Here is a 199,166-nt window from a genome sequence, read left to right on the forward strand (position 1 = left end):
ATCAAAAGCAATTCGAGCAGAAGGATCTGCCGCTGCTCCCATCTTAAAACTGTATGTAAATGTGGTTTCGTTAACAGAAAATAGAGGACTGTAATATTCGCTGTAACTATTCCAAGGGTCACTATCTTTGCCTACACTTACAGTGGCTGAACGGCCTGATGGTGATCGTGCGGTGATAGCGAGCTGATAGGTCTGATTGGCTTCTAAATTAATATTCTGACGAATCAATTGCGCGTGCCAAGCCTCTGTACCCTTAGTGGTAATATCCAAATGTAGTGCAGTGTTGTTATCTGATAAAGAACCCTTTGCCATTCCATTTAATGTTAAGCTCCAACCATCGACTCCGGAGCTAAAATCGCTTTCATATACAGTAGTTGCAATAACTGGGGTTGCGGGGGGCATTGGATTGTGAAGCAATGCATCAACTAATTCTTGATGATAGGTTTTTGTTGCGGGGTTATAAATGCCATACCCAGCACTAAATTCCCAATAAGTCCAGCTAAAGCCTTGTTCTTCAAACCAACGGGCTAAATAAGTTGTCCATTTTACCCTAGAGCTCATGTCTGCTTTACGGTAAGCACCAAATTCGCCTATGTTGATAGGGATATTATTTTGGGCAGCTATAGAAATTGCCTGTGAAAATTCATTAACAACTGTGCTTCTCTCAGCCTCTGTGTTGTTCCACTTCGTTCCCAACCATGCATTCGTCTCTGGGCCAACCCATTCAGCACCTTGATGGGTGAAGTGAAAGGGATTGTAGTAATGAATAGAGAGAATTAGATGATCATCATTGGGGATAACAAGCTTTGGAACACCACCTAAGCCACCAAACTCAGCTACGCCCATTAGGACAGTACGAGTGGGGTTTGTTTGTCGAATAACCGACAATGCCTCTGCGAAGCGAACATTCCATAATTGAGGCGTTAAGACATCTGTGGGTTCGTTAAGAACTTCGAAAAGCAGACTGTCAGGATAATCTTTGTACATCGCCGAAATTTGCTTCCATAAGGCAAGGAAACGATCCTTCTGACCAACAGGGTCGGCCATGAATTGGGAGTGATGATGTAGGTTAATGATGGGCATTAACTTAACTTCTAAAGCCTTATCAACAACTTCTTTAATTCTATTCATAAAAGCTGTAGAAATTGTGTAAGGTGCGTTGGACATGCTTCTTTCTTGGGGTTCCCAACAGATAGGAATTCGAACATGCTTAAAGCCTAATTCAGCCATCAGTTCAAAGTATTCAGGTTTCCAAGGGTTACCCCAAGCGGTTTCAGTTGGACCTTCAAAAGAGTTTCCCATATTTATCCCTTGGCCTAATCTTTCGTTAATTTCAAAAGCGGTTGCAACTGGCTGGCTTTTAGCCAACCAAGTTAAACCAGTAAAGGCAATTAATAAGAAGACTTTTTTCATGATTATATTAATATGATTAAAGAATAGAACAAAAATATTTTTATTGAAATCAAGCAGCAGAAATTTATTAAACCGATATAAAAAACAAAGGCTATTTTATAAATATGTTTAGAATACTCGTAAATGAAGATTGTTATTTACTCTAAACAATAGGTAATTGTATAAACTACACTAACTCTTAGATACAAACATAACTAATGAAACGTTGATCGGCAAGTTCTTATAAGGTTTATTTAATTTTAAATTACTTTTTCACGATTGACTTTTTTGCTAAAATTTCGCTTGATTTTGAGACTTTGTTTTAACCTGCTCAATTCATAAAGCTTACCAAATTAATGCAGATCGCCTTGAAACACAAGGCTTCTTTTTGTCTAATTTTTAAAATAGGGAGAAAATCATTTTTAAAAGCAGTGAGCCTGCGGATTTTTATAGCGCAACAGTATTATGTTGTGAATTTTGTGATACTGTTGAACTAGAAAATCAGCAAACTCTAATTATTAAATATTTATCCCACCATATTCTTTTTTCCCCTCTGCTCCTTCACCCAGGCAATATACCTATAAAAAGTAGCCCTGCTCACTTTAACGATTTTCAAAACTTCAGGGATTGTTCTGCTTTGATCCTGCCATAACTGGTAATACCGATTATTAAATGAAATGAGCGTTAAACTTCTTGCTGTCTATTAACGATCTTCATTTATATCCCGGAAAAAGTACGGAACAAGTTATCGGCATTATACCTGTACTTATTTCATTATTTAAATGGTATAACATGCATAAGCTGTTCGTTTTGTTTCGGATGACAATCCTTTTTTACGGCCGCCAATGCGACCGCGTTCGCGGGCTGCTTGCAGACCTGCCATGGTATGCTCCCGGATCAGTTCGCGTTCAAATTCGGCGAAGCTGGCGAAGATGTTATAGGTCAATCGGCCCTGGACGGTGGTTGTCGATGCTGTCGTTAAGACTGATGAATTGGATACCCTTTTCCCGGAAACCGGTAATCAGGTCGATAAGATGTTTGAGGGAGTGGCCAAGTCTGTCCAGTTTCCAAACAACAACCACATCACCTTTGCGGCGATGGCCGATCATATTATACAGCCTAAAAATTTTGTCCCGTATAATGCCGATTTTTAATTAATAAAATTTTAGGAGTGATGCGAACTGAAAGATAAAATTGATTACATATCGGTATTTTGTAATTCCGGACGCTCTTTAACCGCACTTTGGGTTTACTTGTATATTTTATTGCAACCGGCTTTTTGCGTAGTTTGGGTCTGCATTTCTAATTTTGATCCTTGGTGAAAATTCTTGCATATCCTATCATCATCTTGATTAAATTAATACCGAGGTTTGTTGTAATTCTCATAACACACATTTTTTATAAGTTATTAAAACTACATTTTGGTCTCGATAAAGTATCCAATTTACTATAAATCAGAAATGTAAAGCATGTCTAAATGGATCGATTAAAACTCAATATCTCAGAATGTTATGCACTATAACGAGACCCTCATTTTTGAGGTTTTTGAGGGGACTCGGTAAAGTCTCGATTTTTATATCAGAATATGCCTTTTTTGCCCTTTTTAAAAATAAAAAAAGCACTTAAACCATTGGTTTTAAGTGCTTTTAAAGTTTTGTAGTATTTGCATCGGTGATCCGGCTAGGATTCGAACCTAGGACCTACAGCTTAGAAGGCTGTTGCTCTATCCAGCTGAGCTACCGGACCCTACTTTACTACCCCTTTTTTAAGGCGATGCAAAGATAGAAAAATATTGTTTTCTGCAATAGTAAAGTGTAAATAAATTAAAAGCCGACTAAATCAGGATACAGCCGGCTTTATTATTGATGCAAAACTCATGCTTCAATTTCTTCGTGAATGGCTTGAACAATGCCCATTCCGCGGTCGATGGCTTTTTGGTTAATGGGGATAAGGTGATGGTGACGCTCGGGCAAGGATTTCTTAAGCCCTTTTATCACATTTTCTATTTTCACCACCGGATTCACCTTAAGGAACCCGCCCAATACAATCATATTAAAGGTTTTTGAAGAGCGCATTATGGCTGCTTCCCGGGTGGCATCGACTCTGTAAATACGAATATCTTTGCGCGAGGGATGGCGTGTTATCCCATTGCCATCGTAAATAAGGGTGCCTCCGGGCTTTACCTGTCCCTCAAACTTATCTAAAGACTGCTGATTGAGGATGATGGCTGTATCAAAATCGTGCAAGATAGGCGAACTGATTTTCTCATCGCTTAATATTACGGTTACGTTGGCCGTACCACCCCGCATTTCTGGGCCGTACGAAGGCATCCAACTTACTTCCATATCCTGCATTACGCCTGAGTAAGCCAATATTTTACCCATCGAAAGCACACCTTGTCCACCAAAACCGGCTATAATAATTTCTTCTTTCATTTTTTTAAAATTAGTATCAAGTAACAAAGTACAAAGTACAAAGTAGCAAGATTAAGTAAAAAATAGCACCTGCTCGCTATTGATCTTTCATATCGCCTAAGGGATAATAGGGTAGCATATTTTCTTCCATCCATTTATTGGCTTGTACCGGTGTCATTTTCCAGCCTGAGCTGCAGGTAGAAACCACCTCAACCAGAGAGGTGCCCTTGTTGGCCTGCTGATTTTCAAAAGCTTTACGCAAGGCTCTTTTTGTTTTACGAACATTGCCCGGCGTATGTACCGATTGCCGGGTAACATAGCAAGTACCCGGTAGTTGTGCCAGCAGTTCCGTAATTTTAAGCGGATTGCCATCGCGTGCCAGGTCGCGTCCCGTGGGACAGGTGGAAGCCGGCATGCCGGGTAAGGTGGTAGGTGCCATCTGACCTCCCGTCATACCGTAGATACCGTTATTAATAAAAACCATCACTATATTTTCGCCTCGGTTGCAGGCATGTATGGTTTCTGCAGTGCCGATGGCAGCTAAATCCCCATCGCCCTGATACGAAAATACATTTTTTTCGGGCATTAATCTTTTTACAGCGGTAGCCAGTGCGGGCGCTCTTCCGTGAGCTGCTTCCTGCCAGTCTATATCGATATAGTTATAGGCCAATACGGCACACCCAACCGGTGCAATGCCTATGGTGCTTTCCTGAATGCCCATCTCGTCGATAATCTCGGCAATTAATTTATGCACCGTGCCATGGCTGCATCCCGGGCAATAGTGCATTACATTCTCTAAAAGAAGATCTGTTTTATCGTAAACAAGATTTTCGGGCTTAATTATTGTATTTAAATCTGCCATTGCTTATCCTCCTATTAATTTTTGTTGTAGCGCATCAACCACTTCGCTGGGTGAGTGAATGGCGCCACCGTAGCGGCCAAAATGCTCTACTGGTATTTTACCGTTAACAGCCAGGCGTACGTCTTCCACCATTTGCCCGGCACTCATCTCTACCGATAGCATTCCTTTTACCCGGCCTGCCAATTCTTGTAACTGCAAAACCGGAAAAGGATAAAGTGTAATGGGGCGAAGCATTCCTGCTTTAATGCCTTTGCTGCGCGCTATCTCTATGGCTTTTTGGCATATGCGGGCACTTGACCCATAGGCCACGAACAGATAATCGGCATCGTCGCACATTATCTTTTCGTACAATACCTCATTTTTTTCTATCTCACGATATTTGGCTTGCAGCTTATGGTTAAATTCTTCCTGTACACTGGATTCGAGCTGAACAGAGGTAATTACCCTACGCTCTTGCCCTTTCTTTTTGCCTGTGGTAGCCCAGGGGTGATGCTCCTCGATATACTCGTTGGTCCATCGCGGTTTTTGTTCGCCCAGTTCCACTTTTTCCATCATCTGACCTATCACACCATCGGATAATATCATGGCCGGATTTCGATATTTAAAAGCTAAATCAAAAGCTGTTTCTACAAAGTCGGCCATCTCCTGAACGGAAGCCGGAGCAAGAGTTATTAGTTTATAATCGCCATGACCACCCCCTTTTACCGACTGGAAATAATCCGACTGTGCCGGTTGTATGGTACCCAGTCCCGGGCCTCCTCTTACTACATTGACCACTACACATGGCACCTCGCTGCCGGCCAAATAAGTAAGTCCTTCCTGCATTAAACTTACACCAGGGCTGGAAGAGGAAGTCATCACTTTTTTGCCACATCCGCCTCCGCCGTACACCATGTTAATAGATGCTATTTCGCTTTCGGCTTGCAATACTACCATTCCGGTTGTGTTCCAGGGGGCTTCGGCCATAAGGGTTTCCATCACTTCCGATTGGGGTGTGATAGGGTACCCAAAGTAACCATCTGCACCACAGCGTATGGCAGCTTGGGCAATAGCCTCATTGCCTTTCATTAATTTTAGTTCTCTCATTTATCTAAAATTTATTCTTTTACTACTCATTATGCATCTACCTATACCTGTGCTTTAACATCGGCATACGCATAACAAAACATCGTTGACGAATGATTTTAAGCTGGAACCCGTTTTGCCCGGTATACTGTTATGCATGTATCCGGACACATGATGGCACAGTTGGAACAGCCCGTACAGGCATCCGGATTAGCCATATAGGCATAATGGTATCCTTTGCCGTTCACCTGGTCTGCCAGCTTAATTACTTGTGTGGGACAGGCAGTTACGCACAGGTTGCACCCTTTGCAACTTACCGTATCTACAACAATCGCCCCTTTAGCTTTAGCCATAATTTTTATCGTTTAATTTTATACTTGCAATCTATGTAAATATGCTATTTTATCTTATGATAGTAGTCATCAAATACCCATGACATTTTGCAGACAATAACCATCATCCCAATAAATCTAATAGTCGCCTCGTCTGTCGCTACTTTCTTTTAAGTACATTGGCCAGCCAGCTTGTCTGTCGCAAGAAGGCTTCTCCCTCTGGCTATTCTTTCTTCTTTTATTTGCCTTAAAAGCTTTGCTCAAACATGGCCAGGCGCTTTTCCAGTTCAGTAAACCGGCTTAGTTTGGTTTGCGAAACACAGGCTCTAACCCCCTGAATGCGGCTGCCGGTATTTCGTAAACCAAGTCCGCTAATGCCAAAATATAAAAGTTTTTGAAGCAACTCGCCTTCTGATAATCCGGGATACCCTATGGTAAAGTAAAAACCGTCGGCTATTTGTTCGTCTATATCTTTGTCGTAAACAATATAAAAGCCATAACGTAAAAACAGTTCTTTCATTAGCTTTGCCTTTATACCATACTCCCGTAGCTCTTCTATAAAGTTGTACTTCCCATCGCAGGCTGCTTTGTACATAGCCGCTACCGCGTATTGTGCAGAATGGCTCGCTCCTGACGACAACGAATATAGCAATCTTCCTACGATAACCGGCCCGAAATTACCTACCCCAAACCTAATTTTTAACGATTCAAAATAAGTAGAAAACAGACGGTGTGATATGCACAATGTGCCAAGTCGCTGGCCTGCATAGCTAAACACTTTCGAACTTGAAATAAGCAGGGCGTAATTGTTGGTATATTTGGCTACGGTAGCTTGGTAAGGTGGTTGAAAAGGTGTGGAGATATCCTGTCTGAAATCCATTCCAAAGTAGGCAAGGTCTTCAATGGCAATCGCATCGTATTTATCACATAGTTTACCTATTGTCTCTAATTCGTTGGGACGCAGGCATATCCATGTTGGGTTATTGGGGTTGGAATAAACAATTGCGCAGATATTTTCATTAATGAGGTAACTTTCCAGCTTTTCTTTCAGTTTATCGCCACGGCAATCAAATATATCAAATGTTTGATACTTAATGCCTAGCACTTTTAGCTGTTGTTTCTGTACAGGAAAACCAGGGTCGATAAAAAGGATGGTATCTTTTGTGGGGGAGAGATTTGAAACCGCCATAAAAAGGGCAAAGCTGGCCTGCATGGTGCCCACAGTAGGTACAAAGCACTCCTCGGGTAAATCAATATCAATAAATGCTTTGGCAAAACGGCTGGCCTCACGTTTAAATATTTTAGCTCCATCCAATGGAGGATACGCAGAGGCAAGCCCCTTCTTCAGTGCTTCCACCTCGGCATCTACGCCTATTTGCGGGGCAGAAAGTCCCGGCACACCCATCTCCATCCGTATAAATTGTTCGCCACTGCGCGCTTCAATGCTATTAACAATGGTAACAATTTCCCTAATAGTAGCTTTTCCTAAATCATCAATGTTTTGTTCCTTTACGGCGGTATCTACAATTTTTTTATCGATAATAGTACCTTTTTTAAGTTTCATTGCGTTATGATTTAGATGAATAAAAAAAGTTTATTCAGGATATGGAAGATAGCAAGTATGCTATCTTCGCTTGCGTCAGAAGCCTTCCTGCTTTAGGTCATTGAGCCAGTTTTTAATTCTTGGGTGGGTTTTCTCAGGTTCGTTGTCCTCGTCTAAAGGCAGCCCCATAAATTTACCGTCAACTATAGCTTCGGAATCCGTGTACTGATATCCCTCATCGGGCACAGCTCCATATACATCAACATTTAAAGCTTTTAGCCTTTGATACAACCATCCTATGGCATCTACAAAGTGACCGGGATAGTTAATTTGGTCGCCCAATCCGTAAATGGCCACGCGTTTATTTTTCCAGTTTACCTGGTTTAGATGGGTGAAAAAAACATCCCAATCGTCGTCTTCATGTTCTGAATCCCAATTGCTTCTGCCCAAAGTAGATATGCCAAATATCAATTTTTCGTAACCGTTCAATGACGAGGCATCGCAATCTTTTATTGCGGTAAGGTCAGTTGAATCCTCACCCAATTGTTGCGCTATTACAATGGCTACTTTTGCCACACTTCCTTTTGCAGGACCATAAAATACACCTGTTTTGCCCATACTGTTTTTTTTTATTTGTAACCTACCCCCAACTTTCACAAGCTAAAACCAAACTGTACGTTTTAAGTATTGCTTGGGTGCTTTATCCTTGTTCTTGCTGCATTATCATCAAAATTGCTCTTTTATAAGCACAAAAACAATAACATTTCTCATGCGTTTAGGATAACTTTACCGTTTTATAATATGTCATTATGGATAAAGGTATATCAGCAGAAATCATAGAGTCATATACTGTAGCTCCCAGGCAAGAACGGATAAGGTTGTCAGATTTTGCACCAGGTATTTTTGCCAGCCTCAACTCTATTAAAAGTACTAAAAAAGCAATTAAAAAAGGAAGGGTGCTGATAAACGGAAAACGGGGATATTCTGGTGATTATATTTGGGGTGGCGAATCAATTTGTTTATTAAGAGAAGAAGAGCCGAAGCAAAGAGCCACCCTAGAAATAAATTTGGAGGTGCAGTACGAGGATGATTACTTAGCTGTTGTAAACAAGCCGGCAGGCATATTGGTGAGTGGCAATAAGCGCTTTACGCTGCAAAATGCATTGGGTAAGGTGCTCAAACCCAGCTCAAGAAGGGATGCATTGGCCCGGCCTGAGCCTATCCACCGTTTAGATTATCCAACCAGCGGTGCTTTGTTGGTAGGTAAAACAGTCCTTGCCACCCAGCTTGCCAACAAAATGTTTAAGGATCGTACTATTATAAAAAGCTATCTGGCGGTAACTATCGGCAAACAAAATAGATTTGGCGTGGTGCAAGATAAGGTGGAAGGAAAAGCAGCCAAATCAGAATATAAAGTGTTGCAGTCGCACCCATCCAAACGTTTCGGATTTTTGAATTTGGTGCAACTCACCCTGCATACGGGTCGGCGGCATCAGCTGCGTATACACATGGCCGGTATCGGTAACCCTGTGTTGGGCGATGCGGAATACGGTACCGAAGGGCTAATATTAAAAGGTAAAGGTTTGTATCTGCATTCGCATTCTTTGCAATTTACGCATCCTATTACACACAAAGCTATTAAGGTGGTGCTTGCTCCGCCAAAGAAGTTTTTTAAGTTATTTGCCGAAAGATTGGCGGAGCTATGATGGCGGATTAGGGAAACTATCAACGAGTTTTCTCAAATCCCGGACATGGTGCGGCTTCGTCCCTTTAGGCGGAGCCTACCTCATTTTAATACAACTATATTCAAATGTTTGCTTTTCGACAAGCGCTTTAAAACAGGATCTATCTAATAATCGTTTTCATTGTAGTAGTCTTTAATGTCAGGATTGTCAGCCGTTTCGTTATCTCCTTTCCACATGCTTTAAAACAAGCAAGGTTCAGATGGTCAGTAAATTGTATTGTTCTTCTTCGCATTAAATGAGACAGTTTGTGTGACTAGGCGCGCTCAGTGTCTGCCCCGATTCTTCGGAGGTGTGTTCCATTAATTCTAATTGTTTATCGCATATGTGGATCGTATCTTATTATAGTATCCTTTAGCAAGTGAAATCTCACCTAAATGCTTGTAACCCTTTTTTAATTTATAGATTTTTCTCGTTACTAAAAGGGGTTTCGGCTTCTGTTTTTACCAGACAGACTGCAGTATTAAAGCCCTCTTTTTTTAAGCCTGTTTTTTGCATCTAACACAGAATGTTTAAAACAGATACAAAAATAATGAAATTGAACATTTCAAAATCTTTAAAATGAGGGTAATATTGTGTCGGAAACTTAAATTAACAATTAGTAACTAAAAATAGGATAAAATGGCAAACAGGTTAATTGGTGATTTACCAAAGGTAGGAATCAGACCCGTTATCGACGGTCGGGAGAATGGCGTAAGAGAATCTTTAGAAACGCAAGTAATGGATCTCGCAAGGGCAGCAGCAAAATTTATTGAAGACAACTTACGCTTCCCAAGTGGCGAAAAGGTTACGTGTGTTATAGCAGATACCTGTATTGGTGGAGTTGCTGAAGCCGCCATGTGTGCCAATAAATTTAAAAAGGAAGGTGTTGGCGTATCCCTAACTGTTACTCCCTGCTGGTGTTATGGTACCGAAGTGATGGATACAGATCCGCTTATGGCCAAGGCAGTATGGGGATTTAACGGAACGGAGCGCCCGGGAGCGGTGTATCTGGCCGCCGCTTTGGCCGGATATACCCAAAAAGGATTGCCCACTTTTGGTATTTACGGGCGTGATGTACAGGAAGCAGGCGACACCAATATACCCGCCGATGTGCAGGAAAAATTATTGCGCTTTGTAAAATCTGCTCTGGCAGTTGCCCAGATGAATGGCAAATCATACCTGTCGCTCGGGTACAGCTCAATGGGTATTGCCGGGTCAATGGTTGATGGTAATTTCTTTCAGGACTACCTGGGTATCCGCACTGAGTTTGTCGAGTCCGTTGAAATACTTCGCCGCATGGACGAAGGTATCTATGACGAGGAGGAATTTAAGAAAGCCTTGGCATGGACTAAAAAGAACTGTAAAGAAGGGGAAGACAGAAACAAACCGGAGGAGCAGGTTAATAAGGCCCGTAAAGAAGTAGAGTGGGAAACAGTTGTTAAGATGACCTTGATATGCCGCGACATGATGATAGGCAACCAAAAGGTGATAGATAAAGGATACAGAGAAGAGGGTCTGGGACGAAACGCAATTTTGGGCGGTTTCCAGGGACAGCGGCAATGGACCGATTATCAGCCGAACGCCGACTTTACGGAGGCCATATTAAACTCGTCCTTTGATTGGAACGGAATCCGCCAGGCATTTACTTTCGCCACCGAAAACGACAGTTTAAATGGTGTATCCATGCTGTTCGGGCATTTATTGACGAACACGGCACAAATATTCTCGGATGTCAGGACCTATTGGAGCCCCGATGCGGTCAAGCGCGTAAGCGGCAAAGATTTAACCGGCTTAGCCGAAGGTGGTGTAATCCATTTGATCAACTCAGGGTCCACAACGCTGGATGCTACGGCACAGCAAAAGGACGCCGAGGGAAAACCTGCCATGAAACCATTTTGGGAGATAACAGAAGAAGAAGCACAAAAGTGTTTGGACAATACGGTATGGCCGCAGGCCGACCGTGGATATTTCCGTGGTGGAGGCTATTCATCCTTATTTAAAACCGAAGGCGAGATGCCGGTAACCATGTGCCGTTTAAATTTGGTGAAGGGCTTAGGGCCGGTACTTCAGATAGCCGAGGGCTGGACAGTTGAATTGCCGGATGATATACATGCCGTTTTAGATGAGAGGACAAACCCAACCTGGCCAACAACTTGGTTTGTGCCCCGCACCAACGGAGAGGGCGCATTCAAGGACGTATATTCCGTAATGGCCAATTGGGGCGCCAACCACGGTGCGATAAGTTATGGGCATATAGGTGCCGACCTGATTACGCTGGCCTCGATGTTGCGGATACCCGTTAACATGCACAACGTAGGCGAAGATGAAATTTTCCGCCCCAGCGCATGGTCTTCTTTTGGCGAAGACAAAGAAGGATCCGACTATAGGGCCTGTGCGACCTACGGCCCCCTGTATGGAAGGAAATAATTCCCATCCATAGGTTTTGGGAAAAATAAAATGGGGCTGTCTCAAAAGTCAAAAATACTTTGACGTAACTTACAAATTACAAGTACCATGTAAATGGCTCTTCCCTTTGTTCCTGAGGACAAGGGGAAGTGTGGCGCCAGAGGCGGTGGGATAGGGATCGTGGGGTGACCTCACTTGCAATCTGTAAGTTTAAATGTTAAATAAAACACTTTTGAGACAACCTTATTAAGCATTTTAAATATGAAGGAAAAAGATGTTGCTATAGTTTTTGATTGTGGTGCCACCAATGTAAGGGTGATTGCCATCGATAAGTCGGGCAAAATATTGGCTTCGCATGCCATGCCCAACGAAACCCACGAGGATCCTGATTTTTCGGGCGGAAGGATATGGGATCTGGAGAAATTATGGGGTAAATTGTGCGTAGCCGCAAAAATTGTTTCCGATCAAATAAATCTTGAGCGCATAGCAGGTGTAACGGTTACCACATTTGGTGTGGACGGTACGTTTACCGATGAAAAGGGAATGCCGCTTTACCCTGTTGTTTCCTGGCAATGCGGGCGTACGTCGGCCATTATGAAGGATATAGAAAAATACATACCGCTCAATACCCTATTTCAAATAAGTGGTGTATATCCTTATGCTTTCAATACCATCAACAAGATGATTTGGTTCAAGGAAAACCGACCCGACATTATTGAAAAAGCGCACCGGTTTTTGTTCATTCCATCCTTGCTGATCAATAAGCTGTCGGGGGCATTAAAAAATGATGCTACGATGATGGGGACCGCTATGATGGCCGATCTTAAAAAGAGGGGGCTCTCGGAAGAAATATTAAATGCCATCGGAGTGGATAAGAATCTCTTTGGAGTAATTGGTGAGCCTGGGGAGCAGGCAGGGCAAATAAACAACCAAGCCGCAAAGCTTACCGGAATACCCGATGGTACACCGGTGTTTTTAAGCGGTCATGATACGCAGTTTGCCCTGTTTGGATCCGGCGCTCAGTTAAATCAACCCGTGCTTAGTTCAGGAACATGGGAAGTGTTGATGTGTAGAAGCGAAACTTTTTCGGCCTCGCAAGCGGAACTGGAACAAAACCTGACAACGGAGCTGGATCCTGTTGCGGGTATTTATAATATTGGACAAAATTGGTTAGGTTCGGGGGTTTTGGAGTGGTTTTCAAAAAATTTATATAAGGAGTTGAGTGGAGATGCGCTTTATGCATGTATGGTGGATGAAGCCGGTATGGAAAAGCCCGGTTCCGATGGTGTTATGGTTAATCCTGCTTTTTACGACGATGGCTCAAGTGTAAATGCGGGAGCTATTGCCGGCTTGACAATAGCTACACGCAGAAGCCAGTTGTACAGGGCTTTTCTCGAAAGCCTTGCCTATCGTTTGCGCGAAGGCCTGGAAGCATTGGAGTCGGCGGGTAACTTTAAAGCGGAGCGTATTATTTGTGTTGGCGGCGGGTCCAAAAACAGGTTATGGAACCAGTTGCGTGCTGACGTTTGCGACAGACCCATTCAGCTGATCGATCAAAAGGAAACGACGGTACTGGGGGCATCGATGTTTGTGTTTGCCGGGGCGGGAGTTTATGCCTCAGCGAATGAAGCCCGGCTTAAAATTTCCTACAATCCTCAATTGGTGATGCCTTCTGCAAACCGCCGGGTGTACGATCGCCTGTATTGCAATTTTCTGGATTTTAAAAACCATTACTGTCAATAAATTATGTTAAAAGGTATATCACCAATCCTAAGTCCTGAGTTGCTGAGCACACTCTATAAAATGGGACATGGCGATGAAATTATATTAGCCGATGCGCACTATCCCGCCTATAGTTTCAATGCCAATATATTAAGAGCAGACGGCATTCAAATACCGGATTTGTTAGCGGCCATATTGCCCTTGTTCGAACTGGATCAATACTCGGATCATCCATTGGTTATGATGGAAGCTGTTGAGGGGGATGTGCTGGATCCCGATGTAGAATTAAGATATTTAAAAAGTATCCATTTGTCAAATCCGGATATATCCCCCATCGAGAGGATAGGGCGTTTTGCATTTTATGAGCGTTCTAAAAAAGCTTTTGCCGTAGTTGTAACAGGCGAAACAGCCAAGTATGGAAATATTATCTTAAAAAAAGGGGTTACACCAAATACAAACTTATAAAATCGCTTACTGTGAATAAATCATCCAAAGTTGTAGAAAAAAAATATCTTGTTCCCTTTGTCCTTATCACAAGTCTTTTTGCATTGTGGGGGTTTGCCAATGATATTACCAACCCAATGGTAGCCGCCTTTAAAACAGTGATGGAAATATCCAACGCCGAGGCCTCCTTGGTACAATTTGCATTTTATGGCGGTTATGCCACTATGGCCATCCCGGCTGCATTGTTTGTACAAAGGTTCTCTTACAAAAAAGGGATTTTGATGGGTTTGGTGCTGTATGCCATCGGGGCATTATTGTTTTGGCCTGCAGCCCAATATGAGGCCTTCGGTTTTTTTCTGGTTTCCTTGTATGTGCTCACATTCGGGTTGGCATTTTTAGAAACTACGGCCAACCCCTATATTTTATCAATGGGGAGCTTAGAGACATCCACCAGACGACTTAACCTGGCGCAGGCATTTAATCCCATGGGTTCTTTGTTGGGTATGTTTGTGGCGTCAAGGGTTGTATTGGCAGCTTTAGCGTCCGATAAACAGCGAAATGCGGCAGGCGAATTAATTTTCTCCTCCCTTGATGAGGCCACAAAAGTAGCAATTAAAACGCACGACCTGATGGTTATTCGTAATCCTTACGTAATTTTAGGGTTGGTTGTCATTATCATGATTGTGGTAATTGCAATGGCAAAGATGCCCAAAACAGGGCATGCGACACATATACATCCAATGCAGTCCTTTAAACGTTTAATTAAAAATAAAAATTATCGGGGAGGGGTTGTGGCGCAGGTTTTTTATGTGGCAGCTCAAATCATGTGTTGGACCTTTATTATTCAATATGCCGAAAATTTGGGTATCAGTAAGGCTACAGCTCAGATGTATAATATTGTAGCCATGGGTATCTTTTTGGCGAGCCGCTTTATCAGTACCTTTTTAATGAAGTATGTTAACTCCCGGAAATTACTTATGTGGTTTGCCATGGGTGGCATGCTTACTATATCCGGAACCATACTCATAGAAGGTATGCTTGGTTTGTATTGTTTGGTAGCAACCTCGGCATTTATGTCGCTCATGTTTCCCACCATATATGGTGTCGCTTTAAAAGGGGTAGGGCAGGATGCCACCCTTGGTGCCGCCGGACTGGTAATGGCCATTGTAGGCGGGGCATTGATGCCACCTTTGCAGGGGGCAATTATCGATTTGGGTACGGTTGGGTTTTTACCGGCAGTAAATTTTTCCTTTGTGTTACCGTTTATATGCTTTATAGTAATTGCAATATATGGATATAGATCATACCAAGCGCAAATTGTGAGCTAACTAATTTGAGTTTAGCAGATAAATAATTATGCCAATCAAAAGTTAAACTCTGATAGGAGTTTAGCTTAATTTACACTTGTATAAAACAAGAGCTCAGGTTTTTAAGGTTTACACCCGGTTTGAGGTATTGCTAAAGATATGGAGAGGCAGCGCCGGGCTTACTTACCTTATTTCATCTCAAATTCTTTTTTATATTTTGCAGGAGACAATCCGGTGGTCACCTTAAATATTCTGGAAAAATGATAGCGATCGGCAAAACCGGTTTTATTAGCCACTTCGTCTATTGACCAATCAGAATGGTGCAATAAAACGCAGGCTTGGTCAATTCTTTTTTTCTTCACATACTTTTGCGGCGGCGTGCCAATCTCTTCTGTAAAAAGCCGGGTAAAAGCATTGGTAGTCATTTTAGCCTGTTTAGCCAAAATAGGGTTGGTGAGTTCTTTACCGATATTGTTTTCAACGTAGTTTAATACCTTTAGAATCCTGGAATTTCTGGTAATCAAATTCCAACGACCTTCGGGTAGGCCGGATAATAAATCACTGATTAAAGCCTGGATAGCCAGGCTCGAGTAAAAGCTGAAGCGTGTATGTTCGTATTTTAGATGTCGTTTTATGACGTGTAATTTTTTTTTCAGATGATCGCTTACTTCGTAAGTAAATACCCCGTGCGATATATTATCATAGGGCAGTCCAATATTAAAGTGGACAAACAAATGTAAGATACAACGGTCTGTGAGTAATTGTTGTTCTGTTACAGAGGCGTTTATTCTACCACCTTTTAAGGCATATCCGGTTTCGGGAATGGCATGATTGTGCAAACGGGTAGAATAGGAGGTGTTTGGTGCAATCATTACAATTTTATCTGGTGTTAATGCATATTCTTTCCCGTTATACAATATCACTGCACCCTCGCAACTATTGTGATAGATGCGCCAATACGGAAAGGACAATTCTTTAAATTCCCAATGTTGAAGCCACCAATAACGGCAGCAATGTAGTTGCAGATTATAATTAGGGAATAGTTGTAGTACATCCGAAGGATCACCTTTATCAGGCAGTTTAAATTGTACCGTCATGGTAAAAAATGTTTATACTTTTATTTCTCCTCTAAAATGTCCCTATCAGGGCATACTTGTCGGCATTGCAATACACCTGACTGTAAAACGAAAAATCGGGTCTGTTGGTGTCCATTTTCCGGTCTAACTGTATGATGGGCTGATCTTTGCTCACCTTAAAATAGTCCTGTATTTTTTTAGTGGCCAGGATGGCCATTATTTTCTGTTCTCCTCCGGTTACCTCCAGTTGATAGTGTTTGCGAAGCAGATCAAATAACGATTTATTTTCGAAGCTAAGCGCGCTTAGGCGGGGAAGATTGATGTTGGGTATCATGGTGATATCGTAAAAAACCGGATCGTCGTTGATAAGGCGGAGACGTTCCAGATAGATACATCCAAATTCCTTTTCCCTGTCGGAGAGTTCAAACGAAAATGCTTTCTTCCAGCGACGCACATCGGGCTTAACAATAATGCGTGTGCTCAGGTTCTCGGTACCCAGAGCCGCCGTAGTACCACCCAGCGACAAAATACCCACCCCCTTGGGCGTACCCTTTACTATGCTGCCTTTTCCTTTTCGTTTAACGATAAAGCCGTCGTTCACTAGCTTGTCCAGTGCCTTGCGGATGGTGGGGCGCGTAACACCGTGCGTGGCACACAGCTCGTTTTCCGAGGGGAGCAGATCTCCCTCGCGATATACTTTTTCCGAAATGTGTTTGCGCAGCGATTCGTAAACAATACTATGTTGCGGTTTTCTAACTGTCATTATCCTGTTTTTTTCAACTTTAATGATTTATGCAAGTAACTATATTTTAGTTTCTCTTGAATAATTTAAGTATAAAATTATAAAATAAATTGTAAGCACAAGTATTGTTAACATGTAAATACAAACGTGTAATTTTCATTAGTTCAAAAGCAGCTATAAATCAATGTCGTGAAATTTAAAAGAAAAAAACAACCTTCCAACTTGTAAATACAAGTTTAAGTGTTAAATTTGTTCCAAAATATTCAATATGGCTACAATTGTAATAATGCCCCGCCAGGGGCAATCGGTTGAATCCTGCATACTTACCGAATGGTTTAAACAGGTGGGAGACGAAATTAAAAAAGGTGAGCCTTTGTTTGCCTACGAAACGGATAAAGCTTCATTTGAAGAAGAAGCCCCGGAGGACGGTATCCTGTTGGGCACTTTTTGCCAGGAAGGCGACGAGGTTCCGGTATTACAAAATATTGCCGTGATAGGTAAGGCCGGCGAAAATATCGATGAGTACAAACCGGGTGCTACCGTTGAAAGTAAAGAGGTGCCTGAAGAAAAGGAAGAAACTGCGGAAAAGGAAGAGGCTTCTGCCCCTGAAGTACCAGTTGAAAGTAAAGTGAAAAGTGTTGGCGGAGAGCTAAGGATTTCGCCCCGCGCCAAAAAATTGGCAGTCGAAAAAGGAGTTCCTTTTGAAACGCTGTTGGGTTCGGGTCCCCAAGGAAGGGTTATCGAAAGGGATGTGCAGGCTTATTTGGTGGCTAAACCCAAAATGACCCCGCTGGCCAAAGAGGTGGCCAAACACGAAGAGCTAACAATTGCGGAGCAGGGTACAGGATTGGCCGGAACCGTAAGGGCAGCCGACCTCACGGCCAAAAATCCGGTTTATGCCGAAGATTACGAAATCAAAAAGATGCCTCATATCCGCAAGCTGATTGCCAAGGCCATGCATGCCTCGCTGCAAAATTCGGCACAGCTTACCCACCATTTGGGGGCCGATGCCCGCCGCATCATGGAATTGCGCAAGCAGGTAAAAGCAACGGAGGGGGCGGCCAATATTACCATCAACGATATGGTGTGTCTGGCCGTTATCAAGGCTTTAAAGCAGTTTCCCGATGCCAATGCGCATTTCCTGGGCGATAGCATAAAATATTTCAGTAAGGTTCATCTGGGCTTGGCCGTAGATACCGAGCGCGGTTTGATGGTGCCGGTAATAAAAAATGCCGACGACCTGTCCATTACCGGATTGTCGCGTCAATTTAAGGAAGTGGCCGAAGCTTGTCGTCAGGGAAGCATCGACCCCGAACTATTGTCGTCGGAAGCCGCATCGTTTACCGTGTCGAACCTCGGTAATTATGGGGTGGAGATGTTTACCCCGGTAATCAACCTGCCGCAGGTGGCCATCCTGGGGGTAAACACCATTGTGCCACGACCCGCAGATTTGGGTGGAGGAGTGTATGGTTTTGTGCCTTATATCGGCCTTAGCCTTACCTACGACCACCAGGCGCTTGACGGTGGCATGGCTACCCGTTTTTTGAAGCAGATTGCCATTGAAATAGAAAATTTGGAAATAGATTTTTAACCTGAACTGTTCCTGAATTATTTGGGTTAGGCACAATTAAGAATATATACCTATGTATGATTTAGCAATAATTGGCGGAGGTCCTGGTGGCTATGTGGCCGCCGAAAGAGCCGGAGCCAAAGGCTTAAAAGTAGTTTTAATCGAAAAAAAGGAGCTGGGCGGGGTATGCCTCAACGAAGGTTGTATACCCACCAAAACCTTGTTGTACAGTGCAAAATTGTACGATAATGCTTTGGAAGGTGCAAAGTATGGAATCAATGCCCAGGAAGTGAGCTTCGATTTTGCTAAAATGATGGCCCGCAAAGATAAGATGGTGAAGAAGTTGGTAGGTGGGGTAGGCTCCAAGATGAAAATGTTTAAAGTTAAAACCATTAATGATACAGCTATTATTAAAGGTCGTACCCAACGGGGTATCGAAATTGCCACAGCTGAAGAAGAGATAATGGCTTCCAACCTGTTGATATGTACAGGTTCGGAAGCTTTTATTCCGCCCATCCCCGGTCTGGAGCAACCCAACGAGATAATCCTTACCAACCGTGAAATACTGAAATTAAAGGAAAGACCGGAATCTTTAGTTGTTATTGGCGGCGGTGTTATCGGGATGGAGTTTGCCAGTATGTTTAATAGTCTGGGAACCAAAGTGACCGTCATTGAAATGCTGGACGAGATTGTGGGTGGTATGGATTTAGAAATGAGTATCATGCTGCGTAAGATGTATGCCAAAAAAGGTATTGTGTTCAATATGTCGTCCAAAGTGACAAAAGTAGAGGGCAATAGCGTTACTTTTGAAAAGGAGGGTAAAACCACCACCGTGTCGGGAGATAAGATATTAGTGAGCGTGGGGCGTAAGCCCGTAACCCAAGGGTTTGGATTGGAAAATCTGGGCGTGGAGTTGCACAGGGGTGGCATTAAGGTGGACAAAAAAATGAGAACCAACATTCCCAATGTATATGCTGCCGGCGATGTAACCGGCTTTTCGCTATTGGCACACACGGCCAGCCGTGAAGGAGAAGTAGTGGTTAATAATCTTACCGGTCGCGAGGACCAGATGCGATACAATGGTGTGCCGGCCGTAGTTTATACCAATCCCGAAATTGCCGGGGTAGGTCTTACCGAAGAGCTGGCTAAAGCCAAAGGGATCGAATATAAACTGGCCAAATTGCCCATGGCCTATGCCGGGCGTTTTATGGCCGAAAACGAAGGCGGATCGGGCTTGTGCAAAGTGCTGATAGGTCCCAAATATGGCGAGGTATTGGGGGTTCATATGCTGGGCAACCCGTCGAGTGAAATGATATACGGTGCCTGTATGGCCATAGAGGCCGAGCTTACGCTCAAAGAAATGGAGGAAGTGGTGTTCCCGCATCCCACTGTTTCCGAGATATTCAGGGAAACCGTGTTCGATTTTAGTCATTAACCTTGCAGTTATCGGTATGCGGTTGTCGGTAAAAGCTGATTTCTAAGCTCTAACTTCTAAGCTCTAACTGTCTAACATCTAATTATCAAACACCTAACAATCTATTATCTAACAGTCTAAAAATCTAACAATATGCCAAAGTGTCAATTCATAGACCCATCCGAGGTCCGAAAGTCGTCAACATTAAAGTTCAAGGATATACCGGTTAACGCGTATAACAAAACCATGAAAGAAGAGAAGAGCAACTATTCTAAGGAGCAGTTGATTGGCATCTATCATGATATGGCGCTTATCCGGGAGTTCGAAACCATGATCAATGAGATCAAGATTAGGGGCGAATACGAGGGTATAGCCTACAACCATCCCGGACCCGCTCACCTTTCCATTGGGCAGGAGTCGGCAGCCGTGGGTATGGCCTTTCATCTGTCGGTAGACGATTTTATTTTCGGATCGCACCGTTCGCATGGCGAAATACTGGCCAAAGGGATGTCGGCCATCAACAAGCTCAATGATGAGCAGTTGAACGACATCATGAAAAATTTTTTTGAGGGAGCAACACTAAATATCGTCTCCAAAAACCACGATGGCGATATAAGAGCTTTGGCACGTAAATTTTTGGTGTATGGTACGCTGGCCGAAATTTTTGCTCGCGAAACAGGTTTTAATAAGGGATTGGGCGGTTCTATGCATGCATTTTTTACGCCTTTCGGGGTCTATCCCAACAATGCCATTGTAGGAGGATCCGGTGATATTGCCGTGGGTGCCGCCTTGTACAAAAAAGTGAACCAAAAAAAGGGTATCGTGGTGGCCAATATAGGTGATGCCTCCATGGCCTGTGGTCCTGTATGGGAAGGCATGTCGTTTGCTGCCATGGATCAGTTCGAGGAGCTGTGGGAAGGTGCGCACAAGGGTGGATTGCCCATCATATTCAACATCATGAACAACCAATACGGCATGGGTGGCCAAACGAGTGGCGAAACCATGGGTTATGATATAGCCGCACGTATTGGAGCCGGGGTAAACCGCGATAGCATGCACGCCGAACGTGTTGACGGTTACAATCCATTGGCCGTAGTGGATGCCTACAAACGCAAAATGGAGCTGCTGAAGGAAAAAAAGGGGCCTATCCTGTTGGATGTGCTTACTTACAGATACAGTGGGCATTCCCCTTCCGATGCTTCCTCGTATCGCTCCAAAGAAGAGATAGAAGCCTGGGAATCCCATGATAGTATTGTGGACTATGGCAAAGAACTGATAGCTGAGGGCATTGCCAGCCAGGAGGATCTGGATGCGATGAAATCCGATATAACCGAACTGATGAAATATGCCATGACCTTGGCCATCGACGATGAAGTGTCGCCACGTATGGATCTGAACAAACATCCTGAAATAATTGGCGATATGATGTTCTCCAACGGCAGTGAGGATAAAATGGAAGACCGTCCCGTTGATGTTAATCACCCCATGGAAGAAAACCCCAGGGTGCAGCAGATTGCCAAAAAGGAACGTTTTGCCATGGATAAAGACGGTAAACCGTTTTCAAAATTAAAACAATATCAATTGCGCGACGGTCTGTTCGAAGCCATCATCGATCGCTTTTACAAAGATCCCACCCTGGTGGCCTATGGCGAGGAAAACCGTGATTGGGGGGGTGCTTTTGCTGTATATCGCGGACTAACCGAAGCATTGCCTTATCATCGTTTGTTTAATTCACCTATTGCCGAAGCGGCCATCGTGGGCACGGCCATCGGTTATGCTATGTGTGGCGGCCGCGTAATACCCGAAATAATGTATTGCGATTTTCTGGGTAGATGCGGCGACGAGGTATTTAACCAATTGCCCAAATGGCAGGCCATGTCGGGCAACGTGATTAAAATGCCGGTGGTGCTTCGCGTGTCGGTAGGCTCCAAATACGGGGCACAGCACTCACAGGACTGGTCTTCACTGGTAGCACATATACCCGGGTTAAAAGTTTGTTTCCCCGCCACACCTTATGATGCAAAGGGACTGATGAATAGTGCCCTACAGGGAACCGATCCCGTTATATTCTTCGAGAGTCAAAGGATATACGATATAGGTGAGCAGTTCCATACCGAAGGCGTACCGGAGGGTTATTACGAAATTCCTTTTGGCGAAGCCGATGTCAAGCGGGAAGGAAAAGATATTACCATCCTCTCCATAGGGGCCACCTTGTATCGCGCACTCGAAGCCGCAGAGGAGCTGGAAGAAAAACATGGCATGTCGGCTGAGGTGATCGATGCTCGTTCGCTGGTACCGTTCAATTATGAGTTGGTAATCGAATCCCTGAAAAAGACAGGTCGTATCCTGCTCACCAGCGATGCCAGCGAAAGAGGCTCTTACTTAAAGGATATGGCCCAGCGTATTACTGAGCTGGCCTTCGACGAGTTGGATGCACCACCAGTAGTGGTGGGATCGCGCAACTGGATAACGCCGGCCTACGAACTCGAAGAGTATTTCTTCCCCTGTAAAGAGTGGATGATAGATGCTATACACGAAAAGATAGTGCCGTTGAAAGGTCATAGCGTGAAGAATAATTTTACCAACGCCGAAATTATTCGCAGGAGCAAACTGGGTATATAATTTATCTGTAACAATTAGTTCAGATGTCCGGAATGGGCTTCTGAACTGTTGTTCAGTAAGAGGTATTGCTGTCTATCTAATGGCAGGTGAAAAAAACAGCAAACCCCATAACCACCCCGTCTGATGTTCCGTACCTCCACATCATCCACCCCGCCTTAAAAAGGCGGGGAATCGCAAGGCGCTTAAAAATTATAAACTGGGTGCGGTTCCGAACTTTGTTCGGTAGATTTTGATACTTCTTATTTCTATTTCAACCTATTTTAATTTATCATATGAATTACTTGTCAACACTCCCCGATAAAACAGCATTGCTGGACTGGCAAAAGGAGCGGGGCAACAACGATATTGCAAAGGTGAATGCCCATATTCACACCCCCTATTCTTTCAGTGCGTTTAAAAATATTCCGCAAATATTTGAGATGGCTCGGCAGGAAGAGATTAAGGTGTTAGGCATCAACGACTTTTATACCACCGATGGGTATGCAGAGTTCATAGAGCAGGCACATAAAAATAAGGTGTTCCCTCTTTTTAATATCGAATTTATTGCCTTAGACCTTGACGATCAAAAAAAGGGTAGAAAAGTGAACGATCCGGGCAATCCGGGACGTACTTATTTATCAGGGAAAGGCCTCTTGTATCCGCCAAAATTAGATGAGCCCTTTGTCACACAATTAAACACGGTACAAGCCGAGACCCTAAAACAGGTGGAAGCCATGGTTGAAAAGGTGCAGCATATCTTAATAAATATGGGTTCGGACATTAAAATTACGATGGCCGAAATATTTGAGAAATATGCCGTGGATCAGGTGCGTGAGCGGCATATTGCCAAAATAATCAGGGTAAAGGTATTCGAAAAATATACTTCCTCTTCCGATAGAAAAGCTTTTTTGGAAAAACTCTATGGTGGTAAAGCCTCTACCGCTGATTTAAGCGACAACTCTTTGGTAGAAAATGAAATAAGAGGAATGTTGCTAAAAGCCGGAGGCAGTGCTTTTGTTGAAGAAGATCCCAAAGCTTTCTTGAGTGTGCCGCAAGTCAAGGCCATCATTCTCAATGCCGGCGGTATTCCCACCTATCCGCTATTGGCCGATAATGCCAAAGGCGAATATACCGACTTTGAAAATGATAAGGAAAAACTTTTGCAAGAGTTGAAGGTCAGAGGTATCAATTCTATTGAGTTTATCCCCAACCGAAACGATTTAAAGCGCTTAAAGGAATATGCCCGGTTCTTCTGGGATAATCAAATATTGGTCACTTTTGGCACGGAGCACAACACACCCGAAATGATTCCTTTAACCATAGAAACACGAGGGCATGTGGATTTAGACCACGATCTGAAAGAGTTGTCTTACCAGGGGGCCTGCGTGGTGGCAGCGCATCAGTATTTAATGGCCAAAGGGCAAACCGGTTTTGTGAAATCGAATGGCCACCGGAATGGCGATAGGCTGCAACCCTTTGTAAAACTCGGACATGCGGTTGTCAGTAGATATTTGACATTTCTTAATAAGCACTAAGTATCGAGTGACCGAAAAATTAAAGGTTTTCTTTAATATATTATAAGAGGACAAAAAGCGATCTGATTGGCAGTTTGGTAAACCCAAATCCCTATAACGGCTTCGATTTTTAGCCCGGTCCCTTAAAAATAGAGTTTGCGGATTTAAAGAGAGCCAAATGCTCCTTTAGGAGGATGTAGAGGAAGAGCATTGGTCAATAAACGTTTTAAAAAATTGGAAAAATATAACAAAAAACAAATGGCAATAGATAAAAAAATAGTTTCAATTCTTCCGGCAATGCGGATGATTCTGTCCGAAGATAAAATAAAAGTGGCTAAAATATCGGCAGATACCGATGTGTCGATAGCGCACATAGAGGTGGCTGCAAATGATGATGCTCAGCGGGTACTAGAAAGCTTTAAAAGGGAAGTGGCAGTTTATAAAAGCAAAAAAGGTCAGCTTCCACAGATAATCCATTTAAAAACTTTGGGTGTGGTAGCCGTGGCCGAAACGGCCTATGAGGTGGACTGTCTTTTAAGCCATAGTTCCACCGAAAAAATTATGCCGGCCAAAGGAAGGGCCGTCGGAAAAACGGCTGTCGTAACCGGTGGTGCGCAAGGTTTTGGAGGGGGATTGGCGGAGCATTTTATAAAGGATGGAGCTAATGTGATTATTGCCGACCTTAATGAAGAAAAGGGACAGGAATATGCTGCAGAATTGAATAAGCAGACTGCTTCCAACAAAGCCTTTTTTGTAAAGGTAGATGTGTCCGATCCTGATTCGGTGCAGGAATTGATTTTTAAAACCGTGTGTGAGTTCGGTGGTTTTGATGTAATTGTCTCCAATGCAGGGATTCTTAGGGCCGGAGGGCTGGACGAAATGACTCCCGAGACTTTTGAACTGATGACCAAAGTGAACTATACAGGCTATTTTTATTGTGCCAAATATGCCGCTCCCGTGTTGAAACTTCAAACAGCACATAAGCCGGGTTATTATGCCGATATTATTCAAATCAACTCCAAATCAGGACTCAAAGGCAGCAACCGAAATTTTGCTTATGCCGGGGGTAAATTTGGCGGGTTAGGACTAACACAATCTTTTGCCCTGGAATTAATGCCCTCACGGGTAAAAGTAAATTCGGTATGTCCGGGTAATTTCTTCGATGGCCCGCTTTGGAGCGATCCTGAAAAAGGTTTATTCGTGCAGTACCTCAACGCCGGAAAGGTAAAAGGTGCCAAATCCATTGACGACGTAAAAGCGTTTTACGAAGCCCAGGTGCCCGCCGGTAGGGGATGTACGGTAATTGACGTAATGCGGGCTGTATATTATATCATAGAGCAAGAGTATGAAACAGGTCAGGCGGTACCCGTAACCGGAGGTCAGGAAATGTTGAATTAGATTTAGATATTAGATATTAACTATCAATGTTTTAGTATCAAGTGTCAAGATTAAGTAGAACTGTGCATGCAATGATATTCGCTCAATATCAATTACTTGATACGTTGTGCTTAATACTATTTTTAAAACTATGGAAATAAAAGCAATAATATTTGATTTAGACGGTACGCTGATCAATTCCATTGAGGATATTGCAGATGCCAATAATAGGATGTTGGAGGAATTTGCTTATCCCGTTCATCCCTTAAAAGATTATGTGGGATGGATTGGCAATGGAGCCCGGACTTTAGTAGAAGCTTCTTTGCCACCTGAAAAACGTAACAGGGATACCCTTCATTATCTAAAGGTGTACGAGGAGTTTTATCGCGAAAATATAAGTGTGAAAACTAAACTTTATCCAAATATCGCCAAGGTGCTGGATTTGATATCGGAATATGATATCCCCATGGCTATCAACACAAATAAGCCCCAACACCTTACCGAGTGTGTAGTAAAACATTACTTAAGTAATTGGTGTTTTAATAGCGTGATTGGGCACAGTAATCATTTTCCGCATAAGCCCAATCCTAAAGGTGCATTGCATTTTGCAAAGCAAATTAATTGCCCACCTAAAAATGTTCTTTTTGTGGGTGATTCATTAGTGGATATGCAAACCGCCAATGCAGCGGGCATGATACCCTTGGGGGTGAGCTGGGGCTACGGGCAACCTTCGGTGGGAGCTTATGGTGTTAACATGATTGATCAGCCGGAAGAATTGTTGAATTACATAAATGTAAAAATACAAATATAAAACGAGCCGGGACAGTTTTCTCACGATAGAGCGTCATTATTGGCGAGTTCCATCAAATGCTAATAAAAAACAAATAATTATAATACCATGAAAACGAAAGCAGTACGTTTGTACGGAAAAAAAGACCTGAGATTAGAGGAATTTAAGCTGCCTCAAATCAAGGACAATGAAATATTGGCCAAGGTGGTGTGTGATAGCCTCTGTATGTCATCTTATAAAGCCGCAAACCAGGGGGCCGATCATAAGAGAGTGCCGGATGATGTGGCTGAAAATCCTATTATTATTGGTCATGAGTTTGCCGGTGAGTTGGTAGAAGTGGGTAGTAAATGGGCCGGAGAGTTTAAAGCCGGCGATAAATTCTCCATTCAGCCGGCAATGAATTATAAAGACGGTCCGGTGGGCGTGCTAAGTGCACCCGGTTACTCGTATAAACATATCGGAGGCAATGCCACCTATGTTGTTATTCCCAACGAAGTGATGGAGCTGGGTTGTTTATTGCCCTATAAAGGGCAAGGATTTTACCCGGCCTCGCTGTCCGAACCGTTGTCGTGCGTTATTGGTGCCATACATGCCAATTACCACACAACACCGGGCTCGTACGTTCATAAAATGGATATTGTGGATGGCGGAAAAATGGCCCTTTTGGCAGGCGTGGGTCCCATGGGGCTGGCAGCCATTAACTACACACTGCACCGTCAGGACCGTAAGCCCTCCTTGTTTGTGGTTACAGATATCGATCAGGAGCGCCTGGATCGTGCCGCATCGCTTTATACCGTTGATTTTGCCGCAAAGCAGGGAATTGATTTGAGATATGTGAATACGGCGGATATGACCGATCCTGTTGCGGGATTGAGAGAAATAACGGGCGATGAAGGGTATAACGATGTTTTTGTGTTTGCCCCCGTTGCAGCCGTGGTAGAACAGGCCGATGCCATTCTGGGCTTTGATGGCTGTCTCAACTTTTTTGCAGGCCCCTCGGAGCCGGACTTTACAGCCAGAATGAATTTTTATAACGTACATTATGCCACTACCCATGTGGTGGGCACCAGCGGTGGTAACACCGACGATATGAAAGAAGCACTGGAAATTATGTCGAAAGGATTGGATCCGGCAGGATTGATTACCCACATTGGTGGTATGAATGCCGTGATTGATGCTACCTTGGACTTGCCCAACCTCCCTGGTGGTAAAAAGCTCATTTATACTCATGTGGAAATGCCCTTGACGCCTATTACAGCATTTAGAACCATCGGAAAAAATAACCAGGTTTATAATAGGTTGGCCGATATTTGCGATAAGAACAAGGGTTTGTGGAGCATCGAAGCCGAAGAATATTTGCTGGCAAATGCAAATGCAATGAATTATAAATAGTGGATAAATAAAATAAGAAGTATTCCTTGGAAGCCGGGGAAAATTTCTTTTAAAGCCACTACCCACCTGTTTTCTTTGTTACGCCCGCTAACTGCCTCAAAGGTAAACAAACATACCCCTGTGATGTGCCTTTATGGAGTTAGGGGGGTAATAAAGGAGATGAGTAAAGTTGCAATAGATTGACCAAAAACCGCTCTGTAAGATTTTTCTGCGGGTGCAGCGCTGCATAGGCGGGTTAAGAATGGTTAACTTTGTTGCTACTCAAATTTAGTATTTATACTTTTGCCATTCCTCTGTAATACAAAATATATTTTGTACAGAACTAAAAATCACTTTTAGTGATACATTTTTCATCTTAATCACATTCCTATGATTTATTTAGCGGATACCGCGAATATCGAAGAACTCAAAAAGTTATTTTATTATTTTCCTCTCGAAGGAATTACTACTAACCCAACCATCATCGCAGCCGAAAACAAGCCCATGTCTGAAATATTGCCTCAACTGGTTGAACTGGTTGGTGATAAAATGTTGCATGTGCAAATGATAAGCAGTAAAGCTGTGGATATGCTGCGCGAAGCAAAAGCGTATAAAAAGAAATATGGATTAGGCGATAATTTCTTTGCTAAAATTCCGGTTACCGAAGAGGGATTTAAGGCCATTAGAATGATTAAAGACAGTGGCATAAATGTAACCGCTACTGCAATATTTACCCAACAACAGGCCTTGGTAGCGGCACGTGCCGGAGCAGATTGGGTAGCGCCTTACGTAAACCGACTGGATAATATCTCGTCGCACGGGATAGAAGTGGTAGGCTATATTGCACAAAGCATAAAGCAGTACGGACTCAATTCAAAAGTGTTGGCCGCCAGTTTTAAAACCGTTGACCAGGTGCACCGGGTGAGTCTTGTGGGAAGTCATTCCGCTACAGTTAGCTACGAAATTCTCGAACGTTTAAGAAGTCACCCAATGACCGACACGAGTGTGGAGGCATTTGAGAAGGATGCAGAGGGATTGTATGATATAGAGTTTTGATCCGTTTTGATCCTTGCAGGATTCGCAAGTAGCTAATAAAAAAAGCCTTACAACTACAAAGTGTAAGGCTTTTTTTATTAATGTGGAGAATACCAGAGTCGAACTGGTGACCTCTTGACTGCCAGTCAAGCGCTCTAGCCAACTGAGCTAATCCCCCATAATTTGAATGCGCTAACCGAGAATAACTACGTTGCCAGTCCCGATCTTTATAGGGAAATCAATTCCCATTTTTTTAAAGCGATGCAAATATAGCGCTTTTAATATTCAATCCTAATAGAACCTCAATTTTTTTCGATAAAAAATACATTCCGGTGAAAAATCAAGCAATTGATGGGGTATGCTTTTTCTCCTAAAAATAGCGCAATAAATAATTTCGGTTAAAGTATGTTAATACTATATGACTAATTAGTTCAAATAGTATATTTGCAAAATAATGAGTGAATGCTCATTCATTATTGATTTGTTGCGGTAAATACGTATTAAAATTATGGCAAAAGTTGTTGACGAAAGTAAGCTGTTGAGAATAAAGGAGGCAAGCATTGAGTTGGTTGTACAAAAGGGCTATGGCGGTGCATCCATTTCGGCCATTGCCCACCAGGCTGGCGTGGCAGTTGGATATCTTTATCGGTTTTATGACAGCAAGTACGCTTTGGTGAGTGATTTGCTCGATGATAAAATTAAAAATATTGCCGGACAGTTAGAAGCTATGATGCCGAAATGCAGTACTATTCTGCAGCTGATTACCTTACTGGTGAATTACTTTTTTGAACTGGCTTTACATCAGCCGCATCACATGCGGTTTATTTATACTTTAATCAATGATTATCGGTTTTCTATTTCCATTGATCAGCATCAACGTATCCATAGCCTTTGCCGTCAACTTTTACATATAGGTAAGGAAACCCGTGAAATTGCTCCGACATATACAGAGGAGGAGATTTATTTGATGACGGTGATTTATCCCGTTCAATTTATCAATGTGCGTTTCAAAGCATTGTTTTGTACGCAAGTATTATCCGAGACTGATAAGGAAAGGGTGGTGAGTTTATGCATGGGTGCTTTGAAGGGGGCAAGCCTTTAGCATACATTGCTTTTAAATGGACAGGTGATTATTAAGTTGTTAATAAAAACGGATAAATGATAAAGCACAGTATGAGGGCGACTTCTTAAAATGGAAAATAGATTAAATGGTGAAATAGTTGATTGTAAAGGCGACTTATGTATGCGGCAGCAGACAGGTATTTGACAAATAGGATTAATTAAAATAGCGTATATAAATATGAGCAGAGGACTTTTATTAGCAGTACTTTTTTTATGCGGAATCATACTTAGAGCACAAGATGAAGTTGTACGTATAACTTTTGATGCAGCTTTGGAAGCCACTTTAAATAACAATGAAGTGCTTCAGCAGGCCGTTTGGCAAAAACGACAGGCAGAATCGGAATGGAAAGCAGTACGAAGCTTACGGTTGCCGCAATTGACTCTTAGCCTAAACTACGTCAAGTTATCTGATGATATTACCATCGACATGCATGGGGTTAGGGATGCCATTACGCCCTTGTATGGAGCCATGTCGCAATACGGCGTGTTTAGCGGCGTCCCCAATCCGGACCCTGCTACATCGGGTGCCATGCCCGTGCTACCCGATAATGTTTCTACCCAAATTGTGCGGCAACAATTGGCCGACGGATTGGTAAAAGTAGAAAATGCAGAATGGGACAAGTTGATTCAGAAATCGCAATTTGGAATGATGAGTGCCGGTGTTACCTGGCCACTTTTTACCGGTGGAAAAATCAAGGCAGCCAATGCAGCCGCAAAGATTAAAATAAATGAGGCTGCCGAGGTGGAACGTCAAAAAACAGGTGAGTTAATGTCCGAACTTGTGGAGCGCTACTTTGGCCTCGCGTTGGCGTTGGAGGCAGAGCAGGTTCGTAGCGAAGTTTTATCCGCCATGGAAGCACATCTATCCGATGCTGAAAAACTGTATAAAGAAGGTATGCTGCCCAAAGCAGAGTTCTTGCACGCCCAGGTTTATCATGCGCAGGCCGACCGTGAATATAAAAAGTCTGTGCGTGACAGGCGCGTTATTAATGAAGCCCTGGCCAACAGCATGGCCCAAAGTCCCGAACTAAGCTATCAACCCCTTACCTCCTTGTTTTATAACCACAGCATTGAGTCGGCCACGTTTTTTAAGTTGCAGGCGCAGGCCTCGAATCCTTTGTTGCAGCAAGTTGCTGCCAAGAAGAATCTGGCCCATCAGGCAACGCGTGCCGAACGTTCCGGAATGCTGCCCACCGTGGCGGCGTTTGGTAGCTACAATATAGCCAATGTAGATTTGTCGCCCAATATATCCGATTACATGGCGGGTATTACCCTCAGCTGGAAAATATTTGGCGGCACATCGGCCCGTCACAAGTACCAGTCGGCCCGTTTTGTAGAAGAGCAGGTAGGGCAGGTACGATCCAAAGCGGTGCGCGATTTGGGTATGGGCATAGAAAAGTACCATCAGGAGATTCAGATGATTTTAGAGCAGCTGCATGAGCTGGTCACAGCGGAAGCTTTTGCCGATGAATATTACCGGGTGCGTAAAAAGGCTTTCAACGAAGGTATGGCCACCAGTACGGAAGTGACGGATGCCTCACTGGCAGCAGCTAAAGTGCGCATCGAAAAGCTGGAAGCCATGTATCAGTACGATGTGGCTCTGGCACGTTTGCTTGAGCTGGCCGGCATACCGGAATATTTTCCCAATTATCTGGCTAAAAATGGACAGTAGATTATAAATAGTTTATTCAAAAGCATTACAAGTTGATGTGATAAAATAGAAACACATGAAGAAGAATAAAAATCTAATAGTTGGGGTCATTGTGAGTGGCTTGTTGATATTTCTGATTTATACTACCTGGCTGCTGGCACGGCCGGTTCCTCTTGAGGTGCAAGGGCAGGTTGAAGCCCGGCAGGTTAAGGTTTCCTCAAAAGTAACGGGGCGTATAGACACCTTGGCCGTATATAGGGGTATGCAGGTGAATAAGGGCGACTTTTTATTTGCCATTGAGAGTCCCGAAGTTGAAGCCAGGTTAGGACAGGCAGAGGCTGCTCGTATGGCCGCTGAAGCACAGCAGTTTAAGGCTATGGCAGGCGCCCGGAAAGAAGATGTTCAGGCAGCCTACAATACCTATATGAAAGCGGCAGCAGCATTAGAATTTGCCGAAAAGAGTCATCAGCGTATCGAAAACTTGTACCAGAGCGGAGTGGTTGCTGCCCATAAGCGGGATGAAATGGAGATGCAGCTGTCTATTGCACGGGAAACAGCAGCAGCTGCCAGGGCTATCTGGAATAAAGCCAAAGGTGGTGCCAGAAGTGAAGATAAGGATGCCGCTTTGGCATTAGTGAAAAAAGCGGATGCCGTAATTGCCGAGGTGAATGCCTTTGTGAATGAAACGCGTGCTTATGCTTCCATTTCGGGCGAAGTAGCTAATGTGATGTCGGAGCAAGGCGAGCTGACGCCTGCTGGTTTCCCGGTGGTTACGCTGGTCGATTTGGATGATGTTTGGGTAGTGTTCCATCTGCGCGAAGACTTGCTGGCAGCTATTCGTAAAGGTGACCATTTGACGGCCCGCTTCCCTGCTTTAGGCATGAAGCGTGTAGAGCTTGAGGTGACATACATCCATGCTTTGGGCGATTTTGCCACCTGGAATGCAACCAAAACATCAGGTGATTTTGATATGAAGACTTTTGAAGTGCATGCCCGTCCCCTAAAGCCTGCAGAGGGATTACGATCGGGTATGAGTGCATTGGTTGACTGGGATAAGGTAGTTGCGACTACAAAATAAGCCTGTTGGTATATGTCAAATTCTAAATTAAAAAACCTAAATAATAATGGTTTTATGCGGGTTTTAATCCGTGAAATCGGTAGGATAACAGGCAGTAAGGCCAGTATATTTCTCACGCTGATAGGGCCCATGCTATCGTTTTTATTACTGATAAATGTTTTTTATGCCGGTGTGCCAAATGATTTGCATATAGCAGTGGTTGATAAAGATTTTAGCACTATGTCGCGGCAGCTTACCCGCATGGTGGATGCCACCCGTATGGCTCATGTGGCGGATCGCCTGACTTCTTTGGAAGAGGGAAAAGAAGCCGTGCTGAGTGGTCGTGCCGAAGCAATAATATATATCCCTTCTGAATTTGAAAAGTCGGTTCTTAAAGGGGAGGGGGCAGCTGTGCAACTGTACATCAACAATACCAATGTTTTAGTGGGCGGACTACTGAAAAGCGCGATCTACAGGGTGCTGACTACTTACTCAACGGGAGTTAAGTTGCAGGTAGCCATGAAACAAGGCCTGCCTCTTGAGCAAGCAATGGGGCAAGTGCATGCGGTAAATATGGATAGCCATGTATTGTTTAATCCTTATACCAATTATTCTTATTTTTTGGTAACAGCACTGATGCCTATGTTGGTTGTTTTATTCACGCTTTTGGGTGCTATTTACGCCATTGGTATTGAAATCCGTAAAGGTACTTCGCCTCAGTGGTTAAAGTTGGCGGATCATAGTATTATGGTGGCTTTGGCTGCTAAACTTCTGCCCTATATCTTTTTTATGCTGATAAATGTGGCCGGGATGCACTTTATAATGACGCAGCACCTTGGGTTTCCCTTACGGGGCTATTGGGGGGCGATTATGTTGTCGCAATTTCTGATGATTCTGGCTTATCAAATGGTGGCGGTTATGTTATTGGCATTAACGGCCAATACCCGCCTGTCGCTCTCGCTGGGCAGTGCGTATTCTATGATGGCTCTGACCTTTTCGGGCTTGGCATATCCTGTTTTCGGCATGCCTTTATTCGCCCGAATACTGGCTCATCTTTTTCCCTTTTACCATTGGATGGAGGTGTTTATGGGTCAGGGTATGCGGGGTGAGCCCTTGGAGCAAACCATTTGGCCAATGGCTTCTTTGCTGCTCTTTGTGCTGGCTGGATTATTCTTTATTCCGCGCTTAAAGGGGGTTCTTTCTGATGCGCGCTTTCAACACCGCTATTAACTTTCTGCCGATTAGCGGCAGGCAATTAAATTGTATGCAATGTTCAAACATATAACCACCGGTTTAAGATTAAGTTCCCGGTTTTTTAAGGAGGAACTACTGGCCATTTTTAAAGATACGGGTGCCCTGTTAATACTTATTCTGGCACTGATTATTTACCCGGTTATTTATGGCATTGCCTATAAAAATGAGGTCTTGCGCAACATATCCGTGGCTATGGTCGATTTGGATGAAACAGCTTCCAGTCGCCTATTGACACGCATGGTACATGCCACCGAAGAATTAAATGTTACGCATAAGGTGGGTTCGCTATCAGAGGCCGAACAACTTTTCTTTGAAGACGAAGTGGGGGGTGTTATTATGATTCCGGCCGGCTTTGAGAAGAAGGTGATGAGAGGACAGCAGGCCTCAGTGAGTATTTATAGCGATGCGGGCTATTTCCTGGTCTATAAACAAACGCTAACAGGAGCCATGCAGTCTGTCGGCACTTTTTCGGGTGGTGTAGAGGTGCGCCGCCTGATGGCACAAGGCGCAACAGCGGAGCAGGCACTTAAACGGCGTGATCCGGTAGCGCTGAATACTGTGATGTTGTTTAATCCAGCTGGCGGGTATAACAGTTTTGTGATTCCGGGATTAATAATAGTAATACTACAACAGACGCTCCTGATTGGAATTGGTTTGTTGGGTGGCACGGATAAAGAACGTGGCCGTTTTAGGTTTGCGGTGCCCCAGGCATTGAATAGAGGCGGCGTTATTCCTGTAGTCCTTGGTAAGGCCGGAGCTTATTTTGTGATTTACCTGATCAACATTATTATAACGCAATTGTGGGTTTACCACTGGTTTAACTTGCCCAACAAAGCAGCATTATTGCCGGCTCTCGCATTGATCATTCCTTTTCTGCTGGCCGTGATTTTTCTGGGTATGGCATTATCAACATTCTTTTCGCGGCGCGAGCATTCCATTTTGTTTGTCGTTTTCCTTTCGCCCATCGTATTGTTTTTGTCCGGTCTGTCTTGGCCGGTCGCAGCCATTCCACAATGGCTGTACGGAGCCGCACATCTTTTCCCATCTACCACTATGGTTCCGGCATGGTTAAGGGTGCGTACCATGGGTGCCGAATTACATCATGTTGGCGACGCTTTTTACTTCCTGGGCGCGCAGGCCTTGATTTACTTTATGCTGGCGGTGGCACTTTATTATTGGGCAGGAAGGCGAAGCGAAGTGTAGGTGGTGTATGATGTAAATTACAATTTACAACACCGTTATACACCAGGCCATGCCGTATAAAGCAACATCGATAAATGCACGGAGTGGTTTACTGGCCTATATTGCTGTTGGTGTGCGAGTTAGGTAAAGGTGTTTAAGGCAAAATGCCTTGTGCACTTCTGTACTTGAAAGAAGCGGAACTACATATAAACTCTCAGAATCAGGAATAAAGCTGGGCTTAACCCACGATGTCTCAACTTTATTTTTAAAATAAATGAGTTTAATAGCTTTGGTTTTATAATAAAGTTCTATTTTTATGCACTCAAAAAAATAACCTTGGCATTAAAAATTGAAAATAATTGATTAACCTTGCAAAAATGGTTATCTTTAGACATCAAAAACTAATTTTATTATGGAAGTAAAAAAGTCACCAAAAGCGGATCTAGAAAACAAAAAAAGCGTTTTCATGCAGATTGGTTTGGTAGTGGTCTTAGCTATTGTGTTAATTGCATTCGAATGGTCAACCACGGATGTTGACGCCAGCACGTTCGACATGATTGACGACGTTGAAGCTGAGGAGGAAATTGTACCCATTACCCGGCAGGAAGAGGTTAAACCACCACCACCACCACCGCCACCAAAGGTAATCGATGTGTTAAACATTGTGGATGATGATGTGGAGCTTGATGAGGAGTTGGATATCGAGGATACAGAAATCGATGAAGATACAGAAATTGAATTTGATCTTTCCTTAGAAGAAGAAGAGACGGATGATGCACCCGTGTTTTTTATTGTGGAAGAAATGCCTGAATTTCCGGGTGGTGACACCGAACTGAGAAAATACATTGCCCAATCGGTTAAGTATCCGGTAATTGCACAGGAAAATGGTATTCAAGGTCGCGTTTACGTACAGTTTGTTGTGGGCACCGACGGCGGTGTAACACAGGTAAAAGTAGCGAGAGGGGTTGACCCTAACTTAGACAAAGAAGCCATACGTGTGGTTCAGTCCATGCCAAAGTGGAAACCCGGAAAACAGCGGGGTAAGGCGGTAAAAGTATCTTATACCGTGCCTATTAACTTTGTACTGCAATAGCAAAAAATATTATTGTTAAAATAAGAAAAAAAGAGGCATCTGTGATGCCTCTTTTTTTTATGTAAATTTTTTAGCACTGTCCCTGTGCAAACCAAAAATAGATTTAGTATATAAAAATTACATATCTTTGGGAGTTTTTTTAAATTAACTGAATGACAGACCATATATTTACAAATAAAGAGTTAGAGAAGGTGATATTGGTGGGTTTGCGAACCCCGGGAATTAGCGATGCATTGCTAAACGAATATTTGGACGAATTGGCTTTTTTAGCCGAAACAGCCGGTGCTGTGCCGGTAAAAAGATATACCCAAAGCCTGCCCATAGCCGACAATAAAACATTTGTTGGCAAGGGAAAACTGGAAGAGGTGCTGGAAGGGGTAAAAGTTTACGAAGCCAATTGTGTCATCTTCGACGATGAGCTGAGCCCTTCTCAGTTGCGAAACCTCGAAGGAATATTAAAAGTAAGAATACTGGACAGAACCAATCTGATTCTGGATATTTTTGCCCAGAATGCCAAAACGGCTGCTGCAAAAACTCAGGTAGAGCTGGCACAATACCAATATCTGTTGCCTCGTTTAACCCGCATGTGGACGCACCTGGAACGACAACGGGGTGGTATTGGTATGCGGGGACCGGGCGAAACGGAAATTGAAACAGATCGTAGGATTATCCGTGACAAGATTGCAAAGCTGAAAACAGATCTAAAAAAAATAGATAAGCAGAAATCAACACAGCGACAAAATAGGGGTAAGATGGTAAGGGTAGCGCTGGTAGGTTATACCAATGTGGGTAAATCTACCCTGATGAACACCTTGAGTAAATCATCGGTGCTAACCGAAAATAAGCTTTTTGCCACGCTTGATACCACGGTACGAAAGGTGGTAATAGGCAATCTGCCATTTTTGATGGCAGATACCGTTGGTTTTATCCGTAAGCTTCCACACCATTTAGTCGATTCCTTTAAATCTACCTTAGATGAGGTGCGCGAGGCAGATATTTTGGTGCACGTGGTGGATATTTCGCATGGTGGCTTCGAACAGCAGATTCAGATTGTGAATGAAACCTTGCGCGAACTGGATAAAACGGAAAAGAAAATGCTGATGGTATTTAATAAAATTGATGCATTTTCTTATTCTCCAAAGGACAGCGACGATTTAAGCCCTATGGTTCAGGAAAATTACTCGCTGCAAGACCTGAAAAAAAGCTGGATGGCTAAAGATGTAGAATCTGTGTTTATATCTGCCAAGAGCAAAGAGAACCTCAATGATTTTAAGGAGTTGATATACAGCGAGGTTAGGAAAATACATACAGCTCGTTTCCCGTATAATGATTTTTTATATCCAACCATTAATTTTGACGAAGCGGATAGCTCCAACGAGGAGGAGACTTAACTATTAATAACGGTTGGTATTTAAGCACCTGTGCTTATTAGTCAGGCAAGTGGTAATATGGGCTCGAAACAGCATATCAGCAAAAGCTTAACTGTGTTGGGATATTAAGGCTGTTTTCGAGTAAAAGAAGTTTTCTTTTTGCAAACAGCCCTCCGGCATATCCAACCATTTTACCCTTGCTGCCAATAACCCTGTGGCAGGGAACAATAATAGACAGGGCGTTGGCGCCATTGGCGGCAGCTACTGCACGGATGGCTTTTTCCTTGCCTAAAGTACGTGATAGGTCAAGGTAGCTGCAAGTATGGCCGTAGGGTATTTTGATGAGCTGGTGCCACACTTTTTGCTGAAAATCGGTACCCACAAAATGCAAAGGGAGCTCAAATTGTTTTCGTTGCCTGGCAAAGTATTGCTCGAGTTGTAGCACTGTGTTATGTATTACGGCGGAATCACCCGTTGCATAAGTACAGCCTAGCGCAGTTTGAATTCGCTTGTCAATTTTAGCCCGCATCGTACGGTAACGCCAATCGCACAGGCACAATTGGTTAAGGTGCGAACCGATAATCAGTTCGCCAACAGGTGTGTGGTGGTATTTAATAATAATGCTCAATGCCACTATTTATGGTTCAACCAACGAAACGCCATCCGCATATCTATCTTTGATTTCATTTAGGCAGGCGTGAACTTCGTCTGCAGTAGCAGCCCGAAGCATTTTAATTTTCAGGTTTCTAAAATCGTGCAAGCCCTTAAAAGTAACTGCCAGGTGACGTCGCATATGTAAAATGCCGCGTCTCTCGCCCAGCCATTCTATGTTTTTATCCAATTGCTCCGCAATCATTTTTACATGCTCCGGTATCATTGGAGGGTCCAGTATTTTACCGGTATCTAAATAATGGCGCACCTCCTTAAATATCCACGGGCGGCCAATGGAGGGACGCCCAATCATAAGCGCATCAACACCATATCTGTTTAAGTATAATTTGGCCTTTTGCGGACTCGTTAAATCACCGTTACCTATGATGGGGATATGTATTCTGGGATTATTTTTTACCTCACCGATTAAAGTCCAGTCGGCCTCTCCCGTATACATTTGTGCACGTGTTCTTCCGTGAATGGTAAGTGCCTGTATTCCTGTGTCCTGAAGCTGTTCTGCCAGTTCAACAATTATTTTAGATTCTTCGTCCCAGCCTAAACGAGTTTTAACCGTAACAGGCAGTTTTACGGCCTGCACAATTTTACGCGTCATCTCCAACATTTTAGGTATATCTCGTAACATGCCGGAGCCCGCACCTTTATTGGCTATTTTTTTTACCGGGCAACCAAAATTGATGTCAATGAGTTCGGGGCCGTTTTGTTCGGCTATTTTGGCGGCTTCTACCATGGCCTCCACATCTTTTCCGTAGAGCTGGATGCCTACAGGACGCTCCTCGTCAAAAATAGTTAGTTTGCGTTGGGTGCTTTGTACGCTGCGCACCAAGGCATCCGCCGAAACAAATTCGGTATACATTAAATCGGCACCATATTTTTTACACAACAGCCTAAACGATGGATCGGTAACGTCTTCCATTGGTGCCAATAACAGGGGAGCCTCCCTTAACTCTAAATTTCCTATCTTCACTATTCTTCTATTAATTTATGCAGCAGTTCCTTAAAAGATGCACTGTTCCATTTCGCCGCTCCTATTTTCTGAACTACCAACTCACCATTCTTCGAAATAATATAGGTGGCGGGTATGCTTTGTGAGTACAATAGCTGTGGCAATTCGTCTAAATAATGATAGGAGGGTACTGCATAATCTTTTTTTGCCAAAAACTTTTGTACTACAGATAAATCCTCGTTGCTCAGCAATACAAACTCAACTTCTTCACCGTATTCTTTGTATAGCTCATTTATCGCAGGAAATTCAGCTATACACGGACCGCACCAGGTAGCCCATAAGTTTAAAAAAACCACCTTGCCCTTTAAGTCAGAAAACTTTTTGATTTGTCCTTCGCTATTCAAGTATCTCCACTGGTAATCTTCCTTCGTTAATCGGATTCCTTCGTCACTTTCCGTGGGCGAAAGCATGGTATAGCGGATAACGAATGAACTGATAGTTTTCCGGGTAGATGGATTTATCATGGCAATAAACAAAGCCAGCAACATAAAATCAATGATGATTCCTGCCTTTGTTTTTCGTGCCTTATATTTATTCCACTGTGCTTTTATAAAACTGCTCATCCTATTCTTTTAAATGTCAACCAACTAGGCCATTTTATGCTTTTATATGTTGTGCCTGTGGTACTGTTTATTTCCATTCGTAATGTTTTATATTTAGTAAGCCCTTCAACATTATCGTAGAACTTTTGCGCATCTATATTAAATTTATGACCTGTACCCGGGGTAAGGGTTATAGGGAAATAATTTTGTCCGCCAATGTTTTTAATAATGAAGGCCCGTTTTTTATTTCCTTTAAAAAAACAAAGTGTTGGATTGTTAAACGTAATGGAAGTGCTGGTTCTGTTTATCAAAAACACCCTTAGTATCAGGTGGCCGGTTGTTTTGTTTTTGTAATGGTTTACTTTAAATATAACCACTTTAGGAAGCATTTTGTCCAGCCATCCATAGCGTCGGGCAACAAATAAAGCAAGCAGGATCGCCGTCATTATTAGCAGGCTGTTCAAATTGTTCGCAGGCCCGGGTGGTTTTTCCGTCTCACTGTTTTCATGGGGCAATAACTCATCCTGGGGTGCCGGCTGCGTTATCTCTTTATACTGCGGCTCGGGTGAACGAATGGCTTGCTGCGCTCCCTTGCTGCATATTTGCAGCATAAGGGCAGTTCCCAGTAAAACGTAAATAATTATCCTGTTTTTTTTTATAAAAGACAGGAAACTAATAATAGATTGGTTCATATACTTTTTACAACTATTTTTTAGTAAGAGGGAAAGGTATAAGGCCTTTATAGTTGATGTAAAACTCCCCGCCGGAAACCGGCTTCGACATTTCTTCATCATTTTCTCCATTGGCATTGGCGATGCCCACACTTGCATACCAACAGGTGGCATCGTGCTTTGCGGCCAATTTTCTTACCTGCTGTATCGTTTCGGGTAGTACGATGCCCATATCAGGGTAGTAAGCGGTTTTAACCACAATCATCTGAAAAATGCCATCTTTTTTGGCCAGTATTTGCGGATTAATATCTAGCTCCTTGCGTACGTTAAGAACTTCATAGCCCTTATCCACCAAATCTTTATACACCACCTTGATTCCTAAAAAATGCAATTCCTCTAAATTTAATATATCTGCCATGATAAGCATTTAATTCTGTGTGAAATAAGATGCAAAATTGTAAAAATAAAAGCAGATAGGCAATTCTGTAATTGTTATTAAGCGATAAAATAAGGTGTGGTAAAATCAAAGTGGAAATCCGCTGACTGTAATTGCGTAACAGGTAAGTTGGGTGGTTGCAGAACAAATAGCAACCATGCATTCCTAAGATCCAGATCGCGATTTTCTTGCATAAAAAAAGCTTGAAACAGTACTGTTTCAAGCTTTTTTGTTGTCCCACTAGGGCTCGAACCTAGACTCTTCTGGACCAAAACCAGACGTGTTGCCAATTACACCATGGGACAATCCTCGTATCTTTCTTTTTGAAAGCGATGCAAAAGTAGGCCTTTTTTTGATTCGTGCAAAATTATTCTTCACTTTTTTAAATCATTCCTACTATATGCTATATTACTACTCCTCCATTGTGGTGCCTATTCCTTTGTAGCCCTTTGTATTAAGTGTTTTATGGCTGATGGTGAAAAGGGAAAAAATTATTTTCACATAAGGGTAAAAGCAGCAAAAAATTAATCTGCTTACACTTATTTTAGGTATAATTGTGCCTCAAGACGTCATTTTTTTTATGAAACCATATATTTTGGCTAAGATTACAGCAAGGCAAACAGGTGGGTATTTTGTTTTTGCATTCAGTTGGGTACTTTATCTTATTACTTTATCGCCCACGGTAAGTTTTTGGGATTCCGGTGAATTTATTGCCTGTGCCAATGGCTTGGAGATTGGGCATGCGCCGGGTGCCCCTTTTTACCTTATGCTGTCAAAGGTTCTTTCGGCTTTTGTTCCTGCTGCATCTGTAGCTTTTTGTATTAATCTGTTATCGGCTATAGCTTCGGCTGTTACCATCTGGCTTTTATATTCTACACTGCTACTCATTATTGATAAGATAAAGGATAAGCAAGTTTCCCGTAGTCCCGATAACAGCTTTATCCTGCCTGCTTTAGTTGGCTCACTTACTTTTGCTGTGAGCGATACCTTTTGGTTTTCGGCTGTTGAGGCAGAGGTGTATGCCTTATCGCTGCTTTTTACGGCCTTTACGCTTTGGGCGGTTTTAAAATGGGAAACAGAGCTGCCCAATACCCATGCGCATCGCTGGCTTCTGTTAATAGCCTTTAGCATGGGCTTGTCGGTGGGTGTGCATCTGCTTAATTTATTATGCATTCCTGTAATTTTTTATTGGGTATATATCCATCTCTATCCAAACAAAAAACACAAGCATGTACAAGGACTGGCGATGGGACTGGCTGTTTTATTTATTGTGCATTTTTTGGTCGTTGAAAATGGACTGTTTCTTGCAAAAAAAATGGAATTATGGGCTGTTAACGTACTAAACATGCCGCTGCATTCCGGTTTGTTGTGCTTTGTAGCTTTGCTGCTAAGCTTAATGGTGGCCGGAATCTATTTCTTCAGGAGAAGAAACCAACTGGTGCATTTCCTTTTTCTGACTTCATCTGTTTTTTTGTTGGGCTTATCGTCGTATGCAATGGTTATTATCAGGGCCAATGCATATCCCGCCATCAACCTGAATAGTCCCACCGATGTTTTTTCCTTAGAATCGTTTATAAACCGCGAGCAATACGGACAGCGTCCGTTGCTACGGGGCGAATGGTTTGGGGCCGAGCATACGCAGATAGAGCCGGATTTTAATTATCGAGTAAATGATCAGGGCAAATATGAGTCGTATCCGCAAAGCCAAAAAATAAAATATAAGAAGGAGGATCTCAACTTTTTACAACGGATGTATAGCCCAAAGCCACAGCATATCCAGGGTTACCGTTACTGGACAGGCCTGCAAGATGGTGAAAGACCTACCTTGATGCACCAGGTTGAATTTATGCTGAGGTACCAGATTGGCCATATGTACTTCCGATATTTTATGTGGAACTTCTCGGGTCGCCAGAATCATTACCAAGGTCATGGCGACTTTTTAAACGGTAACTTCACCACCGGATTTCCTTTTATCGATAGTCGATTTTTGGGAAGCCGACATTTTTTACACAGCAACGAATTGACTAGCAGGGCCCGCAATCATTATTTTATGCTTCCCCTGCTATTTGGTTTTATAGGTATTCTTTTATTAGTGCAAAGAAAAAAATGGAGTGTGTTGCTTTTTTTGGGCGGCTTGTTTCTGCTCACGGGAGTAGGTATAACCCTTTATTTAAACCAACCTCCCTACGAACCACGCGAGAGAGATTACGTGTTTGTTGGGAGCTTTTATGCGTATGCCCTATTTATTGGAATAGGGGTTTGGGCTTTGCTGCAAAAAATAAAGCAACTGTCGCCTTCGCGCTTTACTCAATGGGCTGCGCTGATAGCCGTTTTGCTTGCGCTTCCGGGGCTTATGCTCGCAAATAATTTTAACGATCATACTAGGAACGACCGAACTTTAGCCCGTGATTTGGCTGCATCGTACCTAAACAGCTGTGCACCCAATGCCATTCTTTTTACCTATGGCGATAACGATACCTATCCGCTGTGGTATTTGCAACAAGTAGAGGGCTTACGCCGGGATGTAAGTGTGGTAAATATAGGTCTTCTCTCAGCCGACTGGTATATTTTTCAACAAACTGTAGCACAAAAAGGCAGAAAGCCCCTGCAATTTTCTATACCTGTAGATAGGTATAAAACAGGAGATTTAGATTATGTAGCGGTTGTTAATAGCGCATCCAACCCCATAACGCTGGACCATGCCTTAGGTTTTGTTGGCGATACTGCAGCCAATACCCGGTTGGCTCTAAGCAGCACAAGTAAATTGGATTATATACCCTCAAATCAGTTACAGTTAAACAAGGCTTCCGGCTCTACTTTGAACATAAATAAAAGCTATTTAACGAAAGGAGAAGTGGCCTTAATTGATATGATAGCTAGCAATTATAGCAGTCGTCCTATTTATTTTGGCAATGGCACACCCGCTTCGGCTATAATTGGCTTTAATAGATATGTATTTCCGTATGGGATAGTGGGTAGGCTGTTATTGGACATGGAGCAACCGGATACCGAAGAGTTATATCGGCTGCTGACCGAAAAGGTGCAACTGGGTATACCCGTAAAAAGTTGGTGGGATCAAACCTGTACCGATGCTATTCGTTTATCGGGTTTGCAGAAATCTGTACAAGAGCTGGCCAGGAGTTTATTACAAAACGGGCAGAGGGAAAAGGCGCAACATCTGCTGGAAAAATATGTTGATCTCAGCCTTATATCCCACACCAATTCTCCGGAAACCAACCTGCCATGGATTGAGGTTTTATTTAAAGCTGGCTTAAATAAAATGGCTGTGGACTATCTCGAGAAATCCACCTATTCCGTTATGCAGGATTTTAATTTTTATAGTTCATCCCAAATCTATTTGGGCGATAACATGTCCTATTATGCTAAAAGTGAATTGCTAACCCTAAAAAAGCTACATGCCATAGCCCGGGCTCATGGTGCGATGGAGTTGGCGCAGTGGATGGAGGCCGTATTGATGAGTGAAGGAGTAAAATAATGATAGAAAATTTGGATTTTAAAAAAAACCATATACTTTTGCATGTATTCAATAAAAACTATGACAAATTTCATACATCATTTCGGACATCATTCTGTTATCTACGATAGGTAGTCCGCATTGTTGTGTATAATAATATAGGAGGGCTTACCATATATGGGAAGCCCTCTTTTTTTTTGAACGAGTAAAAACATAAACAATATGAATAAATTAAGAATTGCATTACAGAAGAAAGGACGTTTGCACGACGAATCGATGAAACTTTTAAAGGAAGCCGGAATAAAATTTAATATTGGTAGCGGCAAGCTCATTGCGCAATCGCCAAATTTTCCGATGGAAGTGCTGTTTTTACGCGATGACGATATACCACAAACCATTGCCGATAATGTGGCCGATATTGGTGTTGTTGGAGAAAACGAATTGCTTGAAAAAGGCTTTGATCTGAACATAGCCAAACATCTGGGCTTTAGTAAATGCCGTATCTCCCTGGCTATTCCCAAAGCGGACACCTATCCTGGTCTGGAATATTTTAACGGTAAAAAAGTAGCTACCTCGTACCCTGTTATCCTTAAAAAGTATTTTAACGAAAATAATATTGATGCCGATATCCACGAGATAGCAGGGTCAGTTGAGATTGCACCCGGAATAGGATTGGCGGATGGTATTTTCGATATCGTTAGTTCGGGAAGTACCTTGGTGGCCAACCGCCTGAAAGAGGTGGAGGTAGTAATGCATTCCGAAGCCTTATTGGTGGCCGCAGAGGGACTTTCGGAAGAAAAAAAGGAACTGTTACAGGAATTGCTATTCCGGATAGATGCGGTAATGGCGGCCAACTCCAATAAGTATATTCTTTTAAACGCACCCAACGATAAAGTAAACGAAATTGTGAAAGTATTGCCGGGCATGAAAAGTCCCACCGTGTTGCCGTTGGCGGAAAAAGGATGGAGTTCTATCCATTCAGTGATATCTGAAAAACGATTTTGGGAAATCATAGGCAAGCTCAAGGAAAACGGGGCGCAGGGGATTTTAACCTTCCCGATAGAAAAAATGATTTTGTAGTATACCCACTGCCTCACTGCGAACGCGGAGGTAAATTAAGTTTATTATTAAGAATTACACATGCAAGTATTTGAATATCCGCCTAAGCAAGATTGGAAAGAATTATTAAAAAGGCCAGAGAACGATTTGAGTAATCTTTTCGATACTGTAAGGGATATACTAAACGATATTAAAAATAAAGGTGACAGTGCGGCTAAAGCCTATTCGGCAAAATTCGATGGATACGCATCTGACCAGCTAATGGTATCCACCAAAGAAACCGATGAAGCATGCCTTCAGGTTTCATCTCAGTTAAAGGAGGCTATTGGTGTGGCCAAGCGCAATATTGAGGAATTTCACAAGGCACAATTAAGCCCCGAAATAAGAGTTGAAACGATGCCGGGTGTGCTATGCCGTCAGAAAAGTGTAGCCATAGAAAAAGTAGGCCTGTACATTCCGGGAGGAACGGCACCACTTTTTTCTACGGTATTGATGCTGGCCGTACCTGCCCTAATTGCCGGATGCAAAGAGATAGTGCTGTGTACCCCTCCCAATAAGGAGGGGAAAATTAATCCGGTAATTTTGTATACAGCCTCCTTACTGGGATTAAAAAAGATATTTAAGTTGGGTGGTGTGCAGGCCATAGGCGCCATGGCCTATGGAACCGAGCGTATACCCAAAGTGCACAAGATATTTGGACCGGGCAACAGTTATGTTACGGCAGCCAAGCAGTTGGTGAGCCTTAAAGAGGTGGCTATAGACATGCCTGCAGGCCCCTCGGAGGTGCAGGTGCTGGCCGATGAATCGGCTAATCCGGCTTTTGTTGCTTCTGACCTGTTGAGCCAGGCCGAACACGGCACCGATAGTCAGGTGATACTGGTAACCGACAGTGAAATGCTGATACCCCGTGTGCAAAACGAGATAAACAAACAACTTGCATTGCTCACCCGAAAAGAGATAGCCCGGAAAGCATTGGAAAATAGCCGTATCATCCTGTTAAAAAATACGGATGAAATGATAGAAATCACCAATGCCTATGCTCCAGAGCATCTTATTATTTCCATGCGCGATCACGACGAAATAGCCGACAGTATTGTTAATGCAGGATCAGTATTTCTGGGTAACTACACACCGGAAAGTGCCGGTGACTACGCATCAGGTACAAACCACACTTTGCCCACACATGGCTACGCCAAGGCATATAGCGGCGTTAACCTGGACAGCTACATGAAAAAAATAAGCTATCAGAAAATTACTGCCGACGGAATAAAAAACATAGGCCCCATTATTGAGGAGATGGCAGCGGCAGAGCAATTGGAAGCACATAAAAATGCGGTTACAATTCGCTTGGAGTCGTTGAAGTAACATCCCAAATTAGGATTTGAAACCAGAAAGCATGAATGGATTTAGTAGTACATGCATGTTTAACAATGCGAATCACGGGTCATTGAATTTAAGGCTATTTTTAATGAATAAAAATCTCTGAAAACAATCTGGTATATCCACTGCTTAACTTATTTTGTAGAGTCCTCCTGATTTTTATGACCTTTGCAAAAATCTTTGTGGTCTCTGCCTGAAATTCTTCTTGATACCTTACTATGAAAACATTAGAACAATTAGTCCGCCCCAATATAAAATCGCTAAAGCCTTATTCGTCGGCGCGCGATGAGTATTCAGGCGAAGAAGCGATATTTTTGGATGCCAATGAAAATCCTTTCAATGCGCCTTACAACCGTTATCCCGACCCCTATCAGCGTAAGCTTAAAAAGAGGATAGCGGAGATAAAAGCAGTTTCGTCCGACCGCATCTTTTTGGGCAATGGCAGCGATGAGGCTATCGACTTGGCTTTTAGGGCTTTTTGCGAGCCCGGTATCGATAATGTGCTAACCATCGATCCCACCTACGGAATGTATCAGGTAGCCGCCGATATCAATAATATTGAAACTCGAAAAGTAAAGCTTAACGCAGATTTTAACTTGGATGTAAACGGACTGTTGGCTGCAGCCGACGAAAACTCCAAGCTGCTTTTTATTTGTTCGCCTAATAACCCCACAGGCAACAGTTTTAAGAGAGCGGACATCATCACCTTGCTTGAAAAATTCGAAGGCATCGTTATTTTGGATGAGGCCTACATCGATTTTGTGCCCGAGAAAAGTTTTCTGAATGAGCTTCTGAATTATCCAAAGCTTATTATCCTTCAAACATTCAGTAAAGCCTGGGGAATGGCAGGTATTCGTTTGGGTATGGCATTTGCCTCGCCTGAAATTATTACTGTTTTTAACCATATTAAATACCCTTACAATATCAACCAGCTCACCCAGGATAAAGCACTTGAGCTATTAAAAAGTGAGGATGCTAAGGATAAGTGGGTGGAAGTGTTGTTGAAACAAAGAGAAATAATGGCTGAAAAGTTAACCGGCTATCCGTTTGTGCAAAAGATATATCCCAGCGATGCCAATTATCTGCTGATTAAAACAGCTGCCCCAAAGGATATTTATCACTTTTTGGTGGAGCAAAACGTAATTGTACGTGATCGCTCATCGGTGAGCTTATGCGAAGGCTGCTTAAGGATAACTGTTGGTTCGGAAGAAGAAAATAAAGCGCTTTTTGATGGGCTGGATAGGTATAATGGATAAGATAGATGATAAGGCAACCTGGTTTGTTACAATATAAAAAATGGAAATAAAAACTGAAATCACAAGAAATGACTTTTTGGAATTTAATAAACATGTTATGTATGGCAAAAGGCTTAGAAGACACTTTTTAATTGCCACAGTATTTGTAATTATTTGGATTGTTTTATTAAATATTGGAGAGCCTTTTGATTTACTTAAAGTAATTTCAGAAGCAGTTATTTTCTTTGCTATTTGGAGCTTACTTATTTTTATTTTTAATCAGATTAGTTTGTATAGGATCAAGAGGATACCTGACAGTAGTGGTTCAATACTGGGAGAGAAGACGTATTTAATGGAGGAAAATGGATTTAAGGAAATATCGGAATCAAGTGAAACGCTGACTAGTTGGGAGGGGTTGAAAGAAATTCAAGAATCGAAGGACTACTACTTCCTATTCGTTGACAAAATCGCTGCCTATATAATACCTAAAAGAAGCTTTCGTAATAAAATGCAAGAACAAGATTTTATAGATGCTGTTAACAGAAAAATGGGTAGGTATTAAAGGGGGCTAACGTTCTTTGATTAGCATAAAATTTATAGTGCTGGCAGTTAGTAACAAAATCGAGTAAGCATAAGTCCATTAAGCCGTCATTTATGCTGGGGACAATAACGCTTTAATTAGGGACTTTAGCCCAAAAATGTACAACAATAAAACTTAAACATATGCAACGCGTACTTTTTATCGACCGCGATGGCACCATTATCGTGGAGCCGCCAGTAGATTTTCAGATTGATAGCCTGGAGAAACTGGAGTTTTATCCCAAGGCCATTACCAACCTGGCGGCCATAAGTCAAAAGCTTGATTTTGAACTGACCATGGTAACCAATCAGGACGGTCTGGGAACAGATTCTTTTCCGGAGGATACTTTTTGGCCTGCACATAACAAGATGCTGCGTACCTTGGAGGGGGAAGGCATCGTGTTTGACCATGTTTTTATTGACCCATCCTTCCCTTCGGATAACTCGGCCGGACGAAAACCGGGCACCGCCATGCTCACCCAGTATTTTGATAAAAAATACGACCTACCCAATTCGTTTGTGATTGGCGACAGGCTAACAGATGTTCAGCTGGCAAAAAATATGGGCTGCAAAGCTATTTTTATGGCTGAAGGCGAAAGTGGGTTAGGGGAATTGGAGAAACAGGGGCTGACCGAAACATGTGCACTGATATCAACCGACTGGGACGAGATTAGTGCCTTTCTGTTTGCAAAGGAGCGGACCGCAAAAGTGAAACGTACTACGTCAGAAACCGATATTGCCATTGAACTAAATCTGGATGGTAGCGGAAAGTGTGATATCAGTACCGGTCTGCACTTTTTCGACCATATGCTGGATCAAATAGGGAAGCATTCGGGCTGCGACCTGAAGATCAAAGTTAAAGGCGATTTACATATCGACGAGCACCACACCATCGAAGACACCGCATTGGCACTCGGCCAGGCTTTTAAGCAGGCCCTGGGCGACAAACGGGGGATAGAACGTTATGGTTACTGCCTTCCTATGGACGATTGCCTGATTACGGTGGCCCTAGACTTTGGTGGGAGGCCTTGGTTGGTATGGGAAGCAGATTTTAAGCGCGAGAAAGTGGGCGATATGCCCACCGAAATGTTTATGCACTTTTTTAAGAGTTTCTCCGATGCCTCCTTGAGTAATCTGCACATCAAAGCCAGTGGCGATAACGAACACCATAAGATTGAAGGTATATTTAAGGCGCTGGCCAGGGCTATAAAAATGTCGATAAAAAAAGACGTATTTAATGATACCCTGCCCAGCACCAAAGGCGCACTGTAGTTTCTTACAAAGCAACTAACGCCAATGCCGAAAAAATGGAGGCAAGGAGTCTCTTAGCAATACGGGAGACTCCCGCTTTGGCGGGACAGGTTCTCCACAATTGGGATAAATCAGGCCAACAATAAATTGTTATAAGTAGTTTTACTCGCGGGTAGATGTTTTTGCGGCAGCCGGCACACTTTACTTTTCTTTTTTTGCGTATAGTAAAAAAGTACAATTCGCTCCTGTGTAAGGGGTAAATTGAAGGTTCAAACTTGTAGTTGTCTGTGCAGCGTCCTGGAGGGCTTTTTGCAGCAGCAGAAAACATAAGCGCTTAAAAAAAGAAGAATATAAATGGATGAAAATTAACTATAAGGTAAGGTGTGTTCCGTCGCACATAGGTCGATTAATAGTATGCTTACAGCCACAAAGATAATGCTTGCCGGTTTTTATAGGGGTAAACTCAATCGGAGTAAATTCTGAACCTTGGTGCGTTCCGTCGCAAAAAGGTTGGGTCGCGCTGCGACCACATGCGCACCAATAAACTGTAACTCCTTCGGTAAGATCAACCTCGAAAGGGCTTTTTTGTGCAATTTTTGGTTCCATGGATTCCTTTTTATAGTGATGATTAACTATTATAGTCAAGTTACAAATACTTTTTGACATTATCCTATAGCCTGAAAAACACATCAGCTTTTATCTTTTGTTAGTACAGGCGACCATCTGCTTTTTATAATAAATTTTTTTTAGAGGGCTAACTATTGTTCAGCCCCGACTCAATCGGCCATAGGTAACTTGTTTTTAAGTTGGATGAATATGATCGGGTAAATAAATGCCTGGCTTTTGATTCCTTTCTTTGCGTAAAAATTATATATTTGCACCCGCATAATAAAGCGGCCCCATAGTTCAAGGGATAGAACAAGTGTTTCCTAAACACTAGATACTGGTTCGAGTCCAGTTGGGGCTACAATTAAAAAATTAAAAGGTACTTATAGTAGGTGCCTTTTTTTATTTAAGTATGCCAGATGGCATATAAAAGCTTATTCCATATCTTCTATAACCTGAACTATTCATACATGGCTGAAGACATGAGTAGTGTTGAACCTGTTCCGCGTTAGCGGGATTACCCACGAATTAGCTGAAGTTAAACTTTTGAGCTGGGTTTTACTGAAACTTGGTAACTACCGGAGGTAGAAAAAATTCCTAAAATTATTTGGGATTAAAACAAATTCTCCAATACTTACGGTCACTGAAGCTACTTCCAAAGCGCAATAGGTGCTTTCCATACGAGTACTTTCATTTTAAAATTTACCATTAGTCATTTGAGTATTAAAAAAAGGAGGCTGTATTTTTGCTATATAAGGATAAAAAGGTATTTTTATGGTAAAATCACAATTGATTAGTGTAAAAAATCTACAAATAAATTATCTACATGAAAGCCATAAAACTAAAGTTTATCACCCCTAAAACGGCACTATACATCGTAGCTGCGTTTATTATTATTTCATCTTGTAAAACGGATGGCATTGATAAAACTAAAATTACAAGTAGCATGGATATTCCTGCACATGTAGAAATGAAAGCTATTTTGACCTCGCCTCCCAATGTGCCGCCGCCAACGGCCGATAGGGTAGCTAAAAAATTAATTGTGGATATGGAAATCCTGGAGCAGGAAGGAGAACTGACGAATGGTGTAAAGTACGTTTATTGGACTTTTGGGGGAACGGTGCCCGGAAGCTTTATTCGTACCAAGATAGGTGATGAGGTAGAGTTTCACTTGAAAAATCATCCGGACAATAAATTGCCGCATAACATTGATTTGCATGCGGTTACTGGTCCGGGGGGTGGGGCGGAGTCTTCTTTTGTGGCTCCCGGACACGAAAAGGTATTCTCCTTCAAGGTGTTAAATCCGGGTCTGTATGTTTACCATTGTGCAACCGCTCCTGTGGGTATGCATATTGCCAATGGAATGTACGGACTAATATTGGTAGAACCGGAAGAAGGCCTGTCGCCTGTAGATAAGGAATACTACGTTATGCAAGGCGATTTCTATACCAAAGGTAAGCATGGCGATCGCGGGCTCCAACCGTTTGATATGCAAAAGGCAGTTGATGAGGACGCTGACTATGTGGTGTTTAATGGAAGCGTAGGAGCCCTTACCGGCGATAATGCCCTAACGGCTAATGTAGGGGAAACAGTGCGCTTGTATGTAGGTAACGGAGGCCCAAACCTGGTATCTTCTTTTCATGTGATAGGCGAAATATTTGATAAAGTTCACGTAGAAGGTGGAGATTTAATAAACGAGAACGTGCAGACAACTTTAATTCCGGCCGGGGGAGCTGCCATTGTGGAGTTTAAAGTAGAGGTACCCGGTAGTTTTATTTTGGTGGATCACTCCATATTCAGGGCTTTTAATAAAGGTGCCTTAGGCATGCTAAAAGTCGAAGGTGAAGAAAATGAAAAGGTGTACTCAGGTGAACAACGGGATGATATTTATTTACCCGAAGGTGGAGGTATTCAAACAATGCCTTCAACAAACGAGATTCCGGAATCTGAAATCCCTGCTAAATCGATGGCTGAACGTATGGAATTTGGAAAGCAAATTTATATGCAAACCTGTTTTGCATGTCACCTGGGCGAGGGGCAGGGTATTGCACATGCATTTCCTCCCTTGGCAAATTCAGATTATTTAAATGCTGATGTAACACGTGCTATTGATATAGTTTTAAATGGCAAATCGGGCGAAATAACGGTTAACGGTGAAAAGTATAATAGTGTTATGACGGCACAAAACCTATCAGACGAAGAAATTGCCAACGTATTAACCTACGTTTATAATAGTTGGGGTAACTCCAAAAAGGAAGTAACACCGGCAATGGTAAAAGCGGTAAGAAGCGGTAATTAAAAAACAATAAAGATGGGTTTTAGCGGTAAAATAGTATTTCTACTCTTTGCAGTTATTACAGTTCATGTAGCACAGGCACAGAAGGATATGGTAAAAATTAAAGGAGGAACCTATATTCCTTTATATGGTGTTGATTCAGTGGCTGTTACTATAGATGATTTTTCAATAGATGTTTATCCGGTTACCAATGCCGAATACCTCGCATTTGTTAAAGCTTATCCCACATGGCAAAAAAGCAAGGTGATACGATTATTTGCAGATGCTAATTATTTGCGGGATTGGGAAGACAACCTTTCATATGGGAAAGTACTTTCCGATGATGCGCCTGTAACAAATGTATCGTGGTTTGCAGCGAAAAATTATTGTGAGTATCAGGGGAAAAGATTACCGACAATTGATGAGTGGGAGTACGTAGCAATGGCCGACGAGATTTCGGCCGATGCCAGATCCAAAAAGAGTTATAATCAAAAAATACTGGACTGGTACGAGGCGCCAAAATCTTTTAATAAACCAATTGGCTCTACCTTTAAAAACTACTGGGGTGTTTATGATATGCATGGTTTAGTATGGGAGTGGACCATGGACTTTAATGCTGTGCTTATTTCCGGAGAATCAAGAAAAGATGTGGATAAGGACAGTAATCTTTTCTGTGGAAGTGCAGCCGTTGGGGCTTCCGACTTGATGAATTATGCCGCATTTATGCGTTATGCCTTCAGAGGAAGTATGAAGGCTAATTATGCCATTAAAACTTTAGGATTCCGCTGTGCTAAAGACGCTATTGAATAATAAAAAATAAACCATGATAAAAACAATAACTTCTTTACTTTTATTATTGGCTGCATTTGCCATTGTCAGCTCCTGCCATTCTAATAAAAAAGAATCCACATCAAATGTAACTTACCAATGCCCCATGCAATGCGAAGGTGACGTAAGCTCGGATAAACCCGGCACTTGTGCGATTTGTAAAATGGATCTGCAACCCGTTGAGGCTGATACCCAGGAAGCAAAAGAAATTTCGGATTTATCTATCTATAATCTTCCTTCGGTTTGGACCAACCAGGACAATCACGCAATAGAACTAAAAGAGCTAAAGGGGAGTGTTTTGGTTATGGTAATGATTTATACCAGTTGTAAAGCGGCTTGCCCCAGGCTGGTTGCCGACATGAGAGCAATAGAAAAACAAATTCCTGAAAAGAATAAAAATATGGTGAAATTAGTATTGGTCAGCATCGATCCTGAAACGGATACGCCGGAGCGACTGAAGCAGTTTGCCATAGAAAATAAAATGGATGCTGATCAGTGGGTTTTTCTTCGGGGTTCCAAAGCCGATACGCGTGAATTTGCAGCAGTTTTGGCGGTAAATTATAAGAAAATTTCACCAATAGATTTTTCCCATTCCAATATTATTAGCGTTTTTAATCAACAGGGGGAGTTGGTGCACCAAAAAGAAGGACTCGGTATAGATCTTGAAAAAACGGTAGGTAAGATATTGGAACTTGTTCAATAAAAGTATGAGGTTGTCTCGTAAGTGTTTTATATAACATTTAAACTTACAGATTGTAAGTGAGGTCGCCTCACGATCCCCATCCCACCGCCTCCGGTGGCGTACTTCCCCTTGTTCTCATGAGCAAAGAGAAGAGTCATTTACATGGTACTTGCAATTTGTAAGTTACGTCAAAATATTTTTGACTTTTGAGACAGCCCCGTTTTTTTAATCAGCAACCCGGATAAACGCTTATAATATAAGGTGCGAGATAAGCACAATTTATTGAGCTGTCTAACTAGGAAAAAATGTAGATGGTTTGGTGGCAGGTGATATCCTTGTATGCAATACCCCGAAGTGCTTTTAGCGTTTATTTTTTTCGCTTTATTACTACTCTACAGGCTCGCAAACGGTTTCAATTTTATTTCTGTCGGATAAGTATTTGCTGTAATTCCCTTTAAATTCTATCCGTGTTTCTATGGCTTGTGGTAAGCTACCCGTAAGGCCGATGATGAGTTCGCACACTTCGCGCACCCCCCCATTACCACCTGTGCTGCCCGTGCGGTAGTCGCATATTTTGTTCTCTACGAGGTATTGATTGAAAAGCGGGTTTGCCACACGGTTTATTTGAAAGCTGACCCCAACCGAGCGGGCCAATTCCACATCCAGTATATCATCGAAGATAAAAGCAATTTCATCGGGTTTCAAATCATTTTCCTTACAAATCCGATCTAAGGCCAGCATTTTAAACTTACACTTGTAAAAAGCGGCATTCATGTGTTCGCGACCTGCCAAAAACTGCGCTGTTTTATTTTCCTCGCCTGTAACAATAAAAGTATGGGGCAATTTACCATGGTGCAACCAATAATCGAGTTTAAGCATGTTAATGCCCATGGCATCGGGTTCGGCAAAATTACTTCCCTGGTTGCCCACCTTGGAGCCATTATTAAAAACTCCGTCCCAATCAAAAATATAGGCTTTAATGTTGGAGAGTTTAGCCATAAGCTCATCAATTGGCGTAATAAATTTCCCCCCAATATTTGTAAATTGACTTTGGATATTCACCATAAAAAAAATGTTATAACCCTATAGTTGCAAATTGCTGCGCAATTCTACGCGTTTTAGTCTGTAAACTTCTCAATTCACATCAATTTGTTTTTCTGCAGAAATTGATCAAACGGCTTTATTTTCCTTTAACCATCTCATTGGCCTTTTTCAAATCCTCCTTGGTATCGATGCACATGGTTTCGTCTAGTTCTGTGATTACGCAGCTTACAGGAAACCCGTTTTCAATCCAGCGTAACTGTTCAAGTGATTCGGCTATTTCGAGTGATGATCGATTGAGTTTTACAATCTCCTTAAGAATATCAGTCCGGTAGGCATAAATTCCCAAATGTCGGTAGAAGGTATGGTGCGTCATCCAGTCCTTTTGCGCAATGTTATGCAAGAAGGGAATGGGCGAACGGCTAAAGTAAACCCCCTCACCCCAATTGTTTAACACCACCTTTACTTCGCTTTGGCTCAATACCTGATCCAAATCCTTTGCTTCTTGCACCAGGGTAGCTATTTGCGTGTCCGGGTTGTCGAAACAAGCTTTAATATCGTCAATCTGGGCCGATTCAAAAAAAGGCTCATCCCCTTGAACATTGATGACCACATCGGCCTTAATGCCATACTTCTTTTCGATATTAACAGCAGCCTCTGCGCATCTATCTGTTCCGCTACTATGGTTTTCGCTGGTCATCACAGCTTTACCACCAAACTCTTCCACAGCATCTATGATTCGTTGATCGTCGGTAGCCACAAAAACATGATCTAGGCCTTTTTTACAGTTTTCGTATACCCATTGTACCATGGGTTTATTGCCAATAATAGCCAATGGCTTGCCCGGAAGACGACTGGAGCTATAACGGCTTGGAATGATTGCTATAATATTCATTCGTTTATGTTTTTAGCCATCAGATAAGAGATGAGAGCTTATCTGTTTGTCTCTTATCTCATTGTCTAACAGTCTATGTATTACATCCTTTTAAAAAGATCCTTAATGGTTGGTTTGTTGATGTGATTTTTCCAATCCGGACCAAAAACATTGTTCCACATATGTTCCAGTGCCCAGCTCACCTCTACCATTTGATCCAATTGTTCGTCGGTGCAGTTGGCGGTTATACCACTGGGTATTTCAACACCTTGTAAAGCCTGCATCTTTTTAAACATTTTGTAACCATCAGGATAATAATCCTGCAGCTGATTAAAAACAATGCAGTTGCCTACCCCATGGTGGGTTCCCAATACCACCGCCAAACCATACGACAGAGCATGGCATACGCCCACCTGGGCATAAGTGATACTGTTACCGCCCATGATGGAAGCCACCATCATTTGCTCGTCGGCCTTTAAGCGGTTGCTTATTTTATTGGTAAAAACCTCCTCACATAGCTCGTTCGATTTTTCCGCAAATGCTTTTCCCATAGCGTTTATCCACGTTCCGTTTAGCGACTCTACGTTATGGATAAAGCAATCCATGCCGGTATAAAATCTATCCGAGTCCAAAACGGTGGCAAGAAGCTCCGGATCAAAAATAACCTCGTTGGGGATGGTGTAATCGCACTTTATACCCAGTTTTTTTTCGGGTCCGCTCAAAACGGCAGTCATCGACACCTCGGCACCGGTTCCGGCAATGGTTGGGATACAAATATTATAGATACCTTCGTTCTTGATCAAGTCCAGGCCCTGATAATCTTTTGAATCGCCCGGGTTGGTCACCATTAGGGCGGTAGCCTTAGAATAGTCCATGGCCGTACCACCCCCCATACCAACAACAACGGCCGGCAAGGTGTTTTGATGTGCCAGAATTTTATCGCGGTACTCATTAACCAAAATAGTTTTGGGTTCGTCCTTGGGATCAATCCAAATAAACAAATCTTTTTCGTTAGTCGGGATACGGTTAATCACCTCATCCTTATCCTTAAAAAAAGTGTCGATCATATAAACAACCCAATCGTTGTTTTCATTTTTTTGTTTATTTATTAATTCGCCCAAATGGTTAAAGCTACCTTTACCAAAAGCGTAGCGTCCGGGATTAACAAAACTTCTAAAATCGTATAGCATGATGATTTGTTTTATTTATTCACAGCCTGCCCCGTTTTTTCGGGGAGTTGCCCGAGTTGCACGCATAGTATTCGTGCAACTGAGCCAACCGCAGTAGTTAATTTAACCCAACACTTTATCGAAAGTTTTACAAATAGTCTGTAATTCTTCGGGAGATGTGGTGATTTTCATGTTAATGGAAACCAAACGTCCGATAATATCGTAGGATTGAGGAAGTTCCAAGGTCTTGTAATCCTGGGGTTTATCCAGGAATTGCATGCCTACAGGCGCTGCTACTCTACACTCCTTTAAATGGTCCCAGTTTTTAATAAAGTGGTAATTGTTATTATACCAATAGGCCGATGCTACCCCATCTGCTGCCAACGCTGCTGCCACGCTTTCCGCTTCCTTTTGTGTTGGCAAAAAGAAATTTAATACGGTAGCCGAATCTCCATCCTCATCCGGTAGTGGACGAAATGTTATCTGTGGGAATTTTTTCAGATAATCTTTTAGCACTTTTTTATTGGCTCTAAGTCTTTCGAGCATATAATCGAGCTTACGGAACTGAGCCAAACCAACTGCTGCATGTAACTCGCTGATACGATAGTTGGTGCCTAAAATAGCATGTTCTTCGGCACCACGGTTATCGCCCTGGTGACTATGTCCGTGGTCGGAATAGGTATGTGCTGTTTCGTATACGTCGTCGTCATTGGTAATGATAGCACCTCCTTCGCCGGCTGTAACGAGTTTAAAAAAATCGAACGAAAAACAGCCTATCTTACCAAAAGTGCCCAACATCTTACCTTTGTACGAACCACCTAAAGATTGTGCAGCATCTTCGATAAGGATAATATTATGTTTTTTGCACACTTCCACAATTTCGTCTATCTGTGCCATAGCGCCAACCATGTGCACCAATAAAACGGCTTTAGTTTTTGGCGTGATTACAGCTTCTATTGACTCGGCTGTCATACAAAGCGTTTCGTCCACTTCGGCGAACACGGGCACCGCACCACAGTTAACTACCGCCTCTATAGGAGCAATAAAGGTAAAGGGCGGCACAATCACCTCATCGCCGGCTCCAACCCCTACGGCGGCTAAGGAAAGGCAATCGGCTGCTGTTCCACTGGCTACCATATGGCAATGTTTAGCACCATGATATTCGGCAAATTCTTTTTCAAAATCCTTTGCTTTCCAAATACCGTTTCGCTCTTTATCGTGGTTGTATCTGAACAGAACCCCTTTATCGAGGACTTCCATTACCTGCTCTTTTTCTTCTTTACCAAATATTTCTGTACCCGGCATAACTTTATTTTTTTAGATTTTTATATGATTATATCAGACTTTATTTGCAAAGTACTTGCTTAATAATCTGCTATTAGTGATTCATAAGGAATATTCAACTTTTCATGAAGATTTCTAATCATCTTTAGTGTCAATTTCCTTTTCCTGCTAAGAATTTCTGTGACTCGGCTTTTATATCCTAAAATATTGGCTAAATCACTTTTGTTCATATCCATTTGCTCCATGCGAAACTTTATCGCCTCAATTGGGTCCGGAGGACCGATAGGATAATGTTTTTCTTCATATCTTTCAATTAACACACCTATCAAATCCGCTTCATCGTTTTCTTTTTTGTTTCTGTAGTATCAAATATTTCTTCAAGTTTTAATAAAGCTTGATTATAGTCTTTTTCCGTTTTAATTAGTTTTATTTCCATGATGCTCAAATATTGTTTGCGTCAACTTTATCATAGTCATTATGTGTTCCTATAAACCGTATAAAAACCCACTCTCGCAAATAATTGCTGCAATAAAAATAATTTTCTTCAAATTGTAATATTTCAGCTTACAAATCAAACGTAACAGGGGCGATTTCAAAAAAATCACCCCTTCAATAAATGTTTTATGTAGCTATCCACTCAAGGGATTAGCAGAAGCGTGTAATTCGTTTACAAAATCTCCAACTTAACCAAATCTTGTACATCCAACATGCCGGCAGGTTTACCATCGCTTACCGCGATAATGTTATCCACCTGTTTCTCTTTAAAAACACCTACGGCCACATGTAATTTATCATCGATGTTGACATGGATAGGCATCTTCAAATCAAAATCGCTCATTTTCATACCCAATAACTTTTTGCCATGCGTATTCATTTGGCGGCGTAGATCTCCGTCTGTAAAAATACCTTTTAATTTGCCGTCGGCATCTACAACAGAAACGGCACCTGTGGCATATCGGGTCATTTCGATGCTGGCATCTGTAACCAAACCATCCAAACCGATAATAGGATTTTTACTACCCACTACTTCGCCCACTACCATAGTCATCTGGCGGGTGTGGTTTACAAATTCATGTGTACCTATTTCTGTGAAATTATTGTTGTTCAGGTTCTTCATTATCTTCCATGGAATGGTGATGTTTTGGGCTCCCAAATCAATCGCATTTTTAATATGCTCAGGATAACGCACCGACGAAAACATAATCTTAGTGTCGTAATTGTACTTATTCACAAGCTTTACACAATCATCAACCAGCTTTAGCGCCTCATAGCCCTGGTCTTGCATGCGTCCTACTAATACACACACATAGGTAGCACCGGCAGCCATCGCCATATATGCCTGTTGAATATTATATACCAAATGGATATTTACCATCATACCCTCATCGCGAAGCATCTTACACGCTTTGGCCGCAACTAAAGAAGCCGGTATTTTAAAAACAGTTTTATTTTTGTCCAGCCCCAGGCTCAACAAACGCTTTGCTTCGGCTACGATTTCTTCAGCCGTATCGCCCAGTGCCTCAATCATCAGCACGGGAACCATTTTCGACAGCTTAAGGATTGCTCCATCGATATCGGTTATGCCATGTCGGTGCATAAAGGTAGGTGTAGTGGTCAGGCCGTCAATAAAACCGAGTTTAAATGCCTCTTCTATTTCATTAATGTCGGCAGAATCAAGATATAACTCCATGATATAATATTTTTTATGGTAACAAAATTATTTTCTGGTTTGTTTTTCTATATGATGAATTTCAATAAGCGGTTTTAAAAATTCTTCTAACTGATCCAATGGGTATTGGCTAGCCGCATCGCAAAGGGCATTGGTGCAATCAGGGTGCGACTCGATAAATATGCCATCGATACCGGCAGCAACACCTGCACGGGCAATGGGACCAAGATACTGACGTGTTCCACCGCTGGGATCGGAACTGGGGATACCGTACTTGCGAATACAATGGGTAATATCAAAAACAACGGGATACCCGGTTTGTTGCAGTTCGTAAAAACTACGCGGATCCACAATTAAATCGTTGTACCCAAAAACATAGCCCCGTTCGGTTACCATGATGTTTTTATTGCCGAAATGTTCTATTTTTTGCACCGGTTTAATCATATTTTCGGGAGCCAGAAATTGGCCATGCTTCACATTAATCGCTTTTTGCGTTTTAGCAGCCGCTGTAACCAATGAGGTTTGCATACATAAATAAGCCGGTATTTGAATCACATCCAATACCTCGGCTGCAGCATTAACTTCGGACGCTTGATGAACATCGGAAATGACAGGAACGTCGAAGGTATCTTTAATCTTTTGCAACATTTTTAGGCCTTCCTCCAATCCGGGACCGGGATAAAATTCTACCGAGCTTCTATTGTCCTTGATGTAGGATGATTTAAAGATGAAAGGAAGATCCAGCCTTTCTGCCATTTTTTTTAGCTTTTCCGCTGTCTCCATCATAATCGATTCTTTTTCGATTACACAGGGACCGGCGATTATAAAAAGCTTGTCTTTGCCAAATTCTTGTTGGCCTACTTTAATATTTTTCATGTGCTATATTTGCCGTTGTTATTTTCCAAAATATGTATTAGATAAAAGGTACGTGAGCAAAATTTTTATTCTTTAGTTGTACAATATCTAGTTTGATGATTGATGAATTTGAAATAAAGGTTTTTATTAGGAATAAAAAAATGCCGATTAACCAGGTCAAGCCAATTTCTGTTTGGTTGTGGCTTGTGCGGGTTAAGTAAAGCTATGCACCTAAACAATGCTCGCGTTTTTAATATCCATAATTGCCGTGTTTGTGCATGGTGTAAGCTTTATTCAATCACTCCGGATATAAAGACAATCCAATACAGCAAAACACGTAAAATTTTTACTTTACAAATTCTCGCAAAAATAACAAATAGTTGGCACATAATCAGAAAATAAGCACAATATATGAAAAAAGAGGCGCGGCTTTAATGCTTAAGACGTGTAAAGTTGAAATATAGGAGGTGGGAGCGGAGTACACAGGACGTGGAGGTCTGACAGGTTAGGGATAAAAAATCTCTCACTCCTTAGGCTTTCATAATGCAAAATAAAGCGTTGCTACCGGATATATGCATAATAAAATCCAGTGTTGTGCTGTCCTTTCGCTTGAAACAAATAAGTTGTGTTTATCTTTTGTTCCTTATCTTTGTGGCTCACATTTTTAAAAATACCACCTTGAGTTTTGATGCGAATAAAACCGGTTTGCCAATTGTTGAAATAATAGACCAAGTAAAATCAACTCTTCGGCAAGAAAACACGTTGATTGTGCACGCACCCGCGGGGGCAGGAAAAAGTACCTTGCTACCATTGGTATTAAAGGATGAGCCGTGGCTCGAAGGCAAAAAAATAATTATGCTCGAGCCGAGGCGTCTGGCTACCAAAACCATCGCCCTGCGCATGGCCGATTTGTTAAACGAAGAAGTGGGGCAGTCGGTAGGATACCGCATCCGATTTGAAAATAGGATAAGCGACAAAACAAGAGTGGAGGTTGTAACCGAGGGCATACTCACCCGCATGCTACAGAGCGATAATGCACTGGAAGATGTGGGTATGGTAATATTTGACGAGTTTCATGAGCGCAGCCTCTTTGCCGATGTGGCACTGGCGCTGGCACGCGAATCGCAGCAAGTGCTCCGTCCCGACCTGCGCATAATGATTATGTCGGCCACTCTGGACTTACCCAAACTGTCGGGACTGCTGCAGTGCAAAATCATCGAAAGTCTCGGCCGTCAGTATCCCGTTGAAATTAAATACGAAGGACAAGGCGATAGGATGCTGCTGCCGGAGCTTACAGCGCGTTTGGTAAAAAAAGCAGCTGCGGAACAGAAAGGCGATATACTGGTGTTTTTACCGGGCGAAGGCGAGATCAGAAAGACAGAAGCCATATTAAAAAAGAGTCTGCCGCAAATGGCCATTCACCCGCTTTACGGACAGCTGCCTCCCAACAAGCAGTTTGCGGCCATCATACCCAATAAAAAAGGAAAACGAAAAGTTGTACTGGCCACTTCGATAGCCGAGACCAGCCTTACCATCCAGGGAATAAAGGTAGTTGTGGATAGTGGCTTTGGCCGTACCATGCAGTTCGACCCTTCCACCGGCCTCTCCAAACTGGTTACCGTGGAGATAACCAAAGATGCCGCCGACCAGCGTGCCGGACGTGCCGGACGACTGGAGGCGGGGGTGTGCTATCGCATGTGGACCCAGGCTACCCAATTGCGATTGCGCGACCATCGGACGCCGGAAATACAGGAGGCCGACCTGGCTTCGTTAGTACTTGATTTGGCTGTTTGGGGAATATCCAATCCTAAGGATCTTGTTTGGCTCACGCCACCTCCACAAGCGTCGCTGGATCAGGCTATTGAGCTTCTGCATCAGTTAGCGGCCTTGGAAGACGGAAAGATAAGCGAGCACGGTAAACGCGTGAGCCAACTCCCTTGCCATCCCCGCATCGCACATATGCTTTTAATGGCGCAGGAAGAAGGCTTAAGTGCACTGGCTACTGATGTGGCTGCGGTTTTGGAGGAGCGCGACCCTTTGGACAAAGAGGCCGGTATCGATATTAACCTGCGTATTGAGATGCTTCGGAAAAGTAGAAGAGGCATCGTCAGCAATAAAATATTAAACCGGATTGAGAAGATAGCCGCCCAATATCGAAAACTACTCCATATTAGTGTTGAAAACGATGCGCAGGATCCTTTTGAAACCGGCCTGCTGTTGGTGTATGCTTATCCTGAGCGCATTGCTTATGCCCGGCCCGGCAATAATGCGCAGTTTAAATTGGCCAATGGCGCTATTGCGGCAGCGGGGCATAAAGACGATTTAGCCCATGAAGCCTGGCTGGCTATTGCACACATGAATATGCGCGATACGGTGGGTAAAATATTTTTGGCCTCTCCGCTTAATCCAAGAGATCTGGCACCCATGGTAAAAGAAAGAGAAGTGGTGGAGTGGGATACCAAAAGAGGTGGGTTTTCGGCGCTTAAAAACCTGTGTGTGGGGCATATCATATTACAATCACAGCCGCTCGATAATTATGACCCCCAACTAAAAACCCAAGCTATCTCAAAAGCTATTGAGAAAGAAGGCCATCATCTGCTCAACTGGAACAAGAGCGTAACGCAATGGCAAAACAGGGTGCTGAGCTTGAGGGCATGGAACAAAGACCTGACATGGCCCGACGTGAGTACAGAAACACTGTTGCAAACCAACCAGGAGTGGCTGACACCTTATTTATCAACTATTAAAAAACCGGAAGATTTAAAGAAGATTGATTTAAAACTGGTACTACAACATCATCTTGATTTTGAAAAGCAAAAGCAGCTCGATGAGTTGGCGCCCGAAAAAATTAAAGTACCCACCGGATCATATATTGGCATTATTTATAATCCCAAGGGAGATTCTCCGGTGCTGGCCGTGCGCTTGCAAGAGGTTTTTGGGTTGCAGCACACACCCACCGTAAACAAAGGAAGTATAAACCTATTAATGCACTTATTGTCGCCCGGCTATAAGCCTGTACAAATAACCTCCGACCTGAACAGCTTTTGGAGCAATACCTATTTCGAGGTGAAAAAGGAACTCAAAGCCCGACACCCCAAACATAAATGGCCGGACGATCCGCTGAGGGCAAAGCCAATCAGGAAATAGGAGGGGCTGTGTTCTGTAATCGCTTTGTTGTGTTATTGCCGCATCTACGGCTCACCCGATGCGATCGCACACGCCAAGGGAAGCGGAACGGGGGACTGTTATATGGCATAGCACTTATGGCACCCCGCCGATACCCGTATTGGTAAATTCCAGAATTTTTTGAAAAAAATATTTACACGTAAGGTGATAACAAACCCCTTACCGTAAAATGAACTTTGTTGCGTATTTTGCAAAGGCTGAAGGCTCCAAACAAATACGGGTTACAAACAGTTGAAAACCTAAAAGCAACATAGTAAAAACAATATCTGCACTTTGTTGTTAGGTTTATTGAAAAAATAAACATACTTTACTGTCTTTAAACATTATTTAAATAATTTAGGGCGTGTTTAGGCCAATCCAACTTTTAGTGCGATTTTTATGTCATCCTTAAATACTATAACATGAAACAGTTGATTTGTATGAGCGTATTGTTTTTTACCGTTATGGCAGCACAGGCGGAAGAAACCAATACAATCGGTATCGACGAACATTTAGACGAATATATACCTGCAGATATAGAGGTGGTAAATGTGCAGGGCGATACCGTGCTTTTTAGTTCTATCGTTAAAGAAATGCCCACCGTTTTAAATTTCGTTTATTATCGTTGTCCCGGTATATGTACGCCTTTAATGGATGCCATTACCGAGGTGGTTAATATGTCGGATATGGAACTGGGCAGAGATTACCAGGTAGTTACTGTTAGTTTCGACTATAGCGAAACATATGATTTGGCGTTAAAAAAACGCAACAACTATTCCTTACTTGTAGAAAAAGAAGGCTTTGAAGACGGCTGGCTATTCTTTACGGGCGATAGCGCCAATATTGCCAAGCTTACTAAAGCTACCGGCTTTTCGTACAAACGTACGGGTAATGATTTTATCCATACGGCAGGCCTGATACTATTAAGTCCCGAGGGTAAAATAACACGCTACCTTAACGGCACCTATTTTTTGCCGTTTGAACTTAAGCTGGCCGTAATTGAGTCCTCGAAAGGTATACCCGGCCCCACGGTAAACCGTATTTTGCAATACTGCTATAGTTACGATCCCGTGGGCCAATCCTATGTGCTCAACATCACCAAAATAGTAGGCATTCTTATATTGATAATAGCAGGCTTAGTACTCCTTGTACTTACGCTTAAACCCAAACGAACCAATTAATTAAAACCATATATGGAAAATAAGGAAACAACCCGGGAGCACGTCAGCTTCAGGGAGCATAAAGGCAGGTATAAAGGTATATTAGGCTGGATTTTTTCTACCGACCACAAGCGCATCGGATTACTTTATTTTTATACGATAATAGGTTTTTTTATTACCGGATTATTCCTGGGGTTGGCCATGAAATTAGAATTATTGGCACCCGGAAAAACGGTAATGGATCCGGCCACTTACAATGCCATATTTACCCTGCACGGTGTTATTATGATTTTTTTAGTGGTGATACCCGGCCTGCCGGCAGTATTCGGTAATTTTATGCTGCCCATAATGATAGGAGCTAAAGATGTGGCTTTTCCACGGCTCAATCTTTTATCGTGGTGGGTATATGTTTTTGGTGCGCTGGTTGCCCTATCTTCCCTGTTTATGGCAGGTGGACCACCGGATACCGGCTGGACTTTTTATGCACCATACAGTTTTAAAACCGGCACCAATATGCTTCCGGCGGTGCTCGGTGCCTTTATTTTAGGTTTTTCTTCAATCCTTACCGGCATTAACTTTATTGTTACCATACACAGGATGCGGGCACCGGGCATGACCTGGTTCAAGATGCCTCTGTTCCCCTGGACGCTCTATGGCACCTCCTGGATACAAATATTGGCTACGCCTATTTTGGCTGTCACCCTGATGTTAATTGCAGGTGAACGACTGTTTAATATTGGCTTTTTCGACCCGGCGCTTGGAGGTGACCCCATTCTTTATCAACACTTGTTTTGGATTTATTCGCATCCGGCAGTTTATATTATGATTTTGCCAGCCATGGGTGCTATCTCAGAAATCATACCCACCTTTGCCAACAAGTCTATCTTTGGATATAAAGTTATTGTGCTGTCTACCCTGGCTATAGCATTTGTAGGTTATTTTGTTTGGGGACACCACATGTTTACTTCGGGCATGAGCGGTACGGCACTTTATACATTTTCGATACTCACCTTTTTAGTGGCTATTCCCAGTGCCATAAAGGTTTTTAATTGGGTAAGCACCATGCACAAGGCATCCATACAATTGGAGCCTCCGTTTTTTTGGGCAGCTTCCTTTTTATTCGTTTTTATGATTGGAGGATTGTCGGGATTGGCCTTGGGGGCGCTCTCTGTTAATGTTCATTTGCACGATACGGCCTTTGTGGTGGCTCACTTCCATTACATTGTTTTTGGTGGTACCGGTTTTGCTTTTATAGGTGCCATCCATTATTGGTTCCCAAAAATGTGGGGAAGGATGTATAATGCCCGTATGGCTACCACCGGGTGGATATTTTTCTTTATCGGTTTTAACGCTCTTTATTTGCCTATGTTCTTTTTAGGTGTAGCGGGTATGCCCCGACGCTATTACGATTATGTTGATCGCTTTCACGGGCCTAACATTATTTCTACTATAGGTTCATGGGTATTGTTTACCGGCTTAGCTATCATTATATTTAATCTGATACACGCGGCAAAAAACGGACCGCGTGCCAGCAAGGATCCCTGGGGAGGTAAAACCCTGGAGTGGACCGTTGATTCGCCCCCTACCGTAGAAAACTACGAAGAGATTCCTCTTGTTGAAAAAGGACCTTATGATTACCGATAAATATTAAATTATGGATACAAGTGCAACAATACAACACAGCCATCGCGACGACGAGGCCTCAAAGCTTGGCATGTGGCTATTTATTTTTACCGAATTACTTTTGTTTGCAGGTCTGTTTATTGTTTACGGTGTATATAGATATCTGAACCCAACGGCATTTAGCCTTGCTGCCGAACAACTAAGTGTAACTGTTGGCACCATAAACACCATTGCGCTGCTTATAAGCAGTGCCACCATAGCCATGGCGAGTACGGCCATACGTCTTAAAAACAAAAAGCTAACGCTATTTTTATTGTTCGTTACGCTTTTTATGGCCGTATTATTTATGGTAAACAAATATTTTGAATGGGCAGGAAAAATTGAACACGGACTTTTCCCCAGTAGTGCAAGCCTCCATAGTTTAGGTAATGGCGACACCCTGTTTTTTGGTTTGTATTTTTTTATGACCGGGATACATGCCTTGCACATTTTAATTGGTATTGTTTTAATTGCCGTTGTTTTTATCAGGGTAAAAAACAGTAGCATCACCGATAATAATCCGGTACTGCTAGATAATTCGGGCTTGTACTGGCACCTTGTGGATGTAATATGGATATTTCTTTTCCCCTTATTTTACCTTATCACCTAAAAATTATAAGTAATGAAAAATCATAACAACACCCATATCATACCTTACAAAACCTACCTTTATATTTTGGCTGCGCTCATTGTACTTACACTGGTATCGGTGGGTGTAACTTATATAGAGTTTGGTGAGTTGAGTATATTTACAGCATTGCTACTGGCTTCTGTTAAATCGATATTAGTGCTTGTATATTTTATGCACCTCAAGTTTGACAACAGAATACTACAAATACTTGTACCGGGCATTTTTATATTGGTTGGTGTGGTTATTTTTATTACTTTCTTAGACTATAATTTTCGCTAGCTATGATTGAAGGAACAATGAATAACGCTTCCAATTTTGTTGAAACGGTAGATGCTGCCTTTATTTTTATTTTTGGCATCTCGCTCTTTTTTCTTTTCGGTATTACCATTGTTATGGTGTACTTTGTTATACGGTATCGAAAAAGCAAAAACCCCACAGCCACCCATATCGAAGGTAACAATACCCTGGAAATTATATGGACGGTGATACCAACCATACTGGTGGTATTTATGTTTTATTATGGTTGGTCGGGATGGAGATTTCAGAGAGATGCTCCAGATGACGCCATGAACATTAAAACTATTGCACGTATGTGGAGTTTTTCGTTTCAGTACGATAACGGTCGCATCACCGATACCCTCTACGTGCCCGTAAATAAGGCAGTAAGTTTGGATTTGATAGCCCAGGATGTGTTGCACAGTTTGTACATACCTGCCTTTAGGTTAAAGATGGATATGGTGCCCGGTAAAAAGGATATTGTTTGGTTTGAATCAGGTAAAATAGGCGAGTACGAAATGTTTTGTGCAGAATATTGTGGTCTCCGGCACTCCTATATGAAATCGGTAGTTAAAGTGATGTCACAGGAAGATTTTGATAAGTGGAATACCATTGATACCAGTGCCGTAGCAGCCGGCCCTGATAATACAGGCGCTAATATACGCTTAGCGGCAAACAGCATATTGCGTAAGCATGGCTGTGTAGCATGCCACACCTCCGATGGTTCTAAACTGGTGGGGCCTTCGTACAAGGGTTTGTACGGACACAAGGTAACCGTAATTAAAGACGGAGAAGAAGTGGAGATATTGGCGGACGAAGATTATATTAGGCGCTCGATTTACGAACCTAATGTGGAAGTGGTAAAAGGTTACCCCAAAGGAATGATGATATCATATAAAGATCAGGTAACAGAAGATGAGATACTACAGTTGATTGAGTATTTTAAATCATTGTCCAATTAGTCAGTATTATTAGGTGTAAGACTAAAGAGAATAGACTTATGCAAGCCTTTTTGATCTTTTTAGGTCAGCAAAAATCAAACCGCCTAATGTAGGCTTTGCTATTCGTATGATTACAAAAAATGCCTGAATAAATAACATGCTTACCTTTAAAGATATACGCACATTTGGAAAATTTTCTATATCCATTCCCATAGCTTTTACGGCCTATGCAGGCTATGTAATGTTTGATGAGCAGCTATCGTGGGCGGGACTATTGGCTTCGCTGGGTATTTTTTTTATGTCGGCAGGAGCATCGGCGCTTAACCAATTGCAGGAGATTAGTTTAGATGCTAAAATGCCGCGTACAGTAAATCGTCCACTCCCATCAGGATTAATGAATAAGGGATTAGCGGTTTCCATCATCCTGTTTTTTGTAATGGCTGGTTCATTGTGTTTATACCCCTTTGGAGGGTATGCCGTTTTGTGGGGTTGGATTGGACTCTTTTGGTACAACTTTATATACACCCCCATGAAAACACGAAGTGCATTTTCTGTTTTTCCGGGGGCTGTGGTGGGAGCCATCCCTCCTATAGCAGGCTGGGTGGCAGCTGGTGGCTCTATCCTGGATGCGCGTATTCACTTTTTGGCTTTCTTCTTTTTTCTGGGTCAGATGCCGCATTTTTGGTTGCTCGTGCTCAAGTACAAAGACCAATATAAAAAAGCGGGTTTTCCTGTTATTACAGATGTACTAAATAAAAAACAGGTCATCCGTATCAATCTGGTTTGGTTCCTGGCCACATATATCTCCGCACTCTTCCTTCCTGTTTTTAATATGCTCGACCATCGGTTTATTATCTGGCCTTTAACAATTTCGTGCATTGCCATGATTGTTTGGACTTTAAAAATTACCATGCAAGCCAACAAAGATGGACACTCGACTCACCTACGCAAATTATTTGTATATTTTAATTCCTTTTACCTTTGGGTAATGATTTTAATTTATATGGATCAGATATAGAGTAGAAAGATAAAACGAACCCAAATGTAACCGAATAATTACTTCATTAATTTGCCAAATAATTTACGGATTTTTGAACTTTTATTTTTATCCAATACAGAAGAATCAGGTTGGATGATAGGTATAGTTATTTTTACAAGCACACCACTTTTTTGAGTCGAATTTGAATGTAAATCCAAAATAGAGAGGGCGCATTGTTTTTTGGTCATTCTTTCAATCATCTGAAGCCTTTCGTTTGTAATACGAATGGCCATAGACTCGTGTTTTACTCCACCTTTTTTTAACATTTTCGCATCGGACAAACCTATGCCATTGTCCTCAATTTCTATCACTAAGGTATTATTATCCTGCAAAAACCGTACTTCTATCAAGCCATTTTTCTCCACAGATTTAAGTCCATGCTCCACCGCGTTTTCAACAAAAGGCTGGGTAATCATGGGGGGGATCAGGGTACTTGTTTCGCTAATGCTTTTATCGAAAGTAATATTATAAGTAAAAGGTTGTACAAATCGAAGTTGCTGCAGCTTCAAATAATAATTGAGCATGTTTTTTTCTTCCTCAAGCGAAACGTATTCTTTTTCGGAGCTACGCAGAACCTGACGCATAAGACGGGCAAAATGCGACAAAAACTTGGATGAGTTTTCCATGTCGTTTTCAAGTATGTATACCTGAATGGCGCTTAGGGCATTGAATATGAAGTGTGGGTTCATTTGCGAACGTAACAAGCGCTGCTGCATTAAAATGCTTTTGTAACCAGCATTTAGTTTTATCTGACGATATATTAAAACGCTTCCGGCAATTAGTGCCAAAACAAAAAATACAAAATATAAAATAGCCCTTTTTTGCTGTAATATTAATTTTTTCTGCAGGCCTGTTTCGATGTTAAGCTGCTGTATCCTGGCTTTGGATTTATCGGCTTCGTGTTTGGCTCTTACCACTGTGATATGGCGTAAGCTGGCTTCGTTAAAAATACTGTCTTTGTAGGTTTGTGCAACCTTTAAGTGGCCGATGGCGCTTTGTAGCTGATTGGTTTTTTCGTAACATCTTGCCAATAACCTAGAACAGGCTTCGATTTGGTACTTAGAGCCTATTTCTACGGCAATATTCAATCCTTCCTTAAGGTGCTCTATGGCTCTTGCGTAGTCGTACACCTGCAAGTATGTTTCCCCTAACATTGAATAACTTACCGATACATTTATTTTATCCCGTGTTTTTTCGTTCAGCACCAATGCTTGCTTTAAATATTTGAGCGCCTTACTGAAGTCGTTTTTAAGTCGATAAGTATCCCCAATACTGTTATAGCAAATGGCATAACCTACTTCCGAGTTTATTTGCTTATTGTATTCGAGCGATTGGTAAAAGTACACTAATGCGGAGTCTAGCTGGCCGGTAAATTTTAAGGCTTCCCCTATATTATTGGTGTTTATGGCAAGCCCTAAAATATTATTTTGTTGCACAGCAATGTCAAACGACTTTTTAAAGTATTCGATAGAGGCATGGTATCGTTTAAGCCCCAGGTAAACATTGCCAATTCCATTCAAGGCTACGCTTAGCTGGAAGGTGTCATTTACCTGTTCTGCAAGTTCCATCGCTTCCATGTGCATTTGCATGGCTTGGCTATTTTCATCTACCCTGCGATAAATAACTGCTGCCATATTGATGTAATTGGACAAAAGTGCTGTGTCTCCAATTTTTTTGGCCAGCTCAAGCGCTTGGTTGGCATATTTTATGGCTTCGCCGTACTCCGACCTGTTTCGGTACCTTTTGCTTGCCATGGTAAATATTTCGGCCAATGACTTATTAAAACCATTTTTTTGGGCGAGCTCTTCTGCTTCCAATAAAAACTGATCAAAAGCCATGGCCGTATTCGTATTGTCATCGTAGTAAATTTTTGACCGATTAATCAGGTTGGCCACCACCACAGAATCAGTTTCGCGTATGGAAAGCGGAACGTCGGCCTGCAGCTGCCCTTCTTGAATTGCACCCTCGTTTAAAGTGCAAGCACCAAAAATTGTCAATGAAATAAAAATGTATATATATTTGTTCACCTACAATTATTTTTAGGGTATTTATTTTAAAAAATCAGCCATCCTGAATTATTTGGTTCAAAACACTATCGCTTTTAGTTTTTTAGTGCCATAATACGACTGATATATTTACCTATGATATCAAATTCCAGATTAACAATGCTACCCGGTTTTAATTGATGAAAGTTGGTGAACTCATGCGTGTAAGGGATGATGGCAACCGAAAACCTATCCTCTTTGCTGTTAACCACCGTAAGACTCACACCGTTTACGGTTACCGAACCTTTCTCAACAGTCATGTAACCCTGGGCAGCCTTTTCCTTATTTATTTTATACTGAAATGTGTAATACCAACTTCCGTCAACTTCCTCTACCTCAATGCACTCCGCTGTTTGATCTACATGCCCCTGAACGATGTGTCCATCCAACCTCCCATTCATCAGCATGCTCCGTTCCAAGTTCACTTTATCGCCAATTTTTAAAACACCCAGGTTTGATTTATCAAGTGTTTCCTGTATAGCTGTAACGGTATAAGTACGATCCGTTTTTTCTACCACGGTTAAACATACCCCATTGTGTGCTATGCTCTGATCTATTTTTAACTCATTCACAAATGAGCACTCCATGGTAATATGAAGGTTACTTTGTTCTTTTTTGAGCCCTGTTACTACAGCAGCTTCTTCAACAATTCCTGAAAACATATCTTTATATTTTTGTAAGCTTAGAGTCTCAAAAATAAAACTATTATTTGAATAATAGGCTAAATTATAGCATCAAGCATGCGCTCAGCTTCTTAAGCTTACTTTTTATGCGGTATTGATGCGATATAAGGATGGGAAAATTATAAAATCCGAACCTTTTCCTTTTGATCTTCGTTATTTTAAACGATAAAAGTTAAAGCAAGCGGTATTTTTTGTTTCTTTGATTTTATGAAACGGGAAAGCTTTAATTTTAATGCCTTTTAGTTTTAAAAAGTAATCGATAGTGTTACGGGTAAATTAGGTGCTGTAAAACCATAGCCCGAACCCCAAATAAAATATAAAACTTAACCGGTAAAGTATAAATATGATTTTAGTTACAGGAGGTACGGGCTTGGTGGGCGCTCATTTATTGTATCACCTTCTTTTGAGTGGTTCAAAAGTCCGGGCTTTAAAACGCAGCTCTTCCAACATTAACAAAACGCGTTTTGTATTTGAGTTTTATGGTGACGAGACCCTCCATTTGTTTGAAGAGATAGAATGGATAGAAGGCGATTTGCTTGACTACGAATCGCTGGAGCTGGCACTTGCCGACGCTAAAACGGTATATCATACCGGAGCTTTGGTTTCGTTTAACCCATCACTCAGGAATCATATGATGGAGGTAAACGAAGAGGGAACGGCCAATTTGGTGAATGCATGCGTTGAGAAGGGGGTGGAGAAGTTTTGCTACGTAAGTTCTATTGCTACATTGGGAAACTCTAAAAACGGTGAAACGATAGATGAGTTTTCGTATTGGCAAGGGGGGAAAAATCACTCGGCATACAGCCTGAGTAAATTTAGGGCAGAGATGCAGGTATGGCGTGCCACCAAAGAAGGGCTGAACGCAATAGTAGTAAACCCATCGGTAATTCTGGGGCCGGGAAACTGGAAACAGGGAAGTTTAAAAATAATAGATACGGTTTATAAAGGTTTGCTGTTTTACACCTCGGGCGGAACTGGCTTTGTAGATGTTAGGGATGTGGTTAGTGCCATGATAAAACTGACCAAAAGCAATGCAGTTAATGAGCGTTTTATACTAAATGGAGCTAACCTTTCATTTAAATCGTTATTTGCACAAATAGCTCAATCGCTACAAGTACGACCCCCTAAATTTCGCGCAGGTGCACAACTTGTTGGGATAGCCTGGCGATACGAATGGCTAAAAAACTTTCTGTTTGGCACTGAACCGCTTATTACCAAAGATTCCGCCAGATCATCCTTAAAAAGGACGGTCTTTTCGGGGGCTTTGATTTCAAAAACCATTGACTTTGATTATACACCGATAGAAAAAACAATTAAAGATACGACGCAATATTATTTGAACACCAAGCAGTAATCGATTAACTTACCAAAATATTTTTGTGTGTCATTGATGTTTTTATATCTCAGATACCCCCCCGGAAACAATATATTTCATCACATCAGCCGAATTGGCTTTTAAGGGTATAATTTGCTTCTTAGGCACAGCATACATTTCGCCCAACATACCGTAGGAGCTGGGCAAATAAACACCTACCATATCGTCCAAGCCTAAATTGCTGAGGTTGTTGCTGGTGATAAACCCAAATCGATGCAGTAATCCGGCCTCATCGAGCTTAACAATTACCGGCTGGTTAAACTTTTTTTCACCTCCCACAAAGGCCGAAAGTAAATCCTTTACCGACGTATATATCATTTTAACCAAGGGCGCCTTTTTCATGGTTTTATCGTAAGCCAACGAAATAGGCGAAGAAATCATCCGTTGGCCAACATACCCTATTAAAGTAACCAGCATTAGTATCAGTATCAATCCTAAGCCGGGGAAATTATATTTAGATAGAAAACCCTCTTGAAAAAACGCACGATCGCGGAGCAGGCTATCTATCCATACAATGGAAACCACAATTATATAAACGGTAACAGCCAATGGTGCTATGTAAAGCAGCCCCTGTAAAAAATAACGGATTAATCGCCTCATTTATTTAAATTTAGTAATGAATAAACACAAACAGTATTACCAAAACAAGCTCATGCTTAGCATAAGGCCAGCTTTTCCTTTTGTTTTTTTGTGAGTTTTGATACCACCAAATCATAGGAGTGATCTATCATTTGCATTACAAAGTCCGGTTTTAGGCTACCGTCCATTTGTACCGTGTTCCAATGTACCTTACTCATATGGTATCCCGGTTGGATGGATTCATACTGTTCCCTGAGTTGGATGGCTTTTTCCGGGTCGCACTTTAAGTTAATAGACAGATCACCCTCTAAATTGGTGAGGGCAAACATTTTTCCCATCACTTTAAAAACAAGGGTAACCTGGTCGAAGGGAAGTGCTTCACTGGTGCCTTTTTTTAACAGACAATAATTACGTATTTCTTCTATATTCATAATTAATGGGGAAGATTTTTTTTATAAAAGTACTTTTTTTGAGATGTTAATAATAATTTTTTACGACTAATTGACCGGAGGATAAAAGGCTTCAGTAATATGCTCTATTTTCCAATCGTTATTTTCCGGGGTAAGGGCAATCACATCGAACCTCACTTCTAAATCAATATTGTTTTGCATAATATAGGCTTCGGTGGCATCTACCAAAAAACGTATTTTCGCGTTAGTGATAGATTCTTCGGGCAATTCCCAATCGTCGTTGGTTCGGGTTTTAATTTCTACGATAACCAACAAATCTTCTTTTTGGGCAATCAAATCAATCTCCTTGTGCTTATAATACCAGTTCTGTTCTAAAATCTTGTAGCCTATGCCGGCCATATATTTAACGGCAACCCGTTCTCCCTGCTTACCTAGTTCGTTATGTTCTGCCATGGTTTAATTTTTCGTTAAGCTTAAAATACGATATTATTTTTTATCGCACAATACGCTTTCAAAAGGGCTGTTTTATGTTAATATAGGATGATTTTTATTTCAAAAGCAATACTATAGCGGATAAAGCAATTACACCTATCACAAAAATTCGATAGGCTTTTTCGGGGATGTACTGTACAATTTTTTTACCGGCAAAGGCTCCCGCTAACAAAATGGGGAGCATAACAAAGTTTAACTGTAAGGTACTGGTGGATATCGATTGCCAATAAAAAAAATGAATAGGTAGCTTTATGGTGTTAAGGATAAGATAAAAATAGGCTCCGGTACCTATAAAAACATTTTTGGGTAAGCGCATGCTCATTAAATACAGATTGAAAATAGGCCCTGCCGCATTCCCTATCATGGTGGCAAAACCACCGGAAAAACCCAAGGAATGGGTAAACCATTTATTATTTGTAAGCGCTGTTTTTTGTCCCGATATATCGCGGTAAACAATAATGGCAAGGCATACCAAAATAGATACGGCAATACTTGTTCTGAATTGTTGATCGTTGATGTACTTACCTATCAGCATAGCTATTACCAAACCAACCATAGTCCATGGAAACAGGCGTTTAATGTGGCTCCACTGCGCATTTCGGCGATAATAAATTAATGCAAAGGCATCGCCAAAAATTAAAAAAGGTAATAAAATGCCAACTGAGGACATGCCACCGTAAAGTATTGCCAATATGGGGATATTGATCATGGCAAATCCTTTTAGCCCGGATTTACTCAAACCGGTAATTAAGGCACATAGTGCTGTAATAAACCAGGTATTCCAGTCGGTTTGTAAAGGATTTACAAAGGATGATATCATGTGTACAAAGGAAGCCAATTATTTTAAACCCGGGAAATTATTTACTATCGGATGTTGTTAGCCGGGTGGGGCTGTTATTTTAACCGCTTGCTTTTGGCATTTAAAATGCGGAGTGTCTATCCGTTCCTAATTGTGTGAGGGGAGGAAGTGATTTTGACGTCTATATAGATACTGGATTACTAAGCACATTATTTTTATTAAATTTTATTTGTTATGAAAGGTTTATTATCAGGGTTAGTATTGCTGATGGTCCTCGTTACCATTCCGCTGCAGGCACAAAATCAACGGGGACAGCGCAACACAGGCACTCCCGAAGAAATGGCCGCAAAGCAGACCGAGCGCATGAAACAAAACTTAGGGCTGAGCCTGGAGCAAACAACAAAGGTGGAAGCGATTAACCTTAAGTTTGTGAAGAAGCAACGGGAAATTCGAAAAGCCCCGGGACAGGACAGAACCGCCATGCGCGAGGCTATGGCCCAAGTACGAAAAGATCGTCAGTTGGAACTAAAATCCGTATTGAGCGCAGATCAATTTAAAAAAATGATCGACTGGGAAAAGGAAATGATTCAACGAAGAGGTAAAGGCCAAAGAAAGTAGAATTTGCGGAAAGATTTGCTTTGGTAATTTTTGATGCTTTGTATGTATTTCAATTTTAAAGCCCCGTCAGGATTTGACAGGGCTTTAAAATTGAAATAATGGATTATCCGATTTTTTTGGATATCCAATTGTCAACCGAATATTTACCGGCACCTACAATGATAATGGCAAGATAAATAGTAGCATAAAGCAAGGGTAACTCTTGCCGCGCGAAAGGATCTTGTGCATGAAATACAAATGCCGCAACCAACATGGTAATAAGCAAGGGGATGGCCGACAGGCGGGTGGCAATACCCAGCATTAATAATATGGAGCAAAAGAATTCGGCAAAAACCGTTAGTGCCAAAGAGGCTGTAACGCCTATCCCTATGGGGTCGGCAAATTGAATAGGCTCGTCGCCCAGTAGCAATAAAAATTTACTGTAACCGTGGGTGAGCATTAAAAGGCCAACAGAAATTCTTAGCAATAGCAAAGCAACTGAAATTGCAATGGGATAGCCAGCCGTGTATAAAATTTTATGAAGTAATCGAGTCATATTTTTTGGTTTGCAATTTTCAATTCTTGACAAGCTCAAACTTGGCTAACGGAGCCATTCTGGCTTTGTTCAGTGACAAGGTAGTTTCTGTTACACTTAAGTTGTCGGCCGTGCTAATGGCATCGATAAATTCGCGTTCCATACCATCGTCTTCCGGGCAGGATATCAGGGTAGCGGCGCCGGGTGAAGTGATTAATTGAAACTGATGACGAATGGTGTAATCAAAAAGTAAATTGTTGCAATTGGCCTTAGCTTCAATTCTATTTTCTTTGGAATGAAAAATAATATAATGCGTTTCGGCACTTCCCTCAACAGCTTTACCGTTTAGCTCCTTGAGCTCCCATCGTTTGTTTTCGACATTTAAATTACCATTTTTAGTTAAAACGTAATGCGAAGCCAATTCTCCTTCTATGGCCTTGCCCTGCCTATCTAATTGACGCACCTGGTTTTCCTCCACTTTAAAAATCACAGGCGAACTATCTTTGTCTGCTTCTTCCAATTCAATATTGTTGCCCTTCCAGCTAAATTTACCTTCCAGGGTATATTCTGATTCGTCTTCCTCTAAGTATAGGCGGGTTAAAACATAATTTAAATCAGCTGTTAAGGTCAGTTCCGTTTCAATACCGGGGCACGAAGCACAGGGGGTAACTCCATAATAGGTTCCTTCCCAGTCAAGAGCGTTTTGCGCGCTGTGTGTATCAACAGTTGTTTTTTTGTCGGTTTTTTTTGTTCTGTTACACGAGGTAAGCAAAACAGCCGTCACCGTGGCCACTACAAATAATAATTTTTTCATAATATGTTTTTTCGTAAAAATGATTTTTCTATATGGATTATCCACTGCACAAAATTAAATATATGGCGTTCAACCACCACTCAAATTTTGCGTGTATCGGGTACAAAAGTAAGCATCTGTAGCCAAATAAAACAATAGTTTAAAAAAACCTCCCTAACAGAAATTTTCATTTAATAAAACTTCCTGAGGGAGGTTGTAAGCGTAAAATAAAGAAATAGAGATTATCTGACAATTTGATGCACCCAACTTGCCCCGCTAATATCGGTTATTTTTAAACGGTACTTACCTTTGGGCAGCTTAGTGACCGATGGGTGCTGGATGCTAATTTTAGCTTTGGCGCCCAGTGGCACCACCAGGCTATGCTTGCCGGGTTTTACCTTTGCCACATAATAATTTTCTACCTGCATCCATTTTAGTGATGCCAGCTCATCCTGCGAAAGGTTGAATACGTTATTATTCTGCCCGTCGTTTAATTCCATGCCGATTATCCAGGCGCCATAAACATCTACTCCTTCGGTTCTGAATACATCAAAAGAAATTTGGTTGCCCATAAATTGTCCCTCGCTAATTTCTAACTTAGGTTTTACCGATTTGTTGTGCAGTGTACCCCACAGCCCACCATGAAATACCTGGTTGGTAAATAGAGTCATTGCGAGGATGAAAAGCGAGCCTGCCAAAACAATCTTAGGAAAAATACGATCTTTTATGGGCAAAGTGCCCGATCCTATCCATGGGAACCATTTTTTTTGGCTTATCCAATGCTTTTTTTGCATCAGGTAATTATCTATTGAGTACATACCGCTTCCTGATAGAAACAACATAAAGCCGGATGCGATACCCAAAACACCAATCTGCCACTCATCCAGGCAGGTGGTGCCTATCCAGCCCGAGCCCAGCAATATACCCATTGCTAAACCAAATATACCTACACTCATCAATCGGGTAAAAAAACCCAACATAATAAAAAGTCCTACAATGCCCTCTACTATGGTAAATATTACCATAGCCCACCACAAAGTATCGGGGTTTTCTACTAAATACTGAATAATGGGTTTTATACCCAAAGCATTGGGTAGGAAGTGATTGAATTTTTCACCGATATAGCCACCTACTTCGGGATCTAATTTATTAGCTAAAATTGTTCTGCGAAAGAAAGCGGAAAAATACGTCCAGCCAATAACCAGACGCACCGCAAGGGCCAGAAGCCCTGAGTCATTTTTTATTTTCATCTTACTGTGTGTTAATCGTTAAAAATCACCTCATTTTCAGGGGTATTAGCTTACTCTGTTTCAATCAAAAGAATTGATTACAGATAAACCTTGAAATTTTGATATAAGATGTAATAAGGAATGGGTGGTGTAAGTCTGTTTCCTACGTAATTTTTGGCGAATGCCAGCTTATCCGATTCAACAAAACAAAGAGAAGATGGTATTAAAGTAGGGGTAGCCTCTAATTTTATTTTGGTGGAAATTTTGGAAGACCTATTTGAAAACTTTTCGCGCTCAAAAGCAGTGCAAGAAGCCTTAATTAAACTGGTCTTGCTTGGGTTGAGTACCTCGGTTTGTTTAAGGCTCAAGGAGGCCTGCACGGCATTGCGCACATTACAGGGCACAAGTATAAACAGTAATATAAGGATGCCAACACCCAAATATACCATGCCTTTATCTGTATTTTCATTCCGCCTCATGCAACAAACATAAGGTTTTATCTCCACGTTTGCCACTATACATTAGTAAGGCTTGTTGTAATTTGTTAATTTATTTTAAAAAATGCCGATACTTATATCGGTTTAAAATGGTCGCTTCATAAATACAATTAAACTCATTTTATCCTACCTTTGCAAAAAATATAAATATGGGTAGAAAATCCACATACTTTCCACAGATTAAAGATATAATAGCAGCATCGGATCGGCTAAAGGGTGTGATAAAACGAACAGCATTAGAACTTAACCCTACCTACTCCGAAAAATATGAAGCCAACGTTTATTTTAAACGCGAGGATCAGCAGGTGGTGCGCTCCTACAAAATACGGGGTGCCTATAACAAAATGGCCTCCATGCCCCTACAGGATATCAAATGCGGCGTTGTTTGTGCCAGTGCCGGCAACCATGCCCAGGGTGTAGCCATGTCGTGTTTTATTTTAAAGGTGAAGGGCATCATTTTTATGCCAACCACCACCCCGTCGCAAAAGATAAAAAGAGTAAAAACATTGGGCAAAGAGTGGGTTGAAGTAATGCTGGTGGGCGATACCTTCGATGATGCCAACAGTAATGCTTTGGAATACAGCAGGCAAAATCAGTTGTCCTTTATTCCGCCCTTCGACGACAAGAAAGTGATTGAAGGTCAAGGCACTATTGGTATCGAGATTATGGAGGATTTGCCCGAAGTAGATTTTGTGTTTATACCCATTGGTGGTGGTGGGCTAACAGCAGGATTAAGCACCTACATTAAACAAGTTTCGCCAAAAGTAAAACTGATAGGCGTTGAGCCCGAAGGAGCGGCAGCCATGAAAAAATCCATGGAAACAGGTGAGGTTTTTGCTCTGCACGAAATTGACAATTTTGTGGATGGAGCGGCCGTGCGGCGACCGGGTGAATACACTTTTCCGCTATGCCAAAAATATCTCGACGATATAACAACAGTACCCGAGGGTAAAGTGTGCACCAAAATATTGGAACTTTATAACAACGAAGCCATTGTTGCTGAGCCGGCCGGTGTTTTGTCCGTTGCCGCGTTGGAGCAATACAAAGAACAGATAAAAGGTAAAAACGTGGTGTGTATCATCAGTGGTGGCAACAACGATATTACCCGCACGGAAGAAATTAAAGAACGGTCCTTGTTGTACGAAGGTTTAAAGCATTATTTTATCGTTCGATTCCCGCAACGTGCCGGAGCACTAAAAGATTTTGTGAACGACATTCTGGGACCTAACGACAGCATCGTTCATTTTGAGTATTCAAAAAAGATTAACCGTGAAAAAGGCCCCGCACTCGTGGGCATAGAACTAAAAGATCCCGCCGACTTTGAACCACTAATGGAAAGAATGAAAGCCCGTAACTTTTATGGGGAGTACCTCAATAAAAACTTTAACTTATTTGAGTATTTAATTTGACGTTGAATACCAGTAGTTACCGGGAGTAGCAATAATTCCTGAATCAAGGTTCGGCCTGCTGAGTTAAATATTCAGTATCAGGATGGGCAGCCAATAATTTGGGCTAAATAGGCTGAGGCTATTGATATTCTGTTACGCTTTTTTCAACTGTTTTACCTCTAAATCCGTTATACAGCAAAAGAGAAGTGTAATGAATAATAAAAATAATGAGCCGATATTATTATACGACGGAGAATGCGGCCTGTGCAGTTTTGCCGTCCAGTTTATTCTGCGCTACGAAAAGGATAAACGCTTAAAGTTCGCCACGCTGCAATCGGATTGGGCCAAAGGTATCTTGCAGAATTCAGCGGATGCACCACCAAATCTCGATTCGGTGGTGCTACTGCAAAATAATAGCATTTATATTAAAAGCAGGGCCTTAACCCGCTTAACGCCCTACTTAAAATTTCCCTTCAACCTACTGGCCATATTTAAAATAATCCCCCCTTTTGTTGCCGATCCGCTTTACGATTGGGTGGCCCGTAACAGGCAACGTTTTTTTAAACCGCGATGCGTTATTATCAGTAAGGAGCAGGAAGGTAGGTTTGTGGGGTGAGGAGCTCCTACTCCTGCTCCTATCCCAATCCCGATTTTCGCAATCAAAGCCAATGCTACCCAGAATATTTCTCCTGTAGGGTCAGTATAAACCAACGGATTATTCAAACCATACGCATACCTGTTGTAATTCACCAATTGCCTGGCGATTGCAACCGGGGGTCGGGACTTAGGGAGCTACTTATAGCGGGATCATATACACGTCCGCTCATGTTAATTAGTGCAAACCCATCCAAATGCTAAGGCGGGGCAGGCTGTGCAGGGTATAACCCCGGCTAGCGAACCACGATGTCCGTGTGTCGGCCAATGACCAGTCGACGGGGTTACGCCGGTTTCACTCCCGAATTCTATGGCGGGATTTCCGTTAGAGCCGGACAAGAGTTCAACCAACCCAACTGCCTACGTAAACTTGTCAATTGGGGGTTTCTCTGAACACGGGTCATAGGCATATTTTTAAGCTTGGTTCTTTTTCTTCATGGAAAGGGCATTTGAGCATCCCGTTTCGGTTGGCTTGTAAACCGTAGTGTTTTAGAACTGTTTCTATTTTCAGCCTCTGTTTTATCTCGCTTATTTCCATGATGAAAAAAGTTTTAAAAATTTCACACTTGTGTATTATAGGACACAAAACAATAAAATAACACCCTTGCAGCAAGCAATTATATTGTTTAATTTTGTATTACCTTATCTTTGTAAAATCAATGTATTATCGTACAGAATAAGGTTTGATTATGCTTAAAATAGGTGATAAAATTGCACAGCTCTGAAAAGGCAAAAATTGGTCGCAGTCCGATTTAGCTAAAGCAACCGAAGCTTCGCGAGAAGCTATCGGCAAGTTTGAGCGTAGCGAAGTTGTTCCTTCTGTAGAAGTAGCAAAAAGAATTGCGGATATTTTTGACGTTACACTTGATTATCTCGTAAATGATAAAACAAAGCCCTCTATTGATAAGCAGACAGTACAAAAGCTTATGGATATTGAGACCTTAAAAGATACAGATAAAGGTCATTTATTTGCCTTAATTGATGCTTACCTGAGAGACGCTAAAACAAGATTGGCTTACGGTTCTTAAAATGTAAAATTATGGAAGCTGCAAATTTAAACATAAACTTACCCCTTAATTTCAACCAGGTTGTTGACCTTGTAAAGCAATAGCCTTATAAAGAAAAACTTAAATTAAGCGAAGTGTTAAAAAAAGAGACAAAGCAAAAACCGGAGTACAATAACATATTGACCCATCTTGCAAGTGAAAAAGTGTTAGCCAAAGACTGGCTGTTACCTGAAGAAGATGAAGCATGGAAAGATTTGTAAAAGCCCCGGTTATTGCCCCATTGGAAAACTTGCCGCCTAGCGTTGCCAGTTATATCTTCCCTTGAAGCTTGGGAGAGCGTACTGGCAGCACAATCACTATTTAATAAAAAACATCCCTTTATAACATTCTTTACCAGTCACAAATGTTTTGCCCTCCATTAATTTAGGCTTAAATACATAATTAGTATAGTACTTTTCGTTTGGTACAAGAATAGTAGCCGTCTGCGGGCTGCAAATTTTTCAAGTCACAGAAAGGCTAAAGCGGGCTACAACCCTTGAACTTACAACTGTTTCGGCTATTATTTTTGTACATTGTTGGCATTTCGTGCTTTATTCATCGCCTTTCAGCCTTTTAATTTCTTTATCGAAATCAGATTCATAGTTCTTATCTTGAATCATTCTGTATTTGCCGTATTCTTGTTCTGCTTTTAATTTTGCCTCTAAAGCTGAAATCTTTCCTTTGTCTTTAAGAATCGGGAAACTTGATAATTCCAAAAACTGATGCAAGAAATTAATCCATTCTTCCATTGTCGTTGGAATTTGTCTTTCGGCTCTGCTTTCAGCTAAATCGAGATATGCTGAAACAATCCTATTGAGCTCTTTAATATGCTGTTCATTCAAATAGTTCTTAGCAATAGAAACATCAGATTTTAGAATTTTCCCATCAGGTGCATGCTTCCAATTTGATAATCCCATATACAATTTCTTAGCATCTGCTGAAGTGTAAATTATCTCGGCAGCTGTTTTCCCAGTTATTGCCCAATGAAGTTTATTTTGAACTGACGCAAAGAAATCTTTTGTCAAAAAATCAGAATTGTCGTAGTCTAATGAAAGCGCATAGATGTCAGTTATTTTTTGATAAAATCGCCTTTCACTAGCCCGAATTTCACGAATCCTTTCAAGTAACTCATCAAAATAATCTTTTCCGAAATGCTTACCCTGTTTTAAACGTTCATCATCTAATACGAACCCTTTGGTTATAAACTCTTTTAAAACTTTTGTAGCCCAAATCCTGAATTTGGTTGCCTTGCTTGAATTAACTCGATATCCAACCGCAATGATGGTGTCAAGGTTATAAAATGTTGTCTTGTATTTTTTTCCATCCTCGGCAGTATGTTCCATAATGGAACTAACTGAACCTTCAACTAATTCGCCACTCCCAAAGATGTTTTTTAAATGTTTTGTTATTGCAGGTCTCTGAACTCCAAACAACTCGGAAATCTTCTTTTGAGTCATCCAAAAAGTTTCATCGTGATAGAGAACCTCAATTTTTACTTTTCCATCATCTCCTTGGTAAAATATGATTTCAGATTCTTTTGCCATTCATTTTTTTCTTTCAAAAATAACCTTTTTCGCCGAACTTTCTTTTATGTCCTGCGGTTTCTCAGCATGAATGCCAACTTTGAAATAAAAACAAGTATCAAGATTTTTACTAAACATTAATGAATGCAAAGTATCATCCTTTATTATTTCACACCTTAAAAGACTAAAATTTATGATGTTATTTACTTTTGAAAACTCTAGATAATATGAGGTGTCATTACTTAAGTAAACATAATTATAAATTATATGATTATCAGATCCTAATTAATGATTAAGGTGCCAAGAAATACTAATTTTTTTTATTTGTTCATGTTTCTCTAATAATTGATTTAAATCATCATCAGAGTTAGACTTACATGACCACAGTAAACATAGAAAGAAAAATATAATACGATATTGCTTTTTAGTATAATCATTTGAATATGTGCTTTTTAAAGTGGTTATTTTTTAATATGGTCTGTAATCTTTTCAAAGCAAAGAATATAAATATGCAAGACCCGAAAGCGATAAATCCCAAAACTATTATAAAAAAAGGATTGGCTGATACCTGCTCGTGACTTTCTATATATTGCCGCACATGGGGCACTAAAAAGCCTGTGGAATTGGCGAAAGTATGAATCCCAATGCATAACCATAAATTATTGGTTTTATAGTAAATCCATCCTAAAATTTAACAAGAAGCAGTGATAAAGAGCCTGCTAAAAGTATGTAGCCTGCAATAAATATGCAACTTTGCAAAATATTTCTTGGATAACACGTTTTCTTCATTTTCAACAAATTAGTTTTACAAGGAAGATGAATGTTTATTCTTACCCATAAACCTAAGAATGTGTAATACTAATATCACACTGAGCAATACCATTATAACATAAAACAATGAATTTAGCGGGCTCATAGAAAATTCTTGAATCCGGGTAGTTTGCGAATAAAAATTAATCAGCACATGCAGAACAATGGGTGCCCACAGAGATTTTGTTTTATCATAAACCCAACAAAACAGTATTCCATAAACAAACAAAAAACTCAAATCGGAAAAATTAAAATGAACCCCGGCAAAAAGCATACTTGATATAATCACCGATATCCAGAATGAATAATTTTCCTTTAGTAATTTGAAAATTACACCTCTAAAAATGAGTTCTTCCATAATAGGCGCAATAAGTATTTTCCCCATTGAGAAAACAACAAATGACACGGAAAACGATTCCAATCCGGGCAAAAAGACCGTTGCTCTGCGATGGATTAGATTGTCAAAAAACAACCCGGGATGGCTGAATAAAGGAAGAATAAACCAAATAATTATGCTAAAAACAACTAAAAGCATCAAAGTTTGAAAACTTAATGGGCTAAATTTATATCTAAGGTTAAGTGAATGTTTCCGATTAAAATAATATACTACAGGTATATTAGCTAACGACCCCGAGGCCATCAATAACGAAACAAAAGTTGCAGACAGCACTATCCCTAAAATCTGGGGGACAGTTCCAAATAAAAATAGAAATATGGCGGGTGCAATAACACTGAGGGCTGCTACGAATATTACATATATTATTTTCATAAATTGTTATTGTGGATTGATAATTCGCTTTTTGCATTTCCACTAAACGCAGCAAATGTTAAGCTATCGACTTGTTGCTAGCATGGCCTGCCAGGCTTGGCCATGGCAAACAGGTAAATATTTTTATTGTTCAGGTCTTTTTCTGATGTGTAGGTAATATTCTCCAATTTCTGTTTCTTGTCTTTTTATCCAATCAAATAGTGGGGATTCTTTTATTAAAAATGGGTAATTAACAAAAGTATCGGGGAGCTCGATGTTCTTTTGTTTCTTTAATTTTTGCGAAATAACACTATCTTTACCTTTTACCGTTATTACATTATAATCATTTTGAAAATAGAACTCAGCCATTATTTTTCGATAATTAGAGGCAACAAACCTGTAGGAATTGTCTTTTTCGACCCACCTATCATGAAAATAAGATTCGTTTCTTTTATACACCTCATTGTTATTTATTACCAGCACGGTATCGCCAAGGCTAATGCCTGGTTCCAGATTATTGCGTAAATGAGAGATGATAGGTTGTGTATTATAATTGGAAATGCCCACCCCTGATGAATTAATAACGTAATTGATATTCTTGTAATAATCAGTTGTTTTATATTGTTGTTTTTCTCCAAAATAAATTCTTTGGTTTATATAGTCGATGATTACATTGTTAAAACGTTTTAAAAAATCAAGCCCCAATACGTTGTCTTTATTAGAATTGATTTGGATCATTTCATCTTCAAAAGCATGGTTGGCCACCTCGAGACCGGCGATGGAATAATAGACCTGCTTTTCATAAAGAATATCATTTTTTTCAAAAATATTATTCCCTGCATTTTTCCCAAGGACATCCCATTTTTGTAAGTGATGTAGTTTGTTTTTAAGTGCGCTTTGGTCTTTGTTAATCAGTGCAAACCCTGACAGTCCTGTATCTATAATAAAATCAGTTTCAATCCCATTTACTTGAACTGTAATTACAGGACGCTTGTTTTTGAGCCTAAACGGAATGCCCGGAAGTTTTGGTTTAAACCTCTCGATAGAGTCCGTTATTTGAATGTGTTTGTTGGCAAAATCAATTTTCCATATCAAATTTTCCAGAATATCCCCTCCTAATAAACCATCATAATGCCTGATTGGGTAACTTAAGAAATGACAATTGGAAAACTCAATTTCAGAAAGCATAAAATTGTCAATTAAAACTTCTGCTGCTTCAAATGTATTACCGTCAATATCTTCAAAAACACTATTTTTTTTTAAATCATGCGAAGGAATATTTGTATTAATCATTGTTCCATCTGCCCCTGTATCAAACCCGAACGTATATTGTTTGCCGTTAATAATACATTTTGTAAATATTGTTGTCCCTTCCTGATTAAATATGAGTGGAATTGTATCTGTTTTATTGTTTAGTTGAAACGTCATAGCACTTGGTTGCTTTCTCGAGCCAGAGGTGCAAGCAAACAAAATTACAAATGAGAGTGAAATGCAAAGATTTACCCAAAGGTGTTTTGTGGTTTTTAATATTGCCATTGTATATCGCTAATTAATTATGATTAAACTCAATTTTTGTAATATCCTTATTCATCTTCCGGGGGTATATTTGACACCGTTTGTTCTTTACCATTTTTATAGAACGTTACTGTTTGTTCCTTGCCCATTAGGGTTGACCATGGAATGCCCATCCATAAGTTTTTTAAATCAAAGCGTATGGCGGAAAATCCATATTTAAAATCATCTGATGAAAAACCATAGGCTAAAGCTGGGAGTGGACTCATTTGTGTGTCGCGCACAGCGCTGACCGATTCAATTTTTCCGTGTTTTAGAAAATGCAAAATTGCTTTATTTCCACGGCTAAAGGTATTTAGCACCTCTGCTTTCTGCCTGATTGTATCTTCCTCCACATAAAACTTTGTACGGCTATCTGTTTCAATAATTTTATCCATTGTTGCCTCGTTAAAAAGCATATTGTCGATACCAACCAGTGTGTCGCCCGCTTGTATATTTTCATAGGCTTGTCGATATTGTAGGGCATGAATTGTAAAAGGCACCGATTTATTTAGTTGCATCCCCAGCGAGTTGATGCGCTTGTAAAAAAGATTGAGGTATGCAGCAGGCACATCTTTAACCCTTTTCCCGGAAAATTTTACGAAATCAATGTCATCGGGGAATGTAAACCAGATAATGGAAGCCGGGTAATCAATAGTTATGGATGCAAAACGGCGTATGAACACGGTGCCAATAAGATTATAGTTTACGCCGTTATTGTATGCAACAATTGTATGGGCAATCTTTTTATCTCCCAGGCTAAAGTTGGCTAAAACACAGACAACAGAATCTTTTAGCGGATTTGATTTTGTCGAGAATAGTCCGATGCTCCCATCTATCCATATTTGGTTATCGTCTTTAACCTTATCCTCTAAGTGAGCACTCGGAGTACCAATATTAATTTCGCCCGAATAGCCGGAATCGAAAAGGAATGTATCCTTTTTCCCTGCCAAAGTTTCTGCGAAGTAAATGCAATTGTATTGTAAATCAAAAGGGATGCATTCCCCTTCAGGCTCAAACGCTCCTGAACTTTTTGCCAGCATAATCTTTTTCCGAACGTTATCAATCTTTACACAGAAGTTGCGTAATAGGTCACCCCCAATAATGCCATCAGCATTAAAATTCAGTGAATCGAGCATAGCACAGGTCAAATTTTTTATGATTACACCTCCCCATTCAATGTGCTTTACTTTTGTCGTAGGCAACTTTCGTGTAATTCCTTTGGAGTCGGCAGCTGTTGTAGTCGTATTTGCCCCCAACAGGCTGTTGTTGGTTGGGACAATGCTCATGGATGCTCCTGTGTCAATAATCAGACTGAGGGTATCTTCTAAAATAACAGCCTTGGTAATCATGTTTCCACTAATACAATAGTGGAAAGGAATTTCAACAACTTGTTGCTCTTTGGGAAATTCAATGGATAATTCCTGCTCGCTACAACTAAGCAAGCAAAATGTTGAAATTGCTGTAAGGAGAAGAAAGGCTAAGTTTTTTTTGCGTTTTGTGTTTTTCATGTTTTAAACGTATAAGTATGCAGCCGGGCCGCCCCGGCAGAATGTCCCTTGATAGTTCGTTTCGTTTAATAAAACGTATTATGCATTGCCACTATCGCTGCAAATGCCAAGATATGGGGATGTTGCTTGTATGGCCCGCCAGGCAGGACCATGGCAAAATAGCAAATGATTTTTTACCCGTCTGCATCCATCTATATTTTTTTAATTTAAAAAACCCTTTACCCTATGCCAGCCAGTTTTAAAAAACAGGAAACTTAGCATTGTCATTGAAACACCGGCAATTATGTAATATGTTGGCGATTGCAAAAGAGCACTGTTAGCATTGAAGAAATCTTTCCATAAAGTGTTTTCAATCGCAATTATTCCATTGTACAGTACATGGATAAGTATTAACAAGGTGCCATTTTTTAGAATATAATATAACCTTACCAAAACCAATGAAAAGATAAATAAACTGACATGCGCATAAAAACTTCCAAAATGAATTAAGGCAAAATAGATAGATATGATAATGGCTATAATCCAGAAATTTAGTCTATGTTTAAATTTGTTTATAATCAATATTCGGAAACCCATTTCCTCGAAAATGGGCGTTAACAATACAAAGAATATAATTTGATAAGGATTTCTGTTCCAGCCATAAACCGTTGCATTTTCCATATCTATATTATGGATAAATATCATACTTATGTGTAATGCGAATACTATGAGGAGTGCAAGCACTAAATCTTTCCAAGTTGGTATTTTAAAACTTGATTTTAGCCTTAGGTCTTTGTAGAATATCAATAAGAATATGACAAAAGTAACATAAGACCATAGCTGCGGCCATTTAAGCAACGATAAGTCAATATTCCCAACAATATAGACGAGTATCCCTGATAATACTGGATATATCAAAAGTATTAATACCATTAATATGAATGCGTACATTTTTTTCAAAATTTTATCGTTCATGGATTATATTGTTTATGAATCTCTACCCAAGGCTTGTCTTTAAAAGATATATAAAAGCTATCAGGGAGAAACCGAGCGATTAGGCCCTTTGATAATCTTGTAAACGAAAAATAAAAAATAAATGCCGGAAACAGCAAGTATTGGATATGCATAGGCTATGGGTAAATTGAGGATAGAAATAAAAAAATATGTTAGGTTGATTAAAAAATGTGCCGCAATGGAGTAAAGGATGTTATTGGTGTATAGAAAAATAAATCCTAAAAACAACCCGCTAAAAAAGTGTAAAAGAAGCACTCGCCAAATATCTATGTACATGGCATTGTAATGCCAAAAAGCAAAAAGCAAAGCATTGATAAAAAGAGCAAGCATTACATTTATTCCCTTTTTTCTAAGGTAATCGAGCAGCCAGGCTCTAAAAAGTACCTCCTCGCTCCAAGTGGCAATAAACAAAGCACTTATGATTCTCAATATCCCAAATTCCCTTGCCACAAGGTACTGTGGCTCGCCTTCAGTCCATAGATGACCAATTGCAATGCTGATCAACGAATATGCGACACACCAAAAAATAAATGCTATATTAAAACTGTTATCTTTAAAGAGGTTTATATTAATACTGCCTTTTTTGCGGAGGATAACGATGAGGTAAACGACAACTACGATTCGTCCAATATGACTTGCAAAGGCTACCTGCTGAGGCATCAGATTAGTTAATGATAGGAGTAAAACTGTAATGGCTGCTTCTAAAATAAAAGTTACCAATAAAGGGAGTAGTGCAATTGACAGTATTTTAATAATTTTCATAATATTAGATTTTAACTTTTCCATGTCCATGTATCTATATAATCATGCATTTCGGCTGTTTTCATACTACACACTTTTATCAGTTCATTTACATTGTTTTTATCCCTTTCGGTATAACCGCAGGCTGAATTGATACCACGGGGATGGTACAAATGAAACAAGGGCCCTTTGATTCGTGCAATAGGTTCTTGAAGAATTTCCATACGTTTTAAACGTTCAGCATCTTCCGGCCCCCAACCATAAAAATTTTCATTCTCCCCTCCCGCTTGTAAGTAACGATCTTTATTTACGATAAAAGCTCCTCCTACAGAAGGTCGGCCCAAAGCTGTGGGCACATCTGTCGTATTTTCATCTGTTAGGTTTAAAAAGGAGGTCATATTATATCTCACCTGATTACTTTGTTTTGCACCTAAAAACAAAAAACGTCCATCATATGGGTAACAAAGCGTAATTCCATTATTGATGGCATTGATGCCATCTTTTATTTGTTTAGCATTCAAAATAACATCTGTATCCCATATTCCTACTTTATCGGTTTCGGACATTTTCAATAATTTATTTAAATAATGCGTTCTATGAAGTATGGGATTATCGTCATGAATAAAGACATACTTTATCCTGTCTTCTCGTTCTTTAAAAAAATATTGCCGTTTGCTATCCGCTTCCAAAATAATTATAAATGCACTTGTCGTTTCAAGTATTGAGAATAAAACAATATCCAGATTCTCTTTTCGTTCTTTACAATCAATTCTGACGGGTATAACAATAGTCAGTTCAGCAGTTACATCCATGGTTTCAAAACTTTTAATGAATTTATCCCTAATAATTCATAGTTATCAGATATCAGGCAATTGAAATCAATTATTTTCCGTAAGCAGAGGTTTATTAGTTTTTCTACTTTATAATTGAATATGTTTAATTTCTGTAACCTACAAAGCAAGAAATAGGCATCGTTATAATTATGTCTATCTTTTGTATTTAGGAGTGTAGTCTCCATCCAATCAATCCAATAAATCAAGTATTCTTTAAGTTTCAAGGTAGCCATATCATCAGCCTTATCTGGCCTGTGTTTTAGGCGGTAATACAGATAGTAACCAACACCGCAAATGCCTTTTTTTAGGTTGATTGTATCGGTAGGACGTGATTCGATGATGTTTTGTGCCACGAGATCTATTTCTGATAACATTTCATCGTTGTCTGCATCCGCAAACCCTTTACTGATAATATACTCGAATCCGCAAGCGATTCCCAACAACCCATTGTCAAAACAAAACGGCATTTTATAAGAAACTTGTTCGTAAATGGCATCAATCAAATTAAATGCTTCGTTATTATATTTTTCATTTTGCGTTATTCGTGCAGCATGCAACAAATAAATGGCAATGCCCATTTTCCCATTCCAAAGACCAATATCCGAGCAGCATTTCCCTTTTTCTATTAGGCGGTCGGTATATTCGTTTAAAAACATGTATTGCTCTTCCATTTTTTTGATGGTTAAAAATTAATTTATTTGCCGATATAAAAACGCTCCGCTAAAAAAACAAAGCATGCGCAATAATATCTACATTTGTACTTTCTCCTCAAAAACCGCCCTGAGGGGGTTGAAAAAGCGCATCAGCAAACTCAAATCATCGGTTAAAATTTCTGCACTGCCCATTAACTGTTGCACCCTGGGCAGCTTTTCGCCGTAAGATGTAACAAGGCCGTCGGCGAGAACCACGTCGGCACTGTACAGCAATTCGTTGGGGACTTTTGAGATGCCGGACAAATGGCCAACGAGCATCCCGAACTCCTGATAAGGGTAATTGTGCAATTTAATATTCACGCGTTGCCCTTCCTTAACTTTCCCTGAATTTTGAATAGGGAATTGCAAACGCACTTTTACTTTCATGGAGTCGTCGGGAACGACGGAGAGAACCATTTCGCCGGTTTTAACGTTTTGGTTGCGGCTCCAAAAAGTGGTAAAACTCACAATGCCGTCAACGGGGGCCACAATCAAATAATTTTGTTTCCAGGCTTCTATCCGCGACTTTAACAAGTATATGTTTTGAGTCAATCGTACAACAAATTGTTGTTTGTCGGCTTTGTGTTTCAGTTCCATCTTTGTTAAATCATAACCCAGTTGTTCCAATGCCGCGCTACTATTCACAATATCTATATCCATATCTACCAATACCGATCTAAATTGGAGTATGTTCTGATAACTTTGTTCATATTCGCTTTCGGCAATCAGCTCTTGGTCAAATATAATGGAGTCGCGCCTGTATCTCTTTTCGGCCAGTTTAAATTGCTGTTCTAACAAAGTCCTTTTTTGTATCAATTGATGCAGATACTCCCGCTGAACGATTTCTTTTTTACGCAACGATTTATGCTCCTCTTCAAAAAAGCCCGAATTAAGGAAGCGATACAATTCGGTATAATTGATAATCAGTTCGGAATAGTTTTGTTGAATGTCGCCCAATACGAGCTTATCCTTAAAAAACGACGGATGCCGGACTGTTGAATCAACATTGTTTAAGGTAATGGAGTCGAGCATTGAAATATAATCAGTCAATACCCTAATATCTTTAAACCTGGCCGTTGATTCCAATAGGATAAGTACCTTATCTTTTACAACGCTTTGACCTTCCTCAACAAATACCTCTTCAATTTTACCATTCATCCGGGCCATAAGATTAGCGGGCGGGTTTATGCTTGTAATCTCAGCGGATGCGGGTACTATGTCAGGGTACTTTACAAAACCCGACACCACAATAATCAACATTAAAAATAGGAAGAAGAAGCTTACCCCCCATCTCATTATCCGCGACGGGCGATAATTATAAATCTTATCTCTGTATATCTGTCTTAACTGAACATCTGACATAACTCACTTTTTTGAATCTATTAATCTAATTCGAGTTGGTTGGCCACCAGGTTATAGTAAATTCCTTTTAGCTTTATCAGTTCCTCGTGTGTGCCCTGTTCAGCAACCCTTCCTTTATCTAGGACCACAATATTGTGGGCATTTTTTACCGTGCTCAGGCGATGAGCAATTACGATGGCCGTTTTGCCTTCCAGTATTTTTTCCAGGTTCTTCGATATTTTTCGTTCGTTATTGGCATCGAGGGAGTTGGTTGCCTCGTCCAGGAAAATAAAATCGGGGTCTTTATAAATGGCCCTGGCAATAAGTATCCGTTGCTTCTGCCCCTGGCTCACGCCGGACCCATTTGTGCCTAATGGCGTATAAAGCTTGAGCGGACGCTCGTTGACAAACTCCTCGATGTTGGCCAATCGGATGGCGCTGAGCAATTGCTTTTTATCCACATTCGTATCTTCATCTTCCAGGGTAATGTTGTATAAAATAGTATCGTTAAAAAGCTTGCCGTCCTGTAAAACGGCACCGCATGTGTTGCGCCACCTGTAAAGTTCAATACTGTCTAACGGCACGCCGCCAATATCAATTTCGCCTTGTGTGGGATCGTAAAACCGCAATAGTATTTTTATCAGCGTGGTTTTACCGCTTCCGCTCTCTCCAACTATAGCCGTAACCTTGCCTTGGGGTATGTGTAAATTAATATTATCCAATACCTTGTTTAGGTTGGGGTTATAATGAAAATCCAGTCCCCTTATGTCAATCCCCTTATCTAAGGGAACGGGCATATTAGATTTCGATTGCTCCGGCTCCTCGTCCAGGATGACTTCGTTAACGCGTTTGAGGCTGATTTTTGCAAATTGCAACGAATGTACAAAGCCTATCATACTTTTGATGGGCGCATTTAACTGGCCCAAAATATATTGGGCCGCCATCATCATCCCCAGGGTCATTGTGCCCTCAATTACGTTGAGCGCAGCAATATAGGTAATGAATATACCCTGCGTATGTATAATAAATGTGGCGCCGGTTGCCTCTATCTGGTTTAGGTCCATATTTTTTACCCTTAAGCCATATATTTTGTAGCGGCTAAATTCCCATTTCCAACGGCGCCGGTTGGCTATGTTGTTCACCTTTATCTCGTTTATGCTTTCCAATAGCTCCAATAGCTCGTTTTGGTTTGTTGTACGCGACTCAAAAAGTTGGTTGTCCAATTTTTTGCGTTGCTTTAAAAACAGGAATATCCATCCGGTATAAACAGCATTGCCAATCATAAACACCATAAACATATTGCTCTCGTAGTAGAGCATCAGCAAGCTGTAAACAATGAACAGCAGTATGTTGATAAAAATGCCCAAAAAGGTGGACATGATAAACGATTGGATGCGGTCGTGATCGGCAATACGCGTCAACAGGTCGCTGACCATTTTTCGTTCGAAAAACGGAATGGGCAAGCGCAATGTTTTACGCAAAAAATCGCTTACCATGCTCATATTTACGCGCTCCGAAATGTACAGCATTAAACGGCTTTGAATAAATCCCGATGCCATGGAACTAATGGCAAGGATAAGCCCGGCTGCCAACATGATGTTGATAAACTGGATGTTGCCCGATCCAATACCAAAATCAACGATGGCCTGCGAAATAAAGGGCGAAAGCAAACCGATAAAAATGCCGGCCACCATCCCCACGATAACTTGTGCCAGGTATTTATGGTGCGGCTTCAGGTATTTCATAAAGTGCCGGAACGATGCTTTGGTCTCTGTATCTTCCTGATCGTAAAACTCCGGGGTGGGCTCCAGCACCAAAACGGCGCCCACGCCATTGGGCATTTCCCATGCCTCCCTAAATTCTTTGTACTTATAGCTTATCAGTCCCTGTGCAGGGTCCGAAACATAAATTTTGTTGCGGGTTATTTTATACACCACCACAAAATGTTTTTGTTTCCAATGTACCACCAGGGGCAAGGGCATTTTTGCAATAAAATCCTCAAAGCCCACCTTGATAGCCAGGGTGCGGAAGCCCATATCCTCGGCCGCTCGTCCAATATCGAACAGCGAAACACCCTCGCGGGTGATATAACAACGATCGCGCAGGTATTTTAATGAAAAGGTTTTACGGTAATACCTGGAGATAATCTTCAGGCAAGCCGGCCCGCAATCCATCTGGTCGTGTTGTATGTAGGTGGGGAACTGAGTTATTTTATGCAATGATTTTCTCACATTAGGGGCTTATATTTTTATTATTCATGTCTATTTATAATGTGTAGATAATATTCTCCAATTTCTGTTTCTTGTCTTTTTATCCAATCAAATAGTGGCGATTCATTTATTAACAATGGATAATTGATAAATGTATCAGGAAGTTCGACGACCTCATTTTTTTGTAACTTTTTTAAGACAACACCATCTTTACCTTTTACCTTTATTACATTGTAGTCATTTTCAAAATAAAACTCGGCCATTACTTTTCTATAATTAGAAGCTACAAACCTGTGGTATTTATCTTCTTTGACCATCCTATCGTGAAAATAAGAACTATTTCTTTTATAAACTTCATTGTTATTAATTTCCAGCACGGTATCGCCAAGGCTAATGCCTGGTTCCAGATTATTGCGTAAATGAGAGATGATGGGTTGTATATTATAATTGGAAATGCCCACCCCTGATGAATTAATAAAGTAATTGATATTCTTGTAATAATCAGTTGTTTTATATTGCTGTTTTTCACCAAAATAAATTCTTTGGTTTATATAGTCGATGATTACATTGTGAAAACGTTTTAAAAAATCAAGCCCCAATACGGTGTCTTTATTAGAATTGATTTGGATCATTTCACCTTCAAAAGTATGGCTGGCTACTTCGAGACCGGCGATGGAATAATAGACCTGCTTTTCATAAAGAATATCATTTTTTTCAAAAATATTATTCCCTGCATTTTTCCCAAGGACATCCCATTTTTGTAAGTGATGTAGTTTGTTTTTAAGTGCGCTTTGGTCTTTGTTAATCAGTGCAAACCCTGACAGTCCTGTATCTATAATAAAATCAGTTTCAATCCCATTTACTTGAACTGTAATTACAGGACGCTTGTTTTTGAGCCTAAACGGAATGCCCGGAAGTTTTGGTTTAAACCTCTCGATAGAGTCCGTTATTTGAATGTGTTTGTTGGCAAAATCAATTTTCCATATCAAATTTTCCAGAATATCCCCTCCTAATAAACCATCATAATGCCTGATTGGGTAACTTAAGAAATGACAATTGGAAAACTCAATTTCAGAAAGCATAAAATTGTCAATTAAAACTTCTGCTGCTTCAAATGTATTACCGTCAATATCTTCAAAAACACTATTTTTTTTTAAATCATGCGAAGGAATATTTGTATTAATCATTGTTCCATCTGCCCCTGTATCAAACCCGAACGTATATTGTTTGCCGTTAATAATACATTTTGTAAATATTGTTGTCCCTTCCTGATTAAATATGAGTGGAATTGTATCTGTTTTATTGTTTAGTTGAAACGTCATAGCACTTGGTTGCTTTCTCGAGCCAGAGGTGCAAGCAAACAAAATTACAAATGAGAGTGAAATGCAAAGATTTACCCAAAGGTGTTTTTTAGTTTTTAATATTGCCATAACTTTTAAAATTAAAGCAGGGGGTAACCCCCTGCTTATTACTTTAGTTGCCACCATAAAAATGTGTAATTCCAGTTGGACCATACGTAGTTCCATTCGCACCAATAGAATCAGCTCTCTGAATATGAGTGGAATCCGGTGCCGGCTGACTACCGTTGTTAATAATTGTTGTATTGTTGAAACCGACAGTAGTGGTCGTATTATTGTTTATACCACTGTTGCCACTGTTGTTTCCACCTCCATCATCTTGGCCACTGCCTGAACCATACGCTACTGCTGCTCCAACTATCAACCGATACAACCATGCTGGTGGGGCTGCACCTCCTATCAAAGTCATCTGTTCATTTTCTCCAATCATAGGAAACTCATCCTTTATCCTGTTAATTCTCAGTTTTTTCAATTTTCTCTTTTCCATAATGTTTTATTTTTTTCCGAACCATTCATAGGCTGTATTTTATGAATAAAGTTCAGATAAACCCCGACTTAGTTGAAGTTAAACTTTTTTCTTAAAAAGTTTCTACTGAACCTTAGTCGCTGTTGTAGACAGAAATAATTCTCTAATTATTTGGGAGGGATTCATAAATCGTTTTCACATTTCCACTTACGCAGCAAATGCCAAGCTATCGGCCTGTTGCTGGCATGGCGCGCCAGGCTTGGCCATGGCAAACAGGTAAATATTTTTTACCTGTCCGCATCCATCTTTATTTTTCTATCTTTGCCAACAACTGCATTAGTTTGTGGTTTATTATTATGTGCGAACCGGGGTGTAGGTGGCAAGCCGGCTCCGGTTCTTTATTTTAGCCCAAATAATTGACTACGTCGAACGTTGTTTCAAGAATTATTCCTACCTCCGGTAGCGACTAAGTTTCACTAATAATTTTTTTCAAAAATTAAAGTTCAGCTATATCGGGGCTAACCTGAACTTTATTCATATTTTTGACAGTTTATGAATAGTTCAGGTTAGTTTTATTTTATCCAATTCGTATAGATTTGATGTGTCGTCCAACAGATAATCATAACCCGGCAAATCCTGATTTTTATCTTCCTCAATATACATCCGGTGTTTTTTTACGCGATTCGATTCTTTAAGTGATCCGTGGTCTTTGAACAAGACTTTACTGATTAGGATGTTTTTAAAATAGGGACATGCGGCAAAATGAAGTTTCTTTTTATGTGTACTTATGCTGGCATGACCAATGGGCCTGAACATCCTGTAAATTTTTAGGACACCCTTATCGGAATAGGGAAGACCTTTGTAGATGTCCTTGTTCCCCCATAGGTACACCCCACTAAAAGCCACCACATCAACCTTCGGGTCATCCTCAAAGGCTGCAAAATCCACAAAGCGTTTATCAAAACGTTCGTCGATGTCCATAAAACAAAGCCACTCGGCTTTAAAAAAGGAAGCCAGGTTGAGCAGAATGTTACGGTTTTCCAAATCGTTAAAGCCATCCCGCTTTTTCTTTGCTTTTAGCAGTATTTTATCATGTTGTGCCAGTTCCCAGGTGTCGTCGGTACTTTCGTCGTCTAATACAATAATGCCGTCGAAGTATTTGGTCATATCTTTTAGAAAGCCGGGCATAAACTCCGTTTCGTTATAGGCCTGGCAAAGGAGCAGTTTTTTGTGCTTTTTAGTAAAAACGGCAGGGTCTTTTATTTCATGTTCCATGAAGCCCTCAAGGTATTTGCGGCACATTTCTTCGGCGTAGATGTTGTTTTGCCAATCGTAAACTACCTTGTTAAACTCCCTACCCCAGCTATTGCCATTAACTTTTGCACGAACAGGATAATAAAACGTTTTTAATTCTTTGGCACTAAAACTATTGGTTTTGGCAAAGCGCTCCTTCATCATGAGTTTTTCTTCGCGGTGGAGAGATTTTGCGTGGGGCACCTTTAATTGCTTGATGCCGGCCATATGCAATCGCCTGCGGATATTGTCATCCTCGCCACCCCAAACCTTAAACTGTTCATCGAAGGCACCTATTTGTTCCATTGCTGTTTTTTCAACCATAAGGCTACCATAATGCATCCAATCAAACTGGTGCAGGTTATGGGGTGTTACTTGGCTGTTATTTTCCACAAAGGCTACTGTTCCCGTTGCGTAATGGCCCGGATAGTTTTCCAACAGTTGCCTGAGTTGAAAAATAACATCGGTATGAAATTCCACTTCCGGGTCGGATATCAGGATGTACTTTTTTGTGGCGTGGCGGATGCCCACGTTCAGCACGGGAGCATGATTTCGTGGCTCATGCGGCTGCGTGTTTACAATTACTTTCCAATTGATGAACGGATAGTTTTTTATCAATTCAAGTAAACCCTCCTGCTCTGTGGGTTCATCCATTACAACAAGCACTTCGATACCGTTGCGTTGCAGGTAAGGGGCATTCTTTGGTAGCACTTTTTTAAATGCCCCCAGCTTACGATAGAATGACATGACCACGCTTACCTCAAAGTTATGGGCTACGCTCTGGTTAAATTGTTGAATTGCGCGGTATGATTTCTTTTTACTGTTCATGTGTTCAAAATTTAGCAGGTTTCTGACAACTAGTCCAATCATTAATCAGGCCTCCCGAGTAGCCTAATTATTTGCTCCGGCCATGCCGGTTTCATGTGGCAACTAAAATTTTTTCATGAACCAAATCTTGGACAAATTCTGCGAACATTTCAGGTTCTTCTTCATATCCACTTGCTGTCAGTGCTTTTTTCATCTCTATCCCTTTACCAAAAAGGTGTATAATTTCCGCCTCTTCTTTTTCAAAATGGCTGTGTACATATCCGGTTTGGATATTGTTTAGTACATATTTATCCTGCGTGAGCAGCAGTAGTTGCCACGCACCTGATAATTTGAGTTTCATGGTCCAAAAATCATTTTTCAACTGCTCGTGGGTATTTACTGTACGTTGTAAAAAGTCCAGCAAGGCCTTCTCTTGTTTTGCAGATTCTTTTTTAAGTAACTGGTGGTTTTCTTTTACCATTTTATTTACCCGCTCACTTCCCCATTCCAATAGGTCAAGCACATTGTCCATCAATAGTTTTTCGGGGATGTGCTCACCCAGTTCGCCGCCTATCCTGCCCTGAAAATGATTATGATACTGAACTAGAAAGTTCTCCCGGTTTAATAACCCCCCATAGCCTCGCTCCCCGGCAACAATTACCGGTTTGCCTAAAGCGATTGCCTTTAGGGCGGCATTGCTACTACCGACCACTATGTCCGTTTCGGCAATCAAATGATCTATATCGATTCCTTTTTGGGCTATGACTTTAATATTAGGATTCAGCATTTTACGCAGCGCCATATTGTCCGAAACAACTTTGATGTCGAAGTTCAACAATTTATTTAGCCAGGGGGCTATTTGATAAAAAGGAGAAAAGAAGAGGTTCTGATGATGGATAATGACCAGTACCCTGGGCTTGTTCGAATTGTTTAGACGATACTTTTTAAAGGCCGGTATGGTAACAGCGATTCGCCATGGAAATACAATATCTTGCTGTAAGAGCATTGCCGGAAAATTACGGGGTGGGGTAATAAGTACTAATTTGTTTACATGCCTCTGGTTCATGGGATATTCCTTGGCAAAAGTTTGAGCATCCATCATGCAAACCGTTGGAATATCATTTCGCTTGGCCAAGGCTTTAAGCTGCCCGCTACCTGTTGTATTGTAGGTAAGCATTAGGTCGTAATGCGCTAGTTTAAGTTTATTTGGTTCACTAAAGGTTAGCTGTTTGATCGCACTTAGCGAATTATCCGTTAAATTAATTCGCCTGTTCTTTCGCAGTGCTAAGGTGGGTTCGCTCCCACTACGAGCCAGCACGCCTAATATGGTATTCAGCATGTTGGCATCATCATCGGTTCGGATATGGCCTAGGAAAAGAATATTCATCAGGATTAGGTTTCAATTTTTACATTACCGTTTTTGATATTATGTTCAGATTGAAATATAAGAATTTGTTTGATATAATAAAACAGATGTAATTAAATTGTGTCCTCTATTTTAACTTATTCCTGACAAGCCAAGCTCAAGTTATTTAATAAAAACATTGAAAATGAAGTAACTTAATTAAGGGTTAATACGTACAAAATTTTAGTTGGAAGTCTTTATTAACCAAAACTACTTTATCATGTTAGAGCATCAGAAAAAAGTTTTGTTGGGTCTGGCAAAAAACCCTTATCAGTTCCGGAAGGAGATTATCAAATCCTTTGGATGGTTGAACCGGGAACAAGCTGAAGATTTATACAACTGGGTAAAAAAGGAAATGGGTTCGTATTATACGCAGTTGGTACATGAAGCACTGTACAGCATGTCCGCTTAAATTAATATGAAAAAAAACAGCTGTGTGACAAATTAAATTTTGATATTACAAAAAATATCGTAAAATTTGCGGTCGTTAACAATTCATAAGTAAATGACAGCAATTACAAACAAAATAGCAATGAGCAATACATGGTGGTGGCACTGGCTTTTTCTGAACTCGGAGAGGTGAGACGCTGCGCTATTATAAATTAAAAATATTAAAATGGCTTGCCGATACTTCGGTAAGCCATTTTTTTTATGCTAAAATCTATTTAAAAAACACAAAGGAATGAAATCGATAAATATTATTAGCACAGCTCAAAAGGTTCCTGCCAATATAGCCGATATTATTACTCCGGTAAGTATTTACATGAAACTGCGCGATTTATACCCCGGCACCATCTTGCTCGAAAGCTCCGATTATCATGGTAACACCAATTCGCAATCTTTTATCTGCTTTGAGCCCATGGCCGAGTTTAAGGTCGCACAGGGAGATGTAGAAGTGCTGCTGCCCTGTGGAACCATTGTTAAAGGCGAAAAGCCCGAGGTAAAAGACATACCTGCACAATTGGATGATTTTTTAAACATGTTTAACGTGGTAGGTGCGAAAAATGGCCCTAAGGTAAACGGTGTATTTGGATATTCATCGTACGATGCCGTTCAGCATTTTGAATCCATTACCTTTAAAAATGAGGTGTCGCCCGAATATGAGATTCCGGAGATACGATATAATTATTACAGGTACATCCTCGCGTTCGACCATTTTACCAATCAGCTTAACCTGATTGAAAACTTGCCTGAAAACGAAGAGAGCAAATGGGTATCCATAATGGATTTGTTATACAACCGTACGGTGCCCGGCTTTAAATTTCAGCCCGATGGTAATGAGGTGTCCAACAACACCGACGAGGAATATATCGATATGGTAAAAAAAGGAATAGACCATTGTTTTAAGGGCGATGTATTTCAGCTGGTGCTGTCGCGGCAGTTCAAGCGTAAATATATTGGCGATGAGTTTAACGTATATCGGGCACTGCGCAACATTAATCCCTCACCCTATCTTTATTTTTTTGATTATGGAGGGTATAAAATCTTAGGCTCCTCGCCCGAAGCACAGCTGATTATCGATAAGGGCGAGGCGACCATCAATCCCATTGCAGGTACCTTTAAACGCACTGGAAAGGATATTAAGGATCGCGAGCTGGCCGAGCAGCTAAGCAACGACCCCAAAGAAAATGCCGAGCATGTGATGTTGGTGGATTTAGCGCGAAACGACCTAAGCCGCAACTGCGAAAAAGTGAGGGTAAAAACCTATAAGGAAGTGCAGTATTATTCGCACGTGTTGCACCTGGTTTCGGATGTTAGAGGCCAGCTGAAACAAGGTGCCAACACCTGCCGGGTGATGGCAGATACCTTTCCGGCCGGCACCCTTTCCGGAGCACCCAAATACAGGGCTATGGAATTGATTGATAGATATGAAAATCAAAATCGTAGTTATTATGGAGGATGCATTGGCATGTTGGGCTTTGATGGTTCTTTTAATCAAGCCATTATGATTCGTTCCTTTCTATGTAAAAACAATACCTTATTCTATCAGGCTGGTGCGGGCATTGTGTCGCAATCAGTGCCTGAAAACGAACTGGCCGAAGTAAATAATAAATTGGGCGCTCTTAAAAAAGCAGTTGAACTGGCCACCGAGTTTTAAAGTACGCATTGACGCTGTAAATTATCCATATTAATGCAAGTTAGCATACAAAAGAATAGCCTATTCCGTTTAGCGGGAATAAAAATAACGCCGTGTCTCTGTGCCTTTGTGTTCACAGCTCCACTTTGCTACAGTCAGGTTATCTAATAATCTCTAATCTAACAATCTCATATCTATTTAAAGATGAAAAAAATATTAGTTCTCGACAATTACGATTCCTTCACCTACAACCTTGTTCATTACATCGAGGAGATTGTAGGCCACAATATTGATGTGTTCCGTAACGATCAAATATCCCTGGATGATGTGGTACCATACGACAAGATTTTGCTTTCGCCGGGGCCGGGCGTACCAAAAGATGCCGGCATATTGATTCCCTTGATAAAAAAATATGGCAGCAGTAAAAGTATTCTGGGTGTTTGTCTGGGGCATCAGGGTATTGCCGAAGCGTACGGTGGTTCCATATTAAACCTCCCAAGCGTATATCACGGTGTAGCCACCTCCGTAAGCATTACCGATGATTCGGAACCGCTGTTTAAGGAGGTGCCCAACACGATAAATGCAGGCCGGTATCATTCGTGGGCTGTAAACGAAAAGGATTTGCCTGGGTGTTTTCAGGTAACATCGCGCGACGACCAAGGCGAGATAATGAGTATGCGCCATAAAAAGTATGATTTGCGCGGAGTACAGTTTCATCCGGAATCCATCCTTACCGAACACGGCAAAACAATGATGCGAAACTGGTTAGCAATTTAGTATTGCGAGCGCGACTCAAATTCGCACCCGTAATCGGCTAAGCAATTCAATCATCTCTTTTTATCTATAATCTCTTGTCTCATTATCTAACCGTCTAAATCAATGAAAGAAATACTAAAAAGACTCTTTGAGCACAAAACGCTAACGCAAGCCGAAGCCAAAGAGGTACTCATCAACATAGCGCGCGAAAAATACAACAGCTCTCAAGTTGTTGCCTTTCTCTCGGTTTATATGATGCGGCCCATCAGCGTGCAGGAATTGGGTGGTTTTAGGGATGCGCTGTTGGAGCTTTGTCGTCGCATTGACCTCTCGGAGTTTGATGCCATTGACATTGTGGGAACCGGCGGCGACGGAAAAAACACCTTTAATATTTCTACCTTGTCGTCGTTTGTTGTGGCCGGGGCGGGCTACAAAGTTACCAAGCACGGTAATTATGGGGTGTCCTCGGCCTGCGGTTCATCCAACGTAATGGAATATTTAGGCTATCAATTCACTGCCAAATCGGACGCCTTGAAAAGACAAGCCGACAAGGCCGGTATTTGCTTTTTACATGCGCCCTTATTTCATCCGGCCATGAAAGCTGTAGCCCCTTACAGAAAAGATTTGGGACTAAAAACCTTTTTTAACATGCTGGGGCCCTTAGTTAATCCGTCCTTTCCTAAAAGTCAGTTCCTTGGTGTTTATAGCTTGCAGTTGGCACGTTTGTATCAATATCTTTTTCAGGATACCGATAATAATTATGCCATCATCCATAGTTTAGACGGTTATGATGAAATTTCGCTGACCGGAGATTTTAAAGCCATCACCAACCTGGGTGAGCAGCTATTTTCGCCGGAGCAATTGGGTTTTGAAAGATTGAAGCAAGAGGATATCTTTGGTGGTGATACGGTGTCTGAGGCAGCCAAAATTTTTACCGACATTTTAAACGGCAACGGCACCTCCACACAGAACGCGGCTGTATTTGCCAACGCAGCGATGGCCATACAATGTATCGACAAAAACAAAACCATAGAAGAAGCTATTGGCTTAGCCAAAGAATCTTTGCTATCGGGTAGTGCCAGGAAGGTTTTACAAACTTTAATAAACGTACAATGAATATCTTAGATAAAATAGTTGCCCGCAAAAAGATAGAGGTTGCACAGCAGCAAGACTACACTTCTATTGAGAAGCTTAAAACCTACGATTTCTTTAAAAAAGAGGTGCCTTCGTTAAAAAGTTATTTGCATGACGACAAACACAACGGAATTATTTCAGAATTTAAAAGAAGCTCACCGTCCAAAGGGGTCATCAACAGTTTGTCAACTGTTGAGCAGGTGATTCCATTATATGAAAAGGCTGGTGTAAGCGGTATTTCCGTGCTCACTGATTCGGAGTTCTTCGGAGGTAACAAAAGCGATTTGGTGGTCGCACGCAAGGTGAGTACCGTACCTGTTTTACGAAAAGATTTTATGATTGCGGACTATCAGATTTATGAAGCTAAGGCCATAGGTGCCAGTGCCATATTGTTAATCGCTGCCATACTATCCCATAACCAGGCCCTTCAAATGTCGCAATTGGCTAAGGATTTGGGTCTGGATATTTTAATGGAGGTGCACAATAAGGAGGAGCTCGACATTGTAAATCCCATGGTAGATGTAGTGGGGGTGAACAACCGAAACCTAAAAACATTTGAGGTGAGCTTGCAGCAAAGTATCGATTTAGCTGCCGCCATGCCCTCCGATGTGGTTAAAATATCCGAGAGTGGAATTTATTCCGTAGAAGATATTTTACTGTTGAGGCAGCATGGTTTCCGGGGATTTTTGATAGGTGAGAACTTTATGCGCACCAAAAATCCCGGACAAGCCTGTATTGATTTTTCCGAAAGCATTAAACAAAAGGCATGAAGCACATCCCAAAAATAAAAGTATGTGGAATGCGCGATGCCACAAATATCCAAGCCATTGCGGAGCTTAATCCGGATTACTTGGGCTTTATTTTTTACCCAAAATCGCCCCGCTACCTGGACACTGATTTTGCGCCGGAAATCATACATCACCTGCCCCAAGGCATAAAACGTACCGGTGTTTTTGTAAATACCACAGAACAGATAATCAAAGACGCTGTTATAAAATATGGCTTGCATGCCGTTCAGTTGCATGGAAACGAATCGCCGGAGTTTTGCCTTAAAGCAAAGCAAATGGGTGTGGAAGTAATCAAAGCTTTTCAAATTGATGAGCACTTTGATTTTAACACCCTCAGCAATTATACTAAGGCCTGCGACTTTTATCTTTTTGATACAAAAACAAAAGCCTACGGTGGCAGCGGACAAAAATTCGATTGGCGAATACTGGAAAAATACGATAAGCAAAAACCGATATTCTTAAGCGGGGGAATTACAGCGGAGGATGTACCAGTTATATTAAATTTACCGCAACTTAATATTTATGCCGTAGATATCAACAGCAAATTTGAAATAAAACCCGGGTTGAAAGATGTGGACTTGGTAAAGGGTTTTATTAGGAGGATGAGGTAAAGATACAATAGCCATTGGATGAAGATTGCGAAGCAAAGTTTATCTGTTAGCAGTCTTTGGTATTTGGAGAAGCTTTTTTTGTTAAACAACTTCTTTCCCAATGTAATTAGTGCATAAGAGGTTTTAATTAGTAGAGGGCTAACTTCCGCCTCAGAGAATTTCCGTGAATAAAATCAGCTTAGGTGGCGTTGAAAAATCCGGGCTGTTTGAACGTAGTGAGTTTCCGGATTTTAGCCAACTAATCTGATTTTTAACAAATTATCTGCAGCGGCGGCCTTTTTTGCTTACTTTTTGGGGCTGTAGCCAAAAAGTAAGAGCCTGTGCGGCTTGAGCACTAAATAAATATTTAAACGTGTTACCGGGCAACAGTATAAAGTAATAATGTAAAAAATGACCAACAATGAAATCAAAATATAACGCAGACGAACAAGGGATGTATGGCCGTTTTGGCGGTGCGTGGATTCCGGAAATGTTACAACCCAATATTGATAATCTTAGAAAGGTTTACCTGGATATTATCAACACAGCGGAGTTTCAAAAGGAATATGTGGCACTGCTAAAGGATTACGTAGGGCGCCCTACGCCTTTGTATTATGCCAAACGATTGTCGCAAAAATACAATACCCACGTATATTTAAAGCGCGAGGATTTGAATCATACCGGGGCGCACAAAATAAACAACACCATAGGGCAGATATTGGTGGCACGCAAGATGGGCAAAAAAAGGATTATTGCCGAAACAGGTGCCGGACAACATGGGGTGGCCACAGCTACAGCATGTGCTTTGATGGGCTTGCAATGCGTGGTTTATATGGGTGCACTCGATATTGAGCGTCAGGCTCCCAATGTAGCACGTATGAAAATGCTGGGTGCCCAAGTAATAGCTGCCACTTCGGGCAATCAAACCCTAAAAGATGCTACTAACGAGGCCTTGCGCGATTGGATATGCCATCCCGAAGATACCTTTTATATCATTGGCTCCGTTGTGGGACCGCATCCTTATCCCGATATGGTGACACGCTTCCAGAGCATCATCAGCCAGGAGCTTAAAGCGCAGTTTAAAGAAAAAACAGGCAGCGAATATCCCGATTATGTGGTGGCCTGTGTAGGGGGCGGCAGCAATGCCTCCGGTAGTTTTTATCATTTTCTGGATGATGAGCAGGTAAAGCTGGTGGCCGTGGAAGCTTCGGGTTTAGGCATCCATTCGGGCGAAACGGCTGCAACCATTGCCTTAGGCGAGGTGGGTATCATCCACGGAAGCAAGACATTTTTAATGCAGGACGAGGATGGACAGATAGTGGAGCCTTACTCCATTTCGGCAGGCCTGGACTATCCCGGCATAGGTCCGCAACATGCGCATTTAAAGGATACCGATAGAGCCATCTTTTTAGATGCCACCGACCAGGAGGCGCTGGATTTTGCGCTGGAAGTCACCCGTCTGGAGGGAATCATCCCGGCCATGGAATCGGCACATGCTTTTGTTGCGCTCACCAAATTAAATATTGCCCCGGAGCAATCGGTAGTTATCACCATGTCAGGGCGGGGCGATAAGGATATGAGTACCTACATGGAGCGTTTTAAACTTTAAAATCATGGAGCTTGCAGCCACATTATCGTTTTTGGGAGCAGCCATTTTGCTTACCTTAATGCCGGGGCCGGATAATATATTCGTACTCACCGAAAGCCTTACCAAAGGCCAGCGCAACGGTTTTGCCATTTCGGTAGGGCTTTGTTCTGGTGTGCTGGTGCATACTTTGGCGGCGGCAACGGGGGTTTCCATCATCATACAAAAATCGGCTTTGGCTTTTTCCGTTGTTAAATATTTGGGAGCGGCCTACCTGTTTTACATGGCCTATCAGGCTTACAACGAAAAACGCCTGGAAATTGAGGTGAAACGCAAACCCGTGGAACACGAAACAAGCTTTTTAAAACTGGCCCGAAAAGGTTTTTTAATGAATGTGCTAAACCCAAAGGTGGCACTGTTTTTTATGGCTCTGCTGCCGCAGTTTGTGGTAACGGATGGTTTTTCAGTTACGGTGCAAATGATTATCCTGGGTATTATTTTCATGCTCCAAGGCCTTGTTATCTTTGGGTTGATCTCGCTCTTGTCGGGCAAACTATCGAAATATTTGAACAGCGCCAGATTTTGGAAGATAACAAAATATGGTAAAGTGAGCGTGCTGGCTCTGTTGGGATTGGGCTTGGCAATGGCCAGGAAGTAAGTTTAGGATGTTGCCGGTCCTTGTAAAATAATTTATTATGGATGCAGAATTGAAAATAAAGATAGATAAAGATGTAATTGATAAAGCTAAAGGTTATGCGTTTTTACATAGGATAAGCCTTTCGAGAATGATAGAATCATATCTTAAATCGTTAATTGATATGGAATCATCCGAACCAAAAGATGAAATCGAAATTTCTTCTTCTGTAAAAAGTATGTCAACAGGCGTTCAAATGCCTATGCTTTTAGATTATAAAAAAGAGATTGGAGATTATTTATTAGAGAAATACAAATGATTTTGTTACAGCCCGGGTTCTTCTTGGAAATGTATGATTTATCCCATACTGTTTGTGAATATTAACCACGCTGTACACAAAGGCGACACAATGTTCGCAATGTTTCTTTGCGTTCTTTGTTTATGCATTGCGCCCTTTGCGTTTACTATTTAGCCACCATGTTCACGAAGAAGGCACTATGCACACCATGATTCTTTGTGATCTTTGTGCCTCTATGGTTAATTTTTTTGCACCATGTTCCCAAAGAAATCAGCATCAATTATCAGCAAATAACAATACCTATAATTTTTAAAACGAACACCAACAATATTTCAATATGAATCGCATACAACAATTGTTTCAAGATAAAAAAGATATCCTGTCTATTTATTTTACTGCGGGCTACCCAAATTTAGAAGATACCCTTCCGGTTTTGGAATCGCTTGAAGAAGCGGGCGTGGGCGTGGTGGAAATAGGCATCCCTTTTTCTGACCCTTTGGCCGATGGACCAACGATACAACATAGCGGCCAAACGGCTCTTAACAATGGCATGAGCCTTAAGGTGCTGTTTGAGCAGTTGGCCAATGTGCGCTCAAAAATTAAAATGCCCTTAGTATTAATGGGATATATTAATAACGTTCATAAATATGGCATTGAGTCTTTTGCCAAAAAATGCAGCGAGGTGGGCATCGATGCTGTCATACTCCCCGATCTGCCCTTTCAGGAGTATTTAAACCATTACAAGGATACCTTCGACAAATACGGAGTGAGTAATATTTTTTTAATCACGCCCCAAACACCCAACGAAAGGATAAAACTGATTGACAAAAATACCAACGCTTTTATCTATATGGTTTCGTCGGCTGCCGTTACCGGGGTAAAAAAGGGAATTAGTGAGGCACAGTTGGCTTATTTCGACAGGGTGAAAAAGCTCAACCTAAAAAATCCCGTGCTCATCGGCTTTGGCATCAGCGATAAAACATCCTATCAGGAAACCTGTAAATATGCCGATGGCGCCATTATTGGAAGTGCCTTTGTTAAGCTATTGGCTCAGCCAGGCGACCTGCATACCAATATTAAGTCGTTTGTAAAGGACATCATAGGATAGCAAGGTTTAATTGCTATATTTCATGAAACCATGACAAATATCACGCAATAATTTCAGGTCTTACAATAAATAAGTATTTTTGCCGCATCAAAAAAAATCAGCAAATATCCCAGCAATTTTAGCACAATATTCAGCCGAATGGAAAATAACGAAAACACAGCTATCATAAAAATTCATTGTCCCGACCAAAAGGGGATTGTGGCCAGGGTAACCGATTTTATCAACCTTCACCACGGTAATATTATTAGCGTAGATCAACATGTGGATCACGAAGATAATCTTTTTTCGATGCGCGTATCCTGGGATCTGAGAGGGTTCAATATGCCCCGCGAAGAAATACGACCCACATTTCAAAAGTTCCTGGGCGATCCTTATCAAATGAAATGGACTTTAAATTTTACCGATGAGGTTCCCAGAATGGCCATTTTCGTGTCAAAAGCTTCGCACTGTTTATACGATTTATTGGCGCGTTACCAAAGTGGAGAGTTCAAGGTGAAAATTCCGGTGGTCATCGGAAATCACAATATCCTTGAGCCGGTGGCCAGGCAATTCGGAATAGACTTTGTACACATACCTATCACCGCCGAAACCAAAGCCGAACAGGAAAAAAAAGAAATTGAGATATTACAAAGCTACAAAATTGATTTTGTTGTGCTGGCCAGATACATGCAAGTGTTGTCACAGGATTTTATCAATCATTATCCCGAAAAGGTAATTAACATACACCATTCCTTTTTGCCGGCTTTTGCCGGTGCCAGACCCTACCATGCCGCCCACAAACGGGGTGTTAAAATTATTGGGGCAACCAGTCATTATGTTACTTCCGATTTGGATGCCGGCCCTATTATTGAACAGGATATTGCGCGGATATCGCATCACGATTCAGTTAAAGACCTTATTCAAAAAGGTAAGGACGTGGAAAAGATAGTATTGTCCAGAGCTGTTAAAGCCCATATTGAACGTAAGACTTTGGTGTATAAAAACAGAACCATAATTTTTAATTAGCACAACTATGTTTAAAGTTTTTTGCTTAATAGTCGCGATAAGTATGTTTTCAATGGCAACAGAAGCCGCGGAAAATAAAAATGACAGAGGGTATATTGTTAAAGTAGGCGATATGGCGCCGGATTTTATCACTACCCTGGATAATGGAAAAACTTTTAAATTGTCCGACCACAGAGGCAAGGTGGTGATGCTTCAGTTTACGGCCAGTTGGTGTGGCGTATGCCGCAAGGAGATGCCTTTTATCGAAAAGGAAATATGGCAGATGCATAAGGATAAGGGTCTGGTACTGATTGGTGTTGACAGGGACGAGCCACTTGAAAAACTGAAAGCATTGAGCGAAGCAACGGGTATTACCTATCCGTTGGCATTGGATCCGGGAGGCGATATTTTTGAGTTGTACGCGCTCAAAAAATCGGGCATAACACGCAATGTAATTATAGATAGAGAGGGTAAAATTGTATATCTCACCCGCCTGTTTAAGCGCCAGGAGTTTGACGATATGAAAGCAAAAATTGAAAGGTTATTAAAGGAATGAATTAAGGAACGGTTCTTTATCCGCATAGCGCAAAATAAGGAACCGTTCCCTGTTTTAGCCTGTTTTTTTAACAGACCATTCTCTATTGCTTGCCTGTATTAAGTATAAAAAACGAATGAAAATAGCCATCATAAAATATAATGCCGGAAACATCCGCTCGGTAAGTTTTGCCTTGGATCGTTTGGGCGTAGAACATAATATTACGGCGCATCCTGAAGAAATAAAAAATGCCGATAAGGTAATATTCCCGGGGGTAGGGGAGGCCAGTTCTACCATGCGCTATCTTAAAGATAATAAGCTGGATCAGTTAATCGTAAATCTAAAGCAACCCGTTTTGGGTATTTGTTTGGGTATGCAGCTTATGTGCAGTCACTCCGAAGAGGGCGATGTGCCTTGTTTGGGTATATTTGATGAGCCGGTAAAAAAGTTCGTGCTGCCCTATCCTAATACAAAGAATATTAAAGTGCCACACATGGGCTGGAACACCATCACGGCGGTCAACAGTCAATTGTTTGATGCTTCATTGGAAGGCGAATACGTGTATTTTGTGCATAGTTATTATGTGGCACGGGGCCGACATACGGCGGCAACTACCCCATATATTTTACCATTCAGTTCGGCCTTACATAAGGATAATTTTTACGCAACGCAGTTCCATCCCGAAAAGAGTGGTGATGCAGGTTCACGAATAGTAGAAAATTTTATAAAACTATAAAATGGCATTAATAGATATAATCCCGGCAATAGACATTATCGATGGCAAGTGTGTAAGATTGAGTCAGGGCGATTATGCGCAAAAAAAGGTGTATAACGAAAACCCACTCGAAGTAGCGCAGATGTTTCAGGATCACGGAATAAAAAGGTTGCACCTGGTAGATTTGGATGGTGCAAAAGCAGGCCACATTATCAATTATAAAGTGTTGGAAAGCATAGCAACAAAAACCAATTTGCTGATTGATTTTGGAGGAGGCTTAAAAACCGACGAAGATTTGAAGATTGCCTTTGGTAGTGGAGCACAGATGATTACGGGAGGAAGCATTGCAGTAAAAAACAAACCCGTTTTTACCAAATGGATAGAGAGATATGGTGCTGATAAAATTATTCTGGGCGCCGACGTAAAAGATGAGATGATTGCCGTATCCGGGTGGACAGAGACCTCTGACCTTAAATTGATTCCTTTTATAAAGGACTACATATCCAACGGAATTACTAAGGTTATATGTACCGACATCAGTAAAGATGGTATGTTGCAAGGGCCGGCAACAACTCTCTATAAAAAGATATTAACCGAATTTCCTGATTTATACCTCGTGGCCAGCGGTGGGCTTAGCAGCTTGCACGATATTAACCAATTGATTGAAGCCAAGGTGCCCGCTGTAATAACCGGTAAAGCTATTTACGAAGGAAAGATAAGTTTAAAACAGTTAGAAAAATACGCATAATGTTGGCAAAGAGAATTATTCCCTGTTTGGATATAAAAAACGGGATGACCGTTAAAGGAATTAAGTTTGTCGGTATCAAAGAAGTGGGTGATCCTGTGGAGCTGGGTGCTTTATATGCGCAGCAAGGTGCCGATGAATTGGTGTTTCTGGATATTACCGCCACCCACGAAGGACGCAAAACATTTGTGGATCTCGTAAAACGCATTGCCCAACACATCAACATCCCCTTTACCGTTGGTGGGGGTATCAGCGAAATAAAAGATGCCGAAGCGCTCCTGAACGCCGGAGCGGATAAAATTAGCATCAATTCCTCTGCCGTTAAAAATCCACAGCTTATCAACGATATGGCACTTAATTTTGGAAGCCAGTTTGTAGTGGTGGCTATCGATGCCAAACATTTCGACGGCGACGAATGGATAGTGACCGTAAACGGAGGTCGCATCCCTACCGAAAAACGACTGTTCCCCTGGGCTAAAGAAGCGGAGGAAAGAGGTGCCGGCGAAATACTCTTTACTTCCATGGATCACGACGGGGTGAAGCAAGGTTTTGCTAATGAAGCCTTGGCCAGGATGTCGGAAGATTTATCCATACCCATTATCGCCAGTGGCGGAGCGGGCAGCATGGAGCACTTTAAAGACGTTTTTACCCTGGGAAAAGCCGATGCCGGACTGGCAGCCAGCATTTTCCACTACAAAGAAATCGCCATCCCCGATTTAAAACGCTATTTGATGGCCGAGGGAATAAACGTAAGATTGTAAAAGAAAAATTCAAACCATAATAACACCCTGTGCCGCAGTGCCTCCGTGTTTATCATCATGATACTATAAGCCATGAAAATAGATTTTGAAAAATTAGGGAATGGTCTGGTTCCGGCCATCATTCAGGATGCGAATACCAATAAAGTATTGATGCTCGGTTTTATGAATCAGGAAGCCTTTGATAAAACACGGGCAGAAGGTAAGGTCACTTTTTATAGCCGCACCAAGCAGCGCCTATGGACCAAAGGCGAAGAGTCGGGTAATTTTTTAAATGTGGTTTCTGCAAGCATCGATTGTGATAAGGATACCCTGTTGATTAAAGCCAATCCGGTGGGGCCTGTTTGCCATACCGGTGCCGATACTTGTTTCAATGAAAGCAACGAGGCCGATATCACATTTCTTACGCACCTCCAGGATTTTATAGATCAACGCAAACAAGAGATGCCCGAAGGCTCCTACACTACTTCTCTTTTTAACAAGGGAACGCGTACCATTACTCAAAAAGTTGGTGAAGAAGCCATTGAAACGGTGATTGGGGCCATGGCCAACGATGATGAAAACTTTCTGTACGAAGGAGCCGATCTCCTGTACCACCTTATCGTATTGTTGACCCACAAAGGATACCGCATCGAGGATTTGGCAAGGGAATTAAAGAGGAGGCATAAGTAGGAGTAGTATGAAGATGGGTATGTACTTGTACCGCCGGTCGCAATACACATTTTTTTGCCCAGCTAACCTATCTCTGTGTACGCCGTGCTTCTTTGAAAAGTGAATGGAGGTTGGTTTAAGCCGTGCTTTTCAACTTTGTTCTTAGCAACATATCTATCACATTACCCTCTGTGTTAAATTTTTGAATGCTGCACTGCACGTTGGTGTTTTAGTTTTTAACACAGAGGATTTTAACTACGTTAATAACGGGTAGAAGTTCTTAGGTTTTTTTACGAAATCTAAACGCGGCACGTGTTGGCTATGCCAAAAAAATAGAATAAATTTGCGCCTTATAAAAATATGTTAACCTCTTAAAAAAATGAGTGATCAAATAAAGCACGAGTGTGGTTTCGTATTAATCAGGTTACGCAAGCCCTTGGAGTATTACAAAGAGAAGTACGGCACCTGGAAGTACGGACTGCATAAGCTTTACCTCTTAATGGAGAAGCAGCACAACAGAGGGCAGGATGGCGCCGGGGTAGCCAGCTTAAAGCTCGATCAGAAATCGGGTACCAAATACCTTTCTCGTAGGCGTTCTAACAAAAGTAATCCCATTCAGGATGTTTTTCAGGGTATTAACGATTCCATAGCAAAAGTAAATGGAAGTAATACTGATTTAATCAATGATCCTATATGGGCTAAAGGAAACGTACCTTTTTGTGCAGAGCTTTATTTGGGACACCTGCGTTATGGAACTTTTGGGCGTAGCAGTATCGATTATGTGCATCCCGTAATGCGCGAAAACAACTGGCGCTCGCGTAACCTCGTGCTGGCAGGCAACTTTAACCTCACCAATGTAGATGAGATATTCCGTAACCTTGAAGATCTGGGACAGCACCCCAAAGATTTTACGGATACGGTGACTATGCTCGAAAACCTGGGGCATTTTCTGGATGAGGAAAACCAATTACTCTTTCGTCAATATAAAAACGAGGGATACAGTAATCGCGAGATATCGCATAAGATAGAGGACAGCCTTGATGTAAAACAAATACTTGAACGATCCAGTCGCAAGTGGGATGGCGGATATGTAGTAGCCGGTATGTTTGGCCATGGCGATGCCTTTGTTACGCGCGACCCCTGGGGTATACGTCCGGCATCTTATTACATCGACGATGAGGTAGTAGTGGTGGCCTCGGAGCGGGCTGTAATTCAAACGGCTATGAATGTGGCGTATCGCGATGTGCAGGAACTTAAGCCCGGATACGCGCTGGTAGTAAAAAAGAATGGCGAGGTATCTGAAGAACTGGTGCGCGTGCCACAGGAGCGCAGATCTTGTTCCTTCGAGCGTATTTACTTCTCGCGTGGCAGCGATAAAGATATCTATCAGGAACGGAAGATGCTGGGGCGGCTCCTGGCCCCCATCTTGCTTAAGATGGTGGATTACGATCTGGATAAAACCGTGTTCTCCTACATCCCCAATACTGCCGAAACAGCTTTTTACGGCATGGTGGGTGCGATAAGGGAAGAGTGCGATAAAAATAAAATGGAACAGATTAAGCAATTGGGAGCGGATATTACAGACCAAAAGTTGCAGGACATCATCCAAAAAGAACCCAGGATAGAGAAGATTGCGGTGAAAGACGTTAAGATGCGTACCTTTATCGCCGACGACCAAAGTCGTGACGATCTGGTGGCGCACGTATATGATGTAACTTACGGTGTGGTAAAAAATCAGGAGGATACATTAGTTATCATTGATGACTCAATTGTTAGAGGCACTACACTTAAAAAGAGTATCCTAAGCATTTTGGACAGGCTGCACCCCAAAAAGATTATTATCGTTTCGTCGGCCCCTCAAATCAGGTACCCGGATTGTTACGGAATAGATATGGCCAAGCTGGGTGATTTTTGTGCTTTCCAGGCTGCCATCGCCTTACTAAAGGAGAGGGGCATGCAGCAGGTAATTGATGAGGTGTATAAAAAATGTAAGGAGCAGCAAAACCTGCCAAAAGAGGAGATTGTAAATTACGTAAAAGAAATATACAAACCATTTACAGCGCAAGAGGTTTCGGACAAAATTGCCGAAATGCTAACACCGGACAATATTGATGCCGAAGTGGCTATTGTGTATCAAACCATTGAAAACCTGCACATAGCCTGCCCCAACGATAAAGGGGACTGGTACTTTACAGGCAATTACCCCACCCCGGGTGGTAATAAAGTGGTAAACACCTCCTATATTAATTTTATAGAAGGGGTAAATTCCAGAGCGTATTAATTCTACTAAGTTTGTATTTATGAAGGGACGGGCCGAGAAAGTGCTTTTCTGTTATTTTAAGCTGTATGGCTTAAAATATACCAGCCGTATCCAACAAAAATTACTCGAAATTAGTAGATATTATCCGCAATGCTCGATAAGAAAAATTTGTTCAGGTACTATTTTATTAGGACTAATTTTGCATGCAACATCGTGCAGTAAGCAGGAAGATTCGGACACAATACCACCAGGGCAAGTAACGGGGGTGACAGTCCAAGCACTAAATAGTGCCGTTTTGTTGAAATGGATTAATCCTTCTGATGAAGATTTTGCATTTACAATAATTTCGTATGGAGCGGTTTTATATGGCGATACACCAAAAGAAGTGACCTATAAGAATGAGAAGAAAGTTGAAAATTTAATAAATGGTACGCAATATACGTTTGAGCTTTGTGCGGTTGATTATGACGGAAATATTTCTGAGCCTGTTTCTGTAAAGGCTACTCCGGATAAATATATAACTGTTATTCAAAGAAAAGATATTAAAGATGAAACATTTGGTGGGCTAAATACAATGTTTCCGATACATACAGTTATCAACAACATTAATTTGTACGCAAACAAAGAAAGTTTACCTTAAAAAAGTTATTGATTCGTATAGATTGTCATAAGAGTCGGTTTAAATTATAATTTTTCTGCTATTACTCTCGTTACACCCAAAGGGAACAAAATGCGCTTAAAATAAATAAAAACCAGATTCAATATATCTTATCAGTTTTTCTACCGCTCCTCCAATATCCTTTTTGCTGTAGAAACGTAACTGAATATCTCTGCCGGATGATGGTTTATATACCTGTTGTTGCGCTCATGGCCCAAACGGACCACAACGGCATTGTGATTTTTTAACGCAAATATATACTGCCCGTAAATGCCCCGGGCATACGGTATTGTATCGCCTTCGTGATGTAGGATCCACCATTGATAGCCGTAAAAGTCAACCGGTTTTTTATCTTCGTGGTGTACCAAGTGCCTAGCCGGAGAAATAGATTCCTTAATGTATTTAGTCGGTACCAATTGTTTTCCGTTCATCATGCCATTATTGAGTATTAGTTTTCCTAAGCGTGCAAAATCCCTTGCATTGCTGTTAAAGCAGCAATATGCTTTTTCGTCGCCTCTATTTTTATCTAAACTCCAAAGAGCCGCTTTTTCTGCCCCAAGTGGTGTCCATAGTTTTTCGGAGGCATAGGCCGATAATGATTTTCCGGTAGCTTTTTTAAGGATAAGGGATAGCAACTGCGTATCGCCACTTTTATAATGGAACTCCTTGCCGGGAGTTTCTATCACAGTAAGGTTTTTCACCAATTGATTTACCTTTTTTCCATAATAGGCTTTGGTGGTGATCGAAAATGGGTTGGCATAGCTTTCGTTCCAGTTGAGTCCCGAGCTCATGGTAAGCAAATGCTTTATTTTAAGTTGCTTGTTTGGTGGCGTATTGTATTCCGGGATAAAATCCCCTACGGCTTGCTCCACATCTTCGATAAGACCTTCGTCAATGGCAACGCCTATAAGCAGACCTACAATGCTTTTGGCGGCAGAGAAGGAGTTAGACAGTGAGCCGGGACCATACCCATCCCAATACTCTTCGTAAACGATGGCGTTATTTTGAATAATAAGATAAGCTACCGATTTGTAATGTTCCAGGGTATCGCGTTCCGATTTTAGCAGACTGTGTTGCATATAATCGGAGGCCAATTCCCAGGGGATGGGACTGTTGGCTTTTACCTCTCTGTTCTCAAAAATTCGATGATCCTGGATGCCCGGAAACAAATAGCGGATGGAATTTTGCAGATACGCGGGCAAAAGTGCATAGGAAGCTATGAGCATGGTAGGCACGGCAACAATCCAGGCGGTAGGTTTATTCCACTTCATCGCTTCACCTCCGGCTTCCATTCTTTAAATTTGATAAATTCCGGAAAAGCCTCCGGTTTGTAGATGGACTTGCCACTTAGTGTTCGCAGGCACTCTTGGATTCCTTCGGCCAGACTGGGGTGGGGGTAAAAGATGCGCAGCACTTCAACCAGGCTGTTGCCCTGATTGATTAGGTGTGCCACCGAAACAATATAGGCCGAAGCTTGTGGCCCACCGGCGCGCATGCCCAGTATTTTGGGTTCGTCGCCATTGCTCACAATAATTTTAATAAAACCCATGGTGCTGCGCATGGCAATGGCTCGGTTAACCAATTGGTTGGAGTAATAAGCTACTTTATAGGGCGTATTTGCTGCGCGCAATTGCTTTTCATTGCGCCCCACCGACGCTACCTCCGGCTTAAAGAACATGAGGGTGGACATATGCGAATAGTCCATCGGATAGCAGGGCGTATCGGCTATCTGTTCCGACGCGAGTCTGCCCTGAAACTCTGCTACACTGTAGAGTTGTGCATGTCCTGTAATATCGCCTGCGGCATAAATATGGCATGTATTGTTGGCATCGCGCAATACGCAATGGTCGGCAATTTCCAGGGTACCCCGCTCGGTGGTTGTTACGCCAATCTCCTCCAGTCCTAAATTGTCTGTGTTCGGCACCCTGCCGATGGCCACAAGTGCCACATCTACTTCAATCACCTTGCTGTGGCCATCATCGTAATCCAGGATTACCTCCAGATGGTTTGGATGTTTGTTAATGGTTCGTAGGTGTGCCGTATGGTGAATGATAACCCCATTGTCTTCCAGATTTTTGGACACAAAGGAACTCACGTCGTCATCTTCGTAGGGTAATACCCGGTTGGCTCTATCGAGCAAGTGCACTTCGGTTTGTTTAAAGTTGCTAAATATGGTGGCCATTTCGCAACCTATGATTCCCGAACCAACGATGAGCATGCGCTCCGGAAACTTGGTGAGCTTCAGCAAATCATCGGAATCGATAATTCTTTCGTGGTCGATATCCAGGCCCGGCGCATGGCGTGGACGAGCCCCGGTAGCAATCACAAAGCTTTTTGCTTTCAGGGTTTCCGTGCCTTGTTTTCCGGTGACGGATATGGTATGGGAATCGATAAATTTTGCCCAGCCTCTTTTTAAGCATAAAGAGCCGGGGTAAGGTTTTCCATCCGAAAAAGTCTCTATTTGGCTCAACATCTGATATTGCTTTTCCTTAGCGGCCTGCATCACCGTTTTTATCACCTGCCCAAAGTCAACGCTCAGACTTCCCGATCGGTATCCCCTGTCGGTACGGGCGGCGACGGCATAATCCATGCTTAGCTCGTACATCGTTTTGGAGGTGAGGGCACCATTCATAACACCTGCCCCGCCCAGGTGAGCCCCTTCCACAATGCAAATACTTAAACCAAAATCCAATGCCCGCATGGCCGCCGAAAAACCGGCCGGCCCTGAGCCTATAACTATTAAATCGTAATTTTTCATTCGCTTATTTCTTACCCCAATTCATAATCCGATAAACCACCCTAAGCACCAGCCAATACATAATGCCCAAAAAACCCAAATCGAACCAAAGTATAAATTCTTGCTCGGTAATGGATTTTACCGAGAAGGCATGATAAATTGTGTAGGGAATAAGGTTGAAGGAGTTAGGCCTCAGCATCAGCAATGCCAATGGAATAATAATTATCAGCGGATAAATGTAAAGCAGTATTTTGTTCTTCATTAGTTTGGTCTACTTATTTCGTCCGGTTCTCTAATTCAATATGGTTTGTCATGTAATCAGTTATAAAGATAAATAAAAAATGTTAGTCTCCCTTAGATCATGATTTACGAATTGAAATCACGTTTGTTTTTCGCAAACAATTAAGCTTGTATTTGTTTCAGGTCATTTTAAATGTTAAATTTAAAAGCACCCATGTGCTTTCTCATGCCACTTAAATCTCGGAGAAATATTTGATTGGTTTTCCCCTTCATGCCTTACGATACGCGTTATACCAAATGCGATTCTCCACCTGCGGTCTGCTATCAGCTAAATCTACTTTCTAACATTCGGAGCGATGCTACCTCCCGGCACTTATCCTTTAATTGGGTGCGAAATCATCCGCCATATCATTCCACTACCTCATTTATATTCACCATTTTTTTGCTATGGTCGCGGTCGTAATCAAAAAGCATGTCGCCGTTTGCGGCCAGGCTTACCGAATTTAACTTGTACCATACAATGGCCTTGCCTACATGTACGCCATTTAAAAATTTAAGTTGATAGGCATTCGAGGCAGTTTCTATTATTTGCAGGTTACTGTTATTTTGTATGCGCATCGAAAATAAGGATACCTTTTTGCCTTTGTAGGTCTCCACCTGCACTACGCCGCCCTTGTTGGCTACAAACTGCATGCTGAGGAGTCCCTTATATACATCGGGGTTTTGTTTTCTGAAATTGGGATTGTGCTTTTGCAAGAGGTTGCGAACGGTTAGTCCGGACATGCTGCCCCCATTTTTCGACAATAGTTTTATGGCTGCAAAGAGGCTGGCCATATGGCGATTCACATCCAGTTTTTGAAAATTTTTAAGGTGCAATTCCAGTTGATCTTCGGCACGGTAAGTTGCTGCGGACATGGTGATGGGAACATCCTTTGTGAGGCCTTCTATCTCGCCCACGATACCGCGTACCACTACTTCGTTATTGGAATCCACCGTAATATCTGATGCAAAACGAACCCTGTTGATGGGGAACGACAGCAGATCTATTTTTGTGCCATCGGGGCGGTATTTGCCATAAAAAGCCAGCTTTTTTCCTTCAGGTACTTTAAAGTTAATGCTCTCGCTTAAAATAGCCTGCCCTTTGTTCGATAATCCCAGCATCAGATGGGCCGGGGATTCGCTGTTACCTATGCGCTGCTGGTTAATGCCGATGGAACCCGCGTAATTAATGAGAGCATAAACGTTGCCTTGTTTGCCTAAGTTAAAAGCCTGAGAAAAAGCATAGTTGGAGCATTGCAGGGGAACGAACCATTCCAATAGGCCTGTTGCATCAAAGGTGGCAAACCAAAGATCGCGTGTGCCGGCTGCTGCGCGGTAGGTTCTTCCATTGATGATAACATTATCCTGAAACCAACCCGAAGCGATGTATTTACCATTCTCGGCCATTTGTCGTTCACCTATAAATATTTTACCCTCGTTATCTTTCTGTAACCATTGGGCTATCATCTGCCACATATTACCGCTTTGCCTGTTGTTGTTAATTTTAATGGCTATAGGCTGGTATCCTTCAAACTCCGGCATTACCGCTCCTATAGGTGCATTAATAAAGGTAGGGTCGCAGATGGTGTAGGTTTGTCCGGCCACTTCAAAGCTGTATCCCTCAACCGGACGGGTAAAAGAAACTGCGGCAGCCATGTGGCTAAAATAAGTCAAGGCCACTACGTCCAAGCCCAGCAGGTCGCTTACCAGTCGGGTAAACAATACGGTACGGTCTTCGCAGTCGGAGTAGGGGTAATAGAAAATCTCGTCGGGGAAAAACATCTTTTCTTTGCCAAACTGGTCGCGATCGGTTTTGTACTCAAAGGAGTTGTGCAGATAATTCAGCAAGTAGCTCACCGCTTCGGTTTCTGTCATGCCATCCATGCGTGTTTGAATATATGTGTACAGTTTATCTTTTACCGGGCCCTGCATGGCAGCATTTAAATATACCGTGTTATCGGTTTGTGGATAGCTGGCCAAAAAAGCCATCACGGTCTTGTCCATTGGTAGCGTTAAGGTTTCGCCATCGTTGGGCAATTTTGTGCCTTTGTTTATAGCGTTGGTTTCATCGGTAAAATTTAAACTGTAGGGCAGATGCAGATCTATTTTCCTTGCGGCGCCGCCAAAGTTATCTTCGTAAGTATATATTTTTTTCTTGTCCAGTTGCTTGTCTATAAGATAGTAATTGGTTCCGGCAATACTGTAATAAGGGCGCTCGAATACCTGCTGCATAAAAGGGAGCATCAGGTAAACAGTGTTAGCGCTGTATCCTATCTTGGCCTGATAGCCTGCTTGGTTGAGCATGGCCCATTTCCACATAGTGCGGTTGTTGGAGGAAGTAAAGAGCTGCTTGGCAGATTTGTCAATGAGCTGATAAATACCCCAGTCGTTGAGGTTGGTTTGTTGCGCATAAGCATGCAACGATTCAATATATATAGGATAGTAGGTGTCGGTAAAATCATCCCAATAGGAGGCAAAGCTCTTGGGCTTAACCGTCGAGAGTTTCAGGCTTGATGTGCGACTGTCTACAAAAAGAGGAGCAGCACTCCCAAAGAAATCTATCTTTAGTGACTGTTTGTACTTTTCCATTCCTTCGGGGCTGGCTATGGGGGGAGCAATAGAATAAGCGGGCGCATCTTCCAACACTATTTTAGGGGCGATGAACTTAGCCGGTTTATCAACTTTGTCTGGTAGGCTTGCATCAACCTTAGGCTCAAACCGGGGCTGATCGATGGGCTTGGGCACTTCAACGGGCTTCACCTCTTTTTCAGTCTGCGCCACTTCTTTAAAGCCCCTTTTCAAATAGCTTTCAAAGGCGGCGTTCATGCGTTTCATCTTGTCGTCGTAATCCTTTTGCATACGTTGCATCCTTTTGGCATAGTCCTGCTCCATAGCTTGCCGCCTGGCTTCATACGCCCGGTTCATTTTTTCAAAAGGATCCTTTTCGGTAAGCTGGGCATAGGTCAATTGACCGATGAATATTGCTGCTATTAGTAGAATAAGATGTTTTTGCATGGACATGATATTTTGTTTTAGGGGTAAAGATATTCCGAAATGAATTAAAATGAAAGGGAACTTAAAACAGAAGCTATGGTTTAAGTTGATATTCTCCCTGTAAAAAATGTAAAGGCATACAAGTTAGCGGCAAACTTACCGCGTAGGTAATAAAACAGAGGCGGTATTAAAAAAAATGAACTGCTCACCATCGTTTATAAAAGCCAATAACAAGGCTGAAGCAGCTATGATAATACCGGGAAATTATGTTGCGTATTTGTTTTAATATAAAATGGCTCTCATCCCGCTACGGACAAACAAGCGATATTTGTTATTTTCAAATAAAAAAGCGCCATTGCTTGTTTGCCCATTCCAATCCTGCATACGCCACACCAATCCTCTCCGATTTTTTAATTGAAAGCTGATCCAATTTCGTTGGCCGCTCTAGCCATATCCTTTCCGATAGATTTAAATCTTCGCCATAAAAACTTTTATCCAGCTGCAAAGCTTTGCCCACACGCCCGGGGCCCTTTATGTTCTCGAGTCCTCTAATCAGAATCGCTTGTGGCTGTCCGGCTTCACCGCTCACGATGTTGAGGAGCCAATACATACCGTAAATCAGGTAAACGTATAGGCTGCCTCCTTGGTGATACATTACTTCGGTACGTTTGGTGCGTCCTTTACTGGCATGGCAGGCCAAATCCTCTTCGCCACGGTATGCCTCCACCTCGGTAATTTTAGCACGCAATTCGGAACCATCGTCAAACCGTCGTACCAAAATTTTGCCCAGCAAATCTTTGGATAACGCAATGACGTCCTGTCTGTAATAATCACCTATAATCCGCATTTATTTATTTTTTCTCTATTGTCTGTTATAAATTACTTATATGTTTAACATATAGCCATTGTTAATTATTTAGTTGGCAATAAATATAATTAATTGTGGTCACACATAGGTTTCTCTTTAATCCGTTTCCACTAATATAAGCAGCCATTTTTACGATAAGTGTAAGAAAGCCAGAAGGCTTAAAATAAAAAAGCATTCAAAAAAAATACATTTCTTTTTTGTTTTTATTGCCGAACAAGAAAATAAACCTTACTTTTGCGCCCGATTATTATTCATGCCGAACAGATATAAGGCAATGTAACTGAATGATTTATTTGGCGTTTACGATGGGAAGTGAGTGTCGATAAGTTTGTTAGTTAGACTGTTATGCTGTTTGAAGCTGTCATTGTAATAATATTTGGTTTAATTTTTTAACAAAGAAGACTGTGAATACTTTAAGTTACAAAACAGTATCGGCAAACAAAGCAACCGCTAACAAAGAGTGGGTTGTGGTAGATGCAAAAGACATGGTTGTAGGTCGTTTGGCTTCGAAGGTGGCAAAATTGCTGCGCGGTAAGTACAAACCCAACTTTACACCACACGTAGACTGCGGGGATAACGTGATTATCCTAAACGCAGACAAAGTTCGTTTAACAGGTAACAAGTGGGAACAAAGAACTTTCTATTTCCACTCCGGATATCCGGGCGGTCGTACCGATGTTACCCCTGCACAATTGTTTGCCAGAAGTCCGGAGCGACTTGTAGAGAGAGCTGTAAAAGGCATGTTGCCAAAAACTCGTTTGGGACGCCAGTTGTTCCGTAATTTATTTGTGTATGCGGGAGCAGAACACAAGCAAGAGGCACAAAAGCCAAAAACAATTGATTTAAACTTATATAAGTGATGAGCATGGAAGTAACAAACGCAATCGGTAGAAGAAAGTCGGCAGTGGCTCGTATCTACTTAGGCGAAGGTAAAGGACAAATTACCATCAACAAGCGTGAGCTTAAGGATTACTTTCCGGCGCCTACCTTACAATATATCGTAACACAGCCCTTGAACACTTTGGGAGTGCTTGAGAATTATGATATTAAAGTAAATATCTACGGTGGAGGAAGTAAAGGACAAGCGGAAGCGATAAGACTAGCTATTTCGCGCGCCCTCGTTAAAATTGATGAGGAAAACAAACCGGCTTTAAAAGCACAAGGGTTTATGACTCGCGACGCAAGAGTTGTTGAGCGTAAAAAACCAGGACAGCCTAAAGCACGTAAGAAATTTCAATTTAGTAAACGTTAAAACTTTTCGGGTGCGTTTAGTATCTAAACTGCTCAGATTCATCTTAGTTAGAAAGTGCATAAAATTAGAAAGTGAAAAGTTAAAAAGTGCAGTTTTTTCGCCTTACTTTTCACTTTATAAACTTTCTGTTTTCACTAAGTATTGACTACTGGGGAGTTGATATTTACAGAATGTAAACGACTTTTAAAAAACAAAAATGGCAAGAACAAATTTTGATGAATTACTAGAGGCCGGTGTACACTTCGGTCACTTAAAAAGAAAATGGAATCCGGCAATGGCGCCTTATATTTTTATGGAGCGCAACGGTATCCACATTATTGATCTTCATAAAACGGCAGCCAAGATTGATGAGGCAGCCGAGGCCTTAAAGCAAATTGCAAAATCGGGACGTAAAATATTATTCGTGGCTACTAAAAAACAAGCCAAGGAAATTATAGCCGAAAAAATGAAGGCCATTAACATGCCCTACGTTTCGGAACGATGGGCAGGAGGTATGCTTACTAACTTCCCTACTATCCGTAAGGCAGTTAAAAAAATGACGACCATCGACAAGATGATGGCAGATCCGAGTGCCTGGAAAAACCTTTCGAAAAGAGAGCGTTTGCAAATCACCCGTCAAAGGGCGAAGTTAGAAAAAACACTGGGTAGTATCTCTGATCTTACACGCCTACCGGCAGCCATGTTTGTTATTGACGTAATGAAGGAGAACATTGCGGTGCGAGAGGCCAATAAGCTGAATATTCCTGTGTTTGGAATGGTAGATACCAACTCTAACCCAATAGGGCTTGACTTTGTTATACCTGCTAACGACGATGCCTCCAAGTCTATTGAACTCATTACCGATATCATGGTAAAAGCTATTGAGGAAGGGCTGAATGAGAGAAAAGTGGAGCGCGAATACGAAGCCGCAGCCAAGAAGGACAAGCCGGCAAAAAAGGAAACAGCCAAGAAAACGAGGATACCTGCTAAGGACAAGGCACCTAAGGAGGATGCTGCAGAAGCCAAAGCTACGGACGAAAAAGCGCCAAAAGTAGAAGCCAAGGATGAAAAAGCGCCGGAGGCGGAACTCAAGAAGGAGAAAGCAACAGGCGAAACTACACCCGAAGTAAAAGCTACAGAGGCTTCTTCGAAAGAAGATGAGAAAACAGAATAATTGATTTAATAATCTAAACAAATCGTATTATGGCTATTAAAGCTGCTGATGTAAGCAAACTCAGAAAAATGACCGGTGCCGGTATGATGGACTGCAAGAAGGCATTAACCGAAACCGATGGCGATTTTGATGCTGCCGTAGAATATATCCGCAAAAAAGGTCAGGCAATGGCGAGCAAGCGTGCCGATCGTGAAACTACAGAAGGGGCTACCAGAGCAATGGTAAGTGCCGATGGTAAAAAAGGTGCCGTTTTAGTTTTGAAATGCGAAACAGATTTTGTTGGAAAAAATGAGAGCTTTGTAGCTTTAACCGACTCTATCCTGGAAACGGCACTTAAAAGCGATGCCACAAATGTGGATGCTGTTTTGGAGCTCACACTGAATGGTTTATCCATTAAAGATGTAATTACCGAGCAAATTGGTGTTATAGGTGAGAAAATTGAAATTGCTAATTATGCCGTGCTTACTGCAGAACACGTGGTACCTTACATTCATCCCGGCAACCAACTTTCGGTTATCGTAGGCTTTAATCAGGCCGGCTTCCCCGAGCAGGTGGGCAAGGATGTGGCTATGCAAGTTGCCGCTATGGCGCCTGTAGGTGTAGATAAAGAATCAGTGCCGGCCGACATTGTGGAGCAAGAACTAAGGATAGGCAGAGACAAAGCAAAGGAGGAAGGTAAGCCTGAAGCTATGCTGGATAAGATTGCACAAGGACGTCTTGGTAAATTCTTTAAAGAATCTACTTTGTTAGAGCAGGATTTTGTTAAAGACAATAAAAAGTCTATCAAGCAATACCTGGAAGAAAGCAGTAAAGGTCTTACAGTTACAGATTTTAAGCGTTTTTCTTTAAGCTAAAGAATAACACTTACAATATATTATCCCGGTTCTGCATGCAGAACCGGGATTTTTACTTTTAGCCCTTATATGATACTTACACAGATATTGCAATAATTATTGCAGGAAATTTACCACTGCTCGGCATAAAAAAGTTGTATTTTAGTACTTACCAAAAAAATATAAAGGTTACCCCAGCAAAGTTGGTTCTACTAGTTAAACCCGTCATAGCTTGCCATGCAAAAACTCAATTTACCTACATATACATTTACCGTATCCGATACAGGCGGAAAAAAAAAGATATTTGATAGGATACGAAAAAAAATGGTGACCCTGACCCCGGAAGAATGGGTGCGACAAAATTTTATTCTTTATTTGTCAACAAACAAGGGTTATCCACTTTCGTTGATGGCGGTTGAAGCTAATGTGAATATCAATGGCTTGAGCCAGCGTGCCGATATTGTTGTGTACAACACGCGCCGCTTACCTGCTTTAATAGTAGAGTGCAAAGCACCTTCGGTAAAAATAACCCAATCAGTATTTGAGCAGGCATTGCGCTATAATATAAAGCTACAAACCAGTTTGGTTTGTGTTACCAACGGTTTACAACATTATTGCGCCAAATTACATGGGGGTGGAGGGTATACGTTTTTAGAAGAAATACCGTGTTATAAATAAACTAAGTTTGTGTAGGCCTGCGCCATTCGTAAGCCTTCCTTATCTATTTAGCAGCTGATAAAAACCCTCATCGATATATTCCCGCCCCACTTTGCGCCATTGTTTTTTGATGCCGGCACGTATAAATCCCTTGCTTTGGAATAGATGGATGCTTTTTTTGTTATTGACAGCTATGGAGCAATAGAGTTGATGGATACCCAAAGTGTTAAAACAGTAGTCGATAAAGAGATCCAGCCCCATAGCGGCATAACCTCTGTCGCGGAAAGCCTTATGCACCATGATACCCACTCCTGCACGACTGTGGTAGGGGTCGAAATCGAACATGTCGATGATGCCGACCGTTTTAGGACTGTCCCCTTCGGTTTCTATCATCAGCCTTAGCTCTTTCGATTGGTATATATCCAAATTAATACCCTTTAAATATTGCGTTAGCTGTTGTTTACTAAAAGGCTTCAACGTTTCGGAATATACCCACAACTCCATGTCGTTTTCCCATTGATACAACAAATCTACATCAGCGGGCTCTACGGCTCTTAAGGCTACGGTTTCATTCACTTCAATCCTCCGCTTTCATTTTATCCAACTGCCAGAAATAACGCACAAACGGGTCGTCGTATCCCGTGGCTTCTATTACTTTATGCTTTGCTTTTTTTGCGTCTTTAAAGCTGTTAAAACTGCCATATACATAGCGATAATTGCCATCATTGCCTTTGTACAGCATTATCTTATCCTTGTCCAGTTGCCTATAAGCATCGTAATTATCCAATGGTTTTTTTAGGGTTACAAACTGTACGGTGTATTTACCCCTGACCATTGTAGCGGCTTTATCCGTATCTGTAACCTCGTCCTTACCGGTTTTGGTTTCTGTTTTTACCGCTGCCAGCAATCCTTTCACCATCACATCCTCTGTTTCTACCGATTGCGATTGGTTTAAATAGGTCATGTCGCGGCTAACTGTTAGGCTACTCACTGTATTTTCTATATTTTCACCCATTATTTCGATGTCGTAAGTTTTTTCGGCTTCCAGAATAAACATGTATTTACCCGACACCGGATTGGGACTATACTCGCCTACTAAGTGGTCTGTTCCCTTCTCTTTAACCTGTATTAATACATCATCCCAGGCATACTCCCTGCCTGCATTAAGCTTGCCTTTTATAACGGCCAGACGTTCTATTTCCGGTTGTTCGTATTCTATGGCATACAGATCCGAACCGCCGTAATTTTCTTCAAAGCGTGAGGATGCCATGTAGGCTCTGTTTTCTGCCGCGGTAGGCACAAAAAAGAAATCATCGTCGGGGGTATTGATCGGGTAGCCCATATTAACGGGTTCGCTCCAAGAGCTATCCGCTTTCATCCGGCTGTAAAAAATGTCGAAATTACCCATGGTATTGTGCCCCTCAGAACTAAAAAACAAGGTTTTACCATCCGGGTGAATCATAGGTGTTTCTTCGTCATACGGGGTATTAATATCCGGTCCCAGGCTTTTTGGAGTACCCCATTTGCCGTTGGGTAATTTGCGTACCATATAAATATCCAAGCCACCCTCTCCACCTTTTCTGTCACTGGTGAAAAATAGCATTGATTTATCGGCATTGATGGAAGCGTGGGTTTCGTTGTAGCGGCTGTTAATTCCTTGGGGCAGCATAAAAGGCTCGCTCCATATTTCGCCGTCAAACTCGCTCACATAAAGGTTTTGGCCGTCAAAATCGCTGCGTAGCAGATACAGTTCACTCCCGTCTGCCGAAAGGCATAAAGCCGACTCATGGCTGTCTCTTTTCTGCACCTCTTTAATCACCTTTGCTTTGCCCCACTTTTCATTTTCTTTTTTGGCTGTATATATCTTTTCTGAAAATTGTCCATCGTTTAACATTTGGGAGTAGGATGATTTACGCCGTGAGGTAAAGATAACGATTGATTCATCGGCACTTACTAGTGGGCTGTGGTCATCGTAGCTTGAATTTATCGTGCTTCCGAGGTTATGTACTTCGAGCTTAACAGGATTTTTCATAAATTTTATCCCGTTGTTGCTTATTTCTATTTCGCGGCTTATCATTTCTCTCAACTCTGTTTCATCCTCATCTGTAAAATCAAGCATCTTGTGGTACACGCCCAATGCATCCTTATACCGATAGAGCATCTGCATACTTTTAGCCTTCGATAGGTGCAAATCTACACCTAACTCGGTATAATAATTCTCGGGCTTTAAAAGCTCCACTGCTTTAGAAAAATACACCAATGCCGAATCGTGTCCTCCCTTTGCATTAAGGTATGAATGGCCCAGATTGTAAAGCACATTTATGTTTTCCGGTTCCTCTTCAGCTACTCTTTTAAACAAAGGGATGGCTTGTTCATAATCTTCCTTTTCGGCAAACGAAACCGCAAGGTTAAACATTTTAGTCACACTCGGATTATTGTTTTGCCCCGAAAGCGACTGAATTGAAAGCAACAGAGCTATACAGACAGCGAATAGGTTAGATTTAGCAGACATTATATACAGGTTTTTGAGTTTTTGAAACGAAAGTGCAAAATACCATTTATAGCGCAAACGGCCATGCCATCATCTCCTTAAAAATATAATTTACTGGTTCGTATTTACTTTTAAAACTAAAGGATCAAGATAAAAGGTGTGTTTTTTTCGAGCAAAGGTATTTTCGGCTGGAATATTAAAGTCTTTAATAACCGTTTTATGTCCTTCCATTTCTATTTCCATGTTATAATGGGCACCGGCAGGAAGAATAAAAATGTATTTTCCATTATTAGGACTGGGACGATAAACGCCTTCAACCTCACCACTATTTTTATTAGTTACTGTTATTTTTGCGTTGGCAGCAGGCTCACCATCCGGACGAAACAGAAATCCACCGGCCACGGTTAATGCATTGGGATGGTTACTGGGAAACTCAATCAAGTATATATCTGCTCCTCCAAATCCTTTATCCCGCCGCGAGGCATAGTATACTCTTTGCTCGTCGATGGTAGGGGCATAAAACAGGTCGTCAAATGGGGTGTTGATTGGATAACCAATATTCAGCACATTTCCCCAGTTACCCGCGGTATCTATGCCGGCTTTAAATATATCGTAACCCCCCATAGAGCGATGCCCCTCAGAACTAAAATATAAAGTTTTTCCATTGGGATGGATATAAGGACTTTCCTCGTCGTATTCAGTATTTATTTTCTCGCCCATATTGCGTACTTTTCCCCAACTACCATCAGGCAGTTTGTTCACACAATAGATATCCTTGCCTCCATATCCACCGGCACGATCACTGGTAAAGTATAAGGTGTTTCCATCTATCGAAAAGGAGGCGTGTGTTTCATTGGCCATTGTATTGATGGGGGAGGGTAATTTTTCAAGCTCGCCCCAATTGTTGTTTTTAAAGTAGCTGGTGTGTATATTGCCAACTCCTGCTTCACTTTTGTAGATAAGTAAGGTGCTGCCATCGGACGAAATTCCTATGGTAGCACTGTTGCCCTGGGTATTAAAACCGATACCCCTTGAGGTAATCCATTGGCCATCGCGCCAATGCGAAAAATACACGTTTTCGTATGTCGTAGCAGCCTTATGGGTAGCAGATGCTACGGGTTTTCTTGTTGAGGTGAATAAGAGCATATCCTCGTGTAAATTTACTACGGGACTGTGTTCGTCGTACTTCGTATTGATAAAGGGTCCGAGATTGGTAATTCTAAAATCTACAGGATGCTTTTTAAGCGCTAAAGCATTTTTGTTGTATATTATTTCGCGCTGAATCTTTTTTTTGGCTGCACTTTGTTTGCTTGCGATTTGCTTTTTTAACTTTTCAAAAAGCTCCAATGCTTCTGCAAAGCGATAACCAAGATGGTACGCCTGTCCAAGGTAGAACCTGGCTTCGATGGCTTGGGTACTTTTTTTATTTTTAAGCGGGTATTTTTGAACTGCCTCCTCCAATAATTCTATTGATTTTTCGATATGATTTTCCGAAAATAGAAAACACTCTCCAGCTTTAAATAAGATATACCTATCGTTGGGATATTCTTTTAACAAGCGGTTGTAAATAGCCGAGGCATCCTGGTAATTATCAAGCTGTAACAAGTCCTCAGCTTTAAGTATTTCCTTTTTGTATGCACGTTGCTGTGCACTCATGCTCGTAACCCAAAAAAGTGACAACAGTAAAATAAATATTTTTTGCATAGGGGCAATAACTTAGTCCACGTTTCGCATAACCTTAGTGTGGCTACCATTCAAATCTATATAAAAATAGATATTTGTTTTTATTCTGCAATACTTTTTTGTTAAAGTGCAATTGTTTGACCTTGAATAAGCTTATTGTCGCTACCAAGCATAACTTTTGCCTGCAAATCTAAAAAACGATAATTAAATTTACATTTGTACGTATCCATTGTTTTTATCATCTGTTTATACGGCATTAGTCCTTGCACAAAAACAAGCGTACCCTGTTGCTCCATAGCCGGGTCAGTTATTGTTTTAACTACAAATTTCTTTTCAAGTTGCTGCATCAAATCTTCAGGGGCAGGATAGTTGTGTAAAAATAATAGTGTGGGTTGGTTGGCAACAGGGTTTTGAGCCTTGTTTTTAAGTAGAGCATGTTTGAAAGTGGACAGTGCGCTGGCTACAAATACCCCCAGGTAAATAAAAACCTTTAAAACAATTCCGTAGCTTTTGCTAAAGTGCTTATGGGCAAATTGAACCATGGCTTTGTAAAATCTATTTACATAGGTTTTATCTTTTATGGTGCTCTCTCCTTTAAAATGAATGATACTCGATTCGGAAAAGTAGTAATTGGCGTAGGCATGTTTTGTTACACGGTAAGATAGGTCGATATCTTCGCCATACATAAAAAAATCTTCGTCCAACAAGCCTACCTTATCCAGAACACTCTTTTTAAAAAGCATAAAGGCTCCGGCAAGCACTTCTATTTTACTGTTTTTGTTTGGGCTTAGATAACCTTTGTGGTATTCGGCAAATATTTTTGAAGTAGGAAATAAAGCAGCCAGTCCCGACATTTTTGTTAGAGCGGTCCATGGCGACGGCACACCACGTTTTGATTCGGGAAGGAATAGGCCTGAACCGTCGATCATGCGAATACCCATTCCACCCGCATCCTTGGTGTTTTGCATAAAAGCGATGGTTTTGGTAAAGGTGTCTTCTGCTACAACGGTATCCGGGTTCAGTATTAAAATATATTTCCCGTGAGCCTTGCGGATAGCCTGATTGTTGGCTTTGGCAAAGCCCGGGTTGACCTGATTGGCAATAAGTTTACAGGCAGGAAACTCTTTGGCCACCATAGCTGCGGCACCATCGGAAGAATTATTGTCTACCACAAACACCTCAGCCGTAATAGTCGTGCAAGCCGCAAAAACCGAATTCAGGGTCAGCCGTAGAAAATCTACGGCATTATAACTGACTATTACAACAGATAAATCCAATAGGGCTATTCTTTACAAAATAAAGTTTTAAAAAAATTACACCACGGGCGTCTTGCTGCCCGCTCCATTCTCTGTTTAATTTTCCTGGTCTCCTCATCGTTGCCCAATCCAAGCTCCTGCCAAATTTCGCCCCAACCATAAAAACCACCTACATTACGGTCATCGATAAACAAGTCGGCATTAATTTTTCGGCTCGATTCGTTCTCGTTAAAAATCTCTTCAGGATAACTCTTGTTTACCGCAAAAAATTCTATTCCTCGTTTTTGGCAATATGCAACGGCTTCATCCAGTTCGTGACCGGAGCGGTAGGTCCATAAAATTAATAAATGACCGGCTTTCTGCATCGCTTTTAGGGTGTCGAACGCAAAAAGCATTTCTTTCCCTATGCGAGGATATCTATGCTCAACGATGGTCCCATCAAAATCAACGGCTATAGTCATGTATATTTTTATCGTTTAAAATTATATAAATTTATTTTACTTGCTCTGCCAATAGTTCTGATTCCTCATCATCCAGTTCTAAATCGCTTATTATGCGCTGTTTGGTAGGTGCATGTATGATAAACAGTACAAACACCACCGCAAACATGTATAAAAACGATTTGTCGGCAGCTACCAGATAAGCCATCATCGCCAATAGACCAATCCCCTCGAGCAAGGCTATGCGTACCACAAAGGCCAATTGGAACATAGCTATTTTTTTACTCAAGGTCAATGAGCGATTGATATGCTTTATTTTTTTGAAATAAAAAATATGACTCACCGGAATACCCACTAACAAAGCCATGATAACTACAGCTTTTAATACGTTGAGCGTTTGCAAATCGAATATTGCAAATGCCCCCATTTTAAAAACTATAATAACACTGATGAGAGCAGCCAAGGACATAGAACCCAGTATGACGATATAGATGCTGTGTAATCTTCTGAATTGCTTTTTGATATTTAAATTCATTGTTATAGATGTCCTTTTTAAATTTGTTACAAAGTAGTTTCAAAGGGTAAACGGTTTATCAATGAACGCCCCAGCGTAAGTTCATCAGCATACTCCAACTCGTCGCCTATGGCAACTCCACGAGCGAGCGTGGTTATTTTTACATCACTATCCTTGAACTTACGGTAGAGATAAAAATTAGTAGTGTCGCCTTCCATGGTAGTAGGCAGGGCAAATATAAGTTCTTTGGCCAATCCTAATTTTACCCTTGACTGCAAGGGTTTAACTGTTAAATCGTCAGGACCTATGCCGTCCATGGGAGATATAATGCCACCCAGCACGTGATAAACACCAAAATACTGTTGTGTGTTTTCGATAGCCATCACATCTTTTATATTCTCCACAACACAAACGGTTGAATGGTCGCGTTTAGGACTGGCGCATATGTCGCAAAGCTCACTGTCTGATATGTTATGGCATGATTTACAATACACAATATCTTCGCTCAAGCTCCGTAAGGATTCAGCAAAGCTTAACACATCATTCTTTTCTTGTTTTAACAAAAAGAGTACCAGCCTGAGTGCTGTTTTTTTGCCTACGCCGGGTAGTTTTGAAAACTCCCGTACCGCATTCTCCAGTATTTGCGATGGATAGCTATCCCAATTCATGTGCTGTCTGTTTTTTTAAGTGGCCAAAGTTATAAAAAATATAATGAAGGTTTGGTTTCAAAACTAAGCATTAGCGAAGGATAAAATGCAGTGGCTGTTTTTATTTAAATAGCTGAGTGCTAAAGGGAGATAAATTGACCTGTAATCATGGTATCCTCCGGATGCTGAAAGAGTAAAACCCCCAAATCAATTAATTGTTATCCATTAGGTATTTGTTTGTTGCAGATTTAAAAAGAGAGATATGTAATGCGCCTAACAATAAACAGCAGTATGTCAATAACAGCCTATCGTCAATCTTATTTAATCTGCACAGTTGCATTGCCGGAATGCTAAATATCAGTCCTTAATTAATTTTAAAGTAGAGTAAGCAAGTAAGATGATGTTATCTTTTTTCATATTTTCGGTAAAATAGGCTTAGTTAAGGTTAAAAACATTAATTTCGTAGGTTAATACAATAGCATTATAATGGATTCAACAAGACAAAAGAAAATAGCGCGATTGCTTCAGCGCGAACTGAGCGAGATATTTATGCGCGAGGCCAGGCACTGGACGCTGGGAGCAATGGTTTCTGTTTCCAAAGTGCGTATATCGCCCGATTTGGCCTTGGCCAAAGCCTACATTAGCATATTTCCATCAGATAAAAAAGAAAAAGTGTACACCGAAATAAACAATAATGTTTCGGGGATGCGTCGCTTTCTTGGTTTACGCGTAGGCAAACAGATGCGCATAGTGCCTAACTTACAATTTTTTATCGACGACTCATTGGATTATATCGATAACATCGATCGCCTTTTAAAAGACTCCTAATGCAATACGATCCTATTAAAAAAAGCCTGGGCAATGTATTTAACGTGTCGCCATGGTCGCGTATTTTATTCTATAAACTTTTGGACTTGCTCTTGTTGCGCTCCTGGCATATCCGTAAAGAGATTAGAGCATGGAGCAAAAAAGTAGCCAGCGACATAAAAGTATTGGATGCCGGGTCCGGCTTCGGGCAGTATGTGTATTATCTCTCGTCGAAAAATAAAGGCTGGGACATAACAGGCCTTGATGTAAAAAAGGAACAGATAGCGGATTGTAATACCTTTTTTGCCAGGATAAACCGTAGGGACCGCGTTAGGTTTGCCTATGCCGATCTAACTAAAATGGATCAGGAAGAAATGTACGATTTAGTAGTTTCGGTTGATGTAATGGAGCATATAGAAGACGATGAAGGCGTTTTTCGCAATATTTACAGAGCCATGAACCCCGGCGGTATGATGCTCATCTCTACACCCAGCGATCAAGGCGGTTCCGATGCCCATCATCACGAGGCTGAACACCAAGATGGCGTAACCGGATTTATTGATGAGCATGTGCGCGATGGATACAACCTGCAGGAGATTACGCAAAAACTTAAAAAAGCCGGTTTTAAAGATGTGGATGCCCGATATTCCTACGGCCGCCCGGGAAGCATATCCTGGAAACTATCGATGAAGTATCCTATCTCTATGCTCAATGTGTCCAAAGTATTTTTTATACTACTACCGTTTTATTATCTGCTCACTTTTCCCATATCTATTGTTTTAAATATTTGGGATGTGAGTGGCCATCATAAAAAAGGCACAGGCTTGATAGTGAAGGCTTTTAAGTAGTAGCTAAATCCGGTATGGTTTGAAACTCATCTTAGAAATAGCGCTCAAATTTCTTTTCGGTAAAAAGTCGAAAGGAATTATCAATACCATTTCAACTATTTCCATCGTTGGGGTAGGCGTGGGTTCGCTTGCCCTGCTTATGGTGCTTTCGGTTTTTAACGGTCTGCACGGATTAATAGGAGGCTTGTACGGCTCCTTTGATCCGGATTTTAAAGTGATTGCCACACAAGGTAAGTTTTATTCTATCGACACCCTGGATATTCAGAGAATACAGAATATGGACGAGGTAATTCAGGTTGCCCCGGTGGTGGAGGACAATGCCCTGCTCAAATATAACCAACGCAGAGTAACAGGTATCGTAATGGGGGTAGATAGTACCTTTTCGCAGGTCAGTCGTTTAGATTCCATTATTATTGATGGTAAGTTTATTATTAACGATGATTTTGGATATGGTGGCGCCATAGGTTTTGAGCTGGCCGATCAACTGAATGTAAGGCCTACCTTTATGACCCCGCTTGCCATTTACGTTCCTCAGCGAAATAAAAAGATTAGCCTTACCCGGCCTGATGAGGCTTTCAATACCCATTATGTGCATCCTAAGGGCATTTTTATGGTCAAACAAAAAGAATACGATTCGCAATACCTCATCATTGATATAGGGCTGGCGCGCAAGCTGTTTCAATACAAACCAAGCGAAGTGAGCTACCTTGCCGTTGCCATCAAGGCGGATGCTTCTGTGGATCGTGTGCAGCGAAGGATAGAAACGATAGTGGGCCAATCTTTTCAGGTTAAAAACAGGCAGCAACAACATGCCAGTTTTTATAAAATGATGAAGGTGGAAAAACTAATGGCATATCTAATCCTGTGTTTTATACTGATAATAGCTACCTTTAACCTGATAGGTACCATGTCGATGCTTATATTCGACAAGAAGGAAGGCATTAAAACGTTAAAGAGTATAGGTGCCGATAAACGCATGGTGACCCGGGTGTTTTTGGTAGAAGGCTGGTTGATCTCGCTCATTGGGGTAGTCTCAGGTGTGGCTCTGGGTATTATTTTGGTGCTGGTACAACAGCACCTGGGCATCGTTAAATTTGCCAGTGGCGGTAATTTTGTGGTGGATGCTTATCCGGTAAAACTGTTGCTAACGGATATAATCGTAACTATGGTAACCGTTACTTCTATCGGATTTCTGGCTACATTGTATCCCGTAAAAGTTATCGTGCGTAATTATTATGATGAAGCAAAGTAGGGGTTAAAAAATCGATGCTTTTCGGTGCCTGTGTTTCAGTATTTGATGAAACTAATTTCTTAAAAAAATGAATAAAACAGCCATTATCCTCGGTGCTACCGGATTAAGCGGCAGCCTGCTTTTAAAAAAGTTGGTAGATGACGATAGCTACGGTACAATAAAACTTTTTTTGCGAAAACCTACCGGAAATAAATCGCCTAAAATACAAGAGTTTATTGGTGATATGTTGCAATTGGAGGATTTTAAAAAGGACTTTATGGCCGATGAGGTGTTTTGCTGCATTGGTACCACTACGGCAAAAACCAAGGACAAAGCCTTGTACCGTGCTATTGACATGGGCATACCTGCAGCCGCAGCCAAACTGTGCGCTCAAAACAATATCCCGGTATTTATGGTTATTTCGGCCATTGGAGCCAATGCCAATAGTAATATATTTTACAACCGCACCAAAGGCGAAATGGAGGGAGCTGTTTTAAGCCAACAGATACCAACAGTATACATCCTTCGGCCATCCCTTATTGTTGGAGGTCGTCAGGAAAACAGGGTGGGGGAGTCTATGGCTGCCTGGCTGATGAAAATATTAAATCCCTTTTTGTTTGGGAGGCTTAAAAAATACCGTTCTATCAAAGCCAATACCATTGCCTCCGCCATGCACCGGCTGGCTATTACGCAGCTGGAGGTACCCACAATTATTGAATCGGACAGGATAGCAAGAATTGCCGTGGGTGATTAAGCAGAAGGGTTGGAAAATGCTCAGCTGGTAAAGTGATACATTAATTCAGCATGGTGCATGTAAAAGTAAACGCAAGGTAAGGGTGGTAATAGTATATAAAGCGCATGAAGCATACACTAAGTGCCCTATGCAATTTGCTGGTAAGAGATGAAAAATGATTAAAAAGCCCGAAGAGTAAAATCTTCGGGCTTTTTAATATTACAACTTCGCTTTAATAGCTTTTGTTTCTTCTTCAAATCCTGGCTTCTCCAATAAGGCAAACATATTTGATTTGTAGGCTTCTACGCCGGGCTGATCGAAGGGATTCACACCTAGGATGTAACCGCTTATGCCACAAGCTATTTCAAAGAAATAAAGCAATTGCCCTATGTAATAGGCATTCAGCTCCGGTATTTCTATTTGGATGTTGGGCACACCACCATCAACATGAGCAAGTAAAGTACCGAGCTCGGCCATTTTATTTACCTTGTCTACCCTTTTGCCGGCCAGGTAATTCAGGCCGTCCAGGTCGGCTTCGTCGCGGGGTATAATAACTTCGCGGTTGGCCTTGTTTACGGAAAGCACCGTTTCAAAAATGTTGCGTACGCCTTCCTGTATATATTGTCCCATAGAGTGAAGGTCGGTAGAAAAATCTACTGCTGCCGGAAAAATACCTTTATGCTCTTTTCCTTCGCTCTCGCCATATAATTGCTTCCACCATTCGGCTACAAAGTGCAGCTTAGGTTGGTAGTTCACCAATATCTCGGTACCCTTACCGTTTCGGTACAATTCGTTACGAACGGCGGCATAGGTAGCAGCCGCACTATTTTCGGCTTCGTGGGCTGTTGTTTTTTCCATGTCCTGTGCACCTTTCACAAATGCTCGGATGTCGATACCCGCAACGGCGATGGGTAATAGTCCCACAGGGGTAAGTACCGAATAGCGTCCGCCAACGTCGTCGGGGATTACATAAGTTTTATATCCTTTTTGATTAGCCAGGGTGCGTAATGCTCCTTTCTTGGCATCGGTAATAGCCACAATGCGTTCTTTAGTTTCGTTGGCAGAGTATTTACTTTCTAACAAATCTTTTAGCAAACGGAAGGCCAGCGCAGGCTCGGTGGTAGTTCCGGATTTGGAAATAACCACAAGTGCAAAGGATTTATCTTTTAAAAGATCCAGTAACTCGGCAGTATAATCTTCGCCAATATTTTGTCCGGCATAAACCACAACCGGGTCTTTTCGGTCGGTAAGCAGATGATCGAAGCTGTTGGATAGGGCATCTATAACGGCACGCGCCCCAAGGTAGCTTCCGCCAATGCCTACCACCACTACAATATCCGCTTTTGAGCGCAGGCTGGCGGCCGTAGCCTCAATGTCAGCCAGTTCGGTATCGTCGATGCTGGAGGGGAGGTTTACCCATCCCAGGTAGTCGTTACCACGCCCTGTTTTTTCATATAGTGACTTTAGGTGTGAAGCAACTTCGCTTTTGTATCCGTTTACTTTTTCTTCCGATATAAAATCGAAGGTTTTAGAAATATTGATCTTTAAATTTTCCATGCTTTGATGTATTAATAGGAATATAGAATGTTTTTTATCTTAAATTTTCGGTGAGCAGGCGAATTTCAATAGAGGGCGAAATACGTTCGTAAATAATATTGTACACCGCATCGGTAATGGGCATGTTCACCTTGTACTTTTCGTTAATTTCTTTGATACTCTTTACGGCATAATATCCTTCGGCAATCATAAGCATTTCCATTTGGGCATATTTTACCGAGTATCCTTTACCCAGCATGGTGCCAAACATGCGGTTACGGCTAAACTGCGAATAACCCGTTACAAGCAGGTCGCCCAGGTAGGCCGAGCTTTTGATGTCGCGGGTTATGGGGTGCACCGTATCTACAAAACGTTTTATTTCCTGTATTCCGTTCGATATCAAAACGGCCTGAAAGTTATCGCCGTAGCCCATGCCGTGGCAAATTCCCGAAGCGATGGCTATAATGTTTTTAAGTACAGCCGAATATTCCGTTCCGTATATGTCGTCCGAAACGGAGGTTTTGATGTAACTGCAATCCAGAAAAGAGGCAAAGGTACGTCCTTTTTTTACGTCGAGGCAAGCAATAGTAAGGTACGATAGGCGTTCCAGCGCTACCTCTTCGGCATGGCAGGGGCCGGTTATAATACCGATGTTATCCAAAGGAACATCGCAAATTTCATTTAAATAAGTGCCCACAATCATATTGTCCTCGGCTACCAAGCCCTTAACAGCCGATGCCACAAACTTACCCTTTAGCGGTACCGTTAGTTCATTCAGTGTTTTTTTAAGAAAGGCCGACGGGATAGCCAGGATGATGATGTCACTATCTTCTACAATATGATTTATATCTGTATAAAAGTGTATGTTATTAACATCAAAATCAACGCTGGTAAGGTAATTGGGATTGCGGCCGTCCTTCCTGAACTTTTTAATGTGTTTTGGATTACGGAAATACCAATTCAGCTCATAAACATTATTCATGAGCATTTTGGCTATGGCTGTAGCCCAGCTTCCACTACCAATGATGCCAACTCTTGATGTTTCGTCCATATTTTATTATTATCCGCTTCTTAAAATTCAGACTTAATGCTATGCTAACCATGCTTTTACTTCGTCCATGGATGGATTGGTGTAGCCCAGCTTGTTTTTTTTGTTGAAACCACACAGCTCCTGGTGCAGTTTAGTAGGTTTTACTTCTTTTAAGGCTTCTGCTTTTTTATAGCCCAATTTCTGTATAACCTCTACCCAGGGTTGGTCGATGCCCAGTGCCATATACTTTTCTTCACTATCGTTTTCCACCTTTTTTTCCGGACGCATTTGTGGAAAAAGGAGAACTTCCTGTATGGATTGCTGGTTGGTCATGAGCATCGTGAGCCTATCTACGCCAATGCCCATTCCCGATGTGGGGGGCATGCCGTATTCCAGTGCACGCACAAAGTCCATATCGATAAACATAGCTTCGTCATCGCCTTTTTCCGATAGTTTCATTTGATCCTGAAAACGTGCCAACTGGTCGATGGGGTCGTTGAGCTCGGTATAGGCATTGGCCAATTCTTTTCCGTTAACTAACAGTTCAAATCGCTCGGTGAGTTCAGGATTGTCGCGATGCTTTTTGCTTAGCGGTGACATCTCAACAGGATAATCGGTAATGAAAGTAGGTTGTATATAATTTCCTTCGCATCTTTCGCCAAAAATTTCGTCTATGAGCTTGCCTTTGCCCATTGAGGGATCTGTTTCAACGCCTAGTTGTTCACATACCTTAAACAATTCCTCTTCGTTCATGCCGTTGATGTCGATGCCTGTATGTTCCTTAATGGAATCGAGCATGGTAATTCTTTTGTAGGGACGTTTAAAGTCAATTACCTTGTCGCCCAGCTTAACCTCTGTTGTGCCGTGCAGGGCAAGGGCAACGCGCTCTACCATTTCTTCGGTAAAGTTCATCATCCACTTATAGTCCTTGTAAGCCACATAAATCTCCATCACGGTAAATTCGGGGTTATGGGTGCGATCCATTCCCTCATTACGAAAATCCTTGGCAAATTCATATACGCCGTCAAAGCCACCCACTATCAATCGTTTTAAGTAAAGCTCGTTGGCAATACGCAGATACAGCGGTATGTTAAGTGCGTTGTGATGTGTAACAAAAGGGCGTGCGGCAGCGCCTCCGGGAATAGCCTGTAGTATGGGCGTTTCCACTTCCATGTATCCCTTTTCGTTAAAAAAGTTGCGCATCGTGTTAATAATTTTGGTGCGCTTTATAAAGGTATCTTTAACCTGATCGTTCACAATTAAATCTACATAACGCTGGCGATAGCGTTGCTCAGGATCGGTAAAGGCATCGTAGGTTTTGCCGTCCTTTTCTTTTACTATGGGTAGTGGTTTTAAGGCTTTGGTAAGTACCTTAAATTCTTTTACGTGAATAGAGGTTTCGCCCATCTGCGTTTTAAACACATAGCCTTTTACACCTATTATGTCACCTATATCCAGTAACTTTTTAAATACGGTATTGTACATGGTCTTGTCCTCGCCGGGGCAAATATCATCGCGTCTAAAGTACAATTGAATGCGTCCCTGATTGTCTTTAATTTCGGCAAACGAAGCATTGCCCATGATACGGCGGGTCATTATTCTGCCGGCTACCATAACATCCTTCAAGCTCTCAGGCTCCTCTTCAAACTGTTTTTTGATATCTGCGGAGTAATGGGAAATTTTAAATTCTTCGGCTGGGAAAGCATTAATTCCCAATTTATTTAATTCTTGAAGACTGTTCCGTCGGAGCAATTCCTGTTCGCTTAGTTCTATGGCACTCATACCAGTTATTATCTATTTAAATAATTAAATGTTTATTACTGAATCATATTCGTGTCGGAGACAAAAATAATTCGTGGATTATTTAGGTGCAAAAAATCCATGCAAAGATAATCATTACGCTTTAATAACGAATATATAAACAAGATAGCATTTGAACTTTAACGTATTTTATGGCGTTTACAGGGCGTACGGGTTGAACCCATGCCTACGATTAGTATATGAATTGGTAGGTAATTACACATGCTTTTGTTAAAATTGTACGATATTAATACGTTTAGTACATTCGCAACAGTGCCTTATTGCTGGATTCTGCCAAAGAATAAATAAACAGTAGAGATGAGGTGTGGCGATGATGTATTGCATTTGCAAATAAATTTAATCACATGAAACGAGCCCCCGGAGGGTTGGGGTGGCTATAAGAGTTTCTTCTTACGCTGGAGGAGGTCTAATTGGTAGCGTTTCATCTGACCATTAAAGAATAAGTTATAAACTCATGAAAATAAATACAAGAACTAAAAAACCGGACTGGTTAAAGATACAGCTTCCTAATACGGCAGATTATAAATGGATGCACCAAACCATCCGCGATAATAAATTACACACCATCTGTACCAGTGGTAAATGCCCCAATGCCGCTGAATGTTGGGGGGCCGGTACGGCTACATTTATGATTTTGGGCGATATTTGTACACGGGCATGTAAGTTTTGCAATGTTAAAACAGGAAAGCCCCTGGCTGTAGATACTAAAGAGCCTCTGCGCATAGCTCGCTCCATAAAAATTATGAAGCTTAAACATGCAGTGATAACCTCTGTAGACCGGGACGACCTGGAGGACGGTGGTGCTGGTATCTGGGCAAAGACTATTTTAAAGGTGAAGGAATTGAATCCCGGTATAACGCAGGAGGTGTTAATACCCGACTTTAACGGGCTCCACCATTTAATTCAGCAGGTGATAGATGCAAAGCCTGAGGTGATATCGCATAATCTGGAAACATCACGACGCATTACACCTATTATCCGTAGCCGGGCAAAATACGATTTGAGTCTGGAGGTGCTTAAATACATTGCCGATGCAGGTGTTGTGGCAAAAACAGGTATTATGGTTGGCATAGGCGAAACAGAAGAAGAAGTGTTGCAAACCATGAAGGATGCTTATAATGTAGGCGTAAAAGTATTTACTATTGGCCAATATTTACAGCCCAGTAAAGAACATTTGCCTGTGGCGGAATATGTTACGCCGGAGCAGTTTGCAAAATACAAAAAAGCAGGGTTGGAGATGGGCTTTAAATATGTAGAAAGCGGCCCCATGGTGCGTTCATCCTATCATGCCGAAAGACATATCAATGCATTAAAAGCTGAAAATTAAGAGTTGAAAGTTTAGCGTTAAAGTTGTGTTTAGCCGTACTGTGTAATAGGCTTTATACATCATACTTTATAACTGACACTTTTATAATTTTGCGCTTTATAACCTTATATTATACACTAAATAAATGAACAGCACCGTTAAATTTGAAGACTTGGGTTTAGTTGAGTACAAAAAAGCCTGGGATTATCAGGAGCGTGTTTTTGACTCAACGATAGGTACAAAGTTATTCAACAGGGAGCATCCCGAAGATCCAAAGCCTATAGTCCACAAACTCTTGTTTTGCGAGCATCCGCATGTTTATACCTTGGGCCGCAGTGGAGCGGTAAATAACTTGTTGATTAATGATGCTTTTTTAAAGCAGATAAACGCTACCTATTATAAAAGTAACCGAGGTGGCGATATCACCTATCACGGCCCCGGACAGATTGTAGGTTACCCTATCTTTGATTTAGAAGAGATGGGGTTGACCATAAAAAAATATATCTATTTATTAGAGGAGTCGATTATCAACTGTGTTGCTGATTATAATTTGAAAGGCGATCGGCTCGAGGGAGCTACCGGGGTATGGTTAGATGTGGGAGTGCCCGGTAAAGCACGTAAGATTTGTGCCATAGGCGTCAAGGCCAGTCGTTATGTTAGCATGCATGGATTTGCGCTAAACGTGAATACAGATTTGGGCTATTTTAACCATATCAATCCGTGTGGTTTTGTAGACAAAGGAGTTACCTCACTTGAAAAAGAACTGGGCCAAAAGCAGAATTTTGAGCTCGTAAAGAAAAACTTGCTTGCTCGTATCAAAAGTGTATTCCAAATCAAATTGGGGTAGTAAACGGTAAACAGAATAAAGTAAACTGCAAAGGACACAAAGAAAATTGGTGTACATTGTGCCTTCTTTGCGAACATAGTGGTTAAAAGGTAAACCACAAAGGACGCGATGGATGCATAAAGGACACAAAGAAAGTTGGTGTGCATTGTGCCTTTTTTGCGAGCATGGTGGTTAAAAAAGACGGGATAAGTCTTGCTAATTGTATTGATTATAAATGTATTATCCTTTGTTTACAAAGGGTTTTTAAAAATATATGGTATAGATTGAGTTTTTTGACGATCCATTTTTTGGAAGTTTTAAATCCACAATCTAAGACCACGGAGCAGCGTATGGAAAAAAGATGGAACATTAAGGATCCCGGTATAGGCGAAAAGGTAGAGCACCTGTCAAAAGTATTGAATATAGACAGGTATTTATCTGGTTTACTTGTACAACGTGGAATTGAAACGTTTGAAGAGGCAAAAGCATTTTTTCGACCATCTTTTGATCATCTTCACAATCCATTCTTGATGAAAGATATGGATAAAGCGGTGGACAGACTGGATAAAGCCATCCGAGGGCAGGAAAAGGTGGTTATTTATGGCGATTATGATGTGGACGGAACTACATCGGTAGCCTTGGTATATTCGTTTTTAAAACCATTTTTTAAAAATATCAGTTTTTATATCCCCAATCGGTACGAAGAAGGATATGGAATTTCCATAAAAGGAATTGATTTTTTTGCCGAAGAAGAATGCACCTTAGTCATTGCCTTGGACTGCGGTATTAAAGCGGTCGAAAAATTAAAGTATGCCACCCAAAAGGGTATCGATTTTATTATCTGCGATCATCATACCCCGGGTGAGGTGTTGCCTGAGGCAGCGGCCTGTCTGGATCCTAAAAGAGCTGATTGCAACTATCCCGATAAAAATCTTTCGGGTTGTGGCGTAGGCTTTAAGTTTTTGCAGGGTTTTTGCCAACACAGGAAGCTCGACCATACTACATTGTACAACTACTTAGATTTGGTAGCGGTGAGTATAGCCTCTGATATTGTGCCCATAACCGGCGAAAACAGGGTGATGGCTTATTTTGGTCTGGAAAAATTGAATACCAATCCGGGGATGGGCTTAAAGCACATCATAAAGGTGGCCGGAATGCAAGGGCGACAAATGACCATCAGTGATATCGTTTTTAAATTAGGCCCCCGTATTAATGCTGCCGGACGTATTGAGTCGGGCAATGATGCCGTTAAATTACTTATTAGCGATAACGAGGAGAATGCGGGCATAATGAGTTTAGATATTGACAAATGCAATGATACGCGAAAGGGTTTCGATCGGGATATTACCCAACAAGCATTGGACAAGATTGCCAATAGCGAAGATCATAAAAACAGAAAAGCAACCGTTTTATTTGAGCCCGAATGGCACAAGGGGGTTATCGGCATAGTAGCTTCCCGACTTACCGAAACCTATTATCGCCCCACCGTAATACTTACTGAATCAAAAGGCTTAGCTACAGGTTCGGCCCGCTCGGTAGATGGTTTTGATTTGTATAAAGCCATAGATTCGTGCAGCGACTTACTGGAAAATTTTGGGGGACATATGTATGCGGCGGGTCTTACGTTAAAAATTGAGAATATACCCGAATTCAAAACCCGTTTTGAGCAATATGTAGAACAAAACATTACGCCCGAACAGCAAGTGCCGCAGATAGAAGTGGATCAGGAAATTAGTTTAAAGAAGATAAATGCCAAATTTTTTAGGATTTTGAAACAGTTCCGCCCCTTTGGTCCGGGAAATTTAACACCTGTATTTGTTACCAGGAGGGTTTTTGACTATGGTACCAGTAAAAAAGTGGGTAAGGATCAGAGTCATCTTAAAGTGGAGCTGATAGAGGAGGAGTCGGGTGCCATAAAGCAAGGTATCGGATTTTCAATGGGCGAGTATTTGGATCAACTGCAAACCGGCCATCCTTTTGATATTTGTTACACCATTGAAGAAAACCAGTACAACGGACGTTCCACCCTGCAAATGATGATAAAAGACATGAAGTTTCCCTACTCCGGCGAATACTCCTGATAAAATGATTGCCGGATTTAATTTGTTGCTATTGGAATGGGTATCATTGTGTCAGTTAAACCCTCCCTGCCTTCCGAAACGAGTTAGGAGCAGGCTGTAAAGGAAGCACAGTAGCTCCCCGGAGAGAGCCGGTTTCTTTTCTGCTTGTCGCTAAAGTGTACTACGAAGGTGCTACGATCTTCGCATCAGGCCTTGGCGAATCAGAAGCAAAGTAACGCAAGCGCTTATTGCATCATCTTCCACAACCGAATGACAGTTACTGTGGGATATTAAATAAAACATAAAGTTTTTTTATCAGTTTTTAAACAGAAAAAAACACCTAATCTCATTTAACCACTTTAAACCCGCCAGGAGCTGCCCATCAGCCTGCTAAACCGGTATCACAGATCGATAAAAATTGCTTTAATTGTTGCCCTGTTTTAAAATAATGCTCAAAAACAGGTGATAAAGAATGACAATAAGTTAGTTAAGTCGGCTAAAAGGCTTAATTTTGCGGTCTGAAAAAACAAACAGTTATACAGTTATTATTATGGCAGATAAAACTAAGAAACCGTTGTTAAGCGATTTTCCACCCGTTAGCACCGAGCAATGGATGGAAAAAATAACGGCGGATTTAAAAGGCGCTGATTTCGAAAAGAAGTTAGTTTGGAGAACCAACGAAGGCTTTAACGTTCGTCCTTTTTATCGAGCGGAGGATTTAGATGGGGTTAATTATCTCGACAGCCTTCCCGGAGAGTTCCCGTACGTACGTGGAACAAAAAAAGACAACAACTGGCTGGTAAGGCAAGATATTAACGCAGACGACGCCAAGGCGGCCAACACTAAAGCCTTAGATGTTTTAACAAAAGGGGTTACCTCCCTGGGCTTTACCCTGTGTAAGGAGGTCAAAGATATGGAGGCTCATATCGAAACCTTGTTGAAGAACATTATTGCCGATGCCGTTGAGATTAACTTTAACACGAGCCACGACAACCAAAAATTATTTGAAGCGCTGGTAGCTTACGTAAAAAAAACCAACCGGGAACTCTCACAGGTGCACGGTTCGGTAAATTTTGATCCGCTGGGCTGTTTAACCACTTCGGGAAAAACGGGAAATGATGTCGACAGCATGTTTAATCAAGCAAAGGATTTAATTGAAGCAGGCAAAAATCTACCTCAATTCAAAACCATCGCAGTCAACGGCAAGCATTTTAATAATGCCGGATCTACCATCGTTCAGGAGTTGGCTTTTGCCTTGTCTATGGGCAATGAGTATATGGCACAGCTTACTGAGAGAGGTGTTTCGGTAAATGCTGTTGCAGGAGCCATTAAATTTAATTTGGGCGTTGGCGGAAATTATTTTATGGAGATGGCCAAGCTTCGTGCTGCACGTATGCTATGGGCTACCATCGTAAAATCCTATAGTCCGTCCGGTTTGGAACCTACTAAAATGAAAATCCACTGTGAAACATCGCAATGGAACAAAACTGTGTACGATGCATACGTAAATATGCTGCGTACCCAAACCGAAGCCATGTCCGCTTCGTTGGGTGGTGCGGACTCACTTACCGTTCAGCCTTTCGACACCGTATTTAAGGAGTCCGATGTGTTTTCAGAAAGGATAGCACGCAACCAGCAGTTATTATTAAAAGAGGAGTCGCACTTTGATAAAGTGGTTGATCCTTCGGCGGGTTCTTACTATCTCGAAAACCTTACCGACAGTATTGCCAGAGAAGCCTGGGCATTGTTTGTTGAGGTGGAAGAAAAAGGTGGATACCTCGCAGCTTTAAAAGATGGTTTTATCCAGACCAAAGTAAAAGAAAGTGCCGATAAGCGTAAAAAAGCGGTAGCTACGCGTCGTGAAAATTTACTGGGCACCAATCAATATCCAAATGCTTCGGAAGAAGCCGGCAACAAAATTTCCAAAACTTCAGGCTGCGAAACCGGATGTGGCAATGGCGATACCCTTGTAGAACCCATTGAGCTATTCCGCGGAGCAGAGCAGTTTGAGGCATTACGTTTGGCTACTGAAAAAGCAGCAAAAACGCCAAAAGTATTTATGCTTACCTACGGAAATCTTAATATGCGTTTGGCACGTTCGCAGTTTTCGGGTAACTTTTTTGGCTGTGCAGGATATCAAATTATCGATAACAACGGGTTCCCCACGGTTGAGGATGGTGTTAAAGCCGCCAAAGCCGCCGGTGCCGATATCGTTGTGCTGTGTTCTTCGGACGAGGAGTATGTAGATGCGGCGCCCAAAGCATTCGAAGCTATTAAGGGCGAAGCCATTTTTGTGGTTGCCGGAGCACCCGCCTGCACCGACGACCTAAAAGCAAAAGGCATCAAGCATTTTATCCATGTACGTTCAAACGTACTCGAAACATTGCAAGGATTTAGCAGTAAATTGGGAATAGAATAACTCAGAGACGCCAAGACACAGTGCTTTTTTATGGATTTATTGGTTGAGAATAAGGTTGTAATTGAATTAAAGTGTGTCGAGGTTATACTTCCTGTACATGAAGTTCAGTTAGTTAGCTATTTGAAATTAGCCAATAAAAAATTAGGACTATTATTAAACTTTAATGAACCTGTTTTAAAACAAGGTATCCGACGAAAAATAAATGGAGAATTGTAATTCTCTGCTTCTCTGAGCCTCTGTGTTCATCTTAAAACAAATAAAATGGCAAGACCAAATTTTAAAAATATAGATTTCAAAAAGAGTTCTCCCTGTGGCGGTGTTAGCGCTAAAGAATGGGAGAAGAAACATGGGATAAAAAAAGATTGGGTGACCCCCGAGCGTATCCCTGTAAAAAGTGTATACAGCAAAGAGGATCTGGAAGGGATGGAACACCTGAATTATGCTGCCGGTCTTCCACCGTTTTTACGCGGTCCGTACTCGGCCATGTACGCCATGCGTCCATGGACAGTACGTCAGTATGCCGGTTTCTCTACAGCCGAGGAATCTAATGCCTTTTACAAAAGAAACCTGGCGGCAGGACAAAAAGGATTATCCGTAGCCTTTGACCTGGCTACCCACCGCGGTTACGACTCGGATCACGAGCGTGTAGTGGGCGATGTAGGTAAAGCCGGTGTAGCCATCGACTCCATCAAAGATATGCGCATACTTTTCGATGGTATTCCCTTGAATAAAATGTCGGTATCCATGACTATGAATGGCGCCGTTCTTCCGGTATTGGCATTTTACATTGTAGCCGGATTAGAGCAAGGAGCAAAATTAGAAGAGCTTTCCGGTACTATTCAAAATGATATCCTCAAAGAATTTATGGTGCGTAACACATATATCTACCCACCTAACTTCTCAATGAAGATTATTGCGGATATTTTTGAGTACACCAGTCAAAAAATGCCCAAGTTTAACTCTATCTCTATATCCGGTTATCATATGCAAGAAGCTGGTGCAACCGCAGATATTGAGTTAGCCTATACTTTGGCCGACGGATTGGAGTATTTACGTGCCGGTGTGGATGCAGGTATGGACATCGACTCCTTTGCACCGCGCTTATCGTTTTTCTGGGCTATCGGTATGAACCATTTTATGGAGATTGCCAAAATGCGTGCCGGACGTATGCTATGGGCAAAGATTGTAAAAAAGTTCAACCCGAAGAATCCAAAATCGCTGGCCTTACGTACCCACTCACAAACATCGGGATGGTCGCTTACCGAGCAGGATCCTTTTAACAACGTGGGACGTACTTGTATCGAAGCCATGGCTTCTGCACTAGGGCACACGCAATCGTTGCACACCAATGCCTTGGATGAGGCCATTGCCCTGCCAACCGATTTCTCGGCCCGTATCGCCCGTAATACGCAAATATACATCCAGGACGAAACACAAATTACTAAAGCAGTTGACCCATGGGCCGGCTCGTACTACGTGGAGTCGCTAACCAATGACCTGGTAGAAAAAGCGTGGGCGCTGATAGAAGAGGTAGAAGAACTGGGTGGTATGGCCAAAGCCATTGAGAGTGGTGTGCCAAAAATGCGTATCGAAGAGGCTGCTGCACGTGCACAGGCCAAAATTGACGCCGGTACACAAACCATTGTGGGAACTAACAAGTATCGTCTGGAAAAAGAAGACCCCATCGATATTTTGGATATTGACAATACAGCGGTACGTCTTTCGCAAATTGAGCGCCTAAAACAATTGAAAGAAGAGCGTAACGAGGAGGAAGTACAAGCTGCTCTGGCCGCCATTACCAAGGCCGCCGAAACAGGAAAAGGCAACTTGCTTGAGCTGGCTGTTGATGCCGCTCAAAAGAATGCTTCCCTGGGTGAGATTTCTGATGCATGTGAAAAAGTAGCAGGTAGATATAAAGCAGTGATACGATCGATTAGTGGTGTTTATTCCAGCGAGGCTGGAAAAGACAGCGAGTTTGAAAAAGCTTGTGCATTGGCAAAACAATTTGCCGAAAAAGAAGGACGTCAGCCCCGTATTATGATTGCCAAAATGGGACAAGACGGTCACGACCGCGGTGCCAAAGTAGTTGCAACGGGATATGCCGACATAGGTTTTGATGTGGATATGGGACCATTGTTCCAAACACCTGCTGAGGCCGCCAAGCAAGCCGTTGAAAATGATGTTCACGTGTTTGGTGTTTCATCTTTGGCTGCCGGCCATAAAACGCTGGTTCCTCAGGTAATTGAAGAGCTTAAAAAACTCGGACGCGAGGATATCATGGTTATTTGTGGTGGTGTAATACCCGCGCAGGATTACCAATACTTGTATGATGCCGGTGCGGTGGCTATTTTCGGACCGGGTACATCCGTATCAAAAGCGGCCAGCGAAATATTGAATTTGTTGCTGCAGGCAGCGGAGTAAATATTCACCGAGGATTTTGCGTATTGCAAAATCCAGGTTGTCAAATAAAAAAAGCCATCAAGCAAATTGATGGCTTTTTTTATGCTGTGTAATGCAGGATAACAAACACTAAAAGCAGTGACGGAAGGCTGCGCAACTGCTCCATTGGGCACAACGGAACTACAAATCAACATTAGTTATGTGGCTAACGTAAGCGAAATGTACTTTTGCCGGCTCATTCAAATTATTATTGACTACATACATGTACCTCAATAGTAACCCTGCCTTAAAAGGCTTGTGGCAATAGACTTGGGCAACCCGAGGATAAATGGTGATTACCTGACGATTTACTTTTTAATTTTGAAACTTATTGTTGGCGCGAACGAATTAAAGCTGGCCTGAAAATCCGACCCTGTTATTGCGATTGCTAACCGCACTTTCCAAAAAAGTGAAAACATAGTCAATGCCGTACCGCTTAACGAAAAACGAATTGAAGAATCAAAAAGGCTGTTTTGTATATGTTCATAAAAGATGTTTTTGGAAAAAAAGGCAACAAAAGTAATAGGATAAGTATTGGCCACTTGTGCATGAAGTGGGCAGCTGTACCACGTATCGATTGATAGGCTGTGCTTTCGGTAGTATGCCTTCCATTGTATTCAGCAATAAATTATTACGTATAATTTACTACTTTTGCACCTCAAATATTTGGCCTTATGGAAGTAGAGGAGCTTACTTCTGTAAAGTTGGTGCAAACAATTACCCCCCTATGGGGTTAAAGTCTGAAAGCAAATACAGATATGGAGAGATCAAAAAAAATATATAAAGCCATTCAGGAACGTATTCTGATATTGGATGGCGCAATGGGCAGTCTGATTCAAACCTATAAACTTGAGGAGGAGGATTACCGAGGCGAGCGTTTTAAAGATTATCACAGATCTATTAAAGGCAATAATGATATATTGTGCATCACGCAACCGCAGATAATAAAAGAAATCCACGCCAAATACCTTGCAGCCGGTGCCGACATTATAGAAACCAATACCTTTAATGCCACCACCATTTCGCAGGCCGATTACGATATGCAAGATGCCGTTTGGGACATTAATTACCAGGCGGCAATGATTGCTCGCGAAGTAGCCGACGAATTCACTTTAAAAACACCCGAAAAACCCAGATTCGTCTGTGGTGCCATCGGCCCCTTAAACAAAGCTTTGTCCCTTTCGCCCGACGTGAATAATCCGGGATACCGATCCTCTACTTTCGACGAAGTTAAGGCGGCCTACAAGCAACAGGCAGAAGCACTGATTAAAGGGGGATGTGATTTGTTGATGATCGAAACCGTATTCGACACTCTAAACGCCAAGGCGGCTCTTATGGCCATCGACGAGGTGTTTGAAGAGTTGGCGTTAAAACTCCCGGTGATGGTTTCGGGCACCATAACCGATGCCAGTGGGAGAACCTTATCCGGACAAACCCTGCAGGCTTTTATCGATTCGGTGTCGCACATGGATATCCTGAGTATTGGACTGAACTGTTCGTTGGGAGCTGCCGAGCTGGCACCCTATGTAAACGAACTCTCAAAAAAAGCTCCATTTTACATTAGCACACATCCCAACGCCGGGTTACCTAACCAGTTTGGCGAGTACGACCAAACGCCCGAAGAAATGTCGGAGCTCATAAGTGGCTGGTTGAAAGAAGGCAAAGTAAATATTTTAGGTGGATGCTGCGGAACAACTCCGGAGCATATTGCCTTATTAGCTAAAGAGGCCGATAAGTACAAACCCCATCAAAAAGTAAAGCCGCCGGAGATTACCCACCTGAGTGGATTAGAATCGTTACAAATGCGTAAGGACAGCAATTTTATAAACATAGGTGAACGATGCAATGTGGCCGGTTCGCGCAAGTTTTTACGACTCATTAAGGAAAAAAAATACGAGGAGGCGGTTGAAATTGCCCGCCATCAGGTGGAGAACGGAGCTCAGATAATAGACGTGAACATGGATGATGCCATGCTGGACGCCAAGGAAGAGATGGTAACCTTCCTGAATATGATGATGTCGGATCCTGATGTGTCGCGCGTCCCCGTGATGGTCGATTCCTCCAAGTTTGAGGTAATTGAGGCCGGACTTAAATGCTTGCAAGGAAAGTCGATAGTAAACAGTATCAGCCTAAAGGAAGGCGAAGAGGAGTTTTTGGCACATGCCCGTATTGTAAAAAAATATGGTGCGGCAGTAGTGGTGATGGCCTTCGACGAAAAAGGACAGGCCGATACCGTTGCTCGACGTAAAGAAATTTGCCAACGCGCCTATAACTTACTTACCCAAAAAATAAATTTTCCCCCGCAGGATATAATATTCGACCCCAATGTGTTGGCCATAGCCACGGGCATTGAGGAACACAGTAATTATGCAGTGGATTTTATCGAAACCTGTAAATGGATAAAAGCCAACTTACCGCATGCACATATCAGCGGAGGAATCAGTAACCTGTCGTTTTCGTTTCGTGGTAACGATGTGGTGCGCGAGGCCATACACTCGGTATTTTTGTACCACGCCATAAAAGCAGGTCTCGATATGGGCATCGTGAACCCGGCCATGCTGCAGGTATACGATGATATACCCGGGGAATTATTTACCTATGTAAACGATGTGGTTTTCAACACCCGACCGGACGCTACGGATCGCCTGGTGGATTATGCCGAAACGATTAAGGGAGACCACAAAGCAGAGGCGGATCCCAAGCAGGCGGCATGGCGAGAGGGAACGCTCGAAGAAAGGCTCACCCATTGCCTGGTAAAAGGTATCAGCGACTTCCTGGATGTTGATATCGCAGAGGCACTGGCCAAATATCCTTCGGCTTTAGACATTATAGAGCAACCCTTGATGGACGGCATGAATGTGGTGGGCGATCTGTTTGGCGATGGTAAAATGTTTTTACCTCAAGTGGTTAAGACGGCTCGGGTAATGAAAAAAGCAGTAGCCATATTGCAGCCAATCATCGAAGAGGAAAAAGCCACCGGGGGTGGCGATTCTTCAAGCAATGGTAAAATATTAATGGCTACAGTTAAAGGCGATGTGCACGATATAGGCAAAAATATTGTGGGTGTAATTTTGGGTTGTAACAATTACGAGGTAATTGACATGGGAGTGATGGTGCCCACCGAAAAAATATTGAAGGAAGCCATTGCCCAAGAGGTAGATATTATCGGATTAAGCGGTTTGATAACCCCTTCGCTTGAAGAGATGGCTAATGTAGCCCGGGAAATGCAAAAGCAAAAATTTACTGTCCCCCTTTTGGTGGGTGGAGCCACCACGTCTAAAGTGCATACCGCGGTTAAAATTGAACCACAGTACAACCATCCGGTGATTCATGTGAAGGACGCCTCTAAGAGTGCACAGGTGGTGAGTGCCCTGCTATCGAAAACCGGCAAGGCTGCGTTTGTAAGTAAAACACACGAAGAATACGCCACGCTAAGAGATCGCAATGCCAATAAACGGAAGGTAACCATCGCTCCTATTGAAAAAGCCCGCGAAAACAGCTATGAAATAAAGTGGAGTCAGGATCAGATTAGCTCGCCCAATATGTTGGGCATAAAAGTATTTGAGGATTATGCCATTAGTGAAATAAGAAAATTTATCGACTGGACTTTCTTTTATCAGGCATGGAACCTAACGGGTAATTATGATGATATTGAAGAAGTAAAAACGGCCGGGCAAGAGGCCGAATGGCTCAAGAAGTATAAAACAGAGGGAGCGCGCGCCAAAGCCGAAGAAGCACTTAAACTGTGGCGTGATGCTGAAGCCATGCTCAACAAAATTGAGCGCGATAAAATGCTCACACCCAAAGCCGTGTTCGGCTTGTTCCCGGCCAACAGCCAGGGCGACGATGTGATTGTATATACCGATGAATCACGCACCAAGGTAAAAACCACGTTTCATCAAATGCGCGAACAGCAGGACAAGCCCGGCAAAAAGGCCTTTCATTCGCTGGCCGATTTTGTGGCGCCCGTTTCGTCAGGTGTAAAAGATTACATTGGGGGCTTTGCTGTTACCGCAGGAATAGGCATCGAAAAATGGGAGCAAGCTTACATGGACGATCACGATGATTTTAGTGCTATCCTGCTCAAGTCCCTGGCCGACAGACTCGCCGAAGCTTTTGCTGAATTAGTGCATTTTAGGGTGCGAAAAGAGTTTTGGGGCTATGCGCCCGATGAAGAGTTTAATACCGACAATTTTATTCGTGAGCGATATCGTGGTATTCGTCCGGCATTGGGTTATCCGGCCTGTCCCGACCACAGTGAAAAACGCCTATTGTTCGATATGATGGAGGTAGAAAAGAATGCAGGGATCACCTTAACAGAGCACTTTAGTATGTACCCCAACGCATCGGTCAGCGGACTTTATTTTGCACATCCCGAAGCCATGTATTTTGGTATTGGCAAAGTGGGCAAAGATCAAGTGCAGGATTTGGCTCAACGAAAAGGGATGAGTGTGGAGGAAGTAGAGAAATGGATACCCATCAATTTGGCGTATAAGTAGAGTGGTGGTTAGCTGATGGCCGATGGCCGTATTACTTAAGGACAAATAATACCCCATCCCCGCACCTACGGTCTGGTACTTCCCTTCCGAAATAAATTCGGAACAGGCTCTCCCCCAAAAAATGGGAGAGGGAAGAGCCGACTGTGCGAGAGGCTTTGCATAAGCTTATTTTATGCGCCATACAGCTCCACTCCTTTAATAGGAGAGCCCGTCCCGAACTCGTATTCGGGAGGTGGATGATATTGAGGTACGAAATATCATACGGGGTGGTTTTTAACCTTTCCCTTTTTTATAAATCATGATGTAAAGTAATAAGGAGAGCAAGTAGAAATTTTTTGGAATAAGATGTCAAAGAGTTTTTAGCATAACCGACAATCAACTTTAAAATAACTATTTCAACAACAAAAACACACATTTACAATGACCGCTGCAGAATTAGTTTTGAAAGATAAAGAAACCAAGTTTTCGTTTGAACTCTTACCGCCTTTAAAAGGTAATAATATCGACAGGGTATTCAGATCAATCGATATTTTAAAAGAATTTAATCCGCAATTTATCAACATCACATCGCATCGCGAGGAGTATGCCTTTGAAACTAACGGGCAGGGATATGTGGAGAAGAAGGTGATACGTAAGCGTCCGGGTACGGTAGCCGTGGCCGCCGCCATCCAAAATAAATACGGCATAAAGGTGATACCCCATATAATATCGCGGGGCTTTACAAAAACAGAAACAGAATATGCCCTTATCGACCTTAATTTTATGGGCATACACGATATTTTGGTGCTGCGGGGCGACGATACACATAAAGAAAAGTATCCGCCCAGACACGAAGAGTGTAATCAATATGCCATTGAACTGGCTCAGCAGGTAAATAATCTAAACAAAGGCATTTACCTTGATGGTACCAGCAACGAGCCCTTTGAAACTCCATTTGCTTATGGTGTGGCCGGCTATCCCGAAAAACATGAAGAAGCACCCAACATGGACTCCGACTTATTATATCTGAAAGCCAAAGTTGATGCCGGTGCCGAGTACGTAATGACACAAATGTTTTTCGATAACCAAAAGTATTACGACTTTGTAAAACGATGCCGTTCCATTGGAATTGAAGTGCCCATCATTCCGGGTATCAAACCCATTACCACAGCCAACCAGCTTAACGTTTTGCCTAAAATATTCAGCTGTGACATTCCGGAGGATTTTGCTCGCGAACTGCGTAAGTGTAAGGACAATGTTGAGGTGAAAAAAGTAAGTGTGGAGTGGACCATCCAACAAGCGCTGGACCTTAAAAAAAACGGGGTGCCCATTATTCATTTTTATACCATGATGGCCACCGAAAGCGTGAGGCAAGTGGCCGAGGCGGTATATTAAAAAGCAAGTATTATATTTATCATAGTTTAAAGATAAAGAGTAAACACAAGAGAGGCTAGCCCCAGGGTGGCGGCCTCTCTTGTGTTTTTAAGCCGTACATTTAAAACCCCAACTGTACTCCTAGCGAATATAAAGCACCGGGAAGCATTACCGAAACTTAGGTTCTCACCTATAGTATGCTGCCCAAGAATGGCTGGGTTTTGAAGTTAAAGTTCCCAATTATTGTAAACTTATTTTACTAACTTTATCGTATCATTTTAGTTGTATCAATTGGAAAATATCCGGAATAGCGTATCTTGGTTTAAGTACATAGCGGAAACCGCTGTTGCAGAAAAACATGGTACAACTGAAGTTGAATTGGGAGTATTATTGTACAAAAAACAAAGTCCGATATGGTACTAAAGTCCATAAATCCAGCCAACGGCGAACTGATTGGAGAATACACTGAATTTAACGCAGAACAGTTTGGTAATATCGTTGACAGAGTAAACCGCTCGTTTAAAACATGGAGCAAAACGGGTCTGCATCGACGCATCGACCATGTAAAAAATTTGGCCGACTTACTGAGTGTAAACAAGGAAAAGTTGGCCGCCATTATAACCAACGAAATGGGCAAAAATATTGCTGAAGCGCGTGCCGAAATAGACAAGTGCGCTTGGCTTTGCCATTATTATTGCGAAAATATCGATGATTTTCTGAAAGTTAAGCCAATACAAACGGATGCATCTGAATCTTATATTTCATTCAGGCCTTTAGGTGTTATCCTGGCTATCATGCCCTGGAACTTCCCGTTTTGGCAAGTATTTCGCTGTGCCATACCCACCCTGCTTGCCGGTAATACCATGCTACTTAAACATGCTTCTAATGTTTCGGCTTGTGCACTGGCCATTGAGGAACTGTTCCGCGAGGCAGATTTCCCCAATGATGTGTTTCGTACGGTGCTGGTATCGGGTCAAAAAGTAGAAAAAATGATTGCCCACAAAAGCATTGCGGCCGTTACCCTTACCGGAAGCGATAAAGCCGGCCGCTCCGTGGCGCAATCTGCCGGAAGTCACCTTAAAAAGTGTGTTTTAGAGCTGGGTGGAAGCGATCCATACATAATACTGGACGACGCCGATTTGGATTTGGCCGTGCAGACCTGCGTTAAAGGAAGGTTACTTAACGCCGGACAAAGCTGTATAGGTGCCAAGCGTTTTATCGCCACACCAAAGATATACGATCGTTTTAAAGCTGAGTTTGTACGTGAGATGAAGAAGGCCAGCATGGGCAACCCTTTTGACGAAAACAAGCAACTGGGGCCCTTGGCACGAAACGATATCCGCGAAGATTTGATTGCACAGGTGAATGAATCACTTAACATGGGTGCGCAACTTCTTTGTGGCGGGCTGGTGAATTACGACGACAAAGGTTTTTATTATCCGGCAACGGTATTGAGTAATGTGCAGCCCGGAATGCCGGCCTACCACCAAGAAATGTTCGGCCCAGTGGCAGCGCTCATCAAAGCTAAAGACGAAACCGATACCATTAAAATTGCCAACGACACCAGCTTTGGGCTGGGCGCTGCGGTATTTACTTCGGACATTGAAAAGGGCAGATACCTGGCCGAATTTGAACTGGAGGCAGGCTGCTGTTTTGTAAACGATTTTGTAAAATCGGATCCCCGTTTACCCTTCGGTGGCATAAAGGAAAGTGGTTATGGCCGCGAATTATCCATTTATGGAGCGCATGAGTTTATGAATATAAAAACGGTTTACATTAAATAAATAGAATGACTTTTGAACAGGCCTTGCTAAGAGCTTCGGATATTTGTGCGCGACAAGAAAAGTGTGTTTTCGATATCGAAAAAAAACTTAACAGCTGGAAGGTAGAAGAGCCGGTAGCTGCTAAGGTGATAGATCAATTAATTAAAGAAAAGTTTATCGATGAACAGCGTTATGTAAATCATTATGTGAGAGACAAATTTAGGTTTAATAGGTGGGGTAAGATAAAAATACGATACCAGCTAAAAGCGAAGTGCATAAGTGGGCAACAGGTAAATGAGGCATTGCAGCAGATAAGTGAGGATGAATATAAAGATGCTTTGGCGCAATTATTGAATAAAAAACGACGTAACTTAAAAGAAGACGATAAGTACAAAAAAAGAGCTTCGCTGATTAGGTATGCCGCATCACGAGGTTTTGAACCGGACTTAATCTATCAACTGATCGACAGTGAATAAATATTTAAAAGCAAAAGCCTTTGATTATGAGTGAATTTATACCTAAAAAAAATATAGCACAGCTCCTATTCTGCTTCATCTTACTACCGGCCATGCTGTCTGTCTCCTCCGCCGAAGCAAAAAGAAAACCTTCCTGGGTAAAGCAACGTCCATCCGATGCACAATATTACATTGGCAGAGCCATGATAAAAAAGGGGGACGGAAACATCAACTATCGCACAGATGCAAGGAACAATGCCCTTAAAGAAATGAGCTCCGAAATCAAGGTAAATATCTCATCCAACTCAATCCTGCGCCAGTTCGAGAATAACTATCAGGTAAGGGAGGAGTTTGAGGCCAGCACGCATCAATCGGTACAAGCTACCCTCGAGGGTTACGAGGTATTGAGCTGGGAAAACAAAAAAGAGTATTGGGTGATGGTGCGCCTGAACAAGGACAGTTATGCCCTGCGTCAAAAACAGAAGCTGGATTACGCAAAAAAGATGTGTGCAACCTACTATTACGAGGGTCAAAAAGCAGTGGAACAAGGAGATATATACGAGGGGTTGCTGTTTTATACCAAGGCCATTAAAGCCATAAAACGGCATACCAACGACGACTTAAGTTACCGCGATATAGAAGGTAGTTTAAATTTAGGATCTGATATTTTTAGTGCCGTACAAAATGCTTTCGGTAAAATAATGCTCGAAACCGATCAGCCCATTTATACCTTACAATTTAGCAAGGAGATGAAGTTGCCCTTAACCGTAAAAGCGAGCTATTACGATGAATGGGGCAATAAACAGGCGCTGTCCAATTTGCCTCTGCGCTACATTTTTACCAAAGGCGAGGGCGAAATTACTCCTGTAGGTACCACCAATTTGTCGGGACAGTCTACTTGCGACATTACCCGTTTGATATCTAAACGAAAAAGTCAGCAAATTAAGGCCGAGTTCGATTTAGATAGCTTTTTAGAAAAAGAGACCGAGGAAGACAAGGTTTTGTTGAGGGCTTTTTTTCACGATGAGTATTTGCCCGTGGCATTTTTTAATATCGAGGTACAAAAATCATCGGCTTTTCTAATCATCAGCGAAGTAGTTTTTGGCACAAAGCCTGCCAACACCATATTTGCCAATATGATACGGGCCGAACTTGGTCAGAGCTATTTTAATCTTACCGACCAAAAAGATAGCGCCGACTTTGTAGTGACCATAGATGCCGACTTTAAAAATGGCGGAGAACGGAAGGGTAGTGGCTATTCCGTATTTGTAGTTTTTGCCGACTTCCACATGAGGATTACCGACAATAAATCGAATATGGAAATATTTGCCGATGGCTTTAACGGCTTAAGAGGCATGCAGCCGGGTAATGTTGAGTACGCCCTAAAAAACGTACGCCAAAAAGCCCGGCAAAAAATTATTGCCGAAATATTTCCCAAAATGGAAAAAGTGAATCTGTAGGGATTTTAGTTCAAAACTAAAATTCAGAATTAAAAATTGAAGATAGGCATTTTAAGTGGAAAGCTTTGGACGGGTAAAGTTATTGCTGCAGATATTTAAAGCTTTGATATTCCTATGTTACTTTCCCGGCTCACCAGGTTACAGGATGAGTTGATATGTGTTTTAAAATGGTGCTGGAGAGGAAGCAAGGTTATTCCACCCTGTATAACGATTACTAAGCATCATCCCACGGCGTACCCCCTACTGCACCTTGATTCTCCTCCGTAATTTTTTACTTTTTTGGATAAGGGTAAAAAGGTATCTATCTTGTCTTATTAACAAACGCGTAAATATGCATGCACCAAAATGAGGATAAAAATATAGATGCAGTACTTTTTGAGCAGATAAAAAAAGGCAACAAATTGTCATTCGAAAAATTGTTCAGGAAGTACTATGTGCATCTTACAGCTTTTGCCCATTCCTATTTGCACGATACTGATATGTCAGAAAGTATAGTGCAAAGCGTTTTTGTAAAGCTGTGGGAAAAAAGGGAACAATACCAAATAACATCGTTACAATCGTATCTGATGATAGCGGTACGGAATAGCTGCCATAACGAATTAAAGCGACAAAAACGTAATCGGGATTTTACACTATCCGACGAGTCGGCATATCCGTTAGAAACAGTGCACCATCCCGATTCTGGTGCTATGCAGCAAATAAATAAGGCGATAGAGCAGTTACCCGAACAGCGCAAAAAAATATTCAAGCTCAACCGGGTGGATGGCCTAAAATATAGAGAAATAGCAGAACAATTGAATCTTTCGCAAAAAACCGTGGAAGCACAAATGGCTAAGGCATTAAAATTTTTAAGAGAAAAGCTTTTAGAGTTAAAAAAGCAAGTGTATCATATTTTGATATAAAAAGTGATGAGCAAAATAAACACAAGTATGGATTGGGAGTTGGCCGCACGGATTTTTTCCGGCGAAGCATCCAAAGCCGAACGCAACAATTTTAAGGAGTGGTTAAAGCATGAAGAAAACCTAGCCGAGTGGAACGATATATGTAAAAATATGAGCGAGGTGGAATTTGCACTGCTATCCCAAAAGATTGATGTGGAGCAAGCCTGGTACAATGTAAAACAAAAAACAAAGCTACCTGATAATCGCAGCATCCGCATTTGGCGTACCGGCATAGTGGCTGCGGCCGCATCCGTTATTATAGCAGTAATCATGTTCTTAAACCCTTCCGATAAAACAACTGCGCCGGCAAATTTTGCACTTTCGCAAACCAGCGACAGCATACAACAAGTTGGGCTCGACGATGGTTCCCGGATAGATCTTAACCGGAACAGTAGTATTCAATACCCATCCCTTTTTGCCAAAGATAAAAGATATGTAACCCTAAGCGGTGAAGCCTTCTTCGATATTGCAGCCGACCGAAACCGTCCTTTTATTATCAATACACAACAAATTAAAATAAGCGTTGTGGGTACAGCGTTTAACGTAAAGGCGCTGCCTAATGCCAGCTTAAACGAAGTATGCGTGCGCGAGGGTAAGGTGCTGGTCTCCTCTCTGCTCCATCCGCACAATAGTGTAGAGCTAGCGGCCGGCGACAAAGCCATTTTTAATATGGCCGATAATTCATTAACAAAAATGAAACTAACCAACAATAATTATATAGCCTGGAAAACCAGGGAAATTACCTTTAAAAATGAAAAGCTGATTGACGCCATAACCCTTATTGAAGAGGTATATAATGTAAGCGTTATAGTTCCGGAAAAATTTGAGATGGGAAATAAAAAAATAACGGCTACCTTCGATAAATATACGATAGATCATATAATGCGTGTATTCGGTGGAATATACGGAGATGATTTTGAATATCGGCACAATTAATTTTTATTGCTATTTTTATTGCAAATACATTCAATACGCACAACCATGACTGCATGATAGCCCCGTTAAAACTTATACTTATTATTGCAATAGTCTTTGCACACAGTTGTACTTACGCGCAGGATAAGCCGGGGGATAAAGATGAACATGTACTGGATGAAAAAATTGAGCTTAATTATAAGTCGATAAAAATTGAGGCGCTCTTAGATTCGCTCCACCATCTGTATAATTATGACTTTTCGTACGATCCTTCAAACCTGCCGGTCGACTCGCTTGTGCAAGCTATCTATCAGCGCCAAAGCCTATACCATATTTTAAGCGAATTATTCAGGCATTACAGTCTCACTTTTAGCAGTGTTCGAAGGCAAATAATGATTGCCCATCACTCACCCAATGCCGCACTCCTTGATTATGTTTCCATAAGCGGTACAGTGGTTTCTGCAGACAACAACCAGCCAATACCCTTTGTTAATATTGCCGTAAAAGGTCAGCCCTTAGGTACTACCAGCAACACAGAAGGTGATTTTACCTTCCTGGTACCCCGTAAATATGTGGGGCAGCAAGTAATACTCTCGTCCATTGCTTATCGTAACGATAGTGTGCCCATCCCCCAAAGCGACACCGCAATTATTGTATCGTTACAGCCGCAAACCATTGAGCTAAAGGAAATAAAAGTGGTGTTGTTGTCTCCTTACGAAATTGTGAAACGTATAATAGAAAACCGGGAACGTAATTATTTTACCAATCCCGTACTACTTACAGCCTTTTTTCGCGAATCGATAAAGCAAGATGGTAAATACATTGAAGTTTCGGAGGCAGCCATAGAGATTTTTAAAAGCTCCTATCTGCACACCCACGATAATGAAGAGGCTCGTTTTATAAAAGGGCGAAAAAAAGTAGAAGACAAAAAAGTAGCTGTGGCCCGTTTAAAGCTGGCTGGAGGGCCTGCCCTGTTTTCCACTGTTGATGTTGCCAAGCACCTTGATTTTATAGGAGGGCAAAATGCACATAACTATACCTACACCTACCAGGGACAGGATATTGTGAATGATAGAGTAGTATATAAAATAGGCTTTACACCCGTTTCAGAATTAAATGGTATTTATTATGAGGGGGAGCTATCTGTTGATATGGCAACCTTTGCGCTCCTGCGTGCCGAGTTTGGTATGACCAAAAAAACACTACGTAACAGCAATAAATATTTAATACGTAAAAATGCCAAAAAAGTAAAGTCAACCCCGGTTTACACTCGTTACATCGTAGATTACAGACCCTACAAAGACAAGTGGATGCTGAACAGTGTAAGGGGCGACCTGATTATTAATATGCAGGACAAACGTAATAAAATCAAATCGGTGTACGAGATTACATCCGATATGCTTATCACTAATGCACGACCCAGCCAGGGAAAGCGCATCCGATATTCAGAAGCATTTAAAACCAAGTATGTGCTGGCCGATAAAATTGTGGATTACGATCCCGACTTTTGGCAGAACTATAATGTTATCCGACCCGAAGAAGAACTGGAAAATATTTTTAAGCAGGCAGCGGTAGAAATAAACGTGGTGCCAAGCACAAAAAAAACCAAGTACTAAAGCTTGGTTTCCTGTTATATTTAATCTGACATTACAAACTGTATCAGGCACAATGTTTTTGAAGAAATTCAATGGTGGAACCCACGGAATATAGCTTGGCTAATTCTGAGTTCTCAATCTCTACCTCAAACTTTGTCTCCAAAAAAAACAAAAAACATGTCAGATCGAGATCATCCTTTAAAAGTTCTTCTTGCAGGGCGGCATCCTCAATAATCAAATCCCGTGGCACACCTGTTTTGCGTAAAACCTTATATAAATTCCTTCTAATTCTTTCCTGTTTCATGACCTTAAAATTTCTGCTGTTAATTTCATTTGTATATAGGACAACCCATCAGGAGATCACACGTATATAAAAAGTGAATTTTCTCATAAAAAATTCGATTGAATACATAGTGTTCGATCTAATGTTCTCATTAAGTGTTTCTTGTGAAATAATGTGAAGAATGATTTCGGAAATAATTTATTGTTTGAACAACACTGCTATCTTTGCCCAAACAGTAATTAGAGTTTTTTAAAATACGAACTAAGCATTAAAAAAAAGCAATAAAAATGAATACATGGTTTGAGTGTAAAGTAAAGTACGAAAAAATAGATGAACAAACGGGCAAACAAAAAAAAGTAAACCTGCCTTATCTTATTGATGCCGTTTCGTATACCGAAGCTGAGAGCAGGATACATGCCGAAATGGAGCAGTATGTAAGTGGTGAGTTTTCTGTTCCGTCGATTAAAAAAGCCAATTATACCGATCTGTTTTTTTACGACGACGGCGACAAGTGGTACAAATGCAAAATAATGTTTGTAAGCATTGATGAAGAGGCGGGTAAAGAGAAGAAAGTAGCCAACCAAATGCTGGTGCTGGCATCCGATTTAAAAGAAGCTTACGACAGAATAAACCAATCGATGAGTGGTATGACCGTGGATTACGACATAGTAGCCATTATCGAGAGCAACATCGCCGATGTGTTCCCTTATTTTAAGGATGAAGTAAACGAGCCTATCCCCGATAAGCTGCGTCCCCTCACCGATGAGGAAAGACAACAAAAAAATCAATCAGATCATCAAAAGGAAGATTACCAAGCAGAAGAGGACGAAACAGAAGTGAAAGACAAAGTTGAAGATACCATTGCATAACAATATAGGGGAACGGTTTTTTTATTGGTACAATTTATAAGAGAACCGTTCCCTTATAGCACGCGTGGGTTTAAACAAATATTATACATTCCTAATCAGCAAAAAATGGGGCCGCTGACATATTAAAGCTAAAATTAAGAGGAGTGTAAACTGAACGCTGTCCGATGTTTATTTTACGTTTCAAATTAACTCATATTTTTTCTTTAACGCTTTACTCCCTGTGCGTTTTGCGCAGCACGACGTTCCGACATCAGTTTATTCAAATCTCTTCTTTTGGCTTTTCGTAAAGTCATAATTTTACCGTACTTTTACTGTTACCCTTTGATGTTATCAAGCATGTGTCGGCATAAAATTGTAGTTAAGTAAACCATTAAAAGCGAAACCAATACTTCAATTCGATTTACAAATCAAAAAGAGAAATTCCCCGTTTTCATGTTTAATGGTTTTGAATAATGGGATTAATGTTTCAATTTATAATGAATTCACCTTGTTTATTAATCAAATTATAAGCAATTAAGGATTATTAAATATTTAAATGAAGAAAAATATCTTTAATTGATTATTTTTGACACTTGCAATTACGAAGACTAATAAAATTTAGATAATAATGAAAGACGAAGTATTTAAATCGATACCTACTAAAAGGGATCGTAAGGATATGATTCAATACATCAACCTTCAATTAGCAGCCTTGGGGCAGCCACTGTTTTATGACGAAACAGATGCTCAAAAGAAGCTTTCTAATGCCAAGTTTCTGAATCTGACCGAAGGGCTTATCAGTAGTTTCAGGGAAAAATCAAGGTTGCTCAGCGACCATTTATCGCCGGCAGATACCAGGATACAAAACTTTATTGATGATTACTTGAAGGATGTAAAAATTGATAAATCATTACGCATCCCCAACGATACCCTGGTGCTGAACCAAAAAGGGCTGGCGCGTGAAATAAGCCTGCCTCCCAACGGCGATACTTTTAAAAGCGAGTTAATAACCTCTTACAGGGTTAAGCAAGGCGTGTTACATAATCCGGTCAGTGATAAAAGAACAACCAAGGGAACCTTTCATATTGTGGAAGGAGGACTGCCTGTGCCCCTGGACAAAAAAGAAGTGCCGAAACAAGCTTTTGCGCACCTGCTGAACTCGGCCTTTAACCCTTCCGACGAATACAAAACGCTGCCCTTCACCTCGGGCCAAAAGCAGCAGGCTAAAGTAATGTTATCGTTATTGCTGCGCCCTATTGTATGTCCTAAGGTAGAAGGATTTATTGATGAAAAAAGTCTGGAGGTACGTTTTTTTGCCCCGGGATCGTTGGCCAGTAACCTCGATTTTGTGGAAAATATTTTCGGTAATGCTGGGGATCATAATTTAGCCCAAAACGATGCGGCACTTGATATTGAGCACTGGACCGGACATACCGGGTGTATAGTGCTGGCCCCCCAACTAACACAACTCAAGAAAAAAGATATTGGATTACCTCACGTTTCTGAAGCCACCGAACGCCAGAAAAAAGATGGCATGTGTTGGGAAAAAGAAGATGAGCTGTACAACGATGGTGGAGCATTTAAAATAACCTGCCGCGACGAAAGAGGTGTGGTGATAACCTTAATTGCCGATAATTACTTTGGGTATTCCAAAAAGGAAATTAAAACGCAAATCAGCTATTCGGCCAACCTATACGGCCTGGTGGAAGAGGAGCATGCGGGTGGAGCCATAGCCTATCCTCGTGGTGTTATGGGTGAGAATGTATTTGGTCAAAATTTTTCTAAAAATTTTAATAACAAATACAGTTTTGCCGAGGCCATGAAGCTTTTAGGCGATAAGGCTACGGTGAAACCGGAAGGATATGCCATCGATAAAAAGTATACTAACATTGTATATATTCCGGAGTTTGCGAATATCGATATTCAAAAAAGTACGATAAGTTGGGATAACAAAGGTAATGCGTTTGCCCTGAAACTTTCGCCCGACAAAACCTATGTGATGCCTTCGGGCGATAAATTCCAGTTGGTTAAACATCCAACCCAAAAGTTATGGCGGATTATACATACCAATGCCGAAGGCATGTTTTGCCACAAGCCTTGTACTGTTTCGGGGGGTGGGAAGTCCGAAATTTCAAAGTCCCTCCAAAATGCCATCAAATATGGTATTTTTAACATCCAGAACCTGGAGGAGGATTTTAAACTGGCCGATGAAATCATTAATAAAGATTACTCTAACCGATGGAAAAATGTTCGTCCGGATGCAGATGAGTCGCGTCCTTTCCTAAGTACCAAGCGTACTCTGGGGTCGGCGGTGAAACTTCTTACTCCTTCGGATCAATATAGCGACGAGTACAACAAGTTTTTAGAAGAAATGCCGGAGCATATACGCACCCTGGTGCTGTTTATTAAGCGCCTGTACCGTCACGATACCGAAAAAGGCAACTGGAAAGAGTATATGACTACGGAAATAATTAACGGACGGGCCGGCACCACCTTGATGTATAAAAATCATCCGGTGATAGGCAGCTACGTGCGCATAGGTTTTAGCAAGGATCAAAACTGGTTGGTACATAAATTACGTTCCGATTTTGTGCCGAGTCATAAAATACAAATGGAAGACGACATTACTGCTTCCATAACCTTGCCGGCCACAAAAATTGAGTACCTGAACCCGGAGTACGATAATAAAAGTGTTAAGGTGGCCATGAACTGCGAAAGCTACTTATTCCAGCGTCCGGATGAGGCGATAATAAGAGGTTACGACATTGAGGCGGAAGCAGATATCGTTGAAAGTGGTACATTTCTTACCAACTACGAGCCCATGCGTAAAGCCGATGCCATTGAATTGATAGAAGATGCCATCCACTTTGACGAGTACACCCAACCGGTAAAGGATTTGATTACTAAGGTGGCCGAGTCCGGTCACGATCATTATTTTGTAACGCCATCGCACACACGCCTTGTGGATGGTGTACCAACAAAGAATCCGCGTTATCTGGAAAAGAACATCTACGCCAACGAAACGAAAGATAGTTACCTGGCCGAGGTAGGGGTTCGTTTACGCCGGAAGGTAAAGGCAGAAGATCCGGTAATAAATACGGTTAATGCGGTACTGCCGGGTCGAAGGAATAATCCTGCCGACAAAGCCAACGGTATTCGGGCACTAAGTGTGTATAATCCAATTCATTATCAGGAGCTGCCCGAGCTATTCATGGATTTTATTTGTAGTTTAACAGGTAAGTCGCCTTCTACAACCGGTGCCGGTTCGGAGGGAGCCTTAACCAAAGGGCCATTTAATATGTTGGCACCGACTACCGATTTAAACAATGCCCTTCTATCATACATTCTGACAGAATACCAGGGCTTTAGTTCGGCAGCCGGTTATATAGGGCAATCGCGCTTCGACCATGATATTAGTCTTTTGATACCGGAGATTTGGGCACGTTTGGTACCCGAAGATAGAAACGCTAAGTTGCTGATAGAAACCGGATGCCTCGAAAAAATGGAAGACTTTGAGTACCAGGGTAAAAAAGTGTTAGCCAGTAGGTTGGGGTACCGGATAACCAAAAAGTTTGCGTTTAGATGTATGAATCGTTTGTTCGACGAGCCACAGGCTGTATTTAACGAAGAGATGTTGAAACCTGAATTGCAGGGTATGGACGATTTTGCCGACGGTATAAACAATATTGTAGAAGCGCAGCAAAAAGTGGCCCTCGCGTACTTTGAAGACGGAAGTGTTGAGGCTGCCATACCACCATTAAAAATTCTGTTGCACATAATGGCCTACGGAAATTACGAGGGTAAAGACATTAGCGATCCCGAACTGCGTAAATATTTCGATCGTGATAACGTAATTAATAGCGATTGGTACAAGCAGAGGTTGAAGCTAAGGCAGAACAAAGAAATTGAATTGATATCCAATCAGTTGGTTTATCTTGAGGATTTTGCCGCTAAAGAAGAAAACGCCAGTCTTGTAGATAAAATGGACATCACCAAGAAGATGGCCACAGCTAAAAAAAGAATGGCATATGTTAAGTCGGATAAGTACTTGCAGGATTTAGTAGGTACTTTTGGATTGGATCCCTTGTTTAAGAAATAAACAACAGATAGTAGATTAACAGTAAAGGCAGTTTCGTGGAAGCTGCCTTTTTTGTTAAAATAAGTATTAAAAGCCTGAACTTCTTTCGTGTGTTTTTAGTAACTTCCGCCCTTATTGTTCATTCCAAGCTAAGTTTTAAATAATTCATTATGAATAAATTAGTGTTTTTTGTGTGCGCAGCTGTGGCTTTGTGTTCATGTAAGCATACTGCTGTTAATTCAAAGGTATTGATGTATGTAGGTGCTACAAGTAATGATTCCTTAAAAGGCATCGAATATTGTTATTTTGATACGGTAAGCGGACAGATAGGAGAGCTCGCGTTAGCCAGTCAAATGCTCAATCCCAATTTTTTGGAAGTAGATAGGCAAAACAACTTGTTATTCGCGGTAGGTCAATCGCAGGAGCCCCAGGCAAAGAGTTCGTTGCTTCGTTGTTATAAGGTAAATGATTCTAATGGTGCCATAACGCCAATAAGCGAAGCCCTTGTACCGGGACAAGGTTCTTGTTATGTAGCCTTGGATCAATCCCGGGAAAAAGTTATGGTTGCCAATTATAGCTCGGGCGATGTGTGTGTGTTCCATTTCTTAAACAATCAATTAAGCTACTTAAACTCGGTACAGCATTACGGCACCGGACCCGATAAAAGCCGTCAGGAAGCAGCTCACGCCCATTCAATAAATATAGATCCGGGTAGCGACCGGATATATTCTGCAGATTTGGGAGCGGATAAGCTGATGGTGTATACGATTACAGAAAATGGTTTAAAAACCCTGGATTCTGTATTATGCCGTCCGGGTGCGGGGCCACGCCATTTCGATTTTAGCCCCAATGGTAAAATATTGGCTGTTGTAAATGAGTTGGATTGCACCGTGAGTACCTTTGCAATAGATGATACGGGAGTGTATAAAGAAGCAATGCAAACCCTAAGCATGTTGCCAGACACATTTAGTGGCGTAGCCTACTGCGCCGATATACATTTTTCGCCCGATGGAAAATTTTTATACGCGTCAAACCGCGGTTTCGATTGTATAGCTGTTTTTGAAGTTAGTGGCACTCATCTGCAACGCGTGGAATTAATGACCGATGGAATAAAGTGGCCACGTAACTTTGCTATCGACCCTAGCGGCAACTTTGTGCTTGTAGCCAATCGCGATGCAAACAATATAACGGTTTATAAAAGGAACAAGAAAAACGGTAAGCTCACTAGGTTGCCACATACGGTCGAGACAGAACGACCGATTTGTATAAAATTTTTCAGTTAAATTACCCTTATAGAAAATTGACAGCATGGAGCAAAGTGTAGTTTTAAATGGACTTTTTTTATTTTTCGGATTAATTATTCTTATTGCCGCACTGTTTAATTGGCATTACTTTTTTAATCAGCGTAAAGCGCAATTTCTGGTAAAAGCATTAGGTATAAATGGAGCCCGCATTGTGTATGCCATACTGGGATTGTTTTTTGCGTTGTTGGGTGCCAATGAACTATTCAATTTAAACTTATTCCTTTTTAATTAATCGGATTTCGTTGATCGCACTTAAACTAATATGCAAGTAACAGGTAAGGGTATTTATTCGTTACCCATTATTTAAAGAGACATCAAGCAAAATGCAAGCTTTTGGAGAAACGAATAGGTGTATTAACTTTATAATTACATATTCAGCATAAGTCTATGAAACTACCAATAATACAAATAGGTAATTCAAAAGGTTTTAGGTAGATTGTCGCAACCTGAAATTGAAGAATTAAAATCAGTGATTAGGGAAACATTTGTTGAATGAACAAAAAAAACAAGGGGTAACAAAAGCTATACATAATGCGGGGTCGGTTGATAATATGAATGTTAAAACAGGCAATGAAGTTTAGTAATAAATTGAATGTGGGGGTATTCCTTAGGCTCGCACTACCCATAGCCCAACCGTTTCCACTATTTTTCCAGTCCAATTCGTGAATGTTTTCACGGGTCAATTAAAACAATGTATTTTTTACTTATTTTTACCGGCTAATTCAGGAGCATATAATGAGCGTTCAAATAGTAGAGGTTAAAAACACAAATCAAAGGAAAAAGTTTGTTGATTTTCCGTATAAATTGTATAAAAACAATACCTGTTGGGTGCCAGCCATGCGGGCGGATGAGTTGGGAGCCATATCGCCCGATAAAAATCCGGCTTATGATTTTTCAAAAGCAAAATTTTGGTTGGCGTATCAGGACGGACAAGTTGTAGGTAGGATAGGTGCCATAGTTAACGACTTATGGATAAGTAAGATAGGTAAAAAGATAGGCCGCATAACCCGCATGGAGTTTATAAACAACTTTGAGGTGGTAAAGCGGCTGTTTGAAACTGCTGAGTGCTGGCTAAAGGAGCAAGGCATGGTGGGTGCGATGGGACCCTTAGGTTTCTCTAATCTGGATCACTCCGGCCTGCTTATCGAAGGACACGAATACATTGCCGTAATGGCCAGCGACTATCATCATGCCTACTATCAAAGCCACATCGAAAAGCTGGGCTATACCAAGGAAACGGATTGGCTGGAATTTAGGATTACCTTCCCGGAGGCGCTGCCCGAAAAATCCCTGAAAATTTCGGAGATGATTAAGAAACGATACGGCCTTAAAATACTTAATTTTAACTCCAGGAACGAGTTAGAGCCTTATCGCGAACAGATATTTAAAGTGTTTAACGATGCCTTTGTGGGTTTATTTGGCACCTTTAGATTGCCCGATAGATTGGTGAAGTTTTATATCAACAAGTTTTTTCCGGCCTTAAACCCACGCTACGTTAAGGTAATGCTCGATAAGGAAGATGAGCTGGCGGGTTTTGTGGTAGCGCTGCCCTCTTTGTCCGTAGCATTGCAAAAAGCTAAAGGCAGATTACTGCCCTTTGGTTGGTGGCACTTAAAAAATGCTTTGGAAAAACCCAAGGAAATGGATTTGATGCTCACGGGTGTTAAGCCCGAACTACAAAAGATGGGTGGCGTATCGCTTTTGATGAATGAGTTATGGAAAACAGCCAATGACGAAGGAATCCGTTTTGTAGAAACCACTGGGATGCTCGAAGACAACAAGGTGGCCATACAGCTATGGAAATCATTCGATCATATTCAGCACAAACGCAAGCGATGTTATAAAAAGATGTTTTAAAAGATTGAAGGATAAAAATTAGAGGTTTGAAGATGAAAGCCAAAGATTTGTTGCCCAAGTGTTTGCTTTAAAAGTACGCGCCATTAAAAGCTATTCCGTCCGTACGGCAGTTGTCGGAGAGCTTGTAGTACAAACCAAGGATTCCTTCAACGCCATACAGTTACTATCGTTGTAAAAAATTACCACCTATACTTTGGCCGAGAAGTTTTTGAGCTTTCTAATCGCTTCAATGGGATCCGGGGCATTGAACACAGCACTTCCGGCAACTAATACATCGGCTCCCGCATTAACCAGTTGTTCTGCATTATGTGTATCAACGCCGCCATCCACCTGAATTAAAGCCGTACTACCCGATTTAGCTATCAGATTTTTCAGGTCGCTAATTTTTTTAAAGGTGTTGGGAATAAATTGCTGACCCCCAAAGCCCGGATTCACCGACATAAGTAATACCAAATCAAGCTCCGCAATAATTTCTTGCAATAAAAAAACGGGCGTGTGCGGATTTAACGTAACGCCTGCTTTCATACCTTCATTTTTGATTGCTTGTATAGTTCGGTGTAAATGATTACACGCTTCGTAGTGCACGTTAAGTAAATCGGCTCCTGCCTTTTTAAAATCAGAAATATATCTGTCCGGATCCACAATCATCAAGTGCACGTCAAATGGCTTTTTAACATGTGGTCGTAGGGATTTTAAAACTGGTAGTCCAAATGAAATATTGGGCACAAACATACCATCCATGATGTCCAAATGGAGCCAGTCGGCTTCACTTTGGTTAATAATTTTTATTTGCGATTCCATTTTACTAAAATCTGCGGCCAACAAGGAGGGTGCTAACAAGTGTTTCATGGTGATTTTTTATGGCAGTAAGTAATATTTTTTACACGTTGAATAGTGCGAAATTTTAAATTCAAAAACAAAAGTAACAAGGAATTAGTGAATAAAAAAGGGTTTTGATATTTGTCAAAACCCTAAAAGTAATATTTCTGCCGGTTGGTTTATCCTAAATACGAACGCAGTATTTTGCTGCGGTAGGCGTGCTTTAATCTTTTGATGGCTTTTTCTTTTATCTGCCTCACCCTTTCGCGGGTAAGATTAAAAAGATTACCTATTTCTTCGAGCGAATAAGGCGGTTCATCATTCAAACCATAATAAAGACGTATTATATCCGCTTCTCTGGCTGATAAAGTAGATAGAGAACGGTCTATTTCGCGTCGTAGCGAATCGGTGAGCAGTTTATTATCCGGACTTACGGTATCCGTGGGCAAAAGGGTATCATACATATTATTGTCCTCGTCCTTCCGCAAAGGGGCATCCATCGAAACGTGCTTGTTCATGGCTTTTAAAGATTCCTTAACCTCTTTAGGCGCCAAATTTAGTGTTTCTGCAATTTCATCTGCAGTAGGTTCACGTTGGTACTCTTGTTCGAGTATGGCAAAGGTGTTGTTTACCTTATTCATAGAGCCTATCTTATTCAAGGGTAGTCGTACTATCCTGGCTTGCTCGGCCAATGCCTGAAGTATAGATTGACGAATCCACCAAACGGCATACGAGATAAACTTAAATCCTCGTGTTTCGTCAAAGCGTTGTGCCGCTTTTATCAGTCCTAAATTACCCTCATTTATCAAATCGGGTAGGCTCAGACCTTGGTTTTGGTATTGTTTGGATACAGAAACAACAAAACGCAAATTAGCATTTATTAATCTTTCCAGTGCTACCTGGTCGCCTTCTTTTATTTTTTTGGCAAGCCTTACCTCCTCTTCTGAAGTAATCAGCTTTACTTTGCCTATTTCGTGCAGGTATTTGTCTAACGAAGGAGTTTCGCGATTGGTAACTTGCTTTGTAATTTTAAGTTGTCGCATGCTTAGCGGAAATTTGTATGTGTGTTGTATTGTAGTTATGTCTCGTAAATATAACAAAAAAAGTATGTGGGTGTTTATTACTTCTCATAAATATTTATTATACACTACTAAATTGTAACTACTAAAGCCTGTTTTTGTAGTATATAGTAGGGCTAATGAACAAAAAAGATTAGTAATTATAATATTATGATGGGCTATGCAGACATAAAATTATAAGCTTTTATTGAAGGGTGGGGGTAGGCAGAACTGAAGCCGGCACCAGAAAGGTTGGGGCTTACGAGAAAAGCTTCTCTCAAAAGGAGGGATTATTTTCTGGTGAGTTCAATATGGCAATTGAAAGAAAATATAAACATGAAAATAAAAAAATAATTTTGCGTTTTCGTTCATATTACGTAAGTTTGCGTCAAATCTTCTGGGCACAGTTCTTTTCTTTAGAATTTTAGCCTTTCAGAATACTAAAATCCAGTAACACATTATATAGTAATACCGAACGGAAGATCATTTCATTTAAAAATTTCCCCCTAAGAGAATTTATTGATAAAAATTATGTACGATATTCTTGAATTGAGTAAAAAGCTCTTGCCCGAATTGAAAGAGGTAGCTAAAGAGTTGAATATTAAACGCTTAGATTCCTACAAAAAGCAAGAGTTAATTTATAGGATTCTGGATGAGCAAGCCATTATGGCTTCGGAAAAGCAAAAAGTAACAAAGGCAGATAGACCGAATGTAAGGAAATTGGCAGATAAAAAGCCGGTGGACAAAAAGCCCGTAAAAAAGGCGGCAAGTACTAAGGACAAGGCTGCGGATACGCCGGCAAAGGAGGCAGGCAAAAGCAAGGCAGAAAATCCCAAGGTAGCAGATGATAAACCCGATGTTAAATCGGTAAAAGCATCGTCGGCAGCCGCAAAAGCAGGAAGCGATAAAAAAGTGGAAGGCAAAGCAGCCGACAATCGTGATCAGGCAAAAGATGATGGAGCCAAACAGGAGAGTAGCACTCCTGTTAAAGCTAAAAAAAGCGGAGAAGCAAAAGAAAAATCTAAAGATAAAGAGCGTAGTAACGAAGCAAGACGCCCCGTTCGTCAGAACGACGATACATCACGTCGCCGCCCGCACGATACACGTGAATCCAGAAGCCCGAAAGAGGGCAATGGGCACCGCCGTACCGATAAGCACGACAAAGCTTTTGATTTTGATGGCATTATATCGGCATCCGGCGTGTTGGAAATTATGCAGGATGGATATGGATTTTTAAGGTCATCGGATTATAATTATCTAAATTCGCCCGACGATATCTATGTGTCGCAATCGCAAATAAAACTATTTGGTTTAAAAACAGGCGATACTGTTTTGGGTACCATACGTCCGCCGAAAGAAGGTGAGAAGTACTTTCCGCTGATAAAAGTGGAAGAAATAAACGGAAGGTCGCCACAGGTTGTTCGCGACAGGGTTCCCTTTGACCACCTGACACCTATTTTTCCTAACGAAAAATTTAAATTAACCGGTACTGGCCGGGATAGCCTATCGAGCCGTGTGGTAGATATGTTTTCGCCTATTGGTAAGGGACAGCGCGGTTTAATTGTGGCCCAACCAAAAACCGGTAAAACGGTACTGCTAAAAGAGGTGGCTAACGCTATAGCTTCTAACCACCCTGAGGTGTATATGATTATCCTACTGGTGGACGAGCGTCCGGAAGAGGTTACCGATATGGCGCGCAGTGTGAATGCCGAGGTTATTTCTTCTACGTTTGACGAACCGGCAGAACGCCATGTAAAGGTAGCCAACATTGTATTAGAAAAGGCCAAAAGGATGGTGGAATGCGGCCACGATGTGGTTGTGTTGTTGGATTCTATTACCCGTTTGGCCAGAGCTTATAACACCGTTTCCCCTGCTTCGGGTAAAGTGCTCTCGGGGGGTGTGGATGCTAATGCGCTACATAAGCCAAAACGCTTTTTTGGTGCGGCACGTAACATTGAAGATGGTGGTTCCTTAACTATTTTGGCAACGGCACTTACTGAAACCGGATCCAAAATGGATGAGGTGATATTTGAAGAGTTTAAAGGCACCGGCAACATGGAGCTTCAGTTAGACCGTAAGCTGTCGAACAAGCGCATATACCCTGCAGTTGACGTAACCTTGAGCAGTACACGTCGTGAGGATTTATTGATTGAGAAGGATAGCATGAACCGTATCTGGGTGCTTCGCAATTATCTGGCCGATATGAATCCTATAGAAGCAATGGAATTTTTGCGCGACAGGATGAATACCACCAGGAATAACGAAGAGTTTTTGATTTCGATGAACGACTGATAATTTTTTTGAATTAGAATATATTTTAAAGGCCTTTCTGTGTAAACAGAAGGCCTTTTTTATTTGGTGTAATGGCCTGCCGATAAAAAGCTGGAGCCAAAATAATCCAGACTTTTAAAATGCTAGTGAGGCAAATGTTTGTTCGCCTTAATCGCATAATGTGCTGGTCTTCTTTACGCATGGTTTTTATGAAAAAAGGTGCCAAAGATCAACTCGGTATTGGCATAATGGTGGAAATAAATAGCCGAAAAAAGTTTACTTCTTGAAAAACAAACACGTAACGCTTAACGATTTGCTTTAAACAGATATGTAAATACTACACTTACCACCTCACAGCGTTAAGTGCACATTATACAATTCCCTTATTTTTAATAAGTATAAATTACAGCTTTTAAGCGAAAATGCAATGTGGAGATTGCAATTGTTTCAAAGTGAATGTTACATTTGTGAAGCAAAATACAACATTATTATTGTGCAATCTTTTTTTGAAACTCATAAGTATCTGATAGATAATTTAAAGGTGCCCATGCGACGAAAGTTAATGGGGCAAATTGATTGGAGCCACCGACTCATAGGTATTAAAGGTACCCGAGGTATTGGTAAAACAGATTTTTTGCTCGATTTTGCCAAAAGCACTTACGGCAGCAATAAGGCCTGTTTGTACGTTAATTTAAATCACCTTTATTTTACGCAAAACACCATTGTGTCTTTTGCAGATGAGTTTAGAAAGACAGGAGGCAAGACCTTGATTTTGGATCAGGTATATAAATATCCGGGTTGGTCCGAAGAAATGAAGTATTGTTACGACCATTTCACCGACTTGCAAATAGTTTTTTCCGGATCAACGGTCATGCGATTACGCGAAGAAAATCCACATTTACGCGATATTGTGCACTCCTACAAGCTGGAAGGGTTTTCGTTTCGTGAATTTCTGGAATTAAAAACGGGTATTTTGTTCGATTCTTACACATTGGACGATATATTGGCAAATCACAAAAATATTGCAGCCGATATTGTGAGCAAAGTGCGTCCTTTGGCTTATTTCGATGATTATTTACGCTATGGTTATTATCCTTTCTTTTTAGATAAAGCACATTATGCCGAAAACTTAATGAAAAGTTTAAATCTGATATTAGAAATAGATATTAGTTTTTTGCGGCAGATAGAACTCAAATACTTACCCAGATTACGCAAATTACTTTATCAGGTGGGTGGTGAAGCTCCGTTTCAACCCAATGTGAGTAAGTTGAGTGCACAAATAAAAACCTCGCGGGCAACGGTAATGAATTATTTATACTATTTGCGTCAGGCGCGATTGGTAAAGTTGCTTTACGACGGTGAGGAAGATATGCAAAAAAAACCTTCGTTGATATATCTGCACAATCCAAACCTGGTTTATTCAATACGTGGCGAGGAACCCCAAAAAGAGATATTGCACAAAACATTTTTTTACAATCAACTGGGGTGTTGTCACGAATTAACAGTTTCCGGCAAATCCGATTTTAAGGTAGATGATATACATCATTTTTTAATTTGTGGCAACGGAAGTGGTACGCCTAAAAATGAAGACGGGGTGCTTCAAGCAAAAGATATGATTGAGGTAGGGAAAAAAGGCGTTATTCCCTTGTGGCTTTTCGGGTTTTTATATTAAGCCCGGCTATTTATAAGATTTGAGCTGAAATATTTAAACAAATCGACATATTATCGTAAATTTATCAATTGACATTCAATAAGTTAGATTGATTCTAAATAACAGTGGTTAAAAATTAAATAATAATCAAAATGGCTAAAGACAAGAAGTTTATTACCTGTGACGGTAATTATGCCGCTGCACACCTGGCTTATATGTTTAGCGAGGTAGCTGCAATTTATCCCATCACACCTTCCTCAACAATGGCAGAGTACATTGATGAGTGGGCTGCCGGTGGAAGAAAGAATATTTTTGGTGAAACTGTTAATGTACAAGAGATGCAATCGGAAGCCGGTGCGGCTGGTGCTATGCACGGTTCGTTGCAAGCGGGTGCATTGACTTCCACTTTTACGGCATCCCAGGGCTTGCTTTTGATGATTCCCAACATGTATAAAATGTCGGGCGAACTGTTGCCAGCAGTATTCCATGTAAGTGCACGTTCGTTGGCTGCCCAGGCCTTATCTATTTTTGGCGACCATAGCGACGTGATGTCGGCACGCCAAACGGGGTTTGCCATGCTGGCCACCGGAAGCGTGCAAGAGGTAATGGACTTAGCCGGCATTGCTCACCTGGCCTCCATTGAATCGCGTGTTCCATTTATGCACTTTTTCGATGGTTTCCGTACTTCGCACGAAATACAAAAAGTGGAGCTGATGGAACAGGATAAGTTAAAGGGTTTGTTGGATATGAAAGCGGTACAGGCTTTTCGCGATAATGCGCTGAACCCTGCAAATCCGGTTACCCGTGGAACCGCCCAAAACCCGGATATTTATTTCCAATCGCGCGAGGCTTCTAATTCTTTTTACGATAAGTTACCCGATATGGTAGCGGGGTACATGGACAAGATAAGTGAGATTACCGGACGTAAATATGCGCCATTTACTTTTTATGGTGCCAAGGATGCCGAAAACGTACTTGTAGCTATGGGGTCAATTACCGATACCATTAAGGAAACGGTGGATTATTTGAATGCTCAGGGGCAAAAAACAGGTGTTATATCTGTACATCTCTATCGCCCTTTCTCGGCCAAATATTTTATGCAGGCCTTCCCCAAAACTTGTAAGCGTATTTGTGTGCTCGATCGAACTAAAGAGCCTGGTGCCAATGGCGATCCATTGTACCTTGACGTACGCGAAATGTTTTACGGAAAAGAAAATGCCCCTATCATCGTGGGGGGTCGTTACGGACTTTCATCCAAAGATACTACACCTACTCATATTATCTCTATTTTTGAAAACCTGGCCGCCAAAGAGCCTAAAAACCAATTTACCGTTGGTATTGTAGATGATGTAACTTTTAAATCTCTTCCGCTAAAAGAGGAAATTTCCTTTGCAGATAAAGGAACCTTTGAGGGTAAGTTTTATGGTTTAGGTTCGGATGGTACGGTGGGTGCCAATAAAAACTCTATTAAAATTATTGGCGACAACACCGATAAATATGCGCAGGCTTATTTTGCCTACGACTCTAAAAAATCGGGTGGCATCACTATCTCACACCTTCGCTTTGGCGATACACCTATCAGAGCTCCCTACCTGGTTAATACTCCGGATTTTGTGGCCTGTCATGTTCCGGCCTACCTTAATCAGTATGATATGCTCAAAGGCTTAAAAAAAGGAGGTACTTTCTTGTTAAATTCAACCTGGGACGCAGAGGAAACGAAAAGGCGTTTACCCGATGAGGTAAAAAAATATCTTGCCGAAAATAAGATTAATTTTTACATCATCAACGCAACAAACATTGCCGAAAAAATTGGATTGGGAAATCGTACCAACACTATTATGCAGTCTGCATTTTTTAAGATTGCCGAGGTGATACCTTACGATTTTGCAGTGGAAAAAATGAAGAAGGCCATTGTTAAGTCTTTTGGCAATAAAGGCGAAGATGTGGTTAACATGAATTTTATGGCGGTTGAAAAAGGTGCAGCGGTAACGCAAATTCCAGTACCGGCCGAGTGGGCCAAACTATCCACCGAAACCGACTCCAACGACAGCAATGTGCCCGATTTTATCAAGGATATTGTATTCCCTATTAACGCACAAAAAGGCGACGACCTGCCGGTAAGTGCATTTATCGGCCGCGAGGACGGTACTTTCCCGGCCGGAACAGCAGCTTACGAAAAACGTGGTATTGCCGTTAACGTTCCCGAATGGCAAGTGGATCATTGTATACAGTGTAACCAGTGTGCTTATGTATGTCCTCATGCTGCTATTCGTCCCTTCTTGTTAGATGAAGAGGAATTGGCCGGAGCACCGGAAGGTACAACTACCAGAAAACCAAATGGCAAAGGTTTCGACGGGCTTCAATTCCGAATCCAGGTTTCGGTACTCGACTGCACGGGTTGTGGTAACTGTGCCGATGTGTGTCCTTCAAAAGTAAAATCACTTATTATGAAACCAATAGATACTCAACGCGAAGAGGAAGAGCGCTGGGATTATATGGCCAACAAGGTGACTATTAAGGATACTATCACTAAAAAGGACTTGAATATTAAGGCCTCCCAGTTTGCCAAACCCCTGTTTGAGTTTTCAGGTGCTTGTGCAGGTTGTGGCGAAACCCCTTACATTAAATTGATTACACAGCTATACGGCGATAGGATGATGATAGCAAATGCTACCGGATGTTCTTCAATTTATGGAGGTTCCGCCCCATCTACACCTTATTGCAAAAACGCCGAAGGACAAGGACCTGCCTGGGCCAACTCATTGTTTGAAGATAATGCCGAATATGGGTTGGGAATGGCCTCAGGTGTTGATAAAATGCGCGAGCGTATTGAACGTTTGATGAAAGAAAATTTGGATGCCGTAAATGCCAATACCAAGGCTGCTTTTGAGGCCTGGTTAGTTAACAAAGAAAATGGTGCCGAAACTACTGCTGTTTCTAAAGCCGTGGTAGCTGCGTTACAAAACGAAAAGGCAGCCGTTGCCAGGGAAATACTTGCCCTAAAAGATTATTTGAAAAAACGATCGGTATGGATTTTTGGCGGCGACGGATGGGCCTACGATATAGGTTATGGTGGCCTGGACCATGTAATCGCTACTGGGCAGGATATAAATATTTTGGTGATGGACACCGAGGTGTATTCCAATACGGGTGGTCAGGCGTCAAAAGCTACACCAATAGGTGCGGTAGCCAAATTTGCTGCTTCGGGCATGAAGATTCGTAAAAAAGATCTGGGACTAATGGCTACCACTTACGGTTACGTTTATGTGGCACAAGTGGCTATGGGAGCAAACCAGGCCCAGTACTTTAAGGCACTGAAAGAGGCAGAAGCCTATCCCGGCCCATCGTTGATTATTGCCTATTCTCCATGTATAAACCACGGATTAAAAGCCGGTATGGGAGCTTCTCAGGCCGAGAGTAAAAAAGCAGTGGAATGCGGATACTGGCACTTGTATCGTTATAACCCCTTGCTGGAAGAGGAAGGTAAAAACCCATTTATTTATGACTCTAAGGAGCCACAATGGGATATGTTCCAAAAATTCCTGAAAGGCGAAGTGCGATATACAGCCTTGCTAAAAGCGTTCCCGGAGGAAGCGGCAGTATTGTTTAAAGCAGCCGAGGAAAATGCAAAATGGCGTTATAACACTTATAAGCGTCTGGCCAATGTAGATTATGAAGTCGTTTATTAAGCGAAAAGCATAAACCATACATATTATAAGGCGTCTCATGTTTTGGGGCGCCTTTTTTTATTTGTGGTTCGCCACTGCCCAAAAATAAATTTCAAGCGGCCGAATGGTGCTTTGCTGCAGGAGGCCAATAGTTAGTTGCCAATAATGTGGCCAAGTAGGCAACAGTATACTAATCCTATCGAAAATAAAAAGTGTTATAGTTGGAATGTTTTGTACAAAAAGTGTTATATTTGAATAAGTAAAAATACGTAAATAATACGCATGTCTGCGAAACCTTCCATAGTATTAAAGCGTGCAATGTACCAACGTCAGAAAGTGGTACTGTTTAGTTTTGAATATGATACAGAGTTAATAGAAGGCCTTAAACAGCTTCCGGGTTCAAGGTGGAGCGATGCGATGGGTTGTTGGTATCAACCCGAAAATTATTTCGATCTTTCTAAAACATTTGATATTTTTAAATCCAAAGCTTGGTTAGATTATAGCAAACTAAAAAAAGAAAATAATACACAATATGAGCATAATAAACCAAAGGATGTACCAAAGATAAAAGTTGATTTGCCCGATGGCTATATGGAAAAACTTTTCCAAAAAAGGTATAGTGAGAATACCCAACGCGTATATGCTAACTTTTTTAGGAAATTTGCCACTTATTTTAGGGGTGAAAACTTAGATGAACTCAGCGCAGAACAAATTAACGAGTATATTCTCTTATTAATTCAATATGAAAATATTTCGTCATCTAAGCAAAACCAAATAATTAATGCAGTCAAATTTTATTACGAGCATGTTTTGGGCAGAGACAAACAGTATTTTGCGATTGATCGTCCACGGAAAGATAAAAAATTACCGGATGTATTGAGCAAAGCTGAAGTTGAAAAGATGCTATTACTTACCCAAAACATTAAGCATAAGAGTTTGATGGCACTAATTTATTCATGTGGACTTCGTCGAAGTGAGGTTATTAATTTGAAATGTGAGGATATTGATTCGAAGAGAATGCTTATAAAAATTAGGGGCGCAAAAGGGAAAAAGGATAGGTACATACCTTTGAGCGGTGGTGTTTTAGATTTGTTAAGACGTCATTATAAGGAGGAGCGACCTAGTGTTTGGCTTTTTCAGGGGCAAAAAGGTGGGCAATACAGTCCTACTAGTATCGTGAATGCAATAAAAAATGCCGCAGCTAGAGCTAAAGTAAAAAAGCGAGTATATCCTCACATTCTAAGGCATAGCTTTGCTACACATCATTTAGAGCAGGGTACTGATTTAAGGTTTATACAGGTTTGGTTAGGACACGAAAGTTCAAAAACTACGGAAATATATACACATGTATCCCAGAATATTTTTGGTAACTTTAAAAATCCTATTGATGATATGGATTTGGGCGATAAATAGAATTACCGGTTGATAGCCCGCTAATTTGGAGTCGTATCAACACAAATACAATTCGATAAAACGGATATAACAGCACAGCGGTTGATAGCCAAACGTTACAGGGCATTTAAGAAAAAGGACATTCTAAGACTTGAAATATATTGTGTGAAATAAAAACTATTTATAAATTTGTAACGCTTTGAAAACTTTATAGTACATATCTGAATCCCTCTTCAGGGAAAATACGCAAAGTCATTGATATAGTGATGACATTCCTTGTTATGCGTATTCTTTAAATAATTATTTTTTTACAATATTCTCACAAAGAGAGAATTAAAATTGATTCAAATGAAAATTACAGATATTATAACAAAGTCTGAAAAGCCCACGATTTATGAAAAAGGAAACTCCTTTATGTGGACAGACTCATATATTTCAAAGCAAATCTTAAATATCCATCTTAATCCAGAAATAGACCTTGGAAGTCGTAAAATGTCAACTATACAAAAGACGGCAAATTGGATATTAGATTCACAAGCAAAAAAAAGCAATCTAAAAATCCTTGATTTAGGTTGTGGTCCAGGTCTATATTCAGAAATTTTCGCAAAAAATGGGCATCAGGTTACAGGAATAGATATTTCGAAAAACTCTATTGATTATGCTCAAAAAACTGCGAAAGAAAAAAATCTTGATATTGAATATTTCAATGCAAGTTATTTAGACTATGACTTAGGGCAAGAAAAATATGATTTGATAATTATAATTTATACGGATTTAGGAGTTTTATCTCCAGACGATAGAAATATTCTATTAAGAAAGATATACCGAGCCCTAAAAAAAGAAGGAGTGTTTATTTTTGATGTTCTAAATGACAATAAACTTGAACATAAAGTAACTCCCAAAAACTGGGAAGTTGCTAAAAGCGGTTTTTGGAAAAATTGTCCTTATATGGCATTATCTGAGTCGTTTTTATACAAAGAGGAGAAAGTTATACTTTACCAACACCTTGTTATTGATTCTGAAGACAATATTAAAGTATATCGTTTTTGGACTCATTTCTTTAACGAAAAAGATTTAAAACAAATACTTGAAAAGCATGGATTTGCTGATGTAAAGCATAGGGATGATATTATACCGAAAGGAGATATTTGGAATGGGGGAAATGTTGTTTTTACAATAGCATCAAAAAAATAAGGAGGTGTTATGTCATATTTCAATTTCGATAATAGAAAAGTATATTACAAAATAAAGGGGCGAGGCACGCCCCTTTTATTACTACATGGCAATACGGTGTCCTCTAAGATGTTTAGTCAAATTATTAGAAAATATGCTAAAGAGTTTCAAGTAATACTTTTAGATTTTCCCGGGCACGGCAAATCTGATAGATTAACTGAATTTGAAATCGATTTTTGGTTTTATAATTCTAAAGTTGCCTACGCATTGATAAATGAATTGAAACTTGAGAATACCTGTGTAATAGGAACAAGTGGTGGTGCTTTGGTTGCAATTAATTTAGCTTTAGAGCATCCTGAAAAAGTTAAATACCTTATTGCTGATAGTTTTGAAGGAGAATATCCTTTACCCTCTTACATTAGCTCAATTGAAAATGATAGAGAAAGAGATAAGAAAAAGATATTGGCAAAGCTAATTTGGTATTTTTGCCATGGAACCGACTGGAAAAAAATAATTGATTTGGATACTAAAGTGAATATTGAATTTTCAAAAACGGGAAAATCATTTTTTCATAAATCAATTAGTGATTTGAATGTTCCAACATTGTTAACAGGAAGTATGGAGGACGAGTATTGTGATTACCTTGATAAAATATATGGTTCACTACAAGAGCAAAACAAAGACTTGAAGATTCATTTATTTGAGAAAGGAAGTCATCCAGCAATTATTTCAAATAAAGAGAAATTTCTATATTTGATTATGGCGGAAATAAAAAACGCCCTGTAACATTTTGTATAAGTAATGGCAGGAATTGTGTTAAATATCAAAGTTTGTAGCCCGCTCAAACTGCGTAGCGGTTTGAGCGGAAATTACCACGCAAGCTGCCACTACTCATACAATTTACCGTTGGGCTTAATTGAAAAAAACGCATTACTATGCCGAAATACGAATCAGAATTAGAGTTTATAAATCCTACCATTACAGAATACTGGGTGATTGAGGATGAAAATCCTGAAACTAAAAGATTAGCATTTAGGGTTGATAAGCAACACCATAACGTTCAATTCTTTCCGCGAGAAGATGATTTTTTTCTAAATGAAATCCTAATTGAGGGATTTGATAGAATACCTGATGATTTTTCAGACAACGGCTATATTAAGCAAGGTGTTCAGTATTATCTTAACAAGAAATTAGAGAATAAATCAATTACAAGTTTAACAATATCAAAGGAATCTGATAGTGCAATTCGAAAAGTTCGTAATGAAGATAGTTACCGTCTTACTCTTAAATATGATGATTTTAAAACATTAAGAGAAAAATTTATTGTTGTAAATAATCAATCAACTCAGAGTAAAAACGATATATTGGATGGATTTTTCTATAATCTGTTTCCTGATAAATTTGATGAAAGTACAAGTACGGCACAACAACAATATCGAAATGTAATAAAGAATCTTAATACAGATATTATTGAACACCTTACACCTGATGATTTAATGAAATTTGAAGGATTTATTACGGAGTTATTAGATAAAAGATATCAAAGTAATTCACACAAGTTTTTACAATTAGCCAGAACTAAGATTAGAGTTGACACGATTGCAATTGATAGGATTTTAGATGAATTTAAACAAAATGTTAGAAATAGTATAAGTGAAAATCTTTGGGGAAAATATCTTAAAAAGAATCTTTTCCTTTTAGATAGTAAATATGTTAAAATATTGCCTGAATTAAATGTCATACTTAGAGGTTCCAGAAATGTTGATTTCGGTATGATTGACACAAAAGGTTATCTTGACATTTTTGAAATTAAAAAACCTGACACCCCTCTACTTTCAAATGATACTGACAGAGGCAACTATTATTTGCACACAACTACGGTTAAAGCCATAGTTCAAGCTGAGAAATATTTGTTTAATGCCGAGAGAAAAGCTTCGATTTTGGCAGATGATATAAGAAGAGAAGAAAAAATCAATGTGAAAGTAGTTAAGCCAAGAGCAATTTTAATAACAGGTCATTCAGAGCAACTTGACACAGAAGAAAAAAGAGATGATTTTAAAGTATTGAGACAGTCGCTAAAAAATATTGACATAATTCTATATGATGAATTATTAGAGGGGTTGGAGAATCAAAAGAATAAATATTACGACCAGATAATAGAAAGTGAATAACAACTAAGCCCAACATTATATAAAAAACATGGTCGCACAAGCTGACGCACAGCCAAAACCACGATTTTTTATATTTATCGTTATGCGCAACAATAGGAGCGTCCGTGCTTCAAACTAAATTTTGTACCTTTGTGAAATGAAAGAATTGATAAAAAATATTGAAGCATTAGCTGATACATACTCTTCCAATCTAAAAGCGAAGATTGAGGAAAGAAAAAAAGAAATGGAAGAAGATGATAATTCTCATTACTTGATTTATCGAGTTCTAGGAATTACAAATAAAGAAGGAAAACTAATAGATTCCTATCAAAACACAGGACGATTTTTGTATAAATATGCTGGTTCATTTTTAGAGGAAGCAGCTACTTATTGTTTTAAGTTTAAATATCCTGATGGAGAAAAGACTAAGATTCCAAATACTGAAGGAGTTAGACCAAAAACATTTGAAATTGATTTTCTAAACAATACTGATGCTATTGAAATAAAATGGAGAGATGCTACAACTGATGGCGACCATATAACCAAAGAACATTCAAGGGTTAAGACAATAAAGGCTAAAGGTCTTAAGCCTATTAGAGTTATGTTTTATTATCCTCAAAGAACTCAAGCAATTAAAATTCAGGATACTCTTAAAACTTTATACGCAGGTGTTGATGGTGAATACTATGCGGGTGATGACGCATGGAATTTTGTGAAAGATTATACAGGAATTGACTTGAAGGATATTCTAACGAAAATTGCTGATAAAAAAACAAAATCTGAATAATGGAACCAAATAAAATATATGAAGGAGACTGCCGTTATGTCCTGAAAAAAATTGAATCAGAGTCAATCGATATGGTCTATCTTGACCCTCCTTTTTTTACACAAAAAGAGCATTCTCTAAAAACGAGGGATAATAGCAAAGAATACAAATTTGCCGATAAATGGGATTCTATTGAGGAATATATTGAATTAATATCTGACTCAATTACAGAATGTAAAAGAATACTAAAAAAAACTGGTTCTATATTCTTACATTGTGATAAAACAGCATCACATTATATTCGAGTTGCATTAGACAAGGTTTTTGGAATGAATAATTTTCAAAGTGAAATTATTTGGAATTATAAACGATGGTCAAATGCAAAAAAAGGATTGCTTAATTCTCATCAAGTAATCTATTTTTACTCAAAATCTTCCGACTTTAAATTTAATCAGATTTATACTGAGTATTCACCAACAACAAATATCGACCAAATCTTACAAGAGCGAGAACGGGATGAAAATGGTAAATCTGTTTACAAAAAAGATGAGAACGGAAATATTGTATTAGCAAAAGAAAAAAAAGGCGTTCCCCTCTCTGACGTTTGGGATATTCCATATTTAAACCCAAAAGCAAAAGAGCGAGTTGGTTATCCAACTCAAAAACCGGTTTCTCTTTTGCAACAAATAATCAAACTTTGCTCTGATGAAAATGATATAGTTTTAGACCCTTTTTGTGGGAGTGGAACGACTTGTGTTGCATCCAAATTACTTAATAGAAGATATATTGGGATTGATTTATCTTTAGATGCAATTGAATTAGCAAATAAGAGATTAGAAGATTTGATTGTTAGTGATTCAAATTTGCTAAAAAATGGTATAGACAGCTATGTTGGAAAATCTGAGAAAGAACTTGGATTATTAAAGTCAATAGGTGCAGTCCCTGTTCAACGAAACAGTGGAATTGACGGTTTCCTTCAACAGCAAATTAACGGCAAACCGATACCAGTAAGAATTCAAAAAGATTACGAAACCCTTGATGATACAATAAGAGCATTGGATAATTCTACCCAAGCTAAAAATACAGATGTCAGAATTATTATTCAAACAAATGATTCTCGCGGATTATTCCAACTTGATACGAACGCAGTTGTTTTACCTTCAAACGAATTGATAATTAAAGAAAAATTGCAGCGCATAACAATGTATATAGGTAATGGTGGAGATTTGCAGAAAATTGGACAGTTGTAGCTCGCAGGTTGCATCGTGGTAATTTGAAAATTCTTTCTACGCAATCCACCACTACCCATATACTCAACGTTGTATGCAAGCGAAAAAAAGCGACACCGCAACCATCAACACTCGGAATTTAAAAGTAAACGGACTGGATTGTACCTCGCGGAAAAGTTCGTGCAAACTTGAAGGGCATTTATTTTGTTTTTCCCCTCGCACCGATTTTAAGAAGCGATAGTGCAAAATTGCAACCCCACCCACAAACAGCACATTTGCAAATCACACCAGCCAACACTCGACCAAAATTTGCAAAAGAGCTGTTTCTTGCCGACCCACCACCTGCATGTTGATAACTTATTAATAAATACAAAAACACAGTTTCTGATTTCTTTTTATTAAAGCCTAAATTTGACATTTATTGTCAAGATAATTTAAAACAATTTGGAAACAACAGGACAAATAGTTAGACAAACAAGAGAGAAGAAAGGAATGCTCCTCCGTGAATTAGCAGCCGAATTAGAGATTGATTCAGCGATACTTAGCAAAATTGAACGGGGTGACCGCAGACCACCAAAGGAATTGATTGTTAAAATTGCTCTGATTCTCAACTTGAATGAAAAAGAATTGATAATGTCGTGGCTGAGTGATAAAATAGTGTATGAAATATCCGAAGAAGAATTTGGATTGGAAGCTTTAAAACTGGCTGAAAAAAAAGTAAAATATTTCGCAAAGAAGCAATAAATGGAATTACAATTAGAGGATTTAAAATATCAGGACGAAGCCATTGAATCGGTTATTAAAGTATTCGACGGAACAGAAAAGAATACTTTTGATAATTCATGCATTGATGGAATCCGTTCTAATATCTGTAAACTAAACAATGAGGAAATTCTCAAAAACATAGAGAATATTGCCGAAGAAAATGGAATACATGCAGATATAGCTAATATCAGCGAAGAAAACGACTTGTGTGTTGAAATGGAAACAGGAACAGGAAAAACACTTGTATACCTGAAAACCATTTACGAATTATACAAGCACTATGGATTTACAAAGTTTATTATTCTTGTTCCCTCAGTTGCTATTCGACAAGGTGTTTTAAATACATTTAACGGATTTAGCCGACAGTTGGAAGAATTGTACGGTTTTAAACCAAATGCTTTTGAATACGACAGCAAAAAACTGAGCAAGGTTACTAATTACATTGAAGACCAGCATCCGCAAATAATGATAATGACCCTTGCTTCATTTAATTCTGAAGATAAAATCTTGAATCAGGCACAGCGAGAAGATTTATTTTCAAACATGCCATTCATTGAAGCAATAGGAAAAACCAATCCGATTATTTTCATGGATGAACCGCAAGAGGGAATGGACACCGATAATTCACATGAACGTATCGGAAAATTAAATCCTCTTTTTAAAATTAGATTTTCCGCTACTCACAAAGTAGTATGCAATTTACTTTATCGTTTGACTCCATACGATAGTTACAAACAAGGACTTGTGAAGAAAATTGAAGTTCTTACGGTAACCGAAAAAAACGATGAAGCATCACTAAAAATAGAATTTTCTGAAGTTCAGAACGGGAAAAGTGACCCGAAAGCAAAATTAAAAGCATGGCATCAGACTAAATCTGGGAAAATTGAATTTAAAGATACAAAATGGTTAAAAGTAGGTGATAACTTAGGGGATGTTACTAGCAATCCAAGCTATCTTAACTACAAAATAAACCGAATAAATAAAAGTCTGAAAACACAAAAATGGAGCGTTACATTTAGTAATGGTGTTGAGTTGTTTGAAAAAACTACAACAGGAAATTTACAGCCTATTTGGACTTTACAGTTAGAATGGTTAATCCATCGCCATTTTACAAAAACAGAACGACTTGCCGAAAAAGGAATCAAGTGTTTATCCTTAATTTTTATCGACAAAGTGTCTAATTACATGGGTGAAGAGCCTATTATTAAAAACCTTTTTGCCGAAAAATACCGTGAAATTTACCCCGAATACAATGGAGGAAAAGAGCCAAGCGAGGAATATATAAAATCAATTCAAGGATATTATTTCGCTCAAAAAGCTTCGGGCGAATTTGCCGATAATGAAGGAGGTGTTAACGAACAAAAACGCATTTACGAACTTATTTTAAAAGGTCGTGAAGAATTGTTAAATAAGGACAACCCCGTTCAGTTTGTTTTTTCTCATTCAGCTTTAGGAGTTGGTTGGGATAATCCAAATGTTTTCAATATTGCAACTCTGAATACTGCATTTTCCGAAATCCGAAAACGTCAAGAAATAGGACGAGGTTTGCGGATTTGCGTAAATCAGGATGGACAGCGTGTTTATGATAGCCTTGCGGTTGAAGATTCAGAAAGGATTAATCAGCTAACTGTAATCCCAAATGAAACTTATGAAACGTTTGTAACTCAATATCAGGAAGAAATTAAATCGGTTTATGGTTCAGCTTCTGCAGGTGCTGGAATGACACATACACACAAAGGAGAAAAACAAAACCTTGTGAAATTCAAAAGAAACCAATCTGAAACTATTGATGAAGCTTTTAAACGTTTTTGGAAAGCTATGTCAAAGAAAACCGATTACATTATGTCTTTTAGCGAGGACAATTTGATAAGCACATCTGTTGAAAGATTAAATCAAATAGAAATTCCTGATTATGTTATTGAGGCAAGTAGTCATATGATTCAGGAAATTTCCGAAGATGGAAAACAAGATGAGTTTGGCGGTAAAGAATCGCGTCAAATGAAAGCGAGTTTTACAGCACTTGACTTAATCGAAGAATTAAGTGAAAATACTGGCATTAGCTATCAAACGACAATCGAAATTATTAATAAAATAAATCTTGACCATTTTATAAAAAATCCACCTCGCTTTATTCATGAAGCTGCTTCAATTATTCGCAATGTAGAATTAGAAGAAATGGTACGTGGGCTTGATTATCATATAACAGGCGATGAGTACACTTTTAATTTCGAAGAATTTGAGCGTCAAATCGATGATAAGAAAATCAGGGAAACTCCAAATAAAGGGGTTTACGATAAATTTGTTTTTGATAGTGATATTGAATCTCGATTTGGTTTACATGCTGAAAATGACCCTGAAGTAGTTTGTTTTCTCAAATTGCCACTTTGGTATAAAATCAAGACACCTGTTGGTGAATACAATCCTGATTTTGGTGTAGTAATGAAGCGTAAACAGTTAAAAACTGGCAATGAAAGTCAGTATTATTTTGTAGTCGAAACGAAAGGAACAGACGACATAAATGATAAAAAAGCGTTAACTGAAAGTGAAATTTATAAAATAAGATGCGCCATAAAACACTTTACTGCTTTGGGCGTGGAAGTTCAATACAATGCTCCAATAAAGGAATACAACACTTTCAAAACAAAAGCAACACAAACAATTAATGAATTAGAAGAAGCATAGCAATGGAAAATATACAAGACTTAATGCCTAACAGTCACGATTGGAACAAAGAGCGTTTAGAAACTTTAAAGCAAATGTTTCCTGACCTGTTTACAAACGAAGGGCAATTAAATATAAATGAACTAAAAAAAGTTGTAGACCCTAGCAGTGTTGCCGAAACAGAACGTTATGAGTTTCGTTGGTTTGGCAAAAGCAATGCTAAACGTAATGCCTTTACTCCAAGCAATGCAACCCTAATTTATGATGAGCAACGAAGCGTAAATCCAACCGAGAGCGAAAACCTGATAATTGAAGGTGAAAACCTTGAAGTGCTAAAGCTTTTAAGCGGAAGCTATCGTGAAAAAATAAAATGCATATATATAGACCCTCCATATAACAAGGATAAAGATTTCGTTTACAAAGACACATGGAAACTAGACATAAAGGCTTATTGGGAATTAAATGGAGTTTTCAGAGATGGTGTTAAAGTTGATACAAATTCAGATACAGATGGTCGTTATCATAGTAATTGGCTAAATATGATGTATAGTCGTCTTTTGATATCAAGACAGCTCCTTAAAGAAGATGGTGTTATTTTTATATCAATTGATGATACTGAAATCCATCATCTTCGAAAAATGTGTGATGAAGTTTTTGGAGAACGAAATTTTCTTACTCAATTTTCATGGAGAACAGATGGGAATTTTGATAACCAAGCGAAATTCAAAAAATGCCATGAATATATTGTTGTTTATGCAAAAAATGAAGAATTATTTCCTGCACCACCAGTTGTAGACCCAGGCACAAATGATGATAGTAAGTTATTCTTGGAAGAAATTAGAAATACGATTGTCAAAAATGGACCAAAAAATCCAGTTAGCGAAGTTAAATTACCAATAGGTTTTCCATCTGATATCAAGAATGGAACTATTGATAAAAGAGAAAAATCTTGGCCAAATTATTTAAATGATGCTATAATAACAGATGGAAAACTTCAGTCAGAAACAATTGTAAAAAGTGGATGGAGTTCAAAGGATTTATTAATTGAATTTATTGAAAATAATTGCCAACCTATAACTGATTCCAAAGGGCAAGAAACCAAGTTTGTTATATCTAATTCTGGTGCTATTGAAGTTGTCAAAATACGTTCAGATAAGCAAAGCCACGTAATAACGGTACTTAATGGTTTAGGTGGCCCACAAAAGGCTTCAGCTGAATTAGAAAAAATTGAAGTTGTTTTTGACGGTTATCCAAAACCAATAGAGTTAATTCAATATTTTATTAAAATGAATGAGTATGAAGAAGACCAAATCTTTTTAGATTTTTTTGCAGGTTCTGGAACTTTAGGTCATGCTATGTTTAAATTGAATGAGGAAGAAGGAACTAACAGACGTTTTATTTTAGTCCAACTTCCTGAAGCAACTGAAGCCAACAGTAAAGCCAAATCATCAGGTTTTGAAAAAATAAGCGACATTACAATAGAACGAAATAAGCGTGTTGTTGAAAAAATCATTGAAGAAAAGAAAAATAAACAACCCGATTTGTTCAACAATGGCGATGCAGAAGAAGCAACAAAAGGATTAGGTTTTAAAGTATTCAAACTGACAAAATCAAACTTCCCACGAGTTGAATTTGCACCAGACCCAAACAAAACAGATGAAGAAAATATAGAGCTTTTTAAAAAATACATTTCAGACAAAGAAGCACAACTGGTTACCGCTTTTAACCGTGATGAATTATTAACAGAGATATTACTTAAAAATAATTTTACGCTCAATTACAGAACCGAGAAACAAGAGCAATTCAAAAAGAATGAAATTCTTCATGTTACCGATGGAGAAAAGGAAACCCTTATTTGCCTTGATATAATAATAGATATGGAAACGGTAGAACATTTCAAAACCAATACCGAACAGAAATTTATCTGTCTTGAAAGAGCTTTAGATACAACAAAGAAATACAACCTAAAACACTACATGGGCGATAAATTTATTGCGTTTTAATAAAAAATCTGACAGTTATGAAAAATGAATGGATTAATAAAAAAAGAGAACGGTCTGTTAACAGTTTAAAGCTTTGGAGTGATAATCCTCGCTTAAACCCAAGCAATGAGTATGTCAGGCTGTCAGATTATATTAATGAAATAATTTCAAATGATTTTGATAAAAATGAATTTATCAGACTTGTAAAATCAATTGTTGATAGAGATTTTCTTTCTTTTGACCCTGTTGTCGTTTGGCAAAAAGAAAAGGATGGACCTTATACTGTCATTGAAGGTAATCGAAGAGTAATTGCCTTAAAACTTTTACGTGAACCCCATAAAGCTCCAAAAGCTATAAAACAAACGATAGCTAAACTTGCTCAAGGAGCTAAGAATAAAGATTTTCTTGAAAAAATACCAGTCCTGATAGCTCCATCATTTGAAGATATAGAATGGTACTTGCATGAAAGGCATAATCAATCTGGTCTTATGCGTAAATGGAGTAGAGAACAACAGCTCAATGCAATTTATGATTTGTATGAAAAATACAATGGTGATATAGCTAGCCTTATCCGTATTTCAGGTTTAAGTCAAGGTGATATTGAAGGGCATATAAGAGTTATTAAACTTAAAAACTACATTCACAATCTAAAAGATTTGTTAAGCGACGAGGAATATTCCACGGCTGTATCACATCGTTTCCCAATTTCAACATTGGAAAGATGGTTTTCTAATACAGAAGTTCGAAAGAGATGGAATATTAACTATGATGGTGTAAATGTTAATGTAGAAACAGAAGAAGATGATTTTAAGAAAGCGTATTCTCAGCTGGTGAAATGGATGTTAGCAGATGAAAAGGCAGAGAATAAAATTAACTCTCGAACAATTCGCAATGCTGAACAAATAGTCCATTTCTTGGATAAATTTGAAAAAGTTAATAAGTCAGATGTTCCTATTTCTTTTACAGAAAGAAAAAACAATGGTACTGTTGCAAAAGATGTAGTAAAACCACAAACGGCTTCTCCTATTACCAAGAATAATAAACGAACCAAACTAATTGATAATAAATACTCATTAACAACTACTGATTTACGTTTGTTGGATATCTTTGAAGAGCTTAAGAATATTCCTTTAAGATGGAAAAATGCAATATCAGCATCCATTCGTGTTATACTTGATATTTCTGTAAGAAATTATATTATCAATAACAATCTTGAAGCAGATATTTGTAAAAAATACAAAACAGCTTTAGTCAATATAACTCTACAGCAGAGACTTGACTTTTTAAAGGACAAACTACCTAAGAAACAAAATGATATACTAGCAAAACTATTGAATTATGAAAATGAATTTAGCCTTTCTGTTTTAAATGGTTTTGTTCATGGTTCTGACACACATCATTTAGATGCAGGTTTCTTAAATCGTTTTTGGGACTTTTTGTTTCCTCTGTTCAAGGAGATTTTAGATATTAGCGAAGTTGAAAATAAGTAGAGTATAAAAATATGGTAAATACTCCTTTAAGATACCCAGGTGGAAAATCCGTAATGACAAATTTTTTCAAAGAGTTTATTAAACTCAATGACATGAAAAATGTCATATATGCAGAACCTTACGCAGGCGGTGCAGGGGCTGGAATCAATTTATTATTGGAGGGTGTCGTTAAGCGAATTTATATCAATGATGCAAGTAAACCGATATTTGCTTTTTGGTATAGTTTAATTGAGTGTAGTGAAGCTTTTATGGAGCTATTTGAAAATGTGGAAATAACTTTAGAAGAATGGTTTAGATGTAAAAATATTTTTCAGAATTCAGATTCTATTTCAACTGATAATAAAAATGATATGTTGGCTTTAGGGTTTGCAACATTTTTCATGAACAGATGTAATCGTTCAGGTGTTTTAAATGCAGGTCCGATTGGAGGGAATAGCTTGGAGGCCCAGTTACAAGCCAATTATAAAATTGACGCACGTTTCAAGAAGGATTTTTTGCGAGAAAAGCTTTATAATATTATTGCCAATAAGAAAAATATAAAAATATTTAATGATGATGCTTTGTATTTTCTAAAATATAGGATAAAAGCACCAATCCCAACCGAAAGGCAAAAAGATGTTTTAATTTATTTAGACCCTCCTTATTATGTGCAAGGTTCAAGTTTATATATGAATTATTATAAACATGATGACCATTTTAAGCTTTCTAAATATTTGAAAAGAGAAAGTTTCTTTAAGTGGATTCTTTCTTATGATGATGTTGAAGAGGTGAGTGAAATGTATCGTTCATATAATCAGTACACTTTTGCTTTATCATATACTGTTCAGCAAAAGAAAAAAGGTAGTGAATTGTTAATTCATTCTAGAAATTCAATAATTCCACATTTAATACAGTCGAAAAAAAGTAAACGAAAAGAAATTAGTTTAATTCAGAAAATTATTTTAAAAGAATAAATCAAATCTCGAAGCAAGATTATTGTAACAGTAAATTATTAAAATGTGAATAAAAGCAATTGGTAAACATATTGAAGCAGAAAAAATGTAGGAGAAAGCAAAGTAGATGTGACGAGAAGCAGGGGGAATGTAAGCCGAAGCAATGCAATTGATAGTGGAAGCAATAGAGATGTAAGTTGAAGCAACTAAATTGTAAATATTATAAACCCGTTTGCCCAAACAGGCAGACCTTAAAAATTAATTAAATGGCAACAAGACCCAAATCTTCAGAAGCAGAAATTTTAGAGCAGTATCGCATTGCATTAGAAAATGCTGAAACCCAAACAGAAATTGCAACAGTCATGGCTGAATTAGGTTACGATTCAGCAGTAATCGGTGAAGGAAAAGCACTTTTAACTGAAACTCGTTCTGCTTATGACCTAAACAAAACCGAAGACGATGAAACATCTGCAGCCTATGCCGATTTTTCCAGTAAAAAAGAACAATTAGAAGATACTTTCACGCTTCATCGTAAAAAAGCAAAAGTAGTATTCCGTAATGATGCACTTACAGCAGATAAGCTGGCAATATCAGGAGCAATGCCTCGGACTTATATTAAATGGTTAGAAGCGACAAAGAAATTTTATAGCGTTGCAACCACCGATACAGATATTCAAAGCAAATTAGCAAGATTAAAAATATCAACAAATGATTTGACATCGGCTAATACCGCAATTGCTGAGTTAGAAACAGCAAGAGCAGAGTATTTGAAAGAAAAAGGAGAATCACAAGATGCAACAAAAGCCAAAGATTCTGCTTTTGCAAAGATGGATGATTGGATGAGCGAGTTCTACGCAGTAGCAAAAATTGGATTAGAAGATAATCCACAGCTTTTAGAGGCATTGGGTAAAACGGTGCGAGGATAGTGGAATTGCCCACCCTATTTGTAAGCACATTGGCAAGTCACACGAGCAACGCTCAAACCAAAACTTGCCAAAGAGCTTACAAAGCCAGCCCAAGTAACCGCCTTTAAGGGCGGTTTTAGGGTTTGCCCTCCCTCAAAAAACAAAATAAATTCGTACCCCGTTGAAACGTCAGTGCAGATTGATGAAAACTAGGACTAATTGATTGAGAACTAATACGAAAAAACTGAACGCCAGCATACAACAATTTGTATAAAACATAGCCGGGATAGTGCAAATTTGAAGGTCTTTAGCTCGTGTATAAATTATCTCGGTTTGATAAGTAATCCCTCGTTATCGGCTACGTTTCATACAAGTGGCCGTTATAGCTCATTGTAAAAAAAAGTTCTTTGATTTAAAGCATTCGATTAGCAATTTGGGGAGCATTTGTATTTGCAGTTTTTTTAAACGTTTTT

Annotated in this window: 167 protein-coding genes, 4 tRNA genes and 3 pseudogenes (1 of these 174 cut by a window edge); 105 read left to right on the forward strand and 69 right to left on the reverse strand. The window is 40.9% G+C overall.

Features of this window, described 5'->3' with window-relative positions:
* The 9 genes and pseudogenes from FN809_RS10845 to FN809_RS10885 form a co-directional block, all read right to left on the reverse strand.
* Positions 1-1,413, reverse strand: partial view of a cellulase family glycosylhydrolase gene (locus FN809_RS10845; protein ID WP_142533547.1) — the 5' portion only. The gene continues 951 nt to the left of window position 1, outside the view; 1,413 of the gene's 2,364 nt are visible here — the first part of the coding sequence; it begins with the start codon at positions 1,411-1,413; its stop codon lies off the left edge, out of view.
* Positions 1,414-2,170: 757 nt separating this feature from the next.
* A pseudogene (locus FN809_RS18205) lies at positions 2,171-2,501 on the reverse strand (recombinase family protein).
* Positions 2,502-3,064: 563 nt separating this feature from the next.
* A tRNA-Arg gene (locus FN809_RS10855) sits at positions 3,065-3,138 on the reverse strand.
* 128 nt (positions 3,139-3,266) lie between these two features.
* The gene (locus FN809_RS10860) at positions 3,267-3,827 is read right to left on the reverse strand and encodes a 2-oxoacid:acceptor oxidoreductase family protein (RefSeq protein ID WP_142533548.1); all 561 of its coding nucleotides are present in this window, start codon (positions 3,825-3,827) and stop codon (positions 3,267-3,269) included.
* 76 nt (positions 3,828-3,903) lie between these two features.
* Positions 3,904-4,668, reverse strand: a complete 765-nt coding sequence (locus FN809_RS10865) for a thiamine pyrophosphate-dependent enzyme (protein WP_142533549.1) — start codon at positions 4,666-4,668, stop codon at positions 3,904-3,906.
* 3 nt (positions 4,669-4,671) lie between these two features.
* Positions 4,672-5,754: a 3-methyl-2-oxobutanoate dehydrogenase subunit VorB gene (locus tag FN809_RS10870; protein ID WP_142533550.1), complete on the reverse strand. Its 1,083-nt coding sequence runs from the start codon at positions 5,752-5,754 to the stop codon at positions 4,672-4,674.
* A 98-nt stretch (positions 5,755-5,852) separates the two neighbouring features.
* Positions 5,853-6,086: a 4Fe-4S dicluster domain-containing protein gene (locus tag FN809_RS10875; RefSeq protein WP_142533551.1), complete on the reverse strand. Its 234-nt coding sequence runs from the start codon at positions 6,084-6,086 to the stop codon at positions 5,853-5,855.
* Positions 6,087-6,312: 226 nt separating this feature from the next.
* Positions 6,313-7,629, reverse strand: coding sequence for a pyridoxal phosphate-dependent aminotransferase (locus tag FN809_RS10880; RefSeq protein WP_142533552.1), 1,317 nt, complete (start codon positions 7,627-7,629; stop codon positions 6,313-6,315).
* 75 nt (positions 7,630-7,704) lie between these two features.
* Entirely contained in the window at positions 7,705-8,226 is a 522-nt protein-coding gene (locus tag FN809_RS10885; RefSeq protein ID WP_142533553.1) for a flavodoxin, read from the reverse strand.
* 191 nt (positions 8,227-8,417) lie between these two features.
* On the opposite strand from FN809_RS10885, the gene FN809_RS10890 reads away from it, so the two are divergent.
* The 5 genes from FN809_RS10890 to fucP all read left to right on the forward strand — a co-directional run bounded on the left by FN809_RS10890 (position 8,418) and on the right by fucP (position 15,232).
* Positions 8,418-9,314, forward strand: coding sequence for an RluA family pseudouridine synthase (locus FN809_RS10890; protein WP_142533554.1), 897 nt, complete (start codon positions 8,418-8,420; stop codon positions 9,312-9,314).
* A 657-nt stretch (positions 9,315-9,971) separates the two neighbouring features.
* Positions 9,972-11,759, forward strand: a complete 1,788-nt coding sequence (locus FN809_RS10895; protein ID WP_142533555.1) for an L-fucose isomerase — start codon at positions 9,972-9,974, stop codon at positions 11,757-11,759.
* A gap of 240 nt (positions 11,760-11,999) precedes the next feature.
* Complete coding sequence (gene fucK / locus FN809_RS10900; protein ID WP_142533556.1) at positions 12,000-13,481, forward strand: L-fuculokinase; 1,482 nt, start codon at positions 12,000-12,002, stop codon at positions 13,479-13,481.
* A 3-nt stretch (positions 13,482-13,484) separates the two neighbouring features.
* On the forward strand, positions 13,485-13,925 hold the full coding sequence (gene fucU / locus FN809_RS10905) for an L-fucose mutarotase (protein WP_142533557.1): 441 nt from the start codon (positions 13,485-13,487) through the stop codon (positions 13,923-13,925).
* A gap of 11 nt (positions 13,926-13,936) precedes the next feature.
* Entirely contained in the window at positions 13,937-15,232 is a 1,296-nt protein-coding gene (gene fucP / locus FN809_RS10910; protein WP_142533558.1) for an L-fucose:H+ symporter permease, read from the forward strand.
* Positions 15,233-15,399: 167 nt separating this feature from the next.
* On the opposite strand, the gene FN809_RS10915 is transcribed toward fucP, so the two are convergent.
* Positions 15,400-16,308 (reverse strand): AraC family transcriptional regulator, encoded by a 909-nt coding sequence (locus FN809_RS10915; protein ID WP_142533559.1) that lies wholly within the window; start codon positions 16,306-16,308, stop codon positions 15,400-15,402.
* Positions 16,309-16,339: 31 nt separating this feature from the next.
* Entirely contained in the window at positions 16,340-17,050 is a 711-nt protein-coding gene (locus tag FN809_RS10920) for a GntR family transcriptional regulator (protein WP_142533560.1), read from the reverse strand.
* A 247-nt stretch (positions 17,051-17,297) separates the two neighbouring features.
* On the opposite strand from FN809_RS10920, the gene FN809_RS10925 reads away from it, so the two are divergent.
* The 8 genes from FN809_RS10925 to FN809_RS10960 all read left to right on the forward strand — a co-directional run bounded on the left by FN809_RS10925 (position 17,298) and on the right by FN809_RS10960 (position 28,722).
* The gene (locus FN809_RS10925) at positions 17,298-18,620 is read left to right on the forward strand and encodes a dihydrolipoamide acetyltransferase family protein (protein ID WP_142533561.1); all 1,323 of its coding nucleotides are present in this window, start codon (positions 17,298-17,300) and stop codon (positions 18,618-18,620) included.
* Between the two features lie 52 nt (positions 18,621-18,672).
* Positions 18,673-20,034, forward strand: a complete 1,362-nt coding sequence (gene lpdA, locus FN809_RS10930) for a dihydrolipoyl dehydrogenase (protein ID WP_142533562.1) — start codon at positions 18,673-18,675, stop codon at positions 20,032-20,034.
* Between the two features lie 132 nt (positions 20,035-20,166).
* Positions 20,167-22,635, forward strand: a complete 2,469-nt coding sequence (locus FN809_RS10935) for an alpha-ketoacid dehydrogenase subunit alpha/beta (RefSeq protein WP_142533563.1) — start codon at positions 20,167-20,169, stop codon at positions 22,633-22,635.
* Positions 22,636-22,907: 272 nt separating this feature from the next.
* Positions 22,908-24,149: a PHP domain-containing protein gene (locus FN809_RS10940; RefSeq protein ID WP_142533564.1), complete on the forward strand. Its 1,242-nt coding sequence runs from the start codon at positions 22,908-22,910 to the stop codon at positions 24,147-24,149.
* A gap of 237 nt (positions 24,150-24,386) precedes the next feature.
* Entirely contained in the window at positions 24,387-25,526 is a 1,140-nt protein-coding gene (locus FN809_RS10945; RefSeq protein ID WP_246095584.1) for an SDR family NAD(P)-dependent oxidoreductase, read from the forward strand.
* A 130-nt stretch (positions 25,527-25,656) separates the two neighbouring features.
* The gene (locus tag FN809_RS10950; RefSeq protein ID WP_142533565.1) at positions 25,657-26,316 is read left to right on the forward strand and encodes an HAD family hydrolase; all 660 of its coding nucleotides are present in this window, start codon (positions 25,657-25,659) and stop codon (positions 26,314-26,316) included.
* Positions 26,317-26,403: 87 nt separating this feature from the next.
* On the forward strand, positions 26,404-27,687 hold the full coding sequence (locus FN809_RS10955) for a zinc-binding dehydrogenase (RefSeq protein ID WP_142533566.1): 1,284 nt from the start codon (positions 26,404-26,406) through the stop codon (positions 27,685-27,687).
* Positions 27,688-28,056: 369 nt separating this feature from the next.
* On the forward strand, positions 28,057-28,722 hold the full coding sequence (locus FN809_RS10960) for a transaldolase family protein (RefSeq protein ID WP_142533567.1): 666 nt from the start codon (positions 28,057-28,059) through the stop codon (positions 28,720-28,722).
* Between the two features lie 83 nt (positions 28,723-28,805).
* On the opposite strand, the gene FN809_RS10965 is transcribed toward FN809_RS10960, so the two are convergent.
* Positions 28,806-28,879: transfer RNA gene (locus FN809_RS10965), tRNA-Ala, on the reverse strand.
* Between the two features lie 330 nt (positions 28,880-29,209).
* Here FN809_RS10965 and FN809_RS10970 point away from each other — a divergent pair.
* The 7 genes from FN809_RS10970 to hflX all read left to right on the forward strand — a co-directional run bounded on the left by FN809_RS10970 (position 29,210) and on the right by hflX (position 37,451).
* A complete protein-coding gene (locus tag FN809_RS10970) occupies positions 29,210-29,803 on the forward strand; it encodes a TetR/AcrR family transcriptional regulator (RefSeq protein ID WP_142533568.1) in 594 nt (197 codons plus the stop codon).
* Between the two features lie 198 nt (positions 29,804-30,001).
* Positions 30,002-31,495 carry a TolC family protein gene (locus FN809_RS10975; RefSeq protein ID WP_142533569.1) on the forward strand — a complete coding sequence of 498 codons (1,494 nt, stop codon included), beginning with the start codon at positions 30,002-30,004 and terminating at the stop codon, positions 31,493-31,495.
* A gap of 55 nt (positions 31,496-31,550) precedes the next feature.
* Positions 31,551-32,552: an HlyD family secretion protein gene (locus FN809_RS10980; RefSeq protein ID WP_142533570.1), complete on the forward strand. Its 1,002-nt coding sequence runs from the start codon at positions 31,551-31,553 to the stop codon at positions 32,550-32,552.
* A 12-nt stretch (positions 32,553-32,564) separates the two neighbouring features.
* The gene (locus tag FN809_RS10985; RefSeq protein WP_142533571.1) at positions 32,565-33,761 is read left to right on the forward strand and encodes an ABC transporter permease; all 1,197 of its coding nucleotides are present in this window, start codon (positions 32,565-32,567) and stop codon (positions 33,759-33,761) included.
* Between the two features lie 39 nt (positions 33,762-33,800).
* Entirely contained in the window at positions 33,801-34,988 is a 1,188-nt protein-coding gene (locus FN809_RS10990) for an ABC transporter permease (RefSeq protein ID WP_142533572.1), read from the forward strand.
* Between the two features lie 391 nt (positions 34,989-35,379).
* Positions 35,380-36,060, forward strand: a complete 681-nt coding sequence (locus FN809_RS10995) for an energy transducer TonB (protein ID WP_142533573.1) — start codon at positions 35,380-35,382, stop codon at positions 36,058-36,060.
* A 152-nt stretch (positions 36,061-36,212) separates the two neighbouring features.
* Positions 36,213-37,451, forward strand: a complete 1,239-nt coding sequence (gene hflX, locus FN809_RS11000) for a GTPase HflX (protein ID WP_142533574.1) — start codon at positions 36,213-36,215, stop codon at positions 37,449-37,451.
* A gap of 76 nt (positions 37,452-37,527) precedes the next feature.
* Here hflX and FN809_RS11005 read toward each other — a convergent pair whose 3' ends face one another.
* The 6 genes from FN809_RS11005 to FN809_RS11030 all read right to left on the reverse strand — a co-directional run bounded on the left by FN809_RS11005 (position 37,528) and on the right by FN809_RS11030 (position 41,059).
* Positions 37,528-38,058: a methylated-DNA--[protein]-cysteine S-methyltransferase gene (locus tag FN809_RS11005; protein ID WP_221929409.1), complete on the reverse strand. Its 531-nt coding sequence runs from the start codon at positions 38,056-38,058 to the stop codon at positions 37,528-37,530.
* Positions 38,059-38,067: 9 nt separating this feature from the next.
* Positions 38,068-39,066 (reverse strand): tRNA dihydrouridine synthase DusB, encoded by a 999-nt coding sequence (gene dusB / locus FN809_RS11010; RefSeq protein WP_142533576.1) that lies wholly within the window; start codon positions 39,064-39,066, stop codon positions 38,068-38,070.
* Positions 39,066-39,668, reverse strand: a complete 603-nt coding sequence (locus FN809_RS11015; protein ID WP_142533577.1) for a TlpA family protein disulfide reductase — start codon at positions 39,666-39,668, stop codon at positions 39,066-39,068. The genes dusB and FN809_RS11015 overlap by 1 nt, the downstream gene beginning before the upstream one ends.
* Positions 39,665-40,339: a hypothetical protein gene (locus tag FN809_RS11020; protein WP_142533578.1), complete on the reverse strand. Its 675-nt coding sequence runs from the start codon at positions 40,337-40,339 to the stop codon at positions 39,665-39,667. The genes FN809_RS11015 and FN809_RS11020 overlap by 4 nt, the downstream gene beginning before the upstream one ends.
* Positions 40,340-40,352: 13 nt before the next feature.
* Positions 40,353-40,736, reverse strand: a complete 384-nt coding sequence (locus FN809_RS11025; protein WP_142533579.1) for a hypothetical protein — start codon at positions 40,734-40,736, stop codon at positions 40,353-40,355.
* Between the two features lie 250 nt (positions 40,737-40,986).
* Positions 40,987-41,059, reverse strand: a tRNA-Gln gene (locus FN809_RS11030).
* A gap of 290 nt (positions 41,060-41,349) precedes the next feature.
* Between FN809_RS11030 and FN809_RS11035 the strand changes: the two genes are divergently transcribed.
* The 6 genes from FN809_RS11035 to hisB all read left to right on the forward strand — a co-directional run bounded on the left by FN809_RS11035 (position 41,350) and on the right by hisB (position 49,754).
* Entirely contained in the window at positions 41,350-44,250 is a 2,901-nt protein-coding gene (locus FN809_RS11035; protein WP_185957542.1) for a glycosyltransferase family 117 protein, read from the forward strand.
* A 201-nt stretch (positions 44,251-44,451) separates the two neighbouring features.
* Positions 44,452-45,309, forward strand: coding sequence for an ATP phosphoribosyltransferase (gene hisG / locus FN809_RS11040; RefSeq protein WP_142533581.1), 858 nt, complete (start codon positions 44,452-44,454; stop codon positions 45,307-45,309).
* A gap of 60 nt (positions 45,310-45,369) precedes the next feature.
* Complete coding sequence (hisD, locus tag FN809_RS11045; protein WP_142533582.1) at positions 45,370-46,653, forward strand: histidinol dehydrogenase; 1,284 nt, start codon at positions 45,370-45,372, stop codon at positions 46,651-46,653.
* A gap of 233 nt (positions 46,654-46,886) precedes the next feature.
* Positions 46,887-47,924 (forward strand): histidinol-phosphate transaminase, encoded by a 1,038-nt coding sequence (hisC, locus tag FN809_RS11050; RefSeq protein WP_142533583.1) that lies wholly within the window; start codon positions 46,887-46,889, stop codon positions 47,922-47,924.
* 40 nt (positions 47,925-47,964) lie between these two features.
* Positions 47,965-48,465, forward strand: a complete 501-nt coding sequence (locus FN809_RS11055; protein WP_142533584.1) for a YcxB family protein — start codon at positions 47,965-47,967, stop codon at positions 48,463-48,465.
* Between the two features lie 161 nt (positions 48,466-48,626).
* Positions 48,627-49,754, forward strand: coding sequence for a bifunctional histidinol-phosphatase/imidazoleglycerol-phosphate dehydratase HisB (gene hisB / locus FN809_RS11060; protein ID WP_142533585.1), 1,128 nt, complete (start codon positions 48,627-48,629; stop codon positions 49,752-49,754).
* Between the two features lie 348 nt (positions 49,755-50,102).
* Here hisB and FN809_RS11065 read toward each other — a convergent pair whose 3' ends face one another.
* Entirely contained in the window at positions 50,103-50,339 is a 237-nt protein-coding gene (locus FN809_RS11065; RefSeq protein ID WP_142533586.1) for a CDGSH iron-sulfur domain-containing protein, read from the reverse strand.
* 289 nt (positions 50,340-50,628) lie between these two features.
* On the opposite strand from FN809_RS11065, the gene FN809_RS11070 reads away from it, so the two are divergent.
* The 4 genes from FN809_RS11070 (at position 50,629) to FN809_RS11085 (ending at position 54,145) form a co-directional block, all read left to right on the forward strand.
* A tRNA-Arg gene (locus FN809_RS11070) sits at positions 50,629-50,700 on the forward strand.
* Between the two features lie 465 nt (positions 50,701-51,165).
* Positions 51,166-52,638, forward strand: coding sequence for a copper-containing nitrite reductase (gene nirK, locus FN809_RS11075; protein WP_142533587.1), 1,473 nt, complete (start codon positions 51,166-51,168; stop codon positions 52,636-52,638).
* A 12-nt stretch (positions 52,639-52,650) separates the two neighbouring features.
* Complete coding sequence (locus FN809_RS11080; protein ID WP_221929410.1) at positions 52,651-53,424, forward strand: formylglycine-generating enzyme family protein; 774 nt, start codon at positions 52,651-52,653, stop codon at positions 53,422-53,424.
* Positions 53,425-53,437: 13 nt separating this feature from the next.
* Entirely contained in the window at positions 53,438-54,145 is a 708-nt protein-coding gene (locus FN809_RS11085) for an SCO family protein (protein ID WP_221929411.1), read from the forward strand.
* 366 nt (positions 54,146-54,511) lie between these two features.
* On the opposite strand, the gene FN809_RS11090 is transcribed toward FN809_RS11085, so the two are convergent.
* From FN809_RS11090 to kdsA, 6 genes are all read right to left on the reverse strand, one after another.
* A complete protein-coding gene (locus FN809_RS11090; protein ID WP_142533588.1) occupies positions 54,512-55,189 on the reverse strand; it encodes a phosphatase in 678 nt (225 codons plus the stop codon).
* A gap of 115 nt (positions 55,190-55,304) precedes the next feature.
* Entirely contained in the window at positions 55,305-56,060 is a 756-nt protein-coding gene (kdsB, locus tag FN809_RS11095; protein ID WP_142533589.1) for a 3-deoxy-manno-octulosonate cytidylyltransferase, read from the reverse strand.
* A gap of 80 nt (positions 56,061-56,140) precedes the next feature.
* On the reverse strand, positions 56,141-57,229 hold the full coding sequence (locus FN809_RS11100) for an iron-containing alcohol dehydrogenase family protein (protein WP_142533590.1): 1,089 nt from the start codon (positions 57,227-57,229) through the stop codon (positions 56,141-56,143).
* A 102-nt stretch (positions 57,230-57,331) separates the two neighbouring features.
* Positions 57,332-58,513, reverse strand: a complete 1,182-nt coding sequence (locus FN809_RS11105; protein WP_142533591.1) for a DegT/DnrJ/EryC1/StrS family aminotransferase — start codon at positions 58,511-58,513, stop codon at positions 57,332-57,334.
* Between the two features lie 646 nt (positions 58,514-59,159).
* A complete protein-coding gene (locus FN809_RS11120) occupies positions 59,160-60,182 on the reverse strand; it encodes a transaldolase family protein (protein ID WP_142533592.1) in 1,023 nt (340 codons plus the stop codon).
* Positions 60,183-60,209: 27 nt separating this feature from the next.
* The gene (gene kdsA, locus FN809_RS11125; RefSeq protein WP_142533593.1) at positions 60,210-61,037 is read right to left on the reverse strand and encodes a 3-deoxy-8-phosphooctulonate synthase; all 828 of its coding nucleotides are present in this window, start codon (positions 61,035-61,037) and stop codon (positions 60,210-60,212) included.
* A gap of 657 nt (positions 61,038-61,694) precedes the next feature.
* Between kdsA and hrpB the strand changes: the two genes are divergently transcribed.
* The 7 genes from hrpB (at position 61,695) to FN809_RS11160 (ending at position 69,869) form a co-directional block, all read left to right on the forward strand.
* A complete protein-coding gene (hrpB, locus tag FN809_RS11130; protein WP_246095585.1) occupies positions 61,695-64,163 on the forward strand; it encodes an ATP-dependent helicase HrpB in 2,469 nt (822 codons plus the stop codon).
* A gap of 440 nt (positions 64,164-64,603) precedes the next feature.
* Positions 64,604-65,362: an SCO family protein gene (locus tag FN809_RS11135; protein ID WP_142533595.1), complete on the forward strand. Its 759-nt coding sequence runs from the start codon at positions 64,604-64,606 to the stop codon at positions 65,360-65,362.
* A gap of 12 nt (positions 65,363-65,374) precedes the next feature.
* The gene (locus FN809_RS11140; protein ID WP_142533596.1) at positions 65,375-66,985 is read left to right on the forward strand and encodes a cytochrome c oxidase subunit I; all 1,611 of its coding nucleotides are present in this window, start codon (positions 65,375-65,377) and stop codon (positions 66,983-66,985) included.
* A gap of 10 nt (positions 66,986-66,995) precedes the next feature.
* Positions 66,996-67,613, forward strand: a complete 618-nt coding sequence (locus FN809_RS11145; protein WP_142533597.1) for a cytochrome c oxidase subunit 3 family protein — start codon at positions 66,996-66,998, stop codon at positions 67,611-67,613.
* A 12-nt stretch (positions 67,614-67,625) separates the two neighbouring features.
* On the forward strand, positions 67,626-67,913 hold the full coding sequence (locus FN809_RS11150) for a cytochrome C oxidase subunit IV family protein (protein WP_142533598.1): 288 nt from the start codon (positions 67,626-67,628) through the stop codon (positions 67,911-67,913).
* Between the two features lie 2 nt (positions 67,914-67,915).
* On the forward strand, positions 67,916-68,872 hold the full coding sequence (gene coxB, locus FN809_RS11155) for a cytochrome c oxidase subunit II (RefSeq protein ID WP_142533599.1): 957 nt from the start codon (positions 67,916-67,918) through the stop codon (positions 68,870-68,872).
* 136 nt (positions 68,873-69,008) lie between these two features.
* On the forward strand, positions 69,009-69,869 hold the full coding sequence (locus FN809_RS11160; protein WP_142533600.1) for a protoheme IX farnesyltransferase: 861 nt from the start codon (positions 69,009-69,011) through the stop codon (positions 69,867-69,869).
* Positions 69,870-69,907: 38 nt separating this feature from the next.
* On the opposite strand, the gene FN809_RS11165 is transcribed toward FN809_RS11160, so the two are convergent.
* Both FN809_RS11165 and FN809_RS11170 read right to left on the reverse strand, forming a co-directional pair.
* Positions 69,908-71,917, reverse strand: a complete 2,010-nt coding sequence (locus FN809_RS11165) for a tetratricopeptide repeat-containing sensor histidine kinase (protein WP_142533601.1) — start codon at positions 71,915-71,917, stop codon at positions 69,908-69,910.
* 74 nt (positions 71,918-71,991) lie between these two features.
* The gene (locus tag FN809_RS11170) at positions 71,992-72,597 is read right to left on the reverse strand and encodes a riboflavin synthase (protein WP_142533602.1); all 606 of its coding nucleotides are present in this window, start codon (positions 72,595-72,597) and stop codon (positions 71,992-71,994) included.
* Between the two features lie 364 nt (positions 72,598-72,961).
* On the opposite strand from FN809_RS11170, the gene FN809_RS11175 reads away from it, so the two are divergent.
* Positions 72,962-73,972 (forward strand): NAD-dependent epimerase/dehydratase family protein, encoded by a 1,011-nt coding sequence (locus FN809_RS11175; protein WP_142533603.1) that lies wholly within the window; start codon positions 72,962-72,964, stop codon positions 73,970-73,972.
* A 42-nt stretch (positions 73,973-74,014) separates the two neighbouring features.
* Here FN809_RS11175 and FN809_RS11180 read toward each other — a convergent pair whose 3' ends face one another.
* The 4 genes from FN809_RS11180 to FN809_RS11195 all read right to left on the reverse strand — a co-directional run bounded on the left by FN809_RS11180 (position 74,015) and on the right by FN809_RS11195 (position 76,294).
* Complete coding sequence (locus tag FN809_RS11180; RefSeq protein WP_142533604.1) at positions 74,015-74,593, reverse strand: DUF502 domain-containing protein; 579 nt, start codon at positions 74,591-74,593, stop codon at positions 74,015-74,017.
* A 56-nt stretch (positions 74,594-74,649) separates the two neighbouring features.
* Positions 74,650-75,003, reverse strand: coding sequence for an MmcQ/YjbR family DNA-binding protein (locus tag FN809_RS11185; RefSeq protein WP_142533605.1), 354 nt, complete (start codon positions 75,001-75,003; stop codon positions 74,650-74,652).
* A gap of 66 nt (positions 75,004-75,069) precedes the next feature.
* Positions 75,070-75,435: a YraN family protein gene (locus tag FN809_RS11190; RefSeq protein ID WP_142533606.1), complete on the reverse strand. Its 366-nt coding sequence runs from the start codon at positions 75,433-75,435 to the stop codon at positions 75,070-75,072.
* A 94-nt stretch (positions 75,436-75,529) separates the two neighbouring features.
* The gene (locus FN809_RS11195) at positions 75,530-76,294 is read right to left on the reverse strand and encodes a sulfite exporter TauE/SafE family protein (RefSeq protein WP_142533607.1); all 765 of its coding nucleotides are present in this window, start codon (positions 76,292-76,294) and stop codon (positions 75,530-75,532) included.
* Positions 76,295-76,507: 213 nt separating this feature from the next.
* On the opposite strand from FN809_RS11195, the gene FN809_RS11200 reads away from it, so the two are divergent.
* Positions 76,508-76,891 (forward strand): hypothetical protein, encoded by a 384-nt coding sequence (locus FN809_RS11200; RefSeq protein ID WP_142533608.1) that lies wholly within the window; start codon positions 76,508-76,510, stop codon positions 76,889-76,891.
* A 103-nt stretch (positions 76,892-76,994) separates the two neighbouring features.
* On the opposite strand, the gene FN809_RS11205 is transcribed toward FN809_RS11200, so the two are convergent.
* The 4 genes from FN809_RS11205 to FN809_RS11220 form a co-directional block, all read right to left on the reverse strand.
* On the reverse strand, positions 76,995-77,426 hold the full coding sequence (locus FN809_RS11205) for a DoxX family protein (protein WP_142533609.1): 432 nt from the start codon (positions 77,424-77,426) through the stop codon (positions 76,995-76,997).
* A gap of 19 nt (positions 77,427-77,445) precedes the next feature.
* Positions 77,446-78,219 carry a copper resistance protein NlpE N-terminal domain-containing protein gene (locus tag FN809_RS11210; RefSeq protein WP_142533610.1) on the reverse strand — a complete coding sequence of 258 codons (774 nt, stop codon included), beginning with the start codon at positions 78,217-78,219 and terminating at the stop codon, positions 77,446-77,448.
* 221 nt (positions 78,220-78,440) lie between these two features.
* Positions 78,441-79,448 carry a TQO small subunit DoxD gene (locus FN809_RS11215; protein WP_142533611.1) on the reverse strand — a complete coding sequence of 336 codons (1,008 nt, stop codon included), beginning with the start codon at positions 79,446-79,448 and terminating at the stop codon, positions 78,441-78,443.
* 77 nt (positions 79,449-79,525) lie between these two features.
* Positions 79,526-79,906: a hypothetical protein gene (locus FN809_RS11220; protein ID WP_142533612.1), complete on the reverse strand. Its 381-nt coding sequence runs from the start codon at positions 79,904-79,906 to the stop codon at positions 79,526-79,528.
* Positions 79,907-80,073: 167 nt separating this feature from the next.
* Here FN809_RS11220 and ilvA point away from each other — a divergent pair, with 167 nt between their 5' ends.
* From ilvA to FN809_RS18085, 4 genes and pseudogenes are all read left to right on the forward strand, one after another.
* A complete protein-coding gene (gene ilvA / locus FN809_RS11225) occupies positions 80,074-81,333 on the forward strand; it encodes a threonine ammonia-lyase IlvA (protein WP_142533613.1) in 1,260 nt (419 codons plus the stop codon).
* A gap of 190 nt (positions 81,334-81,523) precedes the next feature.
* Positions 81,524-81,928, forward strand: a complete 405-nt coding sequence (locus tag FN809_RS11230; RefSeq protein ID WP_142533614.1) for a thiol-disulfide oxidoreductase DCC family protein — start codon at positions 81,524-81,526, stop codon at positions 81,926-81,928.
* A 781-nt stretch (positions 81,929-82,709) separates the two neighbouring features.
* A pseudogene (locus FN809_RS18210) lies at positions 82,710-82,994 on the forward strand (helix-turn-helix transcriptional regulator); the annotation flags it as partial.
* A gap of 113 nt (positions 82,995-83,107) precedes the next feature.
* Positions 83,108-83,233 (forward strand): hypothetical protein, encoded by a 126-nt coding sequence (locus FN809_RS18085; protein WP_262709424.1) that lies wholly within the window; start codon positions 83,108-83,110, stop codon positions 83,231-83,233.
* 330 nt (positions 83,234-83,563) lie between these two features.
* Here the strand turns inward: FN809_RS18085 and FN809_RS11245 are convergent, their stop codons facing one another.
* The 3 genes from FN809_RS11245 to FN809_RS18220 form a co-directional block, all read right to left on the reverse strand.
* Positions 83,564-84,556, reverse strand: a complete 993-nt coding sequence (locus FN809_RS11245; protein ID WP_142533615.1) for a virulence RhuM family protein — start codon at positions 84,554-84,556, stop codon at positions 83,564-83,566.
* 412 nt (positions 84,557-84,968) lie between these two features.
* Positions 84,969-85,226, reverse strand: a complete 258-nt coding sequence (locus tag FN809_RS18215) for a CPBP family glutamic-type intramembrane protease (protein WP_394348165.1) — start codon at positions 85,224-85,226, stop codon at positions 84,969-84,971.
* Between the two features lie 114 nt (positions 85,227-85,340).
* The gene (locus FN809_RS18220) at positions 85,341-85,730 is read right to left on the reverse strand and encodes a CPBP family intramembrane glutamic endopeptidase (RefSeq protein WP_394348166.1); all 390 of its coding nucleotides are present in this window, start codon (positions 85,728-85,730) and stop codon (positions 85,341-85,343) included.
* Here FN809_RS18220 and FN809_RS18015 point away from each other — a divergent pair.
* Complete coding sequence (locus tag FN809_RS18015; RefSeq protein WP_246095586.1) at positions 85,690-85,890, forward strand: hypothetical protein; 201 nt, start codon at positions 85,690-85,692, stop codon at positions 85,888-85,890. The genes FN809_RS18220 and FN809_RS18015 overlap by 41 nt on opposite strands.
* A 347-nt stretch (positions 85,891-86,237) precedes the next feature.
* On the opposite strand, the gene FN809_RS11255 is transcribed toward FN809_RS18015, so the two are convergent.
* The 12 genes from FN809_RS11255 to FN809_RS11310 form a co-directional block, all read right to left on the reverse strand.
* Entirely contained in the window at positions 86,238-87,629 is a 1,392-nt protein-coding gene (locus FN809_RS11255) for a pepsin/retropepsin-like aspartic protease family protein (protein WP_142533617.1), read from the reverse strand.
* 47 nt (positions 87,630-87,676) lie between these two features.
* Positions 87,677-89,155 carry a pepsin/retropepsin-like aspartic protease family protein gene (locus tag FN809_RS11260; protein ID WP_142533618.1) on the reverse strand — a complete coding sequence of 493 codons (1,479 nt, stop codon included), beginning with the start codon at positions 89,153-89,155 and terminating at the stop codon, positions 87,677-87,679.
* Positions 89,156-89,356: 201 nt separating this feature from the next.
* A complete protein-coding gene (locus FN809_RS18225; protein WP_142533619.1) occupies positions 89,357-90,109 on the reverse strand; it encodes a CPBP family intramembrane glutamic endopeptidase in 753 nt (250 codons plus the stop codon).
* Between the two features lie 60 nt (positions 90,110-90,169).
* Complete coding sequence (locus tag FN809_RS11270; protein ID WP_185957543.1) at positions 90,170-90,910, reverse strand: CPBP family intramembrane glutamic endopeptidase; 741 nt, start codon at positions 90,908-90,910, stop codon at positions 90,170-90,172.
* An 11-nt stretch (positions 90,911-90,921) separates the two neighbouring features.
* On the reverse strand, positions 90,922-91,701 hold the full coding sequence (locus FN809_RS11275) for a galactosyltransferase-related protein (RefSeq protein ID WP_142533621.1): 780 nt from the start codon (positions 91,699-91,701) through the stop codon (positions 90,922-90,924).
* A complete protein-coding gene (locus tag FN809_RS11280; protein ID WP_142533622.1) occupies positions 91,692-92,393 on the reverse strand; it encodes a lanthionine synthetase LanC family protein in 702 nt (233 codons plus the stop codon). Before FN809_RS11280 ends, FN809_RS11275 begins: the two co-directional genes overlap by 10 nt.
* Positions 92,394-92,471: 78 nt before the next feature.
* Positions 92,472-93,776, reverse strand: coding sequence for an HlyD family secretion protein (locus FN809_RS11285; RefSeq protein ID WP_142533623.1), 1,305 nt, complete (start codon positions 93,774-93,776; stop codon positions 92,472-92,474).
* 20 nt (positions 93,777-93,796) lie between these two features.
* The gene (locus tag FN809_RS11290) at positions 93,797-95,986 is read right to left on the reverse strand and encodes a peptidase domain-containing ABC transporter (RefSeq protein WP_221929412.1); all 2,190 of its coding nucleotides are present in this window, start codon (positions 95,984-95,986) and stop codon (positions 93,797-93,799) included.
* 20 nt (positions 95,987-96,006) lie between these two features.
* Entirely contained in the window at positions 96,007-97,452 is a 1,446-nt protein-coding gene (locus FN809_RS11295) for a pepsin/retropepsin-like aspartic protease family protein (RefSeq protein ID WP_185957544.1), read from the reverse strand.
* Positions 97,439-97,810 (reverse strand): hypothetical protein, encoded by a 372-nt coding sequence (locus FN809_RS11300; RefSeq protein WP_142533625.1) that lies wholly within the window; start codon positions 97,808-97,810, stop codon positions 97,439-97,441. Before FN809_RS11300 ends, FN809_RS11295 begins: the two co-directional genes overlap by 14 nt.
* Before the next feature lie 540 nt (positions 97,811-98,350).
* Positions 98,351-99,910, reverse strand: coding sequence for a glycosyltransferase (locus FN809_RS11305; protein WP_142533626.1), 1,560 nt, complete (start codon positions 99,908-99,910; stop codon positions 98,351-98,353).
* Between the two features lie 91 nt (positions 99,911-100,001).
* Positions 100,002-101,276 carry a hypothetical protein gene (locus FN809_RS11310; protein WP_142533627.1) on the reverse strand — a complete coding sequence of 425 codons (1,275 nt, stop codon included), beginning with the start codon at positions 101,274-101,276 and terminating at the stop codon, positions 100,002-100,004.
* Positions 101,277-101,514: 238 nt separating this feature from the next.
* Between FN809_RS11310 and FN809_RS11315 the strand changes: the two genes are divergently transcribed.
* The 18 genes from FN809_RS11315 (at position 101,515) to FN809_RS11400 (ending at position 117,552) form a co-directional block, all read left to right on the forward strand.
* A complete protein-coding gene (locus FN809_RS11315) occupies positions 101,515-101,706 on the forward strand; it encodes a hypothetical protein (protein ID WP_142533628.1) in 192 nt (63 codons plus the stop codon).
* A 270-nt stretch (positions 101,707-101,976) separates the two neighbouring features.
* Positions 101,977-103,392 carry an anthranilate synthase component I family protein gene (locus tag FN809_RS11320; protein WP_142533629.1) on the forward strand — a complete coding sequence of 472 codons (1,416 nt, stop codon included), beginning with the start codon at positions 101,977-101,979 and terminating at the stop codon, positions 103,390-103,392.
* 183 nt (positions 103,393-103,575) lie between these two features.
* Positions 103,576-104,148 carry an anthranilate synthase component II gene (locus FN809_RS11325; RefSeq protein WP_142533630.1) on the forward strand — a complete coding sequence of 191 codons (573 nt, stop codon included), beginning with the start codon at positions 103,576-103,578 and terminating at the stop codon, positions 104,146-104,148.
* A gap of 102 nt (positions 104,149-104,250) precedes the next feature.
* Positions 104,251-105,243 carry an anthranilate phosphoribosyltransferase gene (gene trpD / locus FN809_RS11330; RefSeq protein WP_142533631.1) on the forward strand — a complete coding sequence of 331 codons (993 nt, stop codon included), beginning with the start codon at positions 104,251-104,253 and terminating at the stop codon, positions 105,241-105,243.
* A complete protein-coding gene (trpC, locus tag FN809_RS11335; protein ID WP_142533632.1) occupies positions 105,240-106,031 on the forward strand; it encodes an indole-3-glycerol phosphate synthase TrpC in 792 nt (263 codons plus the stop codon). Before trpD ends, trpC begins: the two co-directional genes overlap by 4 nt.
* A complete protein-coding gene (locus tag FN809_RS11340) occupies positions 106,028-106,660 on the forward strand; it encodes a phosphoribosylanthranilate isomerase (protein ID WP_142533633.1) in 633 nt (210 codons plus the stop codon). The genes trpC and FN809_RS11340 overlap by 4 nt, the downstream gene beginning before the upstream one ends.
* Before the next feature lie 400 nt (positions 106,661-107,060).
* Entirely contained in the window at positions 107,061-108,248 is a 1,188-nt protein-coding gene (trpB, locus tag FN809_RS11345; RefSeq protein ID WP_142533634.1) for a tryptophan synthase subunit beta, read from the forward strand.
* A gap of 4 nt (positions 108,249-108,252) precedes the next feature.
* A complete protein-coding gene (locus FN809_RS11350; RefSeq protein ID WP_142533635.1) occupies positions 108,253-108,882 on the forward strand; it encodes a LysE family translocator in 630 nt (209 codons plus the stop codon).
* A gap of 37 nt (positions 108,883-108,919) precedes the next feature.
* Positions 108,920-109,177, forward strand: a complete 258-nt coding sequence (locus FN809_RS11355) for a DUF6364 family protein (RefSeq protein ID WP_142533636.1) — start codon at positions 108,920-108,922, stop codon at positions 109,175-109,177.
* Between the two features lie 316 nt (positions 109,178-109,493).
* Positions 109,494-110,264, forward strand: a complete 771-nt coding sequence (gene trpA, locus FN809_RS11360; RefSeq protein ID WP_142533637.1) for a tryptophan synthase subunit alpha — start codon at positions 109,494-109,496, stop codon at positions 110,262-110,264.
* Between the two features lie 138 nt (positions 110,265-110,402).
* Positions 110,403-111,269, forward strand: a complete 867-nt coding sequence (gene purU, locus FN809_RS11365) for a formyltetrahydrofolate deformylase (protein ID WP_142533638.1) — start codon at positions 110,403-110,405, stop codon at positions 111,267-111,269.
* Between the two features lie 52 nt (positions 111,270-111,321).
* Complete coding sequence (locus FN809_RS11370) at positions 111,322-111,804, forward strand: TlpA family protein disulfide reductase (RefSeq protein WP_246095587.1); 483 nt, start codon at positions 111,322-111,324, stop codon at positions 111,802-111,804.
* A gap of 115 nt (positions 111,805-111,919) precedes the next feature.
* Positions 111,920-112,519 carry an imidazole glycerol phosphate synthase subunit HisH gene (gene hisH, locus FN809_RS11375; protein WP_142533639.1) on the forward strand — a complete coding sequence of 200 codons (600 nt, stop codon included), beginning with the start codon at positions 111,920-111,922 and terminating at the stop codon, positions 112,517-112,519.
* Between the two features lies 1 nt (position 112,520).
* Positions 112,521-113,246, forward strand: a complete 726-nt coding sequence (hisA, locus tag FN809_RS11380; RefSeq protein WP_142533640.1) for a 1-(5-phosphoribosyl)-5-[(5-phosphoribosylamino)methylideneamino]imidazole-4-carboxamide isomerase — start codon at positions 112,521-112,523, stop codon at positions 113,244-113,246.
* Positions 113,246-114,004 (forward strand): imidazole glycerol phosphate synthase subunit HisF, encoded by a 759-nt coding sequence (gene hisF, locus FN809_RS11385; RefSeq protein WP_142533641.1) that lies wholly within the window; start codon positions 113,246-113,248, stop codon positions 114,002-114,004. Before hisA ends, hisF begins: the two co-directional genes overlap by 1 nt.
* Positions 114,005-114,076: 72 nt before the next feature.
* Positions 114,077-114,673: a bifunctional phosphoribosyl-AMP cyclohydrolase/phosphoribosyl-ATP diphosphatase HisIE gene (gene hisIE / locus FN809_RS11390; RefSeq protein WP_142533642.1), complete on the forward strand. Its 597-nt coding sequence runs from the start codon at positions 114,077-114,079 to the stop codon at positions 114,671-114,673.
* Between the two features lie 358 nt (positions 114,674-115,031).
* Positions 115,032-116,933, forward strand: a complete 1,902-nt coding sequence (locus FN809_RS11395; RefSeq protein WP_142533643.1) for an amidophosphoribosyltransferase — start codon at positions 115,032-115,034, stop codon at positions 116,931-116,933.
* 19 nt (positions 116,934-116,952) lie between these two features.
* On the forward strand, positions 116,953-117,552 hold the full coding sequence (locus FN809_RS11400) for a DUF4959 domain-containing protein (RefSeq protein WP_142533644.1): 600 nt from the start codon (positions 116,953-116,955) through the stop codon (positions 117,550-117,552).
* A 140-nt stretch (positions 117,553-117,692) separates the two neighbouring features.
* Here FN809_RS11400 and FN809_RS11405 read toward each other — a convergent pair whose 3' ends face one another.
* From FN809_RS11405 to FN809_RS11425, 5 genes are all read right to left on the reverse strand, one after another.
* Positions 117,693-118,862 (reverse strand): serine hydrolase domain-containing protein, encoded by a 1,170-nt coding sequence (locus FN809_RS11405; protein ID WP_221929413.1) that lies wholly within the window; start codon positions 118,860-118,862, stop codon positions 117,693-117,695.
* A complete protein-coding gene (locus FN809_RS11410) occupies positions 118,838-120,328 on the reverse strand; it encodes a dihydrolipoyl dehydrogenase family protein (protein ID WP_142533645.1) in 1,491 nt (496 codons plus the stop codon). Before FN809_RS11410 ends, FN809_RS11405 begins: the two co-directional genes overlap by 25 nt.
* Before the next feature lie 4 nt (positions 120,329-120,332).
* Positions 120,333-120,569, reverse strand: a complete 237-nt coding sequence (locus tag FN809_RS11415) for a hypothetical protein (protein WP_142533646.1) — start codon at positions 120,567-120,569, stop codon at positions 120,333-120,335.
* 386 nt (positions 120,570-120,955) lie between these two features.
* Complete coding sequence (locus FN809_RS11420) at positions 120,956-123,607, reverse strand: hypothetical protein (RefSeq protein WP_142533647.1); 2,652 nt, start codon at positions 123,605-123,607, stop codon at positions 120,956-120,958.
* Positions 123,608-123,917: 310 nt separating this feature from the next.
* Positions 123,918-124,427 (reverse strand): DNA-3-methyladenine glycosylase, encoded by a 510-nt coding sequence (locus FN809_RS11425; RefSeq protein ID WP_142533648.1) that lies wholly within the window; start codon positions 124,425-124,427, stop codon positions 123,918-123,920.
* A 425-nt stretch (positions 124,428-124,852) separates the two neighbouring features.
* Between FN809_RS11425 and rplM the strand changes: the two genes are divergently transcribed.
* The 5 genes from rplM to FN809_RS11450 all read left to right on the forward strand — a co-directional run bounded on the left by rplM (position 124,853) and on the right by FN809_RS11450 (position 128,364).
* Positions 124,853-125,308 carry a 50S ribosomal protein L13 gene (rplM, locus tag FN809_RS11430; RefSeq protein ID WP_142533649.1) on the forward strand — a complete coding sequence of 152 codons (456 nt, stop codon included), beginning with the start codon at positions 124,853-124,855 and terminating at the stop codon, positions 125,306-125,308.
* 5 nt (positions 125,309-125,313) lie between these two features.
* Positions 125,314-125,700 (forward strand): 30S ribosomal protein S9, encoded by a 387-nt coding sequence (gene rpsI, locus FN809_RS11435; RefSeq protein WP_142533650.1) that lies wholly within the window; start codon positions 125,314-125,316, stop codon positions 125,698-125,700.
* A 196-nt stretch (positions 125,701-125,896) separates the two neighbouring features.
* The gene (gene rpsB / locus FN809_RS11440; protein ID WP_142533651.1) at positions 125,897-126,853 is read left to right on the forward strand and encodes a 30S ribosomal protein S2; all 957 of its coding nucleotides are present in this window, start codon (positions 125,897-125,899) and stop codon (positions 126,851-126,853) included.
* 29 nt (positions 126,854-126,882) lie between these two features.
* On the forward strand, positions 126,883-127,707 hold the full coding sequence (tsf, locus tag FN809_RS11445; RefSeq protein WP_142533652.1) for a translation elongation factor Ts: 825 nt from the start codon (positions 126,883-126,885) through the stop codon (positions 127,705-127,707).
* A 216-nt stretch (positions 127,708-127,923) separates the two neighbouring features.
* Positions 127,924-128,364 carry a type I restriction enzyme HsdR N-terminal domain-containing protein gene (locus FN809_RS11450; RefSeq protein ID WP_142533653.1) on the forward strand — a complete coding sequence of 147 codons (441 nt, stop codon included), beginning with the start codon at positions 127,924-127,926 and terminating at the stop codon, positions 128,362-128,364.
* Between the two features lie 39 nt (positions 128,365-128,403).
* Here the strand turns inward: FN809_RS11450 and FN809_RS11455 are convergent, their stop codons facing one another.
* The 7 genes from FN809_RS11455 to recR all read right to left on the reverse strand — a co-directional run bounded on the left by FN809_RS11455 (position 128,404) and on the right by recR (position 135,395).
* Positions 128,404-128,919, reverse strand: coding sequence for a GNAT family N-acetyltransferase (locus tag FN809_RS11455; RefSeq protein WP_246095588.1), 516 nt, complete (start codon positions 128,917-128,919; stop codon positions 128,404-128,406).
* Between the two features lies 1 nt (position 128,920).
* Positions 128,921-130,855 carry a tetratricopeptide repeat protein gene (locus FN809_RS11460; protein WP_142533655.1) on the reverse strand — a complete coding sequence of 645 codons (1,935 nt, stop codon included), beginning with the start codon at positions 130,853-130,855 and terminating at the stop codon, positions 128,921-128,923.
* Positions 130,856-130,945: 90 nt separating this feature from the next.
* Positions 130,946-132,538 (reverse strand): tetratricopeptide repeat protein, encoded by a 1,593-nt coding sequence (locus tag FN809_RS11465; protein WP_142533656.1) that lies wholly within the window; start codon positions 132,536-132,538, stop codon positions 130,946-130,948.
* 101 nt (positions 132,539-132,639) lie between these two features.
* Positions 132,640-133,794 carry a glycosyltransferase family 2 protein gene (locus FN809_RS11470; RefSeq protein ID WP_142533657.1) on the reverse strand — a complete coding sequence of 385 codons (1,155 nt, stop codon included), beginning with the start codon at positions 133,792-133,794 and terminating at the stop codon, positions 132,640-132,642.
* A 5-nt stretch (positions 133,795-133,799) separates the two neighbouring features.
* On the reverse strand, positions 133,800-134,234 hold the full coding sequence (locus FN809_RS11475) for a BT0820 family HAD-type phosphatase (RefSeq protein WP_142533658.1): 435 nt from the start codon (positions 134,232-134,234) through the stop codon (positions 133,800-133,802).
* A gap of 31 nt (positions 134,235-134,265) precedes the next feature.
* Positions 134,266-134,748: a hypothetical protein gene (locus FN809_RS11480; RefSeq protein ID WP_142533659.1), complete on the reverse strand. Its 483-nt coding sequence runs from the start codon at positions 134,746-134,748 to the stop codon at positions 134,266-134,268.
* A gap of 26 nt (positions 134,749-134,774) precedes the next feature.
* On the reverse strand, positions 134,775-135,395 hold the full coding sequence (recR, locus tag FN809_RS11485) for a recombination mediator RecR (RefSeq protein WP_142533660.1): 621 nt from the start codon (positions 135,393-135,395) through the stop codon (positions 134,775-134,777).
* A 465-nt stretch (positions 135,396-135,860) separates the two neighbouring features.
* Between recR and rbfA the strand changes: the two genes are divergently transcribed.
* From rbfA to FN809_RS11505, 4 genes are all read left to right on the forward strand, one after another.
* Positions 135,861-136,202, forward strand: a complete 342-nt coding sequence (rbfA, locus tag FN809_RS11490; RefSeq protein ID WP_142533661.1) for a 30S ribosome-binding factor RbfA — start codon at positions 135,861-135,863, stop codon at positions 136,200-136,202.
* Entirely contained in the window at positions 136,202-137,029 is an 828-nt protein-coding gene (locus FN809_RS11495; protein ID WP_142533662.1) for a class I SAM-dependent methyltransferase, read from the forward strand. The genes rbfA and FN809_RS11495 overlap by 1 nt, the downstream gene beginning before the upstream one ends.
* Positions 137,030-137,048: 19 nt before the next feature.
* Entirely contained in the window at positions 137,049-138,281 is a 1,233-nt protein-coding gene (locus FN809_RS11500) for an ABC transporter permease (RefSeq protein ID WP_142533663.1), read from the forward strand.
* A gap of 67 nt (positions 138,282-138,348) precedes the next feature.
* The gene (locus tag FN809_RS11505) at positions 138,349-139,014 is read left to right on the forward strand and encodes an NAD(P)H-binding protein (RefSeq protein ID WP_142533664.1); all 666 of its coding nucleotides are present in this window, start codon (positions 138,349-138,351) and stop codon (positions 139,012-139,014) included.
* Positions 139,015-139,212: 198 nt separating this feature from the next.
* Here FN809_RS11505 and FN809_RS11510 read toward each other — a convergent pair whose 3' ends face one another.
* From FN809_RS11510 to lysS, 3 genes are read right to left on the reverse strand one after another with little or no spacing between them, the layout of a single operon-like run.
* Positions 139,213-140,550 carry a glucose-6-phosphate isomerase gene (locus FN809_RS11510; protein ID WP_142533665.1) on the reverse strand — a complete coding sequence of 446 codons (1,338 nt, stop codon included), beginning with the start codon at positions 140,548-140,550 and terminating at the stop codon, positions 139,213-139,215.
* A 34-nt stretch (positions 140,551-140,584) separates the two neighbouring features.
* A complete protein-coding gene (locus FN809_RS11515) occupies positions 140,585-141,580 on the reverse strand; it encodes an NAD(P)H-dependent glycerol-3-phosphate dehydrogenase (protein WP_142533666.1) in 996 nt (331 codons plus the stop codon).
* A 39-nt stretch (positions 141,581-141,619) separates the two neighbouring features.
* Positions 141,620-143,341 carry a lysine--tRNA ligase gene (gene lysS, locus FN809_RS11520; RefSeq protein WP_142533667.1) on the reverse strand — a complete coding sequence of 574 codons (1,722 nt, stop codon included), beginning with the start codon at positions 143,339-143,341 and terminating at the stop codon, positions 141,620-141,622.
* A 493-nt stretch (positions 143,342-143,834) separates the two neighbouring features.
* On the opposite strand from lysS, the gene lipA reads away from it, so the two are divergent.
* The 14 genes and pseudogenes from lipA (at position 143,835) to FN809_RS11590 (ending at position 165,432) form a co-directional block, all read left to right on the forward strand.
* Positions 143,835-144,707 (forward strand): lipoyl synthase, encoded by an 873-nt coding sequence (gene lipA / locus FN809_RS11525; protein WP_142533668.1) that lies wholly within the window; start codon positions 143,835-143,837, stop codon positions 144,705-144,707.
* A gap of 124 nt (positions 144,708-144,831) precedes the next feature.
* Complete coding sequence (gene lipB / locus FN809_RS11530) at positions 144,832-145,533, forward strand: lipoyl(octanoyl) transferase LipB (protein WP_142533669.1); 702 nt, start codon at positions 144,832-144,834, stop codon at positions 145,531-145,533.
* A gap of 329 nt (positions 145,534-145,862) precedes the next feature.
* Positions 145,863-147,593, forward strand: coding sequence for a single-stranded-DNA-specific exonuclease RecJ (gene recJ / locus FN809_RS11535; protein ID WP_142533670.1), 1,731 nt, complete (start codon positions 145,863-145,865; stop codon positions 147,591-147,593).
* 529 nt (positions 147,594-148,122) lie between these two features.
* Positions 148,123-149,991: a methylmalonyl-CoA mutase small subunit gene (gene mutA, locus FN809_RS11540; protein ID WP_142533671.1), complete on the forward strand. Its 1,869-nt coding sequence runs from the start codon at positions 148,123-148,125 to the stop codon at positions 149,989-149,991.
* Between the two features lie 24 nt (positions 149,992-150,015).
* Positions 150,016-150,207 (forward strand): annotated as a pseudogene (locus FN809_RS11545) (GxxExxY protein); the annotation flags it as partial.
* 45 nt (positions 150,208-150,252) lie between these two features.
* Entirely contained in the window at positions 150,253-152,412 is a 2,160-nt protein-coding gene (gene scpA / locus FN809_RS11550) for a methylmalonyl-CoA mutase (protein ID WP_142533673.1), read from the forward strand.
* Positions 152,413-153,188: 776 nt separating this feature from the next.
* Positions 153,189-156,929, forward strand: coding sequence for a methionine synthase (gene metH, locus FN809_RS11555; RefSeq protein ID WP_142533674.1), 3,741 nt, complete (start codon positions 153,189-153,191; stop codon positions 156,927-156,929).
* Between the two features lie 420 nt (positions 156,930-157,349).
* Positions 157,350-158,303 (forward strand): methylenetetrahydrofolate reductase, encoded by a 954-nt coding sequence (locus tag FN809_RS11560; RefSeq protein WP_142533675.1) that lies wholly within the window; start codon positions 157,350-157,352, stop codon positions 158,301-158,303.
* Between the two features lie 392 nt (positions 158,304-158,695).
* On the forward strand, positions 158,696-160,066 hold the full coding sequence (locus FN809_RS11565) for an NAD-dependent succinate-semialdehyde dehydrogenase (protein ID WP_142533676.1): 1,371 nt from the start codon (positions 158,696-158,698) through the stop codon (positions 160,064-160,066).
* 5 nt (positions 160,067-160,071) lie between these two features.
* Positions 160,072-160,521 (forward strand): regulatory protein RecX, encoded by a 450-nt coding sequence (locus tag FN809_RS11570; protein ID WP_142533677.1) that lies wholly within the window; start codon positions 160,072-160,074, stop codon positions 160,519-160,521.
* A 26-nt stretch (positions 160,522-160,547) separates the two neighbouring features.
* Positions 160,548-161,960 (forward strand): LPP20 family lipoprotein, encoded by a 1,413-nt coding sequence (locus tag FN809_RS11575; protein ID WP_142533678.1) that lies wholly within the window; start codon positions 160,548-160,550, stop codon positions 161,958-161,960.
* Positions 161,961-162,295: 335 nt separating this feature from the next.
* Positions 162,296-162,862: an RNA polymerase sigma-70 factor gene (locus tag FN809_RS11580; protein WP_142533679.1), complete on the forward strand. Its 567-nt coding sequence runs from the start codon at positions 162,296-162,298 to the stop codon at positions 162,860-162,862.
* Between the two features lie 6 nt (positions 162,863-162,868).
* Positions 162,869-163,837, forward strand: coding sequence for a FecR family protein (locus FN809_RS11585; RefSeq protein WP_142533680.1), 969 nt, complete (start codon positions 162,869-162,871; stop codon positions 163,835-163,837).
* 53 nt (positions 163,838-163,890) lie between these two features.
* Positions 163,891-165,432 (forward strand): carboxypeptidase-like regulatory domain-containing protein, encoded by a 1,542-nt coding sequence (locus tag FN809_RS11590; RefSeq protein ID WP_142533681.1) that lies wholly within the window; start codon positions 163,891-163,893, stop codon positions 165,430-165,432.
* Between the two features lie 43 nt (positions 165,433-165,475).
* Here FN809_RS11590 and FN809_RS11595 read toward each other — a convergent pair whose 3' ends face one another.
* Positions 165,476-165,715 carry an acyl carrier protein gene (locus tag FN809_RS11595; protein WP_142533682.1) on the reverse strand — a complete coding sequence of 80 codons (240 nt, stop codon included), beginning with the start codon at positions 165,713-165,715 and terminating at the stop codon, positions 165,476-165,478.
* A gap of 266 nt (positions 165,716-165,981) precedes the next feature.
* Between FN809_RS11595 and FN809_RS11600 the strand changes: the two genes are divergently transcribed.
* The 5 genes from FN809_RS11600 (at position 165,982) to FN809_RS11620 (ending at position 173,781) form a co-directional block, all read left to right on the forward strand.
* On the forward strand, positions 165,982-166,563 hold the full coding sequence (locus FN809_RS11600; RefSeq protein WP_142533683.1) for a DUF4494 domain-containing protein: 582 nt from the start codon (positions 165,982-165,984) through the stop codon (positions 166,561-166,563).
* Positions 166,564-167,170: 607 nt separating this feature from the next.
* A complete protein-coding gene (locus FN809_RS11605; protein ID WP_142533684.1) occupies positions 167,171-170,641 on the forward strand; it encodes a hypothetical protein in 3,471 nt (1,156 codons plus the stop codon).
* 149 nt (positions 170,642-170,790) lie between these two features.
* Entirely contained in the window at positions 170,791-171,903 is a 1,113-nt protein-coding gene (locus tag FN809_RS11610; protein ID WP_142533685.1) for a lactonase family protein, read from the forward strand.
* A 25-nt stretch (positions 171,904-171,928) separates the two neighbouring features.
* On the forward strand, positions 171,929-172,156 hold the full coding sequence (locus FN809_RS11615; protein WP_142533686.1) for an Imm17 family immunity protein: 228 nt from the start codon (positions 171,929-171,931) through the stop codon (positions 172,154-172,156).
* Between the two features lie 503 nt (positions 172,157-172,659).
* Positions 172,660-173,781, forward strand: a complete 1,122-nt coding sequence (locus FN809_RS11620) for a GNAT family N-acetyltransferase (RefSeq protein ID WP_142533687.1) — start codon at positions 172,660-172,662, stop codon at positions 173,779-173,781.
* A 186-nt stretch (positions 173,782-173,967) separates the two neighbouring features.
* On the opposite strand, the gene rpe is transcribed toward FN809_RS11620, so the two are convergent.
* Positions 173,968-174,630: a ribulose-phosphate 3-epimerase gene (rpe, locus tag FN809_RS11625; protein ID WP_142533688.1), complete on the reverse strand. Its 663-nt coding sequence runs from the start codon at positions 174,628-174,630 to the stop codon at positions 173,968-173,970.
* 149 nt (positions 174,631-174,779) lie between these two features.
* Positions 174,780-175,643, reverse strand: coding sequence for a sigma-70 family RNA polymerase sigma factor (locus tag FN809_RS11630; protein ID WP_142533689.1), 864 nt, complete (start codon positions 175,641-175,643; stop codon positions 174,780-174,782).
* A gap of 546 nt (positions 175,644-176,189) precedes the next feature.
* Between FN809_RS11630 and rho the strand changes: the two genes are divergently transcribed.
* The 9 genes from rho to FN809_RS11675 all read left to right on the forward strand — a co-directional run bounded on the left by rho (position 176,190) and on the right by FN809_RS11675 (position 189,979).
* Entirely contained in the window at positions 176,190-177,950 is a 1,761-nt protein-coding gene (gene rho / locus FN809_RS11635; RefSeq protein ID WP_142533690.1) for a transcription termination factor Rho, read from the forward strand.
* A gap of 526 nt (positions 177,951-178,476) precedes the next feature.
* On the forward strand, positions 178,477-179,601 hold the full coding sequence (locus FN809_RS11640; RefSeq protein WP_246095589.1) for an AAA family ATPase: 1,125 nt from the start codon (positions 178,477-178,479) through the stop codon (positions 179,599-179,601).
* 131 nt (positions 179,602-179,732) lie between these two features.
* Complete coding sequence (nifJ, locus tag FN809_RS11645) at positions 179,733-183,269, forward strand: pyruvate:ferredoxin (flavodoxin) oxidoreductase (protein ID WP_142533691.1); 3,537 nt, start codon at positions 179,733-179,735, stop codon at positions 183,267-183,269.
* Between the two features lie 261 nt (positions 183,270-183,530).
* Positions 183,531-184,661, forward strand: a complete 1,131-nt coding sequence (locus FN809_RS11650; protein ID WP_142533692.1) for a tyrosine-type recombinase/integrase — start codon at positions 183,531-183,533, stop codon at positions 184,659-184,661.
* Positions 184,662-184,988: 327 nt separating this feature from the next.
* A complete protein-coding gene (locus tag FN809_RS11655) occupies positions 184,989-185,834 on the forward strand; it encodes a class I SAM-dependent methyltransferase (protein WP_142533693.1) in 846 nt (281 codons plus the stop codon).
* Positions 185,835-185,843: 9 nt separating this feature from the next.
* Entirely contained in the window at positions 185,844-186,599 is a 756-nt protein-coding gene (locus FN809_RS11660) for an alpha/beta fold hydrolase (protein WP_142533694.1), read from the forward strand.
* A 149-nt stretch (positions 186,600-186,748) separates the two neighbouring features.
* Positions 186,749-187,984, forward strand: a complete 1,236-nt coding sequence (locus tag FN809_RS11665; protein WP_142533695.1) for a Shedu immune nuclease family protein — start codon at positions 186,749-186,751, stop codon at positions 187,982-187,984.
* Between the two features lie 136 nt (positions 187,985-188,120).
* Positions 188,121-188,750, forward strand: a complete 630-nt coding sequence (locus FN809_RS11670) for an ApaLI family restriction endonuclease (RefSeq protein ID WP_142533696.1) — start codon at positions 188,121-188,123, stop codon at positions 188,748-188,750.
* Positions 188,750-189,979 (forward strand): DNA-methyltransferase, encoded by a 1,230-nt coding sequence (locus tag FN809_RS11675; RefSeq protein ID WP_142533697.1) that lies wholly within the window; start codon positions 188,750-188,752, stop codon positions 189,977-189,979. Before FN809_RS11670 ends, FN809_RS11675 begins: the two co-directional genes overlap by 1 nt.
* A gap of 178 nt (positions 189,980-190,157) precedes the next feature.
* Here FN809_RS11675 and FN809_RS11680 read toward each other — a convergent pair whose 3' ends face one another.
* Positions 190,158-190,376 carry a hypothetical protein gene (locus FN809_RS11680; protein WP_142533698.1) on the reverse strand — a complete coding sequence of 73 codons (219 nt, stop codon included), beginning with the start codon at positions 190,374-190,376 and terminating at the stop codon, positions 190,158-190,160.
* Positions 190,377-190,402: 26 nt separating this feature from the next.
* On the opposite strand from FN809_RS11680, the gene FN809_RS11685 reads away from it, so the two are divergent.
* From FN809_RS11685 to FN809_RS11710, 6 genes are all read left to right on the forward strand, one after another.
* The gene (locus FN809_RS11685; protein ID WP_142533699.1) at positions 190,403-190,702 is read left to right on the forward strand and encodes a helix-turn-helix domain-containing protein; all 300 of its coding nucleotides are present in this window, start codon (positions 190,403-190,405) and stop codon (positions 190,700-190,702) included.
* Positions 190,703-193,405, forward strand: coding sequence for a restriction endonuclease (locus tag FN809_RS11690; protein WP_142533700.1), 2,703 nt, complete (start codon positions 190,703-190,705; stop codon positions 193,403-193,405).
* A 2-nt stretch (positions 193,406-193,407) separates the two neighbouring features.
* Positions 193,408-195,387, forward strand: coding sequence for a site-specific DNA-methyltransferase (locus FN809_RS11695; protein WP_142533701.1), 1,980 nt, complete (start codon positions 193,408-193,410; stop codon positions 195,385-195,387).
* A gap of 17 nt (positions 195,388-195,404) precedes the next feature.
* On the forward strand, positions 195,405-196,856 hold the full coding sequence (locus FN809_RS11700) for a ParB N-terminal domain-containing protein (RefSeq protein WP_142533702.1): 1,452 nt from the start codon (positions 195,405-195,407) through the stop codon (positions 196,854-196,856).
* Between the two features lie 11 nt (positions 196,857-196,867).
* Positions 196,868-197,809, forward strand: coding sequence for a DNA adenine methylase (locus FN809_RS11705; RefSeq protein WP_394348164.1), 942 nt, complete (start codon positions 196,868-196,870; stop codon positions 197,807-197,809).
* A gap of 245 nt (positions 197,810-198,054) precedes the next feature.
* Positions 198,055-198,714 (forward strand): hypothetical protein, encoded by a 660-nt coding sequence (locus tag FN809_RS11710; RefSeq protein WP_142533704.1) that lies wholly within the window; start codon positions 198,055-198,057, stop codon positions 198,712-198,714.
* The last annotated feature ends 452 nt before the right edge of the window (positions 198,715-199,166 follow it).

This window comes from Saccharicrinis carchari, from assembly GCF_900182605.1.
GTDB classification, from domain to species: Bacteria; Bacteroidota; Bacteroidia; order Bacteroidales; family Marinilabiliaceae; genus Saccharicrinis; species Saccharicrinis carchari.

Excerpts from the sequence above, each read along its gene's own strand:
- FN809_RS11195 (WP_142533607.1), bottom strand. The coding sequence starts at position 76,294 with ATGATATCATCCTTTGTAAATCCTTTACAAACCGACTGGAATACCTGG.
- kdsA (WP_142533593.1), bottom strand. The coding sequence starts at position 61,037 with ATGAAAAATATTAAAGTAGGCCAACAAGAATTTGGCAAAGACAAGCTT.
- FN809_RS10935 (WP_142533563.1), top strand. The coding sequence starts at position 20,167 with ATGCCAAAGTGTCAATTCATAGACCCATCCGAGGTCCGAAAGTCGTCA.
- FN809_RS11605 (WP_142533684.1), top strand. The coding sequence starts at position 167,171 with ATGAAAGACGAAGTATTTAAATCGATACCTACTAAAAGGGATCGTAAG.
- purU (WP_142533638.1), top strand. The coding sequence starts at position 110,403 with ATGGAAAATAACGAAAACACAGCTATCATAAAAATTCATTGTCCCGAC.
- FN809_RS10925 (WP_142533561.1), top strand. The coding sequence starts at position 17,298 with ATGGCTACAATTGTAATAATGCCCCGCCAGGGGCAATCGGTTGAATCC.
- FN809_RS11355 (WP_142533636.1), top strand. The coding sequence starts at position 108,920 with ATGGATGCAGAATTGAAAATAAAGATAGATAAAGATGTAATTGATAAA.
- FN809_RS11200 (WP_142533608.1), top strand. The coding sequence starts at position 76,508 with ATGAAAGGTTTATTATCAGGGTTAGTATTGCTGATGGTCCTCGTTACC.
- FN809_RS10880 (WP_142533552.1), bottom strand. The coding sequence starts at position 7,629 with ATGAAACTTAAAAAAGGTACTATTATCGATAAAAAAATTGTAGATACC.
- FN809_RS11415 (WP_142533646.1), bottom strand. The coding sequence starts at position 120,569 with ATGAAGAACAAAATACTGCTTTACATTTATCCGCTGATAATTATTATT.
- recJ (WP_142533670.1), top strand. The coding sequence starts at position 145,863 with ATGGAAAAAAGATGGAACATTAAGGATCCCGGTATAGGCGAAAAGGTA.
- FN809_RS10960 (WP_142533567.1), top strand. The coding sequence starts at position 28,057 with ATGATTTATTTAGCGGATACCGCGAATATCGAAGAACTCAAAAAGTTA.
- FN809_RS11465 (WP_142533656.1), bottom strand. The coding sequence starts at position 132,538 with ATGCAAAAAATATTTATTTTACTGTTGTCACTTTTTTGGGTTACGAGC.
- FN809_RS10945 (WP_246095584.1), top strand. The coding sequence starts at position 24,387 with ATGGCAATAGATAAAAAAATAGTTTCAATTCTTCCGGCAATGCGGATG.
- hisG (WP_142533581.1), top strand. The coding sequence starts at position 44,452 with ATGAATAAATTAAGAATTGCATTACAGAAGAAAGGACGTTTGCACGAC.
- FN809_RS10985 (WP_142533571.1), top strand. The coding sequence starts at position 32,565 with ATGTCAAATTCTAAATTAAAAAACCTAAATAATAATGGTTTTATGCGG.
- FN809_RS11475 (WP_142533658.1), bottom strand. The coding sequence starts at position 134,234 with ATGACTATAGCCGTTGATTTTGATGGGACCATCGTTGAGCATAGATAT.
- FN809_RS11680 (WP_142533698.1), bottom strand. The coding sequence starts at position 190,376 with ATGTCAAATTTAGGCTTTAATAAAAAGAAATCAGAAACTGTGTTTTTG.
- FN809_RS11310 (WP_142533627.1), bottom strand. The coding sequence starts at position 101,276 with ATGAATATTCTTTTCCTAGGCCATATCCGAACCGATGATGATGCCAAC.
- FN809_RS10975 (WP_142533569.1), top strand. The coding sequence starts at position 30,002 with ATGAGCAGAGGACTTTTATTAGCAGTACTTTTTTTATGCGGAATCATA.
- hisB (WP_142533585.1), top strand. The coding sequence starts at position 48,627 with ATGCAACGCGTACTTTTTATCGACCGCGATGGCACCATTATCGTGGAG.
- FN809_RS11090 (WP_142533588.1), bottom strand. The coding sequence starts at position 55,189 with ATGGTGAATATCCAAAGTCAATTTACAAATATTGGGGGGAAATTTATT.
- lysS (WP_142533667.1), bottom strand. The coding sequence starts at position 143,341 with ATGAGTGCCATAGAACTAAGCGAACAGGAATTGCTCCGACGGAACAGT.
- FN809_RS11615 (WP_142533686.1), top strand. The coding sequence starts at position 171,929 with ATGGAGCAAAGTGTAGTTTTAAATGGACTTTTTTTATTTTTCGGATTA.
- FN809_RS11280 (WP_142533622.1), bottom strand. The coding sequence starts at position 92,393 with ATGGAAGAGCAATACATGTTTTTAAACGAATATACCGACCGCCTAATA.
- trpD (WP_142533631.1), top strand. The coding sequence starts at position 104,251 with ATGAAAGAAATACTAAAAAGACTCTTTGAGCACAAAACGCTAACGCAA.
- rho (WP_142533690.1), top strand. The coding sequence starts at position 176,190 with ATGTACGATATTCTTGAATTGAGTAAAAAGCTCTTGCCCGAATTGAAA.
- FN809_RS11220 (WP_142533612.1), bottom strand. The coding sequence starts at position 79,906 with ATGAGGCGGAATGAAAATACAGATAAAGGCATGGTATATTTGGGTGTT.
- FN809_RS10915 (WP_142533559.1), bottom strand. The coding sequence starts at position 16,308 with ATGACGGTACAATTTAAACTGCCTGATAAAGGTGATCCTTCGGATGTA.
- FN809_RS11160 (WP_142533600.1), top strand. The coding sequence starts at position 69,009 with ATGCTTACCTTTAAAGATATACGCACATTTGGAAAATTTTCTATATCC.
- FN809_RS10955 (WP_142533566.1), top strand. The coding sequence starts at position 26,404 with ATGAAAACGAAAGCAGTACGTTTGTACGGAAAAAAAGACCTGAGATTA.
- FN809_RS11150 (WP_142533598.1), top strand. The coding sequence starts at position 67,626 with ATGAAAAATCATAACAACACCCATATCATACCTTACAAAACCTACCTT.
- fucK (WP_142533556.1), top strand. The coding sequence starts at position 12,000 with ATGAAGGAAAAAGATGTTGCTATAGTTTTTGATTGTGGTGCCACCAAT.
- FN809_RS11410 (WP_142533645.1), bottom strand. The coding sequence starts at position 120,328 with ATGAAAAATTACGATTTAATAGTTATAGGCTCAGGGCCGGCCGGTTTT.
- FN809_RS11300 (WP_142533625.1), bottom strand. The coding sequence starts at position 97,810 with ATGGAAAAGAGAAAATTGAAAAAACTGAGAATTAACAGGATAAAGGAT.
- hisA (WP_142533640.1), top strand. The coding sequence starts at position 112,521 with ATGGCATTAATAGATATAATCCCGGCAATAGACATTATCGATGGCAAG.
- FN809_RS10920 (WP_142533560.1), bottom strand. The coding sequence starts at position 17,050 with ATGACAGTTAGAAAACCGCAACATAGTATTGTTTACGAATCGCTGCGC.
- FN809_RS11020 (WP_142533578.1), bottom strand. The coding sequence starts at position 40,339 with ATGAACCAATCTATTATTAGTTTCCTGTCTTTTATAAAAAAAAACAGG.
- FN809_RS11015 (WP_142533577.1), bottom strand. The coding sequence starts at position 39,668 with ATGAGCAGTTTTATAAAAGCACAGTGGAATAAATATAAGGCACGAAAA.
- FN809_RS11100 (WP_142533590.1), bottom strand. The coding sequence starts at position 57,229 with ATGCTATACGATTTTAGAAGTTTTGTTAATCCCGGACGCTACGCTTTT.
- FN809_RS11405 (WP_221929413.1), bottom strand. The coding sequence starts at position 118,862 with ATGGAAGCCGGAGGTGAAGCGATGAAGTGGAATAAACCTACCGCCTGG.
- FN809_RS11305 (WP_142533626.1), bottom strand. The coding sequence starts at position 99,910 with ATGAACAGTAAAAAGAAATCATACCGCGCAATTCAACAATTTAACCAG.
- FN809_RS11710 (WP_142533704.1), top strand. The coding sequence starts at position 198,055 with ATGGCAACAAGACCCAAATCTTCAGAAGCAGAAATTTTAGAGCAGTAT.
- FN809_RS11575 (WP_142533678.1), top strand. The coding sequence starts at position 160,548 with ATGAGTGAATTTATACCTAAAAAAAATATAGCACAGCTCCTATTCTGC.
- FN809_RS11670 (WP_142533696.1), top strand. The coding sequence starts at position 188,121 with ATGAAAGAATTGATAAAAAATATTGAAGCATTAGCTGATACATACTCT.
- FN809_RS10990 (WP_142533572.1), top strand. The coding sequence starts at position 33,801 with ATGTTCAAACATATAACCACCGGTTTAAGATTAAGTTCCCGGTTTTTT.
- FN809_RS11180 (WP_142533604.1), bottom strand. The coding sequence starts at position 74,593 with ATGAGGCGATTAATCCGTTATTTTTTACAGGGGCTGCTTTACATAGCA.
- FN809_RS11170 (WP_142533602.1), bottom strand. The coding sequence starts at position 72,597 with ATGTTTTCAGGAATTGTTGAAGAAGCTGCTGTAGTAACAGGGCTCAAA.
- trpA (WP_142533637.1), top strand. The coding sequence starts at position 109,494 with ATGAATCGCATACAACAATTGTTTCAAGATAAAAAAGATATCCTGTCT.
- FN809_RS10980 (WP_142533570.1), top strand. The coding sequence starts at position 31,551 with ATGAAGAAGAATAAAAATCTAATAGTTGGGGTCATTGTGAGTGGCTTG.
- mutA (WP_142533671.1), top strand. The coding sequence starts at position 148,123 with ATGGCAGATAAAACTAAGAAACCGTTGTTAAGCGATTTTCCACCCGTT.
- FN809_RS11580 (WP_142533679.1), top strand. The coding sequence starts at position 162,296 with ATGCACCAAAATGAGGATAAAAATATAGATGCAGTACTTTTTGAGCAG.
- FN809_RS11675 (WP_142533697.1), top strand. The coding sequence starts at position 188,750 with ATGGAACCAAATAAAATATATGAAGGAGACTGCCGTTATGTCCTGAAA.
- FN809_RS11400 (WP_142533644.1), top strand. The coding sequence starts at position 116,953 with ATGAAGGGACGGGCCGAGAAAGTGCTTTTCTGTTATTTTAAGCTGTAT.
- FN809_RS10970 (WP_142533568.1), top strand. The coding sequence starts at position 29,210 with ATGGCAAAAGTTGTTGACGAAAGTAAGCTGTTGAGAATAAAGGAGGCA.
- coxB (WP_142533599.1), top strand. The coding sequence starts at position 67,916 with ATGATTGAAGGAACAATGAATAACGCTTCCAATTTTGTTGAAACGGTA.
- FN809_RS11420 (WP_142533647.1), bottom strand. The coding sequence starts at position 123,607 with ATGTCCATGCAAAAACATCTTATTCTACTAATAGCAGCAATATTCATC.
- FN809_RS11665 (WP_142533695.1), top strand. The coding sequence starts at position 186,749 with ATGCCGAAATACGAATCAGAATTAGAGTTTATAAATCCTACCATTACA.
- FN809_RS11610 (WP_142533685.1), top strand. The coding sequence starts at position 170,791 with ATGAATAAATTAGTGTTTTTTGTGTGCGCAGCTGTGGCTTTGTGTTCA.
- FN809_RS11175 (WP_142533603.1), top strand. The coding sequence starts at position 72,962 with ATGATTTTAGTTACAGGAGGTACGGGCTTGGTGGGCGCTCATTTATTG.
- FN809_RS11190 (WP_142533606.1), bottom strand. The coding sequence starts at position 75,435 with ATGGCAGAACATAACGAACTAGGTAAGCAGGGAGAACGGGTTGCCGTT.
- FN809_RS11690 (WP_142533700.1), top strand. The coding sequence starts at position 190,703 with ATGGAATTACAATTAGAGGATTTAAAATATCAGGACGAAGCCATTGAA.
- FN809_RS10885 (WP_142533553.1), bottom strand. The coding sequence starts at position 8,226 with ATGGGCAAAACAGGTGTATTTTATGGTCCTGCAAAAGGAAGTGTGGCA.
- FN809_RS11655 (WP_142533693.1), top strand. The coding sequence starts at position 184,989 with ATGAAAATTACAGATATTATAACAAAGTCTGAAAAGCCCACGATTTAT.
- FN809_RS11505 (WP_142533664.1), top strand. The coding sequence starts at position 138,349 with ATGAATAAAACAGCCATTATCCTCGGTGCTACCGGATTAAGCGGCAGC.
- FN809_RS11275 (WP_142533621.1), bottom strand. The coding sequence starts at position 91,701 with ATGGATGTAACTGCTGAACTGACTATTGTTATACCCGTCAGAATTGAT.
- FN809_RS11320 (WP_142533629.1), top strand. The coding sequence starts at position 101,977 with ATGAAATCGATAAATATTATTAGCACAGCTCAAAAGGTTCCTGCCAAT.
- FN809_RS10895 (WP_142533555.1), top strand. The coding sequence starts at position 9,972 with ATGGCAAACAGGTTAATTGGTGATTTACCAAAGGTAGGAATCAGACCC.
- metH (WP_142533674.1), top strand. The coding sequence starts at position 153,189 with ATGGAGAGATCAAAAAAAATATATAAAGCCATTCAGGAACGTATTCTG.
- FN809_RS11140 (WP_142533596.1), top strand. The coding sequence starts at position 65,375 with ATGGAAAATAAGGAAACAACCCGGGAGCACGTCAGCTTCAGGGAGCAT.
- FN809_RS11350 (WP_142533635.1), top strand. The coding sequence starts at position 108,253 with ATGGAGCTTGCAGCCACATTATCGTTTTTGGGAGCAGCCATTTTGCTT.
- FN809_RS10860 (WP_142533548.1), bottom strand. The coding sequence starts at position 3,827 with ATGAAAGAAGAAATTATTATAGCCGGTTTTGGTGGACAAGGTGTGCTT.
- FN809_RS11055 (WP_142533584.1), top strand. The coding sequence starts at position 47,965 with ATGGAAATAAAAACTGAAATCACAAGAAATGACTTTTTGGAATTTAAT.
- FN809_RS18220 (WP_394348166.1), bottom strand. The coding sequence starts at position 85,730 with ATGGGGAAAATACTTATTGCGCCTATTATGGAAGAACTCATTTTTAGA.
- fucU (WP_142533557.1), top strand. The coding sequence starts at position 13,485 with ATGTTAAAAGGTATATCACCAATCCTAAGTCCTGAGTTGCTGAGCACA.
- FN809_RS10875 (WP_142533551.1), bottom strand. The coding sequence starts at position 6,086 with ATGGCTAAAGCTAAAGGGGCGATTGTTGTAGATACGGTAAGTTGCAAA.
- hisC (WP_142533583.1), top strand. The coding sequence starts at position 46,887 with ATGAAAACATTAGAACAATTAGTCCGCCCCAATATAAAATCGCTAAAG.
- tsf (WP_142533652.1), top strand. The coding sequence starts at position 126,883 with ATGGCTATTAAAGCTGCTGATGTAAGCAAACTCAGAAAAATGACCGGT.
- FN809_RS18225 (WP_142533619.1), bottom strand. The coding sequence starts at position 90,109 with ATGAACGATAAAATTTTGAAAAAAATGTACGCATTCATATTAATGGTA.
- hisH (WP_142533639.1), top strand. The coding sequence starts at position 111,920 with ATGAAAATAGCCATCATAAAATATAATGCCGGAAACATCCGCTCGGTA.
- FN809_RS11460 (WP_142533655.1), bottom strand. The coding sequence starts at position 130,855 with ATGTCTGCTAAATCTAACCTATTCGCTGTCTGTATAGCTCTGTTGCTT.
- FN809_RS11145 (WP_142533597.1), top strand. The coding sequence starts at position 66,996 with ATGGATACAAGTGCAACAATACAACACAGCCATCGCGACGACGAGGCC.
- FN809_RS11425 (WP_142533648.1), bottom strand. The coding sequence starts at position 124,427 with ATGCGGATTATAGGTGATTATTACAGACAGGACGTCATTGCGTTATCC.
- FN809_RS10870 (WP_142533550.1), bottom strand. The coding sequence starts at position 5,754 with ATGAGAGAACTAAAATTAATGAAAGGCAATGAGGCTATTGCCCAAGCT.
- FN809_RS10940 (WP_142533564.1), top strand. The coding sequence starts at position 22,908 with ATGAATTACTTGTCAACACTCCCCGATAAAACAGCATTGCTGGACTGG.
- FN809_RS11515 (WP_142533666.1), bottom strand. The coding sequence starts at position 141,580 with ATGGACGAAACATCAAGAGTTGGCATCATTGGTAGTGGAAGCTGGGCT.
- FN809_RS11595 (WP_142533682.1), bottom strand. The coding sequence starts at position 165,715 with ATGAAACAGGAAAGAATTAGAAGGAATTTATATAAGGTTTTACGCAAA.
- FN809_RS10865 (WP_142533549.1), bottom strand. The coding sequence starts at position 4,668 with ATGGCAGATTTAAATACAATAATTAAGCCCGAAAATCTTGTTTACGAT.
- FN809_RS11105 (WP_142533591.1), bottom strand. The coding sequence starts at position 58,513 with ATGCCGGGTACAGAAATATTTGGTAAAGAAGAAAAAGAGCAGGTAATG.
- FN809_RS11315 (WP_142533628.1), top strand. The coding sequence starts at position 101,515 with ATGTTAGAGCATCAGAAAAAAGTTTTGTTGGGTCTGGCAAAAAACCCT.
- FN809_RS10995 (WP_142533573.1), top strand. The coding sequence starts at position 35,380 with ATGGAAGTAAAAAAGTCACCAAAAGCGGATCTAGAAAACAAAAAAAGC.
- nirK (WP_142533587.1), top strand. The coding sequence starts at position 51,166 with ATGAAAGCCATAAAACTAAAGTTTATCACCCCTAAAACGGCACTATAC.
- hisD (WP_142533582.1), top strand. The coding sequence starts at position 45,370 with ATGCAAGTATTTGAATATCCGCCTAAGCAAGATTGGAAAGAATTATTA.
- FN809_RS11325 (WP_142533630.1), top strand. The coding sequence starts at position 103,576 with ATGAAAAAAATATTAGTTCTCGACAATTACGATTCCTTCACCTACAAC.
- FN809_RS11120 (WP_142533592.1), bottom strand. The coding sequence starts at position 60,182 with ATGGAGTTATATCTTGATTCTGCCGACATTAATGAAATAGAAGAGGCA.
- FN809_RS11640 (WP_246095589.1), top strand. The coding sequence starts at position 178,477 with ATGCGACGAAAGTTAATGGGGCAAATTGATTGGAGCCACCGACTCATA.
- FN809_RS11565 (WP_142533676.1), top strand. The coding sequence starts at position 158,696 with ATGGTACTAAAGTCCATAAATCCAGCCAACGGCGAACTGATTGGAGAA.
- rpsI (WP_142533650.1), top strand. The coding sequence starts at position 125,314 with ATGGAAGTAACAAACGCAATCGGTAGAAGAAAGTCGGCAGTGGCTCGT.
- FN809_RS11560 (WP_142533675.1), top strand. The coding sequence starts at position 157,350 with ATGACCGCTGCAGAATTAGTTTTGAAAGATAAAGAAACCAAGTTTTCG.
- FN809_RS11510 (WP_142533665.1), bottom strand. The coding sequence starts at position 140,550 with ATGGAAAATTTAAAGATCAATATTTCTAAAACCTTCGATTTTATATCG.
- hisF (WP_142533641.1), top strand. The coding sequence starts at position 113,246 with ATGTTGGCAAAGAGAATTATTCCCTGTTTGGATATAAAAAACGGGATG.
- FN809_RS11295 (WP_185957544.1), bottom strand. The coding sequence starts at position 97,452 with ATGGTGGCAACTAAAGTAATAAGCAGGGGGTTACCCCCTGCTTTAATT.
- lipB (WP_142533669.1), top strand. The coding sequence starts at position 144,832 with ATGAACAGCACCGTTAAATTTGAAGACTTGGGTTTAGTTGAGTACAAA.
- lpdA (WP_142533562.1), top strand. The coding sequence starts at position 18,673 with ATGTATGATTTAGCAATAATTGGCGGAGGTCCTGGTGGCTATGTGGCC.
- FN809_RS11620 (WP_142533687.1), top strand. The coding sequence starts at position 172,660 with ATGAGCGTTCAAATAGTAGAGGTTAAAAACACAAATCAAAGGAAAAAG.
- FN809_RS11340 (WP_142533633.1), top strand. The coding sequence starts at position 106,028 with ATGAAGCACATCCCAAAAATAAAAGTATGTGGAATGCGCGATGCCACA.
- FN809_RS11260 (WP_142533618.1), bottom strand. The coding sequence starts at position 89,155 with ATGAAAAACACAAAACGCAAAAAAAACTTAGCCTTTCTTCTCCTTACA.
- FN809_RS11650 (WP_142533692.1), top strand. The coding sequence starts at position 183,531 with ATGTCTGCGAAACCTTCCATAGTATTAAAGCGTGCAATGTACCAACGT.
- rbfA (WP_142533661.1), top strand. The coding sequence starts at position 135,861 with ATGGATTCAACAAGACAAAAGAAAATAGCGCGATTGCTTCAGCGCGAA.
- FN809_RS11185 (WP_142533605.1), bottom strand. The coding sequence starts at position 75,003 with ATGAATATAGAAGAAATACGTAATTATTGTCTGTTAAAAAAAGGCACC.
- FN809_RS11630 (WP_142533689.1), bottom strand. The coding sequence starts at position 175,643 with ATGCGACAACTTAAAATTACAAAGCAAGTTACCAATCGCGAAACTCCT.
- nifJ (WP_142533691.1), top strand. The coding sequence starts at position 179,733 with ATGGCTAAAGACAAGAAGTTTATTACCTGTGACGGTAATTATGCCGCT.
- FN809_RS11695 (WP_142533701.1), top strand. The coding sequence starts at position 193,408 with ATGGAAAATATACAAGACTTAATGCCTAACAGTCACGATTGGAACAAA.
- FN809_RS11480 (WP_142533659.1), bottom strand. The coding sequence starts at position 134,748 with ATGAATTTAAATATCAAAAAGCAATTCAGAAGATTACACAGCATCTAT.
- FN809_RS11585 (WP_142533680.1), top strand. The coding sequence starts at position 162,869 with ATGAGCAAAATAAACACAAGTATGGATTGGGAGTTGGCCGCACGGATT.
- FN809_RS11245 (WP_142533615.1), bottom strand. The coding sequence starts at position 84,556 with ATGGCAAAAGAATCTGAAATCATATTTTACCAAGGAGATGATGGAAAA.
- FN809_RS11215 (WP_142533611.1), bottom strand. The coding sequence starts at position 79,448 with ATGAAAATAAAAAATGACTCAGGGCTTCTGGCCCTTGCGGTGCGTCTG.
- hisIE (WP_142533642.1), top strand. The coding sequence starts at position 114,077 with ATGAAAATAGATTTTGAAAAATTAGGGAATGGTCTGGTTCCGGCCATC.
- FN809_RS11230 (WP_142533614.1), top strand. The coding sequence starts at position 81,524 with ATGAATAATAAAAATAATGAGCCGATATTATTATACGACGGAGAATGC.
- FN809_RS11660 (WP_142533694.1), top strand. The coding sequence starts at position 185,844 with ATGTCATATTTCAATTTCGATAATAGAAAAGTATATTACAAAATAAAG.
- FN809_RS11210 (WP_142533610.1), bottom strand. The coding sequence starts at position 78,219 with ATGAAAAAATTATTATTTGTAGTGGCCACGGTGACGGCTGTTTTGCTT.
- FN809_RS11255 (WP_142533617.1), bottom strand. The coding sequence starts at position 87,629 with ATGGCAATATTAAAAACCACAAAACACCTTTGGGTAAATCTTTGCATT.
- FN809_RS11370 (WP_246095587.1), top strand. The coding sequence starts at position 111,322 with ATGGCAACAGAAGCCGCGGAAAATAAAAATGACAGAGGGTATATTGTT.
- hflX (WP_142533574.1), top strand. The coding sequence starts at position 36,213 with ATGACAGACCATATATTTACAAATAAAGAGTTAGAGAAGGTGATATTG.
- FN809_RS11495 (WP_142533662.1), top strand. The coding sequence starts at position 136,202 with ATGCAATACGATCCTATTAAAAAAAGCCTGGGCAATGTATTTAACGTG.
- rpsB (WP_142533651.1), top strand. The coding sequence starts at position 125,897 with ATGGCAAGAACAAATTTTGATGAATTACTAGAGGCCGGTGTACACTTC.
- FN809_RS11080 (WP_221929410.1), top strand. The coding sequence starts at position 52,651 with ATGGGTTTTAGCGGTAAAATAGTATTTCTACTCTTTGCAGTTATTACA.
- FN809_RS11135 (WP_142533595.1), top strand. The coding sequence starts at position 64,604 with ATGAAACAGTTGATTTGTATGAGCGTATTGTTTTTTACCGTTATGGCA.
- FN809_RS11205 (WP_142533609.1), bottom strand. The coding sequence starts at position 77,426 with ATGACTCGATTACTTCATAAAATTTTATACACGGCTGGCTATCCCATT.
- FN809_RS11285 (WP_142533623.1), bottom strand. The coding sequence starts at position 93,776 with ATGTCAGATGTTCAGTTAAGACAGATATACAGAGATAAGATTTATAAT.
- FN809_RS11395 (WP_142533643.1), top strand. The coding sequence starts at position 115,032 with ATGAGTGATCAAATAAAGCACGAGTGTGGTTTCGTATTAATCAGGTTA.
- FN809_RS11025 (WP_142533579.1), bottom strand. The coding sequence starts at position 40,736 with ATGGCAGATATATTAAATTTAGAGGAATTGCATTTTTTAGGAATCAAG.
- FN809_RS11065 (WP_142533586.1), bottom strand. The coding sequence starts at position 50,339 with ATGGAACCAAAAATTGCACAAAAAAGCCCTTTCGAGGTTGATCTTACC.
- FN809_RS11700 (WP_142533702.1), top strand. The coding sequence starts at position 195,405 with ATGAAAAATGAATGGATTAATAAAAAAAGAGAACGGTCTGTTAACAGT.
- trpB (WP_142533634.1), top strand. The coding sequence starts at position 107,061 with ATGAAATCAAAATATAACGCAGACGAACAAGGGATGTATGGCCGTTTT.
- FN809_RS11450 (WP_142533653.1), top strand. The coding sequence starts at position 127,924 with ATGCAAAAACTCAATTTACCTACATATACATTTACCGTATCCGATACA.
- FN809_RS10950 (WP_142533565.1), top strand. The coding sequence starts at position 25,657 with ATGGAAATAAAAGCAATAATATTTGATTTAGACGGTACGCTGATCAAT.
- scpA (WP_142533673.1), top strand. The coding sequence starts at position 150,253 with ATGGCAAGACCAAATTTTAAAAATATAGATTTCAAAAAGAGTTCTCCC.
- recR (WP_142533660.1), bottom strand. The coding sequence starts at position 135,395 with ATGAATTGGGATAGCTATCCATCGCAAATACTGGAGAATGCGGTACGG.
- rpe (WP_142533688.1), bottom strand. The coding sequence starts at position 174,630 with ATGAAACACTTGTTAGCACCCTCCTTGTTGGCCGCAGATTTTAGTAAA.
- FN809_RS11705 (WP_394348164.1), top strand. The coding sequence starts at position 196,868 with ATGGTAAATACTCCTTTAAGATACCCAGGTGGAAAATCCGTAATGACA.
- FN809_RS11570 (WP_142533677.1), top strand. The coding sequence starts at position 160,072 with ATGACTTTTGAACAGGCCTTGCTAAGAGCTTCGGATATTTGTGCGCGA.
- lipA (WP_142533668.1), top strand. The coding sequence starts at position 143,835 with ATGAAAATAAATACAAGAACTAAAAAACCGGACTGGTTAAAGATACAG.
- ilvA (WP_142533613.1), top strand. The coding sequence starts at position 80,074 with ATGGGTAGAAAATCCACATACTTTCCACAGATTAAAGATATAATAGCA.
- FN809_RS10890 (WP_142533554.1), top strand. The coding sequence starts at position 8,418 with ATGGATAAAGGTATATCAGCAGAAATCATAGAGTCATATACTGTAGCT.
- FN809_RS11590 (WP_142533681.1), top strand. The coding sequence starts at position 163,891 with ATGATAGCCCCGTTAAAACTTATACTTATTATTGCAATAGTCTTTGCA.
- FN809_RS11085 (WP_221929411.1), top strand. The coding sequence starts at position 53,438 with ATGATAAAAACAATAACTTCTTTACTTTTATTATTGGCTGCATTTGCC.
- FN809_RS11270 (WP_185957543.1), bottom strand. The coding sequence starts at position 90,910 with ATGAAAATTATTAAAATACTGTCAATTGCACTACTCCCTTTATTGGTA.
- FN809_RS11600 (WP_142533683.1), top strand. The coding sequence starts at position 165,982 with ATGAATACATGGTTTGAGTGTAAAGTAAAGTACGAAAAAATAGATGAA.
- FN809_RS18015 (WP_246095586.1), top strand. The coding sequence starts at position 85,690 with ATGAGTTCTTCCATAATAGGCGCAATAAGTATTTTCCCCATTGAGAAA.
- kdsB (WP_142533589.1), bottom strand. The coding sequence starts at position 56,060 with ATGAATATTATAGCAATCATTCCAAGCCGTTATAGCTCCAGTCGTCTT.
- trpC (WP_142533632.1), top strand. The coding sequence starts at position 105,240 with ATGAATATCTTAGATAAAATAGTTGCCCGCAAAAAGATAGAGGTTGCA.